Source organism: Streptomyces sp. NPDC001604, from assembly GCF_042893475.1.
Lineage (GTDB): Bacteria > Actinomycetota > Actinomycetes > Streptomycetales > Streptomycetaceae > Streptomyces.
Genome location: NZ_JBIAUY010000003.1, coordinates 416,195 through 646,880, shown reverse-complemented (window position 1 = coordinate 646,880; position 230,686 = coordinate 416,195). Strand labels below are relative to the sequence as shown.

Genomic DNA, 230,686 nt, shown 5'->3' with positions numbered 1-230,686 from the left:
GCACCACCATCGACCGCCAGTGCGGCTCCTCCCAGCAGGCGGTCTCCTTCGCGGCGGCGACCGTGATCAGCGGACAGGCGGATGTCGTCGTGGCCGGCGGCGTGGAGTCGATGAGCCGGGTGCCGATGGGCTCCGCCAACGGCGACGGCTCGGCCGGGCAGCCGCTCGGACCGCGGTACCTGGCCCGCTACGACGGCGTGGTTCCGAACCAGGGCCTGGGTGCGGAGATGATCGCGGAACGCTGGGGCTTCTCGCGGACACAGCTCGACGAGTTCTCCCTCGCCTCGCACGAGAAGGCCGCAAAAGCTCAGGCCGCGGGCGCCTTCGAGGCGGAGATCGCGCCGGTGCCGGTGGGCGACGGCCGGATCGTCAGCACGGACGAGGGCATCCGGCCGGGCGGCACGCTGGAGGTCCTCGCCGGCCTCAAGACACCGTTCAAGCCGGACGGCGTCATCAGCGCGGGCAACGCCAGCCAGATCTCCGACGGTTCAGCCGCGCTGCTCGTGATGACCTCCGAGAAGGCGCGTGAGCTGGGACTTCGCCCGATCGTCCGGATCCACACCACCGTGATGGCGGCCAACGACCCCGTCATCATGCTGAGCGCCCCGGTGCCTGCCACCCGGAAGGTGCTGCAGCGTGCCGGGCTGACCTTGGACGACATCGGAATCTACGAGGTGAACGAGGCGTTCGCACCGGTACCGCTCGCCTGGCTGCACGATTTGGACGCGGACGAGAGCCGGCTCAACCCGCTGGGCGGGGCGATCGCCCTGGGCCACCCGCTGGGCGGTTCCGGCGCCCGCATCATGACCACCCTCGTCCACCACATGCGGGCCACCGGCACCCGCTATGGACTGCAGACGATGTGCGAGGGCGGCGGCATGGCCAATGCCACCGTGCTGGAGCTGCTGGCCCGCTGACGCAGCCCGAATCCGTGACGGAGCGGCGGGCTCCGCACGACCCCATCCAACTATCTACCGGTTGTTTGGTGAAGTGGATAGACTCCTCCGACAGCGGGAGCGGGACTCCCGCCCGACGACCAATGCGCTCGACGATGACCGCACGAAGGGAAGCGCATCATGGAAGCTCCCAAGCTCCCGCCTCACGTCGACATCGACTCGCTCACACATCTCACGGCGCAGCAGAGGAAGAACGTGCAGACCTGGATGGACCTCCAGGACCTGCTCAACACCGGCGAGTTCGGCGAGAAGATGGACGCCTTCTTCCATCCGGACATGACCTACGGCAACCCCTCGCGGCCGGACCTGGGCACCTACCAGGAGTGGAAGGTCTCCCCGCGCGAGCTGTACAAGCGGTTCCCGCCCTCGCGCTATCGGACGCTCAGCGCGATCGGCAAGGGCGACAACGAGATCTGGGTCCACTGCGAGCACATGGGTGAGCATGTCGGTGGCCGCTACATGGGCGTCGAGCCGAGCGGAAACCCCGTCAGGGTCGAATGGTTCTCCGTCGTCACCTTCAAGGACGGCCTGATCCACCGGATCTTCAGCATCGCCGACACCCTCACCATGCTGGTCCAGGTGGGTGTGGTGGCGCCGTCGACCCTCCCGGTCGACCCCTACAAGTAGCCCCTTCCCGGCAGCAGTCGACGCCACTGGCCGACCGCTGAGGGCAGTAACCCCCTCTTTCCTTCCTGCTTACCCCTCAACGGCGAGAGACGGAGCCCCGATGACGACTTATGTACTCCTGCACGGCGGTGGAATGGGCGGATGGGTCTGGCGGCACGTCGCCGCCCCGCTCCGCGCGGCCGGCCACGAGGTGCTGACTCCCACGTTCACCGGCTTCGGCGAACGGGTGCACCTGCTGTCCAAGGATCACGGACACGACGTGCATGTTCAGGACGTGGTCGGAGTCCTGCGGTACGAGGACGTCAGTGACGTCGTCCTCGTCGGACACAGCTTCGCGGGAACGGTGATCCCGGGCGTGGTGGCCACGGAGGGCGGGCGCATCAGGCGCATCGTCTACCTGGACGCGGTGATGAGCTATTCCGGCGAGAGTGTCTCCGAGACCATGGGGCAGATGCTCGCCGACCAGATGCCAGGCGTTCGTGCCGCGGTCCAGGGCGGCCAGGCCGGCCCCGGGACGGACGTGCACGTGATGCAGCGTGAACTGCTGAGGGCCAATCCCCACGACGTGCCGGCCGAGCGAATGGAGTGGCTGCTCGAGCACCTCTCCGACATGCCGCTGCGGTCCGTGGTCGACCCGGTCGCCGTCGGAGTGGAGACCCTTCCTCGCACCACCGAGTACATCGCCGCCAAGAACGACCCGACGATGGCCAGGTCTCACGAGCGCGCGGTCGAACTCGGCTGGCAGATGCACGAATGGAAGGCCGACCACAGCTTCATCGTCGGCCAGCCCGAGCAGGTGGCCGACTTCCTGCTGGGCCACGGCTGACGCGAGGAGCGGGCGCGGTGTACGAGACTTTCTCCGTGACCGGCCGGACCGCCTTGGTCACCGGTGCCACCTCCGGGATCGGAGCGATGGCCGCGGCGGCCCTGGCCGAAGCCGGGGCCACGGTGCACATCGTGGCCCGCAGCGCCGCCGACTGCGAGGAGGCCGCGGCCAAGCTCCCCGGCGCGGTCGCGCTCCCCGCGGACGTGTCCACGCCGGGCGACGTGGAGGCGCTGGCCGACCAGGTGAGGGGGCCTCTGCACATCCTGGTCAACAACGCCGGAATGGTGCGGGAGAACCCGCTGGGCTCCTTCACCGAGGCCGACTGGGACGATGTGCTCGATCTCAACCTCAAGGCCCCGTTCTTCCTCACTCAGCGGCTGCTCCCGGCACTGCGGGCCGGCGCCTCCCCGCACGCGCCGGCCACGGTCATCAACGTCGGCTCGGTCGGCGGGCTACGCGTCGGCCCCCGGCAGACGTACTCGTACGCCGCCTCCAAGGCCGGGCTGCACCAGCTGACCAAGTCGATGGCGCGGTGGCTGGCCGGCGAACACATCACGGTGAACGCGATCGCCCCGGGGTTCTTCCCCAGCCGGATGACACCGGGCGACGGCGAGGCCGTACAGGCAGCGGTGAGCGCGTCGCTCCCCCGGGGCCGCATCGGGCGAGCCGAGGACATCGGCGGCGTCGTCCGCTTCCTCGCCTCGCCCGCCGCCGGATACATGACCGGCACCATCATCCCGGTCGACGGCGGCATGAGCCTGTAGACCCCGGTCGCAGTCACGCCGGCGGTCGCGCAGGACACGGCCGGGGACACGGAAAGACAAGAACGAGGAGAGCATCACCATGGCTCCTGGAGCGGTACCCCCCAGTGACGGCGTGTTGTGGCGGCCGACCGAGTCGTCGATCGCCACCACCCGGCTCGGCGCGTTCGCCCACTGGGTGTCCGAGCGGCGGGGCACCGCCTTCGGAGAGCCCGTGGCTTACGACAGAATCTGGCGCTGGTCGGTCGAATCGTCCCAGGAGTTCTGGGGCGACCTCGCCACCTGGACGGGCGCCCTGCCCGGTGTCCCCGACGCGGAGGTACTGACCGACGCCTCCATGCCCGGCGCGACCTGGTTTCCCGGCCGGACCCTGAACTACGCCGAGCAGGCGCTGCGACCAGCCATCGACGGGCGGGTCGATCCGGACAGCCTCGCCTTGATCGCGGTGGCAGAGGGCTCCGAACCGGTGGACATCTCCTGGCAATCGCTGCGCGGGCAGGTCGGTGCGCTCGCTGCGACCCTGCGGCGGCTCGGCGTGCGGCCCGGCGACCGCGTCGCCGGTTACTTGCCGAACATCCCCGAAGCCGTGGTGGCCCTGCTCGCCACCGCCGCCGTCGGAGCCGTCTGGTCCGCATGCGCTCCCGACTTCGGTGCCCGCGCCGTACTCGACCGCTTCGCCCAGATCGAACCGGTCGTCCTGATCGCGGTTGACGGGTACCGCTTCAACGGGCGGGCGCACGACCGGCGCGAGGCCGTCGGCGAGCTGCGCGCCGCGCTGCCCACGGTCCGCGCCACGATCCATGTGCCGCGACTGAACCCGGACGAACTTCCCGAAGGCGTCCTCGCCTGGGCTGACGCTGTCGCGGACTTGCAGGAGCCCGTCTTCGAGGCGCTCGTTTTCGACACACCCCTGTGGATCGTGTACTCCTCGGGCACCACCGGCCTGCCCAAGGGCATCGTCCACGGCCACGGCGGCATCGTGCTGGAGCAGTTGAAGATGGCCCAGCTGCACCAGGACGTGCACCCCGGAGACCGTTACTACTGGTATGCCTCAACCGCGTGGATCATGTGGAACATCGCCGTGTCCGCCCTACTGTCCGCCGCCACGGTGGTGGTGCACGACGGGGCGCCCGGTTTCCCTGACCTGGACGCGCAGTTCTCCGTGGCCGCAGCCACCGGCATCACCCATCTGGGCACCAGCGCCGGGTACCTCAGCGCGTGCGAGAAGGCCCGTCTGCACCCCGGCAAGGACCATGACCTCAGCAGGCTGCGTGTCGTCGGCTCCACCGGCTCGCCCCTGCCCACCTCGACCTTCTCCTGGGTGTACGACGCGATACGGCCGGATGTCCTCCTGGCCTCCATCTCCGGAGGCACGGACGTGGCCACGGGCTTCCTCGGGCCGGCCCCGCTGCTGCCGGTGATCGCCGGTGAACTGCAGCGCCCGATGCTCGGCGTCGCCGCGGCCGCCTGGGACGAGGCCGGTCACCCCGTGCGGGGTGAGCTCGGCGAACTGGTTGTCACCCAGCCGATGCCGTCCATGCCCCTGTACTTCTGGAACGACCCCGACGGCACCCGCTACCGCGAGGCCTACTTCGAACCGTGGCCCGGAATCTGGCGGCACGGGGACTGGATCGAAACCACGGACAGCGGCGGAGTGGTGGTCACGGGCCGGTCGGATGCCACGCTCAACCGTGGCGGGGTGCGCATCGGCACCGCCGACATCTACGCCATCGTCGAGCAGCTGCCGGAGATCGCCGACTGCCTGGTCCTCGGCGTCGAGCAGCCCGACGGAGGCTACTGGATGCCGCTGTTCGTCCAACTCGCCGACGGACAGGAGCTCACCGAAGCGCTCACCGAACGGATCAGGCAGGCGATCCGCCACCAGGCCAGCCCTCGGCACGTGCCGGACGAGATCCTGGCAGTCCCGGGCGTACCCCGCACCCGGACCGGCAAGCGGTTGGAAGTTCCGCTCAAGCGACTCTTCATGGGCATCGCCCCGGACTCGGCGGTCAACCTTGCCACCGTCGACGATCCAGGTCTCCTCGCCCCCTACGCACGCCTGGCCCGTGAGCGCGGCGCCACCCGGACCTGACCCCCTCGTTCTTGCCCTTTTCGCCTTCGACAAGTCCGTGGAGTGAATCCCGACATGCATCGCATCCTGGTCGTCAACAGTTCCACCCGACAGGGACGGTTCAGCGACGGCGTCGCCAGCTGGGCCGTACAACGGCTGAAGGAGCGAGGCGACTTCCTCGTCGACCTGCTGGACCTGCGCGACCACCCCCTACCCCTCTTCGACGGCGCTCCGCCGGCCTACCACCCCCGCGAGTACGCCGACGAGAACGTCGCCCGTCTCGCGCGGCGGATCGACGCCGCCGACGGCTACGTCATCCTGGTCGCCGAGTACAACCACGGCTACACCGCCGCCCTGAAGAACGCGCTCGACCATACCTTCGCCGAGTGGCATCGCAAGCCGGTGACCTTCATCGGCTGGGGCAACGTCGGCGGCGCCCGCGCCATCGAGCAACTGCGCGAGGTCGCAGTCGAGTTCGAGATGGCTCCGCTGCGCCACGCCGTCCACATCCTGCCGGATGTGATGCGCGTGGCCCGCGACCGGGGCGGCCAGGCCGACGAGGCGCTGCTGGCCCCGCTCGAGCCGCGGCTCGAACTCCTCGCGGACGACCTCGCCTGGTGGACCGACGCCCTGACCACTGCGCGTGCTCGCGAAGGCCACTGATTCGACGCGGACGAGAACCACGCGCCCCCGGATCGAACACGTAGCACGGTGACCGCACTCGCGAACCTCACCCTCCCCTACCCCCGTCGGGAAACTGCCGGTGGACTCCCGACGGGCCGGCCGGCCCCCTCCATCACATGCCCCCGCACAGGAGACACCCCATGCCCACTGCCACTACCGGCCCCCTCGCCGGGCTGCGCGTCCTCGAACTCGGAGGCATCGGCCCCGGACCGTTCTGCGGGATGATCCTTGCCGATATGGGCGCGGAGGTCGTCCGCATCGACCGGACGGCCGAGGCGGGTCGCCCCGCCTTCAACCCCGTCCTGCAACGAGGGCGCCACTCGGTCACGCTGGACCTGAAGACCCCTGAAGGGTCACAGACGGCGCTGAGGCTGGTCGACACCGCCGACGCGCTGATCGAGGGCTTCCGGCCCGGTGTCGCCGAACGGCTCGGCCTGGGCCCGGAGGAATGCCTGGCCCGCAACCCCAGGCTGGTCTACGGGCGGATGACCGGCTGGGGCCAGGACGGTCCGCTCGCCCAGACACCGGGCCACGACATCAACTACATCGCAATGTCAGGGGTATTGCACGCCATCGGGCCGGCCGACGGGGATCCCACCGTGCCGCTCAACCTGATCGGCGACATGGGCGGCGGGGGACTGCTGCTCGCCCTGGGCATCGCCGCCGGGCTGGTGCATGCCCAGGCCACCGGCCGCGGCCAGGTCGTGGACGCCGCGATGACCGATGGCAGTGCCCTGCAGCTCGCCCTGGTCCACGGCCTGATGGCTCAGGGCCAGTGGACCGACCGGCGCGGCGGCAACCAACTCGATGGCACCGCGCCCTTCTACCGCACCTACCGTTGTGCGGACGGCGGGCACATGGCCGTGGGCTGCATCGAGCCGCAGTTCTACGCAGAGTTCCTCGACGTCCTCGGCCTGAGCACCGACCCGCTGTTCGCCAAACAGAACGACACCCCTGCCTGGCCGAGCATGGCCGCCCGCCTGGAGCAGATCTTCGCCCTCCGCACGCGCTCGGAATGGACGGCTGCTTTCACGGACCGCGAGGCCTGCACCACCCCGGTGCTCGACTTCACCGAGGCCGCCGCCCACCCGCACAACGTCGCACGCGGCACCTACCTCACCCGGGACGACGACTTCCTCTCACCCGCCCCGGCCCCTCGCTTCCTGGGAACGCCCACCGCAGCAGGCCACCCGGCCCCTCCCAACGGTGCGCACACCGACGAGATCCTCCTGGCCGCCGGACTCAGCGCCGACGAACTAGCCGTCCTGCGCACCCAGGGCGCCATCGCCTGACCGTCCCACCCGGCAGCGTCCCCTACCCCGGGGGCCCGGCAAAGCCGTTCGCACGGCGCGGCGGCACGCTCCCGCATCCATCACCGCAGTGAGTCCTATTGGCGGCTCCCGCCTCGTCGTACAAGGAGTTCAGCATGAAAGCCTGGCAATACGTGTCCATCGACAAGCCCCTCACCGAGGTCGCTCTGCCCCATCCCGTGGCAGGCCCGGGCCAGGTCGTCATCGACGTCAAAGGCGCCGGCCTGTGTCACACCGACATCTCCTTTCTCGACGGTCACATCCCTGGCATGCCCACCCACCTTCCGATCGTGCTCGGCCACGAAGTGGCGGGCGTCATCACCGAACTCGGCGACGACGTCACCGACTTCGCGGTCGGGGAGCGGGTCGCCCTCGCCCCGAACGGGGATCCGTTCACCGCACCCGGAGTCGGCCGCGACGGCGGATTCGCCGAGCACACCATCGGCCTCGTCCCCGAACTCGTACGGATCCCGGACAACGTCTCGTATGCCCAGGCCGCGACGGCCACGGACGCGGGCGGCACCGCCTACCACGCGGTCAAGATCGTCGGTGGCGTGGAGGCCGGCACGCGTCTCGGCGTGATCGGTCTCGGCGGCCTCGGCCAGATGGGTGCGCGTATCAGCGTGCTGCTCGGCGCCGAGGTCTACGCCGCCGACATCCGCGAGGAACAGGAGCCGCTGGCCCGCGAACTGGGGGTGGCCGGCTTCTTCACGGACGCCGCCGCGTTCGCCTCGCTGGGCCTCGACGTGATCGTCGACTTCGCCGGGGTCGACACAACCGCGACCGCCATCGATGCGGTTCGTCCGGGCGGGCGCGTCGTCCAGATCGGAGCGTCCAAACCGGACACGACGATCAACCTGATCTCGCTGATCAACCGCAATGTCACACTGTTCGGCAGTCTCGGCGGTGACAAGGCAGATGTGGCCGCGGTCATCAATCTGTTCGCGACCGGCGAGCTCGCCCCTCCGATCAGCACGCTCCTCTTCGAGGAGATCGGCACAGGCATCGAGGCGTTGCGCCGCGGCGAGGTAGTCGGACGCAGCGTGGTCGTCCGGCCGTGAGAGACGGTTACCTTCGAGCTCGCGGAGTTCGGCATGGAGCCTGACCGCCACGGTGTGACCTTCGCACCATCGTTGATGGAGGTATGGCTTGTAGGGGCCCAGGATGCTGGGGAGGTTCTGCCAGCGGCCGATGGCGAGTTCTTCCCAGCTGTCGACCCGGGCATGACGACGGACGGTGTTGCGGGTGAGCTTGAGCTGACGGGCGGGCGCGCAGACTCATGCCCTGCGCCAGGAGGTCGTGGACGGCGGCATGCTGACGCTCTGCCCGGGCGGCCAGCCGTCCCGCGCGGGAGACGGGCGTGCGGACGACTGCGGGTGCCACCTCCGGGGTGGGGTCGGGTTCTCGCAGGCATGCGCTGTGCTGGCCGACCAGGCCGTTCACGGCCTCGGCCAGGTTGTGCCAGGCATGCCACACGTCGGCTACCTGGACTGCGTCTGGAGCACCGGTACGGGCCCCCGTCGGCGTAACAGCCGCCACGGTCACGGCAGACAAGGCGTACCCCGGGATGGTCGGTGAGCCAGGCGGCGAACGCGGCTGCCTCCCGATCCGGCAGCAGGTCGACCGGGGCGCGGGTCTCGCAGTCGACCAGGACGGTGCCGTAGTTGTGGTGCCCCTTCCGCAAGCGGCCACCGGCTAGGACGCCAGTATCTGCGGCCATGGCAGGCCTTGGTACGGACCCCATGATTCGCCGAGGCCCGACCCGGTCACGGCAACTGCAACCGCCGTGCAACGGGAACCGGACGTCTATCTCCGGTTGCTAGGGTGGCTCTATGGCAACAACGGAGAGCACACCGACCGCCAAGCGAGGACTGCGCGCGGATGCCCTGCGCAACAGGCAGCGCATTCTGGAGGCCGCACGGCAGATCTTCGAGGAGCGGGGCGTCGACGCGCCGCTGGACGAGGTGGCGGAGCGTGCGGGCGTGGGTGCCGGGACTCTGTACCGGCGCTTCCCCACCCGAGTGGCCCTGATCGAGGCCGCCTTCGAAGAGGAGCTCGGGAAAATCGCGGTCATCGGGGAGGAGGCGTTGCGTTGTGAGGATCCGTGGGTCGGATTCAGTACCTATCTCGAGCGGCTCTGCGGTGCCATGGCGTCCGACCGGGGGCTCGGTGACGTGTTCCTGCTGAGGTTGCCCATCTCGGATGAGCTGGACGGGGTGTGCGATCGCCAGTCCCGTGCTCTGGCCGACCTGCTGACGAGGGCACAGGAGGCCGGCGTCGTTCGGGACGACCTCGTTCCGGAGGATCTCTTCCTGTTCCTCGTCGCGAACGGCGCCGTCACCCGGATGACCCGCTGTGCCGCCCCGCACGCGTGGCGACGCCTGGTCGCCCTGCTGCTGGACGCCTGCCGACCGGAATACAACGGGCCGCTGCCTGCCGCGCCGACACCCCTGCAGACCGAGCGTGTGAAGCGGGAGTATGCGGAGATCAAGGGATTGAGGCCGGCCGACCGCGAAGGCTTGAACGATCAGTGACACGCTGAAGCGATCCATGGAGTGACGCACGTCACGTCCAGCGAGGGAAATAAGTGGAGAACCTCATCCGGTTAGCTTGATCAGTGAACAGGGATAGCTGGCGCGTCCCTTGAGCGAACGCGCCCCTGACTGATCAGGAGGCTGCCGTGCCCCTGCCCGAGTCGCCGAAGGACGGCGCGTCCCCGTCGCCGGGCACTGCGAAGCAGAAGACTGAGCGCGTCGTACCCCTGTGGGAAGCGGCCAGAGCGCACCGTCTGAGCAGCGTGGTGCGCGATGACGGAGGGCCCCGGTGAGCTCGGTCGCCGCCTGCGTCGATCGCATGCGGGGCACACGGAACGCACTGGTTTCCGTCCGGGCAGCGGTGTGGGAAGTGCACGTCCGGCGGAACCTGCGGTATGCGGCGATGGGCGTGGTGGCGACGCTGCTCGTGTATGTCGTCCTCCTCGGTGCGTCCGTCCGGGCGGGATCCTTCGCCGAGGCCGACTGGATGTCGTCCGCCGCCGGACGTCTCCAGCCGTATGGGGCCGCCGCCGCGGAGCGGGGAGCGGCGTTCACACACGCTGTGGCACAGGCTCTGATCTGGATCTTTGCCTTCGTCCCGCTGCCCTTGGTGGTGCTCAGCCTGCTCTGGCTGGCCCGGCGGGACCAGGAGGTCTACGTGCGCCTTGCCGTCGCGCTGCTGCTGTCCGGCGCGGCCGGTCTCGGTGCTGTCGCCGTGCTGCGGGGATGGCCCGTGCGCGAGACGTCCCTGATCCGCGATTACTTGGCGCTCCCCGGTGTACACGCGGGCTGGTACGTCCTCATGGCATCGGCGGTGGCCGCCGCCACCGCCAGGACTTGGCCTCGGATCGGCGTGATGCTGATCGCGCCGGCCGCAGTCGTGGCGGCGGTAAGCACCACCGGCATCCCGCTGCTTGATGCCCTGCCGGCCGCGATCGCACCGCTCCTGGCCTGGTACGCCACGGGGCGCCTGCCTGGGCGGAACGAGGGGAAGTCGCGCGGAGCGGCGGATGTCCCTCCTGGCGTGACGCAGTTCGGGGCCGCTTCGGAGCGCGTACCGCTGCGGCGGGCGGGCTGACGACTTCCTGCCCCTCGCCGGCGCCACCGTCACCGAGGTCCTCCACTCGGCGCCCCGAGCGAGCGCCGGTGCACCTCTTCTCCACCTCTTCGAAGTCCACCTCTTGAAAGGAACAGGGGCCATGGGATTCAAGGGAGCGGAACTGGCGGTCGTAGCGCTGGACTCCGAACACGCCAAGAACGCGGCCGTCACCGGCGCGAAGGCTGCCAACCTGGCCCGTGCCGCCGTGGCAGGGCTGCCCGTGCTGCCGGGGTATGTGCTGTGCCCGCCGACCGGGCGCCCTGGGCGGCTGCCAGGGACGCGGTGCGCTCCGCCTGGCGGGCGCCGGCCGACCCGGAGGGGCGGGAGCGGCCATTGGTCGTATGCTCCTCCTCCGCGCACGAGGACACCGAGGACTCCTCCATGGCAGGGCGGTTCGAGTCGTTGCTGGACGTGCGCGGCTGGGAGGAGTTCACCCGCGCGGTGCAAATCGTCCATGGCGGTGCTGGTGCAGCCGATGCTCGCTGCTGCCGTCGGCGGCGTGATGTTCGGCGCCGACCCCGTCGAAGGCCGCACCGACCGGATCCTCATCAGCGCGGTGTCCGGCGGACCGCACCGACTCGTCGACGGCAGCACCCAGGGCGTGCGCTACCAACTGACCCGCTTCGCTCGCCTTGTGCGCACCGACCCGGCTGAGGCACGCGGCGGCTCCTGCCCCATCGACGCCGGGTGAAGTTGGTGGATCTGGCGAAGCAGACGAGCGGGCGTTCGCCGGTTCCCAGGACATGGAGTTCGGTTTCGACGCCGACGGAATGCTGTGGTTGTTCCAGTCCCGGCCCATCACGGCGATGCCCGCCAGGCCGCCGCGCGGCGGCCGTGCGGGGCCCGGTCTGGTCGCTGAGCCCCTGCCCGGGGTGCTCCAGCCGCTGGAGGAGGACCTGTGGGTCGCCCCGATGTCCCACGCCATCACCCTCGCCCTCGACATCGCCGGTGCCGCGTCCCGCCGTCAGCTGCGCAAACTGCCGCTGGTGACCACCGTGCAGGGACGCGCCGCGGCGGATCGCCGGCTGCCACGCCATACCGGCCGCCCACCCCGTCCTGGACTTCATCAACCCCGTGCCGGGGGCCCGGCGTGCGTCGGCGGGCTGGCGCATGGGCCGACTGCGCTCGGCACTGCCGCTGCTGGCCGTCAACCTCATGGCGGACGTGGACCGGCAGTTGGCCGACTTCCCCCACCCCGGGAGATGCTCAGCGGGCAGCTGCTGGACGCCATCGCATGGGGCCGACAAGTGCTGTCCTCTCTGCACGCGCAGGAGTCCCTGGCGGGGGCACTGCTCGGCCCGGGAACCGGCGCCACGGCAGCGGGGGAGGCGCTCGCGGAGCTGGTGGAGGGCCGCGGCGGGGCCTGAGCGACGAGCAGCTCATGGAACGCCGCCCCGTGCTGCTGGCCCTGCTCGCTGCGCAGGACCTGTGGGAGAGCTGCCGCCGCTCCACCGCGGCGCGGAACGGCAACGCCACACTTCACCGCATGAACGACGGCGTCTGCACCGGCGTCATCCGCCCCGCCCTGCCGCCGCACGACGTGATGCGGCTGCGCGGCTGCCTCCAGGACGCCAATACCAACCGCACCAGCGCAGTCATTCTGGGCGAAGGACAGGCCAAGCACCGAGGCTGAAGATCGGTCAAGAGTCGAGAGCCCTGCGGGCGTACCACGGAACGCGTCGCTCCGCGGTCAGGGCGGCCGCAGGCAGAGCGCGGGGAGTGCCTTCGTGCACCCGTTTGGCGTGCCCATGCTGACCGTGTCCGTCCGCCGGTTGCAAGGCACCCACAATTTTTGTCTGGACGATGCTCATCGGACTGATCCGGGCCGTCGGCCCGATGGAGTCTACTTCGTGGGCGTGACGGCGGACAGCGCTCCAGGGGCCGACCAGCACGGGCGCTTCCCAAGAACCGGCGGCCGCCCCGTCGCCGAGCCGGTCGCGCACTGGCCATAACCTCGCCGGACATTCGGACGATGAGCGACACCTCGATCGAATGCCCGGCGAGGACCGCGGGTCAACACCTCCTGTCCCAGGCGGCCTCAACTCTCTCAACGCGCAGCACCACCGGCTTTGCGCGCAGCACGTCCGTATACACCTTCGACAACCGGAGTGCGATCGCCGTCAGTAGGTGGACGCCGATGTTCGAGCCCGCGAACGCCGCGGTCACCAGGATCGCGTCGAGTGTCGTCTTGGCCGAGACCGCGTGTCGGCCGCCACCGGCTCCCAAGGACTACCGGTGAGAGCAGGCGCTCCACAGCAAAGCGGCACCCCACACCTTCAGCCGGCCGCTCGCCCGGCCTCCTCCTTGGCGACTGCTTCGCGCACGGCGGGGACGATCTCGGTGGCCCAACGGCTGAGAACGGTGAGGTCCTCCACGAAGCCGCTGGGTTCGGCGAAATTGAAGCCGGCCGCGCCGTGCTCCAGCACGGCTCCGGTCAGTTCGTCGACCCACTGCCCCACCGACCCGCCGATCCAGCGGTTGTCCTCGTCACGTGTGACGGCCAGCGGCCGGTCGGTGATGCGGCCGGGGAAGTTGTAGATCGTGCGGATCTCGCCGGGATCGCGGCCGACGGAGGCCGCGGCCTCGTCGATGATCGGCCGGGAGGTGCGGTACCGCTCGCTGAGCCAGTCCGCGATGAGGGGAGGCAGCCAGCCGTCGGCGACGCGGCCGGTCACGGCCAGGGATTTCGGGCCGGCCGACCCGGTCCAGACCAGTGGAGCGGCCACGGGCGCGGGGTCGATCTGGTTCACCCGGTAGTGCTTGCCCTCGTACGTGACCGCGGGGCCGCCTCCGGACAGCTTCCTGATCAGGACGATCGCTTCCTCGAAGGCGTTGACGGCGTCGCTGGGCGAAAGCCGCGGGACGCCCATGTCGGAGATCCGGTCCCACTGGAAGCCCGCGCCCACGCCGAGCACCACGCGGCCGCCGGAGAGCGCCGACAGCGACGTCAGCGTGCGGGCCAGCATGGGTGCGGGGCGCGTTGCCAGGTTGGTGACGTTGGCGAAGCCGGTGATCCGTTGCGTCGCACCCAGGGTGAACCCGAGAGTCGCGTACGTGTCCAGGTAGTCGCCGACGTACGGGTGGTCGAACATCGACACGAGATCAAGCCCGTCACGGTCGGCCTGCTGGACCGCACTCAGCAGATCCGGCACCTTGCCGATCCCGTTGTTCGCGCAGAAACCGAAGAAGATCTTCTCACTCATGGGCACACCTCTGGTTGCGGTTCGTAATGCGAACTTTATTTGTTCGCACTACGAACTACAAGGTTTCTCGTTGAGGTCCATGAAGACGGCTGGAACGTTGTTGTGCCATGCGATCCGGCTGAGTAGGGCGGCGAGCGTGTTCTGCTCGGCGGCGTCGAGGGCATCCGGGAGTCGAGCGATCCGGCGGCAGGTCTCGGCGTAGAACTCCTCCGCCAGTTTGCGGCCTTCCGGCGTGAACGTGACCCGGACCGCCCGCGTGTCCCGCGGGTCCGGCTCGCGCCGGACCAAGCCGTTGCGCTCGGACCGGTCCACCAGCCCGGTCAAGCTCGACTTGGCCAGGCCCAGCACTGAGCCCAGTTCGCCCATACCGTACGGCCGCGCCATCAGGACGCACAGCAACTGCCCCTGCTGTGAGGTGAGGCCGTGTTCTCGCGCCGACTCGGCATACGCGGCGTTCACCAGGAACGATGTCCGGATAAGCCCGGTCACCACTCCCAATCGGTCCTTGTCATCGCCCATTCATTCAGGCTAACAGTCGACGCGTTTTTTGTTCGCAGGGCGAACTGACCAGCTCGTCGGCGAGTGGGTCACATACGGCTCGTTCTCCCCGGGGTGTCCGCCTTTCTCCCGCTGCTCGCGCTCACGCCGTGGATGCGACGGGAGACCAGCGAGGCCTCCGAGGGAAGCCGCAGCCTGCCGAATTGTCTTCCCGGTGGCCAGGAGCCTCGGCCGGTACTCGCAGGGGACCACTGGCCCTGCCGCGCTGCTGAGTGCGGCTGGTCGGTCTGTCAAGCGAAGGGCTGTCCAAGTCCACTGAAGCCTCTGAGTCTGCTGTTCCCCCTCCGGGGCCGGTGAGCCGTCCTCGTCGGCCCAGCCGCCGCCTTCACAGTCACCAGTGCTGCGCGATCGGCTGTGCCGTCGTGGTCGGGTTTTGGCGGTTGCGTGGTTCGACAGCGGATCGGAAGGACTATCCCGAACTGCCGATCTCGGTCTGTGCGGTCGGGCTACATCGTGAGTCGTTCGTGGTGGATTCTGCTTCTCGACACCCCGATCCGACGCAGCATCCGTTGCGTGGCGAGTACGGCCGGGTTGGGGCCCACCACAAAGAACTCCCCGCGGGTGACCTCTTCCTCCGCCAGAACTGTCGAGAGTTGATTCCGGTGGAACCGTCCTACCTGGGTGGTGACCGTGAGCAGGCCTCCGCTGCGGTGTTCGTACTGCTCGAGCAGGCGGCTGTAGTAGGCGTCGTCGGCACGGCGCACTGACCACAACAGGTGGATGCGCCGTGCCGTGAGGTACTCCGCCGTCAGGCTCAGCAGCGGTGCGATGCCCGCCCCCATCCCCACCAACACGAGCGGCGTGTCATCGGTGCGCGCCTTCAGGACGGAGTCGAATCGGCCGAACGGCCCCTCCAGACGCACGGCTGTGCCCGGGACCACGGAACCGATCTTGCTGGTGTAGTCCCCGGTCTGCCGGATGGTGAAGGTCAGGACGTCATGGCGTTCGTCGGTGGCGGAGAAGGGGTGCCACTCCCGTCCGAGACCTGTGTCGTCGAAGCTGAGGAAGTAGAAGTCGCCGGGGCGGGAAGCGGTCGCCGTGCGGTGGAGGGCGATGGCGATTTGGCGGGTGGAATCGTTGAGCGCGACGTTCTCCTGCACGGCCCCGGTGAGGAAGGAGTCCGGTGCCACCCACTTCTTCCAGACGTAGGTCCCGAGCACGACCACGGTGTAGAGGTCGAAGAGGGTCATGAACCAGAAGTGCTGGTTCACGCGTCCGATCAGATGGACGTGAAGCCAGATCATGAGGACGACGACCAGGTTGAGCCGGTGGATCCACACCGAGAGCCGGCGCCGGAAGACCGTCTCAAGCCGGCTCTTCACCTTCAGTGCGAGGCGCGACCTGTCGGTCAGCCAGCCGCTCATGAACACGACGGAGTAGCACAGCACGGCCAGTGCCGCGTAGAAGCCCCAGTCTCCGAGGAGCCTTGACAGGTCGTCAGGGGCGAAGGTGTTCTCCTTGTGCAGATATGCCGGTACGAGGGCGAAGACACCGAGCATGCCGTGCAGGGCGTAGACCGAAGGCAACCCGACACCGCGTCCCAGCCAGGTCGGCCGCACGCTCAGCAGGATGGCCAGCAGCCACCAGCTGTAGGCGATGAGTCCCCAGGTGATGTACAGCCGCATGGACGGGACATCGGTGCTCTGCAGATTCAGAGCGAGCACGAGCGGTAGCGGGAAGATGAGCACAAGGCTCCACAGCAGCAGCTTTCCGCCCATCAGAAGCCCAGCCCTTCCAGCCAGGCGTTGACGTCACGGCGGGCTGCCCTCGGGTTGTTGTACACGTCGGTGCCGCGTGCGGAGAATCCGTCCAGGACGCGGGCCTTGGGGTAGTACTGGTCGAGGACGTCCAGTGAGTTGCCGAAGCTGGAGCCCTCGTGCGTGACGAAGGGGATGATCGTGCCGTAGTTCAGGTCACGGTCCCGCATGAAGGTTTGGACGACCATGGGCTGTTCGCCCCACCAGACCGGGTGGCCAAGGAAGATGGTGGAGTACTGATCTGTATCAGGCACCACACCCTTGATGGCGGGATAGATGTTCTGGCCCTCTTCTCGCTGCGCCTGGTCCACCGTCTGGTCGTAGTCAGCCGGATACGGGCGGGTCGGGACGATCTCGAAGACGTCCCCGCCGACCCTGTCGTGGATGAAGCGCGCGATTCGGGCGGTGTTCCCGACTGTGAGCTCGAGGTCGGGGTAGTTCCTTCCGGTCTTGGAGTAGTAGACGACCAGGGTCTTGTTTCCACGTCTTATTGGGCGCGACGAACGATTGACCGGTGTCGCCAGTGAGCCGGCGGCGGAGGAATTCTGCGTGTTCACGGCCAGAAGGCCCCCGAAGGAGGCTGCGCCGGCGGTGATGAGTCCGAGCAATTTGCGACGTTCCATGGCGTGGGCCTCAGGGCTCCATCTGTTCAGGCGTTTGAGTGGCGGGAGGCGAAGTCAGCTTCGCAAGGGCCGGGTAAGGATCTCCGGGCCGCAGGTGAAGTGGGCCCTGGAGTAGGCGGGGGAGACCGCCGATCTGGACATGAACGAGGTGGACGTGTCGGGGATACCGCCGCAGCGCCTGGCGGGGCCGCCCCGCTACGTGTGGACGGCAAGGCGTACTGCGCGCCACGGCGACTCGCACCGGTTTGTGACGCTGCCGGTCACGGTGGTGCACCCGAGCATCGGGCGGCGAGGACGCCGCCCGCCTCTCCCCGTTCGTGCGGCACCGCATCACCTTGCATGGCCGCTTCTCGCGCCAGGTCCGCGACCTGCCCGGCGGCCTGCGTCCGCCGCGGGACGAGACGCGGTCGACTACCAGCTGTCCGGGCTACGCAGGTGCCGCCGCGTCAAAGGGCGTCGGCCCGCTCGCGGACCATGTCAGCGAGCGGGCCGACGCTGGAACAGAGACTCGATCTCCGTGGCCGTGGCGGCATCATCTTCTTCGCCGGCAGGCTTCCTCCGACGGCCGCCGGCACCGCGGTGGCGCACGGCGAAGATCGGCTCAGGGCGAGTGCGGGCTCGATGCCGAGGCGGGCATCACCGACTCGCCTCAGTCCCGGTCAGGCGAAGTTCTTGGTGAAGAACTCGTCGAGCTTGTCGAACGGAATGCGGTCCTTGCGGTCGTACAGATCGACGTGGTCCGCGTCCGGGACGATCACGAGTTCGACGTTCTCGGGTGCCAGCGCCTGGACGTCCTCGGAGTAGTAGCGCGAGTGCGCGTCGGCACCGGCCACCAGGAGGGCGGGGCGGGAAGCGAGCATGTCGAGGTTCGACACCGTCGGGAACGCGAAGAACGCCACGGGCGTGGTCGCGGTCCACACGGTGTTGGAGTTGATCGATCGCGGGTGGTATCCGCGGTCGGTCCGGTAGTAGTCGAAGAAGCTCGACGTGATCGGGTCCGCGCCCTCGGGGAGGGTCTCGGGAAGCACGCGGTCGATCGGGGCCGGGTTGCCGTCCGCGTCGAAGGGCACCTCGTGGGAGCCCCGCGCGAAGGTGCCGTTCTCGGCGTCGATCCAGCGCTGCCGGCTGAGGTAGTCCACGACCTTCTGGCGCTGTTCGGGTGTGTAGCTGTCCTTGTAGCCGCGGGACATGCTGCGCGACATGTCGTACATCGAGGACGTGGCGACTGCCTTGATGCGGCTGTCGGTGGCTGTGGCCGTGAGAGCCATGCCGCTCAGACCGCAGATGGCCTGCAGGCCGATCCGCTCGCGGTCGACGATGTCCTGCAGTCCGAGGAAGTCGACGGCGGCGCTGAAGTCCTCGGTGTAGATGTCGGGCGAGGCGACGTCGCGGACGTCACCGCCGCTTTCTCCCGTGAAGGAGGGGTCGAATGCGAGGGCGACGTAACCGCGGCGGGCGTATTCGTTGGCATAAAGTCCCGACGACTGTTCCTTGACCGCGCCGAACGGCCCGCTGACGGCCAGGGTGGGGAGCTTGCCCGTGGCGTTCTTCGGCACGTAGAGATCGGCTGCGATCTCGATGCCGTAGCGGTTCTTGAACCGTACGGGGGTACGGTCGACATTCTCGTCCAGCTGGAAGGTGTAGCTGTCAGCCATTGTGCTCCCTTTCTCGGGCCATTGCGGGGTCGGGCGGCCGCCACCCCACCGGTCACGGTGAAGTGGAGAGCGCCACGTCACCTATGAAAACCCCATTCCGAGCGGGTAGCGAGTTACTGCTGATGGGTGTACTGGCAGTACATCCCAATCTGCGGGACCCGGCCGTACCGTCACGGTATGAATAACCATGACGAAGTCCGCGAGTTCCTCACCTCGCGACGAGCGAGGATCACTCCCGAGCAGGCAGGACTGCCCGCCGGCACCCGGCGCCGCGTTACCGGCCTGCGGCGTAGCGAGGTCGCCGCGCTGGCCGATGTCAGTGTCGAGTACTACGCCAAACTGGAGCGCGGCAGTCTCGCCGGCGTCTCACCCGCCGTCCTCGAAGCCGTCGCCCGCGCCCTCCAACTGGACGAAGCCGAACGCGCCCACCTGCTCCATTTGGCCCAAGCCCAAGAAGGCTCAGGCCCCCTTCCGCGTCCCCGGGCGCGTGGCGGCAGGCAGCGGATCCTGCACGAGAGCCTTCAGTGGACTCTGGGCGCCGTCACCGCCGGGCCCGCCTTCGTCACCAATGGCCGTCTGGACGTGCTCGCCGCCAACCAACTGGCGCGCGCCTTCTACGGCGACCTTTTCGATGGAGACCTCAGGCCGCCGAACATCGCCCGCTACCAGTTCCTCGACCCCGCAGCCCGCGTCTTCTACCCGGACTGGGACCTTGCCGCCGACATGACCGTCGACGTGCTGCGCACCGAGGCCGGCCGCAACCCCCACGACAAGGGCCTCCACGACCTGGTGGGCGAGCTGTCCACCCGCAGCGACGCCTTCCGCACCCGCTGGGGCGCCCACAACGTCACCCGCCACGGCACCGGCACCAAACGCTTCCACCACTCCGTCGTCGGCGACCTCACCCTCGCCTGGGAATACCTGACCCTGGCGGCCGAGCCCGGCCACACCCTCACGGTCTACACCGCCGAACCCGGTTCCCCCTCCGAGGAGCGCCTGCGCCTGCTCGCCTCCTGGGCCGCCACCCAGGACACCGGCTCCGCCGCACAGCCTCTCTCACGCGGCTGACCGTCCACCCGCGCAGGTGCGGTCATCACTCCGGCAATCGCATGGGCCTACGGGATTGCCGCTCGCGTTCATGACGACCGCCGCCGTACTCCTGAAACCGCCCCCCCCCAGCACCGACCAATACGCAACAGGACACATCGGAGAAACCGTGCTGACCGTCAACGCCTATGCCGCCGCCTCGCCCACCGAGCCCCTCGCCCCGACAACTGTCGAGCGCCGCGATCTGGGCCCGCGTGACGTGCTGATCGAGATCAAGTACTGCGGCATCTGCCATACCGACATCCACTGGGTCCGCGGTGACTGGGGAGCCAAGGACTACCCCGTCGTCCCCGGCCACGAGATCGCCGGCATCGTCACGCAAGTCGGCCCGGAGGTCACGCGGCACGCCGTCGGCGACCGCGTCGGCGTCGGCTGCATGGTCAACTCCTGCCGCGAGTGCGGCCCGTGCCGCCAGGGCGAGGAGCAGTACTGCACCAAGGGCCACATCCTCACCTACGGTTCGGTCGACCGCGACGGCACGCTCACTCAGGGCGGCTACTCCACCCATGTCGTCGTCGACCAGGATTTCGTCCTGCGCGTCCCCGAGGGCATCGGACTGGACGAGGCAGCCCCGCTGCTCTGCGCGGGCGTGACGACGTACTCACCGCTCACGCGCTGGGGCGCCGGTCCCGGCAAGAACGTCGGCGTCATCGGGCTGGGCGGTCTCGGCCATGTGGCCGTGAAACTTGCGAAGGCGATGGGCGCCGAGGTCACCGTCCTGTCCCGCACGTTGGCCAAGAAGGACGACGGGCTGCGCCTGGGCGCCGACCACTACTACGCCACCAGCGACCCGGCGACCTTCGAGCACCTGGCGAGCACCTTCGACCTGATCGTCAACACCGTCAGTGCCGAACTCGATGTCGACGCCTACCTGTCCCTGCTCGCCGTCAACGGCACCCTGGCCATCGTCGGCGCCACCCCCAGGTTCTCCCTCGACCGCTTCAGCCTGGTGCGCAACCAACGGGCCTTCGCCGGCTCCCAGATCGGCGGAATCCGGACCACCCAGCAGATGCTCGATTTCTGCGCCGAGCACGGCATCGGAGCAGAGGTCGAGGTCATCCCGGCGGAGCAGATCAACGAGGCGTACGACCGCGTCCTCGCCTCCGACGTGCGCTACCGCTTCGTCATCGACACCTCGACTCTGGCGACCACGCCCTGAGCACGGTCCCCGCCATCGGAGCCGGTCACGGGGACGGGGCGTCCGAGGGCCAGCCCCAGTGACACGCCGGCTCACGCTCTGTCCCCACCGCCTCGAGCGCCCCTGATCGCTCCAGGAAGAAGCGCCGACTGGTGGCGTTCTGGGCGAGAGCGAAGACCTTCTGGCGATCGAGTCCGTAGGAGATCATCCGGTTGTTCCACAAGCTCTGGTCGAACTGGCTGTGCACGGCCAGCGAGGTCTGCTGGTCGACGCTGTCCTCAACGATCTGGCGGCGAGTAGCCCTCATCAGAGGACCGGGACGATCGTGCTGGGGGCCTCCTCTTCTGCACTCTGCCCTGGTCGGCGGAGTCATCCAGGGGAGCGGGGTCTCGGCGTGGCGCTCCTCCTGTCCCGCGGGTTGCGAGATCCGCGGGTATGTAGATCATCGCACCGATGTGGGACACGCGCGGTGAGCGTGCTGCCGGCATGGCTTAGGCCAGGCTTAGGCCTGGACGTGCCGTGTGGCCTCTCTCGGCGCGAGGAGTGGCCGGGGCCGCACTGGCGGGCGTCCGGTGCGTCACAGCAGACCCAGATTCGCAACCATCGCATAGAAATAGTTGCGATGATGGAGGTTGGTTGCGACACTGGTACCGCAGGGACGGACGGCGTGAGGGGAGGCGGCTATGCGAGGCGGACTGACAGGCATGGAAGCGCTGGGTTCGTTGCTTCCTGCAGAGTCCTTGGACCGGACTGCAAGCCCTGCCGACGTCGGACACCGAGTCGGACAGGCCCGTACCCGCCGTGGACTGACGGGTGATGCCCTCGGTGCCCTCGTCGGGCTGGGTAAGGACCAAATCTCGAAGATCGAAAACGGTCGGCGCAAGATCGGAGTCCGGGAGCTGCCGAAGTTCGCGGAAGCCTTGGGTGTCTCGGTAGCCCATCTGCTCGGGCAGCCTTCCCGGCCGACCTTGGCCTTGGCTCACCGGCTGGCAGGCGACACCAGCCGGGACGAGGACAGCAACGCCAAGCGCCGCGCCCTGCAGTTGCTTGAGGTCGAGGACGTTCTGACTCAGCGCGCGGCGCCGCCTCCTGCCTTGCCGACCGCAGCAGGGCAGCAGGTTTTCGACTACGCACGCAAGGAACTGTCCCAGCGTCCGCGCAACAAGGCCGAGGCCGAACGCCAGGGCAAACACCTGGCCGAGCAAATGAGACGCCAACTTGGCCTGGGGTCGCACGAGCTGGGTGACCTGCCCGGACTGATCGAGCGGCACTTCGGGGTCGACGTAGCGTTGTCTCCGCTCGGAACTCAGACGGATGGGCTGTGCATCCACGGTGACGGTGTGGCGCTGATCGTGGCCAGCACTGACTTCTCCCAAGGTCATGTGCGGTTCACACTCGCTCATGAACTGGGCCATCACCTGCTCGGTGACCCTCGAGACGTCATCAACGAGGGCGAGCGGGACATGTTCGCGGACAATCTGCAAGAAAGGCGTGTCAACGCCTTTGCGGGCCACTTGCTGATGCCCGAGGAGGGCATTCGCGAGACCCTGAAATGGCTGAGTGCCGGACGTGTCACCGAACGTAGCCTGGTGGCACTCATGGAGCAGTTCGGCGTCTCCCTGGCGGCCCTGGTCTACCAGCTCTGCGTCATGGGCTTGATCACCTACGATCAGAGCAAGCGCCTGCGCAGCCAGAGGGTGGGAGATCTCGTCACACGCCACGCCTCGGTGGCTCCCACTGGTGCGGGGATCACGGTTCGGCAGACAGTCCGCGCGCCCGAGCGTCTCCTGAGCGCCGCGGTAGACGCAGCCCGCAACCAGCACGTGGGCCTGGGCGTAGTGGCGACATTGCTGCAACGCGAGGACGACGATGCTTTGTGGGATGTGGTGATGGAAGCTGATCCCGAGGTGCTCGTCTGACGCCGGCCAGCGCGGTGACGACTCCCGCGCCAGCAAAGCCTGCCCTGTGGTTCGTCGACACCTCCTCGCTGTTGTCCCTTGCCGCTGATGACAACTTGCGCCAGACGGTGCAGGGCGAACTGGTATCGCAGCGCCGCGTCTTGCTGGACGTCGTCGTCGACGAGCTGGACCGCCTGGCAAGCCAGGGCCCGCCGGGCATCAAAGACCTGGCGGTAGCAGCGCTGGGGCAACTCGACTGGCTCGGCGAACCCGTAGACACCGACGAGCTTGTCGCGGCGGAGCGGGTCGTGGAGATTCAGGACATCATGCGCAGCGGCAGGAGCCTGAGACATGCGGCGGAGCACTGGGCAGAGTCAGTGATCATGGCCATGGCCGAGCAGCTTCAGCAGATGGACCCGTACATGCTGTGTGAGGACTACAACGCACGCATTGAATCACTCCACCACAACCTCACGCCCTTCAGCATCCACAAGCTGCTGGCTCGCATGGTCCAGGCTGATCGCCTCGCCGCTGACGAAGCGGCTATTTTCGCAGATGTTCTCCAGGCTGCTGAACGAGGGAAGGACTACACAGCCGCGGAGTTCATATCCGGCCGGTTGGGACGTGTGGGTCAGCCCTGATATGTAGGCCGTTTTGTCAAGTGGGCGTGCATATCGGCCTCTTCCGGGGCGGGAGGGGCTGTGGTGTGGGGCCGGCGGGGGCATGTCCGGGGTGTGCGTGTCGTGGCGACGACGCGCGGTCAGCGAACGGCTGGGCCGCCGCAGGTGGGTGATCGAGCGGACAATCTCATGGCTGTCCGGCTACCGCCGACTCAGCCCCCGCTACCAACGCCACTCCCGCAACTACCTGGCCTTTCTGGGCCTCGCCGCCGCACTGTGCTGCTACAAGCGACTCATCCGCCTCACCACATAGGACACCGTCTTACGGGGAGCAGCCATGATCGGCATCCTTCCGGGTCTTCGATGTCTCCATCAAACCCGGGGCGATTCAGTCCGAGTCCTGGGTCTGGCTGAGTCGAATCGGCCATGGCCGGCTTGCGCTCTTCCGGGCTTGTCCTGCGTTGCCGAGACTCTCGCTTCAGGAAGGTTCGGGGGAGGGCGAGATGGCTGTTCAACGTGGACGGAATCCGGCTCGTCGTCGTTGGCGGGCGACAAGAGCGAAGCCGATCCTGGGCGTCGTCCAGGCCGCCGTACAAGCGATACACACAGCGCGGCCCAGCAACCAGGCGCCTGTGTCAGCGACGGCGACGAGGAAGGGGCCCTCGGAGGGGAGACAGCGTCACTCGTCAGCTTCTCGATCAGCTTGTGCCGGACCAGTTGGTAGCCGACCTCGGGAGACAGGCACGTCGTGGGCGCGAAGTCGACTCCGTTCCGGTCATGTGAGCGTCGGGACGGCTACTTTCTGCCCTACGTCGACCAGATGACGGGCGCTGTCGTTGAAGCGTTCGGGCCGAATCACCATATGCAGGGGAACGGCGGGCGCACGAGGCGTCAGTGGACGGTAGACGGCTCCCTCGTGCTTGAGCGCCGCCGCACGCCCCGGTACCACAGCGACGCCGAGGCCCGAAGCCACAAGCGCTACGAGGTTGTAGCCCGTCACGGCTTCCGCGACAAGGTCGGGGCTGAACCCGTTGGCTAGGCAGTTGGCCACGACCGAGTCGAACTCCAGCGAAGCCTTGGCGCGATCAGCCATGACGAATCGTTCCGTGGCGAGGTCTGACCACCGTACCGTCTGCTGACCTGCGAGAGGATGCTTCGTGGAAACGGCCACGCAGTAGTCGTCCGCTGGCAGGTCGAAAGTCATCGAGTCCTCCGGAGGCGTATGGCTCCTGAACACGCCGATGTCCAGGCCCGAAGTGCGCAGCATGTGCATCTGCTCCTCCACATTCAGCTCATGGATGCGGATGGAGACGGCGGGTTCCACCTCGCGGTACCTCTCGAGGAGTTTCGGAGCGAAGCCGATGATCGCCGATGGGACACATCCGATGGAGAATGCATCAGCTCGCCCCTGAGCGGCTTCGTGTACCAGGGCCGGGAGGCCCCGGTACTGCTGCAGGATGCGTCGTGCCTCGGGGAGCAGCGCCTCACCGGCGGGTGTGAGGGAGATTCGCCTGGTGGACCGGTCCACCAGCTTCTCACCCAGCTCGTCCTCCAGACGCTGGATTTGCTGAGTGAGCGGCGGCTGGGACACATGCAGCCGTGCGGAGGCCTTGGTGAAACTCAGTTCCTCTGCCACGGCCACGAAGTAGTTGAGTCGTGTCAGGCTCATCGGACATCCCTCTCCCGAACTGCGCTCACGCGGAAATGAACTGTATGCATCACCACAGTAGACTTCCGGCGGATGAGTGCTCAGATCAGGATCGCGTCGATGGCCTCTTCCAGGTGCTGAGCAGCCTCGTTGATGCGCTTCTGGTAGCTGTCGATGACGGCCCGGTCCCGCTGCAGCCCACGACGCAGCTCCGCGAGCGCGCCCTCCTGCCTCGCATGTGCAGGCCCCCCGTACACGGACCGCCGCTGTACCGACTGCGCCGGGTCGATGGTGGCGGCGATCGCCTCAGGTGCAAGGCCGAGAGTCTTGCCGAAGTAGAGTTCGGCGGCTTCATCTACGAGTTCAGACGTGACCTGATCCGGGGAGATGCCACGCTCACCGCTGAGGCGCACGACGATTCCCGTGATCTGATGAGCCGATCGCCAGGGCAGACCGGCGTTGGTCACCATGAGCCCTGCGAGATCGCTGGCGGTGGACCAGCCCTCGAGTGCGGCTTGCAGCATGCGTCCGGTTCGCGGATTGAGGGCCTCAAGCATGAGGCCAAGGTCCTTGCTCAAGGGCACGAGGTCGTCCAGCAACTCCCAGAGGAGGCGCTCCGCCTCGAACCGTTCCAGCATCGGCTGTCCGGAGGCACCGCGTTCGGCCATGAATCCGCTCATGATTGCCCCTGCCGATTTCACCGCCTGGGCCTTGATCTGCTGCGGAAGGCTCGGATTGCGCTTCTGCGGCATCACACTCGAGGTGTCACAGAAACGATCCGGAATGTCGACGTATTGGAGGTCACTCGACAGCCAGAGCTCGACATCGTCGCTCAGCCGGGCGAGGTCGGACCATACGGTTCCCGTCACCGAGACCGCTTCGAGATTGACGTCGTGGCTGATAATCGCGTCGAAGGTATTGGACATCGGCGCATCGAAACCGAGCAGGTCGGCCGTGCGATGTCGGCTGATGGGGAACTCGCTGCCGGTGAGGATCCCGGCTCCCGCCGGCGATTGATTGACCCGGGCCAAAAGTCCGAGGAGCCGGTCCGTGTCGCGGGCCAGGGCAGTGGCCCACATGCCGAACCAGTGTCCCAACGATGTCGGCTGCGCATGCTGCAGGAACGTCTGAGCTGGAAATACGACGTCGACGTGGCGTTCGGAAAGCCCGATGATGCGCTCTCGAAGATCGTTCAGGGCCGCGAGACCGTCGACGATCTTTCTCCTCAGGGTCAGCCGTCGTGAGACTTCGCCCAAATCACCGGAGCTACGCCCCAGATTGATCTGCCCTCCGATCTGCTCACCGAGATTCTGGACGAGATATTGTTCACACGAATGTTCGCCGCCTTGTGCGCGCAGCCGCGTCTCCCAGACCCCCTGGCGTTCCATTCGGCGAATCGCCTCGAAGATCTGCTTCCCGTCGCTCCGGTCGATGAGGCCCTGCTCGACCAGCATCACGATGTGGGCCTTGTCGAAGGCATGCACGGCATCGAGCGTCACACCGACCTTCTCGGTTCGATGGAACGACAGGTCCTCCAGGAGCTCCTCAGTGAGCCGTATGCCGGCGACGCGGTAGCCGCGGTAGCGCTCGGGGGGTTGCTGGAGCAAGGATTACCTCCGACATGTTTCAGGACCGGCGCAGTGACACGTCGGCTGGGTCGTCTAACGTCGGTGTCCGAGTTTGACATCTCGCGGGCGGCAGAGCACCGGGACGGGCGCAGTTTTCCCATACGATTTCGATATAACTGATTCCGTCATATTGTATTAGACATGCCGTGTCCGCCGTGAATCATTAGCAGCTAAGCATGCTGATGCCCTTGTGAAGCCACGCGGGATCGGGTCGAGGCGCAGCGATCCAGGCGGTGAAACGACTGCCAGGAAGCGGAAATGCGGCACTCGCTGAGCGAAAGACAGGCGAACAATGAAGGTGAAGCACCCGGCGCATCCAGTTCTCTTTGATGAAGCCCCGGTCATGAAATTCCACTGGCGCGTTGGTACGGCCTCGGCGACAGGCTCTCTGTCTGACGGATACGTTCTCGGCGTGAGCGGAATTGCGCTGGCAACCGCAGCCCAGTCGGTAAAGATCGACGATGTCTGGATGGGCCTCCTGGCTTCTGCGACGCTCATCGGACTGTTCTTCGGCGCACTGATAGCAGGCCGACTGGTCGACCGTTTCGGCCGCAAGCCCTTCTACGGGCCTCTTATGCTTGTCTTCGCTGTCGTTTCGCTCTTTCAGTTCTGGGTGGAGCCCGGATGGTCGCTCTTTGCAATCCGGCTGGTTCTCGGGATTCTCCTCGGTGGTGACTATGTTGCCTCCAAGGCGCTGCTGGCGGAATACACGCCTGCGCACTGGCGGGGTCGTGCGCTGAGCATGCTCGGCATTGCCTGGGCTGCCGGCTTCGCGTCCGCCTACGTCGTTGGATTGTTCCTGCGTGACATCCCCGACATCGGGTGGCGTCTCATACTGATCAGCTCTGCCGTCCCGGCCGTGATCGTCTTCCTGCTGCGACTCAACATCCCCGAATCTCCGCGGTGGCTTGTGCGGCAAGGGCAGGTGGAGCGGGCTCGGGCCATCGTTGCGGAGAAGTTTGGTCCCCATGTGGGGCTTCCCGAGGTGGCGAGTCCTTCCCGGGCGTCCACCGTGAGATCCCGCGATCTCTTCGGGGCGAGGCTCCTGCGCCACACCGTCATCGCGTGCATGGCGTACGCGGTGGGCGTGATGCCCAATTTCGCCCTCGGGACTTTCTCGCCGTACGTGCTGAAGACACTGGGGGTGCACAACTCCTTCGTCGGTGCCCTCGGTTACAACGTGTGCGTGGCGATCGGCGCTTTGCTGGGCTACTTGGTGGTGGACCGAATGGGGCGGCGTGTGCTGTTGTTCGGCGGATTTCTGATCGCCGCGCTCCTGCTCGCCCCTCTTACGTTCAGCACGAATCTCGATCCCATGGTCACTCTGGTGCTCTTCGCGGTCTTCGCCCTGGTGATCGTCTCCACGGGAAACGTGGTCTACGTGTATCCCGCCGAACTCTTCCCCACACAGCTTCGGGGCCAAGGGGTGGGTCTGGCCGTGGCGGCCAGTCGACTCGGTTCTGCGGTAACGACCTTTCTGATGCCTGTGGTGGTCGGCAGTTACGGAATCTCCGTCGCTCTCGGTGCCTGTATGGTGATTCTGATCGTCGGCGGTATCGCTGGGTTCACATGGGGCCCGGAGACGGCGAAGCAGGCGCTCGGCGAATCCGACGACTCGCAACGCACCATTGCTTCGGCTCGGAGCGTCAGCTGATTCGTGGCCTTCATCCTGGAGCCATCGGACAGCGTTCGCCACTTTCACAAGAATTCCAGTCGGACGGTGGTAAGCGGCATCGAGTTGCCGCGGAAAGGTGGCTAGTCGCTTACTGCCCGAATGCCAGACGCATTCCCATTCGGCTGAAATCCGCGCTCAGTCCGTCGGTCATTTTGGTCACGATGTGCTGTACGAGCGACGCGATCGATGTCGTTTTCCATAACCAATAGAAATTGCAGTGTAAGCCCATGAGGAGTGAGATGCGCTTCGGAAAGATCGGTGCCAGCACCGTTGCCATATCGGTAGCCTTCAGTGTGGCGGCGACCGTGCTCTCCCTGACGAATGCCGCGGCAACGGACTCGGCGGCGGTCGGTGCTACAACGTCCAAGGCGCCGAAGTTCGCGGTGAAGCCGGTTCCACTCGCCAAGCGGAACCCCAAGCTGCCGGACATCGTGGTGGTGGACGCTGGTGGCACCATCACCGCCACGGCCAAGGACCGCATCAGCTATCAGCACTACGGTCCGACTCTCCCCGGCGGCATCAAGGACGTCCTCAAGCCGCTGTACCCGGAACTCGGGAAGGTGGCCAACGTCTCGGTCGTTAAGACCGACATCACCGGGGCTTCGACCCAGACCAGCACGAAGAACATGTACGACCTCTCCCGCACGGTCGACGCAGCACTCGCGCTGCCAGGTGTCGACGGAGTGGTCGTCAACAGCGGCACCAATGTGCTCGAGGAAGACGCCTACTACCTGGACCTGACCGTACAGTCGAACAAGCCGGTGGTTATCAGCGGCTCGATGCACCAGTCGCAGACCTTCACTACCGACGGTGCGACCAACATGTTCAGTTCCATCCGGCTGGCCGCCAGTGGCAAGACCACCTGTTACGGCACCGTCATGCTGATGAACGATCAGTTCTTTGCCGCCCGGGAAGTCACCAAGACCGACGGCTACCGCATGGACACCTTCGGCGCCGGCAACTACGGCGCACTGGGCGTGGTCAACGAGGATCACATCCGTACGATGCGTGCCCCCGCCCGCGTGATGAAGTGCGGGAAGAACTCCTGGAAGACGCCGTTCGACCTCGCGACGAAGAAGGCGTCCGACCTGCCGCCGGTGGACATCGTCACTGCCTACATCGACTCCTCTCCGGTTCCGATCGAGGCTCTGGTGGAGGCCGGCGAAAGGGGCATTGTCACCTCGGGCCACGGCCCTGGCGACATCTCGACCGCGCAGGGCACGGCTGAAACGGCGGCGATCAAGAAGGGCGTGCTGTTCGTGTCGGCCACCCGGACGGGTGGGGAGGGCGCCTACGACGACGGCACTCCGGGCGTTGTCGGAGCCGCTGACCTCTCGCCCCAGAAGGCTCGGATCCTGCTGCAGCTGGGTCTTGCCTTCAGTGGCAAGGAGTCGCAGATCCGCACCTGGTTCACCACCATCGGCGACCCCGAGTTCGACTTCTCCGCGTTCCGCAAGTAGTCAACGGTGTTTCTGAGAGATCGTAGAAGCTCCTGATATGACCGGCTGGCCAGGGCTCGAGCCCTGGCCAGCCGGCACGGCGTGATCCACGAATGCTTGGCGATGAACACACCGGGTGTTGTTGTTTCATCAGGGTGTCGATCCGGCCGACGGCTTTCTTCGCGTCAATGTCAGGATCGTGGCGATCGGCGGGTTGGCGCGGGTCGATGCCGCTCGTGGTGGCTGGTCCTTGATGTGCTGCAGGCCGATGGCAGGATCCGACGCCACTTACGCTGCTCCACGCTGGATGTGCGGGTACCGAAGGGCTGCGCGCCGACATGTCGGCAGCAATGCCTCCTGGGAGGGAGCCTGGTGAAGAAATCGAACAAGAGGCGGCTGGGGTTCCGGAAGCTGACACAAGCGGCTCTGTGCGTTCATCCGGGGAAGCGCTACTACTACCGCGGGCACTGCTCTAATCTCGGGACTCGTCTGGTGAGTTCAGAGGCGATAGCGGGTGCAGAGCGGGAGGTGATCCGTTGGTACGGAGATCCGCGAGGTCACCACCGTTGCACGCCCTTACCGTCGGGACCTCGGCGTAACTCACCGGCTCGCACAAAACCCAATGTGGCGATCTTGTAGCGCTCGGGGAGGAGGTCCAGCATGAGGAATTCCTGGGGCCTCGGTGAAAGTCCGTCAAGCCGGTGGGTCGTGGTGCTGTTCAGCGGCTTGCGCGGATCATCACGGTGAGGACGGGCGAGGCCGCTGACGGCTGGCTTTGCCCGATGTCCTCGTATCCCCACGACTTGTAGAGCGCGTGGACTTTTCCGTCCCCAGCAGCCGGGTTGACCATGAGGGTGACGAAGGGCTCGTCACGTGTGGCTATGAGGGCGTCGTGGATACGCCGGGCAGTGCCGGTCTTCCGCCAGGCCGGCCGGACGCCGATCTCCTTCAGGGCTACGGCCGGACGCTCGGTGTACTTTTCGGCTGGCGTCGGGCTGGTGCGCTGCCAGTAGCGGTCGCCGTGCTCGATGGTGTTGCCGTAGGCGTAGCCGACCGGATGCCTGCCCGCGTATGCGAGGACAGCCGCGAACCCCGGCTCGGTGCCGTGTCGGTCCAGGCGTTCGCCGAACGCCGTGACCGCGTAGTTCGGCAGGTGGAGGAGCGGGGCGCGCACTTCGGCGTACACGTCGAGGAGGTCGCCGCGGGCGGTGTCGAGGGTGGTGAAGGTGCGCAGTTCGATGGCGGGCGCCGTGGTCATGCGGCCATCCTCCAGGTGGCGGCGTGCTCGGTCCAGGTCTGCACACTGGAGCTACCTGGCGCGGTCGCGCGCAGCGCGGCCCCGAACTCCTGCAGCATGCGCGTCACCCGGGCGTGCTGCGTAGCGGCCTCGGCGGGGACCCTCATCGCGGTGGCTGTGGCGGCTTCGGGGGCACCCTGGGCGAGCTGGGCGTGTGCGAGCCGGGTCGTGGTGATGGCCCGGGACCGGATCATGTGGGGCCGGAGGGCGGACAGGCACCGGTGGGCGTGGTACTCGGCGGTCGAGTAGTCGCCGAGCGCCAAGTGCGCTGACAGGGCGAGGGAGTCCAGTTCGGCCTGGTCGTAGAAGGCGAGCATCCACACCGGCCGGTAGTCGGCGGGGTCGGCGCGCAGCATGGCGTCCTGGGCCTGCTCGAAGGCACGGCGGGTGCCGGTGCGGTCCTGAGCCGCGCCGTGGATGGCTCCCTGGCGGGCCAGGCCGAGGGACGCGAACAGAGGGTCACGGCGGGTGAGGTGCAGGTTGCGGGCTACGTCGTTGGCCGCGAAGGCGTCGGCGGGACGGCCCATGTGCCGGTACATGGTGCCTGCGTGGCTCCAGATGCGGAACTTGATCGCCTGATCGCCGGACATCTCGGCGAGGGCCTGGGCCTCACGCATGTGCGTCTTGGCGATGTCGTAGCGGCGTCCGTCGATGGCAGCCCACATTGCTGAGGAACGGAACGCCGCTGCGGAGGCGTAGAGGCTGCTGCGTACCCGTTGGCTGGCGCTGCCCGCGTTCTGGAGATTCAGGGCCTCGTCGGCGAGAGCGGCGGCCCGCTGCTCGATGCCGAGTTGGCCGCCATGGCGGTGGTCGCTGGCGATGATCTCGGCGAAGCGCTTTTGTAGACGGTCGACGTCGCTCATGCCGATGCGGCGCTGGGATGCGGTGCCGGGAGCGGCCGCTGCCGCGGCGGCGGCCGCCGCGATCCCGCCGACGAGGGTACGGCGCTTCATATCGGGGGCCTCCTGCTGCGGTGGGGCTGGGGTGGACGGAGTCCGGCCCCGTGGCACGAACCCTAGAGCGATGGCGGGCAGGCCGCTGACGTCCTCAAGTGCCTTGCGGGTAGCCGATTTGGGCCACGTGACCCGGCCTGCTTTCCAGTCCCTGACCGATGAGCCGTCGAGGCCGCCGGGTCTCCCGGTCAGCTGCTCCAAGGCCCTGTTCACAGCGTCAGCAAGGCTGTTGGAGCTGTAGCCGTGTTCGGCCATCCACGCCTCAAGAACGGTGTTGCGCGTGGTGTCCATGTCCGCACGGTAGCTCGCGAGCGCCCTCTTCCACCAGGTAAAGCGGAGGTCAAATCGCCCTAGGTCCTTCCGTCGTAAGGACGGCTGATCGCCCTAATCACCTTGCCCGGAAAGGGAGTTGTCTTGTTGCCGGTCGCCCGCCACGCCCCACCGTGCGGGCGGCTGTTGACGGCCCGGCCCGCCCCTGAGGTTCCCCCGCAGGGGCGGGCCGGGCGCCGAGACAACACGAAGGCTCCATCCCAATGACGAGTCTCAGTACGACAGTTCAGGCCGCCGCTGTCGGCCACCCCGCCTACAGCCAGACCTTCCCGTGCAAGCCGTCGACGGCCGAAGTCGGCCGCAAGCTCGTCCAGGATGTCCTCGGTATATGGCACCTGGACGACCTCGCCGACCCCGCGACGCTGATCATCTCGGAGCTGATCGCGAACGCCGTCAGGCACACCCCGTGCCACTCGGTCCGCCTGATTATTGGGCGGCCGAGTGCGACACGGTTGCGCGTTGGGGTGGTGGACCGGGCGCCATCGCGCTTGCCAGTGCTCGGGCCACTTGATGAAGACGACGAGTCAGGCCGTGGCCTGCTCCTGATCGACGGCATCGCCGACCGCTGGGGCTACGACCTTCACGGCCCGGACGGGCGCCCATGGTGCAAAGAGGTCTGGGCCGAACTCTTCATGAAGGGCGACGAGTGAACCCGGCCGCGGTGCCCGCACCGTTGCCGGATGTCACTCGCCTCCGTCCTCGCCAGCAGATGGCCATGGAGTGCGCACACTGCGCCCGGTACCTGGGGGCGAGCGGCGAACTGTTGGGCGATGTGCGTCATCGGGGCTTGCTGTTCCAGCTCTGGGTGTGCGGGCCCACCTGCCGGTCGCCCACCCCGTGGACGGGAGCTGAGACATGACCCCCCGAGTGTATGAGCACTGGGTCACCGGTGACTGCTGGCTCGGGTGCGAGCGCACCGGAGTGCCCGTGATCTGGCTCGGCCCACTCCAGTGGGACGGGCAGCACGCCCCGGTCCACGCCTGCAAGCCGTGCCTCGACCGGCTCAAGGCTCAGGCGCTCGCCTACTTCATGGAGAGGCGGCCGGCTGCCGTCTGACCAGACTCCCGCCTCCGGCCGTGCGGACTGTGCCGTACGGCCGGAGGTGGGCACCACCGCACAACAACACCCCAACCACTCAGAGGAGTTGGCATGACACGCAGCACCGTAGTACCGGGCAGTACTCATGTGAGCCAGCAGACCCCGAGGACGTCGGACGGCTTCGACCTGGACGTGTCCCTCGTCGAGGTCGCCGATCCCGCAGGTCTGGTCAACCTGACCGACGACAACTGCGGAACCACCTGCGGCGCCTGCACCACCAACGTCGCCTGACCCGAGGCTTCACGTCGCTCCCGGCTGGTGCCGCCGCGCCCTGTGGCGTGGCGGCACCAGCCGCCCGTCCTCACCTACGGAGGTAGTGGTGGCTGCTCCGCGCCCAGCGTTCCGAACCGGCACGACCGCTCTCGTACGAGCCGTTGCCCGGCCGACACTGCCGTGCCCACCGCTTCCGGACCTCGACGATCACTCTCCCAACGGGTCCGCTACCAGTGTCGCCTGGCTGCGCGCGGTCTGGGCGCACGGCGACCTCGCCGAAGCCCTGGAACACGCCAGCCCAGTCCTGACCGCGCAGGTACGGACCGTGTGCACGGCCGATGAGCCGTCAACACGAGACGTCCGGCGTACGGCACTGTCCGTGGCCCGCTACCTGCTGCGCTCCCAGCACCGGGCGACGCCATTCGGGCTCTTCGCTGGTGTGACCGTCGCGGAATTCGGTCCGCAGGCGGGCGCACGCTGGGGTGTGGAGCACGTGGCCGTCGGCCATGCGGGCGCAGAGTGGTTGGCAGCCGTCGTCGAGAGGCTGGAGTCCTGCCCCGACCTTCTCGAACGGCTGCCGGTGGTCGTCAACAACACCGTGACGAGCCGCGGCGACCGGCTCATCGTGCCGTTTCAATCCGCTGCCCAAGACGATCGGACTCGCGCGGTTGAGGCGTCCCTGGCTTTGACCGAGCCCGTACGCGCGGTCCGCGCCGCGACACGGGCGCCAGTCCGGTTCGGTGCGCTCGCGGACAAGCTCCAAGCGGAATACCCCGAGGCCGGGCCGGAGAAGGTGTACCGGCTGCTGGTGGAGCTGATCCAGCGCCGTGTGCTGATCACGAGTCTGCACGCGCCGAGTACCGAGACCGACGCCCTCGGGTATCTGCTGGACCAGCTCGACGTCATTGATGCCGATACCCTCCCTCCGGTCGCAGAGATCGTGCGCGAGCTGCAGGCGATCCGGACCGGTCTGGAGGAGTGCACTTCACCGGGCAAGCGGGATGGAGTCGCAGCGCGGATGAGGGCTTTCGTGCCGGGCCTGCGCCGCCACCCTGTCGCGCTCGACCTGCGCTTGGACGCGCAGCTCATACTGCCGGACGCGGTCGCCCACGAGATCGAGCGCGCGGCCCTGATCCTGACCCGAGTCAGCGCCCGCCCATACGGCACCGCGGCGTGGGGCGCGTACCACCAGCGGTTCTACGAGCGGTACGGCATCGGCACGATGGTGCCGCTCCAGGAAGTCGTCGCGGACAGCGGCACTGGCTACCCCTACGGCTACCCGGGCACCCCGCCCGGCGCCCGTCGACCTCGCGTCTCCGCTCGGGATGACGCGCTCGTACGGCTGGCGCAGGCCGCCGCGCTCGACGGCCGCGACGAGGTGGTCCTCACCGACGAGCTGATCGACGCCCTGGACGTAGGGCCCGACGAACCCCGGGTGCCGCCACACCTGGAGGTGGGGGTGCGCGTCCATGCGGCCAGCGTGGGCGAGCTGCAGCGTGGGCAGTTCCGGCTGGAGGTCGTAAGCGTGTCTCGCGGCGCCGGCGTCTCCACAGGCCGGTTCCTCAGCGTCCTGGCTCCCGCCGACCGTGAGGTACTGGCCGCCGAGCTGGCTGACCTTCCGACCGCTGACAGCAACACCGTGCCCGCGCAGCTGTCCTTTCCGCCGCTCCTGCCCGAGAGCGCCCACGTCACACGCGGCCCGCGAGTCCTGTCCACCGTGATCAGCCTCCAGGAACACCGAGCCCCCGCCGACGATGTCCTCACACCTGCGGACCTGGCAGTGGGGTGCGACGGCCGCCGCATGTACCTGGCCGCCCCCGAGCGCGGCCAGCGCATCGAGGCCGTCGGGATGCACGCGCTTAACCTCCGCACCCATACTCCGCCGCTGGTGCGATTCCTCACCGAGTTGTCGCGTGCTCAATGTGCGCAGGTCACCGGCTTTGACTGGGGTGCTGCGGCGGCGATGCCGTTCCTACCGCGCCTGCGGTACGGGCGCACGGTGCTTGCCCCGGCCCGCTGGCGGCTGGAGGCCACCGAGCTGCCGGGCCGCGCACGGCCTCGGGCCGAATGGGACGCCGCCCTCGCCGACTGGCGGGCCCGGCGGCGGCTACCTCGGCGGGTCTACCTCGTGGAGGACGACCGGAGTCTCTTTCTTGACCTCGACGAGGCCGGCCACCGGACGCTGCTGCGCCAGCACCTCGACCGAGTGGGCCTGGGCGTGCTCGTCGAGGCGGCGGAACCGGGGGCGTTCGGTTGGTGCGACGGTCGCGCCCACGAGGTAGTGGTGCCGCTCAAGGCGATCCGTCCGCCGGCGTGGCCGGCGCTTCCTGCCCCCACCCTGGCTCGCGCCCTCTCCTCAGCCCAGATGCAGACCCCGGCCGCTTCGTCGGTGTTGCTGGCCACCTTGTATGGAGACGCTCGCCGCCAGGACACCCTGCTCTCCTGCCACTTGCCCGATCTGCTCGAACGGCTCGGTGGCCCGCCGTGGTGGTACATCCGCTTCCGCGACCCCGAGCAGCACCTGCGTCTGCGCATCGCGCTACAAACGCCGGAGGCATTCGCCGAGACGGCTCGAACCATGAGCATGTGGGCCGACGAGCTGCGCGGCGCCGGTCTGCTGGCGGACTTGCGGTACCCCACCTCCTACCGGGAGATGGGCCGTTGGGGATCCGGCCCTGCGTGGGACGCGGCCGAGGAAGTTTTCCGGGCGGACTCGCGCGCCATCCTGGCCCAGCTCTCGCAGCCGCGCCGCCCACACGAGCGCACGCTGGTGGCCGCACACACTGTCTCCATCGCCTCCGCGTTCCTCGGCAGCACGCAAGCCGGGATGCGCTGGCTGATCGACCACATCCCTCCCACAGCGCCCGAGCCCGCACCGCGCCCGCAGTTCACCGAAGCCGTACATCTGGCCGACCCGGGCGACGACTGGACAGCCTTGCGCGGCGCCCCCGGAGGAGCGGCGATCGTGTCGGCGTGGGCCGATCGCGACGCGACGCTCGCCGCGTACCGCCGGCACCTGCCAGGTCCCCACACCCAGGGCATCGCCCTCGATGACGTCCTGACCTCGCTGCTGCACGTCCACTTCGTACGGCACATCGCGGTGAACTTCCCCGAAGAAGAGGTCTGCCTCTACCTCGCTCGCGCTGCCGCCCTGGCCTGGAACGCCCGCACCACTGGGAGGACACCATGACCGCAAAGGCCGTGCTGGACCTGGCCAACGCCGTCGCCGAGCAGCTCGCAGACCCCCACACGGCGCACCTTGGGCCAGCGGTCTCTCATCGGCAGCACCTTGCCTATGGCTTTCCCGGCATCGCGCTCCTGCACATCGAGCGGGCTGCGGCCGACCTGGGGCCCTGGCAGCGCGCCCACGACTGGCTCGCCGCCGCCTCACGCGAACCGCTCACCAGCGGCCCCGACAGCCACCCCTTCTACGGGGCGCCCGCCTTCGCGCACGCTCTGGCCTGCGCCGCCGATCACCTGCCCTGCACCTACCAGCGCGCCCTCGACACTCTCGACCGACAAATAGCTGACGACGTGAGCCGCCGCGTCGACGCCGCACACCGGCGCATCGACGCCGGACTCCTCCCAGCACTCGCGGAGTTCGACACCATTCGCGGCCTGAGCGGATACGGCTCCCACCTCCTGCGCCGCAACCCTCACAGCGCCACCCTGCGTGCCGTACTCGACTACTGCGTACGCCTCACCCAACCAATCACACACGACGGCGAGAACTTGCCCGGTTGGTGGACGGACACAGGGCCCTCGGGCCGCCCAGACGACCGTTTTCGCGGCGGACACGCCAACAACGGCATGGCGCACGGTATCGGCGGCGTGCTCGCGCTCCTGGCGCTCGCCGCCAGGCAGGGCACCTTCGTCGACGGCCACGATGACGCACTGGGCCGGATCCTGGTGTGGCTGGACCGATGCCGAGAGGACACCGACCGAGGCCCAGCGTGGCCGTACTGGGTCACCCGGGACGAGCTGCGGAACGGCCGACTCACCTCGTCCACGCCGCGGCAGCCGTCATGGTGCTACGGCACCGCCGGCCTCGCCCGCGCCCAGCAACTCGCCGCGCTCGCCCGCGGCGACACCCGCCGCCAGTTGGACGCCGAGAACGCCTTCGTGGCCGCCCTCACCGACCCCGCCCAGCTCAAGGCCACGACGGACAACGCCCTGTGCCACGGCTTCGCCGGCCTCGCCCACGTCGCCGCCCGCGCGGCCGACGACGCCCACCCCTCGACCGCGGGACAGCTCCGCGCCACGATTCCAGCACTCCTAGCCGCAGTCCACCCGCCGGACACCGATCCCACCCACGCCGCCACGACGCTCATACAGGACGAGGAGCGCGGCCCCGGCCTCCTCGACGGCGCAGCCGGTATCGCCCTGGCCCTCCTCGCGACCAGCACCGCCGCACCGCCCCGATCCACCTGGGACGCCTGCCTGCTCATCGGCTGACCCACCGACCGAAGGACGACCCGCATGCCCCCGGACCGCTCCGACCGCTGGCAGCAACACAACATCACCTTCGCTGACCGCGAGAGCGCCCAGCGCGCCATCGTCGGACGCATCGCCCCTGTCCTCCTCGCCGCTGAAAGGGACGGGCAGCTCACCGGCTGGTGGTTCATGAACAAGCAGCCCTGGCCGCTGCGGTACCGCGCGGACGCCCCTTCACCCGCCGTCGAAGCGCTGCTGAGCGACCTCGTCCAGGACGGCACGGCCGTGTCATGGCTGCCCTACATCTACGAACCCGAGACCCACGCCTTCGGCGGGCCCCAGGCCATGGACGTTGCCCACGACCTGTTCCACAAGGACAGCCGCCACCTGATCACGTATCAACCAGGCCCGGAGCAGCTGGGACGCCGGGAAACCGCCGTGCTGCTGGCCAGCGTGATGATGCGGGCGGCCGGCCTGGACTGGTTCGAGCAGGGCGACGTATGGGTAAAGGTCGCCGACCTCCGACCGGCCTCCGGCCTTCTGCCCTCTGCGCGGGCCGCCGAACTGGCGCCCGCGATGCGAAAGCTGATGACGGTCGACGCCCATAGCCTGTGCCGCCCGAACGGCCCCCTCGCCGAGCACAACGAGTGGGTCGCCGCTTTCGAGTGGGCGGGCACTGCGCTCGCCGACCTCGCAGGCCGCGGCGCCCTCACTCGCGGTCTGCGAGCCGTCATTGCACACCACGTGATCTTTCACACCAACCGCGCCGGTCTTCTCCGGGACGACCAAAGCGCCATGTTCAACATCGCACGAGAGGTAATCATGGGAACGAGTGACAACACCGCGTCGACCGACGAGGCAACGGCCGAGACGGATAGCGTCAGGGCGATGAACAGCGACACGATCGCCACCCCCACGGCTGACGCCGAACGCCTCCGCAACGCCCTGGTCGACCAGCTTCGCGCGGACGGGCACGCCCGCACGGCCGCAGTCGAGAATGCGCTGCGGACTGTGCCCCGTCACGTGTTCGTGCCGGATGCGTCGCTCGAAGACGCCTACGCCAACGCACCGGTGCACATCAAGTACGACACCGACGGCACATCGATCTCGTGCGCTTCCCAGCCGGGCGTCGTCGCCCTCATGCTGGACCAACTCGAAGCCCAGCCCGGCGAGCGCATCCTCGAACTCGGCGCCGGCACCGGCTACAACGCCGCTCTCCTCGCCCACCTGGTCGGGGAGAGCGGGCACGTAACCACCCTCGATGTCGACGACGACCTTGTGGAGGGCGCTCGCGCACACCTGGCCGCCGCCGGTCTCACCAACGTCGAGGCCGTGACCCGCGACGGAGCCCTTGGCTACGCCGAAGGAGCGCCGTACGACCGGATCATCGCCACCGTGGGCGCGCACGGCGTACCGCGCGCCTGGATGCAACAGCTCGCCCCCGGCGGCCGGCTCCTCGTCCCTCAGCGCCTGAAGGGCACTGTCTCCCGGTCCATTGCCTACGAGCAGCGCGACGGCCGATGGGTTTCTCTCGGCAGCGAGATGAACACCTTCATGCCGCTCCGGCGGGGCATCGCCGACGACGACCGCCGCGTCATCCCGCTCAGCGCAGACGGCACCGTCCGGCTTCAGGCCCCCGCTGGGCAGAACATCGACGCCGATGCCCTCGCCGGAGTCCTGGACCAGCCGCGCACCGAGGAGTGGACCGGCATGACGGTCCGCGCCATGGAGTCGCCGGAGTGGATGGAACTGTTCGTCACCTGTTCCCTTCCCTCCGGCCTCATCCGGATGCTGTTCCCCAAGAACACCAAGGGCACTGTGCTCACGGAAGACCCCTACCCCTCGTCGACCGCGGCCGTCGACAAGGGCGCCGTCACCTACCTGGCGCGACGCGTGTCGGAGAAGAAGACCCCCGAGGGCGACAAGCTCTGGGAGTTCGGCGTCATCGGCCACGGTCCCGGCAGCGACGATCTCGCCACGAAGGTCGCCGATGCCATCCGCACCTGGGACCGCGAATACCGCGGCCGCAAGGCCACGTTCGAAATCCAGCCCATCGATGCCCCTGCCATCGAGCAGCGCCCCGGACTCTTCGCTCTGGACACCCCGCTGAACCGCATCGTCGTCGACTGGCGGTGACGCCCCTGCATAGCGGACGGTGCCCGCCCGCGTACGGCTGGCGGGCACCGTCGCCCCAGCACCTCCCACCCACGCCCGGGGGACCCATGGACCCGCACGGACCCATAGCTCAGCGCTTCCCGCTCGTCGCCCGATTCCGACCCGCCTGTCTGCCCGTGCCCGAACGAGTGTGTGGCCTCGTCGACCTCGCCGAAACGGCGGTGAAGAACGACGACCAAGGGCTCGCATCCGCCGTCTACAACCAGGCCGCGCTCATCGCCTCCGATCTCGGCCTTCCCGATCTCGCCCGCGAGATGTGTCACCAGCACGCCGCCGCCTACCTCGACACTTGCCCCCTGCCGGGTATGAGCGCAATCCGGGGACTGGAACCCGTCGTCAACCTCGCCCGCCTCCAGATCCGCGCCGGCCACGCCGACGAGGGACGCCAGCACCTACTCGACCTGTACAAGGCCGTCGAGGCACGCACAGCTGCCCGGTTCGAGGGCATCGCCGTACCGGCGGACCTCACTACGACCAACGAGGACCGCCACGAGGTCCGCGCGTGGCTGTGGCGCGTGCTCCTCGCCGATGGAACGCGCACGCTCACCACCGAGGGACGTTGGGCGGAGGCCCTGAGGCACCTCGAGACTCACCGCGGCGTAGGCAAACGGATGCTCGATGGACGCCAAGTGGCCATACTCACTGCCCTCGTTGCGGGTGACACGGCATGGGCAGCTGTTCTCCTAGCCGAAACGATGCCCGGCGATCCGTGGGAGCAGGCCATCACGGCATGCTTGACCGCCCTGTGCCGCCGCGGCGCCGAGCTGCCGGTCGAAGACCAACTGGCGGCGTTGGTGACCACATATCTGGAGTGGCTGGCCGAACCTGGGATGACCGTCTTCGACATCCGGCTCGGCCTGACCGTCCTCGACGCGATCGGTTCCGCCGAGGCTCCTACCGCCCACCGCATCGTCGAGGACCTCCACCGAAGGACGGCCGGTGCCGAAGACGGCTACGCGGCCCGCGAGAACCTGGCGCACCCTCTGTTCACCGCGATCGCCACGGACAGGCAAGCCCACGACTGCCGCGCTCTCGTGCATGCCTGCGCCCTCGGGGCAGGGACTATTCCGGGCGAGCTGCAAGGACAGCTGACGTCGGCTCTCAGCGCCAGCGACATCGTGATCCGGGACAGCCTTGCGCGCTTCTCCAATTCCGGGCGTAAAACTCGGTGAGCTGCGTGAGTGATCAGCTAGCCACCCTCTTCCCTTAGACAGTCGTGCGCTGCCGGGATTTAGTGCCGACCTCGGTCAGCTGATCACTGCAGCGCAGGAGCACTGGACCATCGGCATCGCACGCATTGGTCACCGTCCGAGAAGTCGGCTGGATCCACGGCGGGGATCATCAAGGGGCGAGTGGGTCTGTGTGACGAGGCTCCGGCATTCGCCCACGGCAGACGAGAAAATGGCCCACGGGACTGGAACCCCGTTCGGGATCATGTCAACGTACAACAACCCTGAAAACACCAGGTCAGCCACGGGGCGCAGCATTGAAGGTCAGCCTGCAGAGGGGCTGACCGCTATGGCAGTACGCATCCCGCGCTGCTCGGTCTCACGACCGCGTCCCGCTCCGAGGAGGTCCACCTGTCGAGTCCCGCCTTCCAGTTCGCCCTCATCGCGCGCCCTATCCCGCTCCCCGCCGCGAACGCCTGGACTGCCCGGGGGACGGAGGGCTTTGGCGTCATTTCCAGGGCTCTGCCTCTTTGTGTCTGCACGCCAGGATCTGGTGTAACGCGGTAACCGCCGTGGTCGAGGGGTCCCGACGTGCATCGCTGCGCACCGCAGTACGGCAACGCGCCACGGCGCCTGAGTTGTTGGCGCTGTGAGGTCGTAGGGCCCGTGACCTCGATCGGCTCACGGGCGGCAGGCTGCCCGTGCTCGTCACGGATGGCGCACCCTCGTCCTCCGCTCGTACCGCGTGACCGAGGCGGAAACAGGCGCGATGAGCAGCCTTCGTAGTGCAGGGCGATACATAGCAGAAGATCCCCGGTTACCGAAACCGGGGATCTTCCAGAGCATTGGTGGTGTTCGCATTCGGCTGTGCTTGGCGGTGGGGCCGTGGCGGACACAGTTGGCAGAGCCGTACGCATCCGAGAGGAGATATTGGGTGGCTGTTGCCAGCTGCTGTGTACATCAATGACCAAGATTTCATGCCCACGGCCACTGCTGCTCGCTACGTACGGTCTCCTTCCGGACCGCTCGCTTGTGCGCCGGGTGGAAATCATCCGTTGTATCGATGCGTGATACCTGGCTGCGTCTTGTCGTCCGCTCCAGGACGGCGGCCGTGCAGAAATGGGGATCTCTGCTGCATATCGATGCGCGCCTGCATTTCCGGCATGAAGCCTTTTTTAATGTGAGGGTGATATTGCATGGCTCGTCCTCCGGCGCTGAAGCTCGCCGAGGTTCTCGCGGAGATTCGTATGAGTCCGTCGGCGTTCTACCGAATGCGCGCTCGCGGGCAAGCGCCCCGCATGGTCAAGTTGCCCAATGGTGAACTCCGGTGTCGTCGTTCTGACCTGGATGCCTGGTGGGACATGTGCGAGAAAGATGCTGATAATTGGCGATGAGTTACAATGTCCGTTTCTGGGACATACGGGAGCGCCCCGATCGGCGCAAGCCGTTTATGGTCCGGTGGACGGTCAATGGGCGCGAGAAATCAGAGTCATTCATGACCGTCGGGCTCGCCGACAGCAGGCGGTCAAAGCTGATGACCGCAGCGCGCGATGGTGAGCCCTTCGATGAGCACACAGGGCTGCCAGCGTCCGAGCTGCGAGCTATCAAGCAGCGGACGACATGGTATGACCTTGCGCACGAATACCTCGACCAGCGTTGGGACCGCACGCCGGGAAACACCCGCCGCACACTGGCCGATGCATTCGCCACCATCACGCCTGCCCTTGTGCGCTCTGGTGCGACCTATCCGGAGCCGCGTGTGCTGCGGCGAGCGTTGTACTCCTGGGCGTTCAACAAGAAGGCGTGGGAGAAAGAGCCCGTTGAGGAATGGCGGCAGGCGCTGGACTGGATGAAGCGGAACTCCCTGCCCGTCAGCGCTCTCGCGGAAGCCGATGTACTGCGACGGGCATTGGACGCTCTGTGCCTCAAGCTGGACGGCAAAGAGGCTGCGGCCAAGACGGCACGACGCAAGCGGGCTGCATTCAACGAAGTCCTCAACATCGCTGTGGAGAAGGGTTATTTCACGGAGAATCCTCTCAATGGGCTCAGGTGGAACGCTCCAGCGGTCAACGAGGAAGTGGACCCGGCTGCCGTTCCCAATCCCGCCCAGGTCGCCCGGCTGCTCGCAGCGGTTGCCCAGCAGCGCGGGCGCGGCCCTCACCTGGAGGCGTTCTTCGGCTGCATGTACTACGCGGCGATGCGGCCTGCTGAGGTCATCCATCTCAGGCTCGAACAGTGCCATCTGCCCGACTCCGGCTGGGGGATGCTCAACCTGTCGGGTGGCGTCGTCATCGCAGGCAAAGACTGGACGGACGGTGGCGCGGTGCACGAAGTGCACTCCCTCAAGCGCCGCGCGGCCACCGCGACTCGGCCTGTGCCCATCCCGCCGCAGTTTGTACGCATGCTCCGCGCACACATCGAACGCTTCGGTGTGGCGCCGGACGGCCGACTGTTCCGGAACCAGGCCGGCAACTACGTGGACGCGGCTGCATATGGCACAACGTGGTCGCGGGCACGGAAGTACGTCCTGACCCGTACAGAACTCGCCTCCAAGCTGGCCAAGCGGCCCTACGATCTCCGGCACGCCGGGATCTCGTTCTGGCTGTACTCCGGTGTGGACCCCGCCGAGTGCGCTCGTCGCGCGGGCCAGAGCATTGAGGTCCTCTTCCGTCACTACGCCAAGTTCCTGGACGGCGTCCGAGAGCAGGCCAACCGTCTCATCGAGCAGTCCATGCAGGAGTGGGACCGCGTCAGCCAAGGCGCGGAGTCTGAAGGGTGAGTCGGGGTTTGGTCCGTGACTGGTCCGGAAGTACTGGTCAGGAGCGGGACAGCGGTGGGATGAACTGGGAGTTATGACGTAAGTCGGTCCCTGCGCTTGGCGGGCCGAGAGGAAGGCGCCCGACGGGCAAAAGCCTAGGTCAGGCGCCTTTTTTCGTGCCTCTAGAAGAATCCCAGCTTCTTCGGCGAGTACGACACCAGAAGGTTCTTCGTCTGCTGGTAGTGCTCCAGCATCATCTTGTGCGTCTCGCGCCCGATGCCGGACTGCTTGTAGCCGCCGAACGCCGCGTGCGCCGGATAGGCGTGGTAGCAGTTCGTCCAGACGCGGCCCGCCTGAATCGCGCGGCCTGCCCGGTACGCGGTGTTGATGTCCCGCGTCCACACGCCCGCACCGAGGCCGTACAGCGTGTCGTTGGCGATCTTGATGGCGTCGTCGAAGTCGTCGAAGGACGTCACGGAGACCACCGGGCCGAAGATCTCCTCCTGGAAGATCCGCATGCGGTTGTCGCCCTCGAAGATGGTGGGCTGGACGTAGTAGCCGCCCTTCAACTCGCCGTCGTGTTCGAGGCGTTCACCGCCGGTGAGGACCCGGGCGCCTTCCTGGCGGCCGATGTCGAGGTAGGAGAGGATCTTCTCCAGCTGGTCGTTGGAGGCCTGGGCGCCGATCATCGTGTCGGTGTCGAGGGGGTGCCCGGGCTTGATCCGCTCGGTGCGGGCGACCGCCGCCTCGAGGAACTCGGCGTAGTTGCCGCGCTGCACGAGCGCCCGGGACGGGCAGGTGCACACCTCGCCCTGGTTGAGAGCGAACATGGTGAAGCCCTCGAGGGCCTTGTCCCGGAAGTCGTCGTTGTGCGCCCAGACGTCGTCGAAGAAGATGTTCGGGGACTTGCCGCCGAGCTCCAGGGTGACCGGCTTGATGTTCTCCGAGGCGTACTGCATGATCAGCCGCCCGGTCGTGGTCTCACCGGTGAACGCCACCTTCGCCACCCGCGGGCTGGACGCGAGCGGTTTGCCCGCCTCCACACCGAATCCGTTGACGATGTTGACGACACCCGGCGGCAACAGGTCGGCGATCAGGCTCATCCAGTAGTGGATGGACGCCGGGGTCTGCTCGGCGGGCTTGATGACGACCGCATTGCCCGCGGCGAGGGCGGGGGCGAGCTTCCACACCGCCATCAGGATCGGGAAGTTCCACGGGATGATCTGCGCGACGACGCCGAGCGGCTCATGGAAGTGGTACGCCACGGTGTCGTCGTCGACCTCGCCGAGCGAGCCCTCCTGCGCACGGATCGCCCCCGCGAAGTAGCGGAAGTGGTCGATGGCGAGGGGGATGTCGGCGGCCAGCGTCTCACGCACCGGCTTGCCGTTCTCCCAGCTCTCGGCGACCGCCAGCTTCTCGAGGTTCGCCTCCATCCGGTCGGCGATCTTCAACAGGATGGCGGAGCGCTCGGTCACCGACGTGCGGCCCCACCCGGGGGCGGCCGCGTGCGCCGCGTCCAGCGCCCGCTCCACGTCCTCCGCCGTGCCGCGCGCGATCTCCGTGAACGGCTGCCCGTTCACCGGCGACGGGTTCTCAAAGTACTGTCCGCGGGCCGGCGGCACGTACTCGCCCCCGATGAAGTGGTCGTAGCGCGCCTGGTAGGAGACGATCGCACCCTCGGTGCCGGGCGCCGCGTAACGGGTCATGCTGCTCTGCCTCCCTCGAAGCGCTGCCCGCCGTTGGGCAGCTCCCGTCGGGAGGCTAGGCACGACGACGTTGCAACTACGTTGCCGCGAGCGCCCCGGGGATCAGAGCGAGCTCTACGCCGCTGCGGCTCCCCGGCGGCAGGTGGCCCTGGGCCGGGTGGGCCCTGCGGTCGGCTCGTCCTTGGGGGTGCTTTGGGGGCTTGGATGGCTGGTGGGGCGTGGGGGTGGTCAGTGTCGTGCGGTGGCAGGGTTACGTCGGTGTGGTTGCGCGGTGGCAGGTGGCCCTGGGCCGGGTGGCCGGTGTGGTCGGCTTGTCCTGGGGGTGTTTTGGGCGGGCTTGGGTGGCTGGTGGGGCGTGGGGGTGGTCAGTGTCGTGCGGTGGCAGGGTTACGTCGGTGTGGTTGCCCGGCGGCCGGTGGCCCTGGGGCGGGTGGGCGGTGCGGTCAGCTCGCCCTCCAGCGCGGCCAGTCGGGCCCGGACCGTCGCTGTCGGCCGGAGCACGGCGAGTGCCCGCCACACGTCGAGGTCGTCCTCGCCCCACGGCGCATGCGCCCAGTCGGCCAGCAGGTCGGGGTCGCGGCGGGCGATCAGCGCCGTACGCAGGGCGTCTGCGAGTCGGTGCCTGAGCCGCACCACCGCCGGGGCCTGGGAGCCGGGCAGCAGCGGACCCGCGTACGCCGTCGCGGCCGCCGTGACCGCTCCGGTCTCCAGCCGCCGCTCCACGACGGCCACGTCGCACTCGACGGGCACGGTCAGCCGGTACGGCCGCGAGGCCAGCAGCCCCGGGCCCAGCACCCTGCGCAGCCGGGCCAGTTCGGCGCGCAGCGTCACCGGCGTCACCGACTCGTCCTCGTACAGCGCGCACAGCAGCTCGTCGCCGGTCAGCCCCTCCGGGTGACGGGCCAGCAGGACGAGGATCTCGCTGTGCCTGCGGCTGAGCCTGATCCTGCGCCCGCCGGTGAGAAGGTGCGCCTCGTCCCGGCCCAGCGCCGTCAACTCGGGCGTGTCGGCGGCGGGCCGCTCCGGGGTGAGCAGCGCCAGCTGTGACTCGGCGGCGCGCGCGACCGCCTGAACGAAGCCCAGGCTGTGCGGATGCGCGAGACCGTCACCGCCGGTGATGTCCACGGCGCCGAGCACCCGCCCGGTGCGCGGATCGTGCACCGGAGCGGCCGCGCACGTCCAGGGCTGCACCTGCCGGATGAAGTGCTCGGCCGCGAAGACCTGCACCGGCCGGTCGACGGCGACCGCGGTGCCCGGCGCATTGGTGCCCATCGCCGTCTCCGCCCAGCGGGCACCCGGCACGAAGTTCATCCGCCCCGCATTCCGCCGGGTGGCCGGATGACCCTCGACCCACAGCAGCCTGCCGTTGGCGTCGCACACCGCGAGCAGATGCTCCCCGTCGGCCGCGAACGTCCCCATGAGCTCACGGAACAGCGGCATCACCCGCGCCAGCGGATGCTCGGCCCGGTAGGCGCCGAGCTCTCCGTCCACCAGCTCCACGCTCGCCGTGCCGTCGGGCCCCACGCCGGCCCGCGCGGAGCGCCGCCACGACTCGGCCACCACCGAACGCACCGGACGCATCACCGTGCCCGCCTCGGTGAACGTCTCGTGCGCGCGACGCAGCATCCGCGCGCGCTCGGCAGGGTCGGCCCCCGGCTCCAGGGCCACCCACGGATCGGTCAACTCGGCCTCCCCGAGAGGTGATGCGGCTGAGGACATCGTCACTCCCGGTGCGCGCGCCGACAACCGTTTCGACCAGGTCACCCGGATGACGGCCCGCCCACCGGGTCAACGGCCTCCCCATTGGGCCCAACCGACCCCGCCGCGGTCAGCCGACGCCGACGAGCCTTATGTAGCGCCTCCAGTCCCAGTGGCGTCCGGGGTCGGTGTGGTCCGTCCCCGGCACCTCGTAGTGCCCGATGATGTGGTCCCGGTCCTTCGGGATGCCGTACTTGGTGCAGATCGCCGCGGTGAGTCTGGCCGACTGTTCGTACAGGGCGTCGGTGAAGTACGCGGGCCGGTCCACCCAGCCCTCGTGTTCGATGCCGATGCTGCGCGTGTTGTAGTCCCAGTCGCCCGCGTGCCAGGCGATGTCGGCCTCCCGCACGCACTGCGCCACATGCCCGTCCGCCGAGCGCACCAGGTAGTGCGCGGTCACCTTCTTCTCCGGGTTCTGGAAGATGGCGAGCGTCTTGGCGTACGTCTCCTGCGTGACATGGATGATCACCATGTCGAGGGGATAGGACGCGGGACGGTCCGATGCCGTGTAGTTGGACCTGCTCGCCGGCTGCCACTCCGCGCCCGGGTAGTCGACGGCCTGGTCCTGCGCCCCGGCCCGCGCGTCGGGAAGTAACGCGTACGGGACGGCGGACAGCGCGGTGCCCTTCAGGAACCACCTTCTGGATGTGCTCGGTCCTGCCCGTTCCATGAAGCCGTGCCTTTCGATCAGTGGGGGAGGCTCAGCCCCGCACAGTCGTCGCGATCTCGCGCAGCTGCGCGTGCACGCCGCGATGAGTCTCGCGCGCGGGCAGCCACTGTTTGCGGATCTTGGCCACGCAGGTGTAGTTGGTGTCGCACACATTGGCCAGCGGCGACTCGACCGCCTGGGTCGCGAACTGATAGGCATCCAGCTCGCTGAAGCCGTAGTCGCGCACCAGCCACTGCACCAGGTCGAGCTGTGATATCCGGAACGCGTCCTCCAGCGGGCGGGCCGAGCCCGTCGAGATGATGTGCGTGTCCGACTCGATGCGCGGCCAGGGCGTGGCGAGCCCCTTGAGCAGTTCCACGATCACCACGGTGTTCATCGCACACTCGACGGCGACCCCGCAGGTCTCGCCCTCGCCCTGTCGCGCATGCCCGTCGCCGAGGCTGAGCAGCGCGCCCTCCACGTTCACGCCGAGGTAGCAGGTGACACCGGCCCGCATCTCAGGCGTGTCCATGTTGCCGCCGTGCGCGTCGGGCACCAGGGCCGAACGGACCTCGAGGTTGGCGGGGGCCACGCCCACGGTGCCATGCATCGGGTCCATGGGCAGCTCGGCCTCGATGTCGCTGTCGTGCGCCCGGAACAGCGCCGTGCGGCGGGCGCGGTCGAGCTGCCAGATCCACACCGTCTCCGGCAGCGGCGGCTGGAGTGTGGCCGTGGTGTGCGTGGAGGTGAGCGCGCCGAACAGCGGGACCGTGGTGGACGCGGCCCAGTCGCGGGCCGGTTCGACGGACACGAAGTGCACGGCGATGGTGTCGCCCGGTTGGGCGCCCTCGACGTAGAACGGCCCGGTCTGCGGATTGAGGAAGGGGAACTCGCACACCTCGGACACCAGGTCCTTCTCGGAGCGCACCCGCCCGGCGAAGCAGTCCTCGGTGTACAGGTCCAGGACGGTGCCGGGCGCGATGCGCGCCACGGGCGGTGCGCCGCCGAACGTCCAGGCGTACTCGCCCGGCGAGGGCCGGACGGTCAGGATGCGGGGGTCGCTCATGGACGTGCTGCTCCGTTCTGCGCAGGGGCGGTGGGGGAGGGGTCGTCGAGATGGACGCGGGCCGTCTCGGACATCCGCTCGGGATGGCGCCGCATCAGCACCAGCAGCACCACGACGCCGGCAGCCATCCACACGGCGACGATCGGCCCGGCGTACGACACCGGTGGGGTCAGCTCGGTGACGAAGTCGAAGACGGGCAGGCCCGCCGCGGTCAGCAGCGCGGGCACGAACGCGACGATGCCGAGCAGCGGCAGCAGGAGATGCCGTACCGGTTTGAGCAACTCCCGTCTGCGGCGCAGGAAATAGCCGGCACATGCGAGGTTGACGACGATGTAGACGCCGATCACGACCGTGACGATCACCGTGGCGAGCAGCAGGAAGGCCGTCACCGGGTCGTAGCCGAAGCCGAGCCCCAGCACGGCACCGACCGCCACCACGCTCTGCACGGCGATTCCGGCGACGGGGGAGCGGTATCTGGGGTGGAGCGCGGCGAGAAGGCGGGGCAGGACGCGGATGCGGGCCAGGGCGTAGGCGGTCCGGGTGGAGACGTTCGCGCACGCGTTGGCGTTGGCGATCGTCGAGTTCACCACGGCCAGGAACACCAGCACCCAGAACAGGCCGAACGACGCCCGTGCCACACCCTCCCAGGACGCGGCGCCGGAGGCCCCGAACTTCGCGAACCGGTCCGGTCCGAAGTACACCGTCATGGCGTAGGTCGTGACCACGTAGAACAGGCCGATCCCGAGCGCCGCACCGAGCACTGCCCGGTGCATGGTGCGGCGCGGGTTGCGCGTCTCCTCGGCGAGCGGCGCCGCGGCCTCGAACCCGGCGAAGGCCAGCACTGTGTACACCGACCCGGCAAAAACCCCGCTGACCCCCTCATAGCCCTCGGCGGTGTGCGAAGTGCCGAACACCGAGAGGGTGTTGTGCGTTCCCGCCTTGCCGATCAGCCAGACGGCGAACGCCAGGAAGACCAGAACCTCGAAGACGCCCAGGACGGTGCCGAAGCGGGCCGAGGCACGCACCCCGAAGTACCCCGCGGCTGCGATGATCGCCGCACCGGCGAGGGCCCAGGGCCACCACAGGTCCGCCGGATACGAGGACCACTCCTGGTGCAGTGTGCCCGCCGTGGTGAAGCCGAGCTGCAGAAGCAGCAGCGGCGGCACCAGCGCCTCCACGAACACATAGCCCCAGCCGACGAGGAAGCCGACCGTCGGATGCAGGCCCTGCGCCGCATACGTCGACACCGAGCCCGCCGCGGGGAGCTCACGCGCCAGCTCGGCCACGCAGGACGCGGTGAACAGGCATGCCACCAGCGCGATCAGCACGGCCAGCGGCAGACTCCCGCCGGCGAAGGCCGCACCCGACGGAATGGACGCGGCGACGGCTGCGGCCGGCGCCATGGCCGTGATGCTCTGGAACAGCACCTCGCGCAGCCCGATCGCGTCACGCCTGAGACCTGCGTCCGCCGCCCCATCCCCCGACATGTGCATCCCCTTCAATCCACGCCGACTTGCCCGACGCCGCCCGACCCGACGGGAGTGCCTCGCGTGAATCACGGTACGGCGCTTGCGAGTTGGGCAGAAGAGCGCAGCGTGCTTCGGTGGACGACGGCGCGAATGTGGAAAACCCGGCCACCCGTAAGGGTGAAGCCGACGGCTGAAGCGATCTACCGCGTATGCCGCAGGCTTGCCGAAAGATGGTGCTGCAACGGCCGGCCGACCGCCGCGAGATCGAAGGCGAAGGTGAGGGTGGCGTCGTCGGCGAGGGTGTAGCGGCGGCGGGTGGCGGTGACCTCCTTCGCGGTGGGGGTGAGCGCCACGTCGTGGGTGGAGAGATCCACCGTGCCCTTGCCGGCCTGGCCGACGGCGATCTCGGCAATCCCGGTGGGCTGGGTGATCAACGCCTCCACCCGGCCGTCGGGCTGAAGCCGCCACCAGCCGCTCTCCCGGGCCGCCGGACGCAGCGGCGCGTCCTCGGCATCGAGGAGCCAGGCCCGGGCCTCGTAGTGGAGGAAGGGGCGCCCGTCATGGCTGAAGACGACCTCCTGACCGTAGGCGAAGTCCCCGTCGAGTGTCGGGTAGCCGCCCTCGCCCCGGCCCCGCCATGTGCCCAGGAGACCGAGCACGGGCGCGAGCAGCGGATGCGGTGCGGGCGGTGTGTCCGGCCGGTGGCTGTCGGGGTACGGGTGCTCAGCTGCGGGGTCGAACACGGTTGCGCTCCTCGGGTCGTGCCGGTGCCGGGGAAAGCCTAGGGCGGGTGCCGGGTGCTGATGCGGAACAACGGCGCGGGTGCCGGGATCAGATCCGTACAGCCACCGCCGCGGGTGTCGTGGTCAGGTCCGTTCGGCCGCCGGTGTGGGTGTCGTGGTCAGGTCCGTTCGGCCGCCGGTGTGGGTGTCGCGGTCAGGCCCGTTCGGCCACCGCCGCGGGGTCGTCCAGAACCGCCCGCACCACCGAGTGCGCCGCTCCGAGAAGCGGCCCCTCCGGGCCCAGCCGCGACACCGACACCGGACAGGCCGGGCCCGCGGTGCGCCGGTCCAACTCGGCCTCCAGCGACGGAAGCAGCCACGGCGCGAGCCCGGCCAGGGCACCGCCCAGCACCACGTTCTCGGGGTCCAGCAGATTGACTGCCCCGGTCAGCGCGATGCCGAGCGCCCTGCCCGCGTCGCGCAGCGCACCCCGTACGGCCTCGTCGCCTTCGGCGGCACGGCCCGCCAGCAGCCCGACCCGGTCCGCGCCCGGCTCCAGGCCCGCCGCACGCAGCACGGCCTCCTCACCGGCGTACTGCTCCAGACAGCCGCGCCCGCCGCACGGGCACGCGGGCCCCTCCGGCTGCACCGGCACATGCCCCAACTCGCCCGCGAAACCACGCGTTCCGCGCAGCAACCCGCCGGCCACGACGACCGCCGCGCCGATACCGATCTCCGCCGACACATGCAGGAAGTCGTGCGGGGTGCGCTCGCCGAGCCAGAGTTCGGCGAGCGCACCGAAGTTCGCCTCGTTGTCGACGGTCAGCGGAATGTCGGTGGGCAGCAGCGCCCCGATGTCGGTGTCGTGCCAGTCCAGGTTCGGGGCGCGTACGACGGTGCGGGCGTCGCGCGCCACCAGGCCCGGCACGGCCACCGCGAGCCCCGCGGGCCACAGTCCCTCGCCCTCCGCCTCGGCGACCACCCGGCGTACCAGCCCGGTGAGTTCCTCGATCACCGGCCGGGGCGAGCGGCCGCGGTTCGCACCGTGCCGCACGGCACGCGCGCGTACCTGTCCGCGCAGATCGACCGCGCAGACCGCGAGGTGGTCCACGCCGATCTCGGCGCCGATGCCGGCGGGACCGTGCCCACTTACGGCGAGCGCCGAGCCGGGACGGCCCACCCGCCCGGGCCGCTCGGGGCCGAGCTCCTCGAGCAGCCCGGTGCGTATGAGCTCGTCCACGAGGGTCGACACCGCTGCCCGGGTCAGCCCGATGCGGGAGGCCACGGCGGCACGGGAGAGCGGTCCCTCGGCGCTGACCGTGTGCATCACCCGGGCCAGGTTGCGGCGGCGCATGCCCTGCTGGGTGTCGGGCAGCACCCGCCCCGGGCCGGCCGGGTGGGCCTCGTGCAGCGGTGCGGTCATGCCCCCGTCCTCAGCTGTCGGTGCTCCGCTCCAGCAGCGGGGCCGCGTCGGAGAGTACCCCGGCGATCCTCGCCAGCGTCGGCTCGTCCCGCTCCACGGCCTCAAGGACCGGGCCCGCGGCGGTGTTCCAGCGCCGGGCGACCGCCGCCGGATCCTCCCCGGTCAGCAGGCCCGCAGCCTGTGCCGCGGCGCCCAGCGCGACCAGCTCCTTGGCCTGGGGCACCTGGACCGGGCGGCCCGACAGACGGCGTACGGTCTGCTGCCAGGCCGTCCCCCGGGCGCCGCCACCGATCAACAGCAGCGGGACCGAACGGTCCGCGTCCTCGTCGAGGACCAGGTCCAGCGCGCCGAGCAGGGAGTGCACGGCCCCGTCGTAGGCGGCCTGCAGGAGCTGGCCGCCGGTGGTGTCGTGCCGCAGTCCGTGCAGCAGACCGGAGGCACTGGGCAGGTTGGGGGTGCGCTCGCCGTCCAGGTAGGGCAGCAGCGTGACGGCGGTGGTCGGCTCGACGGCCTCGCGGTCCAGGTCCAGCAGCGCCGCCACGCGGTCGACGGCGAGCGTGCAGTTCAGAGTGCAGGCCAGCGGCAGCCAGTCGCCGTGGGCGTCGGCGAAGCCCGCCACCGTGCCGGTCGGGTCGGCAGGGCGCCGCTTGGAGACCGCGTACACCGTGCCCGACGTGCCCAGGCTGAGCACCGGGGTGCCGGGACGCAGCCCGAGGCCGAGCGCCGCAGCGGCGTTGTCGCCCGTCCCCGGAGCGACCAGGGTGCCCTTGGAGAACGGCAGGTCGTGGCTGTCGCGCACGGTGCCGGCCACCTCGCCGGGCCGGACCACCCGGGGCAGCAGCGAGGGGTCGAGCCCCACGTGCGCGAGGGTCTCCTCGTCGTAGGACTCCGTCCCCGAAGCCCACCAGCCAGTGCCGGAGACATCGCCACGGTCGGTCGTGCCCTGCCCGGTCAGCCGCTCGGTGAGGTAGTCGTGGGGCAGGCGCACCGCCCTGGTGGCGCGGACCGCCTCCGGCTCGTTCTCGGCCAGCCACGCCCACTTCGTGACCGTGAAGGACGGTCCGGGCACGCTTCCGGTGCGCTCCGCCCAGGCCTTCGGGCCGCCCAGCTCCTCGACCAGGCGGCGGGCCTGCGGCGCCGAGCGCACGTCGTTCCACAGCAACGCCGGGCGGACCGGCTCGCCCCGCTCGTCCAGCGTGACGAGGCCGTGCTGCTGTCCGCCGATCGAGACGGCGGCGGCCTCGTGCGCCGCGTCGCCGCACTGGTCGAGGGCCTGACACAGGGCGTCCCACCACTGGCGCGGGTCGCTCTCGCGGCCGGCCCCGGAGGAGACGGTGTGCGGCGCCTGGCCGCTCGCGACGACCTGACCGGTGGCCGCGTCGACGACGAGCGCCTTGGTGGACTGGGTGGACGTGTCCACGCCGACGACGAGCGGACCCTCGGCTGCTGACATCGGGCTCTCCCTTTTTCCGCGGCTCTGCGGCTCTGACCTGGTGGTTCGAGGGTTCCCAGGCCCTGGCGACCCGGAACCTCACCCCTTCGGGGACATCTTGTCCCTTCCCAGGGACGCGTCCGCATACTAATTTGTAAACCGCCATGACGAAATAGTCGCAAGGCAACGGTCGCAAACGAGCAAGGAGCCGCGGCATGAGCTACCAGCCCACCCCCGAGGACAGGTTCACCTTCGGCCTGTGGACCGTCGGCTGGCAGGGAAGGGACCCGTTCGGTGACGCCACGCGGCGTGCCCTCGACCCGGTCGAGACGGTGCAGCGCCTGAGCGAGCTCGGCGCGTACGGCGTCACCTTCCACGACGACGACCTGATCCCCTTCGGATCCTCCGACACGGAGCGCGAGTCGCACATCAAGCGCTTCCGCCAGGCCCTCGACACGACCGGCATGACCGTGCCGATGGCCACCACCAACCTCTTCACCCACCCCGTCTTCAAGGACGGCGCGTTCACCGCCAACGACCGCGAGGTGCGCCGCTACGCCCTGCGCAAGACCATCCGCAACATCGACCTCGCGGTCGAGCTCGGCGCGAAGACGTACGTCGCCTGGGGTGGCCGCGAGGGCGCCGAGTCCGGCGCCGCCAAGGACGTGCGCGTCGCCCTCGACCGCATGAAGGAAGCCTTCGACCTCCTCGGCGAGTACGTCACCTCCCAGGGCTACGACCTGAAGTTCGCCATCGAGCCCAAGCCGAACGAGCCCCGCGGCGACATCCTGCTGCCCACCGTCGGCCACGCCCTCGCCTTCATCGAGCGCCTGGAGCGCCCGGAGCTGTACGGCGTCAACCCCGAGGTCGGCCACGAGCAGATGGCCGGGCTGAACTTCCCGCACGGCATCGCGCAGGCGCTGTGGGCGGGCAAGCTCTTCCACATCGACCTCAACGGACAGTCCGGCATCAAGTACGACCAGGACCTGCGCTTCGGCGCCGGTGACCTGCGCGCCGCGTTCTGGCTGGTCGACCTCCTGGAGAGCGCCGGTTACGCGGGCCCGAAGCACTTCGACTTCAAGCCGCCGCGGACCGAGGACCTCGACGGTGTGTGGGCCTCGGCCGCCGGCTGCATGCGCAACTACCTGATCCTCAGGGAGCGCGCGGCCGCCTTCCGAGCCGACCCGGAGGTCCAGGAGGCGCTGCGTGCCTCGCGCCTGGACCAGCTCGCCCAGCCGACCGCCGCGGACGGACTGCAGTCCCTGCTCGCCGACCGCAGTGCCTTCGAGGAGTTCGACGTCGAGGCGACCGCCGCGCGCGGGATGGCCTTCGAGCAGCTCGACCAGCTGGCCATGGACCATCTGCTGGGGGCTCGCGGCTGAACGGCACGCGTACGCGTGCGCGTGCGTGCTTGATCCGTATGCGCAATCCGTATGCGCACGCGCGCGTGCCCGAGCGACCTCCGCGCGGAATGCCCCGGAACCGTACGGTCCAGGGCATGGGGCCGTATCAACTTCAGTGCGGGGGTCGCTTCCTGCCCGATGTGCGGCGACTGTGGACGGTATGGCCATACCGCCCGTACCGCCTCAACCGCCCGGACCGCCGGGTGACACCCCGCCACCGGGCGGCGGGTTCGGACCACCTCCGACCTACGGCGACTGGCAGCCGCCCCCACCGCCGCCCGGGCGGCGCCGCAACCCGCTCTTCGTCCTCCTGGTCGCCCTCGCGGCGGTCGCCGTAGTGGTCGTCGTCGTCCTGATGGCCTCCGGCCGCGACGACTCGCCGGACAAGAAATCACCCAACGACACCAGTGCGAGCTCCGGCCTCACCTCGTCGCCGTCCCTGAGCATCCCGACGGAACTGCCGAGCAAACTGCCCAGCGGACTCCCGTCGAAGCTGCCCAGCGAACTGCCGAGCAGTGTCCCGAGCGACCTCCGATCGCTGATCCCCTCCCTGGGGAGCCTCGACCTTCCGTGACATGAGGTCGGGCATCGCGAGAAGGCCACGCGTTGCCAACGGCCAAGCGGCAAAGGCGGGTTCACGGGGACGGGCCGACGGTCTACGGAATCGACCCGGATACTGGGAACATGCATTTCGTCTTCTTCATGACCCTGCCCGGGCTGGTCGTCGTGCTGACCCTCCTGGCCTTCGTCGACCAGCTGCTGATGCGCGCGGGTCGGGCAGGAGTGCTGCCGTGGCGGAACAGCGCACGTCAGGGGCAGATATCGGCGACCGGATTCGAACAACTGCATGCGAGCCTTTCCCCGGGCAAGCAGCACGAGCTGAAGGAACGCCAGTCGTCACTGGTCTTGCCGGACAACGAGGATGACGGGGCTCCGCCGAACAGGACGACGGTGGACCTGACCGCGGGGACGGCGGTCGTACGGATGCCGCGCCCCGGGCGGTAGGAGCATCGCCCGACCGTCGAAGGCCGACGAGCGAAGGTGCCGGAACATCGATGCCATGACCGGGCTGAGTCGGCGCGAGCGACTACGAGGCAACGACGAGCCCGCAAGGGGTGGATGGCGACGCTGCCGCCAGATGTCCTTCGCCCCCTACCAACCCGGCCGGGGGCCGTGCGCGCTCCGCGGCGCACGGGCCGAGACGAGCGTCGCCACCTGGACCCTCGATGCTCTGGCCGTCGGCTGGACCACCACCGCATCCCTCGCTCTGATCACCGCGCCCGGACCACGCCTACGCGCTGTACGGCTGGACCAGGGACAGCTCGTGGTCAGCGAGCAGCATCCCCTTCACCCCGGCCGACCGGGACCGGCTCATCCCGGGCCGGGTCCGCTACGTCGGCATCTCCGACAACGGCGACGAATCCGCAATCACCGTCTCCATGGCGTACTTCAAAGCCAAGGCCTGCCAGGAGCTGTGGCGCTACGGTGCCTCGGCCAGAGCTTGCTCCAAACTGTTCGCCATTTCGTCGGCAGTCCGGTGGGTCGGTGGCCATATCTGATTGGTGGGCGACCGGCGCGGTTCGGGTGCCCGGCACCCTCAACCGCCGAGGTCGCTGCACTTGCGCCGTCCATGCCAAGGCTCTATAACGTCTCCTGCAGGTATCGGCGGGGATGGCCGGAAATGGCAGTTGCCGCCGACCAGGGGGGATCCTCGGCTCCGTCGCCATCGGCATCAATGCCCGCAGACCGACGGAGGCCGAACCATGACCAACGACGCATATCGCGCTGCCCTGACCCGCCTGGCCGTCGACCCGGCCTTCCGCGCCGAACTCGACGGCGACACCGGAGAGGTGGCGCGAAGACTCGGCCTGTCGCCCGCCCAGGTCGTCGAACTCCGCTCCCTCCGCGTCGAGTCCGACACCGATGGGGGACCGGCCGCTCTGGACCCACGGCTGTCCAAGTCGTCCCTGTTCTTCGGAAGTGCGGCGCACGCGCTGGCGCACCACGACGTCGCGGCCGACCACGCACTCCCGGTCGACCACCAGGCCGCGGTGACGCACGAGGCGTCCACGACCCACGCCGTTCCGGCGGAGCATGTCTCCGGCGACCACGAAGCCGGTGCCCCCGGCTCCACCGAGCACGGCTACGACCTGTCAGGTCCCGCCGAGGGCCAGGGGGGCGCCGCCGACTTGGGCACGGCCTCCACCGGCGCCCACAGCCTGCTCGGCGGCCCCCTGCTGGACCGGTCCCCGGCCGAAGCGGCCGGCGAGCTGGGCCAGATCGGCAACTTCGGCGACTTCGGCAACTTCGGAGGGTTCGGCGACCATGCCGGCGGCGCCGAGGGGGGCTTCGGTGATTTCGGCGCCGGGGGCGACGGCGGATTCGGTGGCCCCGAAGGGGACTTCGGCGGTTTCGGTGACGGTGCCGATGGCGGGTTCGGTGGTGCCGGCGGCGGGTTCGGCGAGGGCAGCCTCGGTGACGGCGGCTTTGGTGACGGCGGTGCCGCTTCCGGTGGGTTCGGCGAATTCGGCGGCCATGGCGGCTTCGGCGGTGCCGGCGGGGAAGGTGGCGGGGACGCCGGTCACTTCGGCCACGGTGGCATCTACGACCGTGACGGCGGCGAAGGCGGCGGTGGCGAGGGTGGCGGCGGTGGTGAGGGCGGCGGCGATCCGGAGAACACCAATCGTCCCAGCGGTGGCGGTGGCCACGGCGGTGGCGGTGAGGGTGGCGGCGGTGGTGAGGGCGGCGGCGATCCGGAGAACACCAATCGTCCCAGCGGTGGTGGCGGTCACGGCGGTGGTGGCGAGGGTGGCGGCGGTGGTGAGGGCGGCGGTGACCCGGAGAACACCAATCGTCCCAGCGGTGGTGGCGGTCACGGCGGTGGTGGCGAGGGTGGCGGCGGTGGTGAGGGCGGCGGCGATCCGGAGAACACCAATCGTCCCAGCGGTGGCGGTGGCCACGGCGGTGGTGACGGTGGGGGCGACGGAGACGGCGGAGGCAGCCAGGAGAACATCGGTCGGCGTCCCGGCGGTGTCGGAGAACCCGGCGGCGGCAACCGCATCATCGTCCAGGGCGGCCTGCCCGCCTCGGCCGAGGGTGACCACAGTAATCACATCATCGTCCAGGGTGGCCTGCCCGCCTCAGGACTCGGAAACGCCGCCACGCACCTGCCGGACTCCGGCCCCGCCGCGGAAGGCGACGAAGGCTTCAACGGCGGTACGTTCCTCAGCGGTTCCGGCGCAGGCTGAGCGACCGCATGCTCTGCCGTGTCTGCCGTGTCCATGTGCGGCGCGACTTCCCGTACTGCCTGCACTGCGGCACCCCGCGCCGGGGTGCCGCACCGACCTCGTTCGCCGCACCCCAGCTGCGTGGCCTCGACGACCCCACGCTGCTGGTCGCGCTGACCGGCCCTGTCACCACGCTGGGCCGGGGCGACGACAACGACGTGGTCCTCTCCGACACCAGCGTCTCGCGCCGCCACGCCCGTATCGTCCGCACCGCTGAGGGCTTCCGGATCGAGGACCTGGACTCCTTCAACGGCACCGCCGTCGGCGGCGTCGACCTGCACGGCGGCGCGGCCGGCCTCGCCGACGGCTCCGAGTTGTCCATGGGCGACGTACGCCTGGTGTTCGAGCAGCCGCGCAACACCCGGATCGGCTCGCGCACGATGGTCGTCGGCACCCAGCTGACCCAGCTGCCCACCGATGGACAGGCCGGGCAGGAGGAGGCCCCCGAGGCGAACGGTCCGCTCACCGCGCGCCCCCGCCGCCGTTCCGGCTGGGCCCTCAAGCAGATACCCACCGAACGCGGCGCCCCGCGCTGGGTGCTCAGCAGCACCCGCACCGGCCGCTATCTGGAACTGGACGAGCGCCAGGTCTTCCTCTGGCACGCCGTCGACGGCGAGAACACCGTACGGGATCTGTTGTTCGCCTACGCCGACCGCTACGGCGAACTCGCCCTGCCCCGTATCGAGTCCGCGCTGGCCGCGTTCGCGGACGCCGGGCTGCTGCGCGGTCTGCCCGGGCGGCCGGAGGAGGAGCGGCCGAAGGGCTGGCGGCGGGTGGCGGGTGCCGTGTACCGGGCGCTGTTGAAGTTGGAGGTGTCCGTCCCCGGCCTCGACCGGCTGGTGACCCGGCTCTACCAGGCCTTCGGCTGGCGGCTGTTCACCCGGACCGGTGTGCTGCTGGCCTGGCTGTCGGTGGCCGGCGGCCTCGTCGCGTTCTTCGCCGCGCAGGGCCGAAACCGTCTGCTGGACTTCGGTGGAGCGGGCGTGTGGGGGCCGGTCCTGCTGGCCGCCGGATATGTGAGCGCACTGCTCGTCCACGAGCTCACGCACGCGCTGGCCGTGAAGTCGTACGGCCGCAAGGTCAGGCGCGGCGGGTTCCTGCTGATGATGGGCATGCCGTTCGCTTTCGTCGACACCAGCGACATGTGGTTCGGCTCGCGGTGGTCACGGGTCGTGGTGGCCCTTTCCGGGCCGCTGTCCACGGCGGCGCTGGCCGGCTGGTGTGCCACGGGCGCGGCCCTGCTGCCCGCGGGACCCGCCTCGGCCGTCCTCTACCACCTGGCCTTCGGCCTGTACCTGAACACCCTCTACAACTTCAACCCGCTGATGCCGCTGGACGGTTACCAGGCGCTGACCGACGCCCTACGGGTTCCCCGGCTGCGCGAGGAGGCGAGCGCCTACTTCCGTACGGGCCTGTGGCGGGACCTGCGCGCGGGCAACCGGCCCGGCCCCCGTCAGGCCGGGCTGGCCGCCTACGGCCTCGCGGTCGTCGTGGGTACCTACGGCTTCCTCGGCCTCGCCCTGTTGGCCTGGCGCTCCCGCATCGGTGACCTGCTGGACGGCCGACTGCCCGAGCCGTGGACCACGGTGATCGAGGCGGCCGTGGTCGCCCTGGTCGCCTTCCCGGTCTGGTCCGCGCCCGTGCGCTGGCTGCTGCGCCGGGTACGGCGCCGGCGGGTCGCCAAGCACGTACCGCAGCAGGCCGGGCTCCCCGCGCCGGTGGAGGGGACCGCATGACCCAGGACCTGCACACCGAGGGCGGCTGGGCCGTACCCGGATACGCGGCCGTCCGCACGCTCGGTGAGGGAGCAGGCGGCCGGGTCGTCCTCGCCCGGCACACCGCGACCGGTGTCCCCGTCGCCGTCAAGTACCTGAGCGAACGCCTGCGCGCGGACCGGGAGTTCCTGGCCCGCTTCCGCGCCGAGGCCCGACTGCTCGGCGAGCTCCGGCACCCGTGTGTGGTGCGGCTGTACGAGTACGTCGAGGCACGCGCCGGTGCTGCGATCGTGATGGAGGCGGTGGACGGCGTCAGCGTGCGCCACCTGCTGAGTCGGCACGGGGCGACCGGCCCCGAGGCCGCGCTCGTCCTGCTCAAGGGCTCCTTGCTGGGGCTGAGCGCGGCCCACACGGCCGGAGTCGTGCACCGCGACTACAAACCGGAGAACGTCCTGGTCCGTGCCGACGGCACCAGCGCGCTCGCCGACTTCGGCATCGCGGTGCGCAGTGGCCGGGAGACCGACGTCGAGGGCACGCCCGCTTATATGGCGCCGGAGCAGTGGAACGGCGAGCCGGCCGGCCCGGCGGCGGACGTCTACGCCGCGTCCGTGGTGTTCTTCGAGTGCCTGACCGGCCGACAGCCCTTTCCCGGCGACGACATGACCGCGCTGCGCCTGCAGCACCTGCGCGCACCGGCCCCGCTGGACGACGTACCCGCGCCGGTGCGTGCGCTGCTGCGCGCGGGCCTGGCGAAGGACCCGGCGGACCGGCCCGGCGTCGAGAGGCTCCTCGCCGACCTGGAACGGTCCGCCGTGGAGGGCTACGGCGCCGGCTGGGAGGAGCGCGGCCGCCGTCGGTTGGCCGAACTCGCCGCGCTGCTCGCCCTGCTGTTCCCGTTCACCACGACCGCGACGCTCGAGGGCTCGGCCAGTGCGCTGACCCTGCTGGACCGGCTGAAGCGCGGGGGGTGGAAGGTGGTGACCGGTGGGGCTGCCGCGCTGGTCGTCGTCGCGGGCGGAGCGACGTATGCGACGGGCCACCCGCACGAGACGTCGACGACGGTGGCGAGTTCGACCCCCGCACCGCTCAGCTCACCCACACCGTCCGGTACTTCACCCTCCCCGTCCACTTCGGCGAGCAGCGCCCCGCCCACGGCCGACACCTCGCCCACCCCCACCCCCTCGGACAGCCCGTCCACCTCGCCCACGCCGTCCACGGAGACGACCGCGCCGGCCGTGACGCCGAGCACCGGGTCCCCCGGCCCGGCCACGCCCGGCACGGTCACCCTCACCATCGGCTCCTGGCAGCGTGGACAGAGCCCCGGCACGCTCATCGCGGCGGTGACGGTCGAGACGACGGGCACAGGTCCGCTGACCGTCACCGCGAACTACTACGTCGACACACCCGCGGACCCGTACGGCTCCCAGTCCCGGACCCTCTCCGGAAGCACCCACTACGACGTGACCTTCGAGGCCGACTTCTCCAATCACCCGTGCCGGGGGACCTGGCAGGTCTCGCTCAGCAGCGACCCGGCGGCAGCGAACGGTCCCCAGACGGCCTCCCTCGACGCACCGCCGTGCTGACCCGGCCCCCGAGAGACCGCACTGACCTCCAGAGCCACTCCATGCCGCGACGAGAACGGATCGACATGACGACAGCCACCACAGTGGCCGGACGGCCCCTGTCCGGCTGGTCACGGGACGCCCGCCACGGCACCTGGTACGCCCTCCTCCCCGCCCGGTCCGGCGAGCGCACCCTCGGCGCGCTGCGCATCGACCGCGCCCTGCTGGCGCCCGAGGGCACGCGCGAGCGCCTGGCGGCCGCGGTGCTCGCCACGGCGAAGCTCAGGCTGCCCGGGCTGCTGGGCACGGTCGACCTCGTGGCCGAGGCCGGTGAGGTGTGGCTGCTCACGGCCCGGCCACCGGCCCCCACGCTGGCCGATGTCCTGTCGTCGGCAGGTGGCCCCCACCCGGACGCGGGCAGTGCGGCCAGCATCCTCAACGAGACCGCGCAGACCCTTCTCGCCCTGCGCGCCGCAGGCCTGCCCCACGGCCCACTCGGCCCCGACACCGTCGTGATCGCTCCGGACGGTGTCGCGCTGCTGGCCGAGGTGGAGCAGGGCGCGGTGCTGGGCGACGCGGCCGTCGTACCGGTGTCGGGCGACGCGTCGCCCGCCGATCGCCGGGCAGCAGTCGCGACCGCTGCCTGGGCCGCTTTGGCCCGTACCCTCGGCGACGCCTGGACACAGCCCAAAACCCCCGCGGCCGACCTGTTCGCCCACTGTGCCGCCACCGCCGATTCGCAGGGGCTGGCGGCGGCCCGGGACGCGCTGGTCGCCGGGCGCGCGATGCTCCCGGCGGACTTCCTGCGGCGCACGGCGCTCCGGGCGGTGGTGGCTGCGTCAACCCCGGAGTTCGCGCCGCCTGAGGCACAGGCACCGTTCGTCACGGCAGCCCCCGGTCGCCCCGACCCACGTACGGGCCCTCACCCGGCGCCGAACGCAACCGACTCCGACCCACGCCCCACAGCCCCCGAAGACCCCGCTCCCGCCGCCGACCGCTCGGCCCGCCCTGCCATCACCGTCGGTCAGCCCGCCACGGCGGCCCACGGCTCCGCAGGCCCGGACCCGCGAGCGCCACTGGCCGCCACCAGCCCCCAACCTTCCGCCGCCGATCAGATCACCACGGTCGGCCGCGCTCACCGCTCCCAAGCCGCGGACACCCAGGCAACCGTCCTCGGCAAGCGCAACCGCGTCGTCCGGTCTCCGGCAGAGGCGGGGGAGGACTCAGGCGAGATCCTGCTCCGGTTCGGCCCCGGGGTTCCGCTGGAGGAGCCGGAGGTCCTGCGCGCCCGATGGCGGACCGAGGCAGCGGTTACGGGCTCCCCTCGCTCGCGGCGTGGACGACGGGGCTGGATCGTCACCACGGGCGTCGTCGCGATCGCCGCCGTACTGCTCTGGCTGCTGCTGCGCCCGGCCGCCGCTCCCGAGGTCGTCTCCGTCCGAGTCGAAGCCCCCGCCCGGCCGTTGCACTGCGGTCAGACGGCCGACCTGATCGGTGTCGTCACCACCGACGGGCACGGCGGCCCCGTCACCTACCGGTGGCTGCGTGCGGACGGCCAGGACTCGGGCGAACTGGTCCGCACCGCCGATCGCGGTGAGCGCCGGGTCAAGGTGCACCTGCGCTGGACGGTCCGTGGTTCCGGCCGCTTCCGGGGGACCGCCCGCCTGAGGATCACTCACCAGCCGGCCCCGATGGAGGCGAAGGCGAGCTTCACGTACGTCTGTCCCTGAGGCGTCCCTTCTTGAGGCATCTGTCCCTGAGGCATCTGTCCCTGAGGCGTGTGTCCTTGGGCATGTCGTCGGCGTGAGCCGCGTCGCATCGGAGCGGGCAAGGTTGCTATGCAACGAGTTGCAATAGCAAGATCGGCAGCATGGCGCTCGAACACGCGATCTTGGTGTCGCTTCTGGAGAAGCCAGGATCCGGCTACGAGCTGGCCCGGCGCTTCGAGCGGTCCATCGGGTACTTCTGGACCGCGACCCACCAACAGATCTATCGCGTGCTCAAGCGCATGGAGAACGACGGCTGGATCGACGTCCGGGAGGTGCCGCAGCAGGGCCGGCCGGACAAGAAGGAGTACTCCGTCGCCGACCTCGGCCGGGCCGCGCTGTCCTCCTGGCTGCAGGACCCGATCGAACCGGAGAGCGTCCGCCACGACCTGGCCGTGAAGATCCGCGGCGCCGCCTTCGACGATCCGGCCGCCCTGATCAGCGAGGTGGAGCGACACCGGCAGGCGCACCGGGACCGGCTGGCGCACTATCTCGCAGGAGAGGTGCGCGACTTCACGCCCGAAGCAGGCACGGCCGGTCCAGCCGGTCCTGGTGCGCCCCTCGACGCGGAGCGGGAGCTCCAGCACGTCGTCCTGCGTGGCGGCATCGCGTACGAGCGGATGATGATCGACTGGCTGGACGACGTGCTCGCCACGCTGGCCCGGTTCGGTCCCGACCACTGACCGCGCCGCTCCCTCCCGATCCCCCGCTCCTCCCGATTTCCCGATCCGATCAGAGCCGTCCAGCCGTCCAGCCGTCCAGCCGTCCGACTCCCGTTTCCCACCCGTCCACCAGCCGAAAGGCGTCATCCCATGGCCGACCAGCTGCTGTTCAACCCGCGCACCTACGACCCCGCGCACTTCGACCCCGAGACGCGGCGCCTGCTGCGTGCCACCGTCGACTGGTTCGAGGAGCGCGGGAAGAGCCGGCTGATCGAGGACTACCGGACCCGCGCCTGGCTCGGCGACTTCCTCGCCTTCGCAGCGAAGGAGAACCTGTTCGCCACGTTCCTGACGCCGTCGTCCGCCGCGGGGGAGGAGGAATCCGACAAGCGGTGGGACACCGGCCGGATCGCCGCGCTCAACGAGATCCTCGGCTTCTACGGCCTGGACTACTGGTACGCCTGGCAGGTCACGATCCTCGGCCTCGGCCCGGTATGGCAGAGCGACAACGCCGACGCACGCGCCCGCGCCGCTGAACTCCTCGCCCAGGGCGAGGTGTTCGCCTTCGGCCTGTCCGAGAAGGCCCACGGCGCCGACATCTACTCCACCGACATGCTGCTCGAGCCCGACGGCAACGGCGGCTTCCGCGCCACCGGCTCCAAGTACTACATCGGCAACGGCAACGCCGCCGGACTCGTCTCGGTCTTCGGCCGCCGTACCGACGTCGAGGGCCCCGACGGCTATGTGTTCTTCGCCGCCGACAGCCGCCATCCGGCCTATCACCTGGTCAAGAACGTCGTCGACTCCTCGAAGTTCGTCAGCGAGTTCCGCCTGGAGGACTACCCCGTGGCGGCCGAGGACGTCCTGCACACCGGCCGGGCCGCCTTCGACGCCGCGCTCAACACCGTGAACGTCGGCAAGTTCAACCTGTGCACCGCCTCGATCGGCATCTGCGAGCACGCGATGTACGAGGCCGTCACCCACGCCCACAACCGCATCCTCTACGGCCGTCCCGTCACCGCCTTCCCGCATGTGCGGCGCGAGCTGACCGACGCGTACGTGCGGCTCGTCGGCATGAAGCTGTTCAGCGACCGCGCCGTCGACTACTTCCGCTCCGCCGGCCCCGACGACCGCCGCTACCTCCTCTTCAACCCCATGACGAAGATGAAGGTGACCACGGAGGGCGAGAAGGTCATCGACCTCATGTGGGACGTCATCGCGGCCAAGGGCTTCGAGAAGGACAACTACTTCGCCCAGGCGGCCGTGGAGATCCGCGGCCTTCCGAAGCTGGAGGGCACGGTCCACGTCAACCTGGCGCTGATCCTCAAATTCCTGCGCAGCCACCTCCTCGACCCGGTCGACTACCCCGCCGTACCGACCCGCCTCGACGCGGCCGACGACGACTTCCTCTTCCGGCAGGGACCGGCCCGTGGCCTCGGCTCGGTGCGCTTCCACGACTGGCGGCCCGCCTTCGACACGTACGCGCACCTGCCCAATGTGACCCGCTTCCGCGAACAGGCCGACGCACTCTGCGAGTTCGTCGCCACCGCCGCGCCCGACGCGGAGCAGAGCCGGGACCTCGACCTCCTCCTCGCGGTCGGTCAGCTCTTCGCCCTCGTCGTGCACGGACAGCTCGTCCTGGAGCAGGCCGCCCTGACCGGCCTCGACGAGGACGTGCTCGACGAACTCTTCGCGGTCCTGGTACGGGACTTCTCCGCGCACGCCGTCGAACTGCACGGCAAGGACTCGGCGACCGAACAGCAGCAGGAGTGGGCGCTCGGTTCGATCCGGCGGCCCGTCGTCGACGAGGCACGCACGGAGCGGGTCTGGCAGCGGGTCGAGGCGCTGTCCGGCGCGTACGAGATGGCCCCGTAGGCGCGCACCGCGACGACGTTTGGGCGGCCTTCGGTGCAGCTCAGCGGGCCGGGCGGCGGGATCCGCCGCCCGGCCGACTGCAGGGCCTCTCAGGCGGGTTCCTCCCCGGCGTCCGGCTCCGCCGAGGCCAGAGCAGTCGCCGGATCCCGGCAAGCCGCTCCGGCGGGCACCCAGCGGCCCCGCTCCTTGCGATACGGCCACCAACGCCCGTCCCGTCCCAGGCGCAGTTGGGCCGGTGCGCCGACGACCGTCCACCGGTTGCCGCTCGCCCGCAGCGACGGTCGCTCGTCCTCGTCCCAGGCCGACTCCAGGGCGGCACGCGCGCGTGCGAGAGCCTCGCCCGAGACGGTCCACTCCTCCTCCAGCACGGACAGCGCGGCCGCCCCTCCGAGGTGCCACGCGCGCGTGGCGCGCGCCAGCCCCTGCCGGTCGCGTCCAGACCCCTCGGCCAGCCGGTCCACCACAGCCGTCTCACCGCCTCCTGCGGCAAGACGGACCGCATCCTGCGCGAGCGTCAACTCCTCGTCAGGGGCGTTCGGTTCGGCCTGGGAACGGAGAGCCTCGGCGAGCAGGCGGTGTGCCTCTGCGGCGGTTCGCGCGGCCAGATACTGCAGGGCGGCCGGGTCCACGCCCGGCCCGGGCGGGGCCTCGGTGTCCAGGGACGGCGGTACACCGGGTTCCGTGGGCAGCTCCGGCGGGGTGGGCAGGGGCGGCAGGATGCCGCCGGTCCTGTACGCCTCGGCGGCGTCCACCCCCTCCGGCTCGGCCGGCTCCTCCGTGGGCGTGGTGCCGCGGGCCTGGAGGTCGCCCAGCAGGGCTCGTTCGCCCCGGCCGCGGATCAGCAGCAGCACGAGGGGATCCTGGTCCAGGAGCCGCGCCACCTGGTAGCACAGGGCCGCCGTGTGCCCGCAGTGGTCCCAGGCGCCGCAGTCGCACTCCGGCTCCAGATCGCCCATGCCCGGCAGCAGTTCGACGCCCGCGGCCGCCGCGTCCTCGACCAGATGCGGTGGCATCTCGTGGTCCAGCAGCGCCGCGACATGTCCGGCCCGCTCGACCGTCATGTCCAGGAACCGGTCCCACTGTTCACCGTCCAGCTCCTCCAGCAGGACGTCGGCCCGGTGAGGCGTGCCACCGCGGCTCTGGACCACTGCCGTGATACGTCCCGGGCGTACGGACACCGCGCCCACGCACCCCGCGCGCGCCAGTCTGCGACCCGCTTTGAGCTGTTGGGAGTCGAGCGCCGTGTCCTCCAGGGCTTTGAGCCAGGCCTGGCCCCACCAGGTGTGGGCAAACCCGCGCCCGTGCGCGGGCGGCAGCGCGGCGAACGTACGTTCCATGTTCTGGTCGTGCCGGTTCATCGGGCGCCCCCTCGCAGTTCCACCAGATCGGCCAGCTCCGCGTCCGTCAGCTCCGTGAGCGCGGCCTCGCCGGAGCCCAGCACCGCGTCGGCCAGCTCCCGCTTGCGGTCGAGCATGTCGGCGATCCGGTCCTCGACGGTCCCCTCCGCGATCAGCTTGTGGACCTGCACGGGCCGGGTCTGACCGATGCGGTACGCACGGTCGGTGGCCTGCGCCTCGACGGCGGGGTTCCACCAGCGGTCGTAGTGCACGACGTGTTCGGCCCGCGTCAGGTTCAGTCCGGTGCCCGCGGCCTTCAACGACAGCAGGAAGACGGGGACTTCACCGTCCTGGAAGCGCCGCACCATCGCCTCGCGTTCGGCGACGGGAGTCCCGCCGTGCAGGAACTGCGAGGTGACGCCACGGGCCGTCAGGTGCCGTTCGATGAGGCGCGCCATGCGCACGTACTGCGTGAAGACCAGAACGCTCGCCCCCTCGGAGAGGATAGTGTCGAGGAGCTCGTCCAGCAGCTCCAGCTTCCCCGAACGACCGTCGATCCGCGGCCGTTCCTCCTTCAGGAACTGTGCCGGGTGGTTGCAGATCTGCTTCAGCCCTGTCAGCAGCTTCACGATCAGTCCGCGCCGCTCCATGCTGTCGGCCGCGGAGATCTCCGCGAGCGTCTCGCGCACCAACGCCTCGTACAAATACGCCTGTTCCTTGGTCAGGGACACCGCACGGTCGGTCTCGGTCTTCGGCGGCAGCTCCGGCGCGATCCCCGGATCCGACTTGCGGCGGCGCAGCAGGAACGGCCGTACGAGTCGGGCGAGCCGCTCCGCGGCGGCCGGGTCCCGGCCGCCCTCGACGGCCTGCGCGTACCGCGTTCGGAAGGTGCCGAGCCGGCCCAGCAGCCCGGGAGTCGTCCAGTCGAGGATCGCCCACAGCTCGGAGAGGTTGTTCTCCACCGGGGTCCCGGTGAGCGCCACGCGTGCGCGTGCACCGATGGAACGAAGCTCCCGTGCGGTCGCCGAGTACGGGTTCTTCACATGCTGCGCCTCGTCCGCCACGACCATGCCCCACGGCATCTCGCCGAGCCGACGCGCGTCCAGTCGCATCGTCCCGTACGTGGTGAGCACGAACTCCCCGTCGGCCACCGCGTCCAGACTGCGTCGCGCCCCGTGGAAGCGGCGCACGGGCGTGCCGGGTGCGAACCTCTCGATCTCGCGCTGCCAGTTGCCCATCAGCGACGTCGGGCACACCACGAGGGTGGGACCGGCCGTCGCCGCCTCGCTCTGCCGGTGCAGATGCAGCGCGATCAGCGTGATCGTCTTGCCGAGCCCCATGTCGTCGGCCAGACAGCAGCCCAGACCCAGGGACGTCATCCGGGCCAGCCAACCGAGGCCCCGGCGCTGGTAGTCGCGCAGGGTGGCCGCGAGCGCGGCAGGCTGCGCGACAGGCTCCTGCGCCTCCGGGGCCGCGAGCCGTTCCCGCAGGGCCGCCAGCCACCCCGTGGGCTGTACGTCGACCCGGTGGCCGTCGACCTCCGTCGAGCCCGTCAGCGCGGCTCCGAGCGCGTCGATGGGTGTGATCTTGCGGTCCTGCTGGGCGCGGGCGCGCTTCGCCTCCCGGGGGTCGACGAGGACCCATTGGCCGCGCAGACGCACGACGGGCCGGCCTGCCTCGGCGAGCCGGTCCAGCTCCGCGCGCGTGAGCTGCTCTTCGCCCAGGGCGAACCGCCAGTTGAAGGCGAGCAGCGCGTCGGCTGACAGGAACGACGGCGTGTCCGAGGCGCCCCGGCCGGCCACCGGCTCCTCGTCCGGCGGGCCGATGACCGCGCGTGCGGTCAGCGTACGGGCCAGTTCCTTCGGCCAGTGCACCTCGACTCCGGCCGCAGCGAGGTCCCGGGCGCCCGGTCCGAGCAGTTCGGTGACCTCCTCGTCGGCGAGTTCGACGGCGTCCGGCACGCTCGCCGACAGCAGGGGCGTCAGCGGCGGCCAGGACCGAGCCGCCCGGCGCAGCGCGAGCAGGGCGTCCATCCGCGCGCGCGGACCGAAACCCCGGCCCCCGTCTCCGGATGCGCCCCACACCTCGGAAGCGTCCGTCATCAGCGCCGGATCACTGACGCTGTGCACCTGCAGCACGGCCCGGAACGGCCCCGCGGCATCCTCCTGCGCCAGCTCGGCAAGGCCGGGGACCTCGATCCGCAGCGAGAGCCGTACGCCCGTGTCGTGGCCCGCGGCGACATCGGCGGCCCACGCCCGTTGCCCGGGCATGTGCTGCGGTGCCTGCGCCGCGTAGGCGGGCCCGCCCGTCACCAGGAAGGCCGCGGTAGAGCGCGGCAGCGTGTCGGCCACCGCGTCCAGGAAGGCCCGCAGCAGCCCTTCCGGGGTGGGCAGCCGCAGCGGCTCGGAACCGCCCACCGGGATGGCGTGCGCCTCGGGCGGCATCGCGGCGGCCAGCCCACGGATGCGGTCGACGTCGTCCGGGGGCAGGGGGCCGACACGCCAGGCGTCGTGATCGCCGGGGGACAGACCCGGCAACAGCAGCCCCCGTGCGAGGAGTTGGAGGGCCAGCACGGCTGCCGAGCCCCAGAAGGCGGCCCCCCGGTGTGCGTGTCCATCGGTACGCGCGCGCGTGAGGACCGGAAGTGCCGCCCGCACCGGCAGCAGGACGGCGGGAACCTGCACCAGCTCGACGCCGTCGCCGTCGGGCAGGACGACGGCCACATCCTCGGCGGACCCGGCCGCGTTGGGCGGAGGGACGCTGCCGTCGGGCCGCCAGAAGGCGACCCTGCCGGTGCGGGCCGGGTCACCGGGCACGAAAACGGCGCAGCAGCGAGCCAGTTCGGAGATCTCGGACGGTGGTGCCGAAGGGATCCTCTGCACAGCGAAGCCGCATTCCTCAAATTTGACTACTGGGTCGGGGTCGCCGAGGGTACAGCATTCGGCGGGCCGCCGGGACACGACCGGACCGCCCGCCCCGGCCGTCCCGCTTCTGCAGTGTTGCCGGCCCCCCGACCCGCCACCGGCTGACCCCCGCCCGTACACGGGTGGTGGCGCCATGGTCGCAACAGGTCGTCGCTTCGTACGTTTCCTCAGGTCAGCCCGTTGCCCGACAGAGCCGGAGACCGGACATGCCCGAGCCCACCACAGCCGTAGCCGAGCCCCCTCGGGGAACGCGCGATGCACCGACCGCGGGAAGCGAGTTCGCGCCCCTTCTGCGCACCGTCCGGGGCCAGGGGCTCCTGCAACGGCGTCGCACCTGGTACGCGGTCACCATCGCCACCAACGCACTCGCCCTCGCCGGCATCGTCACGGGCATCGTCCTGACCGGCGATTCCTGGTGGTCGCTGCTCCTGGCGCCGCTGCTCGCCGTGTTCGGCGCCCGCACGGCCTTCATCGGCCACGACGCGGGCCACTCCCAGATAACCTCCGACAAGTCGGCGGCCCGGGTCATCGGCCTGATCCACGGCAACCTCCTCCTGGGCATGAGCTACGCCTGGTGGAACGACAAGCACAACCGCCACCACGCCAACCCCAACCACATCGACAAGGACCCGGACGTCGTCGCCGACGTCCTCGTCTTCACCGGGGCACAGGCCACGGAGCGCTCTGGCTTCCGCCGCCGGCTGACGCGCAACCAGGCCTGGCTCTTCTTCCCCCTCACCCTCCTCGAAGGCGTCGCCCTGAAGATCCACGGCTTCCAGGACCTGCGCCGGCAGACACCCCGGGAGCGCGCGGTGGAGGGCCTGCTGCTGGTGACCCACGTCGCCGCCTACGCGACCCTGCTGCTCACCTCCCTCTCCCCGGGCAAGGCCCTCGCGTTCACCGCCCTCCACCAGGCGCTGTTCGGCCTGCACCTGGGACTGGCCTTCGCCCCCAACCACAAGGGCATGGAGATGCCCGACCCGAACGGCGAGCGCTGGGGACATCTGCACCGGCAGGTGCTCACCTCGCGCAACATCCGCGGCGGCATCCTGACCGACTGGTTCCTCGGCGGCCTCAACTACCAGATCGAGCACCACCTTTTCCCCAGCATGCCCCGCCCCCATCTCCGGCTCGCCCAGCCCCTGGTGCGCGCCCACTGCCGGGAGTCGGGCATTCCCTACGCGGAGACCGGACTCGTCGACTCCTACCGGCAGGCCCTGAGTCACCTGCATGCAGTAGGGGAGCCTCTCAGGGCGGAATGACGGACAGTGTTCTCAGGGACGAGTCGGGGTCGCACCTCCGGGACGTCTCAGGGTCGTGGTCCGGAACCGCGGGAGGCACGGGCCCGTTTTCAGGACAGAGAGCGGCACAGGCCGCGAAGGAGGCGACGTACATGTCGAACAACGCGAAGATCGCCATAGGAGGTGTGGCGCTCGGGCTCTTCCTGTGGATCTGGCTGCCCTTCTGGGCAGTGGTCCTGATCGTCCTCGGAATCCCGACCGCCGCATACCTCACGCTGGACCCCTCGCAGCGGCGCAGGCTGCGCCGCATCACCCGCAAGGAGCTCGGCCGCTGAAGCACTACCGCACGGGATCGGCCCGGTCGGCCAGCGCGCAGGAGTCGACCACATCGCCGTCCGTGGGCCGTGCGACGGTGTGGTCCGCGGGCGGCTGGGTGCCCGTCTCCACCCAGGAGACCAGCGCGTCGAACGCCGAGCGGTAGCAGGGCAGGATCGGCCGCAGCCGGTCCGGATAGGTGTCGTACAGCCCGTCGACGTGCGTGCCGCCCTGGATCGTGTAGTAGCGGTGCAGCGCACCTCGTCCGCGCGCGGCCACCATGCGCGCGTACACGTCCGAGTCGGCGGCCTTGGGCAGCAGCGCGTCCAGGTCGCCGTGCAGCGTGATCAGCGGCCGGCCGATGCGCCCCGTGAGGGCCACGCGGGCCGCGGCGCGATGGACGGACGCGGGCCGCGACGCATAGTCGTACACCGCGTCGGCGGGGCAGGGCGCCAGGATCTGCTCAGCGGTGCTGCCGGCGGACGTGCCGGGGCAGCCGGGGTCGTACGCCGGGTCGAACTCGGCGCGGTAGATCTTCTGGGTGACGCCCCAGTACGCCTTCTCGTGGTACGGCCACAGAAACTCCGAGCCATGCGCGAAGCCCACCGCGTACAGGTCCTCGTCCCGCGCCCGGCCCAGCGTCCGTGCCACCGCCGTCGGCAGCGAGGTGAGCAGGCTCGGGCCCTCCGCGGTCCACAGCGCGCCCTCCCAGTCCACGCCGCCGTCGTACAGCTCCGGGTGGTTCTCCAGCTGCCAGCGGGTGAGATAGCCGCCGTTGGAGATGCCGGTCATGTACGTGCGGCGGGGTGCTTGCCCGTATCGCTGGGCCACCGCCCGCTTGGCGGCCCGGGTGAGCTGAGTGGTCCGCGCGTTCCACTCGGCGACCGCGTCACCGGGCCGGGACCCGTCGCGGTAGAAGTCGGCACCGCTGTTGCCCTTGTCGGTCGCCGCGTACGCGTACCCCTGGGCGATCACCTGGTCCGAGATCGCCGTGTCCGTCGCGTACTGCCTGCGCGTGCCGGGGGCGCCGGTGACCACCAGGCCGCCGTTCCAGTGGTCGGGCAACCGGATCACGAACTGCGCGTCGTGCCGCCGGCCATGCGTGGTGTTGAAGTGCGAGGCGTCCGGGAAATAACCGTCGATCTGCACCCCGGGAACCCCGGACGGGGTACGGGTCGCCCTGGCCGTCAGCCCCGCCTGATCAGCCATGTCGGTGTACGGCGTACCGGCGAGCCCGGTCGTGGTCAGGTCGGGCAGACAGGCGCTCTGCTGGAAGGCGGCGCCCGGCACGTGCACCCGCTCCTGGTGGACACAGTGATCCTCGCCCACGGCCGTGGCCCGGGCGGGAGCCGGCCAGGTGAGGGCTGCTGTCACCAGGGCGGCGGCAGCGAGCGGAACACCGCGGGACGGACGCATGACGGACCTCCGGGGCAGGACGGCAGGGAACAGCGCCCGCAAAGGAGTGGGCGCCGACGGCTGCCCCATCGTGCGGTCAGGCCCCCACCGCATCCATGGGCTGGGACCACATGGAACGCGCCCGCCACATGGCGGCTGAGAACAGGGGCCGTGGGTGAAGTGCCGTACGAGGCAAGGAGATCGGTGCCATGCCGCCCGGCGGACGCTTCACCGCAGCGCCGATGGTCGCGCCCCTGCCGTCGCAGAGTCTGCCCTGACGGCGTCTCGCCCGGCCGACGCCGCGGAACACGCCCGTACACCCAAGGCCTTGGTTGCCCTGCTGCATGAGGCACACGCGCCAGACGCGCCCGTCAGGACCCGCGCGCCCCGCCAGAACAGCCTGTAGGGCGCCGGTCCGCGCTGACTCAGATGGGCCGCACGGCCATCTTCTCGAGCGCCTCCAGCAGACCCGGCAGCTCCGGTCCGCGGCCGACCGGCAGCACCTCGCCGGGCTCCGCGTCGAGCAGTACGAACGCGATGTCGTCGGTCCGGGCGACGAGCGACCAGCCCGGACCGTCGGCACGCAGGGTCCGCGCGTCACCCGGGGCGAATGACGACCGGACGCGGCCGAGGGGCGGCGGAGTGTCCACGTACGCGCGCGCCTCGGCGAGCACCCGCCGGACCCCGCCGTGTCCCGGCTGAGCGTCCGCCTGCCCGCCCGCCGCGGCCGGAGCATCCTCCTTGTTCGCGTCCTCGGAGGCCCGGTCCGCACTCGGGAAGGCGGAGTCGTCTATCTGCTCCCGCCACAACGCCCACTGCAGCGCGATCTCGTCGGCGCCCAGGCGCCGCTGAGCCGGCCCCCACCTGCTGGTGTCCGGTGGCGTCAACGGCGGTCCGTCCGCCACCTCGGGGTCGGGATCGTGCGGCTCGGGTACACCGGGAGCCGCCACGGCGACCGCCAGGGGCCAGCCCGGCAGTGCGGCGACGACCGAGCGCTCGTCCGGCGACAGGTCGTATTCCATCCCGCAGTCCCAGGAGGCGATCGCGACGGCGACCAGCGACACGTCGTCGACCACGACCGTCCACCGGGCGCCGTCACCGTCCTGGCCGAGCACCAGGCCGTATCCGTCGGCGAGCGGGGCGAGGCCGAGTGCCGCGCAGGCTTCCGGATAGTCGTCGCCCAGCACGCTCGGGAACTTCGCCGGCGTCAGAAGTACCGCCGTGAGCACATACAGCGCATCGTCCGCGGCGGCGACGGCGTCCTCGTCCGTCCCGGCCATCCCAGCCTCCCCATCGATTCATCCGATCGCGCGCACCCTAGTGCGAGCGGAAGCAGCTTGTCACGACTCACAAGTGCACCCGGAGCTGCAGTTTTCCGGCTGGACGGGGCGAATCGACCGCACCTGACCCGACGCGTCAGGCCGCCGGGAGGCCCAGAAGCGCCCGGGCCACCGTCCTCGGCGACTCGTCGCGCTCCCGCGCGAGCGCAATGACGGCCCGGCACGCCAGCTCGTTGACCCCGAACGACAGCGCCTCCGGGGACACCCAGCCTGCCGCCTCCTCGATCCGGTCCTGGTCGTCCTCCGCGCACGCCGAGACATACGCGGCCGCCGCTTCGAAAAGATTGTGTGTACGTTTGTCCCGGCCGTTGTCGATGTCCGCGCGAACGGCGTTGAGAAATCTCGCACAGGACTTGCGCACCCTGCCCAACATGCTGACCACCTTCCCCCTGCGTGGTTGCCTGGCCGATCGTTCATCTCCTGCTGTTCAACGTAGAGTTGGACCTCCTGCGGCAGAAGAGGGAGGCTCCGGTGAAGCGCTTCCAGCGGCTCGAACAGATCCGGCGGATGGACCCCCACAAGGACGCCTCCGAGATCTACCGGCTCAGCGCGGCCTACGAGTTCCCCTGGGACTTCACCCGTTCCCTCGAGCTGGCCCTGTACCGCACCTACGCCGTACCCAGCATCGGGCGGCTGCTCGCCGAGACGTCGGAACTCACCCGGCGGACCCAGAAGCGCTACGACGACACCACCCTCCTCCTCGACGCCGTCGTGGAGCACGGCTTCGGCAGCCCACAGGCCGACACGGCGATCCGCCGCATCAACCAGATGCACCGCAGCTACGACATCGCCAACGACGACATGCGCTACGTGCTGTGCACCTTCGTCGTGATGCCCAAGCGTTGGATCGACGCGTACGGATGGCGCCGGCTGTCGCGCCATGAGACCGTCGCCTCCGCTGTCCACCACCGCACCCTGGGCCGGTACCTGGGCATCAGGGACATTCCCGAGTCCTACGAGGAGTTCGAGGCCTGCCTCGACGCCTATGAAGAGGCCCACTTCGACTGGGACGAGGACGCGCGCCGCGTCTCCGACGCCACCCTCGCGCTGATGGCCTCCTGGTACCCGCGCCCGCTCGCCCCCCTCCTGCGCACTTCGACGCTCGCCCTGCTCGACGACCACCTCCTGAGCGCCTTCCGCTACCCGCCCCCGAACGCCGCCACCCGCGCACTGGTGCGCCGCGCGGTACGGGCGCGCGGACGTGTCGTGCGCCTCCTTCCGCCCCGGCGCGCGCCGCACTACGCGCGGCAGAACTGGGAGGTCAAGAGCTACCCGAACGGCTACGAGCTGAACGAGCTGGGCACCCGCCCGGTTCCCGGTCTACGGGGATGTCCCGTCCGGCGTGCCGACGGATCAGCCGTCGAGTGACCCGATCGTCTCCCGCAGCCAGGTGAGTTCGGCCCGGGACGTGGCCCGCGCGATGGTCAGCAGCCCGCGGCGGAAGGGATCGTCCAGTTCTTCGGCGCGCAGCGGCCGGTCCCCCTCGTAGAAGAAGCTCGCCGGTTCCTCCAGGAAGGCCAGCCTGCGCCGGAGCACGGCCGCCTGCGCCGCAGGGTCGTCGAGGTGGCGCAGGAAGGCGAGCATGGTGAACCACCGGTTCTCGTCGGTGATGTCGCGCCGGTCGGGTTCGGCGAGCCGCCGGCGCAACTCGCCTCTGCCGTCCTCGGTGAGCGTCAGGACGTGACGCGGGGCGGCCACGGCGCCGGGTTCCGTGGCGCGCGCCAGCAGACCCGCCTTCTCCATGCGCTTGATCGCCGGGTACAGCGTGCTCTCGGCGACGGGTTTCACATGGCCCGTCAGCGCGGTGATGCGTTTGCGCAGCTCGTAGCCGTGCAGCGGGGCGTCGTAGAGGAATCCGAGGATGGCCAGCTCCAGCATGCCCGTATTCTCGCGTACGCACGCTGTACATCGCCAACTCCATATATCGCTTCCGCAATACATCGGAAGCGAGGTATCTTCCTGTGAGTCGAGAGTGACCGTCGGCGCATGAGGGAGGACGCAATGAAGCAGGCCGAGTTCGACGGCAAGGGGAGCTGCATCCGCTGGACGGAGACGCCCGGCGAGGAACCCGCGCGCGTGTATGTGCACGGCTTGGGTTCCATGTCGGCCGTGTACCACGCGCACATCGCGGCCCGCCCCGAGCTCGCCGGCCGGCGCAGCCTGTTCGTCGACCTGCCCGGGCACGGCATCAGCGACCGCCCGGAACACTTCGGCTACACCCTCCAGGAGCACGCCGACGCCCTGGCCGCCGCCCTGGACGCGAGCGGTCTGACCGCGGCGGAACTGGTGGCGCACAGCATGGGCGGCGCCGTCGCGATCGTGCTCGCCCACCGGCGGCCCGACCTGGTCGCCCGGCTGGTCCTCACGGAGGCCAACCTCGACGCCTTCCCGCCGCCCACCGCGGGCAGCAGCGGCATCGCCGCCCACGAGGAGGATGCGTTCGTCGGCGGCGCGCACGCACGCGTGCTGGAAGAGATCGGCCCCCTGTGGGCGGCGACCATGCGGCTGGCAGATCCGCGTGCCCTGCACCGCTCGGCCGTCGGCCTGCGGCGCGGCTCCGAGCCCGTCATGCGCAGCATCCTCGAACGGCTGCCGATCGAGCGCGTCTACCTGCAGGGCGAGCTGAGCGGTGAACTTGCGGGCAGGCAGTCCCTGGAGGCGGCGGGGGTGCGGGTGGTGACGGTGGCCGGTGCGGGCCACAACGTCATGTTCGACAACCCCGACGCCTTCGCAGCGGCCGTCGCGGGCCGCTGCTGAGGCTCAGCCTTCCCGTACGGCCAGCGCCAGAAAGCGGGCGTCCTCATCGATGTACGAGGTCATACGCCAGCCCGAACCGGCCAGCAGCGGACGGAGGTTGGGCTCCGCACGCAGATCGTTCGGAGTGATCTCGCGGCCTTGGCGTGCCGCCAGTGCCGCCCGGCCGATGGGGTGGAACAGCGCCAGTGTGCCGCCGGGGCGGACGACGCGGGCCAACTCCCGCAGGTTCTCCGACGGCTGGGGCAGATGAGCGATCAGCCCGGCGGCGAACACGGCGTCCAGCGTCCCGGACCGCAGCGGCAGTGCGGCGACGTCGGCGAGCAGCAGGCGCCCGTCATGGCTCCTTCCGGCCCGTACGGCGGCCTGGAGCATGGCGGGGGTCAGATCGGCTCCGACGACCACTCCGGAGGGCCCCACGGCGGCGCGCAGCGGCGTCAGGGCCCGCCCGGTGCCGCAGCCCGCGTCGAGCACCCGGTCACCCTCGCGCAAGCCGAGTTCGGCGACCGCGGCGGCGTAGGCGGGACCGTCGTCGGGGAACCGGCTGTCCCAGTCGGCAGCGCGGGCGCCGAAGAAATCCTGGACATGTGTGTGGTCGTCGCTCATGTTTCGCATGATCCCTCACCGAAACGGATGGGCGCTGCTGCGCACACGTTCGAGCGGGGCGCGATCGTTCAGGTACCTCTCTGCGTCATATTCCAACACCTTTCGAAATGCGCGCCCTTGGTGCGCCTCTGTCAGGACTAGCGTCCCGGGGCCATGGGACACCTGGACCACGCCACCTTCGGCTGGCTTACCCCCGTGCTGTCGTACGTGATGGCCTGTATAGGCGCCGCGCTGGGACTGCGCTGCACCGTCCGTGCGCTGGGCGCCACCGGGCGCTCGCGCCGCAACTGGCTGATCACGGCCGCCTCCGCCATCGGCACCGGCATCTGGACCATGCACTTCGTGGCCATGCTCGGCTTCGGCGTCAGCGGCACCGACATTCGCTACGACGTGCCACTCACCATCGTGAGCCTGCTCGTCGCCATGATCGTGGTCTGGGCCGGCGTCTTCGCCGTCGGCTACAGCCGTGACCGCACCCGCGCGCTCCTCCTCGGCGGACTCACCACCGGGGTCGGCGTCGCGAGCATGCACTATCTGGGCATGGCCGCGGTGCGGCTGCACGGCCACGTCAGCTACGACCCGGCCCTCGTGGCACTCTCCGTCCTGATCGCCGTCGTCGCGGCGACGGCGGCCCTGTGGGCGGGGCTCAACATCAAGTCGCCCATCGCCGTCACCGTCGCCTCGCTGATCATGGGCGCGGCGGTGACCAGCATGCACTACACCGCGATGTTCGCGGTACGCGTCCACGTCACACCGTCCGGCCACACGCTGCCCGGCGCCACGGCGATGCAGTTCATCTTCCCCCTCGCCGTCGGCCTCGGCTCCTACCTGTTCCTGACCTCGGCCTTCGTCGCGCTGTCGCCGACGACCGGGGAGCGCGAGGCATCCGCCTCGGCCCAGCGGCCGGTCGAGAGCGCCGTCGCCCACTAGCGACGGCCCGGCCCGCCCCCGACCACTCCCGAGCGAGGAGGCCATGCGTACACCCCGTAGGACCCCCAGCCCCAGCCCAGAGGCGCCGCCCCCGCCTCCCGTGCGCGGCCGTCGCGCCCACGCCGGCCCGCCCGCCGACGAGGTCCTGGACGAGCCCGCGGGCGCGGCGCCGGCCGACGCACCCGCGCCCGGGAGCCGCTGGCGGATACGGCCGCGCACCGTCCGCGCCAAGATCGTGTGCCTGCTGATGGTCCCGGTCGTCTCACTGCTGGCCCTGTGGGCTTACGCCACCGTCAGCACCGCCCAGGACGTCGCCCGGCTACGGCAGTTGCAGCGCGTCGACGCCCAGATCCGCACCCCGGTCGCCACGGCCGTCGCCGCACTGCAGGCCGAGCGCTCGGCCGCGGTGCGCTCCGCGACCGCCCCCTCGGCCGGACGCAGCGACGACTACGAGAAGCTCGCGGACCGCACCGACCAGGCCGTGGCAGGGCTGCGGCTCGGGGACCACAACACCGTCGCCGACAGCGAGGAACTGCCCTCCGGCGTGGCCCAGCGGCTCAAGACCTTCGTCACCGGTGCCGAACAACTGCGGTCCTTGCGCACCGCGGTGCTCGACCGCCGCGTGAACTGGGCCACGGCGTACGGGCAGTACACCAAGACCATCAACAGCGCCTTCGCGGTGGGCGGCGCGCTCACCGGCATCCAGGACGCCGATCTGGGCTCCGACGCGCGCGTGCTCCTCGAATTCTCCCGTGCCGGCGAGGCGTTGGCCCAGGAGGACTCGGTGCTCTCGGGTGCCCGCCTGACCCGTGGACTCAGCGGCGAGCGGCTGCGGCTGTTCACCGGCGCCGTCGACACCCGCCGCACGCTCACCGAGGCCGCCGTCGCCGACCTGAGCGGCCCCGAGCGCACCGCCTGGCGCACCCTCGCCGGGGGCAGTGACTACGCTGCCCTGGGCCGCACGGAGGACCGGATCCTCACCGCCGCCCCGGGCGGACGCGCGATCGCCGCCGCACCCGAAGCCACCTGGAACACTGCGCACGCGCGCGTGCAGGACGGCATGCGGACCATCGAACAGGACGCCGGGCGCAGTGTCGCGCACCGCGCCGACCCGTTCACCCGCGGCCTGCTCACCCCGGCCGGCGCCGCCGTGCTCCTCGGCCTCGCCGCGGTGGCCGCCTCGCTCGTCATCTCGGTCCGCATCGGACGCGGCCTCGTCGTCGAACTGGTCAGCCTGCGCAACAGCGCCCTGGAGATCGCCCGCCGCAACCTCCCCGAGGCCATGCGGAAACTGCGGGCCGGCGAGGAGATCGACATCCAGGCCGAGGCCCCACCGGGACCGCCCGCCGAGGACGAGACCGGACAGGTCGCCGAGGCCCTCACCACGGTCCACCGCGCCGCCCTGCGCGCCGCGGTCGAGCGCGCCGAACTCGCCAGCGGCATCTCCGGGGTCTTCGTCAACCTCGCCCGCCGCAGTCAGGTCCTCGTGCACCGCCAACTGAGCCTCCTCGACAGCATGGAGCGCCGCTCCGACGACCCGAACGAGCTCAGCGACCTCTTCCGCCTCGACCACCTCACCACCCGTATGCGGCGCCACGCCGAGAGCCTGATCATCCTCTCCGGAGCGGCACCCGGCCGGGCCTGGCGCATGCCGGTCTCGCTGACCAACGTGGTGCGCGCGGCCGTGTCGGAGGTCGAGGACTACGCGCGTGTGGAGGTGCGACAGCTCCCCGAGGCCGCCGTCGTGGGCTCGGCCGTCGCCGACCTCACCCACCTCCTGGCGGAGGTCGTCGAGAACGCGGCCCAGTTCTCGCCGCCCCACACGCGCGTGCGCATCATCGGCGAACCCGTCGGCAACGGCTATGTGATCGAGGTCGAGGACCGCGGCCTGGGCATGGGCGCGGAAACCCTCACCGAGGCCAACCGTCGCATCGAACAGTCCGAGGCCCTCGACCTCTTCGACAGCGACCGGCTCGGCCTCTTCGTGGTCAGCAGGCTCGCGGCCCGCCACGGCATCAAGGTGCACCTGCGCACCTCCCCCTACGGCGGCACCACCGCGGTCGTCCTGCTGCCCACCGCCCTGCTGCACGGCGGCGCGGCGGAACGTTCCCCCGGCAAGGCAGCGGACCCGCAGCGGCCGACGGAACGCGAGTACGCGCGCGTGCCCGGTGGCGCCCCGCACCAGGACTCCGTCCCGGCGACGACCGGTCGGCCGGCGCTGGTGGCCCACGCACCGGTCGCGGTGGACACGACGTCCGACACCCCACCCCCCGGAGTCACCACCTTGCGCCTGCACCGTCCCCCGGAGGACACCGAAGAGTCCGACGACCTGCCCCGCCGCGTACGCCAGGCAAGTCTCGCCCCCCAACTGCGCGAACAGCGCCCCGAGGAGCCCGCCCACCCGCAGGCCTCCGCCCGCGACGACCGCCGTACCCCCGAGATCGTGCGGGATCGCATGGCTGCCTACCGCGACGGCTGGAAACGCGGCGGCGGCAGGCAACCCGGCCGCGGCGTGGGACCGGACCCCACACCGCGCAGCGACAGCAGCGAAGGAGACCGCGCATGATCCAGGACCCGAGCACCAGCGCCGACCGGCGATCCGGGGAACTCGACTGGCTGCTGGACGACTTGGTGCTGCGTGTGAGCGAAGTACGGCACGCCGTGGTGCTCTCCAACGACGGACTCGCCGTGGGCGCCTCTTCCGACCTGCGCCGCGAGGACGCGGAACACCTCGCCGCCGTGGCCTCCGGCTTCCACAGCCTGGCCAAGGGCGCGGGACGGCACTTCGGCGCCGGCGGGGTGCGCCAGACCATGGTGGAGATGGACGACGGCTTCCTGTTCGTGGCCGCCGCGGGCGACGGCTCCTGCCTCGCCGTACTCACCGCCGTCAGCGCCGACATCGGCCTGGTCGCCTACGAGATGGCACGACTGGTCAAACGCGTCGGCGAGCACCTGTACACGCCGACCCGTGTCGCTGCGCGGCCGCCGGCCGCCCGATGAGACGCGAGGGTGGCGCGCGCACATGAACGCGGACAGCACCGGCACCCCTCCCGAGCCGGGCAGCCAGTGGTACGACGGCGAGGCCGGGCCCCTCGTCCGCCCGTACGCCATGACGGGCGGACGCACCAGGCCCGGCCCCACCGGGGTCCGCTTCGACCTGATCGCCCTGGTCACCCTGGACTCGGGCGCACCCGGCGTCGACGAGGACACCGGGCTCGGGCCGGAACACCGGGCCCTGATCGACCTGTGCCGCACCGAGACCCAGTCCGTCGCCGAACTCGCCGCGGGCGCCGACCTGCCCGTGGGCGTGGTCCGGGTACTCCTGGGCGACCTGTTGGAACTCGGCTGCGTCACCGTCAGCCGTCCCGTACCGCCCGCGCAGCTTCCTGACGAGCGGATTCTGCGCGAGGTGATCGCAGGGCTACGGGCCTTGTAGATGTCAGTTCACCACCACCCGGTCCCGTACGGGGCAACCCGGTACTCCCGAGAGAAGTGATCGATGGTCTCCGAGCACTCCGACGCGCAGGACGGCGAGACGGCCGCACTGGCGTTGAAGATCCTGGTCGCCGGTGGATTCGGCGTGGGCAAGACCACCCTGGTGGGCGCGGTCAGCGAGATCAGGCCGCTGCGCACCGAGGAACTGCTCAGCGAGGCAGGCCAGTTGGTGGACGACACCGACGGCGTGGACCAGAAGGTCACCACGACCGTCGCCATGGACTTCGGACGCATCACCATCAGGTCCGGCCTGTCCCTGTACCTCTTCGGCACACCGGGCCAGGACCGCTTCTGGTTCCTGTGGGACGAACTGTCGCAAGGAGCCCTGGGTGCCGTGGTCCTCGCAGACACCCGGCGCCTGGAGGACTGCTTCCCGGCGGTGGACTACTTCGAGCACCGGCACATCCCGTTCGTGGTCGCCGTCAACTGCTTCACTGGCGCCCGCACCTACGGCGCCCAGGACGTCTCACGCGCCCTCGACCTCGACCGGGGAACACCCGTGGTGCTGTGCGACGCCCGTGACCGCGACTCGGGCAAGGAAGTGCTGATCCGGCTCGTCGAGTACGCCGGGCGGATGCACACCGCCCGGCTCCTCGACTCGGTCGGCTGACGGACGATCCGGGCGGGCGCCCCGCTCAGCTCGCGACAGCCTTCTCCGCCAGCACCTTGTCGATCGTGACCCGGACGAGGAGTTCCCCCGGCACCCCGTTGCGGGCTCCGAACTCCTCGGCCCGATCCTCGCCCATGTAGCGCGCCCCGATACGGGCGGCCCACTGCCTGAGCTCGTCGAGGTCCTCCGAAATCCGGGCGCGGCCCTGCAGGACGACGAAGTCGAAGGGCGGCCGGTCGTCGTCCACGCAGAGCGCGACCCGGCCGTCACGCACGACATTGCGCCCCTTCACGCTCGTGCTCGCGGTGTTGAACACCACGTCGTCCCCGTCGAGCACGAACCAGATCGGGGTCACGTGCGGACTGCCGTCGGCCCGGACGGTCGCCAGCTTTCCGGTGCGGGTACCGTGCGAGACGAAGTCCCGCCATTCCTTGTCGGTCATCTTCTGCGCCATGCCCCTATCCTCCTTGCCCGCGCCGCGGTCGTGGTGAAGGCTGGCGTGGAGATCCTCCGGCCAGGGGGAGTCATCACGCGGGGAGACCGGATCATGGTGCAGAATCAGGGACTTGGCTGGCTGTTGGACGACCTGACCGAGCGCGTCGAACACGTACGGCACGCACTGGTCCTGTCCAACGACGGCCTGGTGACGGGAGCGAGTACGGGGCTGCGGCGCGAGGACGCCGAGCATCTTGCCGCCGTCTCGTCCGGACTGCACAGCCTGGCCAAGGGCTCGGGACGCCACTTCGGCGCGGGCAGAGTGCGCCAGACGATGGTCGAGTTCGACGACGCGGTGCTGTTCGTGACCGCCGCCGGCGCCAGCAGCTGTCTGTGCGTGCTCAGCGGTGCGGAGGCCGACATCGGCCAGATCGCCTACGAGATGACCCTGCTGGTCAACCGTGTCGGCGAACACCTCGGCGTGGAGGCCAGGCAGCCCGAGCGGACCCCGACCACAGAGGCCTGACCTGCACGGTTTCCCTCTCCCGTGGAGTTATCCACAGGCTTGCCACGAGATCCGGCGAAGCGGCTACGGTTTTTTCCGAGGCCGCGCGAACGGCGCGGGCCACCTACTCCACGGGGGAGATGGGCCATGTCAGGCAGCACCGTCACACAACCGCACAGCACCTCCTGCACGCCGAGCCGTGCGGCGCGTGAACTGGGTCTCAGGCGAGGCGAGTTCGACCTCGCCGTGGACCTCGGATGCATCCGCACCCTGCCCGACGAAGGGGGCGGAGGCCGGCGGATCTCCCACACCGAGATCGAGCGGCTGCACGCCGAGGACGGCTTCCCCGAGTCCCTGAAGCAACGCATCGAAACCGTGGGCACGAAGGAGGGAGCGGCCCTTCTGCAGGTGACGCCCGGGAAGTTCACGCGGCTGGCCCGGCTCGGCGTGGTCAAGCCCGTCAAGTTCTATCTGAACCGGTACCGGGCCGTGGTCTGGCTCTATCTGGCCGAAGAGCTACGGCAGTTCGCGGCCGACGAGAACAATGCACCGCTGTTGCAGGGCCGAACGCCCTCCGGCGCGCGGGAGCAGCTCTTGGAGGGGCTTGATCTGCGACCCCGCAACTGGCGCTCGCGACACCTCGGATTCCTGCTGAGGCGGGCCGACAACCATCCCTGGGCGTGTGCTGCGGCCGTTGCCTCCCTCCTTGACGCCGTCCAGATCGCGGAAATCGTCCAGGACCCGTATGAGCGCGTCCACTTGAACCGGTTCCGGCCCAGGCCACAGGCGCACGGCGCACCGGGTTCGGCGGCCGCGCACCTGGCCGAGACCCTCACCATGGCGGAGGACCCGGACGAGATCGACTGGCTGCGGGCCGATCTCGCACAGGCAGTCAGCCACGCGCGCGCCCTGCAGCCGGCGCCGCGGCCGACTGCCCGGCCGTGGTCGGCGGTAGCAGGAGACCAGGAACGCCCCGCCCTGCCGGCGCCGGCACACACATCGCCCATGCCGTCGGGGGCCGTGGCGCAGGGGCCGCCCTTGCTGTCCCCGGCTGTGGCACACGGCGCGCCCATGCCTTCCACGGCTGTGGCAGAGGACCGACCTGTGCCGTCCGCGCCTGTGGCAGAGGACCGACCTGTGCCGTCCGCGGCTGTGGCAGAGGACCGACCTGTGCCGTCCGCGGCTGTGGCACACGGCGCGCACATGCCTTCCATGGCTGTGGCACACGACTCGCCCGTGCCGTCGGCGGCTGTGGCACAGGCCCCGCCCGTGCCGTCGTCGGCCGCAGTGCAGGCGCCGCCCATGACCTCGACGGCCGTGGAGCAAGACGCGCCCGTTCCCGGGGAAACGGGACGCCCACACGGTCTGCTGGGCTGGCTGCGCCGCAGAACTGCGTGAGCTACAGCGCCCGGAACAGACCTTCCTGGACCACCGACACCAGCAGCCGGCCCTCGACGTCGTAGATCCGCCCACGTGCCAGGCCGCGGCCGCCCGTGGCGATCGGTGACTCCTGGTCGTAGAGGAACCATTCGTCCGCACGGAACGGCCGGTGGAACCACATGGCGTGATCCAGCGAGGCGATGTCGAAGCTCCGTGGGCCCCACAGGGGTTCGACCGGGATGCGGACGGCGTCCAGGAGGGTCATGTCGCTGGCGTAGGTCAGTGCGCAGGTGTGCACGACCGGGTCGTCGCCCAGCGGCCCGACCGCGCGCATCCACACCGCGCTGCGCGGCTCGGCGTCCTTGGCCTCCGCCACGGTCCAGCGCAGCCGGTCCACATAACGGATGTCGAAGGGCTGGCGGCGTGCCATCCGCTCGTAGCGCTCGGGCAGCGCACCCAGATGCTCCCGGATCTCCTCGGTGACCGTCGGCAGGGACTCCGGGTCCGGGACCTTGCGGGCCGGCGGCAGCTGGTGCTCGAAGGACCCTTCCTCAGGCTTGTGAAAGGAGGCGGTGAGATTGAAGATCGTGCGGCCCTGCTGCACCGCGGTGACCCGGCGGGTGGTGAAAGACCTGCCGTCCCGCACCCGTTCGACCTGGTACACGATCGGCACACCCGGCCGGCCCGGGCGCAGGAAGTACGCGTGCAGCGAGTGCACCGGACGCTCGCCGTCCGTGGTGCGGGCGGCGGCGACCAGTGCCTGGCCCGCCACCTGCCCGCCGAAGACCCGCTGCAGGGACTCCTGCGGGCTCAGGCCACGGAAGATGTTGACCTCGATCTGCTCCAGGTCGAGCAGGTCGACCAGTCTCTCGGCCGGGTTCGTCATGCGTGGGATTCTCCTTGGCTCACGACTTGGCTCACAGCTGGCCGACGTCGGTGACGCGGACGACCGCACGGCCCTCGGCGTCGGAGGCCGCGAGGTCGACCTCCGCGCTGATGCCCCAGTCATGATCGCCGTTCGGGTCGGCGAAGATCTGGCGAACGCGCCACAGACCGTGCTCCGGCTCCTCCTCGATGAGCAGCAGCTTGGGGCCGCGGGCGTCCGGGCCGGTGCCCAGGTCCTCGTACTCGTCCCAGTACTTGTCCATCGCCTCGCCCCATGCGTCGGCGTCCCAGCCGGAGTCGGCATCCAGCTCGCCCAGCTCCTCGACCTGGTCGAGAGCGGCGAGCTCGACACGGCGGAACATGGCGTTGCGGACCAGGACCCGGAAGGCGCGGGCGTTGGAGGTGACCGGCTTGACCTCGTCGGCCTTCTCCTGGGCCTCCTCGGCGGTCATCTCCTCCGGGTTGGCGAGCTGTTCCCACTCGTCCAGCAGGCTGGAGTCGACCTGGCGGACCATCTCGCCGAGCCACTCGATGAGGTCCTGCAGGTCCTCGGACTTGAGATCGTCGGGGATGTTGTGGTCGAGGGCCTTGTAGGCGCTGGCGAGGTAGCGCAGCACGATGCCCTCGGTGCGGGCCAGCTCGTAGAAGGACACCAACTCCGTGAAGGACATGGCCCGTTCGTACATGTCCCGGATGACGGACTTCGGCGACAGCGGATGGTCGCCCACCCACGGGTGGCTCTTGCGGTAGGTGTTGTAGGCGTGGAAGAGCAGCTCCTCCAGGGGCTTGGGGTAGCTGATGTCCTGGAGGCGCTCCATGCGCTCCTCGTACTCGACGCCGTCCGCCTTCATCGCGGCCACGGCCTCGCCCTTGGCCTTGTTCTGCTGGGCGACCAGGATCTGCCGCGGATCGTCCAGCGTCGACTCGACGACGGACACCATGTCCAGGGCGTAGGACGGCGAGTCCGGGTCGAGGAGCTCGAACGCGGCGAGGGCGAACGTGGACAGCGGCTGGTTGAGCGCGAAGTCCTGCTGCAGGTCCACGGTGAGGCGGACGATGCGGCCGGTGGCGTCCGGCTCGTCGAGTTTCTCGACGATGCCGCCGTCCAGCAGCGAGCGGTAGATGGCGATGGCCCGCCGGATGTGCCGCAGTTGCTGCTTGCGCGGCTCGTGGTTGTCCTCCAGCAGGTGCCGCATCGCCTCGAAGGCGTTGCCCGGACGGGCGATCACCGACAGCAGCATCGTGTGCGTGACCCGGAAGCGGGAGGTCAGCGGCTCCGGATCGGAGGCGATGAGCTTCTCGAAGGTGTTCTCCGTCCACCCGACGAAGCCCTCCGGAGCCTTCTTGCGGACGACCTTGCGGCGCTTCTTCGGGTCGTCGCCCGCCTTGGCGAGCGCCTTCTCGTTCTCCACGACATGCTCGGGGGCCTGCGCGACGACAAAGCCCGCGGTGTCGAAACCGGCCCGTCCGGCACGGCCGGCGATCTGGTGGAACTCACGGGCGCGCAGCGTGCGCACACGGTTGCCGTCGTACTTGGTCAGCGCGGTGAACAGCACCGTGCGAATGGGCACGTTCACGCCCACACCGAGCGTGTCCGTACCGCAGATCACCTTCAGCAGACCGGCCTGTGCGAGCTTCTCCACCAGACGCCGGTACTTGGGCAGCATGCCGGCGTGGTGGACGCCGATGCCGTGCCGCACGTACCGGGAGAGGTTGCGGCCGAACTTGGTGGTGAAGCGGAAGTTGCCGATCAGCTCGGCGATCTGCTCCTTCTCCTCCTTCGAGCACATGTTGATGCTCATCAGCGCCTGCGCCCGCTCCACGGCCTGCGCCTGAGTGAAGTGCACGATGTAGACGGGAGCCTGCCGGGTGTCCAGCAGCTCGGTCAGCGTCTCCGTGAGCGGGGTGAGCCGGTATTCGTAGGACAGCGGGACCGGGCGTGTCGCCGAGCGGACCACCGACGTGGGGCGGCCGGTGCGCCGGGTGAGGTCCTTCTCGAACATCGAGACGTCGCCGAGCGTGGCCGACATCAGGACGAACTGCGCCTGGGGCAGCTCCAGGATCGGGATCTGCCAGGCCCAGCCGCGGTCCCCCTCCGCATAGAAGTGGAACTCGTCCATGACGACCTGGCCGACGTCCGCGTCCTTGCCGTCGCGCAGCGCGATCGAGGCGAGGACCTCGGCGGTGCAGCAGATGACGGGCGCGTCCGAGTTGACGGACGCGTCGCCGGTGAGCATGCCGACGTTCTCGGTGCCGAAGATCTTGCACAGTTCGAAGAACTTCTCCGAGACGAGCGCCTTGATCGGAGCGGTGTAGAACGTGACCTCGTCCCGGGCCAGGGCGGCGAAGTGCGCCCCCGCAGCGATCATGCTCTTGCCGGAGCCGGTGGGCGTCGAAACGATCACGTTCGCACCGGAGACCACCTCGATCAGCGCCTCCTCCTGATGGGGATAGAGGGTGAGACCTCGCTCCTGGGCCCACGACTCGAAGGCTTCGTAGAGGGCGTCGGGGTCGGCGGTCGGCGGCAGCTGATCGATGAGGGTCACGCACCCATCTTGCCTGGCGTCCTCCCCCAGAGGGGAATCGGTTGCCGGCAGGAAGATCACGACCAGTACGCTGGGTCGCCGACGGAGCGTCAGCGCACCCGGTCAACTGGACAGCGGCACAAGAGGAATGGGGCGGGCAACGGCCATGATGGGACCAGCACACTCACTGTCGGGCGCCGCCGCCTGGCTCGGCGTCGGTGCGGCGGCCGCGGCGACCGGGCACCCGATGCCCTGGCCGGTCCTCCTGGTCGGCGCTCTGATCTGCGCCGGAGCCGCTCTCGCCCCGGACCTGGACCACAAGGCGGCCACCATCTCCAGGGCCTTCGGCCCCCTCTCGCGCGGCCTGTGCGAGATCGTCGACAAGCTGTCCTACGCCGTCTACAAGGCGACGAAGAAGCAGGGCGACCCTCGCCGCTCCGGTGGGCACCGCACACTCACCCACACCTGGCTGTGGGCGGTCCTGATCGGTGGGGGTACGTCGGTCGCCGCGATCACCGGTGGCCGCTGGGCGGTGCTGGCCATTCTCTTCGTCCACATCGTGCTGGCCATCGAGGGTCTGTTGTGGCGGGCGACTCGGGGTTCCAGCGCCGACGTGCTGGTGTGGCTGCTGGCCGCGACCAGCGCCTGGATCCTCGCCGGCATCCTGGACAAGCCGGGCAACGGCTCGGACTGGCTGTTCACCCAGCCCGGCCAGCAGTACCTGTGGCTGGGGCTGCCGATCGTGCTGGGCGCGATCGTCCACGACATCGGGGACGCCCTGACGGTCTCTGGCTGCCCGATCCTGTGGCCGATACCGGTGGGCCGCAAGCGCTGGTACCCGATCGGCCCGCCGAAGGTCATGCGTTTCCGGGCCGGCAGCTGGGTCGAGCTCAAGGTGCTGATGCCGGTGTTCATGCTGCTGGGCGGGGTGGGTTGCGCGGCGGCGCTGAACTTCATCTGAGGAAACCGGCCCGCAGCAGTGGGGCGCGCCTGCCGCCGCCCCACTGCTGCAAGCGCTGGGAGTCAGTCCCTCCACTGCTGGGAGGGGGAGACCCCCGGCAGCGGCCTGCCGATCACGGCGAGCGGGATGAAGAAGCAGACCTGACCGATGGCGATCGTCAGCGTGGTGAGCGCCGTCTCGTCGTAGTGCTTGGCCGCCTCGGCATACAGGTCGTCCGAGACGCGCTCACCGTGCGGATTCGGGGTGAGAACGGCTTCCACGAGCGCCAGCGCAACCCGCTCGGCGTCGGTGTAATAGGGGGCGTCCGTCCAGGTCGCCACTCCCGTGATCCGCTCCTCGGACTCGCCGGCTTTGCGAAGGTTGCCGCTGTGCATCACGGTCAGATACGTGTTGCCGACCAGCTGGCCGGCGCGCAGCTGCACCAGGCTGATGGTGCTCTGCGGTACCGAGCCGTTGCCGGTGGCCTTGAACAGCGCCCCGGTCACCGGACCGAACTCGGGGACGAGCTTGACGGGGTTGGACAGACGCGGCTGCGTGGTCATGACGTTTCCTTCCGGAATCTTCGAGATGCTTCCGTCGCACTGACGGATCCCGAAGGGCGGATGTGACCGCCCGGCGTCATGAATGTCCGCGGGGACCTCAGGTGTCCTTCCCGCCGCCGTAGCGCCGCTCGAACTGAGCGATGCGTCCCTCCGTGTCCACGGTGCGTGCCTTGCCGGTGTAGAACGGGTGGCTCTCGGAGGAGATCTCCACGTCCACCACCGGATAGGTCTCGCCGTCGTCCCACTCGATGGTCTGGTCGCTGTTCGCGGTGGACCGGGTCAGGAAGGCGTAGCCCGCGGCGCGGTCGCGGAAGACCACCTGGTGGTAGTCGGGGTGCTTGTCCTGCTGCATACGGTGCTCCTTGGCGGGTGGCGGCTGGTCAGCCGGACAGGGCGTCCTCGTCGACGATGTGCATGGCCGCCTCCTCGGCGGAGGCCGCCGCGCCGTCGATGCCGACGTCCCGGGCGACCAGGGCGCTCTCCTCGTCCTCGTGCGCGCCCTCGTCCGGTGCCACGAGACGGCCGGAGCGGGCGGCGCCGACCTCGTTGTCCAGGAGTTCGCCGTCGGTGCCCTCGCAGTCGCCGATGCCGTCGGTGTCGGGCATCACGAGGTCCGGAAGTTCCTCGGCGAGCCGCTGGTCCAGGGTCTCCCCGTGCTGCCGCTCCGCCGCCGTCACATCGGGGCGTTCCACCGCCCATGGTCGCTCCGGAGGGGACCAGCCCCGGTCGAGGGGGTCGTCGACACCGTCGTCGACCAGGGTGTCCTCCACGTCGAGCAGCCCGGAGTCCTCCTGGATCTCGGATCCGTCGGGCTGGTAGACGTCATCTCCCCATCCGTCGGCGCTGTTCACGGGTACCTCCAGGTGGTGGGGACGGGCCCGTTGCTCACCGCGCGGGGCGTCGGTGCGCCGAGACGCGGAGCACAGGCTGCGCCCGGGAGGAACCATCGGTCCCAGGTCGCTCCCCGAGCCGGTGCCGATATCCAGCCTTCCACCCCCTTTCGGGACTGCGCAACGGCACGGCACCAGGAGGTACGCGGCGCAGGGGGAAACGGCCCCGTGGGGCATGTCCGTGTGCCGCGGGCCGGGACCGACGTCAGCCGTGCAGCACCGCCGACGACCAGACGAGGCCGTCGTCCGTCACCAGATCGACGCGGGCGATGGCGGGGGCCGACCCGTAGGCGATCCAGGTGGCCCGGCCGGAGGTCGGCATCCACCACTGGCCGGCGTCGCGGGTGGCGCCGTCCTTGAGGAGGAGCCGGCAGGTGTAGTGGGTGCCGGGCCGACCGGCCGTGATCTGCATGACCACGACGTGCTCGGTCCCGGCCCGGCTCGGTTCGACGGTGCCCACCCGCGTCCCCGAGCCGGTGAGCAGCACGCCTCCGTGGTCGCTCGCGGTCACCTGGGCCGGGGCCGACTCGTGGTGCAGGAGCGCGGTGCCGGCCGTGCCCAGGCACAGTCCGGCCACGGCGGCCGCGGCGAGCAGCAGCGGGGTGCGGTGGCGCCGGCGGGCGGGGGAGGGGCGGCGCAGTGCCAGGCGGTCGAGCACCCGGGCGTCGAAGCCGGGCGGGGCCGCGACCGCAGGAGCCGCGGGCAGCACCGCGTCGACGGCCGCCGACAGGTCGTCGTAGGCCGTGCGGCAGGTGGCGCAGACGGTGAGGTGGCGCAGCAGCTGCGCCGGTGTGGTGGGGAGGGTGCCGAGGGCCAGGGCGGTCAGTTCGTCCTCGTCAGGGTGGTCCATCGCGGCTTCCCTCCTTCAGCACGTCGCGCAGTCTGCGCAGGCCGGTGCGGACGCGGGTCTTGGCGGTGCCCAGGGGGATGTGCTCGTGCCGGCCCACCTCGGCGGCCGTGCAGCCGCCGAGCACGGCGAGCGCGACCGCCCGGGCCTGCTCGACCGGCAGGGCCCGCAGCCGGTCGAGGGCCCGCTCGCTCTCCAGGGCGATCAGGGCCAGCCGTTCCGTGTCGGCGGAGTCGTCCTCGGCCCGCAGGGTCGCATCCAGGAGGCGTTCCAGGGTCTCGGCGAGGACGGGAGTGGAGCGCCGCGCCCGCACGGCGTCGATCGCGGCGTTGCGGGTGATGGTCAGCAGCCAGGTGAGCGCCGAGGCCCGCCGGGGGTCGTAGTTGCCCGCGGCCCGCCAGGCCCGTACGAACACCTCCTGGCTCACGTCCTCGGCAAGGACCGGATCACGGGTCACCGACAGCGCCAGCCCGAAGACCGCGTCCTGGAAGCGGCGCACGAAGGCGACCGCCGCCTGCTCGTCGCCCAGCGCGAACCCGGCGACGAGCGCGGCGTCGTCGACCCGGTCGGCACGTGGGAACAGCTCCACGTTCAAATGTACGCACGGAAGCACCGAAAGGATTGACCGCAATCCACCCCAATCCGCCCACATCGCTCGCCCGTACAACCTCTGTCAGAAGGGACGGAGAGACCATGAGGCGAAGCAGGATCACCGTGGCGGGGATTGCGCTCGCGGGTTTGGCGCTCGCCGGCTGCGGCGGCGGGGGCGGCAGCGTCCACAGCGCCCGCCCGGCAGCGGCCACCATGGACACCTCGGCCATCAAGTCGAGCCACTCACCGGTCGGAGACATCCTCGTCGACGGCCACGGTCGGACGCTGTATCTGTTCACCGAGGACGGCAAGAACACCAATTCGATGAACTGTGACGCTGCGTGCATGAAGCTGTGGCCGCACATGGAGGGCAAACCGCACGCGGGCGCAGGCGTCGACGCGAACCTTGTCGGCCACACGAAGGGCTCGGGAAAGGTCCAGGTCACGTACGCCGGGCACCCGTTGTACTACTACGCCAAGGACCGGAAGCCCGGCGATCTGAAGGGCCAGGGCATCGACAAGGTCTGGTACGTCCTGGACGCCAAGGGCACCGCGATCAAGAAGGCGGTCCCGGCGTCGAACAGCAGCGGCGGTGGTGGATATGGGTACTGACCCGGTCGGAGGCCGCCGTGCGGCAGCCTCCGACCGGGCCGGGAACGCTCACCCGTGCCAGGACCGCCACAGCGCCGCGTACGCGCCCTGCGCCGCGACCAGCTCGTCGTGGCTGCCGAGCTCGCTGATGCGGCCGTTCTCGACGACGGCGATCACATCGGCGTCGTGGGCGGTGTGCAGCCGGTGGGCGATCGCGACCACCGTGCGGCCGTCGAGGACGCGGGCGAGGGAGCGTTCGAGGTGGCGTGCCGCACGGGGGTCGAGGAGGGAGGTCGCCTCGTCCAGGACCAGCGTGTGCGGGTCCGCCAGCACCAGGCGGGCCAGCGCGATCTGCTGGGCCTGGGCCGGGGTGAGCGCCAGCCCGCCCGAGCCGACCTCCGTGTCCAGACCGTCGTCCAGTGCACGCGCCCATCCCTCGGCGTCGACCGCGCCCAGGGCCGCCCACAGCTCGGCGTCCACGGCACTTGTCCGGGCCAGCAGCAGGTTGTCGCGCAGGGAGCCCACGAAGACGTGGTGTTCCTGGTTGACGAGGGCCACATGGGAGCGGACGCGTTCCGCGGGCATCCGGGACAGCTCGGCACCACCGAGGGTGATGCGGCCCTCCCGTGGTGCGTAGATGCCGGCGAGGAGCCTGCCCAGCGTGGACTTGCCCGCGCCCGAGGGGCCGACCAGGGCCAGCCGGGTGCCGGGGGCGACCTGCAGCGACACCTTGCGCAGCACGTCCACGCCCTCGCGGTAGCCGAAGTGGACCCGGTCGGCGTGCACCTCGCGCCCGTCGGGGGCCAGCGAGTCCTCACCGGCATCGGGCTCGATGTCCCGCACGCCGACCAGCCGGGCCAGCGACACCTGGGCCACCTGCAGCTCGTCGTACCAGCGCAGGATCAGGTTCACCGGGTCGACGAGCATCTGCGCGATCAGCGCGCCCGTCGTCAGCTGGCCCACCCCGATCCAGCCCTGCAGGACGAAGACGCCGCCGATCATCAACACCGAGGCGAGCACGGTCACATGGGTGAGGTTGATGACGGGGAAGAGCACGGACCGCAGCCAGAGCGTGTAGTTCTCCCAGGCGGTCCATTCCTTCACTCGGCACTCGGACAGCTCGATCCGGCGCTCGCCGAGGCGGTGGGCCTCCACCGTGCGCCCGGCGTCGACCGTCTCCGCCAGAGCGGCGGCCACGGCGGCGTACCCGGCGGCCTCCGAGCGGTAGCCGGACGGCGCCCGCTTGAAGTACCAGCGGCAGCCGGCCACCAGCAGCGGCACGGCGACCAGCACGGCGGGCGCCAGCGGCGGCACCGTCACGACGAGACCGCCGAGCAGCAGCACCGCCCACACCACGCCGATCGCCAGCTGCGGCACCGCCTCGCGCATCGCGTTGGCGAGCCGGTCGATGTCCGTCGTGATCCGGGACAGCAGGTCGCCCGTGCCGGCCCGCTCCAGGACGCCCGGCGGCAGCCCGACCGACCGTACGAGGAAGTCCTCGCGCAGATCGGCCAGCATCCGCTCGCCGAGCATCGCCCCGCGCAGCCGCACCTGCCGCACGAAGACGGCCTGGACGAGCAGCGCGAGCACGAACAGTGAGACGGTGAGCGGCAGATGAAGTTCCCGTGCCCCGTCCGACACCCGCTGGACCAGGTCGCCCAGCAGCCATGGGCCCGCCATCGAGGCGAGCACGGCCGCGGTGTTGACGGCGATCAGGACCAGGAAGGCACGGCGGTGCCGGCGGAACAGCTCGGCCACATAGGCGCGTACGGTCGCGGGTGCGCCGACGGGCAGGGTGTGCGCCGTCGTCGGGGCCGCCGGGTCGTACGCCGGTGGCGCCACGCCGATCATGCTGTCTCCTCGATCTCTTCCAGTTCTTTCAGAACGTCGTCGTCTTCGAGTGCGCCGCTCAGGGCGGCCTCTTCCTCGGTCTCCCGGGTCACCACGGCCCGGTAGCGGGGCTCGGTGTGCAGCAGTTCGCGGTGCACGCCGACCGCGGCGACCTCGCCCTCGTGGACCAGTACGACCCGGTCCGCGTGGTCCAGGAGCAGTGGCGAGGAGGTGAACACCACCGTCGTGCGCCCCTCCCGAAGCGTGCGCACCCCCTCCGCGATCCGTGCCTCGGTGTGCGAGTCGACGGCCGAGGTCGGCTCGTCCAGGACGAGCACCTCCGGGTCGGTGATCAGCGATCGGGCCAGCGCGAGCCGCTGTCGCTGACCGCCGGACAGCGAACGCCCGCGTTCGGTGATCCGCGTGTCCATCGGGTCCGCGGCGTCCAACGACCCCTGGGCGAGCGCCTCCAGGACGTCCCCGCACTGTGCGGCCGCCAGCGCCTCGCGTGCGGCGACGTCGCCCGAGGCGGGAACGTCCAGCAGCTCTCGCAGCGAACCGGACAGCAGCACCGGGTCCTTGTCCTGGACGAGCACCGCCTCACGCGCGGTCTCCAGCGGCAGCTCGTCGAGGGGCACGCCGCCCAGCAGGACGGAGGTGCCCTGCTCGGCGGGGTGTCCGCCCAGCCGTTCGGCGAGCAGGCCCGCCGCGTCCGGGTCGCCGCACACCACGGCGGTCAGCCGGCCCGCGGGGGCGAGCAGCCCGGTCGCCGGGTCGTACAGGTCCCCCGAGGGGACGTCCGCCGTGCGTGAGCCCTCGGTGTCCGTGGCCCGTTCCAGCGACAGCACCCGCGCCGCCCGTTTGGCGGAGGGTCGCGAGAAGGAGTAGGCCATGGCGATCTCCTCGAAGTGGCGTAGGGGATACGTCAGGACCATCACCGAGCTGTAGACGGTGACCAGTTCGCCCACGGTGATGCGGCCCTGGCCGGCCAGGTGGACGCCGTACCAGACGACCACGACCATCAGCAGGCCCGGCAGCAGCACCTGGATGGCGGAGATCAGGGACCACATGCGGGCGCTGCGCACGGCCGCGTGACGGACCTCCTGGGAGGCACGGCGGTAGCGGTCGAGGAACAGCTCCTCGCCGCCGATACCGCGCAGCACGCGCAGTCCGGCGACGGTGTCCGAGGCCAGTTCGGTGGCCCGTCCCGCCTTCTCGCGCTGGAAGTCGGCCCGTCGCGTCGCCCGTGGCAGCAGCGGCAGCACCGCGATCGCCAGCAGGGGCAGGCCCGCGGCGACGACCACGCCGAGCGCCGGCTGGTAGACGAGCAGGGCGACGCAGACCAGCACGACCGTGAGAGCCGCCGCGGTGAACCGGGAGACGGCCTCCACGAACCAGCCGATCTTCTCGACGTCACCGGTGGAGACGGCCACCACCTCGCCGGCCGCGACACGCCGCGTCAGCGCCGAACCCAGCACCGCCGCCTTGCGGGCGAGCAGCTGCTGGACGCGGGCGGCGGCCGTGATCCAGTTGGTGACCGCGGCCCGGTGCAGGAACGTGTCGCCGAGTGCCGTGCCGAGGCCCGCCAGCGCCAACAGGGCGCCCGCGAGGGCCAGTCGGGTGCCCGAGCGTTCGACGACGGCCTGGATGGCCATGCCGACGCAGAACGGCAGCGCGGAGACCGACGCGAAGTGCAGCAGGCCCCAGGCCAGCGACTTGAACTGACCGCCCAGCTGGTTACGGCCCAGCCACCACAGGAATCGGGGACCGGAGCGTGCGTCCGGCACACCCGGGTCGGGATACGGAAGGTCTTGAATCTGCATGACGACTGACGTCCCAGTGGCTCGTGTCAGGGGGTGGGGGGAGCCGCGAACGGCGGCAGCAAACCGTGACAGGTTCGCGTCGCAGCGTGGTCGGAAGCAAACGGTTTTCCGTGACGCCGTACAAAATGGGGCGATGCGAAAGATCGGTGCACCGCGAGCGGCGGCCGCGGTGGCGGCCCTGGGAACACTCTTGACGGCCCTGACCGCGTGCGGCGGGGCGCAGGACAGCAGTACCGCACAGACAGGGGCCGCGGGCAACACGGCCGCCACGCGCGCGCGTGCCGCCCAGGCCACCCGCATTCCAGGCATCGGCGACCGCCTGAGAGAGCGGATTCCAGCGAACTCCCGTCAGGTCGTGGCGGTCTACGGGACGGACAGGGACTCCGCGGACTCCACGGTGGTGCTGTACACGAAGCATGGTTCGAGCTGGCAGCGGACCCGTGGCTGGCCGGCGCACAACGGCAAGAGGGGCTGGACCGCCGACCACCACGAGGGCGACCGGCGCAGCCCCGTCGGCGTGTTCACCCTCACCGACGCCGGCGGCGTCCTGCCCGACCCCGGCGCCCGGCTCCCGTACACACGCGACGCGTCCTTCGCGGCCCCGCGCCAGTGGGCCCCCTCGCACTGGCACGACTTCGACTACGTCATCGCCATCGACTACAACCGCGTCAAGGGCACCGCGCCCAACGACCCGAGCCGCCCCGAGGGCGACGCGAAGGGCGGCAGCATCTGGCTGCACATGGACCACGGCAGCGGTACGTCGGCCTGCATCAGTCTGTCCCGTGCGGCGATGGAGTACCTGCTGCGCACGCTCGACCCGCACCGGCATCCCGTGGTGGTGATGGGGGACAGGGCGGACCTGAAGGCCTAGCACTTCTGACGGAGACCTCATTGCCACGAGCCGCCAACTCCCCGTAGAACACGGGCCATGAAAAGACGGATCGTCATGTCCATGCTCGCCGGAGCGACCCTTCTGGCGAGCACCCTCCTCGGGGCGGGGCCGGCCGGCGCCGCTGACGCGCCCGCCGAGTTCGGAACCGACTGGCACGACCCGGTGACGGCGGCTCCGCCCGTCGACAGACCGGCCGGCAAGTCCTGCCAAGTCACGCTCGCCGAGGCGCAGTTCAAGGACTTCACCCCCTACAGGGGAACGTACACACCGCCCAAGGGGTGTGGCGACCGCTGGAGCAAGGTGGTGCTGCGTCTCGACGGCAAGGTCAAGGGGCGGCAGTTCGACCGGCTCGGCTATCTGCACGTCGGCGGGGTCGAGATCCTGCGCACCTCCACCCCCGAACCCTCGCCCGACGGCATCGCGTGGTCCGTCGAGAAGGACGTCACGCGCTACAGCGACACCTTCCGCAGTGGCCAGGACGTCGAGATGCTCATCGGGAACGTCGTCGACGACACCTACACCGGCGTGCTCGACGTCAAGGTCACGCTCACCTTCTACCCGGGCAGGCCGGCCGCGGCGCCCGCGGACAAGGTCCTCACGCTCGGCGACGGCAACACCCTCACCACCCCGCGCAACAGCGAACGCATCCTCGCCGAGGTGTACGCCACCGGATCGGGCGGCGGCTGCGAGGAGTTCTGGTATCTGGCGGTGCCCGGCAAGGCGCCGTATTCCTGCCAGGCCGACGGCGGCCCCTACCGCGAGGTGCAGATCAAGGTCGACGGCCAACTGGCCGGAATCGCCGCACCGTTCCCGCACGTGTGGACCGGAGGTTGGTCCAACCCCTTCCTCTGGTACGTCGTTCCGGCACCGCGCGCCTTCGACGTCAAGCCGATCGAATACGACCTGACGCCGTTCGCGGGGCTGCTCAACGACGGCCGCCCGCACAAGGTCGACGTCTCGGTCGTGGGCGTGCCCGAGGGGCAGAGCGGCTGGAGCGCGCCGGTCGACGTGCTGGTGTGGCAGGACGCCGGGCGGACGCACGTGCCCGGGAAGCTCACCGTGGACCGGGCAGATGATCTCGCGAACTCCTCGACGTACACGGCCGGTTCACCGCAGCGGGTGGACACCGACGCCGGTCACCGGCTGACCGTCTCCGGATACGTCGACACCTCGCACGGGCGCGTGACCACCACCGTCAGTCGCATGCTCGCCAACACCTCCACCCACCGGTGGACCGACGGCGAGAACATGGACGGCCTCGACGCCGCATGGAGCGACAACGAGTCCGTCACCGTCGCCGGGCGCGGACCCGCCCGCACGACGCTCACCCGTCGCACGTACACGATGAACGGTTCGACCACGATCGGCGACGACGCCCGGCTGCGCACCGTGCTGACGCTCGGCGACCGAGCCGCGGTCGTCGAGTCGCGCGGCGGCAGGCGCACGGGCTGGTCGCGGCTGGACGACACGGTCAGCGGCGATGCCACCTATACGACAGGCGTCCCGCGCGACCAGCGGCACGCGGTCGGCGCGACGAGCGAGCACTACCGGCTGTACGGCTCGGCGGGCTGCTACGACCGCTCCCTGACGAGCGTTCAGGGGGTGCTCACGGAGGAACAGGACGGCTGCTGAGGCCAGTTGTGTGCGATGCGTCACAGGGGGCGTGATTTACACGTCCGCAACACGGAGGTTGCGGGCGAGATCACCGGGAGCGCGAAAGTGATCGTCACGGAAACCGCTTTCCGTATCGCAGAAGTCTCCCCGGCTTCTGTGAGCTTGACGTCCCCACTAGGAGTGCCCGTGCCGCCGTCCGTCCCCTCTGTCCCGCGACGCGTCGCACGCATACTGCGTACCTCTCTGTTCGCGCAGGTCCTCTGCGCGCTCGTGCTCGGAATCGTCGTCGGGAAGCTGTGGCCCGGCTTCGCCGCGGATCTTCAGCCGCTCGGCGACGGTTTCACCCGGCTCATCAAGACGATCATCTCGCCCTTGGTGTTCTGCGTGGTCGTCGTCGGCATCGCCAAGGCCGGTGACCTCAAGGCCTTCGGCCGGATCGGGCTCAAGGCCCTGATCTGGTTCGAGGTCGCCAGCACCGCGGCGCTGATCATCGGCCTGGTCGCCGCCAACGTCGTCCAGCCCGGCTCGGGCATGCATGTCGACCCGTCCACGCTGAGCACCAAGGCGGTCGACGCGAAGACGGGCGGCGGTGCGCTGCCCTCGACGACCGAGTTCATCGTCAACGCGCTGCCCACCAGTTTCATCGGCGCCTTCGCCGAGAACTCGCTGCTCCAGGTGCTCATCCTGGCCTGTCTGGTGGGCGCCGCACTGCTGCACCTCGGCCACACCAAGGTGCCGCAGGTGCTGCCAGCCGTCGAGCAGGCCCAGGAGATCATCTTCGCGATCGTCGGCTTCGTGATGCGGCTGGCCCCGATCGCGGTGTTCGGCGCGATGGCCGTCCTGATCGGCCAGTACGGGCTCGGAGTGATCGAGACCTACGCCAAGCTGATCATCCTGTGCTACGTCGCCGCGGCCCTGTTCATCGCGCTGCTGGCGGTCGCCCTGCGCATGGTCACCGGGCTGAGCCTGTGGAAGTTCCTGCGCTACATCCGCGAGGAGATGCTCCTCGCACTCGGCACCGCGTCCACCGAGTCCGTCATGCCGCGTGTGATGCAGAAGCTGCGCAGGGCCGGCGCCCGCGACGACGCGGTGGGCCTGGTGCTGCCCACCGGCTACTCCTTCAACCTCGACGGCGCCTCGCTGTATCTGTCCATCGGCACGTTGTTCATCGCCCAGGCCGTGGGCGTCCATCTCGACCTGAGCCAGCAGATCACCGTCGTCCTGGTCCTGATGCTGACCAGCAAGGGCATGGCGGGCATCCCCGGCTCCGCCTTCCTCGCCCTGTCCGCGACCGCTTCCTCGCTGGGTGCCATCCCTGCCGGAGCGGTGGCGCTGCTGCTGGGCGTGGACCGGATCATGGACTCGATGCGGGTGGTGACGAACCTGCTCGGCAACTGCGTCGCCGTGTTCGCCGTCTCCCGCTGGGAGGGGGCACTGGACGCGGAGCAGGCGAAGCGGGTGCTGGACGGCGAGGCCGTCGCCGAAGCGGAGGATGTGCCGGAGGCTGCGGTGCCGGTCGCCCAGTAGCTCGGGGCTTGTCGTTCCGCGGGCGGCTTCAGGTGATTCGTGGCTGGCCGCGCAGTTCCCCGCGCCCCTCAAGGGGCGCGGGGCTGTATCCATTTGCGGCTCCGCCGCGTGGGCGCGATCAACCCCCACAAGCCCGCAGCCGCCCGCGAACCGTTTGCCCCTTACCCGCAGCGCCTCTCAGGCACCCCGTCCAACAACGTGCCCAGCAGTCCGCCGAGGACAACGCGCTGATCGTCGCTCAGCGGAGCGAGGATCTCCTCGGCGGCCGAGCGGCGAGCGCCGCGCAATTCGCTCAGCGCCTTGCGGCCGTCGTCCGTGAGTTCGATCCGGATCACCCGGCGGTTGCTCGGGTCGGGGACCCGGCGCACCTTGCCGCTCGCCTCCAGTCCGTCGACCAGGGTGGTCACCGCCCGGGGTACCACCTCGAGGCGCTCGGCCAGGTCGGCCATGCGCGGTGGTGAGCTCCAGTGCGCCAGGGTGCGCAGCAGCCGGGACTGGGCGGGGGTGACGCCCAGGCCGCACTGCTCGATGTGCCGCTTCTGGATGCGGTGCACACGGCGGGTGAACCGCAGCAGCTGCTCGGCGAGCAGGCTGTCGGAATCGGGGGTGGCCATGCGGGAACAATATCAGGACCTAATTCATTGTGAGCATAGGTAACAATGAGCTAGGCTCCGCCCGTCTTCGTCACCTCACTCCCTAGGAGTCCATTGCACCCCGATCGAGAACCCCGCTGGACACCGCCGGCCGATGCCAAGGAGCAACCCCAGCAGGTGCGCCGCATCCTGAGGCTCTTCCGCCCCTACCGTGCCCGTCTGGCCGTGGTCGGCCTACTGGTCGGCGCCGCCTCGCTGGTCTCCGTGGCCACGCCCTTCCTGCTGAAGGCGATCCTCGACGTCGCGATCCCCCAGGGCCGCACCGGCCTGCTCAGCCTGCTCGCGCTCGGCATGATCCTCAGCGCCGTCCTCACCAGCGTCTTCGGCGTGCTCCAGACGCTGATCTCCACGACGGTCGGCCAGCGCGTCATGCACGACCTGCGCACCGCCGTCTACGGCCGGCTGCAGCGCATGTCGCTCGCGTTCTTCACACGCACCCGGACCGGCGAGGTCCAGTCCCGCATAGCCAACGACATCGGCGGTATGCAGGCCACCGTCACCTCCACCGCCACCTCCCTGGTCTCCAACCTGACCAGTGTGGTCGCCACGATCGTCGCGATGATCGCCCTCGACTGGCGCCTGACCGTCGTCTCGCTGCTGCTGCTCCCGGTCTTCGTGTGGATCAGCCGGCGTGTCGGCAGGGAACGCAAGAAGATCACCACCGAGCGCCAGAAGCAGATGGCAGCCATGGCCGCCACGGTCACCGAGTCGCTCTCCGTCAGCGGCATCCTGCTGGGCCGCACCATGGGCCGCTCCGACTCGCTGACGCAGTCCTTCGCCGAGGAGTCCGAGGAACTGGTCGACCTCGAGGTGAGGTCGAACATGTCCGGCCGGTGGCGGATGGCGGTCATCACGATCGTCATGGCCGCCATGCCGGCCGTCATCTACTGGACCGCGGGCATCGCCCTCCAGACGGGCGGCCCCGGCATCTCCATCGGCACCATCGTCGCCTTCGTCTCGCTCCAGCAGGGTCTGTTCCGCCCGGCGGTCAGCCTGCTGTCGACCGGCGTGCAGATCCAGAGCTCGCTCGCGCTCTTCCAGCGCATCTTCGAATACCTCGACCTGCCGATCGACATCACCGAGCGGGAGGACCCGGTCCACCTCGACCGGATCAAGGGCGAGGTTCGCTTCGAGGGCGTCTCGTTCCGATACGACAGCAACGACAACCAGAGGGGCCCCACCCTCGACGGCATCGACGTCACCGTTCCCGCCGGCAGCAGCCTCGCCGTCGTGGGCCCCACCGGCGCCGGAAAGTCGACGCTCGGCTATCTCGTCCCGCGGCTCTACGACGTCACCGGCGGCCGCGTCACCCTCGACGGCGTCGACGTCCGCGACCTCGACTTCGACACCCTCGCGCGCGCGGTCGGCGTGGTCTCCCAGGAGACGTATCTCTTCCACGCCTCGGTCGCCGAGAACCTGCGCTTCGCCAAGCCGGACGCCACCGACGAGGAGCTGCACGCGGCGGCCAGGGCGGCCCAGATCCACGACCACATCGCATCACTGCCCGACGGGTACGACACCGTGGTCGGCGAGCGCGGCCACCGTTTCTCCGGCGGCGAGAAGCAGCGCCTGGCGATAGCCCGCACCATCCTTCGCGACCCGCCGGTACTGATACTCGACGAGGCGACCAGCGCTCTGGACAACCGCACCGAGGCGGCCGTCCAGGAGGCCATCGACGCCCTGTCGGCCAATCGCACCACGCTGACCATCGCGCACCGCCTGTCCACCGTCCGCGGCGCCGACCAGATCGTGGTCCTCGACTCCGGCCGCGTCGTCGAACGGGGCACACACGAGGAGCTGCTGGATCAGGACGGGCGGTACGCGGCCCTCGTACGCCGGGATGCCCAACTGGAACCGACAGGCTGAAGATCTGTCGGGTTTATGGTGATATGCGGGTTACCGTGCCCGCATGCATCAGAACATTCCGCCACGGGGCACGATCCGACTGACGCGCCGGGGCCGACTCGTCCTCATCCTCCTCGCGACCGGAGCCGTGGTGGCCGGCGCCGCCGTGGTGGTGCCGCTGCTGACCGTGCGGCACGGCGCGCAGGAGGCCAAGCCCGCCTCCCTGGTGATCCCGGAGGGCTGGCGTGCGAGCCAGGTCTACGCCGCCGTCGACAAGGCCCTCGCCCTGCCCGCCGGCAGCACTGAGAAGGCACTCCCGAAGGCCCGCCTGAAGCTGCCGACGGACGCGGCGGGCAACCCGGAGGGCTACCTCTTCCCCGCGACCTATCCCGTCACGAAGAAGACGACGCCCGAGTCCCTGCTGTCGTTCATGGTCGACACCGCCAACAAGAAGTTCAACGGCGCCCCGATCGCAGCCGGCGCTCAGCGCAACGCCATGAACGTCTACCAGGCGGTCACCGTCGCGAGCATCGTGCAGGCGGAGGCAGCCTCGAAGGCCGACATGGGCAAGGTGGCGCGGGTCGTCCTCAACAGGCTGGAGCGCGGGATGCCGCTGCAGATGGACTCCACCCTCAACTACGCCCTCAAGCGCGCCACGCTGAAGACCAGCGCCGACGACACGAAGCTCGCCAGTCCCTACAACTCCTACCAGCGCATGGGCCTGCCGCCCACCCCGATCGACAACCCGGGCGAAGAGGCGATGCGCGCCGCGATCAATCCGCCCGCGGGCGACTGGCTGTACTTCGTCACGGTGAAGCCGGGCGACACCCGTTTCACCGCCGACTTCGCCGAACACCAGCGCAATGTGGCGGAGTTCAACGCCCGGCAGAACGGCTCCGCTCCGCAGGCCCCGCAGAGCAGCTCCGCTCCGCAGATCGCGCCGAGCGGTTCCGCTCCGCAGGCCACGCAGCGTAGTTCCGCCCCGCAGACCACGCAGAACAGCTCCGCCCCGCAGACCACGCAGAACAGCTCCGTCCCGCAGGCCACGAAGTAGCCCGCGAACCCGGCCGTCAGGCGGCGACGGGCTCGGTCGGCCGCCCGGCAAGCAGTCGCCGGATGTCCCGTACGGCGGCCCGGCCCGCCCGGTTGGCGCCGATGGTGCTGGCCGAGGGTCCGTAGCCGACGAGATGGACCCGCGGATCGGCGACCGCGCGCGTGCCCTCGACGCGGATGCCGCCGCCCGGCTCGCGCAGCCGCAGCGGACGCAGATGGTCGATGGCCGCCCGGAACCCGGTGGCCCACAGGATGACGTCGGCCTCCACCCGCCGGCCGTCGTTCCACTCCACCCCGTCCGGGGTGATCCGGTCGAACATGGGCCGGCGGTCGAGAACCCCGTCCGCGATGCCCTGCCGGACCGCGTCGTTCAGCGGCAGCCCGGTGACCGAGACGACACTCTTCGGCGGCAGCCCCTGCCGCACCCGCTCCTCGACGAGCGCGACGGCCGCCCGCCCCACGTCCTCGGTGAAGGGGCCCTCACGGAAGACCGGCGGCCGCCTGGTCACCCATGTGGTGGCAGCCGCGTAGGGGGCGATCTCCAGCAGATGCTGCGTACCCGAGGCACCCCCGCCGACCACGACCACCCGCTGCCCGGCGAACGCCTCGGGCCCGGGGTACTGCGCCGTGTGCAACTGCCGCCCCCGGAAGCTCTCCTGACCGGGGTAACGCGGCCAGAACGGACGGTCCCAGGTGCCGGTCGCGTTGATCAGCGCCCGTGCCGACCAGTTGCCGTCCGAGGTCTCGACGAGCAGCCGCCCGCCCACGCCCTCCCGCACGGCATGCACATCGACGGGCCGACGCACCTGCAGATCGAACGTGCGCTCGTACGAGGCGAAGTACTCGGCGATCACCTCTGACGAGGCTCGCGCCGGATCGGCGCCGGTCAGCTCCATGCCCGGCAGCGCATGCATGCCGTGCACCTTGCCGTAGGTCAGCGACGGCCACCGGAACTGCCAGGCACCGCCCGGCCCGGGGGAGTGGTCCAGCACCACGAAGTCACGCCCCGGCTCGAAACCGGTGCGCCGCAGGTGATAGGCGCTGGACAGACCCGCCTGTCCAGCGCCCACGACGACTACCTCGACCTCGGGCGTGTTGTTCACGCTTCTACCAACCGCGCGGATCTCGTGGATCTTCCCGCGGTGAGGCCGTGATGTGCCGAACAGCGTGAAGTGCTCAGCCCTGGGACGCCCGGGCGGGCGTGGTCGAGGCCGGCAGCTTGCCGTTGTAGCGGGTGTCCACGAAGGCACCGAAGTCGACCTTCTTCGGGATGAGCTTCAAGGCGGTGAAGGTGTCGGCGATCTGCTGCTCGGAGGCGATGAGCGGCTTGTCGACGGCGACCGAGATCCGGGTGGAGTTGGTGCGGCGCACCGAGGCCAGCGCCACCTCGTACGGCAGACCGGTGTCCTTCGCCCAGACCTTCGCCCACTCCTCCTGGTGGCCGTAGACCCACGCCGTGGCCCGCCGCAGCCGCTCCAGATAGTCCTTGATGGCGGCGGCTTTCTTCTTGTCCTGCAGCGCGCTCGGCGCCGCCACCTGGAAGGTCAGACCGTTGGTGATGCCGTCGCCGGTGGTGAGGACGCGGCCCTGCTTGCCCTGCAGGATCTGCGAGGTGTACGGGTCCCACACCGCCCACGCGTCCACCTTGCCGGAGGTGAACGCGGCCAGCGCGTCGGCCGGCTGCAGATACTTGACCTTGATGTCGCCCAGGCTCAGCCCGGCCGCCTTCAGGGAGGCGACCAGCTGATAGTTGGCGGAGGAACCCTGCGCCACAGCGACCGACTTGCCCTTGAGGTCCTGGGGCTTCGACAGCTTCGAGTCGTTCGGTACGAGGATGGCGTCGCCCTTGGAGGTGCCGTGGAAGGCGGCCACGACCGTGATCTTCGAGCCCGCTCCGGCGGCGAAAACCGGCGGGGTGTTGCCCACGCCGCCGATGTCGACGGCCTTGGCGTTGACGGCCTCCAGCAGCGGCGGACCCGAGGTGAAGGTGGACCACTTGATCTTGTAGTCGAGGTTCTTGAGCTCCCCGGCGGCCCGCAGGATGGCCTCGGAACCGCCCTTCTGGTCACCGACGTTGAGGGTCAGCGAACCCTTGCCGTCGGTGCCCGTCCCCGTGCTCGCGGACGAGTTCCCGCCGCAGGCGGTGAGCAGGAGAGCAAAGGGCAGGAGCAGCGCGGCAGGGGCGAGACGTCGTCGCATGGGTGGATCCGTTCCGTTCAACTTGGTTCGGGGGAGGGGGAGTTCAGGCGGCTTCGGCGGCGGTGTCGACGCCGAGCCGTTCCAGCAGCCCGGCGCGCAGCTCGGCGAACCGGGGGTCGGTGATGTCGCGCGGCCGGTCCAGATCGATCTCCTGCTCGTGCGCGATGACGCCGTCGTCCATCACCAGGACGCGGTCGGCGAGCAGGACCGCCTCCTCGACGTCGTGCGTGACCAGCAGCACCGCGCAGCCCCGGCGCTGCCACAACTCGCCCACCAGGCGCTGCGCCTTGATGCGGGTGAGCGCGTCGAGCGCGCCGAACGGCTCGTCGAGCAGCAACAGATCGGGCTCGCGGACCAACGCCCGGGCGAGGGAGGCCCGCTGGGCCTCGCCGCCGGAGAGGGTCTTGGGCCAGGCGTCGGAGCGGTGGCCGAGACCGACCTCGTCCAGGGCCTGCTCGGCTACGGCCCGTGCGGGCTTTCCCGGCAGGCCGAGCAGCACGTTGCGCCACACCTTCTTCCACGGCATCAGCCGTGGCGCCTGGAAGGCGACGGCCTTGCGGCGCGGCACCAGGACCGTGCCCTCGATCTCGCGGTCCAGGCCCGCCAGGATGCGCAGCAGGGTGGACTTGCCGCAGCCGCTGCGGCCGAGCAGTGCGACGAACTCGCCGGGTCGCACGTCGAGTTGAAGGTCATCGATGACGGCACGTCCGTCGAAGGAGCGGGTCAGCCCCTCGACCCGTACCGCGGTCCGCGGGGTCACCGGCCGGTGAACGTCGGTCGCCATTGCAGCAGCAGCCTTTCGAGGAGGCGGACGATGAAGTCGGCCAGCAGGCCGAGGAAGGCGTAGACGATCAGGCAGACCACGATCACGTCGGTGCGCAGGAAGTCCCGCGCCTGCACCATCAGGAAGCCGATGCCCGAGTCGGCGTTGACCTGCTCCGCGAAGACCAGTGCCAGCCAGGCGATGCCCAGGGAGTAGCGCAGCCCGGTCAGAGCGCCGGGCAGGGCCCCCGGCAGCACGACATGCCGTACGAGCCCCCAGCGGGACAGACCCAGCGACTCCCCGGCCTCGATCAACTGGGCGTCCACACCGCGGATTCCGGCGTACACGTTGAGGTAGAGCGGGAAGGTCACACCGAGCGTGATGATGGCGACCTTCGGGGCCTCGCCGATGCCGAACCAGATGATGAACAGCGGGATCAGACCCACGAACGGCACGGTCCTCAGCATCTGCACCGGCGCGTCCACCAGGTCCTCGCCGATCCTGAACAGGCCCGAGACCAGGGCGAGTCCGGTGCCGATGACGGTGCCGAGGAGCAGCCCGAACGCCACGCGCTGCAGCGAGGTGCCCATGGCGGAAGCCAGCGAACCGTCACCGATCAGATCCCCGGCGACCTGGGCGATCCGGCCGGGCGAGGCGAGGACGTCCGGCGCCAACACGCCGGTGGCGCTGAGGAGTTGCCACAGGGCGAGCAGCAGGAGGGGGCCCGCGGTGCGGCGCAGCCAGCGCGGGATGCGGGTGCGGCGGGAGGAGACGGGGACGATGGGGGTCAGCTCGGGGGACACCGGGTCATGGGAGTCGACTTCGGCCCCCTTCGATGCGGATATAGGGGAAATATCAGGTTCCGAGGAGCCGGGCGGGGCATGGCTGATGCTCATGGGTGCTCCATGGGGAGGAGAGCGTCCGGTGAGGGAGGGGGGTACGCGCCTCAGCGCCACCACGTCACGCGGAGCGTGCGGGTACGGCGGGGTACAGGCAAGGAGGGGGTGGAAAAAAAAGGGGGAAGGCGTCAGCAGCCGCGGCGACACGCGGCGGAGGCCACCCGCAGCAGGTCGATGTGACCGCGCGTGGTGAGCATGGCTGAACGCAACATGCGGCGAAAGTAGCCAGGTAGTCCGTGCACGGTCAATGGCGTCTCGCGGAATGGACCACCCGTATCAACCAGCGAACCGCTGTTGACGTGTGAAACCCGGCGTATGGGTCAGGATGGGGGCATGTCAGATGCCTTCACCACCCGAGTCCTTGACGTCGCCACCGGTTCGACAGAGCAGGTCGTCGACCTGACCCGCGACTGCGAATCCTTCCTGCGGGAGGCGGCCGCCGGCCGAGACGGCCTCCTCAACGTCTTCGTCCCCCACGCAACTGCCGGAATCGCGATTCTCGAAACGGGCTCCGGCAGCGACGACGACCTCCTCGCCACCCTCCACACCCTCCTCCCCGCCGACGACCGCTGGCAGCACCGCCACGGCAGCCCGGGCCACGGCCGCGACCACGTCCTCCCGGCGCTCGTACCGCCGCATGCGACGCTGCCTGTGGTGGGCGGGCAGCTGGAGTTGGGGACTTGGCAGTCGGTGTGCCTGGTGGACACGAACAAGGACAACCCTCGTCGCCAGGTGCGGTTGTCGTTCCTTGCGTGACGAGGGTGTCGACTGCAGGTCTGAAGTCCGGCCGAACCAAACGAGTCTGGCTCGCACTCCACCTGCACTGACATCGAGCGATGCGGTGAACGATGAAGCCGAAGGTAGGGGTGCTGCTGTGTTGCCCGAGCAGCGGGCCTTGTCTCTGATCGGCCGTGGGTTCGAGTCCCACCCGCCCCACAACACTCGCTATGCGTGCAGAAACCTTCTGGCCTGCGAGAACGTGATTTTTCGAGGGCGTGTGGTGTGCAGCGAACGCTGCGCGTGGTGTAGCGAATCCGGCTTCTTGCGCGTCCAGGGTGACGCTTGCGCGGCTTTGACCTGCGGTTTTCCCTCCATGCGTTGCGGGAGCGTCGTGGCGCGGTCCCACCCGTCCGTCATGGGCCGGAGACATGGCGTCCTGAGGCACCGACAGGTCAGCTCTCGACCGGGAGGTACTGATCGCTGACTATCCCGCACTTGCTGCACCGCGCCGCGTACCGCCTACGCATGTTCCTGAGCGGCCCGTTTCTCCACCAATCGCTGCTGCGCCGAGATGATCACGGACTTCACGGCAGATCTCCATGCCGCGTCGGCCGAGCGGGGTGCGGCAGCCGGCCTCGCTCGACGCGATCAGAACGGCCTACTGGCACACGGCGCTGGACGTCCAGGCCAGTGAGCGGGTGAGGGCGGTGGCTGCCTCGCCTCTGACGCTGGGCGCGGGTCGGTCGTCAGCGCGACGAACATGCCCAGCGGCAGCGGGTCGGCGTCACCGGGCCGTGAGCCGAAACGTGCCAGCAGGCGTGCGGCTGACAGCCGCCGGGCCGGGAACCTGTCGCACTACGGGAGCCCAGAGGCACGCATGGGACGGCTGGACGCCCCGTCGCGGGCCAGTTGTCGTCACGGTGGGAATGGAAGGTGGCGTGCCAGCTCGGTCAGTTCGGCTGGAGTCATCGTGTCCGTGCGCGACCATTCCTCGTGCACCGCGTCGGCCAAGCGGTGCTCGTCACGCGTCAGGCCCTCCGCCGCCAGCCACCGCAACTGATCCAGGAGCGCGGACCGCACCGTGGAGTCCTGGGACTCCACGGCCCGGCAGGCGAACAGATGGGCGGTGCGGGACGGGCTGGGCGGGAGCGATGCAGCGAGTGAGCGGGCCGTCCGCAGCGAGGTTTCGCGCTCGCCGTCCGACATGGACGAGCGCAACACCATACGCAGCAGACGGTGCAGTTGCATGGTTCCGGTGCGGTGGTCGATACGGGCCAGGGAATGGCGGTTGATCTCGCGTACGGCCCGGGAGACCGCCAGGAAACCGCCCGCCGGCGCGTGGTCGCCGTCGAGGTGGCGGAACACCGACGTCGGCACGGGCTCGGGAGCCAGCCAAGCGAGGGCGTGGAGCAGTTCTACGGCTGTGAGGTTCGCCTCCCGCAGCCGGTCCAGGGAGAGATTCCATGCCGCGCTGACGCTGTGCTGGTAGTCGTACGGCGGTGTCTCGTCGAGGAGCGCCGTGAGCTGCCGTTGGATCAGCGCGAGATATTCGCTCACCGGCATCCCGGTTTCCAGCAACCAGGCCGCTGCCAGCGCCAGGGCGAGAGGGAGGTCGCCCAACGTCTCGGCCAGCGCGTCGGCCTCGTGCTCGTCGAGGCGGGGATTGCGGCGGCGTACCAGTGTCGTGCTCTCGTCTCGGCGGAACACGTCGACCTCCAGCGTCCGTGCGACATGTGCCCACTGCGGCGAACGCGCGGTGACCAGCACGGCCCCCGGCCCGCCTAGAGGGAGGAAGGGCCGGACCTCCTCGACGGAATCGGCGTTGTCGAACACCAACAGCCACCTCCGCCGCAGGTCACCGGCGCGCAGCGCTTCCCGTACGACGGACACCGCTTCGTGGCGGACGGTCTCGGGGGTGAGCGGCAGGCCCAGCGCCCTGGCCAGGTCGTGGAAGCCCGAGGAAATCGTCGAGGGCCGATCGGCACGGATCCACCAGACGAGGTCGTATTCGGAGCTGTGCCGGTAGACGTATTCGACGGCGAGCTGGGTCTTGCCCACGCCGCCCAGGCCAGTCAGCACATGGGCCGCCTCCTTCGACCGGCCGGGGGCCAGCAGGCCGTGCAAGGTGTCCAGCAGGTCCTGCCTGCCGGTGAAATGCACGTTGCGGGGAGGAACTTCACCCCAGATCGTGGACGCGAGACGGTGCTCGGGCCGGGGGAGGGACGCGGGTGACGGCTCCGGCGAGTCCAGGTTGGGGGCGACCGATTCCGCGGCTGGGTGGCCCGGTCGGGAGATCGTCGTCTGCGGCCCCCCGTCGGGGACAGCGGAGCCCTGCTCCCTCTGAAGCGCCGCCCGGGTGCGCCGTACGGTGGCGCCATACGGGCCCGACAGTGCCGTCAGCACTGTTGCCGCGAGTGTGACCGACTCCCGGTTGCCGTCGGTGATCTCGGGCACCGGCGGCTGCCGTCCGTCGAGCGTGTCGATCAGGAAGCGCTGCCCGTCGCTCCACAGCTCGACGGGCATTGAGCGGCTCACCTCGCGCACGACTTGAGTGGTGTCCCGGAGGGTGCCGTGGGCGAGCAGTTCCTCCCGCACACCCGGCTTGAAGTCGAACGGGAAGTGGGCGGTGTCTGCTTCAGCCGTACGCTCGACTGGCTCCGGTACGTACCGCAGCAGGCCACAGGCGAGAAGTTCGCCGAGCTCCTTCGGCCCGGAGCCCGGCAGTACCCGCCGCACGCTATGGAGGGTCAGCGGCACCGGGGCGAGACGGACAGCCAGCCGGAACGCGGTCGGTGACAGGGCGGCCCGGGCGCGCCGCACGATGTCAGCGCCCGTGACCTGGAGAAGGGCGGGCGCCGCGGGCGGGGCCAGGGGCGCCTCACGGGTGGCCGCCATCACCGGCAGCAGCTCCGTGGCACTGACATTCATGCCCGCCATCAGCCGGGCCCAGCTGTGCAGCCCGCCGCCGTCGATCTCCAGCACCGGCACCGGGATGGCCTCCCGTTCACCGGGCTCCTGCAGATCGGGGAGTCGCCGCCCGTCATCGGACCAGTACAGGGCGGCGTTGCTCGTAAGTGCGGCAGGGGCGCGCAGGTGCACCAGAGCGGTGGACACCCCGGTAAGAGGCCAGAGCTTGGACGGCATCACTTGCAGGACGGCCAGCGCCTGCAACCGGCCGAGGTGGTGCAGCAAGGGCGTCACGGTGCCCGTGAGCCAGGCGGGACCGAGCCCGTCGGTCAGAACCAGGATGAGCCTGCTGCTCGCCGGGAAACCGAGGGCACGGGGGTCCACATTACGGGAGCGTGAGCGAAGCATGGGCACGGCGGGCGCGCCGTCCGGGCCGGATCCGTCGCCGGGGCCGGTGATCAGCTGAACGGTGCGCACGGACCGGAAGACGCCGACGCGGGAGAGTAGTTCGGTGAACTCCCGGACTTTGTCCCGCCACAGGACCATGGTCGGGCTGTCGTCCACGAGCAGCACCACCTCGGTCCAAGCACGGTCGTACGCGGGACGGAACACCGGCAGCCACAGGCCCCCCTCGACGGCGCGCTCGGCGGTTGCCTCCTCGTCCAGCATCTCCGTCGTCGCGGGGGAGAGGCCCCGCCTGCGCAGGGGGCGCAACGCGCGCTCCACTACGAGAGGGTCGGCGAGAGCCCGCTGCGGTGGCAGTGGGAGCGGCCCGGCGAGCTGCTGTCGGTGCCGGAACTCGGCCCGGTCAGCGGGCGTGCCACTCTGGGACGCCGGTTGAGGGGCGGCGGAAGACCTCCACGCCTGGTCGTCCCGCCCGGGGAGCGGAGGCTCGGGTACGCCGTCCCGGAGGTGCTCCTGCGCCGTGGGTTCGGCCGGCGGCGGTCGTTCGGTGTCGGGGAGAACGGGGGTGTCGGCCTCGGAGCCGTCGGGTGCCGCGCCTCCCCGGGGTCCCGCCAGCGACGCCAGCCACAGGAGGTCGGCGATCTCCGTGGCCGTCAGACCGTCCGGGTGCACGGGTTGCTGCTCGTCCACCGTGTGCCTCCCGGGCTGCATGGATCCGTTGATCAAGGGCGCTCCGCGACTGCCGGGCGGTCGGCGCCGGCGCGGACGGTATCGGTCAGTAGTCGTTCAGCCGCCGCCAGACCGAGGTCATCAACTCGTCCCAGCGACCGTCCCGCGGGGGCGGACTCCCCTGGGTCAGGAGATGGACGGCGTTGAGCAACTGGTCGATGGCCAGACTCCCGTGGGCGACGCTGCGCTCATGGAAGGTCGCGATGACGTCCCGGGCCTCCTCGGCGACCCGGGTGGAGAAGTGGGCCGCCACCATGGTGGCGAGCGCGTCGAGACCAGGGATGGGCAGCTCCAGCCGCAGACAGCGCCGCAGGAACGCCGGGGGGAACTCCCGCTCGCCGTTGCTGGTGACGACCACGACGGGGAACTCCCGGCACTGCACCCTGCCTTCCGTGATCGGCGCCCTGCCAAGAGCGTCCTCGGTCAGCACCGACACCTCCCTCTCGCGTGACCGGACCAGCTCAGGGACGACGTACGCGCCCTCCTCGAACACGCTCAGCAGGTCGTTGGGCAGGTCCATGTCGCTCTTGTCCAACTCGTCGACGAGGAGGACACGGGGCCGCGTATGAGGCAGGAGCGCGGTGCCCAAGGGGCCGAGGACGAGGTAGTCGCCGATGGAGTGGGGCCCGGCGAGGTGATTGGGATCAGCGGCCGGCGCCGCTACGGTGGCCGACCTCGTGGACTCCCGCACTACGGCGGTGTCCTGTACGCGGCCGATGGCGTCGTAGGCGTACAGGCCCTGCTGGAGAGTGGTGCGGCTGCTGATCGGCCAGTACAGCACGGGGCCGAGCTGCAGTTCATGGGCGATGTGGTAAGCCAGGGTCGACTTGCCGGAGCCGGGCGGACCCGTGACCAGGAGAGGTCGACGCAGACACAGCGCCGCGTTGACCACGTTCAGCGCCGCTTCGCCCAGGGGCGCGGTGTGGGCGAACGCGCCCAGCCTGCGGTCCGTCTCGCGCCCCTCCTGGAACGGCGGCGGCAGCGGCGGCCCGCCGTGGAAGGTGCGCCACGGCGGCGCGGGGGGCAGCTCTGCCGCTCCGTCCGGGCGGGGGACGCCGTCGCCGCGGAAGACACGCCACTCACGGGTGGCGCTGCTGTCTGAGGTGGGCACGGTCACGGGTTCCTCCCCCTGCCGGCGACATGGTGGCGCGTCCGCTTCCGCCGTCCCGGCGGAGGTTCACGGACCTCCATCCTTCCCGAACAGACCGGTCATGGACCACCGATGCCGGAGGATTGCGTCTGTTCGGGCCGTTCGGCTCCCTCGGAACGGGCGAAATGTGCCAACTCCTCTTCCAGGCGGCGGGCGTGCGCGTTGTAGGGGCCGGACAGCGCTTTGAGTACGGCGAGTTGCACGCGCAGGAACGGCTCGGAGCGCCTCGTGACCACGCTGGTGACCGGTTCCTGGGGGTTCCTCAGAAGCCGGTCCCAGCCCTGGACCTCCGAGACCCCCAGCTCGTGCTCAAGGAAGTGGGCGGCGTCCTGGAATGCGTCGGCGGTCGTCGACTTGTGCAAGGACGCGAGCAGTAACTCCCGTACACCGCTACGGAACTCGAACGTCACGCGGTCGTGACTGCGTATCTCGGCGCGGTCCACGACGGGTACCAGGAGGCCCGCGATGAAGATCTCCGACAGCAGGTCCGGAGCCGTCCCCGGCAGCAGCCGGGACTGCACACGGTGCATCACCGGCAGGTTGAGCGGTACTCCGGACAATCGGGTGGCCAGCTTTTTGGCGTCCTTCGAGGCCGCACCGAAGTCCCGCAGCAGGTCCTGTGCCGTGGCGGCGACCGTGCGGCCGGATGGCTGCGGCGCGGGTGCGGCTGTGGCGGGCCCGGGGGCGTCCGCCGACACCAGGATGGTCGGCAGATTGCTCCAGCCCTCGGGGCCCCGGGCGAGGAACTTCGCCCAGCGGTGCAGGTGGTGCTCGTGCATTGCCAGCACCGGCACTGCGATCGTCCCCGGAGCCGCGCCCTCGCAGTCGACCTGGGCTGCGGGCGCTCCCCGCAGCGGTGAGCGCAGCGCTCGGGGCTGGGGCGCGATCGCGGTGCTGGGCCACAGTGTCTCCGGCAGCAGATGAACGACGGCGACCGGGGACCGCAGAGCCCAGGAGCGGAGTCGGGGAACGACCGCACTCGTACGCCAGGCCATGGCCAGCCCGTCGGTGAGCAGGAGCACGGGGCGCGCTGTCCGTCCAGCACCGGGCGGGTCCGCGCCGTCCGGGGTTGGGATGTCTAGGGGCCCCGGCACCGCCTCCGTGTCGAGCGTGACCAGGGACTCCTGGCGGCACAGCCCCATGCGGACCAGCAGCGCGACGAGTTCTTCCACGACGGGACGCCAGAACTCCATCGCAAGGCTTCCGTCGGCCACCACGGTGATCTCCCAGCCGGCCGCGTCCGCGGGATGGGGTCCCTCCGACTGCCAGGCCGGGCCCGGTGCGGGTGGCCAGGCGAGGTCGCGTAGTGCCGCGCCGGCGGCGGACGGTGTGGGCAGCAGCGGCTGGAGTGCCGGGGCGATCCGGCGCTCCACGAGCAGCGCCGCCGCCGGGGACGTGTTCGGTGCGACCCAGGCCGGGCGGCGCAGCGACCGGCCCATCACCCACTGGCCGGCGGCTCCCCGGGCGCCTCCCGGGCCCTCGGGCCCCTCGGGCTGAGCCGACTGCGTGTTCACGAACTGCTCCAGGGCGTACCGAGGGCTCCACCTGCGTCGGGCTGTTGCGTCGGGTCGTCCCACAGCACGACGACATGCCGGTCCAGCTGTCCGTCCCGCCGCAACCGCCCGAGGCGCTGAGGCAGTTCGGCCAGCCGCCCGCCCGACAACAGTTCCTCGGCGGCCGCGCGGAACCCGGGCCGCTGACAGTCGAGACGGTCCCACACCACGATCGGCAGTCCGTGCCAGAGGGCCGCGCGGACTTCGGCGTACCCGTCGCCGTCGTAGGAGCCCGGTGGTCTGCTCAGGACGCACGCGACCAGGCCCGGGTCGTCGGCGAGCGCGTCGGTCATCCGCTCGACGGCTCCCCGCCCGTTCGACGAACTCCACAGGACGCGGCCCTCGCTGTGCAGCAGGCGCTGCCAGCGGGTGTGCCAGTGGCGGTGCGTGTCACGGGCCCGCATCCGGTCCAGGCTGCGGACGATGACCGGGCGGCTCGGCACCCGGGTGCCGGGGACCGGTCCCCGCGGCTCGAACGTCTCCGGAGCGCCCCATCGTTCCACCGGCGAGTTGAGCAGCTCCAACGGCAGGATGAACTCCACTGTGAGGCCTGACACTTGCTGCCAATGTGTCCTTTCCTCCGCGTCCGTCAGGGTCCGGACCACCGCCTGCTCCAGGTCGGCACGGGTCGCCACGCTTTCCGCCAGACGGTGGGGTGACCAGCGGTCCGGGTCGGTCTGTGCCCAGCAGGTGAGGTGGTAGCGATCGGGGTCCAGGGTGTCGGGGACGACCTGCACGACCACCGACCGGGTCAGCGGACCGGCCGACTGCCCGGCGAACTCGGAGCGGTATTCCTCCGCTTGACGGTCGTACTCGTCCTCCAGCGCGCTGTGCCGGGCCCAGGCGCGGGCTCGGGTCTCCAGTTGCCGGTGGCGCTCCTGACTCAGCTCCGAGCGGACCTCGGGGGAGTGGACCAGCAGGAGCAGGAAGGCCAGAGCCGGTGGCAGACCGGACGGCGGTGTGTTCCACGTCGTCAGATGCACCAGGGCGTGCCAGGCCGTGCCGCCGGTGGGGCCCTCACCCGGTGGGAGCCTGCCCTCCGTCGCCCGGTTCACCAGTCGCGGCAGGTCGGTCGGCGCCAGAACCGAGAGGAGAGCCCTCAGAGCGTCCCAGTCGGTGTCGGGGTGGAACGACAGGGCCTGCCACTCCTCGGCGAGCTGCTCCACGGTCTTCGTTGTCTCGGGCAGGGCGCCCATGAGGTGCAGCGTTCCCGCGAGGGTGGCGAGTCCGAACGGCTCCCTCATGCAGGCCCTGACGAGCGCTGTGACGCGATTGCGGGCGCCCGTGGCCGGCTGGCGGGCGTCCACGGCCGGGTGCTGTCCGAGGTGACGGCTCAGTTCGTCGAAGCGCGCGAGCCCCGCGTCGAACAGCACGGGATCACTTAGCAGCACGTCGACCACGTCGGATGCCACCCGCAGCTGCGCACGGTTGGCGGCATGCCCCGGGTCGGGGCCATCCGCCCGCACGTCCGTGTGGTCACGCATCACGACCACCGTCCGTCGCCGGCCCGTGCCCCGACGGAGCCTCGATGTACCGGCCCAGTCGCCGGCTCAGCGCCGTGGCCATACCCGTCAGGACATCCCTGACTTCGGTGCTGGTCACCTCACCGGAGGCGAGGCGGTCGGTGATCCAGGCCGCGGTGGTCCGTGCGTCGCCCGGTGGGCTGGTGTCCCAGGGGACGGGCAGCCAGTGCAGCACCACCTCCGTGGCCGCCTCGTGCAGGATCGGGTCCGCGGGTGTCAGGCCGTGCAGGATCGGCAGCCAGTCGCCCAGCAGTCCCAGCCCCACCAGCCGTGCCCGCTCCAGGCTGGGGTGGTCGCCCCGGGTATCCAGCTGTTGCAGCCAGGAGCGCGCTTCCCGCATGGCTAGCAGCTGCTGCCGCTCGCCGGCCAGCCGCCCGAACCAGCCCACGGCGGTGACGGCATGGGCGGCCAGGGCCAGCTCGACGATCCCGTGGTGCGAGTGGCCGAACGTCACCAAGGTCCGGGCGGCCGACTTGGAGCGGGCCACAGTCTCGACGAACGGCCCCGCCTCCACGACCCCCGCGTAGGCGACGGCCTGGACGAACCGCAGTACTTCGGCCGGGGAGTTGGACGCGGCGCCTCCGGTGGCCGCCGAACCGTCCCAGTCCGCCGGGCCGTGCGCGAGGACACGGGCGAGGGCCTCCTGCGACAGCATCAGGCGTTCCGGACGGCCGACCGCTGTGAGCAGGAAGTCCATGCCGCTCATGTGGTCCATCGCGAGCCGATGGCTCTCCTCGTCGTCGCGCTCCAGGAGGGCGGCGAGCACCTCATGACCGACGTCCGCGGCGTAGTACGTCTGGGCCCATGTCCCTTTCATCGCGTGCTGCGCGTCCAGGGCCCGCACTACGGGGGAGGCCGCGTGCAGCAGTTGCACGTGCAGCACGCGCGACTGCTGCCCCACCGCCCCGATCAGGGCGGCCAGCCCGTCCAGCCACAGCGGATCCTCGGCCCGGGGGCGCGCGATCAGATCTCTGACCAGCCGCTCGGCCAGGGGCATTTCCGCGAGGGCGAGACTCTCCACCACGGAGGCGGCGGCGAGCAACCGCGGCCCGGAGGATCCGGGGGTGACCAGGTCGAGCAACTGCCGGGGCGGAACCTCACCGTCGGACAGCAACCGGTGGGCGGCGGCGACCGCCTCCCGGTCGGACCCCTCGGCGAAGGCATCCATCGCCTGTCGGCGGCCGTCGCCTTCGGCGCCGGTCAGCAGCAGGCCCGCGAGGGGATCGCCGGGGGAGGCGGCGCGGCGGTGCCGGGCCGCGGTGGACAGCAGCTCCGACCAGTTCGGCAGCTCGCTCAACCCCGGATCGAAGCGATGGTCCAGCAGCACTTCCAGGGAGTCCGGGTCGTGCGACTGCGCCACGACGGACAGCAGTTCGCCGCGTTCCCGCGCCAGGGCGGCGCTGTCGGCCAGGCGCGCGGCTTCCTGGGCTTCCCGGTCCGCGGCGGCGAGCCGTCGGCGGCATGCCGTGTTCCGCGCCTTCCAGGCGTCGGGAGTGAGTTCCACATGGAGCGCGGTGAGCGCGGCGGCGGCCTCCCGGACGATCGGCCAGGGCCGCCCGGCGTCGAGGCAGCGTTCGGTCGCATAGCTGGACAGGGTGAGCAACTGCCCCTGGCCGATGGCCCGCAGGGCGGCGGCCTCCACCTCGACGGGCACCGTACGGCGCAACACGGAGACGACCGCGCACCGCAGCGACCTCCGCGCTGCGTCCTCACCCGTGGCGCCGGCGCCGGGTACGGTGGCGCCCATGGCCCGCAGGCAGGCCACCACGGCTTCGGCGGGAGCGTCGTCGGACGACACCACGTCTTCGAGCGCCGACCAGGCGGTTTCGGCACGCAGCAGGGTGAGGGCCACGGCCGCGCGGTTCCAGTCCCGCCCCGCCGCCGGACCCGACGCCAGGACGCGCTGCTGCCGCTCGACGAACGTCCGCGTCAATTCGGCCGGCACCCAGGGCGCTTCACGCATCAACCACGCCGCGTACCGGGCGTCCGCGTCGGCGGCGCGCTGCCACACCCGTTCCAGGACCGCCCGGTCGACGCCCGGAAGCCCTACGAGCATGCGGGCTGGCTCCTGCCACTCGAACCGCAGGACGCGCCGCAGCAGTTCCACCTCGTCCTGCGTCGCCAGCCGGGCCAGGAGACGCCCGGCGCAGTAGGCCTGGAACAGCTCGTGCCGGAACCGCACCAGTCCGTGCGCCACATCGAGAAACTGGGAGGCGACGACCTCGTCCACCACGGCCCGCCAGTCCTCGCGTACTTCGGCCAGCCGGGGCTCCATCCGCTTCAGCGGCATCGGGCCGTGCTCGACGAGCAGTTCGGCGACCGATTCCAGCACGTCGAGCTTCTCCTCAGGAGCGAACCGCAGCTCCGGATGCCCGTCTGCCCGGTGCCGGTGGTGCCGCTCGGTCAGATACCACGTGGAGAACACGGCGAACAGCTCACCGGCCGTGCGCGGCGGCGTCGCGGTGGAGCCGTGGGACTCGACAGCCATCCACAGAAACAGCGGCGTGTGCAACAGCTCCAGCAGCCCGGCGGAGACCAGCCCCTCACCCGGCTCGCTCTCCCGGCGCCCGGCCGGCGGGAGCCCTTCACCGAAGAGCGGCGTGAACCACGGCGTGCTGCTCCGGTCGGAGAGGAGTTCGGCCGCATAGCGACGGGCCTGTTCCGTCGTGACGGGGTGCAGGGTGATCACCGGCGCGTTGAGCGGTTCGGCCGCCGGAGCCGTGGGGTAGGCCGATGTGCGCTGACACAGGACCACCGGCGTGTCCCGGTGCCGCGCGCGCAGGTCCCGCAGCCACCCCAGCACATCGGCGCGCTGGGGCGGGGGCACTTCGTCCAGGCCGTCGACCAGCAGCTGCAGTCCCCGCAGGGTCAGGAGCCGGTCGCAGGCGGCGCCACCGAGCAGGGCACCGGCGGTGCAGGCACGGGCCAGGACCTCGCCGTGGTCACCGGGTGGCGTCAGTGCCGTCGCGAGGTCCGCGGCGTGCATGGACAGCGGCATCCGCGGGGGCAGCGCGGGGTCCGTGGCTTCCCCGGTCACGGCCGAGGCATACAGACGCTCCAGCACTTCGAGAAGCGTTGACTTCCCGGCGCCCGCCTGGCCGACGAGGGTCACCGACCCGTAGCCGGCGGCGAGGCGCAGGGCGTCCTGGGGCCGTTCGGGTGGCGTCCCGCCCGGTGCGCCGGAGGACGGCGCGAGCGCCTCGCCGGACACGGATCCGCGCAGGGAGATGAACCTCGTCCCGGCGCGCAGCAGTTTGTTCAGCCGCTGCTCCGCGGCGTCGGCGCACATAACGCGCACGGCCCGGTCGCAGGCCGCCCGCACCGCCTCCCGTACCGGGGGGTGTGCGCGACCGCCCGGCCGCCGGTCCAGTTCGGAGACGAGCTCCAGAAGCAGCCGCAGTTCGTCGTCGTGTCCCGGATCCAGCCCCGGGAGCACCCTGGCGGCCAGCTCGTGCAGTTCCGTCGACGGCCAGTAGGCGAAGCAACCCGGCGCGCCGGCCTCCTCGCCTTCCAGGAACTCGCCCGCCACACCGGCGGCGATGAGCGCCGCCGCGACGGTGTGGGGTTTCTGCGCCTGCCGGGGCCACTTCAGGGTCCGGCAGGCCGCGAGCGTGAGCTGCGCCAGGTACTCACGCCACCACGGCTGCCTACCCTCGGCGGGATAGCCGTCGCGGGCAGCGGCGCGCACGTGCCAGAGGAGGCGAAACGCCACGCGGAAGGCCTGCGACTCCCCGGCGAGGGCCCACCACCCCGGAGACTCGGCACCGCCGCTGTCCGCCTCCCGGCCGCCGTCCGCCTCGCCGTCGGCGCCGTGGCGACAGGCGACGGCGAGGCGGCGGTTCAGCCGGATCAGTTCCGGTCGGCTCAGCGCCGGCGCCACCACGTTCCGCAGGAGATTGATCTCCAGCCAGGCGGGATCGCCCAGCAGGGGAAGATCCTCGTCGACCCGCGCGTGGTCGATGAGGTACGGCTGATCGTCGACCTGAAGCACCTTGCGGGGGGTGCACCGGTAGTCGGCGGTGAGCACATTGCGTGGATTGAGGTCGTCGTGGACGGTGGCGGTCACCCAGCCGTCCGTGACACCGCAGAGGATGGACCGCAGCCGGGCAAACGGATGACCCACGAGGTGCTCGCCGATGCGCAGCCCGTGAGTCTCCAGTACCGCTTCTTCGCCCAGCAGTTCGCGTACGAGACGCCAGTAGCCGAGGACGCGGGTGCTCACCACCCGGGCCCGCAAGGGCCCTTGGACCGTGCAGGTGCCGTCGGCCCGCACGTCGGAGACCTTCAGCTGTCTGGTGGCCTCCTTTGCCGGCCGCACCTCGATCCTGGTGTCGTCCGACGGGTGGACCGTCAGCACCCCGCTCTTCAGCCGTCCCTTCTGCACCGGTACGGAGATCCAGGACCCGACGGCGAAGCGGGGATCGCCGTCGCCCGTACCGGCTGAGCACGAGGCCGCGAACAGGTCCGCCGGATACACGTGTCGCACCGCGTCACCGGGCTGTGCGTCGTCGTCCAGCTCCACGACCAGGTCGGCGCCGAGCCGTGGGTTGAGCCGCTGAAGCCGTTCGCTGGTGGGGTGGGGGCGTGCCGCGCGGGACAGCGTTGCCCGCAGTCGCCGCACCAGCCGGTCCACGAGCAGCACCGCGCGGCGTGCCGCTTCCTCGGAACCCTCCATGGCCGACTGCGCTAGCTGCTCCAGGGTGACCACCGGAAACCCCGGTTCCCCCATCCGCTCGCTGACGTGCACATACACGACCGCCGCGCGCTCCCCGGCCGGGGGCCCGCCGGGCTCCAGCAGGGACTCGCTCACCGCGGCGATCGCCGTGAGGTAGGCGGCTTTCAGCTCGGACATGTGGTCGCGGAAGGCCTGCCACTCGGTCCGGGCGGTCTCGGCGTCCTGGAGCTTCACCACGTACCAGACCTCGGATCCCGGAGAGCCGCAGAGGGCCTTGATCTCCAGAACCTGTGCCCCGCTGAGCCCACCGGAGATCTGCCGGACGACCTCCATACCGTGCACCGGCCTCGGCAGGCGGCCGTCACCCTCGCCCTCGCTGATGCCGTGCAGCACCCAGTCGATCTCCGGCCGCTCCTCGTCCGGGATCTCGCAACCGGGCGGGAATCGCACTTCCACCTTGTCCGCCCCCCAGCCCAGTCGGTTCACTGTAGTTTGGCATCCGGGCGGGCACGGGGGGACGGGGACGCGAGTGCTGGAAGCCATCTGGACCGGCCTACTGGTCGCGCTGCTGTGCTGGATCGCATCGGTGCTGTGGAACAACCGCCGCAGACTGCCCGTACTGGTGGCCTCCTGGCGTCTCTTCGGCGAAGTGCGGGTCTCCGTCGCGTCGTTGCTCCGTGTCCAGGACGACGACCGGTACCTCCTGGTGCACTCGCCCTACCGGCCCGACTCCTACGGTCCGCCCGGCGGTGTGGTCAAGTACCACCCGGCGGCGCGCCCGGCCCTGGACCGGCTCGGGTTCCGCGAGGAACTGCGGGTGGACCAGCGCATGCGCAGCGATCTGCGCGGTTTCCTGCCGGGTCGTGCGCTGCCCGGCTTCGTCCGCTGGCTCGACCGTCAGGAGGACCGAGAGTCGGCGCTCGAGTGCGTGCGCCGCGAACTCGCCGAGGAACTCGCCGAGATCGGCCATCAGGAGCTGGCCGCCGGCATCGACCGCCTCCACTTCACCCATGTGAGGCACGTGGTGGACGGTCCGCTGAAGGTGCCCGGACGGCCCTACCGCGTAGTCCGCCTCTTCGATGTCTGGGACCTGAGCCTCGACACCGCCGAAGCCGTGCGGCTGCGGGAAGCGTTGACGGCGCTGGCTGCGGACTCCGCGAACCATGGCGTGCTGGTCGCCACCGCGGACGACATCGTGCATGGCCGCCGTCGGCACGCCTATCTGGCTCCGCACGCGGCCTACCTGATGGGGGAACGCCGCTTCCACGCCGACCTGCCACCCCTGAACTCGTGAACCGCTCTCCCGCCGGGTGGCCGGTCCGCGTCAGGGCGCGTCTGTGGGGCGCTGCCCAGTGTGAGCACCCGGTAGAGGGAACCCACGGGTAAGGTTCGATGCCACACCGTTGGCCGACACGTTGCCCTCGATCATCGATGGATAATTTGTTCCATTTTAGGACTGTTCATAGCTCCCCGTGGGCAGGAGCCGGGCCGGGAAGGCCGTCCAGCGTCAATGGCCCCAGCGGCAACAAAGGGGGCGGTCAAAGGCCCAGGGTGATGGCAAGGCGGGTGAGCTCGGCGGTGGTGTTGATGTTGAGTTTGGCCCGGATGCGGCGCAGATAGGTGTCGATGGTGTGGGGGGAGAGTCCCATCTGGCGGGCTGCTTGCAGGTAGGTGCGGCCCTGGGCGATGTGGTGCAGGGTTTCCAGCTCGCGCGGGGTCAGTGCGGGTGTGGATGTCGGAGTGGTGGGGGTGGGGCTCATGGGGTTTCTCCGGCGAGAGTGGCTCGGTCTCCCCGCTCACGCCGTCGGAAGCAGAGAATAAATTGTCCGAATGCTGCCTTTATGTCCTTTTAATAAGGCTGTCGGCGCGGCGTCATGGCCGTGTCCGCCGCCTGTCACAGCTGTGTGACAGGCGGCCTGCCGGCACCGCGGCCGTCCGGCAGGCGGGGCCCCTGCTTTTGCCGCCTCGTCCTGCAGCTGACCGGCCACCCGGAGCGCTTGCTCGCGGACGTACTTGAGCGTGACGGTGCCTGGGCGGTTGCGTTGTCGTGGCGTCGGGTTGGTGCTCGGGAGCTGTGAGGATCATGCTTGTCAGAGGGGGCTGTGCCGGCTGGCGGAGGGCGAGATGAGCGGCTATGGAGCGACTTCCCACCCCTGGCGGTGAGCGGGTGCAGGCGGATGCCGCCCCCCGGTCGGCCTTGACGGCCTCGGCCACCGTGGATGAGCGGGGCGTTGTGACGGGGTGGAGTGAGGGGGCGCGGCAGCTGCTGGGGTATGCGTCCTCGCAGGTCGTGGGGCAGCCGGTGGCATGGCTGCTCGCCGATGAGGTCGCCGGGAGGGCGTGGCGGGAGGTGGCCGGGCGGGAGAGCTTCGGAGGCACGGTGGTGCTGCGGCACCAGGACGGTCACCGCGTTGAGCTGCGGCTGCTGGTGCACCGTCTCCCGCCGCACGGGAATCTCGCCGAGTGGCTGGTCGTGTCCGCGGTGGCGGGCGGGTCGCAAGCGCCCGAGGGTGAGGCGGCAAGGCCTGGTGGTGAGGCGCTCGCCGAGTGGGTGTTTCGCCAGTCGCCTTGCGTGCTGGCCGTCTTCGATGCGGACCTGCGGCTGGTGCGGGCGAATGCGGGCATGGAGCGTGTGTGGGGGCTGGGTGAGGAGGAGGTGCGCGGGCTGCGGCTGGCGGAGATCGCGCCGGGTGCGGTGAGCGAGGAGGTGCAGGCCAGGATGCGTCTGGTGTTGGAGGGCGGCGGGACGCAGCAGGTTCATGCCGGCGTCCGGCCCGCGGGCGTGGGTGCCGAGCGCGGTTGGCCGGCCTTGCTGGCTCCGCTGGAAGACGCGGCCGGCCGGGTGCGTGCCGTATGCCTGGTGGCGCATCCGGTGCTGCCCGGGCACAGCGGGGCGCAGCGGATGCTCCTGCTCAACGACGCCGAAGCGCGCATCGGCACCACCGCAGACGTCGCGCGCACCACGCAAGAACTGGCTGAGGTCGCGGTCCCTGGCCTCGCTGACTTCGCCGCCGTCGACCTGCTGGATGGCGCCCCCGGCGCGATGAGGCCGGCTGGACCGGCCGGGCCTTTCACTCTGGGCCGCACCGCTGTGCGCTTGATCCAGGACGATGGCACCGTCTCCCTTCCCCCTGCGGGAGAGGTCTTCGGCTGCCCGGACGTCTCACCGGTGGCCGAGTGCCTGGCGCAGGGGCAGGGCGCCGTGTACGGGGTGGGCGACGCCGTCATCGCCCGGTGGGCGGCCAAGGACCCGCAGGCCGCCTGGATCCGCCGGACAGGAACGCACTCGGTGATGGTCGTGCCGATGCGGGCGGGGGGTACTACGCTCGGCGTGGTTCTCTTCGGTCGTCACCGGCGCCCCGATCCGTTCGGGACGGACGATTTGTGGCTGGCCGAAGAGCTTGCGGCCCGCGCGGCGGTGAGCATTTACGGCGCCGACCGCCCCGCCCGGCAGCGCACCACCACCATGACCCTGCAGCGCAGCCTGCTTCCGCAGACGTTGCCCGAACAGCAGGCGTTGGACGTCGCGACCCGCTACCTGTCGGCCGGCAGCAGGGCCGGCGTGGGGGGCGACTGGTTCGATGTGATCGCGCTGTCCGGCATGCGGGTGGCTCTCGTCGTGGGCGATGTGGTCGGCCACGGCATCCGCGCCTCGGCCACCATGGGCAGGGTGCGCACCGCGGTACGCACCCTGGCCGATGTCGACTTGCCGCCCGATGAACTGCTCACCCACCTCGACGACCTGGTCATCCACCTCTCCGCCGAGGAGGGCGGACAGGATGACGCCGCCAGCGCCGGAGGTGTCGGCACCACCTGCCTGTACGCCGTATACGACCCGATCTCCCGTCACCTGACTCTGGCCAGGGCCGGCCACCCCCCGCCCGCCGTGGTCGCCCCCGACGGCGCCGTCCACTTCCTCGACGTCCCCCCAGGCCCGCCCCTGGGCCTGGGGGGCCTGCCGTTTGAGAACTTCGAGACCGAGTTGCCCGCCGGCAGCCTGATCACCCTCTACACCGACGGCCTGCTCGAAGCCCGTGACCACGACATCGACGAGGCCCTGGACAAGATGTTCCAGGCTCTCGCCCACCCCGCCACGTCGCTGGACGCGGTCTGCGACAGGATCCTCACGTCCATGCTCACCCACCGCCCCGACGACGACATCGCCCTGCTGATCGCCCGCACCAGGACCGTGCACGGCGACCGGGTCGCCACCTGGGATCTGCCCTTCGACCCCGCCGTCGTCGCCCGCGCCCGCAGGCACGCCACCGACCAGCTGACCGCCTGGCACCTGGACGATGCCGCCTTCATCACCGAACTCGTCGTCAGCGAACTGGTCACCAACGCCTTCCGCTACGGCCGCCCGCCCGTCCAGCTGCGGCTGATCCACGCCGGCCACACGCTCATCACCGAGGTCTTCGACTCCAGCAGCACTGCCCCGCACATGCGGCGCGCCCGGACCTTCGACGAAGGTGGACGGGGCTTGCTGTTGGTCGGCCAGCTCGCCCAGCGCTGGGGCACCCGGCACGCGGCCACCGGTAAGACCGTCTGGGCCGAACAGTTCCTCACCGTTCCCGGAACCTGAGGCGGGAGCGAGTTCCGTCGCCGGCACCCGTGCTCGGTCGAAGGCTCCGAACGGTGTGAGGGCACGTCGGGGACGCGTCGTGCAGCCTGTCGGTGAGCAGCACGGACATGTAGCCTCCCGCACGCCCCTCCCACCGGTCAGTCACTCGGCCATCCGCCTCCGTGACGATGGCCGGCATCGGAGCCACGTTCTCGTAGCCGATCGGAGATGATCAGAAAGACGCGGCGGTGGACAGCCGACAGGAGCTTCTCCGGCCAGTCGGCCGGGTCGTGCATCAGCTTCCCGGCCCCGCCCGGGCCGGTCCGCTCCGGGACCCGGCCCTCTCCCAAGGGTCCGTCGTCAGACACCAGGCACCTCGACTTCCCGGCGCCGGGCAGCCCGGAAGCTGCCCGGTATCAGGGCCGCGGGCACACGAGCGGCGGCGCGCGGCTCTCTTCCGCACGTCGGCGCATCCCGCGCCCTTGAAAAGCCGGACGGCAGCTCCGACGCGTCAGGGAGATGGGGACCGGGACCGGCGGCATGCGGTGCCTGCCGGGCGCTGCGTGTCCGGCGTACGGGGGCGCGCATGCGCCGTCGATGGCGATCGCCCACGTGCTTGCCGCCGCAGCGCAACACTGGTGGAGCTTTGTGGACACGAGTGCTCATTCCTTTCGGATGAGAAGGCCACGAAGGCGGGCGGGGTGAAGGCTGTGGTAAGTCTTCACCCCGTCGCGTTGAGCTGTCTCAGGCCCGGGTGCCGGCAATCCGTCTGCTCGTGTGGCGAGGGCCGGCCGGAGGGCGTCACCGCCGTGACCGCTCTCGCCACTCGCGCTCAGGAGGCCGGGACCAGAGCGGTGTCGGTCGGGGCCGGGGCCTGCTGGTCGGTCGACGTGCTGTCGTCCGATGTGCCGGTGCCGTTCGGCGTGCTGCTGTCGTCCGACTTGCCGGTGTCGTTCGGCGTGCTGCTGGCGTTCGGGGTGCTGCTGTCGTGCGACTTGCTGGTGTCGTCCGATGTGCTGCTGTCGTGCGACTTGCTGTCGTCCTGCTTCTGGGAGTCCGGCATGGTCTTGAGGTCGTGCTCGTCCTTCCAGTGATCACTGTCCTTGCCGTCCCAGTGCCAGTGATCGTCGTGGTGGTCTTCCCAGAAGTAGTAGTCGTTGTAGGTCTCCCAGAAGTACCACTTGTGGTGGTGCTTCAGGACGTAGTAGCAGTCGTAGTCGTCGTCCCAGTACCACTTGTAGTGGTAGCCCCAGCAGTAGTCTTCGTAGTGGTGCTTGTGGTGCTTGTGGAACTTGTAGTAGTGCTTGCTCCAGCAGTACCACTTGTGGTGGTGATGGGCCGGGGCCATGGTGGGCGCCGACGTGTGGGACATCGGGGCCGCCGTTGCGGTGGCGGCCGGCAGGATGACGGCTCCGCCGACCACCGCGGCCGAAGCCACTGCCGTCGCCAGGCTCAGCCGGCGCCCGGGGCGAGCGCCCTCCTGCTTGCGGATAATGCGATTCACGTTTCCTCCCGAAGTAAAAGGCACTTTGGCGTGCCCAGTGCCTCGTTTTCTTTCCGGTGTTTCCGGTGAGGCTTGCACTTCCAGTAGGCCTGCAGCATCCCGGCGGGTCATGTTCCGAGGGCTCGGGACTTGACGCATGCAAATGCGTCGGGTAGAGCGGCGGAGCCGGGCGAACACCGCTGGGACCCGGCGGCCGCGAATCTCAATCGTCGGCAATGCCGTGCGTGGCATTGCACATGTGACGCGTGCTCAACATGGCCCGGAACACGGTGAGCAGGGGCACGGGGGCATCGCGGCGTGACCCTGCCGCTGGGGAGAGACGGCACGTTGACCTGCTGACCGATCGGACCGCCCCTTCCCGCTACGGGGGGGCCTTTGCGGCACGCTCTCTCGCTCGCGCGACCCCCACGTGGCGGGCGGCACTCCGGAGCGCACGAGTCGCAGCGGCAGCAAGCGAGTTCACGCCTCGTGCGGTTCGGTGGACCGGCTGGCGGTGGCGACCCGACGCCGGGCCGGAAAGGTTGGTGACCGTCCGGCGATGCCACCGCCGTCCCTGCGCGCCGCCAGATCCACCCCCTTCTTCAGCTGGCCCCCGGTCACAGAAGCGGCCTGCGCCGGCGGCGACTTGGGCACCTGGTGGCGAGCTCGGCTCGCTCCGCCGGGGGCACAGCGGTCCGTGCGCGGACAGCAGGTCGTCCCGTGCGCCGGAGCCGGGCTCAGCGTGGCGGATCGAGCCCACGCAGGGCCTCTCCCGATCACGCGCGCATGCAACGTGAGCGGATCCGTTCTTGTGGCAGCCAGAGGCACAGATCCCTCGTACGGCCTCGCCTGACTCGCCGTCAGCTTCCTTCGTGTCCCGGGGTACCTCACTGCCACAGCGCAGAGAACAGCGGACACCCGGCCCTCGCGGCGCCCCGCGGTCAGAGTCGGTGGCCGGCGGACGACACAAAGACCGGCCTGGCCCACCTGGGCGGGGCCGGGAGCGGGTCGGCGGGCTGCGGGAGTGCGGTGGCTCGATGGTCCACCTGTGTCGGCGGATGCGCACGGCCCGCGTCCTGCGCGGTGGCACGCAGGGCCGCCACGAATTCCAGACAGGAGCCGTAACGGTCCTCGGGGACCTTCGCCAAAGCCCTGGCCAACACGCCGTCCATGGCTGCGGGAGTGCCCGGCCGTTTCTCGCTCAGGGCGGGCGGCTGATCGTACTGATGGGCCCACAGCAGGGCCATCTCGTCATCCCGCTGGAACGGCGAGCGACCCGTGAGGGTTTCGTAGACGACGCAGGCGAGGCTGTACAGATCGCACCTGCCGTCCACCGGGCGGCCCGAGATCTGCTCCGGTGCCACATAGTCGAGCGTGCCGACGAACTCGCCTGCCGTGGTGAGTCCCGTCAGAGACAGTGACTTCTTCGTCAGCCCGAAATCCGTGAGATAGACGTGCTCGGGGTGATCACTGTCGGTGCCGCGGGCCACCAGGATATTGCCGGGCTTGACGTCCCGGTGCACCAGATCATGTTCATGGGCCGCATCGAGGGCGGACGCCACCTGCGCGGCAATACGCAGCGCTGTCTTCACCGGCAGCGGGCCGTCCCGGGCGAGCAGGGCCCGCAGATCCAGCCCCGCGACGTACCGCATGGCGATATACAGGACACCGTCCGTCTCACCGGCCTCGAAGACGGGCACGATATGAGGATGGTCGAGCGCAGCGGCCACCCGTGACTCGTGCGTGAAGCGGCGGCGGAACGTGTCATTGCGGACCCATTGCGGGGCCAGCACCTTCAGCGCCACCGGACGATCCAGACGTAGATCCCGCGCGTCGTACACCACAGCCATCCCCCCACGGCCGATCTCACGCTCTACTCGATAGCCCGCGATCTCGGTCCCGATCCCGGGAATCCCCGAATCGGGGTCCACCGGCACATCCCGGCCCTGGGGCACGCCAGTCCCCGCACTCATCACATACCCCGCGCCCGCACAGCGTCGGCCATCACACCGCTTTCGCCGCGCAGACCCGCTCCCGCCACGCACTGCCCGGCCAGGTGCACCGGCACCGCAGTCGGCCCCGTCGACCCGGCCGGTACCATCAGAGCGGCCAACCGCCTATTCATCAGCAAATGCTATCAATCACCCCATGTCGACGCCCGGCGTCGAACACCTCGGTGAACGGGCCGCACTCGATCCACTCGCCGTACTCTCCCGCCGTGGCGAGCGCACCAGCGCCGGGGTGGACGTGCGCCGGGATGGGGGCCCGGCGCGGTGGCGCACGGATCCTGCACAACCCTTCCCTGCGGGCAGACCTCTCCGAGGGCACCCGTGAATGTGCGAAGCTGGTTTTCCGATCACGAGGACGGTGCTTCCCGGTGTCACGGCGTCAGCCGGGCGCACAGCCCACAAGCCCGATCCGTATCGCGTCCGGTGACGTCGTGTCGTCGGAGCCGTTCCAGCCTGGGGGCGGTGAGTGCAGATGAGTCCGAGTTCCGCCGATGCCGCGAATCCCGCGCCGACCGGCGTCGGCAACGGGCCCGCCGTCTCCCGTCGGGAGTTCGACGCACTCTTCGAGGCGGTTCGCACGTGGGGGCGCTGGTCCCCGGCCGACCGCGGTGCCTGGAACCGGGTCACCGCGGACCATGTGCGGAGGGCCGCAGCCCGCGTGCGGACCGGGACGGTCGTCCCGCTGGCGCTGCCGTGGAACACCCGGCCCGGCCCCGGCAACCGCAAGCCTGCCCTGCACCACATGACCGACCTCGGTGACGTGCAGGAGCCGGAACCCTCCACCCACAAGGACTTCATCGCCGCCGACTACCACGGCAAGGGCATCACCCATCTCGACGCGCTGTGCCACATCGCCTATCGGGGGGAGCTCTACGACGGCCGCACCGCACACGAGGTCGTCGATGCCGCAGGCGCCCGCTTCGGCGCGGTGTCGACGCTCGGGTCCCTCGTCACGAGGGGAGTGCTCCTCGACGTGCCCGCCGTCCTCGGGATCCACTGGTTGGAGCCGGGGCGAGCGGTGCACGCGCGGGACATCGTCGCGGTGGAGAAGGCGCTCGATGTGACGATCGGCGAGGGCGACGCGGTACTGCTGCGCTCCGGACACGTCCGGCGCCGCGAGGAACTCGGCGCCTGGGACCCCGACACGGCCAGCGCGGGTTTTCATGTGGACGCCCTGCCGCTGCTGGCCGAGCGTGGCATCGCGCTGCTGGGCGGAGACGGCGACAGCGACGTACGGCCCTCACCCGTGGACGGCGTGCACTCGCCGGTCCACGCCCTGGCCGTGGCCGCGATGGGGATACCACTGCTGGACAACCTCGACCTGGAAGCGCTGTCCGCCGCGACCGCGACGGCGGGCCGCTACGACTTCATGCTCGTCGTGGCGCCGCTGAACGTCCCGGGCGGCACGGGCTCGCCCGTCAACCCGGTCGCGGTCCTGTGACGCCGATCCGGTCCCCCGTCACCGTGTGTGAGGGGCCTTGTGAGCGGTGACTCGCGCCCCGAATGCCCGTATCCTCATCCATATCAGACATTTCGGAAGGGTTGACTGTCGAAGGCGCGAGTGAGGCGGAGCGTGGTTCGGGCCGGCGAAGATCCGATACCGGCGGGGCGTGCGCCAGGCGGCACGGGGCCCGCCAGTTTCCGTGAGCGGTTCCTGCAGGGTGAGCCGGTCGAGACGGGCGTGCGCACATCGATCCTGAATTCCTGGCGGCGCTGCCGGGCTCTGGGGCTGTCGCCGGAGCAGTCCGACCTTCCCTTCTGTGAGGACTTCGAACCGGACGGACGGATCGTCCGTGCGGCCGTCCCGGTGCTCGACCGGCTGCAGGCCATGTTCGCCGGCAGCGCGATGAACATCTCCGTCGCCGATGCGAGCGGGACGGTTCTCCTGCGCCGTTTCGGAGAAGCGTCGCTGGCCAGAGTTCTCCCGGCCATCCAGAGTGTCCCCGGGTTCGTGTTCGCCGAGAAGGTCGCAGGTACCAACGGCATCGGTCTCGCCCTGGCCGAGCGCCAACCCATCCGGGTCTACGGTGCCGAGCACTTCGCCGAGCGCTCCCAGGGCAGTGCCTGCCGCGCGCTTCCCGTCCGCGACCCGCTCAGCGGCCGCATCGAGGGCGTCCTGTGCTTCGGCTATCCGCGCAGCGCCGAGGACCCGGCGCTGGACACCGTGATACGTAAGGCGGCCAAGACCATCGAGCGGCGGCTGCTGGGGCAGAGTTCCTCGCGTGAGCGCGCTCTGCTGCGGGCCTACCTGGACAGCGGAGCCGAGGTCGCCGGAGGTTTTCGGCACCGCACAGGGGTGCGGGAACTGGCCGTGGAGATGAGCCCCCGCGACCGGGCGATCCTCATGGAGAAGGCCGCCGAGCTGATCGCCTGCGCGCAGCGGGCCTGTGTCGACGTGCCCCTGTCCGACGGCCGTCGGGTCACGCTCGTGAGCCGGCCGATGACGAGTGCCTCCGGAGTGGAGGGCTTCGCCATCGAGGCCGTTGTCCCCGGTCCCTCACCTGGCGAGCCCCTCGCCTTCCCGCATCAGGTCCACGAGCCGCTGGGCCTGTCTGCCGAGCTTGCCGTCGCCACCTCCCTCACGTCCTTCGGGGCTGTTCGCGACGTGGCGCCCGGGCAGCGCCACGTCACCCCGGTCACCCCGCCGGCGGAGTGTCTTCCCGGCACGGAGCACGCCCCTGCCGCCGTGGGCGTCGAGCGCGTCACGGCCGGCGACGACACGACGGACGAGCACTCCGACTCCCCGCCCCCGGCGAGAGGGCTCGTGATGGTGGGGGAGCCGCACGTCGGGACCTACGCCCTGGCCGCCCGCCGGCGCCTGGAACTGTTGTCCGAGGCCGGCGTCCGCATAGGCACCACCCTGGATGTGCGCAGTACCGCCCGGGAGCTCGCCGAGTCGGCGGTGCCGCAACTGGCCGACTTCGTCACCATCGACCTGCCGGAAGCCGTGCTCCGCGGCGAGGAGGCCGCCGATCCCCGCAGTGACCTACGCCGTACGGTGGTCCACGGCATCCATGACGACTGTCCCTTCCACCCGGTCGGCAAGCAGGTCGACTACGGTCCGACGATGCCGCAGGCGCGGTGTCTGACGAGCGGCCAGGCAGTGCTGGAATCGGATCTGAAGGCTGCCGCGGGCTGGTTCGCGCAGGACCCCGAGCATTCCGCACAGCTGCTGGGCCACGTCCACTCCCTCATCGCCGCGCCCCTGGTCGCTCGCGGGGCAGTCCTGGGCGTGGCCGGCTTCTACCGCGCGCAGGGCTCGCCGCCCTTCGGGGACGACGACCGGTCGCTGGCCCAGGAACTGGCCGCCCGTGCCGCACTGTCCATCGACAACGCCCGGCGCTACACGCGCGAACGTGCCATGGTCCTGGCCCTGCAGCGCAGCCTGCTCCCGCACGGTGTGCCGGACCAGGACGCCGTCGAGGTCGCCCATCGCTACCTGCCCGCCGAATCCGACGTGGGAGGGGACTGGTACGACGTCATACCCCTCTCCGGCTGCCGCATCGGGCTCTTCGTCGGCGACGTCGTCGGCCACGGCATGCTCTCCGCCGCCACCATGGGGCGGCTGCGCACGGCCGCCCGCAGCTTCGCCGAACTCGACTTCCCCCCGGACGAGGTCCTCACCCACCTCGACAAACTCGTGGGACGCCTGGACCGGGAGGACCCCGACGCCGTGGACGCAGGCATCATCGGCGCGACCTGTCTCTACGCCATCTACGACCCGACCACACAGCGGTGCACCATGGCCCGCGCCGGCCACCCCCCGCCCGCTCTGGCCCGCCCCGACGGGACCGTGTGGTTCCCCGACCTGCCCGCCGGGCCGCCGCTCGGCCTCGGCGGTCTGCCGTTCGAAGCCGCCGAGCTCGACCTCCCTGAGAACAGCCGGCTGGTCCTCTACACCGACGGGCTCATCGAGGACCGTCACCGCGACGTCGACGTGGTCCTCGATCAGCTGAGCGCCACGCTGGCCCAAGCGAACGGCACGCCCGACGAGACCTGCGAGGCGATACTCGACACGGTGGCAGCCGCCCGCCCCTGCGACGACATCGCCCTGCTCGTCGCCCGCACCCACGCCCTGGACCCCCAGCGGATCGCCACCTGGGACCTGCCCGCCGATCCGGCCCTGGTCAGCGAGGTGCGCGCCTCCGCCACCCGGCAACTGACCGACTGGGGACTCGACGAGACCGCGTTCGCCGTTGAACTGGTGCTCAGCGAGCTGGTCACGAACGCCATCCGCCACGGCGCAGGGCCCATCCGGGTACGGCTGCTCCACGACCGCACCCTGATCTGCGAGGTCTCCGACACCAGCAACACCGCCCCGCACCTGCGCCGAGCGGCCAGCACCGACGAGGGCGGCCGCGGCCTGTTCCTCGTCGCGCAGCTGACGCAGAGCTGGGGCACGCGCTACACCCAGCAGGGCAAGGTGATCTGGGCCGAATGCGGGCTCGAGGGGGCCTGAGGCGCCGACCCTGACGATTCGCTGCTCCGTCGGGGTGACAGGGAGCGGCCAGATGTCCCAAAACATGCGACATGAGCAGCTAATGTCACTGATGCGCATCGGGAAGAACACGACAGGTCCAACCCCGGAGAGGTCCGTGCACGAGGCCCACGACACCTCTGCGCATGCGGTGCCGCCCTCCGGGGCGGAACCCCTGGTCCGTGTCCGCGGACTCGTCAAGCGTTTCGGGGGAACCCTCGCGCTCGCCGGGGTCGACCTCGATGTCCACGCCGGCAGCGTCCTCGCCCTCCTTGGTCCCAACGGAGCCGGGAAGTCCACGCTCATCAAGGTGCTCGCCGGCGTCCACCACGCCGACTCGGGACAGGTCACCGTGGCCGGGCACCCGCTCGGGAGTCACGCCGCTTCCCGGCACATGTCCTTCATCCATCAGGATCTCGGCCTGGTGGAGTGGATGACGGTGGCCGAGAACATCGCTCTGAGCACCGGGTATCCGCGCCGCGCCGGACTGATCTCCTGGCGGCTCACCCGAGAACACTGCACCGAGGCCCTGCGGGTCGTCGCCGGACATCTCGACCCCGACACGCCGATCTCCCGCCTCGCCCCGGCCGAGCGTTCGCTTGTCGCCGTGGCACGAGCCCTGGCGGCACGGGCGAGCCTCATCGTCCTCGACGAGCCGACCGCCCGCCTGCCCGCAGCGGACTGCACCCGGCTGTTCCGGGTGCTGCACACCCTGCGCGACCGGGGGCACGGCATCCTCTACGTCAGCCATCGCCTGGACGAGGTGTACGAGGTCGCCGACACCTTCGCCGTGCTGCGCGACGGACGCCTGGTCAGCCACGGCTCGCCGACGAGCCACCCTCCTGCCCGCCTGGTGCGCGCCATCACCGGCGAGGGGCCGACCGATCACCGCCCCGCCACCACCCCGTCCGGCGGAGCGGCCATCCTGACCCTGGACGGGGTGCGCACCCCCGACGCGGGACCGGTCAGTCTGGAGCTCCGGCTTGGGGAGGTCCTCGGCCTGGTCGGTCTCACGGGCGCCGGGCACATGGGCCTCGCCCGAGCCCTTGCGGGCGCCCGGCCCCTCCTCGGCGGACGGGCCCTTCTCGGCGGTCGCCCGTACCGTCCCCGTACGGTCGCGGACGCCGTCGGACGGGGTGTCGCCCTCGTACCCGGTGACAGACAGCGGGAGGGCTGCCTCGCCGAGCTGACTGTGCGGGAGAACCTCCTGGCCAACCCCCGGGCGGGAGGCATGCCGGCGCTGTGCTGGATCAGTCCCCGCCGCGAACGCGCCGAGGCCGGCACCTTGATCGAACGGTTCTCGGTGCGTCCCGACGACAGCGAGGCCGCCATCGCCACCCTGTCCGGGGGGAACCAGCAGAAGGTCATGATCGGCCGGTGGTTGCGGCTGGCCCTGCGCCTGCTGATCCTCGAGGAACCGACGGCGAGCGTGGACATCGGTGCCAAAGCCGCGATCCACCGCCTGCTCGACGAGGCGCTCGCCGCCGGCCTCGCGGTCCTCCTCATCTCCAGCGACTTCGAGGAGGTCGCGGGGGTGTGTCGGCGCGCCCTGGTCTTCGTCCGCGGATCCGTGACGACCGAGCTGACCGGCCCCGCCCTCACGGTCGCCGAGCTCACGCGGGCGGCTTCGGCAATGCCCTCCTCCGGAACCGCGGCGAATCCGTGACCGGCTCGCCCTCTCCGGCTGCGCCCCCGCCACGGCCGCCTCGCTCGGGACCACCGAGGCGACTCGCCCGACTGCACGGCCGTAGCGGGGAAATCATCGGCGCCTACGGCCTCCTGACCCTCACCGTCCTGCTCTTCCTGATCTTCTCCCTCACCCTGCCGCGTACCTTTCCCACCCGGGACACCGTCGACTCGATCCTGTCCAACCAGTCGATCCCGGCCGTCCTCGCACTCGCCGCGATGGTCCCCATCGTGACCGGCGCGTTCGACCTCTCCATCGGCTACGGTCTCGGCCTGGCGCACGTCATGGTGATGCAGCTCGTCGTGGGCGACGGGTGGCCCTGGCCGCTCGCCTGCCTCACGGTGATCGCCGGAGGGGGTGTCGTGGGCGTCCTCAACGGTGTCGTCGTCGAATTCGGACGGATCGATTCGTTCATCGCCACGCTCGGAACCGGCAGCATGATGTACGCGGTGACCGGCTGGGTCACCGGCGGCGGCCGGATCGTCCCCGGCCCGCAGGGACTCCCGCCCGCCTTCACCGACCTCTACGACTCCACGTTCCTCGGCCTGCCGGTCCCCGCCTTTTACGTGCTCGCGCTCGCGGTCGCCCTCTGGGTGGTTCTGGAGCGGCTGCCGCTCGGCAGGTACCTGTACGTCGTCGGGTCGAACCCGCGCGCCGCCGACCTGGTCGGCATCCCGACCCGCAAGTACACCGTCTACGCCTTCGCCGCGTCGGGACTGATCGTCGGCTTCGACGGAGTGCTGCTCGCGGCCCAGCAGCAGATCGGCAATCCCAGCGTCGGCCTCGATTACCTGCTGCCCGCGTTCGTCGGGGCCCTCCTCGGCTCCACCGCCGTCAAACCGGGGCGCCCCAACGCCCTGGGCACCCTCGTCGCCGTCGCCGTCCTCGCCGTCGGCCTCACCGGCATCGCCCAGATGGGCGGCGACTTCTGGACGGTCCCGTTGTTCTACGGCGGCACCCTGCTCCTCGCCGTCGGACTGGCCGGCTACTCCGCTCGTCGCCGACTGCGCACCGGTGCGGCCGTCGCCCGCGAATCGCCCGCCGTGCCACAGGACGACGGCACGCCGGGCAGCCCTCCATGACCCACGCCGCGGGCACCGCCCAAGTGCCCGGGCGGCATCCTCCGCAAGGAGCTTCCGTGCACCGCAACCGCAACACTCCCACCGTCCGCAACGCGGGGTTCACGGCCACCGCCCTGGTGGTCGCGGTCTTCGTGTTGGCGGGCTGTGAACGCGGCTCGTCGAGCGGCCCGGCGCACTCCACCTCGGGTGCGAGCGGCTGCCCCGCGGCCCAGACCAGGTCCCAGGCCGCCGTCAGCCGGGCGGAGCGGACCGACATCCCCTGGAACGGCCCGACCAGCGGTCCCACCGCGGTGGCCGGCAAGACCATCGTCTACGTCGCCCAGACCATGACCAATCCGGGAGTCGCGGGCGCCGCGGACGGCGTGCGGAAAGCCGCGCGCGTCATCGGCTGGCACGTCCGGGTGATCGACGGTGGCGGCACCCCCGCCGGCATCCAGGCGGCGATGAGCGAGGCCGTGGACGTCAGACCCTCGGGCATCGTCATCGGGGGCTTCGATCCGGGCTCGACCTCGCAGCAGGTGGCGCGTGCGAACGCGGCAGGCATCCCGCTCATCGGCTGGCACGCGGTCGCTTCCCCCGGCCCCAGCCGACGCCCCAGGCTCTTCACCAACATCACCACCAAAGTCGAGGACGTGGCCAGAGCCAGTGCGCAGTGGGTCATCGCGAGCTCCGACGGCACCGCCGGGGCCGTGGTCTTCACCGATGCCTCGATCCCCTTCGCCAAGTACAAGTCCGACCTGATCAGGAAGGAGCTGGCCACCTGCGCGGGGGTGCAGCTGCTGGCGTACGAGAACATCCCGATCCCGGATGCCGGCAGCCGCACGCCCCGGGAGATCTCCTCGCTGCTTTCCCGCTTCCAGGAGAGATGGACCCATTCCGTCGCCATCAACGACCTGTACTTCGCCGATGCCGCCCCGGCGTTCCGCGCGGCCGGCAAGAGTGGTTCCGGCCCGCCCTTCAACATCGGCGCCGGCGACGGCGACCCCTCCGCCTTCCAGCGCATCAACAGCAAGCAGTACCAGGCGGCCACCGTGCCGGAGCCGCTGTCCCTGCAGGGGTGGCAGATCGTCGACGAGTTCAATCGCGCCTTCTCGGGCCGGCCGGCCAGCGGGTATGTGGCCCCCGTCCACATCAGCACGGCCGGCAACAGCCACGGCGCCATGACCTGGGATCCGGCGGGATACCGGGAGGCGTACCGGAAGATCTGGGGCATGTGACAGTGGCGGCAGGCACTGGTCAACGTGGCGGGGCGTACTCGGTCAGCAGGAGCGCGATGTCGTCCGCCCTGTCGGGGGAAGCGTGGCAGGCATCCCGCAGCAGCCCGTCGGCCAGATCGTCCAGGCCGCCCCCGCCGAGCCGGGCCAGCGACCCCCGGAGTCGCTCGATGTCGGAGCCGATGTCCGAGTCGCGCCTCTCGATCAACCCGTCCGTATAGAGGGCCAGGACCGACCCGGGAGCCAGACGCAGCTCCGACTCCGGAAAGCGTGCCGTCGCGTCGATGCCGAGCAGTGGGCCGCCGGGCACATCCAGGACCTTGGTGCGCCCGTCGGGCAGGCGCAGCAGGGGCGGGAGATGGCCCGCGCGGACGATGCGCACGATCCCCGAGCGGGGATGGAACTGGGCATAGCAGCAGCTGGCGAGGAGCACCGGGTCGAGGTCCATGTGGAGCCGGTTGGTGCCGGCGGCGACGTCGCTCGGTCGGTGGCCGGCGGCGACGAATGCCCGCATGGCGCTGCGCAGTTGGCCCATGGCGGCCGCGGCGGGGACGTTGTGCCCCTCGACGTCCCCGACGATCAGTGCGACTTCGTCGCCGGTGGGGATGACGTCGTACCAGTCGCCGCCGATGTCCATTCCCCTGGTGCCCGGAAGGTAACGCCCGGTGACGCGCAGCCCCGGCAGAGTGGGCAGCCGGTGCGGCAGCAGCGCGTTCTGCAGGCCGCGGGCGAGGGCGAATTCGGCGTCGTAGAGTCTGGCGCGCTCCAGGGCCTGGCCGATCAGGCCGCCCAGCGCGGTGAGGACTCCGCGCTCCTCGTCGGGGAACCGGTGGATGTCGTCGAAGCCGAGAATGCAGGCGCCGACCGGGTGGTTCGAGGCGATCAGCGGCAGGAACGCCCAGGAGTTGGTGTGACCCACCAAGAGCTCGGGGTAGCTCTCGCGGAGTTGCTCACGGGACTCGATGAACAGCGGGACCCCGGAGGTCAGCGCGTCCGTCACGGGCAGCCGGGCGTGCAGCGGGGTGCCTTCGAACCGGGCGAGAAAGCGTTTCGAGTAGCCGCGCTGAGCGAGCAGGTGCAGGCGCTGTTCCTCCACCACGGCGATCGCCAGCTTCTGGCCGCCGAAGGCCGGCAGCAACTGATCGGCGACGGCATCGAACACCTCGACCGCGGTGGCCGCCTCGGTCAGGGCGCTGCCCAGCGTGAGCACCCGGTAGAGGGAACCCACACGGGGGGCCGCAGGCGGAGGCGCCGAGGAGAAGGGCGGCCCCTCCTCGGCGACTGGTGCACCGGGTCCGGTGCCTGCCGGTACGGGCTGCCGTACTCGTGAGGCCCATCCCGTCATGCCCTGAGCGCCCGGGTGGAGGGAGAAGACCAGCCACTCGTCCGGCGGGCGGCGGACCAGGAAGGAGACCGGTTGCTGGGAGACGACGGCGGCCCGGTAGCGGTCCTCGTACACGGGATCGGCCAGCCAAGGCAGGATGTCCCAGGGGCGTCGGCCGAGCAGTTCGTCCTGGCGGACCTGCAGCAGATCCTCCAGGCTGTGGTTGGCGTAGGCGAGGCGCCCGTCGGGAGAGAGCGCGAAGAACCCGTCCGCGAGCCGCTCGATCGCCGCCACGGCGGCCATGCCGCTCCCGGAGTCCAGCACGGCGCCGACCAGGTGGCAAGAGGCCTCCGAGTCGTCGGGGCTCTCCGGTACCCGGCCCCACAGCTCGACGACGCGGTGTCCACCACGGCCGTCCAGGACGCGTAGGCGGTGCGCCAGTAGGTGTCCCTCCTCGACCGCGGCGCGGGCGGCGGACCCAAAACCGGGCAGATCCGCCGGCTCGATGCAGGCCGCCAGCGTGGCCGCCCGACCGTCGAACGCGCGGGGCGCAATTCCGAAGATCGCGCACAGTTCGTCGTCGGCAGTGAGGGCTCCGGTGTCGAGGTTCCAGTCGAACAGTCCCACCCGGATCGCCGGAGCGGACGGCAGCGGGACCAGTACCGGAGCCGTCCGCTCGTCGTACTCACCGAGCGTGCCGCGGGCCCGCAGTCCGGCGAGGGCGGTGCCCAGCCGGTCGGCGACGGAGCGCAACCGCCCGCGCTGCGCCCTCGACAGTCCGGTCCCGTCCGGCCTGGGCGTCCACACCACGGCGATGGCGCCGAAGGTCCGCTCGCCCGCCCGTACGGGGACCGATGCAGAGCCGAACGGGTAGGGCAGGGCGATCGAGAGCTGGGGGAAGCGCCGCATCGTCTCCTCCGCGCCGGCCAGGTGGACCATGCGCCCGGAGCGGCACGCCTCCGCCACCGGCATACCGCTGTTGACCGGGATCCGACGCCACCCGCTGAGCAGGGAGGGCGGTGTCCCGCAGGACGCGGCCACGACGAGCGAGCGATGGTCGCCGGAGAGCAGGAACACGCTTCCGGTATGTGCTCCGGTGACCTCCACGGCATGGACCACGGCCCTCACCAATGCGTCGTCGAGCTCGGTCGCTTCGCCGACACCCGCGCCGCTGAGCGGGTATGAGCTCGATGCCATACCGTTGGCCGACACGCTGCCCTCGATCATCCATGGAGTGCTTTTCCCAGTTTAGGGTTATTCGCACCTATCTGTTGATGGATGTCGAGCCCGTACGGATGAGTCGATTTTGTCCCCGCAGGCCAGACGGAGCGGGGGAGCGTTCGCCAGGGTGCCCGGTCATGAGCGAGATCAAGACCTGTGGCCGTGCCCCGGCCCCGGGCCTCGGGAGAGCCAGAGGTCCCGGTTGCCCGCGAGCAGCACGCGCCCGTCCGCGAGGGTGACCGCCGCGCTCGGGGCGTCCTCGCTGCAGCCGAGACTGCCGCGTTTCCAGCCCGTGGTCGTCCCGTTCCCGACCCAGACGGAACCGCACCGCACTGTGCGGGTGTTCGGCTTGGACTTGGGCCGGGGGGCCGAGCCGACCAGGACCGGGTGGCCCGCGGAGTCGACGGTCGCAGCGGTGATCACGCCGGTTCCCATGGCCGATGTGTCCATCCGCGTCCAGTGGGTGCCGTCCTCGCTGGTGAGAACCAGCGGGAGGGAGTCGTAGAAGGCGCCGGCCTTGGCATGGCCGCCTACGGCGAACCAGTGGCCCGACGCGTACAGGACGCGGTGCACCTGTGTGCCGGGTGGCGTCCCGGTGATCTCGCCGGCCTTCCAGTGCGCGCCGCCGTCCGCGCTACGCCAGAACGGGATCGTGCCCGTGGTGTGGAAGTCGTAGGCGTTGGTCGCCGCCGCGCCGAAGGCGACGACCTGCGTGCCGTTGACGCCGAAGTCACCTACGGGCGTGGACGGTTGCCGACCGTCGATCGGCGGCAGCGGCACGCGACGCACGGTCTTGCCGGCGTCGTCGGAGGCGAACACGTACGGAGACTCCACCTGGTCGACGGTCTGGCCGCCGCCGATCAGCAGGAGCGAGCCGACCTTCACCGCGGTGTTCACCGAGGCGTCGTCCGCGGTCTCCTGCTCCGGGCGGTCGTTGAACGTCAGCGGAAGCGTGGCGAGCCGGACCTGCTCGCCGTCCGGCGTCCAGCGGGTCAAGGTGGCGCCGACACCGATCAGCGAGCCGTCGTCCCACGGCACCACCACGTCGCCCGGCAGGCCGCCACCGAGCCAGCCGCTGCGCATGGAGTACGGCACGTCGGTCTCCTCGGCGGTCCCCGGCTTCGGGGTGATCGAGAGCTTCGTGCAGCCTTGGGAGCCAGTCCAGTTGACGTTCACATAGCGGTACCCGTTGGCGAACGTCCCCTCGCCCAGGACGCAGTCGCCCAGCGGCACCAGCCGGCGCAGGCCCTCGCCGGGCGCCACGTACCCCTTGTCGTGCGGGCCGGTCACCGACGGGTAGTCCACCGCGCCCGCATACTCCTTGAACCCGAGCTGAGCCGCACTCGTGCCGCCCGTACCGGTGTCCTGTGCTCTGATCGTGCCGCAGCCGCCCAGAACCAGGGCCGCGCCGGCTGCCAGGCTCGCTACGACTGCGAGCCTCCCCCCGCGTGTTCTCATCCCCCCACGCTACTGAAATCGAACACGTGATGCCGGAAGTTGCCATGGCAGGTGCTGCACAAGGCAGCCTCGGCTACGACGGATTCCACGACTGGCCCCTGCTCCAGGGTGTACTCACCGGCCTGCCCCGGACAGATCGGCCGCGGCTCAGGGCAGGGGAGCGCCGTCGAAGACGGTGTCGACCAGCTCGTCGATCACGGCAAGGCCGGTCAACGGGTGTCGTCGCGAAGCGCCTTGTCGATCTCGCCCAGTGCGGCGGTCAGCTGGGTGTAGTCGTCAGCTGTCAGCGGCTTGACGAAGTACTTCTCCACCACCTGCGCGTGGACGCCCGCCGCCCGCAGGAACGCCGTACGTCCGTCGGGGGTCGGTTCCACCAGGGCCACCCTCCGGTCCTCGGTGGACGGTATGCGGCGGACCAGGCCGGCGTCCTCCATGCGGTCGATCAGACGGGTGGTGCCGCTGCTGGTGAGAGTGAGGTCGTCGGCCAACTGGCGCTGGGAGACCTCCTCGCCGGGGCGGCGGCACAGACGTATCAGCACCTCCAGCATGGTGTGGCTGATCCCGCACTCCTGCCGTAGCGCGCTGTCGATGCGCTGTTCCAGGCGGGTGGCAGATTTGATCAGCAGACCGAAGTCCCGCACGAGCCGGCTGTTGGCGGCGCGGGCGGCGACTTCGTCGCTGGGTTGCGGCGTCGGATTCATCATCGCCGATTTTACTGTCTCCTCACCTACTGCTGTCTCAATCGCTGACTAGTCAATTGCTGACTGCTCAGCTAAATTCTGGGACGGGCTCACACCGCGAGCGAGAGGGAGATCCACATGGACCTGCAGTACTGGCTGGGCCGAGCCACCCACGCGATACAGGACTGGGCGGACACCTTCGGTCCCCACCAACCCCACTCGTCCCTCCAGGTGGACGACGACCGCTTCGCGTCCGTCTTCGCGGGCTTCACCGAGAGACTGAAGGACAACTACCCCTTCTTCCACCCGCACTACGCGGGCCAGATGCTCAAGCCCCCGCACCCCGCAGCAGTGGTCGGCTACCTCACCGCCATGCTGATCAATCCCAACAATCACGCCCTGGACGGCGGCCCCGCCACCGCCGCGATGGAACGGGAGGTCGTCGCGCAGCTCGCCGCGATGTTCGGGTACGACACCCATCTCGGCCACCTCACCACCAGTGGCACGATCGCCAACCTCGAAGCCCTCTTCGTCGCCCGCGAACTGCACCCCGGCCGCGGCATCGCCCACAGTGCCGACGCCCACTACACCCATGGCCGCATGTGTCACGTCCTGGGCATGCCGAGCCATCCCGTCCGCACGGACAGCCAGGGGCGGATGGACCTCGAAGCGCTGCAGGACGTACTGCGGACCGGGCAGGTGGGCACCGTCGTCCTCACCACCGGCAGCACCGGACTGGGCGCCGTCGACCCCGTCCACGAGATCCTGCCCCTGGCCGAGCGGTACGGCGTCCGTGTTCACGTCGACGCCGCGTACGGCGGCTTCTTCACGCTCCTGGCCGGAACAGACGGCATCGAGGGGCTGCCGCCCGAGCCCTGGCGGGCCATCGCGCAGGCCGACTCGGTCGTGGTCGACCCCCACAAGCACGGCCTGCAGCCCTACGGCTGCGGAGCCGTCCTCTTCCGCGACCCCGAGGTGGGCCGCTTCTACCTCCACGACTCGCCGTACACCTACTTCACCTCCGCCGAGCTGCACCTCGGTGAGATCAGCCTGGAATGCTCCCGCGCCGGCGCCTCCGCGGCCGCCCTCTGGCTCACCTTCCAGCTCCTGCCGCCCACCCCCGAAGGCCTCGGCCAGGTCCTGGCGGCCGGCCGCCGAGCAGCCCTGAAGTGGGCGGACCTGATCGAGACCTCAGACTTCCTGGAGCTCTACCAGCAGCCGCAGTTGGACATCGTCACCTACTTCCCCGCCGTCGATCCCGCGACCCTCAGCGGCATCGACGCGGCCTCCGCACGCATGCTGGCGGACGGCATGACGGCCCCCGATCCCGTGTACGTCAGCACCCTGAAAGCCGGCCGCGAGGCGTTCACCGCCCGCCACCCCAAGATCACAGCGGACACCGACGGCGCCCGGATCCTCCGCAGCGTCCTGATGAAGCCGGAGTCCGAACACCACGTCGAGCACCTGCACCACCGGCTCGAGCAGCTGACCAGGTCAGAACCGAACTCCTACAGGTCAGAACCCTTGAACTCCTGACGGAAGGCCTCCGTGCCGCCTTCCGTCTCCTGGTGGCTCGGCCCGGCGGCGTAGGCCGACGGAGGTGCGATTGCTTGCGCATCCGCTCCCTCGCCGACCCACAGGGCGATGAACAGCGCGGCGGTCGCTTCCAGGAGGCCCGCCCGTTCGAGACCCCCGCCGGCCACGGGTTCACAGCCCACGTCCCGCACCAGCTCGCGTACCCGCGCGAGGGCACCCTCGTCGTCCCCGCAGACCGGCACGGCCAGTGGCCGCCCGTCGAAGACGGGCGGCCGCATGCGCCACACGTCCTCGTGACAGAGGTTGAAAGCCTTGATCACATGGGCTCCCGGTGCCGCCGCAGCCAGTTGCTGCGCGGCTGACGGGCCTCCTTCCGTCAGCAGCCGGAAGCCCGGCCCGACCGGGTTGGAGCAGTCGAGCAGCGCCTTGCCCTCCACGGCCGCGCGCAGTTCCCGTACCACCGTTGTCCCCGACCCGAAGGGCAGCGCGGCCAGCACCACCTGACCGGACTCGGCAGCCGAACGCAGACTGCCGGGCTTCACGCTGCCTCCGATGCGCGCCGCGAGCCACTCCGCCTTGTGTGCGTCCCGTCCCCCGATGGTCACCTCGTGCCCGGCCCGCGCCCAGTGGGTGGCGAGCGCGTCGGCCATGTTGCCCGTTCCCAGCACGCCGATTCTCATCACGCTCTACCTTCCGGCTGGGCTTTCTACAGCCGTTCGTAGGGTTGTGGGGCCCAGGGGAACCGGGTGTGGTTTTCATCATGCTGCCGACCGTGGCTTGGAACGCTTGGCCGCCTGGTTCTCCACGACGACTCGGCCGCCGATTGGGAACTGCGAACAGGTCGCTGTGTAGAGCAATGCCGGCGAGGTCGTCCGTGGTACGCACTGCACGCACGACGAGTTGGAGAACGATGAGCCGGATATGGGCCGGAACCGATTGCGGCAAAACCCACCATCACTGCGTGGTCCTGGACAGCGAGGGCGACACACTGCTGTCGCGGCGGGTGTCCAACGACGAACCCGAGTTGCTTCAACTGATCGGGGACGTTCTGGGCCTCGCTGGCGACCGCGCCGTCACCTGGGCGACGGACATGACCGGTGGCGAGCCCGCGCTGCTGATCACGTTGCTCATCAACCATGGCCAGGAGCGACGGGTGCTCGTCATCACGATGCACGACGACCCCGGCATCGATACGAGGGCTGCTCTCTTCGCTGAGATCAGCGATCTCGTCCACGGATACAAGCCGGCATCGGTCGTGATCGTCCTCGACCAGCCCGCGCCGACCCGATCGACGCTCAGCGTGGTCCTGCGTGTTCACCGACTGTGCAGCAGCCTCGACCTGGTGATGTCCGTGGCCACTCGGAGCGCCCCCGTACGACGCCTCCTGGCGGCCGGGGCCGCCGCGGAGGGCGACATCCGGCTGGTCATCCATGCCCGCGCCGACACGGCGATCGCGACGGCCGCCGCGCTGACCGCAGCAGCATGACCGGTGTGACCTGGGGTTTCAGAGTGGCCGGACAATACGGGTGAATCGGCGGGGACTGGGCACTTGGTCGGCATGGCACATCCCTCGCCGGCAACCGGCTCCTCCGGAATGTCCACGTTCTGGTCCCTGCACGAGCTCGCCGGTCTGGTCGCTGTCCGACGGGGACTGTACGTCCGCTGGTCAGTGGGGCCCGAGGAGGACCTGGCCGCCTCGTCCAGCACGGACGACCTCAGCGGCGTGCCGATGCCCGGGCTGTCCGCGAACCCGCTCGACATCGAGGACTGGTGGGGCGATCGGCCCGCGCACATCTGGGTCGCCCGGCGCCTGTACGACTACTCCCACCTGCCGCGGGTCAAGGGCGTCCGTATCCGCCCCTGGGTGCTGACGGGCAAGGAGGCCGGCCGCGGGCCCGACAACGAGCCACTGGTGACGGATGTGCAGCCACGGGGATGGATCAGCCCGCAGGTGATCACCGAGGCCGACACGATCGTCACACGGCAGCAGGGCAACTGGGGCCCGTTGAACCGGGACAGTGCCGTCGAGGGCTGACGGGTTCGATCCGGCGAGGCCTCGCCCCGGCTCACCGGCAGGACGCCCGGCCGTACTGAACGGGGAAGGGCCTCGGGAGCCGGCAGCGAGGACGACAGTGGGCCCACCGCTCCGGAGGGATCATGGCCAATCACCTCCATGGCTCGCTCAGGTGCTGAGGGCCCGGCCTCTGGCGGCCCGCCTGACGCCGCCGCACACACGGGCTGCGCTCGGGGCCACCACTTCAGGTCGGCCACTACGGCGCAGTGGTCCAGCGGTGCCGACCAGTGCGGCGGCCGTAGGAGGCCACAGGTCAGGGCCCGGAATTCTGGTGTGCCGGGGCGTATGCCGTGACGGCCTGCCCCGGCTGGCACGCCGACCGCAGCGTCGCCCGGCTGTCCCAGGCCCCGACCGAACTCGACGGCGTCCGTTGCGGGTGCCGGCATGGCGTGCGCTGCCCATGTCTCCTGCAGTCGCACGATGTCCGGCTGCGGTTGGGTTGCACACCAGACTCACACGTCCCAGTACTAGTCTGATCTTCGCATGCATGTGAACAGCTTTTCGAAGCACGGTACATGGGAAGGTGACCCGCGATGTCGCTGAGCCTCGGCGATCCGGAGTCCATCGGCGGTTATGCGCTGGTCGACCGGCTCGGCAGTGGCGGCATGGGGATCGTCTACCTGGGGCGCTCGGACTCCGGACGGCAGGTCGCGGTCAAGGTCGTGCACGCACCGTATGCGCAGGACGAGGAGTTCCGGACGCGCTTCCGGCAGGAGGTCGCGGCGGCCCGCCGGGTGAGCGGCGCGTTCACCGCGCCGGTGGTGGACGCCGATCCGGACGCCGTACAGCCGTGGATGGCGACCCTCTACGTTCCTGGCCGCACGCTGTCGGACACCGTGGCCAAGGACGGCCCGCTGCGCGGACGCGAGTTGCGCGTGCTCGCGCTGGGTCTGGTCGAGGCGTTGCGGGACATCCACCGGGTGGGCATGGTGCACCGCGATCTGAAGCCGAGCAACGTCCTGATGGCCGAGGACGGCCCCCGCGTCATCGACTTCGGCATCTCGTACGCCGTCGACAACGAGGCCCTCACCATGACCGGCCGGCTGATCGGTACCCCGCCCTTCATGTCTCCGGAGCAGTTCGCAGCGCCGCGCGAGGTCACCGGGGCCTCGGACGTCTTCTCGCTGGGCTCGGTGCTGGTCTACGCGGCCACTGGAAACCGTCCGTTCGACGGCAGCAGCCCGTACTTGACGGGGTATCAGGTGATGTACGAGGCCCCGGACCTCAACGGCGTCGCCGAACCGCTCCGGAGCATCGCCGAGCGGTGCCTGGACAAGAACCCGGCCGCCCGGCCCGGCCTCGACGAACTCCACCGTATGCTCCGCGAGTTGCCGGACTCCGATGTGCCGGCAGTCGTCTCCGTCGTGCCGGTCGCACCGGGACGGCCCGACTCCGCGGAAGCCGACCGCCGGGCCTCCCGCACCCACCCCTTCGCGCCGGGCCCGGCCGCGGACGCGAGCAGGACGCAAGGGGTCGGAACCCGGACCGGCCGCGGACCCCGGCGGCGGCGCGTCCTCATCGGCATCGCCGCCGCCCTGGCGGTCACCGGAGCGAGCATCGCCGCGGTGAGACTCGGGTCGCACCAGGACGTCGCCTCCCCGTCGCCGACCGGATCCGTGTCCGCCTCGCCCTCGGCTGCCACGGTGACCCTGCCGCCGAAGCATGTGCAGTGGGACTACCAGATCGGCGGTGCCTACCCCCTGGCGGCCGGTGCCCGGGTCGTGAGCCGCGACCACGACAGCGAGCCCGCGCCGGGCGTCTACAACATCTGCAACATCAACGCCTTCCAGGCACAGAAGGGCGAGGAGCGCGGCTGGGACTCCGACCTGCTGCTGCGCGACGCCAAGGCCGACGTCCTCTACGACAAGGACTGGGGCGAGGCGATCCTGGACATCCGCACGGCCGTCAAACGGCAGCGCATCGCCGCCAAGCTGAACAGCTGGATCGACGAGTGCGCGGCCAAGGGCTACAAGGCCGTGGAGCCGGACAACTACGACTCCTTCACGCGCTTCCCGAAGTACCTCAAGGCCGGCCAGGCCGAGGCGCTGATGAAGCTCCTGTCCGCCCACGCCCACGACAAGGGCCTGGCCATCGCCCAGAAGAACGCCACCGAGCTTCTGTCCGACCGTGCGTCCGTGGGCCTGGACTTCGCCGTGGCCGAGGAGTGCGCCGAGTGGAACGAATGTGGAGAGTTCGCAGAGGCATACGGCGACAACGTGCTCGTGGTCGAGTACACGGCGAAGGGCATGGCGAAGGCGTGCACCGACTGGGGCGGCACCCTGAGCATCGTCCGCCGTGACGCGTCGGTCGTACCCAAGGGTGCGAGCGGCTACGTACGCCAGACCTGTTGACGGCCGATCGTCCCAAGCGAACTGCCTGGCGTCTTGGTGGAATTGTGGTTTGCACTTTGCCTGTGCTTGCGTTGCCCACCATGCGGCTCGGACCTAGCCTCACCTGCGAAGCCGTGGGAAGGGCAGGCATGCTGAAGACCGTCCGCGAGCAGGCATCGGGTCTCACCAAAGATCAGCGCAATGCTTTTGTCGCCGCCTATCTGGGCTGGGCGATGGACGCCTTCGACTACTTCCTGGTGGTCCTCGTCTACAGTGAGATCGCCGACGACTTCCATGTCTCCCTCACCGACATGGCCTTCCTCACCACCGCCACCCTGGTGATGCGCCCGGTGGGTGCCCTGCTGTTCGGCATGTGGGCGGACCGCAAGGGCCGACGGCTCCCGTTGATGGTCGACGTGTGCTTCTACTCGGTCGTCGGGTTCGCCTGCGCCTTCGCGCCCAACTACGCCGTGCTGCTGGTGCTGCGCCTGCTGTACGGCATCGGCATGGGCGGCGAGTGGGGTCTGGGCGCGGCGCTGGCCATGGAGAAGATCCCGGCCGAGCGGCGCGGTTTCTGGTCGGGACTGCTGCAGAGCGGCTACTCGCTGGGATATCTGCTCGCCGCCGTGGCGTTCTTCGGCATCGAACCCGCCTTCGGCTGGCGGGGGTTGTTCGCCTTCAGCCTGGTGCCCGCCCTGGTCGCCCTGTGGGTGCGTACCCGGGTGGAGGAGAGCGAGGTGTGGGAGAAGAGCGTGGCGCTCAACCGCACCCCCGCCTACCAGGTGTTCAAGAACCCGGCGGTGCTCAAGCGCTTCGTCTACCTGGTCGCGCTGATGACCGCCTTCAACTGGATGTCGCACGGCACCCAGGACGTCTATCCGACCTTCGTCAAGAAGGGCCTGGGCCTGTCCCCGGACACCGCGATCGCCATCGCCGTGGTCTACAACATCGGCGCCATCATCGGAGGCATGGTGCTGGGCGCCTACTCCGAGAGGCTGGGCCGCCGTCACACGATCATGGTCGCGGCCGCCGCGGGCCTGGCCGTGGTGCCCTTCTTCGTGCTGTCCACCGCCGTGGGCTGGCTGATGCTCTCCTCCTTCCTGATGCAGATGTGCGTGCAGGGCGCCTGGGGTGTCATCCCCGCGCATCTGACCGAGATGAGCCCGGATGCCATCCGGGGCTTCTATCCGGGTGTCACCTACCAGTTGGGGAACCTGATCGCCGCCCTCAACCTGCCGATCCAGGAGGCCATCGCCGAGCGGCACGGCTATCCGGCGGCGATGTCGTGGACGGTGGTGCCCGCCCTGGCGGTGGTGATCGTCCTGAGCGCCGTCGGCAAGGAGGCCAAGGGCATCCGGTTCGGCAGCACCGGTACGCACGTCCCGACCACCGCAACGGCCGACACTGCCTAGCGGAACACCGATCGACGCGACGTGCACGGGCGCGAAGCGCCATGGCAGCCACGGCGGCACTTCGCCCGTTCGGGCCGGCGGTCATCCACCCGATCCGGCGTGTCGTCCTTGCCCGATCGCCGCTCGTCGTACTCACTGCCCGCCTTCCGCACCCTTTGGCCTGCCCACCGGGTGACAGGCGGGTGAAGCCTGAGGTGCCGTCCGTTTCCCGGGGCATGCATGAGGATCCCCGGCCGGACGGCGGGGCTCCATGCGCGGGAGGCGAGAGTGACGAACGAACGAGCCGATCTGGCCGGCCGGCACACCCACAGGGTCCCGGTGCTCATCGTCGGGGGCTCCCTGGTCGGCCTGTCCACCTCGTTGTTCCTCGGACGGCTGGGCGTGCGCCATCTGCTGGTCGAGCGTCACACCGGCACCTCCATCCACCCGCGCGGCCGCGGCAACAACATCCGCACGATGGAACTGTTCCGGGTTGCCGGAATCGAGCCGGCGATCCATGAGGCCGCCGCCACCCTGGCCGACAACCACGGCATCCTGCAGACCCCCACCCTGGTCGGCGACGCGGGGGAGTGGCTGTTCCGGGAGATCGACCCCGGCGGCGGAGTGGCCCGCTTCAGCCCCGGCGCCTGGTGTCTGTGCAGTCAGAACGACCTGGAGCCGGTCCTCCTCGAACAGGCCGCGGCACTCGGCGGCGACCTGCGCTTCGCCACCGAACTGATGTCGTTCGAGAGCAACCCCACCGGTGTCACCGCGGTGGTCAAGAGCCGGGAGACGGGCGAGCACACCACCGTCCACGCGGACTACCTCGTCGCCGCCGACGGCCCCCGCAGCCCCGTCCGCGAGCAGCTCGGGATCGGCCACAGCGGCCCCGGCGACCTGTTCCACAACGTCAGCATCACCTTCCGCTCCAGCCGCCTCGCGGACGTCGTCGGCGACCGCCGCTTCATCGTCTGCTACCTCACCGACCCGGAAGCCGACGGCGCCCTGCTCCCGGTGGACAACCGCGAGAACTGGGTCTTCCACGCCCCCTGGCACCCCGAACACGGCGAAACGCTGGAGGAGTTCACCGACCAGCGGTGCATCGAGCACATCCGCCGCGCGGTCGGCGTACCGGACCTCGACGTGGAGATCACCGGCCGGGCACCCTGGCACGCCGCCCAGCGCGTCGCCGGCAGCTACCGCTCCGGACGGGTCTTCCTCGCCGGGGACTCGGCCCACGAGATGTCGCCCACCGGGGCCTTCGGCTCCAACACCGGAATCCAGGACGCCCACAACCTCGCCTGGAAGCTGGCCGCGGTACTCGGCGGCTGGGCCGGGGAGGGCCTGCTGGACTCCTACGACGCCGAGCGCCGCCCGGTGGCGGAGGCGACCAGCGCCCGGGCCGCCGACCGGTCGGCCGAGCACAGCCACCCCGGGTTCACCCCGCCGCCCGACGCCGGCGGCGGCCCACGGCGCGGCATCCTCAACGTCGCCCTCGGCTACCGCTACCGGCAGGGCGCCGTCGTCGGCACCGACCCGGCGGCCGCGGTCGTTCCGGAGAACCTGGAGCTGACCGGCGAGCCCGGCAGCAGGGCGCCCCACCTGTGGGTGCGGCACGGGGCCGAACGGATCTCCACCCTCGACCTCTACGAACGGTCCCTGGTCCTGCTCAGCGACGCCGGCGACCCGAGCGGATGGCACCGGGCCGCCGGCCGCCTCGCCGAGGAGCTCTCGGTGCCCATCCGGGCGTACCGCGTGGGCAGCGGGCCTGGGGCCGAACTGGTACCGGAAGGCGATGCCCGGTGGACGGAGCGGCATGGCATCACGGCCGGGGGAGCCGTGCTCGTGCGGCCCGACGGGTTCGTCGCATGGCGGTCGCCCGGCCCGGAGCGGGACGCCGAACCGGTACTGCGGCAGGTCCTGAAAACCGTGCTGTCCCTGACCTGATCACCCGCGGTGGGACCCCTGTCCCAACCCTTGGTCCTGTCACCCAGGTGATCGTCCCGGCTGGTGGTGAGGTGACGGCTGACTGACGGTGGTTCACGTCGGGGTCCGGTCAAGTCAGCTGATGACGTACCAGCTGCCGGGCCTTGGCGGAAGGACGTTCCTATGCGTTCTGCTCGCATTTTTCTGGCCACAGCGGCGGCTTCCGCCGTCCTCGCCATCGGTGCGCCCGGCGCGTTCGCAAGCGGTGGCGACGGGAATCACGACGGTTCTTCGCACGGCAAGGAGCACGGGAAGGAACACGGCAAGGAGCACGGCAAGGAACATGGGAAGGAGCACGGCAAGGAGTCGAGGCACGAGGAGCCGCGCGGCGGCGTGCACGCCGGTGGTGGTGCGCTGACCGCGGTGAACGACGACGGAGACTGGAGCGGATCGCGGGGCTCGAAGACGGACCCGGACACCTACCGGGACGACTCGTGGGGCAGCGACCACGGGGGCCGTGACGAGGACGGTGGCGGCCGCGGCAGTGACTCCTGGGGCGGTGGCGACCACGAGAAGCCCCATGGCGGCATGCACACCGGCGGCGGGGCGCTCGCGGCGCCGACCGCGACCGCGGGCGGGCTGGCCGTGCTGGGCGTCGTCGCCACCGGGCTGTATGCGGTGCGCCGCAAGAAGCCTGCCGTGGGCGCGGCCTGACCCGTGCCCGATGCCATAGCGCAGCCGCGGCCGTCACCCGAGCCCCGTGCGGCGGCCGCGGCGTAGCGCTCCGCTGGGGGCCGCGCTGGAAGGGCCGCGCGGGCCGTCGACTCTCTGCGGCCCGGCGCCCCTCCAGGGCGCTGCCGCACCGCAGCGTCGCGCCCGGCCTGCTCAGCGCCCCCGCCGTCGTGCCCGAATGAGGTGCTCTCCCATGGCAGTTCCTCCTCCCTCTCCCTCCTCCGACGACCCACCGGCGCCCTCCGAACCCGGAGTGCCCCGCTCCGGCGTGATGATGATCTGCGCGGCCGCCTGCCTGGTGCTCGCAGCAAGCATGATCAGCGGCCAGGACACCTCCTCCGACGCCTCCCACTCGCAGTCCGCCGCGTCCGTCCGGCACCCCGCCACGGCGACGATGTCCCCCGGGCAGCCGGTGGGCAAGCACCTGCCCCGGTCGCGGCCCGTGCGCCTGCGCATCCCCAAGATCTGGGTCGACGCCCCCTTCACGGGCCTGTCCCTCGGCCCCAACGGACAGCTGCAGCCTCCCCCCGCCAACGACACCAACCTCGTCGGCTGGCACACCAAGGGAGCCTCCCCCGGAGAGACGGGGACAGCGGTCATCGCCGGGCACGTCGACACCAAGACGTCCGCGGCCGTCTTCGCCAACCTCGGCCAGCTGACCAAGGGCGACGTCTTCTACGTCGAACGCGCCGACGGGCGCACGGCGACCTTCCGGGTCGACAGCGTGGAGACCTTCGAGAAGGACGACTTCCCCAGCGACCGCGTGTACGACGACACCCCCCAGGCCCAGGTGCGGCTCATCACCTGCGCGGGCAACTACGACCGGTCGGTCATGGACTACACGGACAACCTGGTGGTCTTCGCCCACCTCGTCTGAGCATCACCCGCGTAGGCCATACGAGTCGCGCGCTGCGGGCCACGGGCACACGATCGAGGAATGTCGACGCCGCCGAACGCGGCCGACGTCGCTTCCGCCCCGCGAAGGAGATGTGCGCAGGATGACGACCACGTCCGAACGTGTTTCCGGTCCGCCGGCCCGACAGGTGTCGCCCCGGGTCTCCCAGTCCGTGTTCGACGGCTCCAGACTCCGGGTCGTCCTGCTGGTGGACGTCTACGACGGAGCCCAGCAGCAGTTCCTGGAGGCGTACGAGCTCCTGTGCAACCAGGTCGCCTCCGTCCCCGGACATGTCAGCGACCAGCTGTGCCAGTCCATCGAGAACCCCTCCCAGTGGCTCATCACCAGCGAGTGGGAGAGCGCCCCGCCGTTCCTTGCCTGGGTCAACAGCGAGGAACATGTGCGGATGGTGGAGCCGCTGCACAGCTGTGTCCGCGACACCAGGTCGCTGCGCTTCCACATCGTCCGCGAGACCGGCAGCCCTGCCCCCCACGCCGAGCACGGCAAGCGCCGGCTCCAGGCGGCGCCCAGGATCGGCGACGGCCTGATCCGGCACGCGCTGACCTTCACCGTCACACCGGGCAGCGAGGAGAAGGTCGCGAAGATCCTCGCCGACTACGCCTCACCCGAGCCGAAGGTCGACGACTCCACCCGGCTGTGCCGCACCTCGCTGTTCATGCACGGCAACCGGGTGGTACGGGCCATCGAGGTACGCGGTGACCTGCTCGCCGCACTGCGCCATGTCGCCCGGCAGCCCGAGGTGCGTGCCGTCGAGGAGGCCATCAACCCGTACCTGGAGCAGGACCGGGACCTCGACGACCCCGAGTCCGCCCGCGTCTTCTTCACCCGGGCCGCACTGCCCGCCGTCCACCACGTGACGCTGGAACAGCAGGACACGCAGGAGGAGCGGCACGCCCTGTCCTATCCGGTCCGGCCCGGCTGCGGCATGCGCCTGGCCGAGGCGCTGGCCCGGCAGGACGAGACCGCGGCGGACGACCCGCGCAGCCCGATCCTGCGCAGCACCATCTTCCAGCGCGACGACGTCGTCGTACGGCTGATCGACGTACGCGGCGGACTGGCGGCCGCCGACCCCGCCGTTGCCCTCGGCCTCCAGGACCCCGGGCAGCTGGCCGAGCTGACCACCTTCCGCATCGCCGCGTCCGCGCCCCGGCACGGCGAGCTCGAACGCTGCATCGGCCTCGCCCGCATGGACCTCGTCACCGACCGCCGCTCGCCCGAGGCCTGAGCTGCCCTCAGCCGGCCGTGGCGGCCACAGCCCCCACGTCGATGCAGGACCTGATCGGAGGAACGCCGTGATCACATCCCGTCCCAGAATCGTGGATCTCAGCGAGGTCGAGCCCAACCGTCGGCGAGGCGGCGATCTGCGTGCCATGCTCACCCCCGCCACGGTCGGCTCCACCAGCGGTTTCATGGGCGTCGCCATCGTCCAGCCCGGCGAGCGCATCGGGGAGCACTACCACCCGTACTCCGAGGAGTTCGTGTACGTCGTGTGCGGGGACCTGGAGGTGGACCTCGACGGCGTCCCCCAGCCGCTGCGGCCCGAACAGGGCCTCATGATCCCCATGCACATGCGGCACCGCTTCCGCAACGTCGGCAACGTCGAGGCCCGCATCGTCTTCCACCTCGGCCCGCTGGCCCCGAGCCCGCCGCTCGGCCACGTCGACACCGAGGAGAGCGATACCGCGGAGGTCCGGTCATGACACGCCGGGTGGCGGTCACCGGCATAGGCGTCGTCGCACCCGGCGGCATCGGCATACCGGCGTTCTGGGACCTCCTGGCCGCCGGGCGCACGGCGACGCGGGGCATCACCTTCTTCGACCCGGCCGGCCTGCGCTCCCGGATAGCCGCCGAGTGCGACTTCGACCCGGCGGCACACGGTCTCGACGCGGAGCAGACCGCACGGTGCGACCGCTACATACAGTTCGCCCTGGCCGCCGCGGCGGAGGCGATACGTGACGCCGGCCTGGAGCCCGAGCGGGAGAACCCCTGGCGGGTGGGGGTCTCGCTGGGCACCGCGGTCGGCGGCACCACCCGGCTGGAGCACGACTATGTGCTGGTCAGCCATCACGGGCAGCGCTGGGACGTGGACCCGCAGCAGGCCGGCCCGTATCTGCACCGCGCGTTCGCGCCCAGCACCCTCGCCTCCACGGTGGCCGAGCGGTTCGGGGCGCGCGGCCCGGTGCAGACCGTCTCCACGGGCTGCACCTCGGGGCTCGACGCCGTCGGATACGCCTTCCACACCGTCGAGGAGGGCCGCGCCGACGTGTGCATCGCCGGCGCCTCGGACTCGCCGATCTCCCCGATCACCATGGCCTGCTTCGACGCGATCAAGGCGACGTCGCCGAACAACGACGACCCCGCGCACGCCTCGCGCCCCTTCGACGCCGACCGTGACGGGTTCGTCATGGGCGAGGGCGGCGCCGTGCTCGTCCTGGAGGAGCTGGAGCACGCCCGGGCCCGCGGTGCGCACGTGTACTGCGAACTCGCCGGCTACGCCACCTTCGGCAACGCCTACCACATGACCGGACTCACCCGTGAGGGCGTGGAGATGGCGAAGGCCATCGAGGCCGCCCTCGACCACGCCCGGCTGGACGGCACGGCGATCGACTACGTCAACGCGCACGGCTCGGGCACCCAGCAGAACGACCGCCACGAGACCGCCGCGGTGAAACGGGCCCTCGGCCCGCACGCCTACGACACCCCGATGAGCTCCATCAAGTCCATGGTGGGCCACTCCCTCGGCGCGATCGGCGCCATCGAACTCGTCGCCTGCGTCCTGGCGTTGGCCCACCAGGTCGTCCCGCCGACCGCCAACTACCAGACCCCGGACCCCGAGTGCGACCTGGACTACGTCCCGCGCATCGCACGCGAATGGAAACTCGACAGTGTGCTCTCGGTGGGCAGCGGGTTCGGCGGCTTCCAGTCCGCGGTGGTCCTGACCCGGCCGAGGGAGAAGACACGATGAGCGAACCGCACATACGGCGGGCGGCCATCACCGGAATCGGCGTCGTCGCGCCCAACGGAGCCGGCACCGAAACCTTCTGGAAGTCCGTCAAGGAGGGCATCAGCGTCCTCGACCGGGTCACCCGCGAGGGCTGCACGCATCTGCCGCTGCGGGTGGCGGGCGAGGTCCGCGACTTCGACCCGTCCACCGCCGTCGAGGAACGCTTCCTCGTCCAGACCGACCGGTTCACCCACTTCGCCATGGCCGCCGCCGACCTCGCACTGGACGACGCCCGGCTCGGCCGGTCCGCGACCGACGGCTCCCCGTTCTCCGTGGGCGTGGTCACCGCGGCCGGTTCCGGCGGCGGCGAGTTCGGGCAGCGGGAGCTGCAGCAACTGTGGGGAAAGGGCAGCCGGTTCGTCGGCCCCTACCAGTCCATCGCCTGGTTCTACGCCGCCAGCACCGGCCAGATTTCCATCCGCTACGGCTTCAAGGGCCCCTGCTCGGTCGTCGCCGGCGACGAGGCCGGCGGCCTGGACGCCCTCGCGCACGCGGCGCGGGCGGTGCGGCGCGGCACCGACGTGATCGTGACCGGATCGACCGAGGCGCCGCTCGCCCCGTACTCCGTCGTCTGCCAGCTCGGCTACCCGGAGCTCAGCACCGAGGCCGACCCGGCCCGCGCCTACCGCCCCTTCACCTCCGCGGCCTGCGGGTTCGTCCCCGCCGAGGGCGGCGCCATGTTCGTCGTGGAGGACGAGGAGACGGCCCTGGCGCGGGGCGCGCGCGTGCAGGCGGTGCTCGCCGGACACGCGGCCACCTTCACCGGTGCCTCCCGCTGGGAGCAGTCCCGCGAAGGCCTCGCCCATGCCGTACGGGGCGCCCTGGCCGAAGCCGGCTGCGCCCCCGAGGAGATCGACGTGGTCTTCGCCGACGCCCTCGGCGTGCCGGAGGCGGACCGCGCCGAGGCCCTCGCGATCGTCGACGCGCTCGGCGCGCACGGCACCCGTGTGCCCGTCACCGCACCGAAGACCGGCATCGGACGCGGGTACGGCGCGGCAGCGGTGCTCGACGTGGCGGCGGCGGTGCTCGCCATGGAGCACGGGCTGATCCCGCCCACCCCCAACGTCTACGACATCTGCCACGAACTCGACCTCGTGACCGGCCGGGCCCGCGCCGCCCAGCCGCGCACGGCGCTGGTCCTGAGCCGGGGCCTCATGGGGTCGAACTCGGCGCTGGTGCTGCGGCACGGCGCCACCGGCGCCTCGTCCTGAGGCGCCGAAGAGCAGTAGAGGAGAACCGCATGTCCGACCGAATAACCGTCGAAGAGCTGGCCGAACTCATGAAGAAGTCCGCCGGTGTCACCGTCACCCCCGAGGAACTCGGGCTGCACAACCCCGGCTTCGACACCCTCGGCGTCGACTCGCTGGGCCTGCTGGGCATCGTGGGCGAACTGGAGAACCGCTACGGCACACCGATGCCGGCCGACGCCGAACGCTCCAAGACCCCCCGGCAGTTCCTCGATCTCGTCAACAGTGCCCTCATGACAGGAGCGTGAGATGACCGGACACACGCAGAACGAGATCACCATCGCGGCGCCGGTGGACCTGGTCTGGGAGATGACCAACGACCTGGAGAACTGGCCGCGGCTGTTCACCGAGTACGCCTCCGTCGAAGTCCTGGCCCGGGAGGGACGCAAGACCACCTTCCGGCTGACCATGCACCCCGACGAGAACGGCACCGTGTGGAGCTGGGTCTCCGAACGCGAACCGGACCGCGACACGCTCACCGTCAGGGCACGCCGGGTCGAGACGGGACCCTTCGACCACATGGACATCCTCTGGCGGTACGAGGAAGTGCCGGGCGGCACCCGCATGGTGTGGACGCAGGACTTCGCCATGAAACCGGAAGCACCGGTCGACGACGCCTGGATGACCGACAACATCAACCGGAACTCCAAGGTCCAGATGGGGCTCATCCGGGACCGCATCGAGAAGGTCGCCGCCGAGCGCGGTGCCACTCCGGGTCTGACCGACTGAACCGGACGGAGAACCAGCCCCCATGCACCAAGCACTGATCGTCGCCCGCATGGCCCCGGGATCGGCCCCGGACATCGCCAAGGTGTTCGCGGAGTCCGACCGGGGAGAGCTGCCGCACCTCGTCGGGGTGGTCCGGCGCAGCCTCTTCCAGTTCGGCGACGTGTACATGCACCTCATCGAGTCCGAGCGGGAACCCGGCCCTGCCATCGCCAAGGTGACCGAGCACCCCGAGTTCCGGTACGTCAGCGAGCGGCTGTCCGCGTACGTCAGCGCGTACGACCCCCAGACCTGGCGCTCCCCGAAGGACGCCATGGCGCAGCGCTTCTACCTCTGGGAGCGCGACCCGGCCGGCTGACCCGCCGTGACCTCACCGGTCGCCGGGCCCGCAGCGCCGCGGGCCCGGCGACCGGTGGTCTTCAGGGGGCCGTTCAGCCCGGGACGTGACAGTCGAACGCGTGCAGATAGGGGTTGACGGGGCGGATGTCGTCGATGACCAGCCCCGCCTCGGTCAGCCGGGCGACCATGCTGTCGGTGGTGTGCTTCGCCCCGCCGACGTTGAGGAGGAGCAGCAGGTCCATCGCGGTGCTGAACCGCATCGAGGGCGAGTCGTCGACGAGGTTCTCGATGACCACGACCCGGGCCCCCGCGCCGCCCGCCGCACGGACGTTGCGCAGCGTCCGGGCGGTGCTGTCGTCGTCCCACTCCAGGATGTTCTTGATGATGTAGACGTCCGCCGCGACCGGCACGGACACCCGGACGTCGCCGGGCACCACGCAGGCGCGGTCCGCGAGGTCGCCGCCCGGCCGCAGCCTCGGCAGCGCGTTCTCCACCACCCGCGGAAGGTCGAGCAGACTGCCGTGCAGCGAGGGGTACTTGTCCAGCAGGCTCACCAGCACGTGCCCCTGGCCGCCGCCGAGGTCGGCGACCGACGAACTCCCCGACAGGTCGAGGAACTCGGCGACGTCCCGCGCCGACTGCACGCTGGAGGTGGTCATGGCCCGGTTGAAGACATCGGCGGACTCCGGGGCGTCCTCGTTCAGGTAGGGGAAGAACTCCTTGCCGTACAGGTCCTCGACGACATTGCGCCCGGTGCGCACCGCCTCGTCGAGCCTCGGCCAGGCGTCCCAGGTCCATGGCTCGGTGCACCACAGCGAGATGGCGCGCAGACTGTTCGGATCGTCCTCGCGCAGCAGCCGGGAGACATCGGTGTGGGCGAAGGTCCCGTCCGGCAGCTCGGCGAAGACGCCGTAGCAGGAAAGGGTGCGCAGCAGCCGTCGTAGTGGGCGGGCCTCGGCCTTCACGGCGGCCGCCAGGTCCTCCGCGGTCATGGGAGTGTCACCGAGGGCGTCGGGGACTCCCAGCCGGGCGGCCGCCCGGAGGGCGGCGGCACATGCCGCCGCGAACGCTAGCTCCCTCAGCCGCATGGACGGCGGCGGGGCTGTCTGTGCGGTCGTCATGTGCCGCTTCCTTCCTTCTGGGCCCGCAGGCGGGCCATGACCTGCGGTCAGCACATTCCCGCGGGCTGGGAGGCCCGGCAGGCGTTGTGTTCGAAGGTGTTGCCCGTGCCGTGGTCGGTGTTGATGAGGTCCGCCGGGGAGTTGCCCTCGACCACGTTGTCGGTGATCCGGTTGCGGTCGCTGGTGACGCCCACAAAGCTCTTGAACAGGACGATGCCGCCCGACAGCGGCGAGTTGCCGACGTTGTCCCTGACCACGTTCCGGGTCACCAGGGTGTCCTCGGCGCCGGTCAGGACGATGCCTGAGCCCTGCAGGGCGTCCAGCCGTGTCGTCTTGGGGCACGACTTGTTGTTGCGTACGAGGAGGTTGTCGCGGACGGTCAGCGCGCCGGCCTTCGGCTTGTTCTCGTCGCCGACGACGAACACCGCCACGCAGTTGGCGGTCGCGCGGTTACGGGCGACGGTGAGGTTGCGCAGCCGCCGGACCGTCAGGCCGATCCGGTTGCCCTCCAGCCGGTTGTGGTCGATCAGTGTTCCACCGGTGTCCGTGGCGCCTGCCTCCTCATTGATCGTGTTGGCGAGGAAGACGCCCGCGTCGCCGTTGTCCAGGGCGCTGTTGTCCTGGATCAGCGAGCGGACCGAGCGCTCCTGGGCGATGCCCCACACGCCGTTGCGCGCCGTGGTCACATTCCGCACGGTCAGCCGGTCGGTCGCCATGGCGAACACCCCGGTCCTGGCAAAGCCCGTGACGGTCAGCGAGGCGATGGTGACGCCCTTGACGTCACGGTCCTTCGTGCCCAGGACACAGATGCCGTTGCCGCCCTCGGCACAGCTGTTGGCGGCCTTCTTCCGGCTCGGCTCGATCACTGTGGCTCGCCCCATGCCGCGCAGGGTCAGCCCGGGCGTGGTCACCTTGATGCTCTCGTGGAACGTGCCGGGGGCCACGAGCACGGTGTCTCCGGGCTTCGAGGCGTCCACCGCCTTCTGGATCGACTGGCCCGGCATGACCACATGGAACGCATGACGGGCGGCCGGCGGAGCGGCACCCAGCCCGGTTCCGACCACCACGGCGGTGCACATCATGTACGTAATGCGGTATTTCTTCATATCGCGAACGCTATGACCAGATAGGACGTTTACCTGCAGAATGGACCATTCGGCGGCGTGTCCTGCGGGCGCCCTGTGCCTGGCGCGGGCCCGGGGCGGGGCGGCATCCGTCAAATAGGGCGATAACCGGAGATACTTCGTACGGCGCCTTCGGAGTGTCCGGGGCGTGTCGCGTGAGCAGGCCGCTGCGGGCCGGGCGGGAGCGATGTTGATCCGTGTTCTTCTCGTCGAGGAGACCGACCTGGTGCGCGGGGCACTGGCTGCCCTGCTGACACGTGAGGAGGACATCGAGGTGGTCGCAGCGGCACCGGGGTGCGGGCAGGCCCTCACACGGGCGCTGTCGTACCGGCCCGATGTCGTCGTCATCGACTGTGACGGAGATGCCGTCGAGGACGGGGCGCTCGGTACCTCGCAGGAGCTGAGCGAGCGGCTTCCGGAGTGCAGGATCCTGCTGGTGGCCGGTACGGCGACGCCCGAGTATCTGCGCCAGGCGCTGGCCCAGCCCGTCGCGGGACTCATCGGCAGGAACAGCCCCAGCAACTTTCTGACGGAGGGCGTGCGCAAGGTGGCGGCGGGCGGACGGTTCGTCGACCCGGAGCTGGCGCTGCTGGCGCTCTCCTCGGCCCGGAGCCCGCTGACCCCCAGGGAGCTCGAGGTGCTGCGGCTGGCGGCGGACGGCACTCCGACGCGGGAGATCGCGGAACGGCTGTCGCTGTCGGTGGGAACGGTCCGCAACCATCTCAACGCGGTCTCCCGGAAGACCGGCGCACGCAACCGCATCGACGCGATCCGCATCGCCCGGCAGTCGGGCTGGCTGTAACCGGTCCGCGGCGCCCGTCCGGCTCACGCCCGTTCACGGCGGGCGAGTTCGCCGGCGTCGGCCGGTCGCTGTGTACCTTCTCGCTCGTCCCAGTGGCCGATCAGGTCGCGGTAGAGGGCGCAGTCCGTCATCAGTCGGTCGTGCGTGCCGAGGCGGCAGTGGGAGCCGTCCATGACGAGGACGAGGTCGGCGCGCAGCGCGGAGCTGATCCGGTGGGCGCAGACGATCAGCGTGGCCGGGCGGCTGGCGAAGGCCCGTTCGGCGACCGCCTCGGCCGCCGGGTCGAGGTGACAGGTGGCCTCGTCCAGCAGGACCAGCCGGGTCGGCGGCAGCAGGGCCCGGACCAGGGCGATCAGCTGCCGCTCACCCGCCGAGAGCACGGCAGGATCCACGGTCGCGCCATAGCCGCCGAGGCGCCGGACAAGCGTCTGCGCACCGATGGCGCGGACCGCCGCGTCCAGCTCGGACTCGGTGGCCGCGGGCTCGAGGTAGGCGAGATTCTCGCGCAGGGTGCCGGCGAACACGTACGCCTCCTGCGGAATCAGCACACGGCACCGGGACAGCCGTCCCCGGTCCAGCTCCCGCACCGGCACACCGCCCAGCCGGATCAGGCCGGCCCGCGGTTCGAGCACCCCGGCGATCAGCGAGGCCAGCGTCGACTTGCCCGCCCCGCTGGGGCCCACGACGGTCAGATGCGTGCCAGGCGCGAGTACAAGGTCGAGATCCCGGACGACCGGCTCGGCGGAACGGGCGTATCCAAAGGTGACCCCGCACAACTCGACCCGGCCGTCGCGGGGCTGCGGCCGTTCGGCCCCGCCCAGCGCCATCCTGGAGGAGAGCCCGGCGGTCCTGTGTGGTGCAGATCCGTCAGCAGTGGGGATCTGGTCGGCAGTCATGCGCTTTCCGGGGCCGTGGGCGGTGTCCGGTTCGGTGTCTCTTCCGGGGGTTCCTGGCCCCCCGGGCCCGCCCGTCAGCGTCCCTCGGAAGCTGTCGGTGGGGCTGCCGCTTCCCGAAGCGTCGGCAGTCGGTGGGGCGTCGCGCGGCTCCGTGGATGCTTCCAGGATTCGGGTGAGGGTGACCAGGAGCCACAGGCCGCTGCCGCCGAGGCCCTGGACGAAGCCCCGTAGGGCAGGCTGCAGGGACTGGGAGACGTAGGTCAGGGCGCCGAGGACGGCGCCCGTCGTCATCCCGCCGTGGACCAGCCACGGGGTTCCGGCGAGGATCAGCACGATCGGGAGCCAGCCGCCGACGCCCAGGGCGGCGCTCCGCACGGCGGTGAGCCGGGCCAGGGCGCGCGCCGCGTCCGCCGCGGCGTCGATGCGGGCGCCGACCCGGGCCCGTACGACGTCCTCGGCACCGCAGGCCGTGACGTCCCGCAGTCCGTCTGCCACCGCGCCCACCTGCTCGGCGATGGCCTCGTCGGCCAGCACGACAGCCCGCTGCCGGGCGGCCATCGCGCGCAGGGCCAGCAGGAACAGCGCGAGCCCGGCCGCGAGGGGCGGCAGCACGAACAGCAGGAGGGCGGGATCGAGCACGACCAGCCCGAGCAGCACGCTCACCGCGGTGACCGAGAAGGTCTGCACGAACATCACGATCGCCCCGTACGACTCGCGGGCGATCTCGACCTGTTCGGTCAGCCGCGCGACGCCCGCCGTGTCGGCCGGCCCGGTGAGGCGGGTGGAGCGTTGCAGCGTGCCCGTGGTGACGAGGGCGACCAGGTCGTCGCGGAACGGTTCGACGACGTCGGCGAGCCGGAGCATGGCCTGCCGGGTGCCCCAGGCGCCGAGCAGGACCGTGCAGGCCAGCAGCGCCAGCCAGCCGAGGCCCTCGGTACTGCGGCCGGCGAGGAAGCCGTCGTCGACGGCCCGGGCGACCAGCCAGCCGGACAGCAGCGCGGGCACCGCCTGCACCAGCGACCAGCCGGCGAGCCCTGCGAACTCCCGGCGCCGGGAGCGGAGGGCGGAGCGAAGCAGTCCGTGGGCCGCCCGGTTCATCGCGGCCCCCCGTCGGGCGGCCGGAACACGGCCCGGTACTCCGGGTCCGCCCAGAGCTCACGGTGGGTGCCCCGGCCGCGGACGCGGCCCGCCTCCAGCCAGACGACGTGGTCCGCGCGGGCCGCCGTCGACGCCCGGTGGGTCACCACGAGCCGGGTACGGCGGGCGAGCCGCCCGGACCCGGTGAGCACCTTGCCGATGTGGTGCTCGGTGACGGTGTCGAGACCGGCCGTCACGTCGTCGAGCACCAGGAGACGGCCGACCGGGCCGGCCTGGACGAACGCACGCGCCAGGCCGACGCGTTGGGTCTCCCCGCCGGACAGCGGGGCCATGGCCGGCCGGGTGCCGTACCCCTCGGGCAGGGTCTGGAGGAAGGCGTCGGCGCGCGCGGCGGTCGCCCCCGCCAGCACCTCGGCCTGCGTGGGGGCGCGGGACCCGAAGGCGATCGCGTCGGCGTACGTCTCGCCCAGCAGCACCGGCCGGTCGAAGCCGTACGCCACGGCCCGCCGCAGCGCCGCGCGCTCCACCTCACGCAAGGGCACCCCGTCGAGCAGCACCTCGCCCTCGTCCGGGTCGGCCAGCCGCCCGGCCAGCGCGGCGAGCAGCGACTTGCCGGATCCCGAACGCCCCACGACGGCCGTCAGCAGGCCGGGGGGCGGGGCCAGGTCGACCCGGTCCAGCACCGTGCCGCCCCCCGGCGCGCGGACGGTCACCCGGCGGAACTCCAGCCGGCCGCCGTCCCCGTCCGGCAGTGGCGCGTCGCCGTACACCACTGGGGGTTCGGCCAGCACCTCGGCGACCCGCCCCGCCGTGGCGCGCGCGAAGGCGAGCCGGTGCGCCGAGGCCACCAGCGAACTCACCCCCGTGGCCAGCAGCACGTACTCGCTCGCGGCAAGCGTCTGGCCCGGTGTGATGCGGCCCCGGGCGAGCTCCAGTCCGGCCACCGCCAGCACGGCGACCTCCAGCAGGGGGACGACCGCCGCGTCCCGCGCGGAGACCCGGGCGTACGCCCGCCACATCCCCATGCCGTGGCGGTGCAGTTCCGGCAGCGGCTGCAGGATCCGCCCGGCCTCCCGGGCCGTGGTCCCGGCGGCGGTGATGGAGCGGATGCCGGTGAGGGCGTCGACCAGGCGTGCGGCGATACGGCCCTGCGTGGCGAAGTAGCGGTCGTTGACGTCGGAGACGTCACGGACGAAGGCGCGCACCACCAGGACGACGAGCGGCAGCCCGGCGAGGAACGTCAGGCACAGCCAGGGGTCGATGAGGGCCAGGGCCACCACCGCCCCGACCGGGGGCAGCACTTCGGTCACCGCCCACACCAGGCCCGAGGGAGCGCTGCCCGTCCTGGCGGTGTTGCTCACCAGGCGCGTCACCAGATCGCCGGGGGTGTGACGGCGGGTGGCACGGGGCCCCATGTCGAGGACGTGCCCCAGCAGGGTGTGCCGGAGCCATGCCGTGGAGCGGGAGTTGGCGACGCCGCCCGCGTAGTCGTCCGCGGCGTCACACACCACGAGGAGCGTGACGGCCACGACGGACAGGGTCAGCCACAGGCCGGCGTCACCGCGCCCCAGCACGGCGTCGACCGTGCGGCCCATGACGGCGGGCAGGACGACGTAGACCCCGGCGAGCACAAGGGATGTGGCGGCCAGGACAGTGCCCCAGGTGCCGCCCCGCCGGACCGCCGTCAGCAGCAGTCGGTCCGCCGCACGTCGGTCCACCGGCTGCTCCCGTCTTTGTCGTCGAGGGTTCCAGCGGAGGCGGGGACACCGCAGGTGTCCCCGCCGTTGGGGTGAGAACTAGCAGAGCAGCAGGCTCAGGTGGCTGCCTCCACAGCCCTTGCTGGCGCGGCTGCCCGGCGGCGGAGCGTGCCCGGTTTCGGTCTCGATGGTGAGACCCTGCAGTTCGAGGAGCGACATGGCGTCCTCACCTCCTCTCTGGTACTCGCGTGGGGACGGGGAAGTCATGAGCGGGCAGGTCAGGTGTCAGGAACGGCAGTCCGGTCGGCCGGGAGTGGAAGGCGGCGCCCAGCGCGAGCAGGACGCCCGCGCCGCCCGTTGCCAGGTCCATGGACAGCCGCAGCAACTGCTCGCCCGGGAAGGCCAGTTGCCCGTCCAGGAGGCAGGCGTGGCGGGCCAGGCGGCGTACGTGGTCGGCGATCAGGGGGTCCCGTTCGGCGGCCGTGCCGGGCGGGTGCGGGCGGCTGAGGTGGAGGATCATCCCGGCGAGACCGTCGAAGAGCCCGGGCTCGATGTAGAAGGACGCCCTGGCCGCCTTGCGGATGGCCGCGGCGGCGTCCAGGAACTCCTCCTCCGCACGATGGGCGAGGTACTCCTCGAGGACCATTCCGATGCCCACGCTGCCGTCGGCGAGATACGGCATGGTGCGCCAGCCCTCGTTCACCTCCATCGACCCCTCCTCGCGCACCACGCAGCGGCGCAGGTCCTGGCGCAGCGCCGTGGCGGCCAGGTCGAGCAGGGCCGGGTCCTTGCTGCGCTCGTACAGGCGCAGGAACAGCAGCGCCGGTCCGGACGACCCGAACATCAGCCCCGCCCTGGGGTGGGCGCCGCCGCTGGTCTCCGCCACGGCATCGGCAGGGCCCAGGCGGTCGGCGACGGCCTCCGCCACCCGGCAGGCGGTGTCACGGCAGGTGGCGTCCCCGGTGGTGAGCGCGAAGTGCAGCAGGTTGAGCCCGATGCCGGACAGGCCGCCCTTGAGGTCGAGGGGCAGTGGCTCCCACCGTTCGCCCAGGCACATGTCGAGAACCTTGGCGGCCTCCTCGTGGTGTCCCAGGTGCTCGAGGACATGGGCGACGCCGTGCAGACCGTCGTAGAAGCCGAGGCGGGTGCCCGGTGCCGGGTCGAGCGCGTGCCGGATCAGCCACTCCTCGTGGTCCGGGTGGCGTCCCGCACCCGTCACGTCCAGCGCGTACAGCACGCCTGCCGCGCCGTGGGCGAGGCCCAGTCCGCTTCCTGGGAGCAGAAACTGCTCGATGTCGCCAGGGAAGAGCCGGTCGTGCCGCTCGGGTGCGGCGGAGGCCAGGACGGCCGAGGCGATCGAGTCCCGGGCGTGCAGCCAGCCCGCCCGGTCGGGCTCCAGCCGGGGCGCGTCGTCCGCCCCCGCGTCGATGCCGCCGTCGCCGGTGATGGTGCGTACGGCCTCGTCGAGGAAGGAGCGGGGGACCGGGAACAGCCGGGTGGCCTCCCTGGCGAGCTGTCCCGCCTTGCCGGTGTCCAGCTCGATCAGGCCGGTCAGCGGCAGGAACAGGAACAGCCGCAGACTGGCCAGGGCGTAGCGGTCGATGTCGAAGCCGGTGGCGCCGCGCGGGGCGATGAACCCCGGTGCGGCGAGGACCTGGCGGCGCGCCTGCGTCACGTCCATGGCGCCCTCGAAGTCGACCAGCACCACCCTGCCGTCGGGGCGGACCAGAATGTTGTCCGTGTGGACGTCCCCGATCACGAGGCCCCGCTCGTGGACCGCCGCGACCGCCTCCTCCACCTGCCGGTGGATGTCGAGGGCCCAGTCGGTGTAGGCCGCGAACGCGGCGGCGTCCGGGGCCAGGGCGGCGAGCGGATAGCGCTTGACGAACTCGTCGTGCAGGGCCGTGGCCTCCACGAGCTCCTCCACGAGGAAGTGATGGCCGCCCAGCTCGAAGTGGTCGCGGACCGCGGGCACGAACGGCAGTCCGGCCAGCCGCTCCAGGGCCTCCCGCTCGCGCCGGAGCCGGGTCACGGCGTCCGCGCCGTCCGGGGTGAGCCCCGCGTGCGGCCGCCCCTCCTTGAGGACGACCCGCTCCTGCGTCCGCGTGTCCACTGCGGAGTACAGTCCGCCGGCGTTGGAGAAGTGCAGCGCCTTCTCGATCCGGTAGGGCAGGTCGGCGACGGTGGTGCGGCGGCTCTCGGCGAGATGGGGTTCGAGGAAGCCGGGCAACTGAACCCACTCGGGCAGCCGGAAGGTGGGGCCGCGCACATCGGGCACCAGACGGCCGGAGGGATCCTCCACCGCCGGCTCCAGCTCTCCGTCGTCCGACACGCAGTACCGGTCGGCGAATGCCCCGTACCTGACGTACAGCGGACCGTCGCCCCAGCGCAGATCGCTGAGAATGTACGGGCCCTGGCGGCCGTCGAGCAGACCGCCGAGCTCGGTGAGGATGCGCTCGCACTCGGCCTCGTCCACGGGGTAGACGGTCACGAACTTGCCGCTGGAGCCGCGGTGCGCGTACTTCGCGTTCGCGAGGAAGAGGGTGTCCATGCCGGGCAGGAACTTGAACGCGATGCGGCGCGGGACGCAGTAGTCCCACACCTCGTCCAGGATCGACTGGGCGTTGTCCGGACAGGCCGAGACATGGATCTTCCAGCCCTGCCGCGGGAACACGGTGCCGGTGGGACGGCACACCACCCAGTCGCCGAGCTCCTCGCGCGTCCATGAATCGGGCAGCGGCCGGTCGGCCTGCCGGAAGTGGCCACGTGTCCGGCCGTGATGCGGTGCGTCGTAGAAGTGGGGGTCTGTGAGGCAGTAGACCTCGTAACGCTTGTCCACGGAGTCTCCAAGGGTTCAGTCCGCCTCCCTGGTGCCTCTCACCTCCCACAATGGCAGAAGGCGCAGGCGTGGACATCGTGCGTCTGTCACGTGACGCGCGTGGGATTCACCCGGCTTCTCTGTGCGAAACGCACACCCCGGGACGTGGATAATCACGACCGCAGGAGTATTCGAACCTCCCGAAAGGGTGCGTGTTTCCCGCCATGCGCAACGGTTCCGCACGATGAGCGTCGCCGACTCCTTCCCGCTCGGTGCCGCCACCACGCTCGACGAGCTCGCCCGGGACCCGCATCCCCGGCTGGCACGGCTGCGGGCGCACGAGCCGGTGTCCTGGCTGCCGGAGCTGGGCGGCTGGCTGGTGACCCGCCGCGACCTCGCGCTGCACGTGATGCGGGACGCCGCGACCTTCACCGTGGACGACCCCCGGTTCTCCACCGCGCAGGTCGTCGGGCCGAGCATGCTGTCGCTGGACGGGGAGCAGCACACCCGCCACCGCGAGCCGTTCAACGCCCCCTTCCGCCCACGGCAGGTACGCGACGGCTTCGCCTCGTTCATCGAGCAGGAGACCGGCCGGCTCATCACCGCACTGGAGCCTGCGGGTGCCGCCGAACTGAGACGCGCCTTCGCCGGACCGCTCGCGGTCGCCGTCGTGACCGAGGCGCTCGGGCTGGCCGGTGCCGGCACGGACACGGTGCTCTCCTGGTACGACTCCATCGTGCGCTCCGTCTCGGACATCACCGCCGGACACGAGGCGGGACCCGACGGAGCCGCCGCGTACGCGCAGCTGCGGGCCGCCGTGGAGAACACCGTCGCCGACGGGGGCAGCTCCTCGCTGCTGGTCTCAGCCGCCGGGCGGCTGGGGCTGCCCGAGGTGGCGTCAAATGCCGCGGTCCTGATGTTCGGGGGCATCGAGACCACCGAGGCGATAATCACCAATGCGCTGCTGCATCTGCTGAGCGACTCGGACCAACTGGCCCTCGTACTCAATGACTTCGAGCTGCTGGACAATGCGATCGAGGAGTCGCTGCGCCTGGAACCCGGTGCGGCCGTCGTGGACCGCTATGCGACTTGTGACACCGCACTGGGCCCCGCCACCGTCCGCCGGGGCGATCTGGTCACGGTCTCCCTGGCCGGCGCCAACCGCGACCCAGCCGTCTTCCCCGACCCCGACCGCTTCGACGTCCGCCGCGAGAACGCACGCCTCCAACTGGCCTTCGCCCACGGTCCGCACCACTGCATCGCCGCCCACCTGGCCCGCCTGGAGACCCGTATCGCCCTCCGGCGCCTGCTCGAACGCCTCCCCGCCCTGCGCCTCGACCCGGACCGCCCCACCGCCCCACACGGTCTGGTCTTCCGCAAGCCGCCTGCCCTGCATGTGCAGTGGGACAGCTCTCGCTGAGCGGCAGTTCGCGGCGGTCCTCGCAGCGGGGATGGCGAGGGCCCGTCCCACGGGCCGGGGGACGGTGGCGGGTCTCAGGGCCGTGCCTGAGCAGGATCCACCCATGTGAGCCCGTCCTCCGAAGCCACCAGCCCACCGGGCCGCACCGGCGTCTCCTCCTCCAACGGTCCGCCGAACACCCCTCGTTCCTGCAGAACCGCACCCTCCTGGAACACCTCGCGGATGGTGGCGGACTCGAAGAGCGGGTTGCGCAGGCCGTCGGAGTCCGGCAGCCGGCCCACCGCGGTGCCGAGTTCCGAGGAGGCCGTCGTCAGCCGGGCGCCCGCCTCTCCGAGCCCGCCGAAGCTCTCGTCCCCGGAGGCCAGACCGCCCACCAGCTCCACGAACGCCTCCAGTTCCGTCGCGCCCACCTTGGTGACCTTGCGGGCCTTCCAGAAGTAGGAACGCTCGTCCTGATGCATGTCGTAGAAGGAGACCAGGAACTCGTAGAACAGGCGGTACTCGTGCCGGTAGCGGACCTCGAACTCGTCGAACAGGCGTCCTTCGTCCAGCGTCCCGGCCAGGCCGGCGTTGATGGAGCGGGCCGCGAGCAGGGCACCGTACGTGGCGAGGTGCACGCCGGAGGAGAGCACCGGGTCGACGAAGCAGGCCGCGTCCCCGGCCAGCACCATGCCGGGCCGCCACAGCCGGGACTTCCAGTACGACCAGTCCTTGCGGACGCGGACCTGGTCGTAGGGCACCTCGGTGGCCTGTGGAACCCCCTGGAGGAGTTCGCGGACCTCGGGGCAGGAGTCGATCAGCCGGCGCCAGGCCGCGGCCGGGTCCCGCTGTATCCCGGCGGCGTTCTCCCGGCTCACCACCGCCCCCACGCTGGTGAGGTCGTCGCGGAGCGGGATGTACCAGATCCAGCCCTCGTCGAAGGCGGCGCAGAAGATGTTGCCGTCGTTGGGCTTCGGGAGCCGCCTGCCGCCGGCGAAGTAGCCGAACACCGCGATGTTGCGGAAGAAGTCGGAGTACGTCCGGCCGCCGCCGACCTCGGTGTGGATGCGGCTGCCGTTGCCGGACGCGTCCACGACGTACCGGGCCCGGGCCTCGCGGAGCTCGCCGCCGGGGCCGCTCCAGCTGACGCCCCGCACCCGCTCGTCGTCGGCGAGCACGCCTTTGGCGCGGCAGTTCTCCCGTACGTCGACGCCCACCCGGCGGGCGTTGTCCAGCAGGATCGCGTCGAACCGGGACCGCTCCACCTGGTAGGCGAACGAGGTCGGGTCGGCCAGCCGGGGAGACAGGGCGAAGGAGAACTGCCACGGATCCCGGTTGCGGCCCCACCGGAACGTCCCGCCGCGGTTCAGCTTGAAGCCCGCCCGTGCGACCTCGTCCTCGACGCCCAGGATGCGGCACACGCCGTGCACGGTGGACGGCAGCAGCGACTCGCCGATCTGGTAGCGGGGGAACGTCTGCTGTTCCAGGAGCAGGACGCGATGACCGCGCAGGGCGACGGCGGTGGCGGCGGTGGACCCGGCCGGACCACCGCCCACGACGATCACGTCGAACTCCTCAACTGCCCCGTGTTCATCGGCGGGTTGGGCAACGGTCACTGTGCTTCTCCCAGGGAGTCGAGCCATGTGCGGACGGCCGCCACGGTGGTCGGGGCGTGCTCCTGCATGAACGAGAAGTGGTCGCCAGGGACGTCGACCTCGGTGTGCGGCAGCGGCCAGGACGTCCGCCACTCGTCCGGGCCCGCGCTCGCCGCCATCTCCGGCGTGGGCCGGGTCGCCCGCACCAGCAGGGTGGGGGTGTCGACCGGTTCCGGGTCCCAGCCAAGGAACATGCGGGTGTACGCCCCCAGTGCGGCAACGCCTGCGTCCTCGTCCCCGGGGAACTCGGTGCCGCCCAGCCGCGGCGCGATCACGGCGGGCAGCGCCAGCAGCCAGTCCTTGTCGCTGTTGCCGTCGTCGACGAGGTACGTGTCCAGCAGCACCTGCCCGAGAGGAGCGGCTCCCAGCGTTTCGAGCCGCCGGGTCACGGCGTGTGCCACGGCGCCCCCGGTGCTGACGCCGACGACCACGAAGGGCCTGTCGCCCACGTGCCGCAGCACCGACTCGGCGTGGGTGAGGGCCAGGGTCTCCCGGTCGGCCGGCACCGCACCGCCCGCACCGATGCCCGGGTGCGGGAACTCCAGGACGTCCAACTCCCCTCGAAAGCAACCGTGGAAGCGAGCGAACTCCCCGCCCGGCGTGCCGAACGTCGGATGGGTGCCGGTGAAGAACACGAGCACCGGCCCGCCGGCCCCGGCACCGGTGGCGCGCCGCACCGGCGGGATCGCGTGCCGCCGGCTTTCACTCGCGTCGAAGGTCGGAACCGCCCAGGACGCCGTGACCAGCATCTGCATCGCGGCGACCACCTGACCGGCCTCGCAGACCCGCCGGTAGAGCGAGGACAGCGTCTGCGCGGGCCGCGGACCCGCGGTGTCGGGTGCCTTAGCCGGCAGGTCGTCCTCCAGCAGGCCGAGGATGTGCCGGGCCAGCCCCTGAGCCGTCGGGTGCTCGAACACCACGGCGGCCGAAAGCCGCAGCCGCAGCGCCATGCTCAGCCGGTTGCGGACCTGCACCGCCATCAGCGAGTCGAAGCCCAGCTCGGCGAAGGACCTGCCGGCCGGGAGCGCATCGGCGTCCGGGTATCCGAGCACCGCGGCCACATCGGCGCTCATCAACTCCGCGAGTCTGCCCTCCCGTTGCTCGGCGGGAAGCTCGGCCAGCACCTGGCGCCACGCTCCCGGCTCCCACGCCCGCTCAGGACCCGGCCGGGCCTTCTCGGCAGCAGCCGTACGAGGACGCACCAGCCCTTGCAGGAGCGGTGGCAGCGGCCCTCGGACGGAGCGGAGGCCCGCCCGGTCCAGCAGAACGGGCGCCAGCACGGGCCCGGCGTCGCGGAGCGCCGCGTCGAACAGGGCCAGACCCTGAGCCGTGGACAGCGGCCGCAGCACGTCACCTTCCCGCCGCTGTGCCCCGGCCATACCCCCTGCGGCCTCCCACGGCCCCCACGCCAAGGACACGGCCGGCAGGCCGAGCCGGGCGCGGTGACCGGCCAGGGCGTCCAGGAAGGAGTTCGCCGCCGCGTAGTTGCCCTGGCCCGCGCGACCCAGCAGACCGGACACCGAGGAGAACAGGACGAACGCCGACAGCTCCAGATCCCGCGTCAGCTCGTGCAGATGCCAGGCCGCATCCGCCTTCGGCCGCAACACCGCTGCCATCCGCTCGGGGCTCAGCGCGGTCAGCACCCCGTCGTCCAGCACCCCGGCGGCATGCACCACGGCGGTCAGAGCGGGCGCACAGCTGTCGATGACCTCGGCGAGCGCGGCACGGTCGGCCGCGTCGCACGCCACGATCCGTACCTCGGCGCCCAACTTCTCCAACGCGGCGCGCAGTTCTGCGGCGCCGGGCGCCTGCGGGCCCTGGCGCCCGGTGAGCACCAGGTGCCGTACGCCGTACGAGGTGACGAGATGGCGCGCGAGCTCCGCACCCAGAGCGCCGGTACCGCCGGTGATCAGGACGGTGCCGGTCCAGCGGGGGGCATCGGCGGATGCGGTGCCGTGGGCATGGACCAGTCGTGGCACGCGCAACTGATTGGAGCGGATGGAAAGTTGCGGTCGGCCCGTGGCCACGGCCGTCGGCAGGAGCCGTAGCGACTCGGGCTGTCCGTCCACGTCGACGAGCGTGATGCGCCCGGGCACCTCGGACTGGGCCGTGCGCACCAGCCCCCACACCGCGGCACCGGCCAGGTCCGGGTCCGGTGCGGTTGCATTGCGCGTCAGCACCACCAGGCGCGAGCCCGCCGTGCGCGGGTCGTCCTGCCAGTCCTGCAGCGCGCGGAGCACCTCGGCCGTCAGCCTGTGCACGGCGGGCAGCGGGTCGGGCTCCGGCGCCCCGACGGCCGTGACGACGAGGGTGTCAGGTTCGGCTACCGCGGTGTCCACGACGTCCGGGAGCAACGCGCACAGGTCCAGTTCGTCCGGGCCCAGGAGCGCCCAGCGCGTGGTGATGTCCCGTTCGCCGTCGGACGGTTCCAAGGGCGTCCAGTCGGGGCGCCACAAGCCCTGCCGCACCACGTCGAGTTCGGTTGCCGGGACGGGTAGTTCCCGGGTGACGAGGGAATCCACGCGCGCCACCGGGCGGCCCGACGGGTCGGCGAGCGTCACCGAGAGCGCGTCCGCTCCGTTCGGGACGACCCGTACGCGTACCTCCGACGCCCCCACCGCATACAGCCGCACACCGGTCCACGCGAACGGCACCCGGAGGGCCTCCGTCCCGGATCCCGTCAGCAGCGGTGCGTGCAGCGCCGCATCCAGGAGCGCTGGATGGATGCCGTAGCGGTCGGCGGCCGTCAACTCCCCTTCGGGCAGCTGCACTTCCCCGAAGAGGACCTCCCCGCGCCGCCACGCCGACCGTACGCCCCGGAAGGCCGGCCCGTACGCGAGGCCGCCCTCGGCGAGACCGTCGTAGGCGTCTGCGAGGTCGACCTCGACGGCGCCTTGCGGGGGCCATGCCGTGAGTTCCGCGTCCGGCGGCGGAGTCCGCCCGGGGGCGGGGCCGAGCAGACCGGTGGCGTGTCGGGTCCAGGCGGGCTCTTCGTCCACGTCGGGGCGGGCGTAGACGTCGAACGGCCGTCGGCCGGACTCGTCCGGTTCGCCTACGACGAGGTGGACGCGTACTCCGGTGTCCGGGGCGAGGGCGAGCGGGGCCACGACGACGAGTTCGTCGAGGGTGCCGCAGCCGACCTCGTGGCCCGCTTGTAGGGCCAGTTCCACGAAGGCCGTCGCGGGGACGAGGACCGACCCGGCGATCACATGGTCGCTGAGCCATGGGTGCGTGGTTGGAGAAAGCCGTCCCGAGAACACCGTGCGGCCGGTCTCCGGAACGGTGAACGCCGGGCCCAGCAGCGGGTGTTCGTGGGTGTCCGCCACCGGGGTCGGGGTGGGTGGCGCGTCCAGCCAGTAGCGGCGGCGCTGGAAGGCGTACGTCGGCAGGTCCACCCGACGGGCCCCGCTGTCCGCGAAGACCGCGGGCCAGTCGACCTGTGCCCCGTGCACATGGAGGCGGGCCACGGCGGCCAGCAGGGTCTGCGGCTCGTGTTCGCCGCCGCGGGTGGCGGTGATGCACACGGGCCCGTCGTCGTCCCGGCCGGTCAGGGATTCCTCGGCCGCCGCCGTGAGCGCGGGGCCGGGGCCGATCTCCAGGAACGCCGAGACGCCGTGGTCCCCGAGCCAGTGCAGGGCGTCGGCGAACCGCACCGGCCGGCGGGCGTGCCGTACCCAGTACTCCGGGGAACACAGCTCCGCGGCCTCGGCCGGGCGGCCCGTCACCGCAGAGACCACGGGTATCCGCGGTGGCCGGAAGGCCAGTCCCTCGGCGACCTGACGGAAGTCGTCGAGCATCGGCTCCACCAGCGGCGAGTGGAAGGCGTGGGCGACCCTCAGGCGTACGGTCCTGCGGCCGCGTGCCTCGAACCCGGCCGCGACGGCGAGCACCGTCTCCCGTACGCCGGAGATCACCACCGAGCGCGGACCGTTGAGGGAGGCGATCGACACCCGGTCGCCGGCGTTCTCGAGCGCGGCGAGGACCTCTTCCTCCGTCGCGTGCAGGGACATCATCGCGCCGCCGGTGGGCAGGGCCTGCATCAACCGGCCGCGGGCCGCGACAAGTTCGGCCGCGTCGGGCAGCTCCAGTACTCCGGCGGCATGGGCCGCCGCCAGTTCCCCCACGGAGTGCCCGGTCAGGAAGTCGGCGCGCACGCCCCAGGACTCCAGCAGCCGGAACAGTGCCACCTCGAAGGCGAACAGACCGGCCTGAGTGAAGTCCGTGCGGTCGAGCAGGGCGGCCTCGGGCGACCCTCGCTCCGCCGACAGCACCTGGCCCAGCGGCAGTTCGAGACGGCCGTCGAGCTCCCGGCAGACTTCGTCGAAAGCGGCGGCGAACAGGGGGAACGCGGTGCGCAACTCGGCGCCCATCCGGACGCGTTGGGCTCCCTGCCCGGTGAACAGGAAGGCCGTGCGCAGGCCCGGCTCGGCGACGGCCTGCATCGAGCCGCGGCCGTCGCCGCCCTCGGCGAGTGCGGTGAGGGCCGCGAGCATGCGCGCTCGGTCGTCGGCCGGCACCATCGCCCGGTGGGCGAGCGCCGACCGGGACACGGCCAGGGAGAAGGCGACGTCCTCCGCGGAGAGGTCGGGGCGGGACGTCAGGTGGTCGGCGAGTCGGCGGGCCTGGGCCCGCAGGGCCGTCCCGTCGGCGCCGGAGAGCAGCCAGGGCACCGGCGATGCGGGGCTGCATTCATGGGGGGCTTCGCCGCGGGGCGCGACCAGCCACGATGTGTCGGCAGACGATCGACGGCCAGTCGTGGCACCTCCCGCGGACCGCTCAGGCTCCTCCAGGATCACATGCGCATTGGTGCCTCCGATGCCGAAGGCCGACACACCGGCCCGGCGCGGCCCGGCGTCCGTCGCCGGCCACGGGCGGGCCTCGGTCAGCAGCCGCACCCGTCCGGCGGACCAGTCGACGTGCGGTGTGGGTGTCTGCGCGTACAGGGTCCGGGGGAGTTCCTCGTGGTGCAGGGCCTGCACCATCTTGATGACCCCGGCGACTCCGGCGGCCGCCTGTGTGTGACCGAGGTTGGACTTGACCGAGCCGAGCCACAGCGGCGGCCGGTCCTCGGGCCGCCCCTGGCCGTAGGCGGCCAGCAGCGCCCGCGCCTCCAGCGGGTCGCCGAGTGTGGTGCCCGTGCCGTGCGCCTCCACCACGTCCACGTCCTGCGCCCGGAGCCCGGCGTCGGCCAACGCCCGTTCGATCAGCCGTTGTTGGGCCTGGCCGTTGGGGGCCGTCAGCCCGTTGGAGGCGCCGTCGGAGTTGACCGCGGAGCCGCGCAGTACGGCCAGTACCGGGTGGCCGTGGCGGCGGGCGTCGGACAGGCGCTCCAGCAGCACCAGGCCCACGCCCTCGGCCCAGGCGGTGCCGTCCGCCGCGGCCGAGAACGACTTGCAGCGGCCGTCGGGCGCCAGACCGCGCTGGCGGCTGAACGCCGTGAACGGCTTGGGCGTCGCCATCACCGTGACCCCGCCCGCCAGCGCGAGGGAACATTCCCCGGAGCGCAGCGCCCGCGCCGCCCAGTGCAGCGCCACCAGCGAGGAGGAGCACGCGGTGTCGACGGTGATCGAAGGCCCGCGAAGGCCGTAGACGTACGAGATGCGGCCCGAGGCCACGCTGCCGGCCGAGCCCAGGCCCAGATGGGCCTCCAGTTCGTGGGTGGTGAAACGGGCGGAGTAGTCGCCGTGCATCACGCCCACGAACACGCCGGTGTCGCTCTCGCGGATCGTGGCCGGGTCGATGCCCGCCCGCTCCCAGACCTCCCACGAGGTCTCCAGCAGCAGCCGCTGCTGCGGATCCATGGCCAGCGCCTCGCGCGGCGAGATCCCGAACAGTCCCGCGTCGAACTCCGCGGCCCGGTGCAGGAATCCGCCCCGGCGGGTGTACGAGGTGCCGATCCGGTCCGGGTCGGGATCGTAGAGGGCGGCCAGGTCCCAGCCCCGGTCGGTCGGGAAGTCCGAGGTCGCGTCCCTGCCCTCGGACACCAGGCGCCACAGGTCCTCGGGCGATTCGACGTCACCGGGCAGGCGGCAGCCCATGGCGACGATCACCACCGGATCGTCCGTGACCGATTCCGCGGCGGAGGGCTGGCGGATCGCGGGCGCCGGGGTGAAGAGGATGTCGTGCAGGTGCCGGGCCAGCGCGGCCGGTGTGGGACGGTCGAAGACCAGCGTCGAGGGCAGCCGCAGTCCGGTCGCCTCGCCGAGCCGGTCGACGAGCGTGACGGCGCCCACGGAGGTCAGGCCGAGATCGCTGAACGGGCCGTCGGCGTCGAGCCGTTCGTACGGCTCGCCGTCGCAGACCGCGGCCGTCTCGGCGAGCACCGCCTCTCTCAGTGCCCGCTCACGTGCCTCCGGTGGCAGGGACAGCAGCCGCTGCCGCAGGGCTCCCGCGGCAGCCGTGGGGGAGGACGGGGCCGGCCGGGCCGCTCCCGTGACGACCGCGTGGCGGGCGATCTTGCCCGACGCCGTGCGCGGTACGGCCGCGATCTCGCGGATCTCGACGGGCATTTTGTAGGCGGCCAGACGCGTACGGCACGCCGCCAGGATCTCCCGCGCGTCGAACCCTTCCGGTCCCGGGACGACGTAGGCCACCGGAACCTCGCCGAGGACGTCGTGCGGGACGCCCACCACGACCGCGTCCCGCACGCCGGGGCAGCGCAGCAGGGCCTGTTCGATCTCCGTGGGGTGGATGTTCTCCCCACCGCGGATGATCAGCTCGCTGACCCGGCCGGTGAGGGTGAGATGACCGTGTGCGACGCGCCGGCCGAGGTCTCCGGTCCGGTACCAGCCGTCCCGCAGCGCGGCCTCGGTCTCCTTGGGCCGGTTGTGGTAGCCGGTCATCAGGCTCGGGCCGCGCACCCAGATCTCGCCCTCGTCCCCGTCCGCGACATCGTTGCCGGAGTCGGGATCGACGACGCGCACCTCCATGCCCGGCACGGGCGGACCGCAGGAACCGTCGACCCGCGGCGCGTCCGGACGGTTCACCGCGATCATGCCGCAGGTCTCGGTGCTGCCGTAGGCGTCGAGCAGTGGGGCCCCGAGCAGCTCCTCCACCGCCCGGCGCAGGGCGGGTGCGCTCGGGGCGCCCGCCACGATGCAGGTCCGCAGTCCCGGCGGGGCCGGGGAGGGCTGCTCCCTGGCTGAGGCCAGCAGCTGGTGGTAGGTGGCGGGCACCCCGGCCAGGACGGTGTAGGGGCCGCCCAGTTCCTTGCGCGGTGCGCGCAGCTCCCGCAACAGGCCGTCGGGCGGAAGGAGTTCGGCGGTGATCCTGGCGCTCGCGCCGACCGCGGTGACACCCAGGACGGCGAGGGAGTGCCCGAAGCTGTGGAACAGCGGCAGCGGCCACAGCAGCCGGTCCGCGGAGGAGAGCCCGAAGAGCGGGGCGTAACAGGCTGCCGCCGACCACAGGGCGGCCCGCTGCGTGGACAGCACGCCCTTGGGGCGGTGGGTGGTGCCGGAGGTGTAGAGCATCCAGGCGGGTTCGTCGAGGCCGAGATCGTCCCGGGGCTGCCCGGCGGACGAGGGATCGGCGGCGACGGCGTCGAAGAGGACCGTGCCGTCCGGGGCGTCCTCGGGGAGCGGTCCCGGGCCGGTCAGCAGGACGCGTGTACGGCGCTGTCCGGGGACCGTGCGGTGCAGCCGGGCCAGGTGCCCGGGGTCGGTGACGAGGACCGAGGCGCCGCTGTCCTCGAGGAAATGGGCGAGTTCCGCCTCGGAGGACCCGGGGATTGAGCGGTACGCCGACCGCCCCCGCCCTGACGACGGCCAGCACACTCTCCACCGTCTCGACACAGTTGCCCAGGCAGATCGCGACCCGCTCGCCCCGCCGAAGCCCGGTCCGGGCGAGGTACACGGCAAGTCGTCCGGTGCGCTCCTCCAACTCCGCGTAGGTGACGGCGCGTACGTCGTCGGCGAACGCCACACGTGACGGTGCCTCCAACGCGTGCGCCTTCAGCAGTTCCGGCAGCGGCCGGATCAGCCCGTCGTGCGTCATGTTCCTGCCCCTCCGGCGCGTGCTCGGCACGGCAGCCGTCAATCCCCTTGCAGGTCAATGACGTTGAGCCTACGTGGCGGAGGGCCGGGTGATCGAACATTCCGGCGGGGTGGCGCAAAGGAGGAGCCCCTTGCCTCTGCGGCGGGGCTCCTGCCTCACTGCGGGTTGAAGTCCGACGGATCCCAGTCGTGGCTGCTCGACGGCTGCGGTGCCTGGTCCTGCATCTGCTCCGCGGCCACACGGGCTTCGGCCACGACGTCACCGCGCTCACGCAGCAGGCTCTCGTACACCGGTAGGTGATCGTTTCCGCTCGGGTTGGATATCACAGTCTGGTCCTTCTCCGTGGTGAGCTGGTCGGGCGGGCCGGCCGGTCACGGATGCCGTGACCGACCAGCCAATAAATCAGGACAGGCGGACCGAATTGAGGAGAAGGAGAACGCCTTCGGTGTCCATGATGAAAATGTCCTGTGGGCTCAGCACTACGCGGCTGCCACGGCCGTGGCGGTGACCGTGTTGTCGCACTCCGCGAAGACACCGTCGTCCAGGGCGACCTGGTGTGCCCCGGAGCCCGGCAGGCCGACCACCAGCGTCGGGTAGGCGACCGGCGTCGCGCCGGACTTGCAGTAGCCGTCCGCCTCGCCCTGGACCTGGACGAAGGTCAGCTTCACCCAGGCCTTGGCGCCCGGTGCCAGCTTGACCGGAGCGGCGGAGCCGGACGGCGTCACCTTCAGCGGGGCGTTGTGCTCCGGGGAACCGTTGCCCGCGCCGGCCACGGTGGGGTGGCCCTGCACGATGCACGGCTTGGCGGAGACATTGGTGAACTCGACCACCGCCGCTCCGGTTCCGGTGCCCTCCGGGCGGTCGGTGGCCTGGTGCGCCGTCACGTTCAGGGCGGTCGCCGCGCACGTCTTCACGGCGCTTCCCGTGGAACCGGACCCGGATATGGGGGATGCCTTCGCGGTCGGAGCCTTCGAGGTGGGCGCGTGGGAGGGTTCCTGGGTCGTCGTGCCGGGGGTGGTGGTGGGAGCGGACGGCGCGTTGCTCGGCGCCTTCGACGACGTTTCGGCCGCCGCCTTGGAGCCGTCGGCCTGACACGCGGTCACCGACAGGGCGGCCAGAAGGGCGGCGATCGCCGGCGCGGCCTTGCGGATGCCGTTCACGTACTGCATGGAGTCCCCCGAGTTCGGATGGTGCGGGGCCGGTCCTTCGCCGGCGCCCGACCATGGAGACATGACTGCATCACCGGGGGTTTCGCCTGTGGATCAGCTGTGACACGTGTGGATCTTCTGTGACAGCGCGGTGACGAAGGGCGCCGGTCAGGTTGACCGGCGCCCTCTCGCACGGGGTGTCGCGGGTGGTCAGGCGGCCGCGGGCGCCTCCTCCGCGATGCCCACGGTCGCGTCCTTGTCGGCCTTCCCGCGCAGCGCGATCACGCTGAGGAGGCAGCAGGCCAGGGCCGAGAGGCCGCAGATCACATAGCCGATGGCGTACCCGTTGCCGAGGGCTTCCAGCGCGAGGGGGACCGCGCCGCCCGGCGGGGAGGACGGCGGTACGGAGTTGGAGGCGAGCGGGCCGCCCTCCGCCGCCACCTGCCCGGCGGCCGCCTTGACCTCGGCGGGCAGATGGGAGGAGGCCAGCTTCGAGGTGAACTCGTCCGCCGCGCGGCTCAGCGCGATCGCGCCGATGACCGCCGGGCCGAGCGTGAAGCCGAAGTCGCGCAGCAGGCTGGTCGATGCGCTGGCCATGCCCGCGTAGTGGACCTCCACCGTGTTGACGGCCGTCGCCGTGATCGAGGAGACCGTCAGCGCGAAGCCGATGCCGACCAGGCCGATGGGGAGGATGAGAGAGGTCAGGGCACGGTCGTGGACCGACAGGGTGGCGGCGATGAAGTCTCCCGTCGCCATCAGCCCCAGACCGGCGCCCAGTACCCAGCGAGGGCTGACCTTCTCGAGGAGCCGGGAGATCAGCGGCATCAGCAGCAGTGTCCAGGCGTTGAGGAGAATGAACGCGAACGAACCGCGCAGCGGGCTCTGGTGCTGGATCGGGCCGAGCCGGATGCTGGTCGCGTAGGCGGTGCCGAGGTAGCTGAACATGCCGACCACCGCGACGAACGACGCCACCGCGAACGCCCGGTTCCTGAACAGATCGAGCCGGAGCAGCGGGGAGGCGGCCCGGCTCTCGGCCACGACGAACAGGCCGATGAACACCGCGGCGACCACATAGGCGATCACCACCGGCGTCGCGGTCCAGCCGTCCGCCGGGCCCTGGATCACCGCGTAGAGCAGGGCGAACATGCCGATGCCGATGGTGATCTGGCCTGCCAGGTCGAGTGAACGGCCCTCCGGGGCGCTGGAGTTGTGTGCCAGCAGCTGGCTGAGCACGGTGCTGATCAGGGCGAGGCCGGTGACGACGATGAACGCCCAGCGCCAGGAGCCGTAGTTGCCGGTGATGCCGCCCAGGACGGGGGCGACGAAACCGCCGCTGGACAGGGCCGCCGCCCAGATGGTGATGGTGCGGGCACGGTCCTTGGCCGAGTGGGTGCCCGCGGCGATCATCGCGAGCGAGGTCGGGAACAGCGCCGCCGCACCCAGGCCGGCGATGGCCTGGCCCACCCAGAGCATGTGGATGCCGGTGCTGGCGGCGGCCAGCGCCTCGCCGACCACCAGCAGCGCACCGCCGCCGACCAGCAGCCGCTTGCGGCCGAAGAGGTCACCGAGGACGCCGAAGGTCAGCTCCAGTACGGACACGGGCAGCAGGAACGCGTCCGAGATCCAGGTCAGCTGCGAGCCGACGGGATGCAGGTCCTCCTGGAAGAGCCCGTTCAGCGTGGCCGGCATGGCCAGGGCGATCTGTGCCAGACAGACCGCGAAGCAGCCGGCGATCAGGGTGCCGACGGGCAGGCCGCCGGATGGTTGCGAGGCGACGGTGGCGCCGGTTTGAGTGCGCGTTTCGGTGGACACCTGTGCTCCCCTTTGAGCGGCTGGGCGGCTTCGAGCGGTACGGGGACGCCGAGAACGCGATGAATGTAGGGCAGTTTTTCGACGGCGGTCAATACATTGCCCAGTAATGATGGGCATGGGTGTGCCGGCCAGTACCACCGGAGGTCCGGGCGGTGTTAAGGGACGGCCACCCGGATCACGTCGAGAGTCCTCGCGGCCGCCTGACGGGCCGGCTCCTCGCAGCGGCGCGCCAACTCGTGGAACCGCTCCTCCGCGCGGGCGGCAGGCCAGTCCTCGGGCAGGTGCTCGGCGGGCAGATGGGGATCCTGGCGGACCTGGTCCAGCCAGTCGGTGTGCAGCAGCAACTGCCGTACGAGGGCGTCCGCCGGCTCGTCGGCGTCCGTGCTCCAGCGGGCCAGGAACGCCTCGTATCCCTTGGCGACGGACTCCACGTCGAACGCCGTGTGCAGGATCGTCCGGGCGTCGGTCGGGGCGACGGCCGTGGCGCCCTGGAAGACGCGCAGATACGGGTCGAGGTGCAGCCCGGCGACGATCTCGGGCACGTCCACCGTGCCGGGCGCCACCCACAGGCCGTTCTGCAGCGGCCCGAAACCGCTCCACAGCAGCCGGGAACGCAGGTCGTGCCGCTCGCGCCGCCACGCCTCCGGGAGCGAGAAGCCGACCAGGGTCCAGGTGCCGTCCCAGCTGCGGTTGACCGCACCGGTGTGCCAGACCCGGTCGTGGCCGTCCTGCAGCACGCGGGTGGCGCGGGGCGTCGGGCCGAAGTACGTCTTGCGGCCGCGCCGGTGCCGTTCCAGCAGGCCGCGCTTGACCATGCGGGTCAGCGTCGACCGTACGGCGTCCTCGGTGATCCCGGCCTGCCCGAACACGTCGATCAGACTGCTCGCCGACAGGGCGACGTCCCGGCCCAGGGCGTGGATGCCGAAGAAGGTCAGCATCAGCGACTGCGGCCGGGGTGCGCTGCCCGCCTGGTCCGGCGGATCGAAGCTGGTCACCGGGCAAGGGTAGATCCGGTCCTCTCCACCTCGACGGACAGGTCGTTGCCGGCGCAGCCGGTCGTGCTCCGCCGGCGTCCGCCTATCCGATGTCGACCACCCGGGCCCAGGCGGGCGGCGCATCGGGCACATAGTCGGGATCCTCCTCGTCCCAGCCCGCGCCGTGCCGGGGGAACAGACCCACCACCGTCCGGCACGCCGGTCGCGAGTCCGGCCACGGGGTCTGACCGTCGGTCAGCACCACTACGACATCGGGGCACGTGCGCAGCGCCCTGGTGAAGCCCGTGCGCAGATCCGTGCCGCCGCCGCCCAGCAGCGGGATGCCCTCGGCCCGGCACAGCGGGTGCGCGACCCGGGCCGCGGCGTCGCACGGCACCACGGTCACCAGGTCGCGGCGGCCGCCCACGGCACGGGAGATCGCGGCGACCTCCAGGAGCGCGCTGCCCAGTTCGGCGTCACTGACCGACCCGGACGTGTCGATGATCACCGAGACCCGGGGCGGTCTGCGCCGCAGGCTCGGCAGTACGACGCCGGGCAGTGACGCCGAGCGCCGCGCGGGCCGGCCGTAGCTGTAGTCCTCGCCCGCGCCCGACCCGGAGGCCGCCGAACGGACCGCCGCGCCCAGCAACTCCCGCCAGGGCTGCGGCGGATGGAACGCCTTCTCCGCCCACCGCCGCCACCCCTCCGGGGCGTTGCCCGGACGGCCCTTGAGTCCCTGCGCCACCCGGAACCGCACCGCGTCCTGTTCCTGCGCGCTCAGGCCGTGCGCGCCGTCCGGGCCCAGCTCCCACTCCCGTGCCAGCCCGTCGGCGCCGCTGCCGCAGTCCAGCCAGGCCATGCTCTGCGTCCGTGTGCCGAGCGTGAACTGGCACAGGTAGTCCTCCATCAACTGCCCCTCGGACAGCCCCAGGGCAGCCGGCCGCACCGCGCCCAGGGGCGAGACCAACCCGTCGCCGTAGATGTCGTCGTTGATCTCGCAGTCCGCGGCGATGTTCATCCGCAGCCGTTCGCCGGGGCCGGTCAGCCCCCGCTCCCGTGCGACCCGGTCGCTGCGCCCGTGGTGGTCGCGCAGCAGATGCGACACCTCGTGCACCCATACGGCCGCCAGGTCCTCCACCGGCATCCGGTCCACGAACCCGGGTGAGACATAGCAGCGCCAGTGCCGGTCGACGGCCATCGTCGGCACCTGCCGCGACTCGACGGTGTGCAGGGCGAACAGCGCGGTCGCCAGGTACGGGCGGGCCCTGGCGGCCTGCAGCCGGGCCGCGAAGAGCTTGTCGAGGTCCAGTGCCCCGGGTGCGTCGGGGCTCATCGGCCGGCCTTCGCGGTCAGGGCGGTACGGGCCGCCGCCTGGTCCGCGCGCCGGGACACGGACACCGCTCCGGCGAGCTTCTCGATCGAGGCCGGTACGTCCCAGTCCTCGCGGCGCAGCGTGGCGAGCGTGGTCGCGGGCACCACCACCAGGTCCGGCGCTCCGGTCTCCAGGGCGCGGACCAGCAGCGCCCAGGCCGCGTCCCAGCGGGACTTCTCGGGGCGGCCGCGGACCGCCGCCACCACGCCGTCGAGCACGGCCTGGCGCAGATCACCCCGCTCGGGCAGCTCCGCGTGCGCAGGGTCGGCCAGGAGCACCTCGGGGTCCGGCAGGTCCAACCGGTCCAGACTCGCCAGCAGTTCAAGGCCCGGACCGTCGCCCACCGTGCCCCGGACCAGCAGCGAGAGCACGTCGCGTGAGGAGCCGGCCGCGGTCGCGAAGGCGATCAGGCGCAGCGTCATCTCCCAGCTCCGGGGCGACGGCCAGGCGCCGCCCCGCCGCATCTCGTTGCCGGGAAGCCGGTGCACGAGTTTGGGCCGTGCGGTGAGGAACCCGCAGACCGCACGGCGGGCGAAGTCCACCGCCTCCGACAGTCTCTCCGGTGAGAGTCGCGGCAGCGTGGCCCGCGGCCAGGTCCCACCGAGGCCGCGCACGACGACCTCGTGGTCGTGGGTCCACTGCAGGTGTACGAAACGGTTGGCCAGCGGCGGGCTCAGCTCCCAGCCGTCGGCCGCCGAGGAGCGCGGATTGGCTGCGGCTACGATCCGCACCCCGGGCGGCAGTCGGAGGGCGCCGATCCGCCGTTCCAGCACCAGGCGCAGCAGCGCGGCCTGCACCGCGGGCGGCGCGGTGGACAACTCGTCCAGGAACAGCAGCCCCCGCCCGGCCCGCACCAGGCGCACCGCCCAGTCCGGCGGGGCCATCGGGACCCCCTGCTCCGCGGGATCGTCCCCGACGACGGGCAGCCCGGAGAAGTCGGACGGCTCGTGCACGCTGGCGATCACCGTGGTCAGCGGCAGGTCGAGGGCCTCGGCGAGCTGGGTGAGGGCCGCGGTCTTGCCGATCCCCGGCTCACCCCACAGCAGCACGGGCAGATCGGCGGCCACGGCCAGCGTCAGGGCCTCGAGCTGCATGTCGGGACGGGGTTCGGTGGTGGCGTTGCGCAGCAGGGTCAACAGCTCGTCGGCGACGCCGAGTTGGGAGCCGGAGGGGGTGACGGTGGCGGCGAACAGAGTGTGTGCAGGCATGTGTGTGGTCACCTTTTCGTCGGGGTGAGCCGAGTGAGACGGGTGTACGAGGGGTGAGGTCAGCGGAAATTCGCGTGGCGCGGGTGGGAGCGGTGGCGAGGGGTGCGGCAGAGGTCCCCGGGGCGATGGCGGGCAGGCCCGCGGGCGGGTCCGGTCAGCCCCTCCCTGAACAGGCCGTAGGTGATCCGCCGCTCCGCGGCCGCCTCCAGCTCGTCCCGCAACGGGCCGTCGCGCAGCACCGCGTCGGGACCGAGCAGGCCCTCCACGACGGCCAGTGCACCGGAGATGTCGCCGTGGTCGAGGCGCTCGCGCACGCCCGTGAGGCACTCCGGACGACGGTGCGCCTCGTCGATCGCCTGAAGGCAGGGCAGCGGAGTTCCGGTCAGCGCGACCAGCAGCTCCTCCCGCCGGATCTCGGCCGGGTCATGGTCCAGCGGGGCCAGCACCCCGTCCACCAGACCGATCCGGTGCCGAACTCCACGGCACTCCACGAGACGCGGCTGCCCTGCCGGTTCCGGAGCAGGGGGCGGCCCGGCCGGCGAGTAGTCCGGTACGAGGGCGGTGGCGACCAGCGGGTGCAGTCGCTCGGGCGTGATCGCACCGGTGCACAGCAACTCCACGTCGGGCGGGACCCAGGTCGCCGCATCGGGCAGCACCGGCAGCGCGGAGCTGTCGCCGTACCCGGACGCATCGGCGAGTCGTACCGAGGGCGGCCCGGTCTCATCGCTGCCCGCGGTCAGGTCCAGGACCAGGCGGTGCCTGCCCCCGAGCCGCACGAGCACGCAACCACCTGACCCGCGCCGGCCTTCTGTGCCGAGCAGTATCCCCGCCTCGGCCGCCCACCGGTCGACGGCGCAGCGCCGACCGTCCGGCACCGGCGCGGGCGACTCCCATTGCGCCGCAAGGCGGTTGTCGTTGCTCGGCCGATCGACCCCGGACCGCGTCCGCAGCTCTTCGGCTCTGCTCGCGTCCCACAGATGTCGATGCAGGTCGAGACGGAAGCGCCGGCTGGGACGGGGGTGCGGATGACGCCGGGCGGCGGCCTCCACGTGGGATCCGAGCCACAGTGCGAGGCTGATCCGCTGCCCGGCATCCGCCCAGGCCGGCGGAGTCCGCACCACCAGGTGCACCGGACCTGGCCCGTCCCGCCCGGCAGCGTCGTACCGGGCCAGAGCGATGGTCAGTCCCGGGCGCAGCAACCCGTCGGGAGCGATCCTCGGCATGTGCCAGCGCAGCAGGTCGGGAGCCAGCCGGCGCAGATCGGCCCGTACTCGGGCCGCGAGCTCCCGGCCGTGGCTGCGCGCCACGGAACGCAGGTTGAGATCGACGTCGAGGCCTGCGGCGGCACACGCTCCCGCCCAGTCGCCGACACGGCGGCGGGCGGTCGCAGTCTCGATCATGGAGGGCGGCACGGCGAACTCGCGCACGCGCTGCCAGAAGGAAAGGCGGGGATCCCCGTTCGCAGTCTCGGTGAGCATCAGCACTCACCTGGCGCGGACGGGACCCCCAATCTGTCAACAGAATGAGTCGTCATCGCGAGGGATCCTAGCCTTCCCCGTCTCGCTCGGCCAGGGGTTTTCCGATCAGCGAGTCCAGGACGATGTCTCCGCGCGCTGCCGTCCCGCCTGGACGGCAGCCCGCCCGGCCTCACGCCCCACTCGATCACCGATCCGGGCCGTCTGTGCTTGGCCCTGGAGAAGATCCGGGTGCCCGACCTCGCCTACGAGGAGCAGGGAGGCCCCCCGGGCGTGTCCCGCGTCCTGCGCGCAGGTGGCCGACACGGCCTGTTGCCACGCCCGCCCGCGATCGCGGAGGATCTCTTGGCCAGGCCCGGCACTCGACAGGAGCTCTCGTGACGTACGACATCACCGCCATCCGCTCCCAGTTCCCGGCCCTCGCGGCCGGAACGGCGCACTTCGACGGCCCCGGCGGCACCCAGACCCCGCGACCCGTCATCCAGGCCATCGCGGACGCCCTGTCCAACCCCCTGTCGAACCGGGGCCAGGTGGCGCCGGGGGAGCGCAACGCCGACACCATCGTCACCGGGGCCCGCCGGGCCATGGCCGACCTGCTCGGAGCGGATCCGTCGGGGATCGTCTTCGGCCGCAGCGCCACCCAGCTCACCTACGAGTTCTCCCGCACCCTCGCCAAGACCTGGCGGCCCGGGGACGAGGTCGTCGTCACCCGCCTCGACCACGACGCCAACATCCGCCCCTGGGTCCAGGCCGCAGCGGCGGCCGGCGCCACCGTACGCTGGGCCGACTTCGACCCCGCCACCGGGGAGTTGACCCTCGACGACATCCGCGCCGTCCTCACCGGACGCACCCGGCTGGTCGCCGTCACCGCCGCCTCCAACCTGATCGGCACCCGTCCCGCGATCGCCGGGATCTCCCGCCTGGCGCACGAGGTGGGGGCGCTCAGCTACGTCGACGGCGTCCACTATGCCGCCCACACGCTGGTCGACCTGGAGGCGCTCGGCGCGGACTTCTTCGTCTGCTCCCCGTACAAGTTCCTGGGCCCGCACCACGGAGTCCTCGCCGCCCGGCCGGAGCTGCTGGAGACCCTGCGGCCGGACAAGCTCCTGCCCTCCACCGACGCGGTCCCCGAGCGCTTCGAACTGGGCACGCTGCCCTATGAGTTCCTCGCGGGCACCACCGCCGCGGTCGACTTCCTCACCCGCCTCGACCCGAGCGCCACGGGAACCCGCCGACAGCGCCTGACCGCCGCGTTCGCGGCGCTCGAAGCACACGAACACAGCCTGCGCACCCAGATCGACAAGGGACTGCCCTCGCTCGACGGCATCACGGTCCACTCCCGGGCGGCCGACCGCACGCCCACCCTGCTGCTGACGTTCGAGGGCCGCTCCACCACGGACGCCTACCGCTTCCTCGCCGAGCGCGGCGTCCACGCCCCCTCGGGATCCTTCTACGCCATCGAGGCCTCCCGCCGGCTCGGCCTCGGCGACACCGGCGGCCTCCGCATGGGCCTCGCGCCCTACAACAGCGCGGAGGAAGTCGACCGGCTGCTGGGCGGGCTGTCCGAGTTCCTCAGCCTCTGAGCAGCGGCCGGACGCCCGAAGGTGCCGCCCGGGCCGTGTGCTGACCACGGCCGTGTTGCACGAGGCGGTCCTCCGGACCGTGGATCTGCCGGCGGGCGACCGCGCGGCGGACCACCGCGGAGCGCAGTTCCCTTGGGTGTATGTTTGAAGAATCAAACGTATTGGTCGGTTGTTCGTTCCAGGATCGAGGCCGGTTCTCATGCACGTCGTCATCAGCGGTTCCTCAGGATTGATCGGCGGTGCACTCGCCGTGTCGCTGCTGGCCGACGGTCACCGTGTGACCCGGCTGGTCCGGCGCGAGCCGCAGGCCCGGGCCGACGGAAGCGTCGAGGCACGGTGGGACCCCCGGGCGGAGACGGTGGGCGTCGATCCGGCGGTGCTCGACGGCGCGGACGCGGTGGTCGGGCTGGCCGGGGCCGGAGTCGGCGACCGCCGGTGGACCGCCGCGTACAAGAACGAGATCCGCGAGAGCCGGGTGCGCGGCACCGGCGCCCTCGCTGAGGCGATCCGTGGCTGCGAGAAGCCGCCGCAGGTGTTCGTGTCGGGGTCCGCCGTCGGCTACTACGGCGAGACCGGGCAGGCCGTCGTCGACGAGTCCGGCAGGCCGGGCCGGGACTTCCTGGCCGGCGTGTGCCAGGAGTGGGAAGCCGCCGCGGACGGCGCCCGGGCGGCCGGGACACGGGTGGTCACCACGCGCTTCGGGATCGTCGTGTCGGGCGCGGGCGGGGCGATGGGCCGTCTGCTGCCGCTCGCCCGGGCGGGGCTCGGCGGGCGGCTGGGCGACGGCCGCCAGTACTGGAGCTACATCTCCCTGCCCGACGCGGTCCGCGCCCTGCGCCACCTCATCGACACCGAATCGGTCAGCGGGCCGGTCAACATGACCACCCCGCACCCCGCGACCAACCGGGACATCACCGCCGCCATCGGCCGGGCCCTGCACCGGCCCACGGTGCTGCCCGTGCCGGCCTTCGCTCTGCGGCTGGTGCTCGGGGAGTTCGCCGACGGCATCCTGATGAGCCAGCGCGTGGTGCCCGGGTGCCTCCTCGACTCGGGCTTCACCTTCGAGCACCCGACCTTCGAGGCCGCCCTGGGCTCAGCGGTCCACTGACGGTGCTTTCAGGCGCCCGCCGCCCGACGACGGCCCAGGACGGGCTCCGCCAGCACTCTCGCCGTACGGCAGAGGGTCTGGCCGTGCCGGGCGAAGAGTTCGTCGCGCGAGTCGAAGTGCCCCAGGTCGGCCAGAACGTGGGCCGAGAGATCGCACGAGGCGCCGTCGGCCGGGCAGAGCGTCACCCCGTCCCAGTCGATCGCCGTCCTGGACAGCGCCTCGAACAGCGTCTCCGCACCGGCGTTGGTGAAGCCACCACCCCGGCCGTCGCTCAACTCGTCAAGGCTGCCGAAGAGTTCCGAGACCGTCAGCCAGGGAGCGGTGGCATGGACGGTCGGCGCCCCTACACCGAGGCGGAATTCCGGCCATGCCAGGAGAACCTGGTCCGGGACGAGCCGGCGCAGCCGCGGGAAGCGCGGATACCAGAAAGCCCCGTCGACCAGCAGCCCCCGCACCCGCGTGGCCACCCCGGACGCCCGCGCCACCGCCTCCAGCACGGCCAGCCGCTGGCTGCACGAACCACGGCCACGGCGCAGCACCTCGGACACGGGTCGCTCGTCCTGCACCGAGTACACCGGCCGCACCGCCGCGGCAATGACCCGGTGGGCCCGGCGCAGATCCGCTGTCCGGCGGTCGGGCGCCGCGACCGTCCCCGCGTCCGCCGCCGTGGCGACCTGCCGAAGCAGGGCAGTGACCTGCGGGTGCTGCCAGTCGAGGATCCGCGTAGGGGCAGTGCTCCCCGCCGCCACCCCGGCCGTCGTACCGGCGCGAGAACGGCCTCGTGGCGTGAGAAGCGAGCTCGTCATGACCGTGGTCCTCTCTCCGGCACCCGATGGCCACACGTATCATCGCCGATGAATTGAACATGTTCAACTCTGCTGCGGTCGCCGGAAAATGCGTGGCCGTGTCCCGCGCCGGCCTCTAACCTCTCCGCTCGTGGACGACAACGGGCGGGAAGCAGCGACGGCGGCGAGTGAAAGGGTGCCCTGCCGACGGGGGAGCAAGATCGCCCTCGCCCCTCTGGAGGTCGACGACGCCGAGGTGCTGCAGCGGTGGCGGTCCGACCCGGTCGCCGCGCACGAGATCGGCGTCTGGCCCCGGTCCCTGTCCTGGCTCCGCGAGCGGGTGGAGCGTGACCTCGACGACTCGGACCGCGACGACTTCCTCGTGCTGCTCCCCGACGGCACGCCGATCGGTTGCACGGCGCTCATCGATCAGGACCTGGCCGACGGTACGGCGGAGCTCGTCATGCTGCTCGCTCCCGAACACCGCGGGCAGGGACACGGCACCGACGCCCTCGACACCATGGTCGACCTGGCCTTCGGTGAACTGCCCCTGCACCGCCTGCAGGCAGTCACCCACACCGAGAACACCGCCGCCCTCAAGGTCCTGGCCAAGTCCGGGTTCGTCAGGGAAGGCGTGCGCCGCTCGGCCTGTCTGCACCGGGGGCGCCGCCACGACGTTGCGGTGCTGTCGCTGCTGCGCCCCGAGTGGGAGACGCTGTGGCGCCCGCGGACATGGGATCTGTGAGGACCCGTCAGCCCAGGTAGGCGGGGGCCACGGCCGAGGTCATCAGGCGGCGGGCCCTGCCGGTGCCGTCGGAGGGGACGGTCCACAGATCGGAGCCGTAGTCGCCGGGGAGGGCGTAGACGAGGGTGGAGTCGTCCGCCCAAAGGGCCTGGTCGTCGATGTTGCGCTGCTCGGCGGTCGCGGTCTCCTTCATGGAGCGCAGGTTCAGGACGTACAGCCGCCAAGGGGCGTCGGGAGAGGCTCCCGTGACGCGTTTCTTGTACGCGATGCGGGTGCCGTCGGGGGAGAGGGAGGGGCATTCGACGTTGCGGTGCAGGGTGGTGAGGGTGCGTGCCGCGACGTCTCCTCGGACGAGGTAGGTCTTGCCGCCGGTCGCCAGCGTGGCGTAGAAGCGGTCGTCGTCGGCGAAGGTGACGCCCCAGATGTTGGTGTCGGCGGCTCGGTAGCTCCGGCCGTCCTTGATGATGCGGAAGGTCTCCAGGTTGTCGTCGATCTTCCAGGTGCGGGTGTCGACGATGGCCGTGCGGGTGGAGAAGTTCGTACCGGCGTAGGAGTCTCCGCTGACGAAGACCGTCCAGGCCGCCATGTGGCCGGACGGCGAGACACGGGCCCGGGTGGGGATGCCCGCGGCCGCGAAGCGGTGCCGCTCGCGCAGGTGCGCGTCGAGGACGACCGCCCGGTAGGTGTCCCTGAGCGTGCCGTGCACGGCCTGCAGGCAGATGCCGGTTCCGGCCGCCGCGTGGAAGCGCAGGCACTTGACGCCCGAGGCGGTGCGCGGCCCCTGCGGATCGTCGGCGGGCACGGTCGCGATCTCGTCGCGGTGCGGGCCCCAGGCCAGGTTGCGCACCAGCAGCCGGCGTCCGGACGTCGGCCGGAGCGAGACGGTACCGGCCAGCACGGTCGGGCCGTTCGCCTGCTGCTCGTCGCGCATGCCCGAGCGGTGGGCGGCGTACAGCACCGCCCCGGTGCCGACGCCACCGAGCAGCAGGACGGCGGCCAGCAGGATCACCAGACGGGTGGTTCGGGTCATGCGGACACCTCCGCGAGGGACACGTCGGCGGTGGGGCGGAGCACGAAGAAGGCCACGACGGCGCTGACGGCCAGCGCGGCGGCGGTGACGGCCAGCGCGGTGCGACCGCCCCACAGGCTCCAGGCCGCGCCGAAGGCGAGCGAGCAGGTGAACCGGGCCAGCGCCTGGCCGGTGCCCACCAGCGCCTGCCCGGCGCCCTGGTGCTGTGCGGGCACGGCACCGGCGGTGGCGGCTGCGAGGACCCCGTCGGTGGCCGCGTAGAAGGTGCCGTGCAGGACGAGGACGGCGACCACGGCGGGAATGCCGTGCCAGGGGGAGAGCACCAGGCCGTAGCCGAGCAGCAGAACGCCGTGACCGGCCAGGAACAGCCGGCGGCGGTCGAGGCGGTCGGCGAGCGCGCCGAGCGGGACGGCGAGCAGCAGGAAGACGGCGGCGGTGCCCAGGGGCAGCAGCGGGAACAGGTCGGCGGACAGGTCGCCCGCGCGCTGCAGCAGCAGATACAGGAAGGAGTCGCTGACGGTGGTGAGACCCAGCAGGGCCGCGCAGAAGGTGAGCCGGCGCAGCTCCGGGCGGCGCAGCAGGCCGAGTGAATCGCGCAGGGCGGGGCGAGCGGCCTCGGGCGGAACTGCGGCACCGGCGGGTGTGATGCGGCCGGGCACGAAGAGCACCAGCACCAGCACCCCGAGCGCGGCGACACAGCCGCTGACGGTGAAGACCGCGTCGTAGCCGTCGACGGTGGCCCGCAGCACGGCGAAGGCGACCAGCGGGCCGAGCAGTGCGCCGGTGGTGTCCATGGCGCGGTGCACCCCGAACGCCCGTCCCCGGTGCTCGGGTTCGGTGGCCAGCGAGATCATCGCGTCCCGTGGGGCGGTGCGCAGTCCCTTGCCGGTGCGGTCGGCCGCGAGCACGGCGCCGATGACGGGGAGGGTGTGGGCGAGCAGCAGCAGCGGCTTGCACAGCGCCGACAGACCGTAGCCGAGGCCCGCCACGACCTTGTGCCGGCGGCCGCCGCGGTCGGCGAGATGACCGCCGGCCAGCCGGACCAGCGCCCCCACGCCGTTGTTGATGCCGTCGAGGAGACCGAAGCCGAGCGGGGACAGGCCGAGGCCGGCGACCACGTAGAGGGGCAGCACGGCGGTGACCATCTCCGAGGAGACGTCGGTGATGAGGCTGACCGCACCCAGGGCCAGCACCGTGCCCGGCACAGCGGCCGGCCGCCGCCCCGGACGGGTGTCCTGGGCGACGGCGGCCTTGGTGCTGCGGGAGTCCGCGAGGTACACGGGCGTCAGTTCCAGATGCCGGTGATGTCGGACGCCGACGCGGCGTTGCCCGCGTGGCTGCTCAGACCGGCCAGGTCCTCCACCGTGCGCAGGACGTTGTAGTGGTTGTACGTGGTCGAGCTGGAGCTGCCGGGCGCCACGTGCTGGCCGTAGAGGACGGTCGGGATGCGGTTGCCGGAGAGCTTGTTGTCCTCGTCGAAGGTGACGGCGAGGATGCTGTTGTGCGTCTGGGCCCAAGTGGCGTACGCGCCCAGGTTGTTCTTGATCCAGGTGTCGCCCGTGGAGACCGAGCAGTCGTGCATGTCGCTGCACAGGTTCGGCACGACGAAGGAGACCTTCGGCAGGGTCGTGTAGTCGGTCGGGAACTGCGCGAAGGTCATCGCGGTGTTCGTCGGCACGTTGGAGAAGCCGAACCACGGGTTGTGCTTCTGCGCGTAGTTGCCGCTGCTGCAGGTCGTCGAACCCTGGCTGGGCAGCGACTCGTTGTAGCTCTTCCAGGTCTTGCCCTCGGCGATCAGCTCGGAGGCGAGGTTCGGCGCGGAGATGGACCCGACGCTCACACAACTGTCGTCGGTGCGGCCCTGGTTGGAGCCGGAGAAGAGCATGTAGTAGTTCGGCTCACTGGGGTGGGTGAGGCCGTAGGACTGGGTGAGGTTGGCGCCACCCGCCTTGAGGGTGTTGTTGATGTACGGGGCGCTGGAGCTTCCGATCACCTGCGAGTAGGCGTGGTTCTCCATCACCACGACCACCACGTGGTCGGGTGTGGGGAGGGCGGCGGCCTGAGCAGCTGAGGTCGTGGCGGCCCACACACCGATCGAGGTGGCGGTGAGGGCGACGGCCCCGGCGAGTGCGGTGAGGGGGTGTCTGGTGCGCTTGGAAGCCTTTACGGCGGTCATGACTGTCCTCCGGACAGAAGTGACGGGCACGTGCGGGGGGAGGCGGCGCCGCAACCATAGGAGCCTCAGGCCGGTACTGCGTGAAGCCCAGACGAACGGCGGACCCCGATGGGCAAACATCGCACGACATGCTGGTCATGTACAGGTCATGCGCGGCATGGGCTCGCGGTCGCCACCACATGCGACCCGCGTACCCCGATCTCGGCGAGTCGGACGTCCGCGCAGGTCAGGCACGCAGATGTGCGGAAGTCATGGACTGCAGATGCCCGAGGAAGGCGAGCGTGGCCGGGTGTGTGGGAGTGCGCGGCCAGGCCATGCGGACCGTCACGGGCGGTACGTCCGCCAGGGGCAGATAGCGCACCCCCGGGTGCGGATGGCTCTGCTTGGTGGCCTCCGCGGTGACGCCGACCGCCTCCCCGGTGGCGATCACGGTGAGCCATTCGTCGACGTTGGCCACCTCGAACGTGCGGGGCCGTCGTCCCTCGGGCCACAGCTCGGCGGTGGTCGCGGCGGTGGCGCACAGCACCACCGGGCGGTCGGCGAGATCCGTCAGCCGCACCGACGGACGAGTGGCCAGCGGGTCGCTGTCGGGTACGGCGGCCATGCGCCGCTCCCGGTACAGCGACCGGACCTCGAGGCCGGCGCCGGGCGCGGGAGCGGTGCGCACCAGCGCCGCGTCGATCTCTCCGCGGCGCAGCGCCACCTCCGGATCGTCACGCCGGTACACCTGCACCGGGGTGCCGGGGTGCGCCTCCCGCCAGGTGCGCAGCAGTGGCACGGTCAGGTCGCCCAGTGCCGCCCAGGCGAAACCGATCCGCAGCGGCCGCACCCCGGCCGCGGCCTCCGTCAGTGCGTCATCCAGCTGACGAAGGATCAAATGAGCCCTTTGGTGCAGCTGTTGACCGGCGTCGGTGAGCGAGAGGGTGCGGGTGGTACGTTCCACCAGCCGCACGCCGACCCGGTTCTCCAGCTGCTCCAGGGTGCGTGAGAGGGCGGGCTGGCTGATGTGGAGCGCGGCCGCCGCGCCGGTGATGGTGCCCTCGTCGCCGATGGCGGCGAGCGCCCGCAGATGCCGTAGCTCCACATTCATAACTCTGAAGCATAAGTGCTCCCCAGAAGGTATTTCCCTCCCGCCGGGGGCCGGGCCTAGCGTCGCTGCCATGAAGATTCTCCTCATCGGCGCCACCGGCACGCTCGGCGCGGCCCTCCACAAGACACTCGACACCCGCGGCCACGATGTCCTCACCGTGGGACGCAGCGGCGGCGATCTGCGCCACGACATCACCGACCCCGCGCAGGTCACCGAGCTCTACGAGCGGGTCGGCCGGGTGGACGCCGTGGTCAGCGCCGCCGGACACGTGCCGTACAAGCCGGTCACCGAGCTGACCCCCGAGGACTATCTGGCCGCCTTCCACGGCAAGGTGCTCAGCCAGATCGACCTGGTGCGCCAGGGCATCCCCCGGATCGCCGAGCGCGGCTCCTTCACCCTCATCACCGGCGTGCTGGCCCGCGAGCCCATCCCCACGGGCAGTGCGGCCTCCATGGCCAACGGGGCGCTGGAGGCGTTCGTCCGGGCCGCCGCCATCGAGATCGCCCCGCAGCGCATCAACGCGATCAGCCCGACGGTCTTCACCGAGAGCCTCGCCAAGTACGGCGACTACTTCCCGGGCATGCCACCCGTCGATCTCGCCGACGTCACCCAGGCGTACGTCCGGTCCGTCGAGGGCGCGCAGACCGGGCAGATCTACGCCCTGTAGTGAGCTGGGTCCTGTCCGGGACAGGCGCCTTCTGCTCCGCATCGCCGTGCGGACGCGCTCCTGGGACGGGGGCGGTCCGCGGCGGGCGGGGGAACGACCACCATGTTGGCGCGCAGCCTCGTCGAGATCGCCTCGAAGACGGCGGCGGTGTCAGGGCGGAACCCTGGGGGGCGGAGGCCCATCGCGAAGCCGGCCGCGACGGTGCTCCGGCGGTGGCGAAGACGTACGGGTCACTGTGATGCGGTGCGCGGCGAGGATGCCTGGTCCGCCGGTGCCGTGGGCAGGTCGGCGCCCTCCACGATGAGTTCGCCTTGAGCTCGTGCGCCGTGGCGTGGTCGATGGCGTCCTGCAGTGCGACGGCCCTCAACAGCTCGCAGTTCAACGGTGAGTTCGGCACCGGACGGCGCGGGCGACGAGACGGGTCGCCGCGCTCTTCGCTCACGGCCGCGGGCCCGAGGCGTCGAGACCGCCGGGTCGGACAGGGCGCCGTGTGCGGTGGGTGCGCCACGACGATGGCGCCGGGCTCCGTGAAACGCCGGGCGGCCGCGCTGCCGGCGACGCCGAAGCCCTGGAGGGCGACAGGGCGCCGTCCAAAGTCAGGCCCGGACATCGGGCCGCCCCATCGGCCGACTCGGCGACCCGTCGACGGCGACGCCGAGCTTGTCGTGCGCCGCACCGCCGAGGTGCTCGCGCGTGCCGCGGACCGCCCCGCGATCACCCAGCTCGTCCTGGACGACGGCCGCGTCGCTCTCGGACAGCCCCATGTCCAGCCCGATCACGAACGCGATGTTGTCGACACCCATGCGCTGCAGCGATTCCGGATACTGGCGGTAGTTCGAGGCACAGACCGAGTACCGCGCCCGGCGCCCGGTGTCACCCGCGGCCTCGCAGCAGGCCTTCGGGGCCAGGTCACCGGACCGTCGCCGTCATGCCCGCCCCGCGTCGAAGTGGGCCGCGGCGACCACCAGGTCCTGCCAGGCCATGCCCACGCTCTTGAACAACCGCGGTCGGTCGGAAGGGAGTTGGGCCGTGCCTCGAACCAGATCGGCGAGGCCGACCAGCGTGCCGGGATCGAGTGCCCCTGACTGCACGGCCAGCACGATGTCGCCCGCCTCACGCAGCGCCGCCGAGACCGCCTCCACCACCACCGTCGAACGCCCGACAGTCGTCTCGTCGACCTCCCGGGCGTCCGGCTCGTGCGATCCGACGGCCACCACGGTCGCGTGGGGCGGCAGCAGCGAGCCGTCGAACAGCGGTGTGCGCGCGGTGGTGCAGCAGGCCACGACGTCCGCGTCCGCCACGTCGTCCGCACTGCCGACCCGCGCCTTGATGTCATCGGCGAACGCGCGGGTGCGCTCGGCGTCGCGGCCGACGACCACGACCTCCCGGATCGGCCGGACGCACCGCAGGGCCTCGACATGCGACCGTGCCTGCGGCCCCGTCCCGAACAGCACCAGTCGGCTCGCGTCCGGCTCGGCGAGCGCGTCGGCGGCGACGGCGGACACCGCGGCGGTACGTACGTTGGTGAGCGCGATGCCGTCCAGCAGGGCCAGCGGGGTGAGGGTCTCGCCGTCCAGGAGCAGGTAGTTGCCCTGGATCCGCGGCAGTTCCCGCGCCGGGTTGTCCGGTGCCACGGTCACCACCTTGACTCCGGCGTACGAGCCCCAGTGCGCGGGCATGAGCAGCAGCTCACCGCGGGGCACCGGGACGGCCGAACGCGCCGGGCCGGCCTCCGGATCGAGCCCTCCGAGCAGGCTCGCACGCAGCGCCCCGATGGCCGCCTCCATGGGCGGCGCACCCTCCAGAACGATCACAGCTGGAAACCCTCCTTGCTCACCGGTCATCCACGACCGGTTCCTCCCACGATGTGGGCCGGACAGCGGTGACCACAAGGGCCAGAAGATCATCCGACCGACGGCCGCGGCACCCCGCCTGGCCGACACTGCCCGGCGTTCGGCGCCCGAACCGCATGGCCGGGTAGCGGAAACCGCCCGGTTTTTCATGACGCAGGGCAAGCGAGTGCCGGTACTACGTCGTCGCATCGCGCCGCGTTCCGGCCACCGCCCGCAGCACGTCGACCAGTGCGGCCACCGTCGGCCGGTGTTCGGCGGCGGAGCGGAACACCACGACGATGTGCCGCTCGACCCTCTCGCGCAGCCGCACCACGTCGAAGCGGGAGGCGCGCAGCCTGAGCATCAGCTCCGTCACCGTGCTGATCCCGATGCCCGCCTCGACCAGCGCCAGCGTGGCCGCCGTGTCGGTCACCTCGTGCTGGACGTCGGGTTCGATGCCGGCCCGCCGGCAGACGGTGCGCACGGCGCGGCCGTAGTAGCTGTCGGGAGAGGGCAGGATCCACCCCAGGTTCTGCGTCTCGGCCAGGGCGACCTCCTTGCGGCCCTCCAGCCACCCGGTCGGCACCGCAAGGGAGAACCGCTCCCGGTCCAGCTGCATCACCCGCAGCGCCGGATCGCGGGGGATGGGCACGTCGGGGTAGTCCAGGCCGAGCGCCAGGTCCACCGCACCGGAGGCGACGGCGTCGTACACCTCGTCCACGTCCATGTCGCGGCTGTGCACGGCGAGCCCGGGATGCGCCTCGCGCACCCGCTGCAGCGCCGGCGGCAGGATCTCGGCGGCGGCCGTGGCGAACAGCCCCACCACCAGCACCCCGGAGACCTCGCCGCGGCTGCGCTCCAGCGCCTCGACCGCCTCGGCCTCCGTGGACAGGATCCGCTCGGCATGCCGGGCCAGCGTCATCCCGGCGTCGGTCAGCTCCACCCGCCGCCCCACCCGCTGCAGCAGCTCCATGCCGGTGGCCTTCTCCAGCGCGGCGATCTGCTGCGAGACCCCGCCGGGCGTGTACCCCAGTGCCCGGGCCACCGCGGTGATGGTTCCGCGCCTGGTCAGCTCCACGAGCGAACGCAGCTGGGAGCTCGTCCAGTCCATATAGGAACACTAATAGATCAGGCGCAGTAACTGTTCATGGACGTCAATGGTCGGGATGCGTCACGATGACGGCCAGAAAGCCCGATGCCCCCGGCCCGGCGCGGCCTCCGGAAGGGACGGCCCCTTGTCCTCCACATCCGCCTTCCGCTCCGTTCCGCCGTCCGCGGACGTCGTGATCATCGGCGGTGGCGTGATGGGCGCCAGTGCCGCGTTCCACCTCGCCGAGGCGGGGGTGACCGACATCGTCGTCGTCGAGCGCGGCGACCTGGCGTGCGGCAGCTCGGGCAAACCGATCGGCGGCGTACGCGCCCAGTTCTCCGACCCGCTCAACATCGAGCTGGGCAGCCGGAGCCTGCGTGCGTACGCGGACTTCCCGCAGCGCCCCGGCGCCGACATCCGCCTGGACACCGTCGGCTACCTCTTCCTGCTGACCACGGACCGGCAGGTCGCGGACTTCGAGGCCGGCGTCAGGACCCAGAACGCCCTCGGCGTCCCCACCCGCATGATCACCCCGGACGAGGCCCGCCGCCTCTGCCCCTACGTCAGCACCGACGGACTCGTGGCCGCCGCCCACTCGCCCGCCGACGGCCATGCCCGCCCCGTACTGGTCGTGAGGGGATACGCCGACGCCGCCGCCCGTGCCGGCGCCACCTTCGCCACCCGCACCACCGTGACCGGCATCGACACCGCGGGGGACCGCGTCACCGCCGTCCGCACCGACCACGGCAGCATCGACTGCAACACCGTGATCTGTACGGCGGGCGCCTGGTCGGGCCTGATCGGCAACATGGTCGGCATCGACCTGCCGGTCCGGCCGGTGCGCCGCCAACTCGCCTTCACCGAACCGCTCGTGCCCCCGGCGCCCCGCATCCCCTTCACCATCGACTTCGCCTCGTCGGCCTACTTCCACAACAGCGACGACGGCCTGCTGTTCGGCCTCGCCGACCCCCGCCAGCCCGACGGCTTCGACACCACCTGGACCCCGGAGTGGCTCGAACTGTTCCGGGACGCCGTACGCAGGCGGGCCCCCGAACTGGCCGACATGAGGACCGTCGGCGGCTGGGCCGGCCTCTACGAGGTCACCCCCGACCACAACGCCCTCATCGGCCGCTCCGGCGAACTCGTCAACTTCCTCTACGCCACGGGGTTTTCGGGCCATGGCTTCCTGCAGGCCCCGGCCGTCGGCGAGATCCTGCGCGACCTCCACCTCGACCGCGCACCCTTCGTCGACATCTCCCCGCTCAGCGCCGACCGCTTCCGTTCGGGCGCCGAGATCCGCCCCGAAGCCCACGTGGTGTGAACCTGCCGAATCCCGTGCGGTGCGCCCCTGATCGCGCTGACCGCCCTTACCCGCCTGCCGAACCCGAAGGAAGCGCCATGACGAGCACGACCCTGCCCAGCACCGAGGACCTGCGCACCCGCGCCCGTACGAGCCTGGAGCGCATCGGCGTCACCGCCCCCGAAGGCGCCGACTTCCAGGCCCGTACGCCGATCACCGGCGAGGACCTCTTCGGCCTCACGGCTGCCGGCGCCGCCGACACCGAGGAGGCCATCGAGGCCACCCGGCAGGCCTTCCTCACCTGGCGCACCACCCCGGCCCCGCGCCGCGGTGAACTGGTGCGCCGACTGGGCGAGTTGCTGCGCGACCACAAGAGCGACCTGGCGGACCTCATCACCATCGAAGCGGGCAAGATCCGCTCCGAGGCGCTCGGCGAGGTCCAGGAGATGATCGACATCTGCGACTTCGCCGTCGGCCTCTCCCGCCAGCTCTACGGCCGCACGATCGCCTCCGAGCGCCCCGGCCACCGCCTGGCCGAGACCTGGCACCCGCTGGGCGTCGTCGGCGTGATCTCCGCGTTCAACTTCCCGGCCGCCGTGTGGTCCTGGAACACCGCCGTGGCCCTGGCCTGCGGCGACACGGTGATCTGGAAGCCGTCCGAGCTGACCCCGCTGATCTCCCTCGCCTGCGACCGGCTGCTCGCCCAGGCCGCCGAGGACACCGGCGCGCCCCGGGACGTGCACCGGCTCCTGCTCGGCGACCGCACCGTCGGCGAACGACTCGTCGACGACCCGCGCGTCGCCCTCGTCAGCGCCACCGGCTCCACCCGCATGGGCCGCGAGGTCGGCCCCCGCGTCGCGGCCCGCTTCGGCCGCAGCCTGCTGGAGCTCGGCGGCAACAACGCGGCGATCGTCGCTCCCTCGGCCGACCTCGACCTCGCCGTGCAGGGCATCGTCTTCGCCGCGGCCGGCACCGCGGGGCAACGCTGTACGACGCTGCGCCGCCTGATCGTGCACCGCGACATCGCCGACACACTCGTCGCACGGCTCACGGCCGCCTACGCCAGGCTTCCCATCGGGGACCCCTTCGACGAGAGCACCCTCGTCGGACCGCTCATCTCCACCAAGGCCCTCGACGGCATGCAGGACGCCGTCACCCGCGCCCAGGCCCAGGGCGGCAAGATCCTGGCCGGCGGTGAGCGCCGCCTGGCCGAAGCCGCGCCGCGGGCCGCCTACGTCGAACCGGTCATCGTCCGCGTCGACGAACAGACGGACGTCGTACGGGAGGAGACTTTCGCGCCGATCCTCTACGTCCTGACCTACGACACGCTGGAAGAGGCCATCGCCCTGCACAACGACGTCCCGCAGGGCCTGTCCTCCAGCATCTTCACCCGCGACCAGCAGGAAGCAGAGCTCTTCCTCTCCGCCGAGGGCTCCGACTGCGGCATCGCCAACGTCAACATCGGTACCTCCGGCGCCGAGATCGGCGGCGCCTTCGGCGGGGAGAAGGAGACGGGCGGCGGCCGCGAGTCGGGCTCCGACGCCTGGCGCGCGTACATGCGCCCGGCCACCAACACCATCAACTACTCCGGCCGACTCGCCCTGGCCCAGAACGTCAGCTTCCTCTAGGGGATCACCCGCGCTGGGCGAGCATCCTCAGACTGTACGACCGTCACTGCCCTGCCCTCGGATCAGCAACGAGCCTGTCGGCGGGGCCGGTTGGCGGGCACAGCCCTGCGCGGTCAGCGGGGTCGAGGGCGCGCGGTGACGTCCGCCAGATAGCCGCGCAGCATGACCTTGGCCTCGTCGAGGAGTTCCGCGTCCCCCTCGGCGTTTTGCCGGAACGCCTCCTGTGCCAGCGCGTCGGCCGCGAGGACCGCGGCCTGGCAGGTGCGGGCGAGGGTCTCGTGGTCGTGGGCCAGGTCGAGCGCGAGCAGGACACGGCGGATTCCGTCGGCCATACGCCACTTGTGCGCGCGGTCCGCGGCGCGGGTCCGCTCGGTCAGGCCGCTGCCGAACCACAGGGCCCGGAAGCCGTGCTCCGTGCGGTAGATCCCGGCGAACGCGTCGATCAGCACGCCCACCGGGTCTTCCCAGCGCTCCGCCGCCGCGGCCTGTACGAGGCCGTCCATGGCGGCCTCGAGTTTCGCGAAGTAACCGGCCGCCAGGGCGTCGATGATCGCGTCGCGGTCGGGCAGGTACTGATACAGCGAGCCGACCGACACCTTCGCTGCTGCGGCGACCCGGGTGGTGGTCAGCGCCTCGACTCCCTCACCGATGAGGATGCGCTCGGCGGCCTCCAGGACCCGTGCCAACCGCGCCTTGCTGCGCGCCTGTTGGGGGGTACGGCGCAGGGGAGCGGCCCCGCTGACCTCCGCGGTCGGCTCGCCCACGAACAACCTCCGAACCTGAACGTGACATTGTTTCATGTTTAGGTTACGGTCCCGCACATGACCGACTCAAGCGCGGCGCTCGGGCGGGAGCGGGCCGCCGTGGCGGACGCCTGCCGCCGGCTGGGGGCCGAGGGCCTGCTCATCGGTACGGCCGGGAACGTGAGCGTGCGGGTGGAGGAGCAGGTCGCGATCACCGCGACCGGGGCGGTGCTCGCCGAACTCACCGCGGACCAGGTGACGGTGGTCGACCTGGACGGCAAGATCATGGCCGGAACCCTGGAGCCGACCTCGGAGCTCGACCTGCACCTCGGCGTCTACCGTCGCTACGGCACCGGCGCGGTCGTCCACACCCACGCCCCGATGGCCACCGCTCTCTCCCTGGTCCTCGACGAACTGCCCTGCATCCACTACCAGTTGCTCGCTCTCGGCGGCACGGTCCGTGTCGCGCCGTACGCCACCTTCGGCACCCCCGAACTCGCCAGGTCGGTGCTCGCCGCGCTGGAGGGCCGCAGCGCCGCCCTGATGGCCAACCACGGCGCAGTCACTCACGCGCCGACCCTGGACAAGGCGGTCGAGCACGCCCTGCTGCTGGAGTGGGCCTGCGGTGTCTACCAGCACGCGGCCGCGCTCGGATCACCGCGCGTCCTCGACGAACAGCAGCAACTAGCGGTCATCGAGGCCGCCATCGCCCGCAACTACGGCACCACCCACCCCGTACCACCCGCGCAGGAGGAAGAGCGATGAAGGTCGTCACGATGGGCGTGCACGTGCTGGACGTACTGGTACGGCCGGTGGAGGAGATACCCGAGGGCCAGGGCGCGACCCTCGTCGACGACATCCGGATGACCGCCGCCGGGACCGCCGGCGGCACCGCCCTCACGCTCGCCAAGCTGGGCGCCTCGGTACGCACCGCCGGCGCGATCGGCAGCGACCCGACCGGCGACCTGCTCGTCCAACTCCTCGACAGGGCAGGCATCGACACCGGGCTGCTCGTCCGCCGCACCGACACCTCGACCTCGGCGAGCGTCCTGCCCATCCGCCCCAACGGCGACCGCCCCTCACTCCATCTCCTCGGCGCCAACATCACCTACGGCCTCGACGACGTGCCCTGGGACGCCGTGGCCGAGGCGACCCACCTCCACCTGGGCGGCCCCGAGCTGATCGGCGCCGACGTCGCCGCGCGCATCCTGGCGTACGCCAAGGAGCACGACGTGGTCACCTCGGTGGACCTCCTCGCCCCCGGCGAGCTGGGCACCTTCGACCAGATCGAACCGCTGCTCCCGCACGTCGACCACCTGCTCCCCAATGACGACCAGGTCCTCGGCTTCAGCGAGGAGCAGGACCTGGTGACCGGCGCGAAGAAGCTCCTGGCCGCCGGGGCCGGTCTCGTCGCCGTCACCCGCGGCGGCGACGGCGCGCTCCTGGTGACCGCGGACGGCACCGAGACCGTACCCGCCTTCGAGGTCGACGTCGTCGACACCACCGGCTGCGGTGACGCCTTCTCGGCAGGCTTCATACGCGGCATCGGCCTCGGCCGCACCCCGCGCGAGGCCGCCGTGCTGGGCAGCGCCGCGGCAGCACTGGTGGCGCAGGGGCTGGGCAGCGACCACGGGGAGTTCGACCTGCCGGAGGCCGACGAGTTCGCCATGACCCGCAAAACCCGTTCGTGAGCCGCTAGACCCCGGCTGAAACGGTGTAAACCGTCACCGGGTCAATCAAGTGGTGACGGTCACGACGGGGGCGTACGGTCGAACGGTAGACGCCGCAGTGGACGGAACCGTTCACTGATGCCGAGTGCGACACGCCATGAGCAGCAGTCCGCAGCCGACCTCCGCATCACAGGCCGCCACCCGCGAACCGGGCGGCGGCGGACACGGCATGGCGCTGCTGGTCATCGCGTCCTGCCAGCTGATGGTGGTCCTGGACATCACCATCGTGAACATCGCGCTGCCGCACATCCAGACCGCGCTGGACTTCTCCACCACCAGCCTGTCCTGGGTGGTCAACGCATACACCCTGACCTTCGGCGGCCTGCTGCTGCTCGGCGGCCGCACCGGGGACATCCTCGGCAGGCGGCGCATGTTCGTCTTCGGGGTGCTGCTGTTCGCGCTGGCCTCCCTGCTGGGCGGGCTCGCCCAGAACTCCGGCCAGCTCCTCGCCGCACGCGCACTGCAGGGTGTCGGCGGCGCCATCGCGTCACCGACGGCCCTCGCCCTGATCAGCACGACCTTCCGCGAGGGTCCGGAACGCAACCGGGCTTTCGGGGTGTTCGCCGGGGTCTCGGCGGGCGGCGGTGCCATCGGGCTGCTCGCGGGCGGGGTCATCGTCGAGTGGCTGAACTGGCGCTGGGTGCTCTTCGTGAACGTCCCCATCGCGGTGCTCATCACCCTCGCCACGCCACGCTGGATCAAGGAGTCCGAACGCCACCCGGGCCACTTCGACCTCGCCGGCGCGCTGACGTCCACGCTGGGCATGGTGCTGCTGGTGTACGGCTTCATCAGAGCGGCGCAGGACGGCTGGCGGGACGCGCTCACGCTGGCCTCGTTCGGTGCGGCCGTCGTCGTCCTCACGGCCTTCATCCTGATCGAGCGGCGCTCCAGCCAGCCGATCACACCGCTGCACATGTTCGCCGACCGCAACCGCGCCGGCACCTACGGCATCATGCTCAGCCTCGCCGCCGCGATCTTCGGCATGTTCTTCTTCCTCACGCTCTTCGTGCAGAACGTGCTGGGCTTCAGCCCACTGGCCACCGGGTTCGCCTTCCTTCCGGTCAGTGCGGTCATCGCCTTCGGTGCCGGGCTGGCCTCGCGGTTCCTGCCCACCTTCGGCCCCAAGCCGTTCATGGTGGTGGGAGCGATCCTCGCGGCGGCCGGTCTGGCCTGGCTGACCCTGACCGACGTCCACTCCACCTATGCGGGCAGCATTCTCGGCCCGATCCTCGTCTTCAGCCTGGGCATGGGCATGGAGTTCGTCTCGCTCACCCTCATGGCACTCTCGAACGTCTCCGTCGAGGAGACCGGCGCGGCCTCCGGACTCCTCAACGCCACCCAGCAGGTGGGCGGTTCACTCGGCCTGTCCATCCTGGTCACCATGTTCGGCACCGCCAGCACCAACGAGGCCCACAAGCAGATCCCGCGCTTCCTGGCCCAGGCCACCCCGGCCGAACGCCTGCGCTTCAAGCACACCGGTCAGCTCCCGAGCCCCTGGTCCGACCACGTGCTCACGTCCGGCATCTCGGCGGCCTTCATCATGGCGGCGATCTTCACCGTCGTCGCCGCCCTGATCGCCCTGTTCGTCATCCAGGTCCGCCCCTCCGACCTGGAACGACTCAAGGGCGGGATGGGACCCGGCCCGGGCTGACGCTCCTCAGCCCGCCGAGACCGTCTGCCCGCCCCACTCCTCCGGCGCGATGTCCGCAAGGGTCTCCGAGAACGTCCACTGATGGCCCGCGAGGTCCTCGGCCGTGTACTGGCGTTCCCCGTACTCGAAGTCGGTCGGTTCCATCACGATGCGTGCGCCGTGTGCCCGGGCCTGCTCACAGTGCGCGCGGGCGTCTTCGACGCGCACCATGACGGAGTGCGTGACCTCGCCGGGGCGCGGGGGACGGCGGTCCCTGCGGGTGTCCCCGACGATCACGGCGCCGTCGCCGAACCCGAGTTGCGCGCGGTGGTCCTCGCCGATCCGTACCCGTTCCACGAACCCGAAGGCCGCACCGAGCCAGGCGACCGCCGCACGTACATCGGGGTAGATCAGGACGGGGATGACGGTCGAGGAGGGGATGGAACGGTTCGGCTTCATGGCCGACTCCCTGTCGTCGGGAACCCGTCGCCGGAACACCCGGCCTCGGAAAAGGAGAGGCGGGGCGTGCGCCGGTCGTGCCAGGCTAGCCGGTCGGTCCATGCCTGCGCCGTGCGTCCACGAGTCCCCATGGGAGTGTCGGTGACCGTATCTCGTCTGGCTCCGTTGCTCGAGCAGTTCGACTTCGCCTGCGGGCGTCTGGCCGCCCGGCTGACCGGGCCGGTGATGGACAGCGGCGACGGCTCGGACACCGAGGTCGGGCCCATGACCGATGAGGAGTACCTCTGGGAGCCGGTGGCGGACTGCTGGTCGGTGCGGCGACGGGTGGACGGCCCCGGGCCGCGGGCCACCCTGCTGGCCGGTTCCGCGGACGGAGACTGGGGGCGTGACGCGGCGTCCTGTCCGCACCCCTGGCCGCCGCCCTTCACCACCATCGCGTGGCGGCTGAGCCACCTCAGCGAGATGCTCACCCTCCGCGCCGACCACACGGCAGGCACCCACGGCCTCACCCGGGACGACTACCTCGTCAGCGGTAACGTGGCAGCGGCCGTCGCCGCCTTCGACGCCGGTGTCACGGCCTGGCGGGAGGCGCTGCTGAGCAGCGGCGACGCGGCGCTCGACAAGGTCGGCCACTGTACGTATCCGCACGGCAGCGACCCGGAAGAGCCCTTCGTCGACATCGTGTGGTGGGTCAACCAGGAAGTCCTGCACCACGGGGCCGAGATCGCCCTGCTGCGCGACCTGTACCGCGCGCGCCGGCCCTGACCGCGCCGCCACGGTTCACGGCGTGGGGATCAGCCCCAGCTGCTGGGCCCGCAGGACCGTGCTGATGCGGTCGCGGGTGCCGAGTTTGCGGTAGATCTTCTCGATGTGCTTGTGGACCGTGCGGTCCGAGATGCCGAGCCGCCGGCCGATCGCGGCCGCGGTCAGGGCGTCCGTGAGCAGGAGCAGGACGGTCATCTCCCGGGGGGTGAGAGGACAGTCCGCGGCCGTTTCGCCTGCGGAGTCCGGGGCGGCCGTCCGCTTCCATCGCTCCAGGAGCTGCCGTTGCTGCTCGACGGCCGCCAGCAGCGGCTGCAGCTGCCGGGCCACCCGGATGTGGTCCTCGGTGAAGTCCGTACCGGAGCGGTAGATCATGCAACCGGTGATCGGCGTCGTCGTCTGGGGCAGGGGTACGGCCAGGACGTGGTCCGCGTCCATGACGTCGCCGATCAGCCGCGCGGTCGGGCTCGTGGACCATGCGGCGCCTGCGGCCGCGCGTGCCGTGAGGGGAGTCCGGTCCGGCCCGCCCGCGTAGTGGTCCGCGAACGGGAAACCCGCCCGCAACAGGCCCAGGTCCTCCTCCCCGAGCCCGTCGAACTCGACGGCGACCTCGGCGGGCATGCCGACCGTGCCCTGGGCCTCGTTCCAGTCGTCGAGCTTGTAGATCAGGGTCTCGCCGCCGCACAGACCGGGCAGGGCGGACGCCAGCAGCGGCCACAACCGCTCCGGCTCACGCTCGTTGAGGGCGGCGACGGCCACCGACAGCATGCGTTCGTGGGCTCCGCCCGGCACCTGTGCCACGTTCTTCTCCGCTCGTCCGCCGCGTACGCAGTTGTACCCATACCGGCGACGCCGTCCACTGCTCCAGACTGCATGCGAGCAGCCTCGAACAACAACGACGTTCTCGCATTACCCCAGCACACCGGCGCCACGGCAGCCGCAGCGGGGGAGTCCCGGCGGGAAGGCCCGTCGTCCGCCCGGAGGGCGGGAGAGTGACGACAGGGCCTGGGGAGGACGCCCGGGAACCCCACGCCGTGGCGGGGCCGCCGGCGCGGGGGGCCGGCGGCCCCCCCCCCGCGCACACCCGCCCCGCCCGGGGGGGACGCCCCCCACCCCACATAGCCATGACGCCACCCGCGGCGGGGCGGCCCCCGTCCACTCGTCGCGGCTGCGCATCCCCGACTCCACGTACAGCCGGTGCAGCCGGTCGAGGGCGTCGTGATCCAGCTCCACGCCACTCGCCGCCCACATGGGTGTGATCGCCTGGGAGGGGAGCGGCGGCCAGCACACCGTACTTCGAGGTCTCCACCGTCCAGGCCGTGTTGGGGTCCAGCCGCAAAGGCTGATCGGAAAAGGCCTCCGCCAGCGCCCTGATCGCCGCGATCCCCTCCCCGGCGGGAAGACGCCTCCTTGAGCTGGAACGACCGGAACCCGTACCGCTGTTGCATCAACCGGGCCTGCTCGCGTGCCTGCATCACCGGACGCTGCGGAGCGCCTGTGGCGAGCAAGGAGGTGGCCGCCGACTTCCGTCGGCGGCCACCTCCTTGCTCATCGTGCGGTTGGTGTCACACGGGGCGTACGGCGATACGGACCGCGGCTTCGCCTGCGTAGTGGACCGGGTCCTCGCGGATGACAGCACCCGGGCCGGGCGCGTGAATCATCAGGCCGTTGCCGGTGTAGATGCCGACATGGCTGAAGTTGTCGTTGAAGAAGATCAGGTCTCCGGGGCGGCTCTCGGCCAGGGGAATCACCGTGCCGGCGCCCGCCTGCTCGTACGTGGTGCGGGGCAGGGTGACCCCGGCGGCCCGCCAGGCGGCCTGGGTCAGCCCGGCGTTGTCGTACGACTCCGGCCCGACCGCACCCCACAGGCACGGCCTGCCGATCTGTGCACGGGCGAAGTCGATCGCCCTGTCGGCCTTGGTGGCGGTGGGCGTGACGGCGGCGGGCACACCCGTGTCGAGGACGGACGGCTGCACGGTCCAACCCCCGGCCTGGGGTATGCGGGTGTCGAGCGCGGACGGCTGGGTGCGCCATTCCTCCACGGCGGGTACGCCCGTGTCCAGCACGGAAGGCTGCATAGGCCACTCCTGCGTCGCGGGTGCACCCGTGTCGAGCACGGAAGGCTGCATGCGCCACTGCTCCACCGCGGGTACGCCGGTGTCGAGGACGGACGGCTGCATCAGCTGTGCCCCGGCCGGCGGCAGGCCCGTGTCGAGGACCGTCGGCTGCTGCCGCCACGCTTCCTCGGCCGCCGGGCGGGTCTGTTGCGTCTGGTCCTGCCAGGGCAGCTGGGCCGGCACGGCCTCGACAGCCGGGCGTGGTGCGGAGGTCTGCCGGGCGGTGTACCGGTACAGCAGTTCGCTGGCCGCCGCGATCTTGCGCTGGTTCTGCTCCTTGGACCTGCGCAGGGAGGTCTGCCTGGACTCGGGTGCCGCCGCCGGCAGCGCGGGGGCGGCCTCCTGGCGGGGCTGCGGGACGGCGGGGAGCACGGCCGTGGGGCCGGCGGTCAGCTCGGCGACCGGACGGCGGGACTCCGCGGAGGGCAGCTCGGGCACGGACCGGGCGGTCGTCGCCGGCTCCGGGGCGGTACTGCGGCTGTCCGCCGGGCGCCGGGGCTCGGCCTGGCGAGCCGGCATACGGTCGGCCGGCAGCACAGCGGGAACCGTCGGGCCCAGGGACGCACGCGCTCCGTCGAACCACCGCCGGGACACCGAGTCGAGTGCCGGATCCGAGCGGCCGCGCTCGCGTGCCGGGGCGGCGGGCGGCCGCGCTCCCAGCAGCTGGGCCCGGGTGAAGTTGTAGTTGCCGGTGTCGGACTCGGCCTGGTCGTAGAGGCTGCTCACCCGCTGCCTGACGGCTTCGCGGCTGGGGCCCTCGTCACCGGTCGACGGCGCGGCGTCGGCGGTCTGCGAGAACAGGGCCACCGAGGTGAGGGCCGCGGTCGCGAGAGCGGAGTTGCGCATGCCGGGAAGGCCGAGACCTCCGGTGCGCGATGGTCGATCCGGCGCCATGGGAGCCGTACTCCTTCCGTACTCCGCCTACCGAGTTAGCTGTCGGGTTCGGGCGGTCGGTTCCGGAAGGCATGCCCTACGGCCCCTGCCCTGGCGGGCAGTTGGCCGATTCACCCCGTCGTTCGGTTGGGTCCCCGGTTCCGGCTGCCACGGGGGCGCACCGGATTCGGCGGAGGCCGCGCGTCCCGGCGGGGTTCGCCGGAGGAACTCGTGCGGCCTGAAGCAACGCTAGCCAACTTGTGCGGCTCGTGTGAAGGTTGGAGGCCGGAATGTCCGATACGCTTTTGTGACCTTCGTCGTGACGCACCGTCAGATCCGTGTGTTGTGCACACAGTGGATCCGGACGGCGACCGTCCGTCGCGAACGGGCCGCGTCAGGCCCGCGGGCCCTCGCTGCGAGCCTCACGCTCGGCGTTGCGCTTCTTGATGCGCGCCGTCTCCTTGCGGACCTCCGCCTGAGTGGCGCGCTCCTTCTGCAGCCACTCGGGCTGTTCCTGCTTCAGGGCCTCGATCTGCTCGGTGGTGAGCGCCTCGGTGATCCCGCCGCGGGCGAGACCCGCGATGGAGACACCCAGCTTCGCCGCGACCACCGGACGCGGGTGCGGGCCATTGGCGCGCAGCTCGCGCAGCCACTCGGGCGGCTCGGCCTGGAGCTGGTCGAGCTCGGCTCGTGAGACGACACCCCCCCGGAACTCGGCGGGGGTGGCCTCGAGGTACACACCCAGCTTCTTCGCCGCGGTCGCGGGCTTCATCGTCTGGGTGCTCTGGTGCGACTTCATGCCGTCCAGGGTATCGAGCATGTTCGAGCCCTCCGACCACGGCCGGTAGCCTGGCCTGGTGACAGGCTCGGAAGAATCCCAGGCGTTCCGGCTTGCGTACGTCCCGGGAGCGACGCCCGCCAAGTGGGTGCGGATCTGGAACGAGCGCCTGCCCGACATCCCGCTGAACCTCCTCGCCGTACCGGCTGCCGAGGCACCCGACGTGCTGCGCGCCGGCGGGGCCGACGCGGGACTCGTACGGCTGCCGGTCGACCGTGCGTTCTTCAGCGCGATCCCCCTCTACACCGAGACGACGGTCGTCGTCGTGCCCAAGGACCATGTGATCACGGCGGCGGACGAGGTGACCGTGGCGGACCTCGCGGAAGAGGTCCTCTTCCACCCCCTCGACGACGTCTTCGACTGGGACCGGCCGCCGGGTGAGCCCGCCTTCGAGCGCCCTGCCACCACCGAGGACGCCGTGGAACTCGTCGCGGCGGGCGTCGGCCTCCTGGTCGTCCCCCAGTCCCTGGCCCGTCTGTACCACCGCAAGGACCTCACGTACCGGCCGCTGGTGGACGGCCCCGAGTCGAGCGTCGCCCTGGCGTGGCCCGAGGAGGCCACCACCGACCTGGTCGAGGATTTCATCGGAATCGTCCGCGGTCGCACGGTCAACAGCTCCCGCGGCCGCAAGGCGGCGACACCGGAATCGAAGGGCAGGGCGGGCGATACGACCGGCGCCCGGCGCAAGTCCGCCGCGGCGAAGACGACCGGAAAAACGGCTGGGAAGTCGGCGGGGCGCAACCCGAGGGCCGGATCCGACGTCTCCAAGGGCGCCAAGCGAAGGAAGCCCCGCCGCCGGGCCTAGCCTCCCTCGGGGTGGCCTCGCCCCGTTCCGACCATCCGGTGGGGCGATGGACGGGAGGCGGGGGAGTTTTGCTGCGCAAGGGGGTGCGGTGCGCGGGCGGCGCCGCGGATCGGCTGCGAGCCCACGGACTGTGGGGCGATCCGGCCGACCGCGAGTACCGGCGGCCGCGCGGTGCGCTGTGGCGGGTGGCGGCGTTCGTCGTGCGCACGCTGCGGGGCGAGTGGCAGGGCATCGTCGTCGATCCGGTGCGGCAACTCAGACGCCGCGGGCTGCCCGCACTGTTCCTGGCGTTCCTGGCCGCCTTCGGCGTCATCTTCTTCCATGCGCTGGCGCAGCGGCCGACCGGTGCGGTGGTGGTGCGGCTGCTCGGCGGTGTCAAGGGCGACCTGCCGTTGTGGCTGGCCCTGCTGCGGACGCCGGTGTCACTGTACGTCCCGGCCCTGGATCTGCCCGTGTGGGCGGGGATCACGAGCCTGTTCCTCGCGTTCGCCCTCGCAGAGCTGATCCTGGGCCGGGCCAGAACGCTCTTCATCTCGTACGCGACCACCCTCGCCGGCACCCTCATGGTGCGGGTGATGATCGCGCTCGGCCCCGGCTGGGGCGGGCTGGGGCTGCCGCGCGGGGTCGGGCAGGTGCTGGACACCGGACCGTCCGCCGCCGTCGTGGGCCTCTTCACCTATCTCTCGATCGTCCAGCGTGCTCCGATCGTGTTCGCCCTCACCGGCGGGTCGATGGTGTGGGAGTCGATCGCCGTACCCAATCTGGCCGGCCGCGAGCATCTGATAGCGGTCGGCACGGCGATCGTCCTGGCCCTGTTCCACGAACGCGGCCGCAGGCGGGCGCCCGCCTGGCCCCTCCTTCCGGTACGCCGGGCGGAGTCGCCGGGGGCGGGCGCCGGGCGCCCGCGTCCGGACGATCACGTCGCGGTCGGCTGAGCGCGGTCGGCGCACGTCGGACGCAGGTGGAACTCCGCGTCCGCCCGGACGCTGCCCCTCTCGCGTCAGGCCACCGCGGGACGGTCCCCCGCAAGGTCAAGCATGTTCCCGGTCCCGTTCATTCATCCGCCCGCGGCGGCGTGTGTGCACCGTGAAGGGAGTGGTCCTGGCTTATCTTCGCCACGAATCCGACATCCGGAGTAAATATGAATAAAACGGATGAACTGGTTGGCGTGGTGGAAGAAGTGGCGCTCGTCGCGCCGGCCGGCCATCAGGGGCGCCGCGTCACCGGACGGCCCCTGCCCCTCGTCGTCCTCACCGCCGTCGCCGCGGTGGCGGTCCTCTCGCTCACCGGCGTCGGATGGCTGAGCCGCCCCGCCGTCGCGGCCTGGCGCACCGTCTGTCTGGCCATCACCGTCCAGGCACTGCCCTTCCTGCTGCTGGGCACGGTCCTGTCGGGGGCGATCAACGCGTTCGTACCGGCCGATCTGTTCACCCGGATCCTGCCCCGCCGACCCGCGCTCGCCGTCCCGGTGGCCGGCATGGCGGGGGTCGTCCTGCCGGGGTGCGAGTGCGCCTCGGTGCCGGTCGCGAACAGCCTGATCCGCCGCGGTGTCACCCCGTCCGCGGCCTTCGCCTTCCTTCTCTCCGCGCCCGCGATCAACCCGATCGTGCTCACCGCCACAGCCGTCGCCTTCCCGGGAAATCCCGCCATGGTCGCCGCCCGACTGCTGGCCTCCCTGGTGACCGCGGCCGCGATGGGCTGGCTGTGGCTCTGGCTGGGGCGCGAGGAGTGGTTGCGGCCGTCCGTCCGCCACACCGGCCACCGGTCAGGACACAGTCGCCTGCGGGAGTTCCGCCTCGGCTTCCAGCACGACTTCCTGCACGCCGGCGGCTTCCTGGTGCTGGGCGCGATGGCCGCGGCCACCTTCAACGTGGCCGTGCCGCGCTCGGTCCTCGACACCTTCTCCGGTTCCCCCTGGCTGTCTGTGCTCTTCCTGGCCGCGCTCGCCGTCCTCCTCGCCGTCTGCTCGGAAGCCGACGCGTTCGTCGCCGCCTCACTCACCGGCTTCTCGCCCACCGCCCGACTGGTGTTCATGGTGGTCGGCCCGATGGTCGACCTGAAGCTGATCGCCCTTCAGGCGGGCACCTTCGGCCGGTCCTTCGCCCTGCGCTTCTCGACCGCGACCACGGTGGTGGCCGTGGCCGCCGGGGTCCTGATCGGAGGAGCACTGCTGTGAAGCGCCACGCCCAGATCCTGCTGCTGGTCCTGACCGGCCTTGGCCTGCTGCACGCCTCCCTGTTCAGCGACCTGTGTCTGCGCTACGTCAAGGAAGGCCTGCGGCCCCTGCTGATCGCCTCCGGGGTGCTGCTCCTGCTGCTGGGCCTCGCGGCAGCAGCGCTGGACCACGCGGCCCCCGAAGCCGACGCGCACGCACACGGCCACGACCACTCCACCGCACCCCGCATCGCCTGGCTGCTGTTCCTGCCCGCGCTCAGCCTGCTCCTCTACGCCCCGCCCGCCCTCGGCGCGTACACCGCCTCGCACGCGAGCAACAAGGCCGTGCCGAAGGCGCAGCGGTTCGATCCACTGCCCGCGACCGTCCCGCTGCCGATGACCCTCACCGACTTCACCGCCCGGGTCCAGCAGGACCGGGAGCAGGCCGTCAGAGGCCGCAGCATCCGGATGACCGGATTCGTCACCCCGGCCGGGCAGGGCGGCGGCTGGTACCTCACCCGGATCATCTTCACCTGCTGCGCGGCGGACTCCCAGTCGGTCAAGGTGCGCATGTACGGGGCCGCCCCACTGCCGGCCAACACCTGGGTGGCCGTCACCGGAACCTGGCACCCCAGGGGCACGCTCGGCACGAAGTCCGCGACGGCGGCCCTCGACGTCCACCGCACCGAGCGCATCTCCCCGCCGGTCAACGCCTACACGGACGACCTTCCGCTCACACCTTCGTGAGGGTGGATCCCGCTCCTCGGACGGGGTGGACGACGGCGGCAGCAAGGAAGCGGCCGCAGGTCGGCCAAGAGACCGGCTCGCGTCACGCACGCGTGGCATCCGCCGCCTGCTGCGGGTTCGTGCCGTACGGCAGATCCACGTCATGGCCTCCTCAGCGGGAACATCACCGACGGAGGCGCCCAGGCGGTCGACGCTCACGCCGAACCACGGCCGCTCCCCGGTGGTCGTCCACCCTCGCCCGTCACGGCCGGAGCTGACTCCACCGGCGACATCCGACCGGTAGGACCCGTCATCCCGCCCCGCTCCGGTGGCAGAATCGGCCGCGTGGACCGGGGGATCCTCGAGCGTGAGCCCGAGCTGGCACAGCTGGCCACGGCCGCACGGGAGGCGGCCGACGGGGCCGGTTCGGTGGTGCTCGTCTTCGGCGAGGCCGGAATCGGCAAGTCCAGCCTGGTGAGAGCCATGCCGGACCGGCTCCCCACACAGGCCCGGGTGCTCGTCGGACAGTGTGACGACCTCGCCACCCGGCGCCCCCTCGGGCCGTTCCGCGACCTCGTCGGCAGCGTCGGAGCCGAACTCGCCCGCGCCGTCACCGAGGGCGGCGACCGCCACCGCGTCTACGAGGCCCTGCACGGCGAGCTGGCCGTGACCCCGCACCCTGCGGTACTCGTCGTCGAGGACGTGCACTGGGCCGACGAGGCATCCATGGACGCCCTGCGTTTCCTCGTCCGGCGCATGGAGCGGCTGCCCGCCCTGCTCGTCCTGACCTACCGCGACGACGAGCTGAGCCGCGGACACCCCCTGCGCCACCTCCTCGGCCAGGTCTCCCGCGCACCCCGCGTACACCGCCTTCCCCTGGCCAGACTGTCGCTCGACGCCGTCCGCACACTCAGCGCGGCCGGCCGCCTCGACCCCGCTCAGGTCTACGAAGTCACGTCCGGGAACCCCTTCTTCGTCACCGAGGTCCTCGCCTCCGGCGGCACCGGGGGAGTGCCCCCGACCGTCGTCGACGCCGTGCTCGCCCGGCTGCGGGGACTGGAACCCGCCACCGTCGACGCACTGGAGCAGCTCGCCGTCGTCCCCTCGGCGGTCGAACGCACGCTGGTCGACGCGCTGCTCAACGGCGGGGTGACCGTCCTTGCGGCGGCCGAGCAGCGCGGGTTGCTGGCCGTGGCGCCGGAACGGGTGGCCTTCCGGCACGAGTTGATCCGGCGGGCGGTCGCCGACTCCGTGCCCACCGCCCGGCGCATCGACCTCAACCGCAACGTCCTGGCGGCGCTCGTGGCCCGGCCCGGCTCGGACGCCGCCCGCATCGTCCACCACGCCGCCCAGGCCGGCGACGAGGACGCCATCGCCCGCTACGGGCCCGACGCGGCCCGCGACGCAGCCGGAGCCGGCGCGCACCGCGAGGCCGCCGCCCAGCTGCGGCTCGTCCTGCAGCAACGGCACCGCTACCCTCCGCCCGACCTCGCCGACCTGCTCGAACGCTACGCCGTGGAGAGCTACACCATCGCCGACTCGGCCGTCGCCGTCACCGCCCAGCGCGAGGCGGTCGCCCTGCGCCGCTTGCTCGGCGACACCCTCGCCCTCGGCGCCGACCTGCGCTGGCTCTCCCGTATCCACTGGTGGGCCGGGGACGCCGACGAGGCGCAGGAGGCCGCCCGCGAGGCCGTCGCCGTACTGGAACACGCGGGCGACGACCGGCTGCTGGCCCTTGCGGTCAGCAACATCGCGCAGCTGCGGATGCTGTCCGACCGCTATCCCGAGGCCGTCGAACACGCCGAACGGGCCATCGTGCTCGCGCAGAAGACCCAGGACGCGGCGATCCTCTCGCACGCCCTCAACAACATGGGCACGGCCCGCTGGCGTGGTGGAGATCCGGGCGGGCGGCAGCAGTTGGAGGAGAGTCTCGAGGTCGCCCTGGACGCCGGGGAGGTCGAGCACGCCTGCCGTGCCTACGCCAACCTCATCTGGACCCTGCTCGACCACCTGCAGTACGCGGAGGCCGACCGTTTCCTGTCCCCGGCCATGGACCTGGCCGACCGGGCCGAACATCTCGGGTTCCTCACCTATCTCCATGTCGAGCTGGCCATACGCCGGCTCGCCGCCGCCGACTGGGACGAGGCGGAGCGGCACGCGGAGTTCGGCATCCACGACTTCCTGCCGGCCCGCTGTCCGGCGCTGACCGTCCTGGCGCGGGTGCGCACCCGCTGCGGCCGTACCGGCGCCGAGGAACTCCTCACCGAGGCCCGGGAGATCGCCGTACGGACCCGGGAGCTGCAGCGCACCGGGCCGGTCGCCGCCGCGCTCGCGGAGGCCGCCTGGCTGCGCGGCGACCACGCTGCCGTCGTCGAGGCCGTCGCCCCGGTGCACGCCCAGGCCCGCCATCTGACTGGTGTCCCCTACAGCGCCGAACTCGGCTACTGGCTCACCAAGGCCGGGCACCCGGTCCCGGCGGACGACTCGGGACACCCGTATGCGCTGCAGGCACGCGGGCAGTGGCGGCGGGCCGCGGCCCTGTGGCACACGGCGGGCTGCCCCTACGAATACGCCGCCGCGCTCGCCGAGAGCCCGGAGCCCGCCGACAAGCTCACCGCCCTCGCCCGGCTCGACGCGCTGGGTGCCGAGCCGCTGGCCCGGCTGGTCCGCGCCGAACTTCGCCGGCTCGGAGTGCCCCGCATCCCGCGCGGCCCGCTCGCCGCCACCCGCGGCAACCCGGCCGGCCTCACCGAACGCCAGCTGCAGGTCATCCGGCTGCTCGCCGAGGGCCTGACCAACTCCGAGATCGCCGCCCGGCTCGTCGTCTCCGTCCGCACCGTCGACAACCACGTTCGCGCGGTCCTCGACAAACTGGGCGCACCCACCCGCCGGCACGCAGCGGTCCGCGCCGCGGAGCTCGGACTGCTCGCCGAGGGCGAAACGTAGGTACCCCGCGGGCCCGAGCTGGGTGATGCCCACGGATGCCCGGGCGGGCGCAACCCGAGTAGAACGTGCGGATCGACCCGACTCCGAACAAATGGGGGATATCCGTATGTCCAGCACACCCGCCCAGGCGGCACGCAGGGAACTGGCCGACTTCACCGGTGAGTTGATCGGACCCGAGGACTCCGGCTACGAACGGGCCCGCGCCGTCTACAACGCGATGATCGACCGGCGCCCGGCACTCGTCGCACGCTGTGCCGACGCGGACGCCGTGGCCCGCGTGATCGGCTTCGCCCGCACGCACGACCTGCCCCTCGCCGTCCGTGGCGGCGGCCACCACGGAGCCGGCCTGGGCACCGTCGACGGCGGCGTGGTGGCCGACCTGTCACCCCTGAAGGACATCCACGTCGACCCGGTGGCCCGCACCGTTCGGGTTGGCGGCGGCTGCGTCTGGGGCGAGGTGGACCGCGCCACCAACCCGCACGGCCTCGCCACCCCCAGCGGCATCGTCTCCACCACCGGCGTCGGCGGGCTCACGCTCGGCGGCGGACTCGGCCATCTGACCCGCAAGTGCGGCCTGACCATCGACAACCTCCTCGCCGCCGACATCGTCCTGGCCGACGGCCGGCAGGTGCGGGCGAGCGCCGACGAGAACACCGACCTGTTCTGGGCGATCCGCGGGGGCGGCGGCAACTTCGGCGTCGTCACCTCCTTCCTGTTCCGGCTGCACGAGGTCGGCACCGTCGTCGGCGGCCCGACCTTCTGGCCCGTCGAGATCAGCCCGGAAGTCCTCAGCGCCTACCGTGACTTCCTCCCGAACGCACCACGCGACCTCAACGCCTTCTTCCTGTACGGCACCGTCCCACCCGCCCCGCCGTTCCCCGAGGACCTCCACCTGCGCAAGACGGCCGGCGTCGTCTGGTGCTACGCGGGCGACGACACCGAGGCCGCCGCACGCGAGATGGCCCCGCTGCTGGACGCCCTGCCGACGCCGATGCTGCACGCCGTGGGACCGATGGCCCACCCCGATCTGCAGTCCATGTTCGACGGGCTCTACCCGCAGGGCCACCAGTGGTACTGGCGCGCCGACTTCGTCAACGAGATCCCCGACGAGGCCGTCGAACTCCACGCCAAGTTCGGTGCCGAGGTGCCTACGGTCCAGTCGACCATGCACCTGTACCCGATCGACGGCGCCGCCCACGACGTCGGCCCCGACGACACCCCCTGGGCCTACCGGGGCGCCCAGTGGTCCACCGTCTACGCCGGAGTCGACCCCGACGCCGCCAACGCCGGCCTCGTCAGGCGCTGGACCGTCGACTACTTCGAGGCCCTGCACCCGTACTCGGCGGGCGGCGCCTACGTGAACATGATGATGGACGAGGGCCAGGACCGCGTCCGCGCCAGTTACCGCGGCAACTACGACCGTCTGGCCCGTATCAAGGCCGAGCGTGACCCGGACAACGTGTTCCGCCTCAACCAGAACATCCGGCCCAGCTGAACCAGGCCCGGATCACCAGGTGTCGACGAACGGGCGGTGCCCTGCCTCCGGAACAGGGCACCGCTCCAGCGCCGCAAGGATCCAGGCCCGCGACCCGGCCGGGTCGATCACCGCGTCGATCTCCAGCGCGGCCGCCGCGTTGACCGCCTTCCCGCGTTCGTACAACTCGGCGACCCGCTCCTCGAAGACACGCGCACGCTCGGCCGGGTCGGCGATCGCGGCCAGCTCCCTGCGGTAGCCGAGCCGCACCGCGCCCTCAAGACCCATCCCGCCGAACTCGCCGCTCGGCCAGGCCGCCGTGGCCAGCGGGGCCCGCGTCGAGCCGCCCATCATGGCCATCGCCCCGAGCCCGTACGCCTTGCGCAGCACCAGGCTCACCAGCGGCACCCGCAGATTGGCGCCCGTCACGAACAGCCGGGCGAAGTGCCGCACGGTGGCGGTCCGTTCGGCGTCCGGGCCGACCATGAACCCCGGTGTGTCGCACAGCGAGACCACCGGCAGCCCGAACGCGTCGCACAACTGCAGGAACCGTGCCGCCTTGTCGGCCGCGTCCCGGTCGATCGCCCCGCCCAGATGCGCCGGGTTGCTGGCCAGGAGCCCCAGCGGCCGCCCCTCGATGCGCACGAGACAGGTGAGCACGCCCACGCCGAACTCCGGCCGCAGTTCCAGCACCGAGTCCGTGTCCGCGAGCCCGGTGACGGCCGCCCGTACGTCGTAGGCCCGCCGCCGGTTCTGCGGCACCACCTGGCGCAGCAGCCGCTGATCGGGCGCCTCCCAGCTTTCCTGCTCTCCTTGGAAGTACGACAGATACCGCCGCGCCATCCGCACGGCCTCCGCCTCGTCGGCGACCGCGAGGTCCACCACCCCGTTGGGCACCTGCACCGACAGCGGGCCCACCTCCTCCGGCCGGAACACCCCGAGCCCGCCGCCCTCGATCATCGCGGGCCCGCCCATCCCGATCGTCGCGTCGGGCGTGGCGATCACGACGTCGCAGCAGCCCAGCAGCGCCGCGTTACCGGCGAAACACCGCCCCGAGACGATGCCCACCAGCGGCACCAGCCCGCTGAGCCGCCCCATCCGCTGGAAGGTGGTCACGTCGAGGCCCGCCACCGCCGTGGTGTCGGTGTCCCCGGGCCGCCCGCCACCGCCTTCCGCGAACAGCACCACGGGCAGCCGCCGCTCCTCGGCGAGCTCCAGCATCCGATCCGTCTTGCGGTGGTTCTGCAGCCCCTGGGTGCCGGCGAGAACCGTGTAGTCGTACGACATCGCCACGCACGGCCGGCCGTTGATCTGCCCGGTGCCGGTGACCATGCCGTCGGCCGGCGTCGACCGGATCAGGTCGTCCAGCGAGCGGCGGCTGCGCTGGGCGGCGATCGCCAGGGCGCCGAACTCGGTGAAGGTGCCCGTGTCGCACAGGTCCTCGATGTTCTCGCGGGCGGTGCGTCTGCCCAGGGCGTGCCGCCCCGCGACCGCCTCCGGCCGGTTCTCGTCGAGGCCGAAGGAGTGCCGCCGTACGACCTCGGCGAGGTCCGCACGCACGGCATCCGGATCGACCGGCTCCGCCGCGGGCCCCTCGCCCTGTGCGCCGGTGAGGTCGTCCAGGCCGGCCAACGGGGAGCCGGCGCCGACCGTTTCGCCCACGCGCGCGTGCACCAGCCGTACCACCCCAGCCCCGGGAGCCCGCACCACGTGCTCCATCTTCATCGCTTCCAGCACCAGCAACTGCTGTCCTGCCCGCACCGGTTCGCCGGGGGAGACGTCGACGGAGACGACGGTGCCGCTGAGCGGCGCGACGACCGTGCCGTCCGTGGCCGCCTCCTCGGGAACGACGTGGGCCTGCGCAAGCTCGGCCACCACCCCCGTGTGCGCCCAGAAACGCGGCCGGGCCAGCACCTCCCGCAGCAGCGGGATCCCCGTCCGCACCCCCTCCAACGCGAACTCGCCCAACGCCCGCCGCGCTCGCGCGCAAGCCGCCTCCGCATCGCCCGCCGGGACGTGCGCGACCACCTTGGCGAGCAACGGGTCGTACCGGACCCCGACTTCGGCCCCGGCGCGGATCGCCGTGTCGACCCGCACACCGGGCCCCGACGGCAGGTCGAACCGCGTGATCCGCCCCGCCCCCTCGGCCGTGACCCGCGCCTGCACGGCAAAACCGCGCGGCGCAGCCGGCGGCCCCGACAGCCCCAGCTCGTCCAGCGTGGCCCCGGCCGCCAGGCGCAGCTGCACGGCGACCAGGTCCACCCCTGTCACCTCCTCGGTGACCGTGTGCTCCACCTGAAGGCGCGGATTGGCCTCGATGAACCAGAACTCCTCGTCCCGGAGCAAGAATTCGAAGGTGACCAGGCTCGAACAGCGGGCGGCGCGGGCCATCCGCAGTGCGGCGCCGAGGATCCGCTCCCTGGTGTCCTCGGGGAGCTCGGGCGCGGGCGCGATCTCGATCACCTTCTGGTGACGGCGCTGCGCACTGCAGTCCCGGTCCCACAGATGTGTGACGGCGCCGACCGTGTCCCCGACGACCTGGACCTCGATGTGCCGGGCGCCCTCCAGCAGCCGTTCCGCATACAACTCGCCCGTCCCGAAGCCTTGTTGGGCCTCCGAGGCACACCGCTCCCAGGCCTCGTCCAGCTCCTCGGCCCGCCGTACGACCCGCATGCCGCGTCCGCCGCCCCCGCCCACCGCCTTGATCATCACGGGCCCGGCGGTCAGCAGCTCCCGCGCCCCGTCCGGGCCGTCGGCCCCGGCGAGCACGGGAACCCCCGCCTCGGCGGCGAACTCACGCGCTTGCGCCTTGTCCCCGAAGACCGCCAGCACCTCGGGCGTGGGCCCGACGAAAGTCACCCCCGCGTCGGCGCAGCGGCGCGCGAAGGCGGCGTCCTCGCTCAGAAAGCCGTACCCGGGATGCAGGAAGTCGCAGCCGGTGCCGCGCGCGGCGGCGAGCAGTGCGCCGCCGTCGAGGTAGTCGCCCAACGGGACGGCCTCGTCGGCCAGGCGGGCGTGCGCGTCGTCGCCCTCGGCGTACACCGCGACCGTGCGCAGCCCGGCCTCCGAGGCGGCCCGCAGGACGCGTACGGCGATCTCCCCGCGGTTGGCGACGAGCACGGCGGCACTACCCATGGGAGCCCTCCACGGACCTCGGCGGACCTCATCGACCGGCCCCGCCATGCTCATTGACATTGACGTCAACGTCAATACGCTCCCGGTGTGGCACGCACACACAAGGCCTGGGCGGTCCGCACCGCCCGCGACCGCACCGAGGCCCCGGCCCGCGCCCGGCTCCTGGACGCCGCCGAGGCCGTCTTCGCGCGGCTCGGCCTCGGCCCGGCCACCGTCGCCGACATCACGGCGGAAGCGGAGGTCTCCCGGGCGGGCTTCTACGTGTACTTCGCCTCCAAGGAGGAGATCTTCCGCGTCCTGGCGGTCCGTGTACGGGACGCGTTCCTCGCGGCACAGGAGGTGCCAGGCGTCGACACGGACGATCCGCACGCCGTCGCCGAGGCCTCCATCGGCGCCTTCATCGCCGCCTACGCCCGACACCAGCCGCTGCTGGGCCTGCTGGAGCAGCAGGCGCGCACCGACCCTGCCATGGCGCGACTGTGGGACGAGATCCGCGAACGGCCCGTTCACCGCCACGCCCGCTACATCCGCCGCCTCACCGACGGCGGCCTTGCCGCACCTGCCGCCGAACCCCTGGCACTGGCCCGTGCGGTGGGCGGCATGTGCGTCGAGTTCGCCCGCCGTGTCGCCGCGCACCCCGGCACCTACGAGGACGCCGTGCGCGACGTCACCGCCATGTATCTGCACCTGCTCGGAGCCGCCCGAACACGTCAGGAGTAGCCGCACCATGACGCCGACGCCACGCACCGACGCCTACCTCGCCGACCTGCGCGCCCGCTGGGCGAAGTCGCGGCGGAGCAGGCAGCCGGACACCACGACCCATCGCGCCGGCGAGCGGACGGTGCCGGGATACGTACGCCAGTGGACTCACGAGACACCCGACCGGCCCGCGTTCATCGCCCACGGGGTTCATCGCCCACGGGGTTCATCGCCCACGGGCGGACGCTCACCTACCGCGAACTCGACCACGCCGCTGAGCGCACGAGCCAGTCGTACGTGCCCCGCGCCGTGAACTCCTCCTGACCGCCGCGCAGCAGCAGGTCCGCGGTGGCGAACTCCGAGGCGTCGGCCTGTGCGGCGACGTACGGGATCGCGATGCAGCGCATGCCGGCGGCGTGCGCTGCTGCGGCGCCGGGGGCGGCGTCCTCCAGGACCACACAGTCGGCCGGGGCCGCCCCGAGGCGGCGGGCCGCCTCCAGGAAGACGTCCGGGGCCGGTTTGCCGCGGGGCACCTCGTCGGCCGAGACGACGGTGCGCAGATATGTGTCCAGGCCGGTACCGGCGAGGATCGCCTCGATCGCCTCCGGCGAGGACCCCGAGGCCACGGCCATCGGCACGCCCTCCGTCGCGAGCAGTTCGACGAACTTCCGCATCTCCGGGTACGTGTGCGTGGCGGCGCGGGCCAGCTCCAGATAGCGGCGGTCGGTGTCGGCGAGAAGCTCGGCGACGGGGGCCGCCAGGCCGTACTTCTGCTTCCACAGGACGGCCGTCTCCAGCGTGCTGACGCCGACGTACCCCTCGTGCTCCGCCCATGTGAAGTCCGGGACGCCGTGCTCGGCGAGGGTCTGGCGGCCCGCCTCGTAGTAGTTCGGCTCGCTGTCCACGAGTGTTCCGTCGAGATCGAAGATGACCGAAGTGGCGCCGAGCTTGCTCATGGTTCCAGCATGGCAGCGCACCAGAGCAAGGTCATTTGCGGGCCGCTCGGCCGATCGACTCGACCAGCGGCAGCAGCCGCTGCGGGACACGCTCGCGCAGCGCCACCTCGGTGCGGGTGCGGACGACGCCCGGCAGGCTGATCAGCTTCTGGATGACGTCCTCCAGATGGGCGTTGTCGCGCGCCACCACCCGGGTCAGCAGGTCGCCGCCGCCGGTGATCGAGAAGGCCTCGACGATCTCCGGCACGGAGGCCAGCGCCTCTCCCACGTCGTCCAGATGCCCCTGGGTGACCTCGATGTGCACGAACGCGAGCACCGGGTGGCCGAGCGCGGCGGGGGAGAGCGTCGGACCCGTTCCGGTGATCACGCCGTCCCGCTCCAGCCGGTCGAGGCGGGCCTGGAGGGTGCCGCGGGCGACGCCCAGGATCCGGGCGTACTCGCGCACGCTCGTACGCGGCTGCTCCATCAGCAGCCGCAGGATGCGGGTGTCGAGCTCGTCGACGGCCATGGTGCCCGGCCTCCTCGTGCCTGGTCCGTTGGCTCGCTCCTGGCCGCCGACGGACCGATATGTCTGTGCCAATGGTCCAGCATATTCGAGGCCGCTTGAGCCAGCCGACGCCTTGATGCTGCAATGTTCACGTCGATGGCGCTGCGGACCCCGTGGCGCCTTTTTCATGCCGGTGATGTGCGAGGGGTGGGACGCAGTGCTGAAGAGGGTGTTCGTGGCGCCGGATCCGGGGCGGATGCGGCTGCGCTTCGCAGCGCGGGCCGTCCTCGGCATCGCGCTCGCGGTCGTCGTCTGCTCCCTGGCCGGGCTCTCCCTCGCCGGTGCCGTCACCGGCGGGCTGGCCGCGCTGCTCGCCCTGTTCACCGTCATGGACGCCACCGTCCGCGGACAGGCCGTCACCACCACGCTGCTGCCCGCCGTCGGGCTGCCCGTGCTCGCCGCCGCGGCCGCACTGCACGACCACCCGGTGGCCCGCGACCTCACGTTCCTCGCCGTGATCGGCGCGGGCGTGTACGTGCGCCGCTTCGGGCCGCGCGGGCACAGCCTCGGTGTCTTCGCGTTCATGACCTACTTCGTGGCGCAGTTCCTGCACGCCACCACGGACCGCCTGCCCGAGCTGTATGCCGCCGTCCTCCTTTCCGTGCTCAGCGCCTCCGCGGTCCGCTTCGGCCTGTGGTGCTACGAGGCCAAGCTGCCCCCGGCGCCCGTGCCCGCCCCGCCCGCCGGCACCGGCCTGGCCCGCGTCACCACCCGCCAGGCGGTCCAGGCCACCGCCGGCGCGGGCTTCGCTCTGGTGGTGGGCCAGCTGGTATCCGGGCAGCGCTGGTACTGGGCCGTCGGCGCCACCTGGTGGATCTTCGTCAACACCGCCTCGCGCGGCGAGACCCTGGTCCGCGGCTTCCGCCGCGTCCTCGGCACGGTGATCGGGATCGCCCTCGGCCCGCTGATCGCCGTCCCCCTGCACGGAGCCGCCTTTCCCACGGCCGCGCTCCTCGCCGTCTGCGTCTTCGGCATCTTCTACACGGCCGCGGTGTCGTACACCTGGATGATGCTCTGGGTCACGCTCCTCGCCGAACTCCTCTACGGCCTCCTGGGCGTGCTGAACCCGGGTCTGCTCGCTCTGCGCCTCGCGGAGACCGGCGTCGGCGCGCTCGGGGCCGTACTCGCCGTGCTCTTCGTCCTGCCCGTCACCACGCACTCCATCACCGACGCCTGGATCCAGCGCGCCCTGCGCTGCGTCCACGCCTGCACGGCAGAGGCCGCCGCCCGCCTCGCGGGCTCCACGACCGCCGACCCGGCGCGGCGGATCGCGGAACTGGAGCAACTCCTCGGCCGCGTACGGCTGTCCGTCGCACCCCTCGTCCACCCGCTCAACCCGATGCTCGGCCGCAAACGACGCGCCCGCCGGGTGCTGGACCTGCTCGACGACTGCGCCCGCGAGACCCGCGGCCTGGTCGCCGTCGCCGCCGACCCGGAGGCCTCCCACGACGCCCGACTGGCAGCCGCCTGCTGGCGCGTGGAGGCGGCGGTGGAGGCGCTCACCGGTGGCGAACACGCCCGCCTCGACATCGCCGCCGAGGCCCCCGCGGCGGAACCCGCGCTGGCCCACCTGCACGGCCTGGAGCGGGCCCTCGCGGAACTGGCCACCCCGCTGCGGACGCCGTCCGGTTCGCCGCTCGTAGGGGCGTGAGCCCCCGCGCCGAGGCACTCTTGTCGGCCATGTAGGGGGTGGGTGTGTCCGGCGCGCGGTGCGGACGCCGGGGCCGAGGCGTACGCCGGGCATCTGCGGGAGGCCACCCGCGACGGCCGGGCTTGCGCCCTCATCCCGGTGTTCGCGCCCGACGCACCCGGCCGCCCCGGACCTCGCAGATGGAACGAACAGCTCGTCCGCCACGCCGGCGACGCGCGCAACGCCGACATCACCGGCCCCGTCTTCCGTCTCGGCGGCCCCGGTACCTCCTTCGACGTCCTGCCGCAGATCGCCGGCCGTCTCGGCTTCGACATCCGGACCGACGAGACGCTCTGGAAGGACCGCGCGCTGACCCCCGCGGGTGGGCGCCGACCGGTGGTGGATCGTGCTACTCCCTCGCGCGAGCCCGCCGCGAGACAGACGCCTCGGTTGCGGCCTGGTCAAATACCCCGCGTATGGTCTAGACCGCTGGTGATCGACTGCTAACGTCGCCCCGACGGCACAGGACCGAGAGGGGACAGCGGTGACAGACGGCGACGGGCGGCGACAGCGGGCCTTCATCGGGTCGTTCACGGCGGCGGGAGGCCCCGGGATCGTGACCGCGGCCGTAGCCCCGGACAGCGGTGCGCTGACCGCGCTGAGCAGCGTGGACGGCGTCCCCGACCCCTCCTACCTGGCACCGGCACCCGACGGGCGGACCCTCTACGCGGTCAGCGAGACCGCCGAAGGCGCGGTGGCCGCGTACCGGGTGACGGGAGACCGGCCGGAGAAGGCCGGGGCGCCGGTTCCGGTCGGCGGCAACACCCCGACGCACCTCAGCGTGTTCGACGGGCACGTCCTGACCGCCAACTACGGCTCCGGCAGCGTCACCGCCGTGCCCGTCCGCTCCGACGGCACCCTCGCCGGCGCAGCCTCCGACGTCCTCCAGCACAAGGGCTCGGGCCCGCACACCCTGCGCCAGCAGGGGCCGCACGCGCACCAGGTGCAGCCCGACCCGAGCGGGCGGTGGGCCGTCAGCGTCGACCTGGGCACGGACTCGGTCCGGGTCTGCACACTGACCGGCGGCCGCCTCGAAGTGCACCGGGAGATCGCCCTGCGACCCGGCTCCGGGCCGCGCCACCTGGCCTTCCACCCGGACGGCACGCGCGCGTACGTTCTCAACGAACTGACGCCGACGGTCACCGTCTGTCACTGGGACGCCGTGACCGGTTCCCTGGAACCGCTGACCGAGCGGCATGTGCTCCCCGGCGCCCCGACCGGCGACGCCTACCCGTCCGGCATCGTCGCCTCCCCCGACGGCCGCTTCGTGTGGACCGCCACCCGCGGCGAGGACGTCCTGTCCACCTTCGCCGTCGAGGGCGACGAGCTCCGCCTGATCGGCACGGTCCCCTGCGGCGGCCACTGGCCCCGCGCGATCGCCGAGTCGGACGGATTCCTGTACGTCGCCAACGAACGCTCCGGCGAGGTGACCTGGTTCGCCCTCGACCCCTCCACAGGCCTGCCGCGCTACGAGGGTTCCCTGGCGGTCCCTGCGGCGTCCTGCGTGGTGTTCGGCTGAGCAGGTCGGTCGGTGTGGCCGCGCACCGAAGGGGCGCGGGGCTGTATCGATCTGCGGCTCCGCCCGTGGGCGCGACCAGCCACGACGGGTCCGCAGACGATCGATGGCATTTCGCGCCGCGGCGGTGACGGACACGGGCCACGGGTGAACGCCGAAGGGCCCGCTCCAAGCACTGGAGCGGGCCCTTCGGCGTTCGTACATCTTTGGCAGCGAAGCTGCCGCACGCCTCAGCGCACCGGCGTCCCCTGCGGCTGCGGCGGGGCGATACCCAGCGCCGTCGTGTACTTGGCCAGTGCGAGCTTGCCGATCGCCGGGTACGGGCCGAGCGCCTCGGCGGCGGAGCAGCCCGCCTCCTTGGCCGCCTCCTCGATCAGGCCCGGGTCGATCTCCGGCCCTATCAGGTACGGCGCGAGCGCCAGCTGCTGCGAACCCGAGCCGCGCAGCTGCTCGGCGACGGCCGCGATCGAGCCGTCCTGGTCCAGCGCCGCCGCCATCACCGGCACGGCGAGACGTGCGGCGAGCAGCATGCCGGTGATCCCGGCCGCCTGAACGGCCTCGTCACCACCCACCGAGGCCAGGATGATGCCGTCCGCCGCGGTCGCCACGGTGAACAGGCGGGCGCGGTCGGCACGGGCCAGTCCGGCCTCCGACAGGCGCACGTGCAGCGCCTCGGCGAGCAGCGGGTGCGGGCCCAGCACGTCGGTGAGGTCGGCCGCGACACGGCTGTCCATCACGGCCTGGCGGATCCGGCGCAGCAGCGCGCCGTCGGGGCCGGCCAGCAGCGGCACGACGACGGCGACGGGGCCGTCCGGCTCCTTGACGTCCAGGCCGGCGGCGCGGGCGTGCTCGAAGCGGGCGGCACGCTCCTCGGAGGCGTGCGCGAGCACGGCCTGCAGCGTGGGGAACTCCGCCTCGTCCCCGTCCAGGTACCCGATCCGCGCATCGAGGCCGGGGAGCTCGGAGCGGGCGATGCTCACGACCTCCTCGGCGAGGCTGCGCGTGGGGGCGCCGGGAGTGCCCGGCACCGCGAGGACGAGCGCGGGCGCGCCCTCAGGAGCCGCCAGCGGCTCGGGTCGGCGGTGCCGCCCGGGCTGGCGAGGTCGCGGCATTCGTACTGGCAGGCCGGACGCGGGCCCAGTGGGGGAGCTCATGGCGACGCATGTTACTGGCTTCCTGGGCTCCCCTGTTCGGGGAGGGTGCAGGTGAGCGGTTTCTGTCCCATTTTGTCTGATGAGTTACA

182 protein-coding genes, 6 pseudogenes and 2 riboswitches (1 of these 190 only partly in view) are annotated in these 230,686 nt (G+C 70.9%); of the genes and pseudogenes, 102 read left to right on the top strand and 86 right to left on the bottom strand.

Going from position 1 to position 230,686, the window contains the following annotated elements; translation table 11 throughout:
• The 14 genes and pseudogenes from ACFY1E_RS12330 to ACFY1E_RS12265 form a co-directional block, all read left to right on the top strand.
• On the top strand, positions 1-917 hold the 3' portion of the coding sequence (locus ACFY1E_RS12330; RefSeq protein WP_389074528.1) for a thiolase family protein. Its footprint begins 244 nt before the window's first position; 917 of the gene's 1,161 nt are visible here — the last part of the coding sequence; the start codon falls outside the window, past its left edge; it ends in the stop codon at positions 915-917.
• A 159-nt stretch (positions 918-1,076) separates the two neighbouring features.
• Positions 1,077-1,583 carry an ester cyclase gene (locus ACFY1E_RS12325; protein WP_389074525.1) on the top strand — a complete coding sequence of 169 codons (507 nt, stop codon included), beginning with the start codon at positions 1,077-1,079 and terminating at the stop codon, positions 1,581-1,583.
• A 100-nt stretch (positions 1,584-1,683) separates the two neighbouring features.
• Positions 1,684-2,409 (top strand): alpha/beta fold hydrolase, encoded by a 726-nt coding sequence (locus ACFY1E_RS12320; protein ID WP_389074522.1) that lies wholly within the window; start codon positions 1,684-1,686, stop codon positions 2,407-2,409.
• A gap of 17 nt (positions 2,410-2,426) precedes the next feature.
• Positions 2,427-3,173 carry an SDR family oxidoreductase gene (locus ACFY1E_RS12315; protein ID WP_389074520.1) on the top strand — a complete coding sequence of 249 codons (747 nt, stop codon included), beginning with the start codon at positions 2,427-2,429 and terminating at the stop codon, positions 3,171-3,173.
• Positions 3,174-3,252: 79 nt separating this feature from the next.
• Positions 3,253-5,262 (top strand): acetoacetate--CoA ligase, encoded by a 2,010-nt coding sequence (locus ACFY1E_RS12310; RefSeq protein ID WP_389074518.1) that lies wholly within the window; start codon positions 3,253-3,255, stop codon positions 5,260-5,262.
• A gap of 54 nt (positions 5,263-5,316) precedes the next feature.
• Entirely contained in the window at positions 5,317-5,904 is a 588-nt protein-coding gene (locus ACFY1E_RS12305; protein ID WP_389074516.1) for an NADPH-dependent FMN reductase, read from the top strand.
• A 161-nt stretch (positions 5,905-6,065) separates the two neighbouring features.
• On the top strand, positions 6,066-7,217 hold the full coding sequence (locus tag ACFY1E_RS12300) for a CaiB/BaiF CoA transferase family protein (RefSeq protein WP_389074513.1): 1,152 nt from the start codon (positions 6,066-6,068) through the stop codon (positions 7,215-7,217).
• 134 nt (positions 7,218-7,351) lie between these two features.
• On the top strand, positions 7,352-8,296 hold the full coding sequence (locus ACFY1E_RS12295; RefSeq protein ID WP_389074511.1) for a zinc-binding dehydrogenase: 945 nt from the start codon (positions 7,352-7,354) through the stop codon (positions 8,294-8,296).
• A gap of 771 nt (positions 8,297-9,067) precedes the next feature.
• Positions 9,068-9,769, top strand: a complete 702-nt coding sequence (locus ACFY1E_RS12290; RefSeq protein WP_389074508.1) for a TetR/AcrR family transcriptional regulator — start codon at positions 9,068-9,070, stop codon at positions 9,767-9,769.
• A gap of 370 nt (positions 9,770-10,139) precedes the next feature.
• Entirely contained in the window at positions 10,140-10,847 is a 708-nt protein-coding gene (locus ACFY1E_RS12285) for a hypothetical protein (protein WP_389074506.1), read from the top strand.
• Between the two features lie 261 nt (positions 10,848-11,108).
• A pseudogene (locus ACFY1E_RS12280) lies at positions 11,109-11,559 on the top strand (PEP/pyruvate-binding domain-containing protein).
• A 52-nt stretch (positions 11,560-11,611) separates the two neighbouring features.
• Positions 11,612-12,235 (top strand): hypothetical protein, encoded by a 624-nt coding sequence (locus ACFY1E_RS12275; protein ID WP_389074505.1) that lies wholly within the window; start codon positions 11,612-11,614, stop codon positions 12,233-12,235.
• A 14-nt stretch (positions 12,236-12,249) separates the two neighbouring features.
• Positions 12,250-12,501 carry a hypothetical protein gene (locus ACFY1E_RS12270; protein ID WP_389074502.1) on the top strand — a complete coding sequence of 84 codons (252 nt, stop codon included), beginning with the start codon at positions 12,250-12,252 and terminating at the stop codon, positions 12,499-12,501.
• A gap of 339 nt (positions 12,502-12,840) precedes the next feature.
• Positions 12,841-13,107 carry a hypothetical protein gene (locus ACFY1E_RS12265; RefSeq protein ID WP_389074500.1) on the top strand — a complete coding sequence of 89 codons (267 nt, stop codon included), beginning with the start codon at positions 12,841-12,843 and terminating at the stop codon, positions 13,105-13,107.
• A gap of 37 nt (positions 13,108-13,144) precedes the next feature.
• Here the strand turns inward: ACFY1E_RS12265 and ACFY1E_RS12260 are convergent, their stop codons facing one another.
• From ACFY1E_RS12260 to ACFY1E_RS12240, 5 genes are all read right to left on the bottom strand, one after another.
• Entirely contained in the window at positions 13,145-14,071 is a 927-nt protein-coding gene (locus ACFY1E_RS12260) for an LLM class flavin-dependent oxidoreductase (RefSeq protein WP_389074497.1), read from the bottom strand.
• A gap of 48 nt (positions 14,072-14,119) precedes the next feature.
• The gene (locus tag ACFY1E_RS12255) at positions 14,120-14,590 is read right to left on the bottom strand and encodes a MarR family winged helix-turn-helix transcriptional regulator (RefSeq protein WP_389074496.1); all 471 of its coding nucleotides are present in this window, start codon (positions 14,588-14,590) and stop codon (positions 14,120-14,122) included.
• Positions 14,591-15,075: 485 nt separating this feature from the next.
• Positions 15,076-16,347 carry a ferric reductase gene (locus ACFY1E_RS12250; RefSeq protein WP_389074493.1) on the bottom strand — a complete coding sequence of 424 codons (1,272 nt, stop codon included), beginning with the start codon at positions 16,345-16,347 and terminating at the stop codon, positions 15,076-15,078.
• Entirely contained in the window at positions 16,347-17,009 is a 663-nt protein-coding gene (locus ACFY1E_RS12245; RefSeq protein ID WP_389074491.1) for a flavodoxin, read from the bottom strand. The genes ACFY1E_RS12250 and ACFY1E_RS12245 overlap by 1 nt, the downstream gene beginning before the upstream one ends.
• Positions 17,010-17,668: 659 nt before the next feature.
• Positions 17,669-18,664, bottom strand: coding sequence for an alpha/beta hydrolase (locus ACFY1E_RS12240; protein ID WP_389074489.1), 996 nt, complete (start codon positions 18,662-18,664; stop codon positions 17,669-17,671).
• A 177-nt stretch (positions 18,665-18,841) separates the two neighbouring features.
• Between ACFY1E_RS12240 and ACFY1E_RS12235 the strand changes: the two genes are divergently transcribed.
• On the top strand, positions 18,842-19,732 hold the full coding sequence (locus ACFY1E_RS12235; protein ID WP_389074487.1) for a helix-turn-helix transcriptional regulator: 891 nt from the start codon (positions 18,842-18,844) through the stop codon (positions 19,730-19,732).
• Between the two features lie 148 nt (positions 19,733-19,880).
• Complete coding sequence (locus ACFY1E_RS12230) at positions 19,881-20,930, top strand: NAD(P)-dependent alcohol dehydrogenase (RefSeq protein ID WP_389074484.1); 1,050 nt, start codon at positions 19,881-19,883, stop codon at positions 20,928-20,930.
• A gap of 25 nt (positions 20,931-20,955) precedes the next feature.
• Here the strand turns inward: ACFY1E_RS12230 and ACFY1E_RS12225 are convergent, their stop codons facing one another.
• Positions 20,956-21,216, bottom strand: a complete 261-nt coding sequence (locus ACFY1E_RS12225) for a hypothetical protein (protein WP_389074482.1) — start codon at positions 21,214-21,216, stop codon at positions 20,956-20,958.
• Positions 21,217-21,613: 397 nt separating this feature from the next.
• Between ACFY1E_RS12225 and ACFY1E_RS12220 the strand changes: the two genes are divergently transcribed.
• The 3 genes and pseudogenes from ACFY1E_RS12220 to ACFY1E_RS12210 all read left to right on the top strand — a co-directional run.
• Entirely contained in the window at positions 21,614-22,828 is a 1,215-nt protein-coding gene (locus ACFY1E_RS12220; RefSeq protein WP_389074479.1) for a helix-turn-helix domain-containing protein, read from the top strand.
• Between the two features lie 14 nt (positions 22,829-22,842).
• Positions 22,843-23,448: a hypothetical protein gene (locus ACFY1E_RS12215; RefSeq protein WP_389074476.1), complete on the top strand. Its 606-nt coding sequence runs from the start codon at positions 22,843-22,845 to the stop codon at positions 23,446-23,448.
• Between the two features lie 118 nt (positions 23,449-23,566).
• Positions 23,567-23,740: pseudogene (locus ACFY1E_RS12210) on the top strand (transposase); the annotation flags it as partial.
• A gap of 462 nt (positions 23,741-24,202) precedes the next feature.
• On the opposite strand, the gene ACFY1E_RS12205 reads toward ACFY1E_RS12210, so the two are convergent.
• Together ACFY1E_RS12205 and ACFY1E_RS12200 are read right to left on the bottom strand one after the other, a co-directional pair.
• A complete protein-coding gene (locus tag ACFY1E_RS12205) occupies positions 24,203-25,096 on the bottom strand; it encodes a LysR family transcriptional regulator (protein WP_389074473.1) in 894 nt (297 codons plus the stop codon).
• 80 nt (positions 25,097-25,176) lie between these two features.
• Positions 25,177-26,682: an argininosuccinate lyase gene (locus ACFY1E_RS12200; protein WP_389074471.1), complete on the bottom strand. Its 1,506-nt coding sequence runs from the start codon at positions 26,680-26,682 to the stop codon at positions 25,177-25,179.
• A gap of 313 nt (positions 26,683-26,995) precedes the next feature.
• Between ACFY1E_RS12200 and ACFY1E_RS12195 the strand changes: the two genes are divergently transcribed.
• A complete protein-coding gene (locus ACFY1E_RS12195; protein WP_389074468.1) occupies positions 26,996-28,357 on the top strand; it encodes an MFS transporter in 1,362 nt (453 codons plus the stop codon).
• Between the two features lie 260 nt (positions 28,358-28,617).
• On the top strand, positions 28,618-29,838 hold the full coding sequence (locus ACFY1E_RS12190; RefSeq protein WP_389074466.1) for an asparaginase: 1,221 nt from the start codon (positions 28,618-28,620) through the stop codon (positions 29,836-29,838).
• A 697-nt stretch (positions 29,839-30,535) separates the two neighbouring features.
• Here the strand turns inward: ACFY1E_RS12190 and ACFY1E_RS12185 are convergent.
• Positions 30,536-31,075 carry a GNAT family N-acetyltransferase gene (locus ACFY1E_RS12185; protein ID WP_389074463.1) on the bottom strand — a complete coding sequence of 180 codons (540 nt, stop codon included), beginning with the start codon at positions 31,073-31,075 and terminating at the stop codon, positions 30,536-30,538.
• Positions 31,072-32,358 (bottom strand): XRE family transcriptional regulator, encoded by a 1,287-nt coding sequence (locus ACFY1E_RS12180; protein WP_389074461.1) that lies wholly within the window; start codon positions 32,356-32,358, stop codon positions 31,072-31,074. Before ACFY1E_RS12180 ends, ACFY1E_RS12185 begins: the two co-directional genes overlap by 4 nt.
• A gap of 242 nt (positions 32,359-32,600) precedes the next feature.
• Between ACFY1E_RS12180 and ACFY1E_RS12175 the strand changes: the two genes are divergently transcribed.
• The 9 genes from ACFY1E_RS12175 to ACFY1E_RS12135 all read left to right on the top strand — a co-directional run bounded on the left by ACFY1E_RS12175 (position 32,601) and on the right by ACFY1E_RS12135 (position 44,265).
• Positions 32,601-33,047 carry an ATP-binding protein gene (locus ACFY1E_RS12175; RefSeq protein ID WP_389074459.1) on the top strand — a complete coding sequence of 149 codons (447 nt, stop codon included), beginning with the start codon at positions 32,601-32,603 and terminating at the stop codon, positions 33,045-33,047.
• Between the two features lie 205 nt (positions 33,048-33,252).
• The gene (locus tag ACFY1E_RS12170) at positions 33,253-33,453 is read left to right on the top strand and encodes a hypothetical protein (RefSeq protein ID WP_389074457.1); all 201 of its coding nucleotides are present in this window, start codon (positions 33,253-33,255) and stop codon (positions 33,451-33,453) included.
• A 93-nt stretch (positions 33,454-33,546) separates the two neighbouring features.
• The gene (locus ACFY1E_RS12165; RefSeq protein ID WP_389074455.1) at positions 33,547-33,726 is read left to right on the top strand and encodes an FxLD family lanthipeptide; all 180 of its coding nucleotides are present in this window, start codon (positions 33,547-33,549) and stop codon (positions 33,724-33,726) included.
• Positions 33,727-33,952: 226 nt separating this feature from the next.
• Positions 33,953-36,898, top strand: a complete 2,946-nt coding sequence (locus tag ACFY1E_RS12160) for a lantibiotic dehydratase (protein WP_389074918.1) — start codon at positions 33,953-33,955, stop codon at positions 36,896-36,898.
• Complete coding sequence (locus tag ACFY1E_RS12155; RefSeq protein ID WP_389074452.1) at positions 36,895-38,163, top strand: lanthionine synthetase C family protein; 1,269 nt, start codon at positions 36,895-36,897, stop codon at positions 38,161-38,163. Before ACFY1E_RS12160 ends, ACFY1E_RS12155 begins: the two co-directional genes overlap by 4 nt.
• A gap of 24 nt (positions 38,164-38,187) precedes the next feature.
• Positions 38,188-40,278, top strand: a complete 2,091-nt coding sequence (gene fxlM / locus ACFY1E_RS12150) for a methyltransferase, FxLD system (RefSeq protein WP_389074450.1) — start codon at positions 38,188-38,190, stop codon at positions 40,276-40,278.
• A gap of 86 nt (positions 40,279-40,364) precedes the next feature.
• Positions 40,365-41,489: a hypothetical protein gene (locus ACFY1E_RS12145; RefSeq protein WP_389074448.1), complete on the top strand. Its 1,125-nt coding sequence runs from the start codon at positions 40,365-40,367 to the stop codon at positions 41,487-41,489.
• A gap of 1,193 nt (positions 41,490-42,682) precedes the next feature.
• Positions 42,683-42,880, top strand: coding sequence for a helix-turn-helix transcriptional regulator (locus tag ACFY1E_RS12140; RefSeq protein ID WP_389074447.1), 198 nt, complete (start codon positions 42,683-42,685; stop codon positions 42,878-42,880).
• Positions 42,877-44,265, top strand: coding sequence for a tyrosine-type recombinase/integrase (locus tag ACFY1E_RS12135; RefSeq protein WP_389074445.1), 1,389 nt, complete (start codon positions 42,877-42,879; stop codon positions 44,263-44,265). The genes ACFY1E_RS12140 and ACFY1E_RS12135 overlap by 4 nt, the downstream gene beginning before the upstream one ends.
• A gap of 161 nt (positions 44,266-44,426) precedes the next feature.
• Here the strand turns inward: ACFY1E_RS12135 and adh are convergent, their stop codons facing one another.
• From adh to xylB, 8 genes are all read right to left on the bottom strand, one after another.
• Complete coding sequence (gene adh / locus ACFY1E_RS12130; RefSeq protein ID WP_389074442.1) at positions 44,427-45,950, bottom strand: aldehyde dehydrogenase; 1,524 nt, start codon at positions 45,948-45,950, stop codon at positions 44,427-44,429.
• Between the two features lie 387 nt (positions 45,951-46,337).
• Positions 46,338-47,669 (bottom strand): GAF domain-containing protein, encoded by a 1,332-nt coding sequence (locus ACFY1E_RS12125; protein WP_389074440.1) that lies wholly within the window; start codon positions 47,667-47,669, stop codon positions 46,338-46,340.
• Between the two features lie 109 nt (positions 47,670-47,778).
• Complete coding sequence (locus ACFY1E_RS12120) at positions 47,779-48,378, bottom strand: N-acetylmuramoyl-L-alanine amidase (RefSeq protein WP_389074437.1); 600 nt, start codon at positions 48,376-48,378, stop codon at positions 47,779-47,781.
• A 31-nt stretch (positions 48,379-48,409) separates the two neighbouring features.
• Positions 48,410-49,423, bottom strand: a complete 1,014-nt coding sequence (locus ACFY1E_RS12115; RefSeq protein WP_389074435.1) for an acetamidase/formamidase family protein — start codon at positions 49,421-49,423, stop codon at positions 48,410-48,412.
• On the bottom strand, positions 49,420-50,910 hold the full coding sequence (locus ACFY1E_RS12110) for an APC family permease (protein ID WP_389074432.1): 1,491 nt from the start codon (positions 50,908-50,910) through the stop codon (positions 49,420-49,422). The genes ACFY1E_RS12115 and ACFY1E_RS12110 overlap by 4 nt, the downstream gene beginning before the upstream one ends.
• A gap of 182 nt (positions 50,911-51,092) precedes the next feature.
• On the bottom strand, positions 51,093-51,635 hold the full coding sequence (locus ACFY1E_RS12105) for an FABP family protein (RefSeq protein WP_389074430.1): 543 nt from the start codon (positions 51,633-51,635) through the stop codon (positions 51,093-51,095).
• 193 nt (positions 51,636-51,828) lie between these two features.
• Positions 51,829-53,037 carry an ROK family protein gene (locus tag ACFY1E_RS12100; protein WP_389074427.1) on the bottom strand — a complete coding sequence of 403 codons (1,209 nt, stop codon included), beginning with the start codon at positions 53,035-53,037 and terminating at the stop codon, positions 51,829-51,831.
• Between the two features lie 10 nt (positions 53,038-53,047).
• Complete coding sequence (gene xylB, locus ACFY1E_RS12095; protein ID WP_389074425.1) at positions 53,048-54,490, bottom strand: xylulokinase; 1,443 nt, start codon at positions 54,488-54,490, stop codon at positions 53,048-53,050.
• A gap of 194 nt (positions 54,491-54,684) precedes the next feature.
• Here xylB and xylA point away from each other — a divergent pair, with 194 nt between their 5' ends.
• From xylA to ACFY1E_RS12050, 9 genes are all read left to right on the top strand, one after another.
• Positions 54,685-55,851 (top strand): xylose isomerase, encoded by a 1,167-nt coding sequence (xylA, locus tag ACFY1E_RS12090; protein WP_389074422.1) that lies wholly within the window; start codon positions 54,685-54,687, stop codon positions 55,849-55,851.
• A 181-nt stretch (positions 55,852-56,032) separates the two neighbouring features.
• Positions 56,033-56,446 (top strand): hypothetical protein, encoded by a 414-nt coding sequence (locus ACFY1E_RS12085; protein WP_389074421.1) that lies wholly within the window; start codon positions 56,033-56,035, stop codon positions 56,444-56,446.
• 110 nt (positions 56,447-56,556) lie between these two features.
• Complete coding sequence (locus tag ACFY1E_RS12080) at positions 56,557-56,877, top strand: DUF6191 domain-containing protein (protein ID WP_389074418.1); 321 nt, start codon at positions 56,557-56,559, stop codon at positions 56,875-56,877.
• 758 nt (positions 56,878-57,635) lie between these two features.
• Entirely contained in the window at positions 57,636-59,120 is a 1,485-nt protein-coding gene (locus ACFY1E_RS12075; RefSeq protein WP_389074416.1) for a hypothetical protein, read from the top strand.
• 8 nt (positions 59,121-59,128) lie between these two features.
• On the top strand, positions 59,129-60,895 hold the full coding sequence (locus ACFY1E_RS12070; protein ID WP_389074414.1) for an FHA domain-containing protein: 1,767 nt from the start codon (positions 59,129-59,131) through the stop codon (positions 60,893-60,895).
• On the top strand, positions 60,892-62,457 hold the full coding sequence (locus tag ACFY1E_RS12065) for a serine/threonine-protein kinase (RefSeq protein ID WP_389074413.1): 1,566 nt from the start codon (positions 60,892-60,894) through the stop codon (positions 62,455-62,457). Before ACFY1E_RS12070 ends, ACFY1E_RS12065 begins: the two co-directional genes overlap by 4 nt.
• A gap of 65 nt (positions 62,458-62,522) precedes the next feature.
• The gene (locus ACFY1E_RS12060; RefSeq protein WP_389074411.1) at positions 62,523-64,166 is read left to right on the top strand and encodes a hypothetical protein; all 1,644 of its coding nucleotides are present in this window, start codon (positions 62,523-62,525) and stop codon (positions 64,164-64,166) included.
• 140 nt (positions 64,167-64,306) lie between these two features.
• The gene (locus ACFY1E_RS12055) at positions 64,307-64,885 is read left to right on the top strand and encodes a PadR family transcriptional regulator (protein ID WP_389074410.1); all 579 of its coding nucleotides are present in this window, start codon (positions 64,307-64,309) and stop codon (positions 64,883-64,885) included.
• 129 nt (positions 64,886-65,014) lie between these two features.
• On the top strand, positions 65,015-66,739 hold the full coding sequence (locus tag ACFY1E_RS12050) for an acyl-CoA dehydrogenase family protein (RefSeq protein WP_389074409.1): 1,725 nt from the start codon (positions 65,015-65,017) through the stop codon (positions 66,737-66,739).
• Positions 66,740-66,828: 89 nt separating this feature from the next.
• Here the strand turns inward: ACFY1E_RS12050 and ACFY1E_RS12045 are convergent, their stop codons facing one another.
• Positions 66,829-68,097: an SWF or SNF family helicase gene (locus ACFY1E_RS12045; RefSeq protein ID WP_389074406.1), complete on the bottom strand. Its 1,269-nt coding sequence runs from the start codon at positions 68,095-68,097 to the stop codon at positions 66,829-66,831.
• Positions 68,094-70,958, bottom strand: coding sequence for a DEAD/DEAH box helicase (locus tag ACFY1E_RS12040; RefSeq protein WP_389074404.1), 2,865 nt, complete (start codon positions 70,956-70,958; stop codon positions 68,094-68,096). The genes ACFY1E_RS12045 and ACFY1E_RS12040 overlap by 4 nt, the downstream gene beginning before the upstream one ends.
• Positions 70,959-71,206: 248 nt before the next feature.
• Here ACFY1E_RS12040 and ACFY1E_RS12035 point away from each other — a divergent pair, with 248 nt between their 5' ends.
• Positions 71,207-72,262: a fatty acid desaturase family protein gene (locus tag ACFY1E_RS12035; protein WP_389074401.1), complete on the top strand. Its 1,056-nt coding sequence runs from the start codon at positions 71,207-71,209 to the stop codon at positions 72,260-72,262.
• 131 nt (positions 72,263-72,393) lie between these two features.
• Positions 72,394-72,576 carry a hypothetical protein gene (locus ACFY1E_RS12030; protein ID WP_030931554.1) on the top strand — a complete coding sequence of 61 codons (183 nt, stop codon included), beginning with the start codon at positions 72,394-72,396 and terminating at the stop codon, positions 72,574-72,576.
• 4 nt (positions 72,577-72,580) lie between these two features.
• On the opposite strand, the gene ACFY1E_RS12025 is transcribed toward ACFY1E_RS12030, so the two are convergent.
• From ACFY1E_RS12025 to ACFY1E_RS12015, 3 genes are all read right to left on the bottom strand, one after another.
• Positions 72,581-73,972, bottom strand: a complete 1,392-nt coding sequence (locus ACFY1E_RS12025) for a tannase/feruloyl esterase family alpha/beta hydrolase (protein ID WP_389074399.1) — start codon at positions 73,970-73,972, stop codon at positions 72,581-72,583.
• 404 nt (positions 73,973-74,376) lie between these two features.
• Positions 74,377-75,231: a hypothetical protein gene (locus tag ACFY1E_RS12020; protein ID WP_389074396.1), complete on the bottom strand. Its 855-nt coding sequence runs from the start codon at positions 75,229-75,231 to the stop codon at positions 74,377-74,379.
• Positions 75,232-75,367: 136 nt separating this feature from the next.
• A complete protein-coding gene (locus ACFY1E_RS12015; RefSeq protein ID WP_389074394.1) occupies positions 75,368-75,664 on the bottom strand; it encodes a hypothetical protein in 297 nt (98 codons plus the stop codon).
• Positions 75,665-75,762: 98 nt separating this feature from the next.
• Here ACFY1E_RS12015 and ACFY1E_RS12010 point away from each other — a divergent pair, with 98 nt between their 5' ends.
• Complete coding sequence (locus tag ACFY1E_RS12010) at positions 75,763-76,659, top strand: oxygenase MpaB family protein (protein ID WP_389074392.1); 897 nt, start codon at positions 75,763-75,765, stop codon at positions 76,657-76,659.
• On the opposite strand, the gene ACFY1E_RS12005 is transcribed toward ACFY1E_RS12010, so the two are convergent.
• Positions 76,645-77,169, bottom strand: coding sequence for a PadR family transcriptional regulator (locus ACFY1E_RS12005; RefSeq protein ID WP_389074389.1), 525 nt, complete (start codon positions 77,167-77,169; stop codon positions 76,645-76,647). The two genes, ACFY1E_RS12010 and ACFY1E_RS12005, sit on opposite strands and share 15 nt — an antisense overlap.
• 123 nt (positions 77,170-77,292) lie before the next feature.
• Here ACFY1E_RS12005 and ACFY1E_RS12000 point away from each other — a divergent pair, with 123 nt between their 5' ends.
• Positions 77,293-78,048 (top strand): alpha/beta fold hydrolase, encoded by a 756-nt coding sequence (locus ACFY1E_RS12000; protein WP_389074915.1) that lies wholly within the window; start codon positions 77,293-77,295, stop codon positions 78,046-78,048.
• 3 nt (positions 78,049-78,051) lie between these two features.
• On the opposite strand, the gene ACFY1E_RS11995 is transcribed toward ACFY1E_RS12000, so the two are convergent.
• Complete coding sequence (locus ACFY1E_RS11995; protein WP_389074387.1) at positions 78,052-78,651, bottom strand: class I SAM-dependent methyltransferase; 600 nt, start codon at positions 78,649-78,651, stop codon at positions 78,052-78,054.
• A gap of 153 nt (positions 78,652-78,804) precedes the next feature.
• On the opposite strand from ACFY1E_RS11995, the gene ACFY1E_RS11990 reads away from it, so the two are divergent.
• From ACFY1E_RS11990 to ACFY1E_RS11970, 5 genes are all read left to right on the top strand, one after another.
• On the top strand, positions 78,805-79,581 hold the full coding sequence (locus tag ACFY1E_RS11990; RefSeq protein ID WP_389074384.1) for an MHYT domain-containing protein: 777 nt from the start codon (positions 78,805-78,807) through the stop codon (positions 79,579-79,581).
• A gap of 43 nt (positions 79,582-79,624) precedes the next feature.
• Positions 79,625-82,147 (top strand): nitrate- and nitrite sensing domain-containing protein, encoded by a 2,523-nt coding sequence (locus ACFY1E_RS11985; protein WP_389074382.1) that lies wholly within the window; start codon positions 79,625-79,627, stop codon positions 82,145-82,147.
• Complete coding sequence (locus ACFY1E_RS11980) at positions 82,144-82,581, top strand: roadblock/LC7 domain-containing protein (protein ID WP_389074379.1); 438 nt, start codon at positions 82,144-82,146, stop codon at positions 82,579-82,581. The genes ACFY1E_RS11985 and ACFY1E_RS11980 overlap by 4 nt, the downstream gene beginning before the upstream one ends.
• Positions 82,582-82,603: 22 nt before the next feature.
• Positions 82,604-83,017 (top strand): DUF742 domain-containing protein, encoded by a 414-nt coding sequence (locus ACFY1E_RS11975; protein WP_389074377.1) that lies wholly within the window; start codon positions 82,604-82,606, stop codon positions 83,015-83,017.
• A 63-nt stretch (positions 83,018-83,080) separates the two neighbouring features.
• Positions 83,081-83,686, top strand: coding sequence for an ATP/GTP-binding protein (locus ACFY1E_RS11970; protein ID WP_115914234.1), 606 nt, complete (start codon positions 83,081-83,083; stop codon positions 83,684-83,686).
• A 25-nt stretch (positions 83,687-83,711) separates the two neighbouring features.
• Here ACFY1E_RS11970 and ACFY1E_RS11965 read toward each other — a convergent pair whose 3' ends face one another.
• Positions 83,712-84,140, bottom strand: coding sequence for a PPOX class F420-dependent oxidoreductase (locus ACFY1E_RS11965; protein WP_389074374.1), 429 nt, complete (start codon positions 84,138-84,140; stop codon positions 83,712-83,714).
• Between the two features lie 93 nt (positions 84,141-84,233).
• Between ACFY1E_RS11965 and ACFY1E_RS11960 the strand changes: the two genes are divergently transcribed.
• The gene (locus tag ACFY1E_RS11960; protein ID WP_344398966.1) at positions 84,234-84,647 is read left to right on the top strand and encodes a roadblock/LC7 domain-containing protein; all 414 of its coding nucleotides are present in this window, start codon (positions 84,234-84,236) and stop codon (positions 84,645-84,647) included.
• A gap of 126 nt (positions 84,648-84,773) precedes the next feature.
• Positions 84,774-85,631: pseudogene (locus ACFY1E_RS11955) on the top strand (DUF6397 family protein); the annotation flags it as partial.
• 394 nt (positions 85,632-86,025) lie between these two features.
• On the opposite strand, the gene ACFY1E_RS11950 reads toward ACFY1E_RS11955, so the two are convergent.
• Together ACFY1E_RS11950 and ACFY1E_RS11945 are read right to left on the bottom strand one after the other, a co-directional pair.
• Positions 86,026-86,892 (bottom strand): acyl-CoA thioesterase II, encoded by an 867-nt coding sequence (locus tag ACFY1E_RS11950; protein WP_099926902.1) that lies wholly within the window; start codon positions 86,890-86,892, stop codon positions 86,026-86,028.
• A 31-nt stretch (positions 86,893-86,923) separates the two neighbouring features.
• On the bottom strand, positions 86,924-89,437 hold the full coding sequence (locus ACFY1E_RS11945) for a DEAD/DEAH box helicase (RefSeq protein WP_389074371.1): 2,514 nt from the start codon (positions 89,435-89,437) through the stop codon (positions 86,924-86,926).
• 145 nt (positions 89,438-89,582) lie between these two features.
• On the opposite strand from ACFY1E_RS11945, the gene ACFY1E_RS11940 reads away from it, so the two are divergent.
• The gene (locus tag ACFY1E_RS11940; RefSeq protein WP_389074369.1) at positions 89,583-90,377 is read left to right on the top strand and encodes a metal-dependent hydrolase; all 795 of its coding nucleotides are present in this window, start codon (positions 89,583-89,585) and stop codon (positions 90,375-90,377) included.
• 62 nt (positions 90,378-90,439) lie between these two features.
• Here ACFY1E_RS11940 and ACFY1E_RS11935 read toward each other — a convergent pair whose 3' ends face one another.
• From ACFY1E_RS11935 to ACFY1E_RS11915, 5 genes are all read right to left on the bottom strand, one after another.
• A complete protein-coding gene (locus ACFY1E_RS11935) occupies positions 90,440-90,919 on the bottom strand; it encodes a carboxymuconolactone decarboxylase family protein (RefSeq protein ID WP_389074367.1) in 480 nt (159 codons plus the stop codon).
• A 97-nt stretch (positions 90,920-91,016) separates the two neighbouring features.
• Positions 91,017-91,271: a type B 50S ribosomal protein L31 gene (locus ACFY1E_RS11930; protein ID WP_389074365.1), complete on the bottom strand. Its 255-nt coding sequence runs from the start codon at positions 91,269-91,271 to the stop codon at positions 91,017-91,019.
• A gap of 28 nt (positions 91,272-91,299) precedes the next feature.
• Positions 91,300-91,770, bottom strand: a complete 471-nt coding sequence (locus ACFY1E_RS11925) for a DUF5709 domain-containing protein (protein WP_389074363.1) — start codon at positions 91,768-91,770, stop codon at positions 91,300-91,302.
• 244 nt (positions 91,771-92,014) lie between these two features.
• Complete coding sequence (locus ACFY1E_RS11920; RefSeq protein ID WP_389074361.1) at positions 92,015-92,659, bottom strand: hypothetical protein; 645 nt, start codon at positions 92,657-92,659, stop codon at positions 92,015-92,017.
• Entirely contained in the window at positions 92,646-93,245 is a 600-nt protein-coding gene (locus tag ACFY1E_RS11915; protein WP_389074358.1) for an RNA polymerase sigma factor, read from the bottom strand. The genes ACFY1E_RS11920 and ACFY1E_RS11915 overlap by 14 nt, the downstream gene beginning before the upstream one ends.
• Before the next feature lie 104 nt (positions 93,246-93,349).
• Here ACFY1E_RS11915 and ACFY1E_RS11910 point away from each other — a divergent pair, with 104 nt between their 5' ends.
• Entirely contained in the window at positions 93,350-93,859 is a 510-nt protein-coding gene (locus tag ACFY1E_RS11910) for a hypothetical protein (RefSeq protein WP_389074356.1), read from the top strand.
• Between the two features lie 48 nt (positions 93,860-93,907).
• Here the strand turns inward: ACFY1E_RS11910 and ACFY1E_RS11905 are convergent, their stop codons facing one another.
• Together ACFY1E_RS11905 and ACFY1E_RS11900 are read right to left on the bottom strand one after the other, a co-directional pair.
• Positions 93,908-95,689, bottom strand: a complete 1,782-nt coding sequence (locus ACFY1E_RS11905; protein ID WP_389074353.1) for an ABC transporter ATP-binding protein — start codon at positions 95,687-95,689, stop codon at positions 93,908-93,910.
• Positions 95,686-97,491 (bottom strand): ABC transporter transmembrane domain-containing protein, encoded by a 1,806-nt coding sequence (locus ACFY1E_RS11900; protein ID WP_389074351.1) that lies wholly within the window; start codon positions 97,489-97,491, stop codon positions 95,686-95,688. The genes ACFY1E_RS11905 and ACFY1E_RS11900 overlap by 4 nt, the downstream gene beginning before the upstream one ends.
• 133 nt (positions 97,492-97,624) lie before the next feature.
• Between ACFY1E_RS11900 and ACFY1E_RS11895 the strand changes: the two genes are divergently transcribed.
• The 3 genes from ACFY1E_RS11895 to ACFY1E_RS11885 all read left to right on the top strand — a co-directional run bounded on the left by ACFY1E_RS11895 (position 97,625) and on the right by ACFY1E_RS11885 (position 101,524).
• Entirely contained in the window at positions 97,625-98,362 is a 738-nt protein-coding gene (locus ACFY1E_RS11895) for a L,D-transpeptidase family protein (protein WP_389074348.1), read from the top strand.
• 57 nt (positions 98,363-98,419) lie between these two features.
• The gene (locus tag ACFY1E_RS11890) at positions 98,420-100,015 is read left to right on the top strand and encodes a peptide-N4-asparagine amidase (protein WP_389074346.1); all 1,596 of its coding nucleotides are present in this window, start codon (positions 98,420-98,422) and stop codon (positions 100,013-100,015) included.
• Between the two features lie 168 nt (positions 100,016-100,183).
• Positions 100,184-101,524, top strand: a complete 1,341-nt coding sequence (locus tag ACFY1E_RS11885) for a cation:dicarboxylate symporter family transporter (RefSeq protein WP_389074343.1) — start codon at positions 100,184-100,186, stop codon at positions 101,522-101,524.
• Positions 101,525-101,685: 161 nt separating this feature from the next.
• On the opposite strand, the gene ACFY1E_RS11880 is transcribed toward ACFY1E_RS11885, so the two are convergent.
• On the bottom strand, positions 101,686-102,138 hold the full coding sequence (locus tag ACFY1E_RS11880) for a MarR family winged helix-turn-helix transcriptional regulator (RefSeq protein ID WP_389074342.1): 453 nt from the start codon (positions 102,136-102,138) through the stop codon (positions 101,686-101,688).
• A gap of 93 nt (positions 102,139-102,231) precedes the next feature.
• Here ACFY1E_RS11880 and ACFY1E_RS11875 point away from each other — a divergent pair, with 93 nt between their 5' ends.
• A complete protein-coding gene (locus ACFY1E_RS11875; protein ID WP_389074339.1) occupies positions 102,232-104,043 on the top strand; it encodes an ABC transporter ATP-binding protein in 1,812 nt (603 codons plus the stop codon).
• Between the two features lie 43 nt (positions 104,044-104,086).
• Entirely contained in the window at positions 104,087-105,076 is a 990-nt protein-coding gene (gene mltG, locus ACFY1E_RS11870; RefSeq protein ID WP_389074336.1) for an endolytic transglycosylase MltG, read from the top strand.
• A gap of 16 nt (positions 105,077-105,092) precedes the next feature.
• Here the strand turns inward: mltG and ACFY1E_RS11865 are convergent, their stop codons facing one another.
• The 5 genes from ACFY1E_RS11865 to ACFY1E_RS11845 all read right to left on the bottom strand — a co-directional run bounded on the left by ACFY1E_RS11865 (position 105,093) and on the right by ACFY1E_RS11845 (position 109,133).
• Complete coding sequence (locus ACFY1E_RS11865; protein WP_389074334.1) at positions 105,093-106,178, bottom strand: NAD(P)-binding domain-containing protein; 1,086 nt, start codon at positions 106,176-106,178, stop codon at positions 105,093-105,095.
• A gap of 73 nt (positions 106,179-106,251) precedes the next feature.
• Complete coding sequence (locus tag ACFY1E_RS11860) at positions 106,252-107,274, bottom strand: ABC transporter substrate-binding protein (protein WP_389074332.1); 1,023 nt, start codon at positions 107,272-107,274, stop codon at positions 106,252-106,254.
• Positions 107,275-107,317: 43 nt separating this feature from the next.
• Positions 107,318-108,058 (bottom strand): ABC transporter ATP-binding protein, encoded by a 741-nt coding sequence (locus ACFY1E_RS11855; RefSeq protein WP_389074331.1) that lies wholly within the window; start codon positions 108,056-108,058, stop codon positions 107,318-107,320.
• Complete coding sequence (locus ACFY1E_RS11850) at positions 108,031-108,933, bottom strand: ABC transporter permease (RefSeq protein ID WP_389074328.1); 903 nt, start codon at positions 108,931-108,933, stop codon at positions 108,031-108,033. Before ACFY1E_RS11850 ends, ACFY1E_RS11855 begins: the two co-directional genes overlap by 28 nt.
• 131 nt (positions 108,934-109,064) lie before the next feature.
• On the bottom strand, positions 109,065-109,133 hold the full coding sequence (locus ACFY1E_RS11845; RefSeq protein ID WP_351286961.1) for a putative leader peptide: 69 nt from the start codon (positions 109,131-109,133) through the stop codon (positions 109,065-109,067).
• A 136-nt stretch (positions 109,134-109,269) separates the two neighbouring features.
• Between ACFY1E_RS11845 and ACFY1E_RS11840 the strand changes: the two genes are divergently transcribed.
• Complete coding sequence (locus tag ACFY1E_RS11840) at positions 109,270-109,692, top strand: secondary thiamine-phosphate synthase enzyme YjbQ (protein ID WP_389074326.1); 423 nt, start codon at positions 109,270-109,272, stop codon at positions 109,690-109,692.
• Positions 109,693-110,571: 879 nt separating this feature from the next.
• On the opposite strand, the gene fxsT is transcribed toward ACFY1E_RS11840, so the two are convergent.
• From fxsT to ACFY1E_RS11815, 5 genes are all read right to left on the bottom strand, one after another.
• The gene (fxsT, locus tag ACFY1E_RS11835) at positions 110,572-113,658 is read right to left on the bottom strand and encodes an FxSxx-COOH system tetratricopeptide repeat protein (protein WP_389074323.1); all 3,087 of its coding nucleotides are present in this window, start codon (positions 113,656-113,658) and stop codon (positions 110,572-110,574) included.
• An 85-nt stretch (positions 113,659-113,743) separates the two neighbouring features.
• The gene (locus ACFY1E_RS11830; protein WP_389074321.1) at positions 113,744-114,808 is read right to left on the bottom strand and encodes an AAA family ATPase; all 1,065 of its coding nucleotides are present in this window, start codon (positions 114,806-114,808) and stop codon (positions 113,744-113,746) included.
• A gap of 98 nt (positions 114,809-114,906) precedes the next feature.
• Positions 114,907-116,361 (bottom strand): SAV_2336 N-terminal domain-related protein, encoded by a 1,455-nt coding sequence (locus ACFY1E_RS11825; protein ID WP_389074320.1) that lies wholly within the window; start codon positions 116,359-116,361, stop codon positions 114,907-114,909.
• Positions 116,358-117,884 (bottom strand): hypothetical protein, encoded by a 1,527-nt coding sequence (locus ACFY1E_RS11820; RefSeq protein WP_389074318.1) that lies wholly within the window; start codon positions 117,882-117,884, stop codon positions 116,358-116,360. The genes ACFY1E_RS11825 and ACFY1E_RS11820 overlap by 4 nt, the downstream gene beginning before the upstream one ends.
• Positions 117,877-123,048, bottom strand: a complete 5,172-nt coding sequence (locus tag ACFY1E_RS11815) for a hypothetical protein (protein ID WP_389074317.1) — start codon at positions 123,046-123,048, stop codon at positions 117,877-117,879. Before ACFY1E_RS11815 ends, ACFY1E_RS11820 begins: the two co-directional genes overlap by 8 nt.
• Before the next feature lie 79 nt (positions 123,049-123,127).
• Between ACFY1E_RS11815 and ACFY1E_RS11810 the strand changes: the two genes are divergently transcribed.
• On the top strand, positions 123,128-123,892 hold the full coding sequence (locus ACFY1E_RS11810) for a hypothetical protein (protein WP_389074314.1): 765 nt from the start codon (positions 123,128-123,130) through the stop codon (positions 123,890-123,892).
• A gap of 244 nt (positions 123,893-124,136) precedes the next feature.
• On the opposite strand, the gene ACFY1E_RS11805 is transcribed toward ACFY1E_RS11810, so the two are convergent.
• Positions 124,137-124,358: a response regulator transcription factor gene (locus ACFY1E_RS11805; protein ID WP_389074312.1), complete on the bottom strand. Its 222-nt coding sequence runs from the start codon at positions 124,356-124,358 to the stop codon at positions 124,137-124,139.
• A gap of 374 nt (positions 124,359-124,732) precedes the next feature.
• On the opposite strand from ACFY1E_RS11805, the gene ACFY1E_RS11800 reads away from it, so the two are divergent.
• Entirely contained in the window at positions 124,733-127,180 is a 2,448-nt protein-coding gene (locus ACFY1E_RS11800; RefSeq protein ID WP_389074311.1) for a SpoIIE family protein phosphatase, read from the top strand.
• Between the two features lie 811 nt (positions 127,181-127,991).
• Here the strand turns inward: ACFY1E_RS11800 and ACFY1E_RS11795 are convergent.
• Both ACFY1E_RS11795 and ACFY1E_RS11790 read right to left on the bottom strand, forming a co-directional pair.
• A complete protein-coding gene (locus tag ACFY1E_RS11795) occupies positions 127,992-128,663 on the bottom strand; it encodes a hypothetical protein (RefSeq protein ID WP_389074309.1) in 672 nt (223 codons plus the stop codon).
• A 920-nt stretch (positions 128,664-129,583) separates the two neighbouring features.
• Positions 129,584-130,615, bottom strand: a complete 1,032-nt coding sequence (locus ACFY1E_RS11790; protein ID WP_389074306.1) for a serine/threonine-protein kinase — start codon at positions 130,613-130,615, stop codon at positions 129,584-129,586.
• 508 nt (positions 130,616-131,123) lie between these two features.
• Here ACFY1E_RS11790 and ACFY1E_RS11785 point away from each other — a divergent pair.
• From ACFY1E_RS11785 to ACFY1E_RS11765, 5 genes are all read left to right on the top strand, one after another.
• Positions 131,124-132,092, top strand: a complete 969-nt coding sequence (locus ACFY1E_RS11785) for a cyclase family protein (RefSeq protein WP_389074304.1) — start codon at positions 131,124-131,126, stop codon at positions 132,090-132,092.
• A 132-nt stretch (positions 132,093-132,224) separates the two neighbouring features.
• On the top strand, positions 132,225-135,110 hold the full coding sequence (locus ACFY1E_RS11780; RefSeq protein ID WP_389074301.1) for a SpoIIE family protein phosphatase: 2,886 nt from the start codon (positions 132,225-132,227) through the stop codon (positions 135,108-135,110).
• A 136-nt stretch (positions 135,111-135,246) separates the two neighbouring features.
• Complete coding sequence (locus ACFY1E_RS11775; protein WP_389074298.1) at positions 135,247-136,794, top strand: sugar ABC transporter ATP-binding protein; 1,548 nt, start codon at positions 135,247-135,249, stop codon at positions 136,792-136,794.
• Positions 136,791-137,897 carry an ABC transporter permease gene (locus ACFY1E_RS11770; protein WP_389074296.1) on the top strand — a complete coding sequence of 369 codons (1,107 nt, stop codon included), beginning with the start codon at positions 136,791-136,793 and terminating at the stop codon, positions 137,895-137,897. The genes ACFY1E_RS11775 and ACFY1E_RS11770 overlap by 4 nt, the downstream gene beginning before the upstream one ends.
• Positions 137,898-137,953: 56 nt before the next feature.
• Complete coding sequence (locus tag ACFY1E_RS11765; RefSeq protein WP_389074294.1) at positions 137,954-139,114, top strand: substrate-binding domain-containing protein; 1,161 nt, start codon at positions 137,954-137,956, stop codon at positions 139,112-139,114.
• 19 nt (positions 139,115-139,133) lie between these two features.
• Here the strand turns inward: ACFY1E_RS11765 and ACFY1E_RS11760 are convergent, their stop codons facing one another.
• From ACFY1E_RS11760 to ACFY1E_RS11750, 3 genes are all read right to left on the bottom strand, one after another.
• Positions 139,134-141,632: a SpoIIE family protein phosphatase gene (locus ACFY1E_RS11760; protein ID WP_389074292.1), complete on the bottom strand. Its 2,499-nt coding sequence runs from the start codon at positions 141,630-141,632 to the stop codon at positions 139,134-139,136.
• Between the two features lie 171 nt (positions 141,633-141,803).
• Complete coding sequence (locus tag ACFY1E_RS11755) at positions 141,804-143,114, bottom strand: hypothetical protein (RefSeq protein WP_389074289.1); 1,311 nt, start codon at positions 143,112-143,114, stop codon at positions 141,804-141,806.
• Between the two features lie 209 nt (positions 143,115-143,323).
• Positions 143,324-143,815: a MarR family winged helix-turn-helix transcriptional regulator gene (locus ACFY1E_RS11750; RefSeq protein ID WP_389074287.1), complete on the bottom strand. Its 492-nt coding sequence runs from the start codon at positions 143,813-143,815 to the stop codon at positions 143,324-143,326.
• Positions 143,816-143,932: 117 nt separating this feature from the next.
• On the opposite strand from ACFY1E_RS11750, the gene ACFY1E_RS11745 reads away from it, so the two are divergent.
• Positions 143,933-145,330 carry a pyridoxal phosphate-dependent decarboxylase family protein gene (locus ACFY1E_RS11745; protein ID WP_389074286.1) on the top strand — a complete coding sequence of 466 codons (1,398 nt, stop codon included), beginning with the start codon at positions 143,933-143,935 and terminating at the stop codon, positions 145,328-145,330.
• Here ACFY1E_RS11745 and ACFY1E_RS11740 read toward each other — a convergent pair.
• A complete protein-coding gene (locus tag ACFY1E_RS11740; RefSeq protein WP_389074283.1) occupies positions 145,303-146,010 on the bottom strand; it encodes an NADPH-dependent F420 reductase in 708 nt (235 codons plus the stop codon). The two genes, ACFY1E_RS11745 and ACFY1E_RS11740, sit on opposite strands and share 28 nt — an antisense overlap.
• Before the next feature lie 230 nt (positions 146,011-146,240).
• On the opposite strand from ACFY1E_RS11740, the pseudogene ACFY1E_RS11735 reads away from it, so the two are divergent.
• The 14 genes and pseudogenes from ACFY1E_RS11735 to ACFY1E_RS11670 all read left to right on the top strand — a co-directional run.
• A pseudogene (locus tag ACFY1E_RS11735) lies at positions 146,241-146,477 on the top strand (transposase); the annotation flags it as partial.
• 447 nt (positions 146,478-146,924) lie between these two features.
• Positions 146,925-147,365 (top strand): DUF6098 family protein, encoded by a 441-nt coding sequence (locus tag ACFY1E_RS11730; protein WP_389074280.1) that lies wholly within the window; start codon positions 146,925-146,927, stop codon positions 147,363-147,365.
• Positions 147,366-147,937: 572 nt separating this feature from the next.
• Positions 147,938-149,755 carry an endo alpha-1,4 polygalactosaminidase gene (locus ACFY1E_RS11725; RefSeq protein WP_389074277.1) on the top strand — a complete coding sequence of 606 codons (1,818 nt, stop codon included), beginning with the start codon at positions 147,938-147,940 and terminating at the stop codon, positions 149,753-149,755.
• 128 nt (positions 149,756-149,883) lie between these two features.
• Complete coding sequence (locus ACFY1E_RS11720) at positions 149,884-151,146, top strand: MFS transporter (protein WP_389074275.1); 1,263 nt, start codon at positions 149,884-149,886, stop codon at positions 151,144-151,146.
• Between the two features lie 219 nt (positions 151,147-151,365).
• The gene (locus tag ACFY1E_RS11715) at positions 151,366-153,072 is read left to right on the top strand and encodes an FAD-dependent oxidoreductase (RefSeq protein WP_389074273.1); all 1,707 of its coding nucleotides are present in this window, start codon (positions 151,366-151,368) and stop codon (positions 153,070-153,072) included.
• Positions 153,073-153,234: 162 nt separating this feature from the next.
• Entirely contained in the window at positions 153,235-153,765 is a 531-nt protein-coding gene (locus ACFY1E_RS11710; RefSeq protein WP_389074271.1) for a hypothetical protein, read from the top strand.
• A 211-nt stretch (positions 153,766-153,976) separates the two neighbouring features.
• The gene (locus ACFY1E_RS11705; RefSeq protein ID WP_389074269.1) at positions 153,977-154,660 is read left to right on the top strand and encodes a class F sortase; all 684 of its coding nucleotides are present in this window, start codon (positions 153,977-153,979) and stop codon (positions 154,658-154,660) included.
• A gap of 121 nt (positions 154,661-154,781) precedes the next feature.
• A complete protein-coding gene (locus ACFY1E_RS11700; protein ID WP_389074266.1) occupies positions 154,782-155,924 on the top strand; it encodes a SchA/CurD-like domain-containing protein in 1,143 nt (380 codons plus the stop codon).
• Between the two features lie 67 nt (positions 155,925-155,991).
• Positions 155,992-156,399: a cupin domain-containing protein gene (locus ACFY1E_RS11695; RefSeq protein ID WP_351462928.1), complete on the top strand. Its 408-nt coding sequence runs from the start codon at positions 155,992-155,994 to the stop codon at positions 156,397-156,399.
• Positions 156,396-157,664 carry a beta-ketoacyl-[acyl-carrier-protein] synthase family protein gene (locus ACFY1E_RS11690; RefSeq protein ID WP_389074263.1) on the top strand — a complete coding sequence of 423 codons (1,269 nt, stop codon included), beginning with the start codon at positions 156,396-156,398 and terminating at the stop codon, positions 157,662-157,664. The genes ACFY1E_RS11695 and ACFY1E_RS11690 overlap by 4 nt, the downstream gene beginning before the upstream one ends.
• Positions 157,661-158,914, top strand: coding sequence for a beta-ketoacyl synthase N-terminal-like domain-containing protein (locus tag ACFY1E_RS11685; RefSeq protein ID WP_389074261.1), 1,254 nt, complete (start codon positions 157,661-157,663; stop codon positions 158,912-158,914). The genes ACFY1E_RS11690 and ACFY1E_RS11685 overlap by 4 nt, the downstream gene beginning before the upstream one ends.
• Positions 158,915-158,943: 29 nt before the next feature.
• Positions 158,944-159,198: an acyl carrier protein gene (locus ACFY1E_RS11680; protein WP_344398922.1), complete on the top strand. Its 255-nt coding sequence runs from the start codon at positions 158,944-158,946 to the stop codon at positions 159,196-159,198.
• 1 nt (position 159,199) lies between these two features.
• On the top strand, positions 159,200-159,679 hold the full coding sequence (locus ACFY1E_RS11675; protein WP_389074259.1) for an SRPBCC family protein: 480 nt from the start codon (positions 159,200-159,202) through the stop codon (positions 159,677-159,679).
• 22 nt (positions 159,680-159,701) lie between these two features.
• Positions 159,702-160,034, top strand: a complete 333-nt coding sequence (locus tag ACFY1E_RS11670) for a TcmI family type II polyketide cyclase (RefSeq protein ID WP_389074256.1) — start codon at positions 159,702-159,704, stop codon at positions 160,032-160,034.
• Positions 160,035-160,107: 73 nt separating this feature from the next.
• Here ACFY1E_RS11670 and ACFY1E_RS11665 read toward each other — a convergent pair whose 3' ends face one another.
• Together ACFY1E_RS11665 and ACFY1E_RS11660 are read right to left on the bottom strand one after the other, a co-directional pair.
• Positions 160,108-161,136 (bottom strand): methyltransferase, encoded by a 1,029-nt coding sequence (locus tag ACFY1E_RS11665; RefSeq protein WP_389074254.1) that lies wholly within the window; start codon positions 161,134-161,136, stop codon positions 160,108-160,110.
• Positions 161,137-161,183: 47 nt separating this feature from the next.
• Positions 161,184-162,242, bottom strand: a complete 1,059-nt coding sequence (locus ACFY1E_RS11660) for a nitrous oxide reductase family maturation protein NosD (RefSeq protein WP_389074252.1) — start codon at positions 162,240-162,242, stop codon at positions 161,184-161,186.
• A 205-nt stretch (positions 162,243-162,447) separates the two neighbouring features.
• Here ACFY1E_RS11660 and ACFY1E_RS11655 point away from each other — a divergent pair, with 205 nt between their 5' ends.
• Complete coding sequence (locus tag ACFY1E_RS11655; RefSeq protein WP_389074250.1) at positions 162,448-163,062, top strand: response regulator transcription factor; 615 nt, start codon at positions 162,448-162,450, stop codon at positions 163,060-163,062.
• 23 nt (positions 163,063-163,085) lie between these two features.
• Here ACFY1E_RS11655 and ACFY1E_RS11650 read toward each other — a convergent pair whose 3' ends face one another.
• The 4 genes from ACFY1E_RS11650 to lanKC form a co-directional block, all read right to left on the bottom strand.
• Positions 163,086-165,056 (bottom strand): ATP-binding cassette domain-containing protein, encoded by a 1,971-nt coding sequence (locus tag ACFY1E_RS11650; RefSeq protein WP_389074247.1) that lies wholly within the window; start codon positions 165,054-165,056, stop codon positions 163,086-163,088.
• Positions 165,053-166,774, bottom strand: a complete 1,722-nt coding sequence (locus ACFY1E_RS11645) for an ABC transporter ATP-binding protein (protein WP_389074245.1) — start codon at positions 166,772-166,774, stop codon at positions 165,053-165,055. The genes ACFY1E_RS11650 and ACFY1E_RS11645 overlap by 4 nt, the downstream gene beginning before the upstream one ends.
• Before the next feature lie 78 nt (positions 166,775-166,852).
• Positions 166,853-166,972 (bottom strand): SapB/AmfS family lanthipeptide, encoded by a 120-nt coding sequence (locus tag ACFY1E_RS11640; protein WP_389074242.1) that lies wholly within the window; start codon positions 166,970-166,972, stop codon positions 166,853-166,855.
• Positions 166,973-166,979: 7 nt separating this feature from the next.
• A complete protein-coding gene (gene lanKC, locus ACFY1E_RS11635; protein WP_389074240.1) occupies positions 166,980-169,592 on the bottom strand; it encodes a class III lanthionine synthetase LanKC in 2,613 nt (870 codons plus the stop codon).
• Positions 169,593-169,815: 223 nt separating this feature from the next.
• Between lanKC and ACFY1E_RS11630 the strand changes: the two genes are divergently transcribed.
• Positions 169,816-170,991, top strand: coding sequence for a cytochrome P450 (locus ACFY1E_RS11630; RefSeq protein ID WP_389074237.1), 1,176 nt, complete (start codon positions 169,816-169,818; stop codon positions 170,989-170,991).
• 74 nt (positions 170,992-171,065) lie between these two features.
• On the opposite strand, the gene ACFY1E_RS11625 is transcribed toward ACFY1E_RS11630, so the two are convergent.
• The 9 genes and pseudogenes from ACFY1E_RS11625 to ACFY1E_RS11585 all read right to left on the bottom strand — a co-directional run bounded on the left by ACFY1E_RS11625 (position 171,066) and on the right by ACFY1E_RS11585 (position 188,612).
• Complete coding sequence (locus tag ACFY1E_RS11625) at positions 171,066-172,586, bottom strand: tryptophan 7-halogenase (RefSeq protein ID WP_389074235.1); 1,521 nt, start codon at positions 172,584-172,586, stop codon at positions 171,066-171,068.
• Positions 172,583-180,620 (bottom strand): annotated as a pseudogene (locus ACFY1E_RS11620) (SDR family NAD(P)-dependent oxidoreductase). Before ACFY1E_RS11620 ends, ACFY1E_RS11625 begins: the two are co-directional and overlap by 4 nt.
• 155 nt (positions 180,621-180,775) lie before the next feature.
• Positions 180,776-180,946 carry a hypothetical protein gene (locus ACFY1E_RS11615; RefSeq protein WP_389074232.1) on the bottom strand — a complete coding sequence of 57 codons (171 nt, stop codon included), beginning with the start codon at positions 180,944-180,946 and terminating at the stop codon, positions 180,776-180,778.
• A 153-nt stretch (positions 180,947-181,099) separates the two neighbouring features.
• Positions 181,100-181,789, bottom strand: a complete 690-nt coding sequence (locus ACFY1E_RS11610) for a DUF4232 domain-containing protein (RefSeq protein WP_389074230.1) — start codon at positions 181,787-181,789, stop codon at positions 181,100-181,102.
• Between the two features lie 189 nt (positions 181,790-181,978).
• Positions 181,979-183,580: an MFS transporter gene (locus ACFY1E_RS11605; RefSeq protein ID WP_389074227.1), complete on the bottom strand. Its 1,602-nt coding sequence runs from the start codon at positions 183,578-183,580 to the stop codon at positions 181,979-181,981.
• 155 nt (positions 183,581-183,735) lie between these two features.
• Positions 183,736-184,575, bottom strand: a complete 840-nt coding sequence (locus ACFY1E_RS11600) for a PaaX family transcriptional regulator C-terminal domain-containing protein (protein WP_389074224.1) — start codon at positions 184,573-184,575, stop codon at positions 183,736-183,738.
• An 82-nt stretch (positions 184,576-184,657) separates the two neighbouring features.
• Entirely contained in the window at positions 184,658-185,887 is a 1,230-nt protein-coding gene (locus ACFY1E_RS11595; RefSeq protein ID WP_389074222.1) for a VWA-like domain-containing protein, read from the bottom strand.
• Complete coding sequence (locus tag ACFY1E_RS11590) at positions 185,884-187,134, bottom strand: AAA family ATPase (RefSeq protein ID WP_389074219.1); 1,251 nt, start codon at positions 187,132-187,134, stop codon at positions 185,884-185,886. Before ACFY1E_RS11590 ends, ACFY1E_RS11595 begins: the two co-directional genes overlap by 4 nt.
• Positions 187,135-187,193: 59 nt before the next feature.
• Complete coding sequence (locus ACFY1E_RS11585; RefSeq protein ID WP_389074217.1) at positions 187,194-188,612, bottom strand: hypothetical protein; 1,419 nt, start codon at positions 188,610-188,612, stop codon at positions 187,194-187,196.
• 374 nt (positions 188,613-188,986) lie between these two features.
• Here ACFY1E_RS11585 and ACFY1E_RS11580 point away from each other — a divergent pair, with 374 nt between their 5' ends.
• Entirely contained in the window at positions 188,987-190,192 is a 1,206-nt protein-coding gene (locus ACFY1E_RS11580) for a cysteine desulfurase-like protein (protein WP_389074214.1), read from the top strand.
• Positions 190,193-190,391: 199 nt separating this feature from the next.
• Positions 190,392-191,300: a TIGR01777 family oxidoreductase gene (locus tag ACFY1E_RS11575; RefSeq protein ID WP_389074211.1), complete on the top strand. Its 909-nt coding sequence runs from the start codon at positions 190,392-190,394 to the stop codon at positions 191,298-191,300.
• 8 nt (positions 191,301-191,308) lie between these two features.
• On the opposite strand, the gene ACFY1E_RS11570 is transcribed toward ACFY1E_RS11575, so the two are convergent.
• Positions 191,309-192,106: a transglutaminase domain-containing protein gene (locus ACFY1E_RS11570; protein WP_389074209.1), complete on the bottom strand. Its 798-nt coding sequence runs from the start codon at positions 192,104-192,106 to the stop codon at positions 191,309-191,311.
• 130 nt (positions 192,107-192,236) lie between these two features.
• Here ACFY1E_RS11570 and ACFY1E_RS11565 point away from each other — a divergent pair, with 130 nt between their 5' ends.
• Positions 192,237-192,830 carry a GNAT family N-acetyltransferase gene (locus tag ACFY1E_RS11565; protein ID WP_389074207.1) on the top strand — a complete coding sequence of 198 codons (594 nt, stop codon included), beginning with the start codon at positions 192,237-192,239 and terminating at the stop codon, positions 192,828-192,830.
• Between the two features lie 7 nt (positions 192,831-192,837).
• Here ACFY1E_RS11565 and ACFY1E_RS11560 read toward each other — a convergent pair whose 3' ends face one another.
• The 4 genes from ACFY1E_RS11560 to ACFY1E_RS11545 form a co-directional block, all read right to left on the bottom strand.
• Positions 192,838-193,860: a TolB family protein gene (locus ACFY1E_RS11560; protein ID WP_389074205.1), complete on the bottom strand. Its 1,023-nt coding sequence runs from the start codon at positions 193,858-193,860 to the stop codon at positions 192,838-192,840.
• Complete coding sequence (locus ACFY1E_RS11555) at positions 193,857-195,140, bottom strand: MFS transporter (protein ID WP_389074202.1); 1,284 nt, start codon at positions 195,138-195,140, stop codon at positions 193,857-193,859. The genes ACFY1E_RS11560 and ACFY1E_RS11555 overlap by 4 nt, the downstream gene beginning before the upstream one ends.
• Before the next feature lie 5 nt (positions 195,141-195,145).
• A complete protein-coding gene (locus ACFY1E_RS11550; protein WP_389074200.1) occupies positions 195,146-196,036 on the bottom strand; it encodes an alkaline phosphatase family protein in 891 nt (296 codons plus the stop codon).
• A gap of 226 nt (positions 196,037-196,262) precedes the next feature.
• Positions 196,263-197,126, bottom strand: a complete 864-nt coding sequence (locus ACFY1E_RS11545) for a LysR family transcriptional regulator (protein ID WP_389074197.1) — start codon at positions 197,124-197,126, stop codon at positions 196,263-196,265.
• A gap of 70 nt (positions 197,127-197,196) precedes the next feature.
• Here ACFY1E_RS11545 and ACFY1E_RS11540 point away from each other — a divergent pair, with 70 nt between their 5' ends.
• Positions 197,197-197,793: a short chain dehydrogenase gene (locus ACFY1E_RS11540; protein ID WP_389074195.1), complete on the top strand. Its 597-nt coding sequence runs from the start codon at positions 197,197-197,199 to the stop codon at positions 197,791-197,793.
• Positions 197,794-198,389: 596 nt separating this feature from the next.
• Here the strand turns inward: ACFY1E_RS11540 and ACFY1E_RS11535 are convergent.
• The 3 genes from ACFY1E_RS11535 to ACFY1E_RS11525 all read right to left on the bottom strand — a co-directional run bounded on the left by ACFY1E_RS11535 (position 198,390) and on the right by ACFY1E_RS11525 (position 200,736).
• Positions 198,390-198,596 carry a hypothetical protein gene (locus ACFY1E_RS11535; protein ID WP_389074193.1) on the bottom strand — a complete coding sequence of 69 codons (207 nt, stop codon included), beginning with the start codon at positions 198,594-198,596 and terminating at the stop codon, positions 198,390-198,392.
• 123 nt (positions 198,597-198,719) lie between these two features.
• Positions 198,720-199,580, bottom strand: a complete 861-nt coding sequence (locus tag ACFY1E_RS11530) for an ornithine cyclodeaminase family protein (RefSeq protein ID WP_389074913.1) — start codon at positions 199,578-199,580, stop codon at positions 198,720-198,722.
• Between the two features lie 241 nt (positions 199,581-199,821).
• Positions 199,822-200,736 (bottom strand): LysR family transcriptional regulator, encoded by a 915-nt coding sequence (locus tag ACFY1E_RS11525; protein ID WP_389074191.1) that lies wholly within the window; start codon positions 200,734-200,736, stop codon positions 199,822-199,824.
• 124 nt (positions 200,737-200,860) lie between these two features.
• On the opposite strand from ACFY1E_RS11525, the gene ACFY1E_RS11520 reads away from it, so the two are divergent.
• Together ACFY1E_RS11520 and ACFY1E_RS11515 are read left to right on the top strand one after the other, a co-directional pair.
• Positions 200,861-202,036, top strand: coding sequence for an NAD(P)/FAD-dependent oxidoreductase (locus ACFY1E_RS11520; RefSeq protein ID WP_389074189.1), 1,176 nt, complete (start codon positions 200,861-200,863; stop codon positions 202,034-202,036).
• Between the two features lie 77 nt (positions 202,037-202,113).
• A complete protein-coding gene (locus tag ACFY1E_RS11515; RefSeq protein WP_389074186.1) occupies positions 202,114-203,643 on the top strand; it encodes an aldehyde dehydrogenase family protein in 1,530 nt (509 codons plus the stop codon).
• A gap of 113 nt (positions 203,644-203,756) precedes the next feature.
• Here ACFY1E_RS11515 and ACFY1E_RS11510 read toward each other — a convergent pair whose 3' ends face one another.
• Positions 203,757-204,407 carry a TetR/AcrR family transcriptional regulator gene (locus ACFY1E_RS11510; RefSeq protein WP_389074184.1) on the bottom strand — a complete coding sequence of 217 codons (651 nt, stop codon included), beginning with the start codon at positions 204,405-204,407 and terminating at the stop codon, positions 203,757-203,759.
• 57 nt (positions 204,408-204,464) lie between these two features.
• Here ACFY1E_RS11510 and ACFY1E_RS11505 point away from each other — a divergent pair, with 57 nt between their 5' ends.
• The 3 genes from ACFY1E_RS11505 (at position 204,465) to ACFY1E_RS11495 (ending at position 207,767) form a co-directional block, all read left to right on the top strand.
• The gene (locus tag ACFY1E_RS11505) at positions 204,465-205,151 is read left to right on the top strand and encodes a class II aldolase/adducin family protein (protein ID WP_389074181.1); all 687 of its coding nucleotides are present in this window, start codon (positions 204,465-204,467) and stop codon (positions 205,149-205,151) included.
• A complete protein-coding gene (locus tag ACFY1E_RS11500) occupies positions 205,148-206,077 on the top strand; it encodes a carbohydrate kinase family protein (protein WP_389074179.1) in 930 nt (309 codons plus the stop codon). Before ACFY1E_RS11505 ends, ACFY1E_RS11500 begins: the two co-directional genes overlap by 4 nt.
• 136 nt (positions 206,078-206,213) lie before the next feature.
• Positions 206,214-207,767, top strand: coding sequence for an MFS transporter (locus tag ACFY1E_RS11495; protein WP_389074176.1), 1,554 nt, complete (start codon positions 206,214-206,216; stop codon positions 207,765-207,767).
• A 6-nt stretch (positions 207,768-207,773) separates the two neighbouring features.
• Here the strand turns inward: ACFY1E_RS11495 and ACFY1E_RS11490 are convergent, their stop codons facing one another.
• On the bottom strand, positions 207,774-208,205 hold the full coding sequence (locus tag ACFY1E_RS11490) for a VOC family protein (protein WP_389074174.1): 432 nt from the start codon (positions 208,203-208,205) through the stop codon (positions 207,774-207,776).
• 141 nt (positions 208,206-208,346) lie between these two features.
• Here ACFY1E_RS11490 and ACFY1E_RS11485 point away from each other — a divergent pair, with 141 nt between their 5' ends.
• Positions 208,347-208,970 (top strand): DinB family protein, encoded by a 624-nt coding sequence (locus ACFY1E_RS11485; RefSeq protein ID WP_389074172.1) that lies wholly within the window; start codon positions 208,347-208,349, stop codon positions 208,968-208,970.
• A gap of 15 nt (positions 208,971-208,985) precedes the next feature.
• Here the strand turns inward: ACFY1E_RS11485 and ACFY1E_RS11480 are convergent, their stop codons facing one another.
• The 4 genes and pseudogenes from ACFY1E_RS11480 to ACFY1E_RS11465 form a co-directional block, all read right to left on the bottom strand.
• Entirely contained in the window at positions 208,986-209,735 is a 750-nt protein-coding gene (locus ACFY1E_RS11480; protein WP_389074911.1) for a response regulator transcription factor, read from the bottom strand.
• Positions 209,736-210,258: 523 nt separating this feature from the next.
• Positions 210,259-210,430: pseudogene (locus tag ACFY1E_RS11475) on the bottom strand (enolase C-terminal domain-like protein); the annotation flags it as partial.
• A 102-nt stretch (positions 210,431-210,532) separates the two neighbouring features.
• Entirely contained in the window at positions 210,533-211,930 is a 1,398-nt protein-coding gene (locus ACFY1E_RS11470; RefSeq protein ID WP_389074169.1) for an NlpC/P60 family protein, read from the bottom strand.
• A gap of 56 nt (positions 211,931-211,986) precedes the next feature.
• A riboswitch (cyclic di-AMP (ydaO/yuaA leader) is annotated at positions 211,987-212,160 on the bottom strand.
• A gap of 191 nt (positions 212,161-212,351) precedes the next feature.
• The gene (locus ACFY1E_RS11465) at positions 212,352-212,756 is read right to left on the bottom strand and encodes a DUF5997 family protein (protein WP_389074167.1); all 405 of its coding nucleotides are present in this window, start codon (positions 212,754-212,756) and stop codon (positions 212,352-212,354) included.
• 58 nt (positions 212,757-212,814) lie between these two features.
• Between ACFY1E_RS11465 and ACFY1E_RS11460 the strand changes: the two genes are divergently transcribed.
• The 6 genes from ACFY1E_RS11460 (at position 212,815) to ACFY1E_RS11435 (ending at position 220,921) form a co-directional block, all read left to right on the top strand.
• Positions 212,815-213,600, top strand: a complete 786-nt coding sequence (locus ACFY1E_RS11460) for a LysR family substrate-binding domain-containing protein (protein ID WP_389074164.1) — start codon at positions 212,815-212,817, stop codon at positions 213,598-213,600.
• A 176-nt stretch (positions 213,601-213,776) separates the two neighbouring features.
• A complete protein-coding gene (locus ACFY1E_RS11455; RefSeq protein ID WP_389074908.1) occupies positions 213,777-214,535 on the top strand; it encodes a hypothetical protein in 759 nt (252 codons plus the stop codon).
• Positions 214,536-214,741: 206 nt separating this feature from the next.
• Positions 214,742-215,776, top strand: a complete 1,035-nt coding sequence (locus ACFY1E_RS11450) for a permease (RefSeq protein ID WP_389074162.1) — start codon at positions 214,742-214,744, stop codon at positions 215,774-215,776.
• Positions 215,773-216,501 (top strand): TIGR03943 family putative permease subunit, encoded by a 729-nt coding sequence (locus tag ACFY1E_RS11445; protein WP_389074160.1) that lies wholly within the window; start codon positions 215,773-215,775, stop codon positions 216,499-216,501. Before ACFY1E_RS11450 ends, ACFY1E_RS11445 begins: the two co-directional genes overlap by 4 nt.
• A gap of 170 nt (positions 216,502-216,671) precedes the next feature.
• A riboswitch (ZMP/ZTP riboswitch) is annotated at positions 216,672-216,756 on the bottom strand.
• Positions 216,757-216,825: 69 nt separating this feature from the next.
• The gene (locus tag ACFY1E_RS11440; protein WP_389074157.1) at positions 216,826-219,426 is read left to right on the top strand and encodes a helix-turn-helix transcriptional regulator; all 2,601 of its coding nucleotides are present in this window, start codon (positions 216,826-216,828) and stop codon (positions 219,424-219,426) included.
• A gap of 106 nt (positions 219,427-219,532) precedes the next feature.
• Positions 219,533-220,921 (top strand): FAD-binding oxidoreductase, encoded by a 1,389-nt coding sequence (locus tag ACFY1E_RS11435; RefSeq protein ID WP_389074155.1) that lies wholly within the window; start codon positions 219,533-219,535, stop codon positions 220,919-220,921.
• A 12-nt stretch (positions 220,922-220,933) separates the two neighbouring features.
• Here ACFY1E_RS11435 and ACFY1E_RS11430 read toward each other — a convergent pair whose 3' ends face one another.
• A complete protein-coding gene (locus ACFY1E_RS11430) occupies positions 220,934-224,035 on the bottom strand; it encodes a carboxyl transferase domain-containing protein (protein ID WP_389074152.1) in 3,102 nt (1,033 codons plus the stop codon).
• An 87-nt stretch (positions 224,036-224,122) separates the two neighbouring features.
• On the opposite strand from ACFY1E_RS11430, the gene ACFY1E_RS11425 reads away from it, so the two are divergent.
• Entirely contained in the window at positions 224,123-224,755 is a 633-nt protein-coding gene (locus ACFY1E_RS11425; RefSeq protein WP_389074150.1) for a TetR/AcrR family transcriptional regulator, read from the top strand.
• Positions 224,756-224,985: 230 nt separating this feature from the next.
• Here ACFY1E_RS11425 and ACFY1E_RS11420 read toward each other — a convergent pair whose 3' ends face one another.
• A complete protein-coding gene (locus tag ACFY1E_RS11420) occupies positions 224,986-225,690 on the bottom strand; it encodes an HAD family hydrolase (RefSeq protein ID WP_389074147.1) in 705 nt (234 codons plus the stop codon).
• Between the two features lie 31 nt (positions 225,691-225,721).
• Entirely contained in the window at positions 225,722-226,198 is a 477-nt protein-coding gene (locus tag ACFY1E_RS11415) for an Lrp/AsnC family transcriptional regulator (RefSeq protein ID WP_030931193.1), read from the bottom strand.
• A gap of 196 nt (positions 226,199-226,394) precedes the next feature.
• Here ACFY1E_RS11415 and ACFY1E_RS11410 point away from each other — a divergent pair, with 196 nt between their 5' ends.
• The 3 genes from ACFY1E_RS11410 to ACFY1E_RS11400 are packed head-to-tail and all read left to right on the top strand — an operon-like array spanning position 226,395 to position 229,446.
• Entirely contained in the window at positions 226,395-227,888 is a 1,494-nt protein-coding gene (locus ACFY1E_RS11410; RefSeq protein WP_389074145.1) for an FUSC family protein, read from the top strand.
• Between the two features lie 42 nt (positions 227,889-227,930).
• On the top strand, positions 227,931-228,374 hold the full coding sequence (locus tag ACFY1E_RS11405; RefSeq protein ID WP_389074143.1) for a nitric oxide synthase oxygenase: 444 nt from the start codon (positions 227,931-227,933) through the stop codon (positions 228,372-228,374).
• A gap of 37 nt (positions 228,375-228,411) precedes the next feature.
• Positions 228,412-229,446: a lactonase family protein gene (locus ACFY1E_RS11400; protein WP_389074140.1), complete on the top strand. Its 1,035-nt coding sequence runs from the start codon at positions 228,412-228,414 to the stop codon at positions 229,444-229,446.
• 227 nt (positions 229,447-229,673) lie between these two features.
• Here ACFY1E_RS11400 and ACFY1E_RS11395 read toward each other — a convergent pair whose 3' ends face one another.
• Positions 229,674-230,597 carry a sirohydrochlorin chelatase gene (locus ACFY1E_RS11395; RefSeq protein WP_389074138.1) on the bottom strand — a complete coding sequence of 308 codons (924 nt, stop codon included), beginning with the start codon at positions 230,595-230,597 and terminating at the stop codon, positions 229,674-229,676.
• Between the last annotated feature and the right edge of the window lie 89 nt (positions 230,598-230,686).

Coding starts and splice junctions, on each gene's coding strand:
- ACFY1E_RS12080 (WP_389074418.1), top strand. CDS start 56,557: ATGCATTTCGTCTTCTTCATGACCCTGCCCGGGCTGGTCGTCGTGCTG.
- ACFY1E_RS11500 (WP_389074179.1), top strand. CDS start 205,148: ATGAAGGTCGTCACGATGGGCGTGCACGTGCTGGACGTACTGGTACGG.
- ACFY1E_RS12110 (WP_389074432.1), bottom strand. CDS start 50,910: ATGTCGGGGGATGGGGCGGCGGACGCAGGTCTCAGGCGTGACGCGATC.
- ACFY1E_RS11435 (WP_389074155.1), top strand. CDS start 219,533: ATGTCCAGCACACCCGCCCAGGCGGCACGCAGGGAACTGGCCGACTTC.
- ACFY1E_RS12015 (WP_389074394.1), bottom strand. CDS start 75,664: ATGTTGGGCAGGGTGCGCAAGTCCTGTGCGAGATTTCTCAACGCCGTT.
- ACFY1E_RS12085 (WP_389074421.1), top strand. CDS start 56,033: ATGGCCATACCGCCCGTACCGCCTCAACCGCCCGGACCGCCGGGTGAC.
- ACFY1E_RS12325 (WP_389074525.1), top strand. CDS start 1,077: ATGGAAGCTCCCAAGCTCCCGCCTCACGTCGACATCGACTCGCTCACA.
- ACFY1E_RS11975 (WP_389074377.1), top strand. CDS start 82,604: ATGAACGCGGACAGCACCGGCACCCCTCCCGAGCCGGGCAGCCAGTGG.
- ACFY1E_RS11655 (WP_389074250.1), top strand. CDS start 162,448: ATGTTGATCCGTGTTCTTCTCGTCGAGGAGACCGACCTGGTGCGCGGG.
- ACFY1E_RS11710 (WP_389074271.1), top strand. CDS start 153,235: ATGCGTTCTGCTCGCATTTTTCTGGCCACAGCGGCGGCTTCCGCCGTC.
- ACFY1E_RS12070 (WP_389074414.1), top strand. CDS start 59,129: ATGCTCTGCCGTGTCTGCCGTGTCCATGTGCGGCGCGACTTCCCGTAC.
- ACFY1E_RS12260 (WP_389074497.1), bottom strand. CDS start 14,071: ATGAGTGAGAAGATCTTCTTCGGTTTCTGCGCGAACAACGGGATCGGC.
- ACFY1E_RS12075 (WP_389074416.1), top strand. CDS start 57,636: ATGACCAACGACGCATATCGCGCTGCCCTGACCCGCCTGGCCGTCGAC.
- ACFY1E_RS12135 (WP_389074445.1), top strand. CDS start 42,877: ATGAGTTACAATGTCCGTTTCTGGGACATACGGGAGCGCCCCGATCGG.
- ACFY1E_RS11880 (WP_389074342.1), bottom strand. CDS start 102,138: ATGGCCACCCCCGATTCCGACAGCCTGCTCGCCGAGCAGCTGCTGCGG.
- ACFY1E_RS11960 (WP_344398966.1), top strand. CDS start 84,234: ATGGTGCAGAATCAGGGACTTGGCTGGCTGTTGGACGACCTGACCGAG.
- ACFY1E_RS11785 (WP_389074304.1), top strand. CDS start 131,124: ATGAGTCCGAGTTCCGCCGATGCCGCGAATCCCGCGCCGACCGGCGTC.
- ACFY1E_RS12235 (WP_389074487.1), top strand. CDS start 18,842: ATGAATAACCATGACGAAGTCCGCGAGTTCCTCACCTCGCGACGAGCG.
- ACFY1E_RS11905 (WP_389074353.1), bottom strand. CDS start 95,689: ATGATCGGCGTGGCGCCACCGGCGTACGACCCGGCGGCCCCGACGACG.
- ACFY1E_RS11920 (WP_389074361.1), bottom strand. CDS start 92,659: ATGGACCACCCTGACGAGGACGAACTGACCGCCCTGGCCCTCGGCACC.
- ACFY1E_RS11470 (WP_389074169.1), bottom strand. CDS start 211,930: ATGCGCAACTCCGCTCTCGCGACCGCGGCCCTCACCTCGGTGGCCCTG.
- fxlM (WP_389074450.1), top strand. CDS start 38,188: ATGCCCCCGGACCGCTCCGACCGCTGGCAGCAACACAACATCACCTTC.
- ACFY1E_RS11860 (WP_389074332.1), bottom strand. CDS start 107,274: ATGCGACGACGTCTCGCCCCTGCCGCGCTGCTCCTGCCCTTTGCTCTC.
- ACFY1E_RS11720 (WP_389074275.1), top strand. CDS start 149,884: ATGCTGAAGACCGTCCGCGAGCAGGCATCGGGTCTCACCAAAGATCAG.
- ACFY1E_RS11890 (WP_389074346.1), top strand. CDS start 98,420: ATGAAAAGACGGATCGTCATGTCCATGCTCGCCGGAGCGACCCTTCTG.
- mltG (WP_389074336.1), top strand. CDS start 104,087: ATGCATCAGAACATTCCGCCACGGGGCACGATCCGACTGACGCGCCGG.
- ACFY1E_RS12000 (WP_389074915.1), top strand. CDS start 77,293: ATGAAGCAGGCCGAGTTCGACGGCAAGGGGAGCTGCATCCGCTGGACG.
- ACFY1E_RS12250 (WP_389074493.1), bottom strand. CDS start 16,347: ATGGGCGGAAAGCTGCTGCTGTGGAGCCTTGTGCTCATCTTCCCGCTA.
- ACFY1E_RS11640 (WP_389074242.1), bottom strand. CDS start 166,972: ATGTCGCTCCTCGAACTGCAGGGTCTCACCATCGAGACCGAAACCGGG.
- ACFY1E_RS11505 (WP_389074181.1), top strand. CDS start 204,465: ATGACCGACTCAAGCGCGGCGCTCGGGCGGGAGCGGGCCGCCGTGGCG.
- ACFY1E_RS11480 (WP_389074911.1), bottom strand. CDS start 209,735: ATGCTGTCGGTGGCCGTCGCCGCCCTCAACGAGCGTGAGCCGGAGCGG.
- ACFY1E_RS11820 (WP_389074318.1), bottom strand. CDS start 117,884: ATGCGTGACCACACGGACGTGCGGGCGGATGGCCCCGACCCGGGGCAT.
- ACFY1E_RS11590 (WP_389074219.1), bottom strand. CDS start 187,134: ATGCCTGCACACACTCTGTTCGCCGCCACCGTCACCCCCTCCGGCTCC.
- ACFY1E_RS11490 (WP_389074174.1), bottom strand. CDS start 208,205: ATGAAGCCGAACCGTTCCATCCCCTCCTCGACCGTCATCCCCGTCCTG.
- ACFY1E_RS11465 (WP_389074167.1), bottom strand. CDS start 212,756: ATGAAGTCGCACCAGAGCACCCAGACGATGAAGCCCGCGACCGCGGCG.
- ACFY1E_RS11560 (WP_389074205.1), bottom strand. CDS start 193,860: ATGACCCGAACCACCCGTCTGGTGATCCTGCTGGCCGCCGTCCTGCTG.
- ACFY1E_RS11755 (WP_389074289.1), bottom strand. CDS start 143,114: ATGAGAACACGCGGGGGGAGGCTCGCAGTCGTAGCGAGCCTGGCAGCC.
- ACFY1E_RS11515 (WP_389074186.1), top strand. CDS start 202,114: ATGACGAGCACGACCCTGCCCAGCACCGAGGACCTGCGCACCCGCGCC.
- ACFY1E_RS11540 (WP_389074195.1), top strand. CDS start 197,197: ATGAAGATTCTCCTCATCGGCGCCACCGGCACGCTCGGCGCGGCCCTC.
- ACFY1E_RS11910 (WP_389074356.1), top strand. CDS start 93,350: ATGAGGCGAAGCAGGATCACCGTGGCGGGGATTGCGCTCGCGGGTTTG.
- ACFY1E_RS12120 (WP_389074437.1), bottom strand. CDS start 48,378: ATGGAACGGGCAGGACCGAGCACATCCAGAAGGTGGTTCCTGAAGGGC.
- ACFY1E_RS12115 (WP_389074435.1), bottom strand. CDS start 49,423: ATGAGCGACCCCCGCATCCTGACCGTCCGGCCCTCGCCGGGCGAGTAC.
- ACFY1E_RS11940 (WP_389074369.1), top strand. CDS start 89,583: ATGATGGGACCAGCACACTCACTGTCGGGCGCCGCCGCCTGGCTCGGC.
- ACFY1E_RS11745 (WP_389074286.1), top strand. CDS start 143,933: ATGGACCTGCAGTACTGGCTGGGCCGAGCCACCCACGCGATACAGGAC.
- ACFY1E_RS11660 (WP_389074252.1), bottom strand. CDS start 162,242: ATGAAGAAATACCGCATTACGTACATGATGTGCACCGCCGTGGTGGTC.
- ACFY1E_RS11950 (WP_099926902.1), bottom strand. CDS start 86,892: ATGACGAACCCGGCCGAGAGACTGGTCGACCTGCTCGACCTGGAGCAG.
- ACFY1E_RS12195 (WP_389074468.1), top strand. CDS start 26,996: ATGAAGGTGAAGCACCCGGCGCATCCAGTTCTCTTTGATGAAGCCCCG.
- ACFY1E_RS12045 (WP_389074406.1), bottom strand. CDS start 68,097: ATGAACCGGCACGACCAGAACATGGAACGTACGTTCGCCGCGCTGCCG.
- ACFY1E_RS11550 (WP_389074200.1), bottom strand. CDS start 196,036: ATGACCGCCGTAAAGGCTTCCAAGCGCACCAGACACCCCCTCACCGCA.
- ACFY1E_RS11740 (WP_389074283.1), bottom strand. CDS start 146,010: ATGAGAATCGGCGTGCTGGGAACGGGCAACATGGCCGACGCGCTCGCC.
- ACFY1E_RS12205 (WP_389074473.1), bottom strand. CDS start 25,096: ATGAGCCTGACACGACTCAACTACTTCGTGGCCGTGGCAGAGGAACTG.
- ACFY1E_RS11495 (WP_389074176.1), top strand. CDS start 206,214: ATGAGCAGCAGTCCGCAGCCGACCTCCGCATCACAGGCCGCCACCCGC.
- ACFY1E_RS12005 (WP_389074389.1), bottom strand. CDS start 77,169: ATGCTGGAGCTGGCCATCCTCGGATTCCTCTACGACGCCCCGCTGCAC.
- ACFY1E_RS11395 (WP_389074138.1), bottom strand. CDS start 230,597: ATGAGCTCCCCCACTGGGCCCGCGTCCGGCCTGCCAGTACGAATGCCG.
- ACFY1E_RS12180 (WP_389074461.1), bottom strand. CDS start 32,358: ATGGACACCACGCGCAACACCGTTCTTGAGGCGTGGATGGCCGAACAC.
- ACFY1E_RS12245 (WP_389074491.1), bottom strand. CDS start 17,009: ATGGAACGTCGCAAATTGCTCGGACTCATCACCGCCGGCGCAGCCTCC.
- ACFY1E_RS11585 (WP_389074217.1), bottom strand. CDS start 188,612: ATGCTCACCGAGACTGCGAACGGGGATCCCCGCCTTTCCTTCTGGCAG.
- ACFY1E_RS11680 (WP_344398922.1), top strand. CDS start 158,944: ATGTCCGACCGAATAACCGTCGAAGAGCTGGCCGAACTCATGAAGAAG.
- ACFY1E_RS11800 (WP_389074311.1), top strand. CDS start 124,733: ATGGAGCGACTTCCCACCCCTGGCGGTGAGCGGGTGCAGGCGGATGCC.
- ACFY1E_RS11895 (WP_389074348.1), top strand. CDS start 97,625: ATGCGAAAGATCGGTGCACCGCGAGCGGCGGCCGCGGTGGCGGCCCTG.
- ACFY1E_RS11750 (WP_389074287.1), bottom strand. CDS start 143,815: ATGAATCCGACGCCGCAACCCAGCGACGAAGTCGCCGCCCGCGCCGCC.
- ACFY1E_RS11675 (WP_389074259.1), top strand. CDS start 159,200: ATGACCGGACACACGCAGAACGAGATCACCATCGCGGCGCCGGTGGAC.
- ACFY1E_RS12255 (WP_389074496.1), bottom strand. CDS start 14,590: ATGGGCGATGACAAGGACCGATTGGGAGTGGTGACCGGGCTTATCCGG.
- ACFY1E_RS12275 (WP_389074505.1), top strand. CDS start 11,612: ATGGAGTTCGGTTTCGACGCCGACGGAATGCTGTGGTTGTTCCAGTCC.
- adh (WP_389074442.1), bottom strand. CDS start 45,950: ATGACCCGTTACGCGGCGCCCGGCACCGAGGGTGCGATCGTCTCCTAC.
- xylA (WP_389074422.1), top strand. CDS start 54,685: ATGAGCTACCAGCCCACCCCCGAGGACAGGTTCACCTTCGGCCTGTGG.
- ACFY1E_RS12175 (WP_389074459.1), top strand. CDS start 32,601: ATGACGAGTCTCAGTACGACAGTTCAGGCCGCCGCTGTCGGCCACCCC.
- ACFY1E_RS11935 (WP_389074367.1), bottom strand. CDS start 90,919: ATGACCACGCAGCCGCGTCTGTCCAACCCCGTCAAGCTCGTCCCCGAG.
- ACFY1E_RS12165 (WP_389074455.1), top strand. CDS start 33,547: ATGACACGCAGCACCGTAGTACCGGGCAGTACTCATGTGAGCCAGCAG.
- ACFY1E_RS12170 (WP_389074457.1), top strand. CDS start 33,253: ATGACCCCCCGAGTGTATGAGCACTGGGTCACCGGTGACTGCTGGCTC.
- ACFY1E_RS11705 (WP_389074269.1), top strand. CDS start 153,977: ATGGCAGTTCCTCCTCCCTCTCCCTCCTCCGACGACCCACCGGCGCCC.
- ACFY1E_RS12020 (WP_389074396.1), bottom strand. CDS start 75,231: ATGGCCGGGACGGACGAGGACGCCGTCGCCGCCGCGGACGATGCGCTG.
- ACFY1E_RS12220 (WP_389074479.1), top strand. CDS start 21,614: ATGGAAGCGCTGGGTTCGTTGCTTCCTGCAGAGTCCTTGGACCGGACT.
- ACFY1E_RS11725 (WP_389074277.1), top strand. CDS start 147,938: ATGTCGCTGAGCCTCGGCGATCCGGAGTCCATCGGCGGTTATGCGCTG.
- ACFY1E_RS11420 (WP_389074147.1), bottom strand. CDS start 225,690: ATGAGCAAGCTCGGCGCCACTTCGGTCATCTTCGATCTCGACGGAACA.
- ACFY1E_RS12125 (WP_389074440.1), bottom strand. CDS start 47,669: ATGTCCTCAGCCGCATCACCTCTCGGGGAGGCCGAGTTGACCGATCCG.
- ACFY1E_RS11840 (WP_389074326.1), top strand. CDS start 109,270: ATGTCAGATGCCTTCACCACCCGAGTCCTTGACGTCGCCACCGGTTCG.
- ACFY1E_RS11690 (WP_389074263.1), top strand. CDS start 156,396: ATGACACGCCGGGTGGCGGTCACCGGCATAGGCGTCGTCGCACCCGGC.
- ACFY1E_RS11805 (WP_389074312.1), bottom strand. CDS start 124,358: ATGAGCCCCACCCCCACCACTCCGACATCCACACCCGCACTGACCCCG.
- ACFY1E_RS12025 (WP_389074399.1), bottom strand. CDS start 73,972: ATGCGTCCGTCCCGCGGTGTTCCGCTCGCTGCCGCCGCCCTGGTGACA.
- ACFY1E_RS12295 (WP_389074511.1), top strand. CDS start 7,352: ATGAAAGCCTGGCAATACGTGTCCATCGACAAGCCCCTCACCGAGGTC.
- xylB (WP_389074425.1), bottom strand. CDS start 54,490: ATGTCAGCAGCCGAGGGTCCGCTCGTCGTCGGCGTGGACACGTCCACC.
- ACFY1E_RS12265 (WP_389074500.1), top strand. CDS start 12,841: ATGAGCGACACCTCGATCGAATGCCCGGCGAGGACCGCGGGTCAACAC.
- ACFY1E_RS11900 (WP_389074351.1), bottom strand. CDS start 97,491: ATGCAGATTCAAGACCTTCCGTATCCCGACCCGGGTGTGCCGGACGCA.
- ACFY1E_RS11415 (WP_030931193.1), bottom strand. CDS start 226,198: ATGGCCGTCGACGAGCTCGACACCCGCATCCTGCGGCTGCTGATGGAG.
- ACFY1E_RS12030 (WP_030931554.1), top strand. CDS start 72,394: ATGTCGAACAACGCGAAGATCGCCATAGGAGGTGTGGCGCTCGGGCTC.
- ACFY1E_RS12240 (WP_389074489.1), bottom strand. CDS start 18,664: ATGGCTGACAGCTACACCTTCCAGCTGGACGAGAATGTCGACCGTACC.
- ACFY1E_RS11450 (WP_389074162.1), top strand. CDS start 214,742: ATGAATAAAACGGATGAACTGGTTGGCGTGGTGGAAGAAGTGGCGCTC.
- ACFY1E_RS12185 (WP_389074463.1), bottom strand. CDS start 31,075: ATGACCACGGCGCCCGCCATCGAACTGCGCACCTTCACCACCCTCGAC.
- ACFY1E_RS12320 (WP_389074522.1), top strand. CDS start 1,684: ATGACGACTTATGTACTCCTGCACGGCGGTGGAATGGGCGGATGGGTC.
- ACFY1E_RS12140 (WP_389074447.1), top strand. CDS start 42,683: ATGGCTCGTCCTCCGGCGCTGAAGCTCGCCGAGGTTCTCGCGGAGATT.
- ACFY1E_RS12300 (WP_389074513.1), top strand. CDS start 6,066: ATGCCCACTGCCACTACCGGCCCCCTCGCCGGGCTGCGCGTCCTCGAA.
- ACFY1E_RS11985 (WP_389074382.1), top strand. CDS start 79,625: ATGCGTACACCCCGTAGGACCCCCAGCCCCAGCCCAGAGGCGCCGCCC.
- ACFY1E_RS11790 (WP_389074306.1), bottom strand. CDS start 130,615: ATGAGTGCGGGGACTGGCGTGCCCCAGGGCCGGGATGTGCCGGTGGAC.
- ACFY1E_RS12225 (WP_389074482.1), bottom strand. CDS start 21,216: ATGAGGGCTACTCGCCGCCAGATCGTTGAGGACAGCGTCGACCAGCAG.
- ACFY1E_RS12050 (WP_389074409.1), top strand. CDS start 65,015: ATGGCCGACCAGCTGCTGTTCAACCCGCGCACCTACGACCCCGCGCAC.
- ACFY1E_RS11700 (WP_389074266.1), top strand. CDS start 154,782: ATGACGACCACGTCCGAACGTGTTTCCGGTCCGCCGGCCCGACAGGTG.
- ACFY1E_RS11760 (WP_389074292.1), bottom strand. CDS start 141,632: ATGGCATCGAGCTCATACCCGCTCAGCGGCGCGGGTGTCGGCGAAGCG.
- ACFY1E_RS11715 (WP_389074273.1), top strand. CDS start 151,366: ATGAGGATCCCCGGCCGGACGGCGGGGCTCCATGCGCGGGAGGCGAGA.
- ACFY1E_RS11610 (WP_389074230.1), bottom strand. CDS start 181,789: ATGCAGTACGTGAACGGCATCCGCAAGGCCGCGCCGGCGATCGCCGCC.
- ACFY1E_RS11930 (WP_389074365.1), bottom strand. CDS start 91,271: ATGCAGCAGGACAAGCACCCCGACTACCACCAGGTGGTCTTCCGCGAC.
- ACFY1E_RS12145 (WP_389074448.1), top strand. CDS start 40,365: ATGGACCCGCACGGACCCATAGCTCAGCGCTTCCCGCTCGTCGCCCGA.
- ACFY1E_RS11430 (WP_389074152.1), bottom strand. CDS start 224,035: ATGGGTAGTGCCGCCGTGCTCGTCGCCAACCGCGGGGAGATCGCCGTA.
- ACFY1E_RS11535 (WP_389074193.1), bottom strand. CDS start 198,596: ATGGGTGTCGACAACATCGCGTTCGTGATCGGGCTGGACATGGGGCTG.
- ACFY1E_RS12060 (WP_389074411.1), top strand. CDS start 62,523: ATGACGACAGCCACCACAGTGGCCGGACGGCCCCTGTCCGGCTGGTCA.
- ACFY1E_RS11730 (WP_389074280.1), top strand. CDS start 146,925: ATGTCCACGTTCTGGTCCCTGCACGAGCTCGCCGGTCTGGTCGCTGTC.
- ACFY1E_RS12065 (WP_389074413.1), top strand. CDS start 60,892: ATGACCCAGGACCTGCACACCGAGGGCGGCTGGGCCGTACCCGGATAC.
- ACFY1E_RS12100 (WP_389074427.1), bottom strand. CDS start 53,037: ATGACCGCACCGCTGCACGAGGCCCACCCGGCCGGCCCGGGGCGGGTG.
- ACFY1E_RS12305 (WP_389074516.1), top strand. CDS start 5,317: ATGCATCGCATCCTGGTCGTCAACAGTTCCACCCGACAGGGACGGTTC.
- ACFY1E_RS12270 (WP_389074502.1), top strand. CDS start 12,250: ATGGAACGCCGCCCCGTGCTGCTGGCCCTGCTCGCTGCGCAGGACCTG.
- ACFY1E_RS11575 (WP_389074211.1), top strand. CDS start 190,392: ATGCACGTCGTCATCAGCGGTTCCTCAGGATTGATCGGCGGTGCACTC.
- ACFY1E_RS12035 (WP_389074401.1), top strand. CDS start 71,207: ATGCCCGAGCCCACCACAGCCGTAGCCGAGCCCCCTCGGGGAACGCGC.
- ACFY1E_RS11570 (WP_389074209.1), bottom strand. CDS start 192,106: ATGACGAGCTCGCTTCTCACGCCACGAGGCCGTTCTCGCGCCGGTACG.
- ACFY1E_RS11965 (WP_389074374.1), bottom strand. CDS start 84,140: ATGGCGCAGAAGATGACCGACAAGGAATGGCGGGACTTCGTCTCGCAC.
- ACFY1E_RS11685 (WP_389074261.1), top strand. CDS start 157,661: ATGAGCGAACCGCACATACGGCGGGCGGCCATCACCGGAATCGGCGTC.
- ACFY1E_RS11650 (WP_389074247.1), bottom strand. CDS start 165,056: ATGAACCGGGCGGCCCACGGACTGCTTCGCTCCGCCCTCCGCTCCCGG.
- ACFY1E_RS11855 (WP_389074331.1), bottom strand. CDS start 108,058: ATGGCGACCGACGTTCACCGGCCGGTGACCCCGCGGACCGCGGTACGG.
- ACFY1E_RS11665 (WP_389074254.1), bottom strand. CDS start 161,136: ATGACGACCGCACAGACAGCCCCGCCGCCGTCCATGCGGCTGAGGGAG.
- ACFY1E_RS11995 (WP_389074387.1), bottom strand. CDS start 78,651: ATGAGCGACGACCACACACATGTCCAGGATTTCTTCGGCGCCCGCGCT.
- ACFY1E_RS12190 (WP_389074466.1), top strand. CDS start 28,618: ATGCGCTTCGGAAAGATCGGTGCCAGCACCGTTGCCATATCGGTAGCC.
- ACFY1E_RS11670 (WP_389074256.1), top strand. CDS start 159,702: ATGCACCAAGCACTGATCGTCGCCCGCATGGCCCCGGGATCGGCCCCG.
- ACFY1E_RS12310 (WP_389074518.1), top strand. CDS start 3,253: ATGGCTCCTGGAGCGGTACCCCCCAGTGACGGCGTGTTGTGGCGGCCG.
- ACFY1E_RS12155 (WP_389074452.1), top strand. CDS start 36,895: ATGACCGCAAAGGCCGTGCTGGACCTGGCCAACGCCGTCGCCGAGCAG.
- ACFY1E_RS12290 (WP_389074508.1), top strand. CDS start 9,068: ATGGCAACAACGGAGAGCACACCGACCGCCAAGCGAGGACTGCGCGCG.
- ACFY1E_RS11530 (WP_389074913.1), bottom strand. CDS start 199,580: ATGGAGGCGGCCATCGGGGCGCTGCGTGCGAGCCTGCTCGGAGGGCTC.
- ACFY1E_RS11525 (WP_389074191.1), bottom strand. CDS start 200,736: ATGGACTGGACGAGCTCCCAGCTGCGTTCGCTCGTGGAGCTGACCAGG.
- ACFY1E_RS11970 (WP_115914234.1), top strand. CDS start 83,081: ATGGTCTCCGAGCACTCCGACGCGCAGGACGGCGAGACGGCCGCACTG.
- ACFY1E_RS12055 (WP_389074410.1), top strand. CDS start 64,307: ATGGCGCTCGAACACGCGATCTTGGTGTCGCTTCTGGAGAAGCCAGGA.
- ACFY1E_RS11990 (WP_389074384.1), top strand. CDS start 78,805: ATGGGACACCTGGACCACGCCACCTTCGGCTGGCTTACCCCCGTGCTG.
- ACFY1E_RS11630 (WP_389074237.1), top strand. CDS start 169,816: ATGAGCGTCGCCGACTCCTTCCCGCTCGGTGCCGCCACCACGCTCGAC.
- ACFY1E_RS11980 (WP_389074379.1), top strand. CDS start 82,144: ATGATCCAGGACCCGAGCACCAGCGCCGACCGGCGATCCGGGGAACTC.
- ACFY1E_RS11545 (WP_389074197.1), bottom strand. CDS start 197,126: ATGAATGTGGAGCTACGGCATCTGCGGGCGCTCGCCGCCATCGGCGAC.
- ACFY1E_RS11850 (WP_389074328.1), bottom strand. CDS start 108,933: ATGAGCATCAGCCATGCCCCGCCCGGCTCCTCGGAACCTGATATTTCC.
- ACFY1E_RS11595 (WP_389074222.1), bottom strand. CDS start 185,887: ATGAGCCCCGACGCACCCGGGGCACTGGACCTCGACAAGCTCTTCGCG.